This window comes from Hymenobacter cheonanensis (assembly GCF_030581075.1).
Classification (GTDB): domain Bacteria; phylum Bacteroidota; class Bacteroidia; order Cytophagales; family Hymenobacteraceae; genus Hymenobacter.
Genome location: NZ_JAUQSW010000001.1, coordinates 396,990 through 624,227, shown reverse-complemented (window position 1 = coordinate 624,227; position 227,238 = coordinate 396,990). Strand labels below are relative to the sequence as shown.

Genomic DNA, 227,238 nt, shown 5'->3' with positions numbered 1-227,238 from the left:
ATGAGGTGGGGGGGAGCGGGTGTACAGCCAACATAATAGGGTCGTCTTAGCTACCACATACACACACCGACCCTAGAGGTGCACATTGGTGAAGCTGCCATCTGTTATGGCGGTATAGGGCGGCGGGGTTCCACTAGTGCCATCCTCCTTTGCTGCAAACGTACCGGTGAAGCTACCGTCAGGAGCGATGGTAGCTGTAGCGGCCGTGCTGTTGAATGCGCAGGTAAGGGTAAGGCTGCCTTTATCGAAAAGGTAAGCGGTGCTGAGCTGATAAAGCGCAGTGGCAGTAGGCCGGTAGTAGGTGAGACGCAGCAGTTGTGCCCCGCTGGCAGGCGCTGGGGTGGTGGTGAGAGAAACGTTCAAGTAGTCGTAAGACACGGTACCACCGGTGTACACATTTCGGAAAGCTTTTACCTGACAAGGGAGCGTCTTACCGTCAAGCGTATAGCTCCCCGTGTTCATGACCGGGCTGGGAGGGTCATTTTTTGTAGCGCAGCCGAGCGTGCCTGCTAGAAGCAGCACAGCGGTAAGCGAGGGGGCAAGTAAGCGTAGTAGCATGGGTAGTTTGGGTGATTAACTCCACCTCGCCGCAACAGGGGCAACTAGTGGCTGCTTGGGAAGCCTAATGTAGGGAAAAGTGCAACGGGGCACTCCCTTTAGAGCTGATGGCGGAAGCTGGCAAGTAGTAGGTGAGGGTGTCGGAGCGTACGGGCGGATTGAGGTAGGTCACCCGGAGCCAATGCGGGTCGGCAGAAGCTCTTTTCTCCACCAGGTAGTCCCCCTCGCGCACACGGTGAGCATAGCGGCCGCTACGGGCATCACGTAGGGTGCGGTACAGGTAACTGGGCTGGGCTACTATCCAGCCGCTGGGAAAATGGATGAACACAGGAATGCGTTGCTGGTTGTGGCGGGCTGGCGAAGGGGTTCCCTGCTGGGCTAGCGCAGCAGCCGGGATACGGAGGGCGACGAGCAGGAGCAGGGATTTCATAGGTAGTTCGGTCGGGTAAGCCCACCCTGTAGTAAGAGGTGAATGGGTTACTTGTCGCCAGCGTGGAAGCGCTCAGCTTGGGTGAAAAACTTTTTTAGGGGTTTGCCGAAGGTGATAATTAGCAGCACTATTACCCAGATAGGACTGGTATAAAAGAGGAATGCCAATAATAGAGTCGCCAACACCTCCAGGTAAAAGCCTGCATCTGTATCGGGGCCGCTTGTCTTACCCGCCAAGGCTAGCAGCACAGTAAGTGCACCAATGAGGAGGTAGAAGTAGCCTGTTTTTTTCAGCATGGCATCGGCTTTCTAAGGTGCAGATGGGCTAATTCGGCTGATTAGGCCCCCCATGCAGCAAGTCGAACATCTTATCAATTATAAGGAAGCGTTCAGGGAGCAGCGGTGAAGAGCTTGGCAAAGATGCGGGTGTCCACTTGCACGCCAATGAAAAAGCCGGCCCCAAGCTCCTTGTAGAGCTTATTGCTGACCTTGCCGGAGAACTTGGACTCGCCAAAGGTAAAATCGTGGTAGTCGACGCCGCGTACACGCTGGCGGCTGGCTATGTCTACGCCTGCTACAACGGAGCCGCCAATGGCAAAATCATACTGCAGCCCTAAGTAAAGATTCTGAAAATTGGTAGTGCTGGAGGCGATGGTTGTGCCGACTACAATGCCGGCCCGGTCACGGAACGACCAACTGGGCAACAGCAGGCTATTTCTGCCCCAGGGGTAGAGGGTGGCCATGAGAGTGAGGTTTACTTTGCCGGTGGCATTGTCGGCCAGTAGCGTGGAGTCGCCCCCGGCGGTAGTTATCGGCACGCCGTGAATATTGGTTGGGTTCTTGAGCGTCGAGTAGACGAAGCCGCTACCGATGCTGGCATGGATAGTATTGGCAATTTTTATCGTCTGACTGAAGGTGGTGCCGGGGGTTCCCGAGCGCTTCGTTGTAAAAACTACTTGGCTGGTGAAAGGGCCCACGATAGGGAAATCCTGCCTGTTCAGCGTAGCTACTATGCCGCTTACTCCCGTAATAACTAGGGAGGGCGTGTAATTTCCCTCGGCAGAGAAAGTATAGGTGTCAGGGTTGTCGCTGCTCGTGTAGAGGTGAAGCTGAAATTTGTCTTTATCGGTCGCGGTGGTCGGGTACCCCGTCAGCAGCAGCTCACCGTCCTCGTACATGAACAGGTGAATGGTTTTGGTAGCCTGGTTGATGTAGATATTGCGCCGGCTGTCGTAAACGATGGCGCTGTCCTGGGCATAGCGTCTAGCTTGCCCAGCTGCCGCGTTTTTGGATACCTGCGCCTGTACGTGCGTGCCGCATAGAGCGCAGCTTAAAAGGAGTAGGAGGCAGAAAAGGATCTTCATAAAAATAGGTGAAGAGGCTATGAAGCGGCTACTTCAGTGTTGCATAAGCAACATGCTTATTCTCCTTCCTGCCACTGACCTCTCTTGGGCAAACGTACACGCCTGTATTATCCAGCGCCAGCGTATAAATACCTGTTTTTCAAGTATAAGCAATTAAGCCGCTTACCCCCACCTCGCCGCAGGACCAGCATAAGAAGAGGAGGTAGCCCGCGGCAAGGGGGTAAACCACGGCTAATTCAGCCGCGCATCCGTGAAAATGCCCTCGCTGAGCACGATGCTCGACGCGGTGGTGCCCGAGAAGGTACCTGAAAAAACGCCGCTGCTCGTTTCCTTAAGGGTGGCCGTGCTACTAGCGAAAGTGAGCATGTCCAGCGGATTGGTATTGTTGGGATAGTAAACTATTTCCGTGAGCTGGTAGGCAGTGCTGGGCTGGCCAGTAGGCTTTTGGAAGAAAACGTTCACGGTGCGGGTGTTACTTTGGAGCGTCGGCGTGTCGGTCAGGGATATACTGAGTACATCCACCTTGGTACTGTTCACATTGGCTGACAGAAAGGCCCTGGCTTGGCCAGAAATTGCATCGCGGGTAACCTTGTAGCTGCCCGTGCCGACGGCGGGGGTGGGGGCTGGGTCGTCTTTTTTGGTGCAGCCGAGGGCGCTCACGAGCAGTAGCGCGGTCAGCACAGATGGCGAGAGTAGGCGTAGCATCATAGACCGGGCTACAGTTGGCGGGCCAGCGTCAGGCTTTGCCCGGGTAAGTTGGTAATGCCGCGGCGCAAGTTGGTAAGGCTAGCCCCCTGCCCTTGTTGGCGCGTGGCCTTGACGCCCAGCAGCCACCGGCGCTCTTTCCCCAGGGCAATTTCTACATTGAGTGAGCCCAGGTAGCCCGTCGCCGCGCCCTGCCGCGCCGCGAGCTCATAGGCCTGCACCTGTCCACTGATAACGTTCGCCGAGCTAATCGTATTCAGGTTGTAATAGCCGGTAAAGCCCCCCAAGCCCACGGCAAAGCGCACGCGGTGGGCCGTGCCCAAGGGGTAGTAGAGCCCCTCGACTTCCACAAAGCCGGCGCGGTAGTTCTGGTTAGGCACCGCCTCAATCCAGGGGCCGTACAGGGGCGTCGCGGCCGTGGGCTGTCCTGCCACCCCGACTAAGCGCCCGGCTAGTCCGAAGTGTTTAGTAAGCATCGGCGCGTATTCCAGTCCCAACCGGGCCACGCGGTAGTCGTAGCCCAGCGTATAGGTCGTGCCCAAACTGGCGCGTACGTAGGCTAGGCGGGTGGGCTTGGGCTGGGCGACGCTGGGGGCGTAGCGGGTGAGATCTTGCGCGTGCGCGGTGGGGGCGAGGCTCGCCACGAGCAGCAAGGGGGCGAGGTAGCGGGTAGGGGCCATAGGAAGACAAAAAACAGGCGGCGGAAGGATGCGTTAGCTTAGCAATATAGGTGTAAGCGACTCCCTGCGGTGTGCTGGACGAGTGGGCAGGGACACCTAACCCACTCTGGCGGGTTAGCGGCGAGCCGCTCGGCTTGCTTTTGTTGGGCATGAGCAGTGGAAGATAAGACTTCGTCTTGGCTGTTTTTACTCGTCCAGCTCAGTAGGCACGCACATCCTACCCCAGCGCCGAGATGTGCGCAATCTCGGCTTCCGTCAAACCATAGAGCATATACACCAGCGCGTCAAGACGACGCTCCAGCTGCCGCAGGTGCGCCTGCGCCTGCTCTCGTGCGGTAGGGAGGGTGAGGCCAGGCAAGGCCGCATAGCCCGTTGTAAGCTGCTCGACCAGCAAAACGACCTTGTCGTGTTGTAGATTGATCGCGGGCAGTGGCAGCGAGGCAATAAAGCGCGATTCATAGTTAAAATAGCCCCCACGCAGCAAAGAGGGCCGGGGAAGCAGAGGCTTGCGGAACTAAATACGAACGGGTCACTAGACCCGTTACCCAAGCGTTCCGGCAACAGTACCAGATAGCTGGCGGATTAAATTCAGTGTAGATAGGGCAGACCTGAGAGCTTTGAACGAATGCCTTGCTAGGTCTAGGGGCTTTACTGCTTAAGTAAACTTGTATAGATACTGCGCCGTATTAGTAGGCCACACGCTACCTTTAGCGATAAGCCGATATTGGTGAACACTCTGCCTCTTAGTCACCCCATCATGAAAAACTATTTTGTGAGTTTGTTCTTCCTAGCTCCCAGCCTAGCCCTAGCTCAACCGCAAGTGCCGGTGACCTATTCTTACCGGATAAAAGGAAAGATTGGTCAGTTTAACGCTCCGGCTAAAGTGTACTTAATAACCCAGCAGTCCACTGATTCGGCTACGCTACGGCAAGGCCGGTTCGAACTGAGCGGTACTACTGCCTTTCCCCAGTCGGCTACGCTGGTGCTGGAGCGCCAGGGCCGGCTACAGTCTGGCTGGCAAGAAAAAATGATGGGTGGGCAAATGCGTCGGATGTACGTCGAGTCGCCTGATCGCATCCGCCTCTTTCTAGAGTCGGGGCCAGTTACGATCACCGGTAAAGACTCGCTACGTACCGCCCACCTAACTGGCGGCTCACTCACGGCCGATTACCAAGACTTAGCGGAACGAACTAAGCCCGTCGTTGCGAAACTCAAAATGGGTGCTTCGCAGGCCCAATTTAACGCCCTTAACCAAGAATATGCCCAGACCGAGCTCGCCTTTGTCAGGGCCCACCCGACTTCCTGGGTAAGCTTAGAAGCCTTGCAGTACGCGCGCCAAATCAGCCCGCCCCAATATGCGGAAGTTGCCCCACTCTACGCCGCCTTAACTCCCGCCCAGCGCGCCAGCCCCCCGGGCCAGCAATACGCCGAGCTGCTAGCGGGCTTAAAAGCCACAGCTATCGGGGCGCAGGCCCCCCTCTTTACCCAGCGCACACCTAGTGGCCAACAGGTATCGCTGGCTGACTACCGGGGCAAGTTCGTACTGCTAGATTTCTGGGCTAGCTGGTGCGTACCCTGCCGTGCGGAAAATCCCGCCGTGCTCAAAGCCTATGAGACCTTTAAAGGTCGCAACTTCGAGGTACTAGGCGTTTCACTGGACGCGGAAAAGAGCCGAGAGGAGTGGGTAAAGGCCATTGCCGACGACCATATGCCCTGGACGCAGGTGTCGGATCTACACGGTTTTGACAGTGCCGTTGCCCAGCAATACGGCGTGAAGTCTATTCCGCAAAATTTTCTTATTGACCCTAGCGGTAAAATCGTGGCCAGTAACCTGCGCGCCGAAGAGTTGATGACGACACTCGCCAAATTCATTAAGTAGGGAGAGTAGGGAGGATTAAGAATAGCTTGGAGGTGAGGCTTCCAGTTTAAAAGAGCTTTTAACCTCACGGCGGCAAGTTCACGTGCCTTTATGGGTCCAATTTCTGCCTTTAAGCAGGTGGGCTGAGCAGATGCTGATGCGCCACTTAGATGGGTTGGCTTAGTCATATCTACTAAGCAAGAGGGTAACTACGTGTGCTGTCACCAGCAGCGACGCTAACCCGGCGCGCTGTATGGAGACCTGACCCGCAAAGACGCAGGTAGCATACTATTACGGAACCCCGAAAAATTGCCCGCTTATTAGTCTAGGATCTAGGCTACGCCATAAAGTAAAAGCCGTTGCGAGTTTTTGCATATAATAAGTTATATGCAAAATATTTTTGCAATAGAAAGGCAATCACAGGGGGTGTGATGTCACAATTATGATAAATAGTGAGTGGTTACTTTTTGTCTTATATCCTTGACCTGAAGGTGTTTATATTTTTTAATGTGAATTATAATATGATTATTACAATTTTAAATATAATTTTATTTACACAAAACTACTGATATTTTTCTGGCAAATATAGTCATTTTGTCCTTTCATTTAGCGATGAAATAGAGGATTTTTACATCACTAAATAAACAGACATTGTAAGACTCTTGTATTTTTTCAACCTACTAGCCAGTAGGGGTGCTGCTGAGGCTGTTAAGTGTGATATAAAATGAATATTGTACAGACTTTATATACAAGTAAGGGTAAGAACCCTCTTACGTATAATTATGGGTGGGCGGCACCTGAATATCATTTAATGAGTTGGGCATTGAGTTGTTTGCAACTAAAAAAGTTCCATCAAAAAGTTTCGCTTTATACGGATAGTACTAGTGCAAGCATTCTAATAGATGCCTTAGCGCTACCCTATGATGAGGTATATATAAGCCATGACAACCTGCAGTTGCCGGATGAATCTCTGTGGGCTATCCCCAAAATTTATACATACTCTATTCAAAAAGCTCCTTTTCTGCACGTAGATGGCGATGTTTTTATTTTTGACAGCTTCAAAAAGGACTTGTTGAGCAGCGAGTTAATAGTGCAAAATATAGAAAGGGCCACTGAAGTATATTTAACGACTCAAAATGATTTAGAGAAGTGCTTTAATTACTTTCCGCCTTGTGTGAAACAGGATTTTGAAAGTAAAATTCCTATTAGAGCTGTTAATGCGGGTATTCTCGGCGGAAATAATATAAAATTTATAGGCGAGTATGCAAAAGAGGCATTCAAATATATTGAGCGAAATAAAGGAAATTTAGGACAACTTGTAAATGCAGGAAATTTTAATGTATTTTTTGAGCAACACCTATTTTATGTTCTAGCGAAGCAAGAAAATATAGAAATTAGCATCCTAATGTCTGAGGTAATAGGGGATCATAATTACACAAATTTAGCGAATTTCCATAATGTTCCATTTGAAAGTAATTATTTGCACCTTCTTGGTCATGCAAAAAGAGACGGCTATACATGCCTGCAAATGGCTAAAACGCTTCGGGCATTGCACCCAGAGTTTTACTACAGAATAGTTTGCTTGTATAGGGAGCACGGGTTGCCTTTTTTTATGAATTACGACTTTGACAATTCATTGAGTACAGTTGAGGACTTCGTGTTAATGAATGCGATGGTAAAAAAGGAGTCTACTAATAGTTCGTTGCCTGAAATCAATGCTTCGACAATAAAATCTAGTATAAATTATTCTTCTTTTTTTTCAGAAATAGTAAGACCAGAATTTTCGAATTGTACTGCGGATATGCGAGTGCTTATGGCAAATGACTTAGAAGTATTTTTGAATGCCATTAATGATTTTTTAATTTATTATTCTCGTATAAATAAAAAATACTTATACGCAATAAGCCTTGAGTCAAATAATTGGTATTCCTATTTATTTGCTGATTGTAGTAAATTGAAAGATAAATTAATAGTAAGATGCCATGAGGTGAAAATTATTCATTCAGTTTTCGATTGGTCTGGCATCTACAATAAGCGGACAAGGATTGGTGTTCCTCATTATAAAAATTTGCAAATAAATAAAGGAAGTTTTGCCAATTTATTAATCCCGGAGATTTATAATAATCCTATTTCATTTTATGATTTGGATGAGCTAGAATGCATTATTTTAGAGCATCTGGTCAAGCCGCAGTCTCTTGACAATTTGATAAGGGTAATGCATCAGTATCTTGACGAAGATGTATTAAAAAACAATTTACAAGAATACGAATCCCTTATTATTACATTTATAAGGCAGCTGGTACTTCAAAAAGCAGTGAAGCCTATTTTATAATAGTTCGGGCTTGCTTGTAATTTATTACGGTTTTTAATTTCTAAACGAACAAAATCTTAAAACCATAATAACGTATGCTTACTCAATTCGACCCAATCGTTAATGTTACCTTTAGATTCCTGCAATTGCTTGGAATTAAGGCTAATAGTTCTACTCTCAATGAAGTTTTGCAAAGCCACCCTGACTGGCCGAGCTTGCTTTGTATTTCTGATACTTTAACAAACTGGAATATTCCAAATGGGGCTGGTAAAGTCACTACAGAAGAACTAGATAGTCTGCCTGTTCCTTTTCTGACGCAATTGGTTGGTGAAGGGCCTGCACTTATAACGCAGCTTGATGCAGAACAAGTCACTATATACCAAGGGGCAAGTCAAAAAACGTCTACCCTAACGCGTAGCGAGTTATTTCAAAAATGGAATGGCCTATATCTCATAGCCGAACCCTCATCTATTTCTGGTGAGCCTAGCTATGAAGCAAATAAAAAAAAGACTTTTATTAATCGCGTCATTCCTAGTACAGCCATAATCCTACTGCTCATAGCTTCTCTAATTTTATTCGACAAAACTGTTAGCAATCTGGGCTTAATAACTAGACCCTATCGATTAGGCCTGTATGGGCAGTACGCTATTATGCTAGCTGGCACTGTAGTTTCTACTTTATTAGTGTGGTACGAAATTGACGGAAATAATTCAGTCTTGCGGCGGGTTTGCACCAGTATCGCCAAAAGTGATTGTAGTGCGATTTTAACCAGTAGACGTTCTAAAGTATTCTCATGGTTAAGTTGGAGCGAGGTTGGCCTATTTTATTTTGGTGGAGGGTTGTTGAGCTTGCTTTTAGGTAATAGTAATGCGGTGTCAACTATAGCATGGCTGAATTTGCTAGCCCTTCCTTATACAGTATTCTCTGTCTACTATCAATGGAAGGTAATGAAGCAATGGTGTGTACTGTGTCTAGCAGTGCAGATGCTACTTGTACTCGGAGGAGTGAATGTTTTACTTAATGGCCTTTTGAATCCTTTAAGCCAATTTAACTTCACAACTGCCTTTTTGCAGCTAATTACATATTTGCTTATGCCAGTAGTATGGTATTGTATAAAACCTTATTTTGTAAAAATTCAGGAGAGCAATACATTTCGTCGAAAGCTTCTCCGTCTTAAGTTTGATTCTAACGTTTTCAGTACTTTATTAAAGAGCCAGAAAAATATTTCACACATGCCAAGCTGCCTCGGGATTGAGTTAGGCAACCCGCAAGCCCAGCATACTTTAGTAAAGGTCTGTAATGTGTTTTGTAGTCCTTGTAGCAAAGCGCATCCTGAAATTGAGAAACTATTAGCATTAAACACTAACTTAAAAGTCAAGATTATATTTGCAACCCGCGATATTGAATTTGATGCTGCGTTTTATCCAACCCAGCACTTATTGGCTATCGCCGCTAAAGCCAACACAGATGAGTTGCAGCAAGCTTTAAATGATTGGCATTCTTTGGAAGTTAAGGACTACAATAGATTCGCTACTAGGCATCCTGTGGATAAGGGATTGCTTGATCAGGCCAAGCATATCATGGCAATGAATTCTTGGTGTAAAGAGGCAGGTATTAGCCATACGCCAACCTTTTTTTTGAATGACTGCGAGCTACCTGACTTTTATAATCTGGAAGACTTACAGTATTTTCTACTAGACCCAATTGCTTCAAATGCATCAATTTAAAGGACGAGTCGTTCTGTTGCGATACCTACTCTGTACTATTCATAGAGCTGCAGACCTGTGAGTATGCCGAGGGCTGAAGTCAGTGCAGCCATTTTCACTGGTGATTTCACTTTTTACCTTTTCTATCATGAATCCAATAAAACTGAGCTTAGCTAATATCCAGGGCAAAATGAGCCGTATGGATATGAAGAGCATTATGGCAGGAAGCGGTGGCACTGGATGGTGCTGCTGCTGGAATGGCACTTCTAATTGCAGTGCTACGGTATCTGGTACGCCTGCACCTAATGCTTGTGTATCCGGGGCTACCTTATGGAATTGCCCAATGTAAGTTTTAAAATGGGGGCAGCTTTTTCAAGCTGTCCCCATTTTTTAATGCGTAAGCCATTAGTAGGTGATCCAAGAGTGCATATTCTTATTTGTAAAATTTGCTACAAGTGTAGTGACCTCATGTATAGGCTATCATGAAAAAGTTTCACTATTATAAGCAGCATGACCAAATGGATTGCGGTCCGGCCTGCTTACGCATGGTAGCTAAGTATTACGGGCAGCACTTCACAGCGCAGTCCCTACGTGAGCGAACCGAGTTGAACCGGGAGGGTGTATCATTGCTAGGCTTAGCTGATGCTGCGGAAGCCATCGGCTTTCACACACTAGGGGTGCAATTATCTTTTGAGAAGTTACTAAGTGAGGCGCCATTACCCTGCATTGTCCATTGGCGACAAAACCACTTTGTAGTGGTGTATGCCATTCGTCCCAGTCGCCAGTGGATGCACCAAGTTGTAGGAGGTTTTCGCCCTGCTACTCAAGCTGAGCAAAGACCTGCGCCATCTGCACCAGCTTTGGGGCAGCTAACTGGGGAGGGACAGAATTTCACGCAGGGAGCATTATCCCCAGCTACGGTGTACGTAGCTGACCCCGCTGCAGGGCTATTAAAGTATTCCGCGGAGGAGTTCTGTGCGGGCTGGTTCTCAGCGCATGTGCAAGGACAGCCTACCGGTATCGCCCTACTACTCGAGCCCACGCCTGCGCTTCACGCGCAGGAGGAGGAAGAGGCTGAAAGCAGCTATAGCTTCGCCCGGGTGTTGGGCTACATGATGCAGCAAAAGGGGCTGCTGTTGCAGTTGTTACTAGGGCTGGCGGTAAGCAGTTGCCTGCAATTATTGGTGCCCTTCCTTACGCAGTCTGTGGTCGATGTAGGCGTCTCCACCCAAAATGCACCTTTTATCTACCTTGTGTTGGGGGCGCAGTTAATGCTAATGACTGGGCGGCTGTCGGTTGAGTTCATCCAGAGTCGACTGCTGCTGCATGTGAGCACACGTGTCAACTTGGGCATCCTCTCCGATTTTCTCATAAAGCTACTGCGTCTGCCTTTGCTATTTTTCGATACAAAGAATTTTGGGGACTTAATGCAACGTATTGGTGACCACCAACGCATTGAGTCTTTTATGACCGGACAAGCATTGTCATTTCCTTTTGCACTGGCTAATATCTTGCTACTGAGTGTAGTAATTGCTCTCTTTAGTCTGCCTATTTTTGGAATATATTTATTTTCTAGCTTGCTTTATGCTGGCTGGATATTATTGTTTCTGCGTCCTCGGCTCCAACTCGACATGCAGCGCTTCAGCTTATCGGCTCGCAGCCAGAGTGCTCTCGTGCAGCTTATTCAGGGGATGCAGGAAATTAAGTTGGCTGGAGCCGAGCGACCGAGTCGCTGGGCTTGGGAGCGATTGCAGGCTGGCTTATTCCGCCAGCAGCTTCGCAGCCTAAACCTAGGTCAGCTTCAGCAAGCAGGAGCTTTTGTGCTCAACGACGGTAAAAATATTCTCATTACCTGCCTAGCTGCGCAGGCAGTAGTCAAGGGGCAGATGACACTTGGGACGATGTTGGCTATGCAGCAGCTTATCGGCCAGCTCAACGGTCCTGTAAGTCAGCTTATAAGTTTCGCGCAGGGCTGGCAGGATGCCAAGATTAGTTTGGAGCGGCTTAATGAAGTACATACGCTAGCTGATGAAGAACCAGTAAATCAGCCCCTCTTGCAGGAATTGCCAATTGGCTGCCTACACCTGCGTGAGCTATCATTCCGCTACCCAGGCGCTAGTAACGAGTTCGTACTGCGCGGGCTCAATCTAACTATTCCGAGTGGTAAAACTACCGCCATCGTCGGTATGAGTGGCAGTGGTAAAACCACGCTACTTAAGCTGCTACTCAGATTTTACGATCCAACAGCGGGCGAAATTCGGCTGGGTGAGGCTGCGCTACGCCACGTTAGTCACGCAGCTTGGCGAGCACAGTGCGGGGTGGTAATGCAGGACGGATTCATCTTCTCAGATACTATTGCGCGCAACATTGCTGTGGGAGCCGAGCGCATTGATACCAATCGTCTCGCCCACGCTGTGCACGTGGCCAACCTGGGTGAGTTTGTGGACTCGCTACGCTTAGGGCTACACACTAAAATTGGGGCCGAGGGCACGGGGCTTAGTCAGGGGCAACGCCAGCGCATCCTTATCGCGCGCGCCGTATATAAAAATCCCCAATTTATTTTTTTCGACGAAGCTACTAACGCCCTAGATGCTACCAATGAGGCTATCATAATGCATAATCTAGACGACTTTTTTCATGGTCGTACAGTAATAGTAGTGGCTCACCGCTTAAGCACCGTCTGCCACGCCGATCAAATAATAGTACTCGAAAAGGGCCAATTAGTTGAGTCGGGAAATCACGCCGAGCTTGTGACTAAACGGGGAGCCTATTGGCAATTGGTAAAGAATCAGCTAGAATTAGGGACATGAGAAAAGCCTCTGTAGTGACTAAGTCCTATTTAACTAAAGCTTAAAAACTAGTTTATGCCTTTTGCGCAAGAATTTACTGACTTGCAGTCGGAAGAAATGCAGGAACTGATGGCTCGTCCCCCGCAGTGGCAGTTACGCTGGGGAATTACGATTCTATTTCTGTTGCTGTTGCTCGTAGCAGCCAGCGCTTGGACAATCCGCTATCCTGACTTAGTACGGGCCTCTTTCAAACTTACTGCTATTAACGCTCCCAAGCCTGTCCTAGCCCGCACGGAGGGGAAGATAGTGCAATTATTGGCTCGCGAGGGGCAGGTAGTAGAAAGCGCAGCCCCCTTAGCGTACTTAGAGAGCACTGCAAGCCACGACGAGATTAGGCAACTTATGCAGGAGCTAACTGCGGCTTGGAAAGTTGCTCAACATGGTGATCTCGAAGGGTTACGGAGTCTAAACTTATCGGGTTATCATCAACTAGGCGAATTGCAGAGTGCTTACCAGACGTTCGAGCAGGCTCATATTCAACTACGAGCGTATCTAGCGGGAGCGTTTTATAGCCAAAAAAGGGTTATACTAAAGCAAGAACTGGGCGACTTGCAACAATTAGCTTTACAACTACGAGAGCAACGTCAGTTACAGGGGCAAGATGCTGCCATATCACTGGAGGAAGTAGAAGCTCAGCGGCGATTGGCTGCTCAGAAGGTTATCCCCATACTGGAGTTGAAGCGTGAAGAAAGCAAAAATATTGCTCGGCAACTAGCTTATCAACAAACTGCTGCTACACTACTGAATAATATTAGTTCTCAACGAGCTAAACAAAAGGAATTGCTAGAATTGAGTAAACAAGTGGCTGAGGGACGTGATCAATTTTTACAGGCCTTAAATACCCTGCAAAGTGCCGCCGCTGCCTGGCAAGCGCAGTATGTACTATCCGCGCCAGTTGGTGGGAAAGTGTATTTCTCAGGAATTATACAAGAAAATCAGTATGTGAATATTGGGCAAGAGCTGTTTAAGGTTGCGCCGCCTAGTACAGGCTATGTGGGTGAATTGCGAATACCACAACAAAGCGCTGGTAAAGTAAGCTTAGGCCAAACTGTGCTCGTAAAGTTTACTGGGTTTCCATACCAGGAATACGGTGTAGTACGGGGTCACATTACGGCCGTGGCTGATATTGCCTACAAGGATAGCGTATTTCTCGCAAAAGTCACTTTGCCAGTAGGTCTTAAAACCACATATGGTAAGACGCTGTCCTACAAAACTGGGATGACTGCATCGGCTGATGTGCTAACAACGAATAGCCGATTACTAGAAAAGCTTTTTTACAAACTGCGTGGTATATAGCGTAAACTTATTTAGTAATAACTTCTTAAGGAAGTTCGTTAAATATGTAGGGAAAGCATTAAAATAAGAAGGAATAAGAAGAAGCAATATCTGGCACAATTCTATCTGAACGGCACCTCTATTGTCGGGGCTACTAACTAGGCGAACGTTCTCCATAATGCCACGCAAACTAGCTCGTATACTGTGGTAACTACTAGCGCTGATGGTGGCCCTTCCAGCCCATCAACTATGTTGGCTGTCGTGCCGGCACAAGCCGCTGCTAGCCTCACGCGCTACCCTAATCCACTAGTTGGCGATCTTCTCACACTGGAGTTGCGAGGCTATCCGCAGGCGGTAGACCTAACGTTACTTAGCGTACTTGGCCAACGAACTCGATGCCCACCAAAAGTGGGTGATACTACTGATCAAAAGTCTTGACCGTATCAAGCACGACGGCCGCGGCGTTGAGGCTAATAAGGGTAAGTAGAGCCCCGTCCAGGATGCACTCGGCCCTTGTCTGGCCGCCATCGTGGTAGTCAAGTAGGGCATGCACAAAGTGGCGCAGCAGGCGGGGCATAAGGCGATAGTTCAGCCGCTTATTCCGGGCGGGCATCCGTGAACACCCCGTCGGCGATTGCCGCGTAGGGGTCGGGATCGCCGATAATCTTACCGGCGTACGTACCGGAAAAGCCGGTACTCGTAGCAGTTAGGGAAGTGGTCGCGTTGTCGAAAGTATACCGGTAGCCATGGTTGCGCACCCATAAGATGCCCGTGTTTACGGGTTGGTAAGCCGTGGAAGGTTGCCTGCCATCCTTGAAGTAAGTCAATTCCAGGCACTCGGCCCCGCTCTCGGGTTGGGGTACGGTCGTGAGGTGCACCAGAAGCACATCCTTCGTTTGACCGCCGTAGAAGGTGTTGGTGTAGGTGCTAGTCGTCGCCTGGCAGCGCCTAAGGACCCCGTCAAGCGTATAGCTGCCATTGGAGGCAGGCACTGGGTCTTGTGGCTTTGCGCAGCTCAGCGCGCCGAGTAGGAGCAAGACCAGGGAGCGTAGACGCATGGCAGGGGTGCGCGGGGGCAGTTAGTAAAGTAGCGCGGGCGTAACCGAAGTCCTAAACCAGAACTAGCTTACAATTTCGGCCCGAACAAGTAGGCGGCCGATAGCTGGAAGCTGCGGTTGCGGATGACGGGTGCCTCGTAGGGATTATTCGCAGTGGGGGCGTAGGCGGCCCCGATGTTGCGCAGGCCCAGACTGAACGTGGCTTGGAGTTGCAGGGCCCCAACGCCGTAGCCAACCCCGGCTTGCAGGCCCGCATCGAGCTGCCGGGAGTAGTAGTTGGAGTCCTTCGTGCTCGTGGCGTAGGTATCGCCAGCCGCTACCTTACCTGAGTAGGTGCCGCCGCCGGTGATGGACGAGCCGTAGCCCGCGCGGGCGCCGTGGGTGTATTGGCCACCTAAGAGCCAGCCCAGGTAAGGGCCTAAAAACACCTGTCCTCCTTGCCCATCGGCCCGCTGGCTGTAGAGCAGGTTGACGGGTAGGGTGAGGTAGTTGAACTGGAAAGTGTACTCGTCGAAGTAGTAGTAGTTGTTGGGCTGGTAGTAGGAGGAGATGGTGACGGCGGGCGCCTTGCGGGCGTAGAGCAGGGCCGGCTGCAGGCTCAGGTGGTCCGTTAGACCTAGCTGGGCGACGAGCCCGGCGGCAAAGCCACTGCGATACGAGCCGGAGGGGGTAAAATAGTCGGGGTAGTCGATGACGGAAAAGCTAGCCGAGGAGAGGGTGTAGCCTACCTGGGGGCCAATGCGAATGCGTACCTGGGCCTGGGCAGCTGAGGTGGTAAGGAAGAAGCTTCCGAGTAGGAAATGGGTAATGAAGTGCTTCATTAAGTATAGGGGGGAGATGGGTAGGAATAAGGTATAAGCAGTGGCGTTAGCAAAGAGAGCGTGTATAGGTGCCAATACCCAGCACTGCTCCAATCAATAGGAAAGGAAGGACATTTTGTGGCGCCTGCTCTGGCGGGTAGAGATAGGGCCTTGGCTGCGCACTACGTTGAGCCAGCGCATCGGTGCTACCTCAGGGGGAACAGGAAAAAGGTAGTGCCATAGGCAGGCACTACTCCACGGCCAACTGCCGGACTGCGGTTGCGGTCCCGGCCTGCACTTGCAGTAGGTAGAGCCCCGCGGGCAGGCCAGCTAGCGGTAGCTCATGTACTACTCCGCCAGCAGGTAGCTGTACCAGCGCCGTGCGCACCTTCCGCCCGAGCGCATCGCGTAGCACCAGCGTTGCGTGGGTGACACCGGCTACGGCTGGCAGGTGCACCATCGTAGCCGCATGCGCCGGATTAGGCCATAGTGCCAGCCCTGGTAGTTGGCCTGGCCGAGTGGTCGCCAGCACAACTGGGTAGCTCAGGGCTACGGCTGGCTCTATTACTGGTGGTACATCGTAGATGCGGTTGGCGGTCGTGTTCGTACGCACCGCTGGGTTGTAGTCAAAGAAGATGTCGGCGTGGTTTTCGATCAACGTTTGCGGAGGCAAGCTCGCTTTGGGCTGAACGCTAAACTGCACAAAGCCATTGCTGGCGGGCTCGTTGCGTGTGCTTGGCGGTAGGTTGATAGTCGCAAATTCAAAGGTGAGTACCGGTCGGCCCTTGCCCCCTACGGCTAACCGGTAGGGGTGCGAGGCGCCTTCTACTCGTAGCGTGCGCATGTCCAGCCCGGCGTCCAGGGTATCGACCACTGCTACCCGATATGCGTCGTCACTTCCCGTGTTCTGGAAGCGTATCCGGTAGCGCAGGGGTTGCGCAGTTGGCGTCCAGTGCTGGGCACTCGTGCCGGTCGGTGCCACCTGCTTATCATTCGGGTCGTGCGAGTCCACAATGGGCTGGCAGTCCTCGGCTACCTCTGGCTGGGGCGCGTTGGGTTGCATAGCGGCCATATCAGGGTTGGCCATCCCAGCCACACTTAAGCCCCGCACTTCTACCGTGGCGCTGGCTGTGCGTTGCGTGGGGTGGCCCGCCGGCTGATCGGCTTCCAGGCGCAGCACCGGCCGGCTAGCGGGCCAGCGCAGCACGAGGCTGTCGCCCGCTCCCAGGCGGTAGCGGTGGCGTAGCGCAAGCGCACTGTTTTGGTACACCCGCAGCGTAAGGCTGTCGCTCATCGCCCCGCGGCCCGTATTCCGGACCACAAACCGTACCTGATTGCCCGCTTGCGCAGTTCCCTGCACCCGCATCGAAGCCTGGTTCCAGGCTGAGGAAACTGGGTACGAGTTGGCCGGCGTAATCCAGGCCTGGCTGCATACCGTGAGGCCGCTCAGGGCTGGGTTGCCACACACCACCGAGTCCTGAATGGTAATGCTGCCGTGCTGATTTGAGGCCAGATTGCCTACGGCGAATACGTAGTGCCCAGCGGCATCCCGCGTGTGCGGCACATCGGCCGAGATAAAGACCACTTCAGGAGGCAGCGCTACGAAAACGGTGGCAGCAGGCGCCGTCGCAAACCCATAGTTCAAGTATGAAACGATCGTGGTGCTTCGCGCGCAGCGCCGTCGCCGATTGGAGGCAATATTCACCCGCAGCAAAGGCGCAATACTTACCTGATTACCAAAGTCCGCGTTAGTGGCTGTGCTCCCGTAGCTTCCGAATGTTACGAGCGTGTGCTGCGCGCACGTCTGCTGAATGGTGCGCCCCACTTCGTTTGTTGGCAGGAGCTGCTGCACTTCGTAGTGCCCGGTGTCCGCCGCAATAACGTAGTGCCCCGTCTCATCTGTCATCCCGTAGTAGTCGCCAGGGCTGGCCCTTAGCACAATCCCGCCCAGGGGTCGGTCGGTCGCGTCCTGTTGGCAGTTGCCATTTCCGTCCTCAAATACCTGCCCGCTAATGTAGTTTTCGGGCGTTTGCTTGCTGCTGACGTAATAGGTAATCAAGTCATTGCCCTTGTACATGCTCAGCAGACGCGTAGCGTGGCGATTAATCGATACGCGGCTGCCTAGCTCGGGTATTTGCGTGAGCGGGCTGCCATCGGCTGCAAAAGCCCGGCTGTGGACGCTGCCCCCAATGTCACTGCCTACATAGATATTGCCGGCTGCATCCACATCCAGGTCGATGTCACCTACCGCCACGCTCGGATTTGGCGGTGGGGGGGTGCCGTATTGGCGTAGCAGTTGCCCTCCCGGCGCAAACTTCTGCACCCGTCGCCCATCATTGTCAGCAACGTACACGTTGCCGCCCTGATCTACTGCTACCGCCCGCGGCACAAACAGCTGCCCGGCCCCCGTACCAAAAGAGCCAAAGGCTGCCACAAACAATCCCTGCTGGTTCAGCTTGCGCACGCAACCGCAGGAGTTGGTAGCCAGGTACATGTCGCCGCCGGCGTCTACGGCCATGCCTGTTATCTGCTGGTTGTACGCACTCGGGCTCAGCCCTAAGTCTTCAAAGCGCGCCACAAACGCCCCTTGGGGGGTAAATTTCTGTACCTTGAATTTTTGGGTACTGGCATTATTGTTCGTGCTTTCCAGCACGTAGATGTTGCCCACCCCATCTAGCCCGAGGCTCACGAGGGGTAGCGAAAACTGTCCCGGCCCGGTGCCGTAGCTGCCAAAAGACAGCAGGAGCTGGCCGGCCGCGTCGTACTTGCGCACTTCGTGCTTGGTTTCGCTCAGCGTGTACACGTTGCCGGCCTCATCCTGGCTCACGTCACTCAAGGCACTCAGATTACCCCATTTATGAAGTAGCTTACCCGTCGGCGCATACTTATAGAGGTGGCTCGAGCGTAAGTCATTGGAGGCATAAGCCCCGTAGATGTTACCCGCTTCATCGTGCGTTAGCCGGGTAACGGGGTCACTTAGGCCAGTTGTGACGACGAGTGGCCTGCTATACACCCCGCTAGCGTCAAAGAGGTTTAGGTCTACCACCAAGTCGCCGGTAGCTTGCACGATGAGCGACTTGGCTTTGACGCTTGGATTGGCTGTTTGCCAAGTCACCCCATTCTTCATCAAAGAGAAGCTTGTCAGTAGCTTACCTAACGCATTAAGCTTCGTGACCACAAAGTTCTCGTCTAGCAAATACACGTTGCCTACTGCGTCCACTTCCACATCGGCCAGGTGGGTGTAATTCGTTGCAGTCGCGTAAGGAAGGGTATAGGTGAAAAGGAGCTTACCCTGGCTGTCGAAGGCTTGGAAGCGGGCTAGGTCATAGTCAGCCACGTATACATTTCCTGCCGCTGTTACCCTCAGGCTGTTGACGGTCTTGAATTGCCCGGGTCCTGTTCCCACCGAGCCAAAGTGCAGCAGTAAACGGCCCTCAGGGCTGTACTTCCGAATAAAGTCGTCGGAGCCACTGGTATTGTAGCTGCTCACGTACACGTTTCCGGCTCCATCAAGGCCTAGGGCCTGGCACCAATGGTTCGGGCTATTGGCTGTGGGATCGAGCGTGCCCAGGTATCGTCCCGTTGAGTCCAGCTTGGTTATGTTGCCGTCCAGTACATAAAGGTTGCCCGAACGGTCAACGCTTAGGTCATACGGGTAGACCACCGGCGTTCCCATCATTTTGTCTAAGCGGTAGGTGGCTGGCTGAGCCAGGGCTAACCCCGTACTAAGTAGAGAAAGTAAGATTAATAGTAGATTTTTATGCATTTAAGTCCTTGTATAGGAGGCAATAGACAGGTAGAATAGTCAAATGTAGCAACCCGCCTCTTACTACGTTAAGTACCGCGCTGCGCTTGAGCTGTTGAGTATTCCCTCTTGCGTGCTAGTTGACCATACTAAGTAGCTAGCCTAGGGTACGCGACCAAATACTAGTACCAGCAAAGGGCGGTAAGCCGTGGCCTGGGCATTGCAGCTACCACTAGCCGCGCTGGCAGTGGCGAAGGTGGCCCAACTCCAGGCCAGAACCTGCGTCTGCGCCGCGCTGACAGTGGCGAAGAAAAGGCAGAAATACAACCAGAAAGTGGATCGGCCAGCGGCCAGTTTACCTGCGTAAGCGTTCGTTATACAACGAGAAAAAGCAGAAATCTGCGCGATGATACGGTCTCTGGTGCTGCTTGCTACCATCCTGGGTCCCAACCGCTCGGACCCCGGCGGACAACTAGCCGCGGGGTGGAGGGGCCAAGGGTGGGTTGCGCTTAATGCAGGGGGCGGAAGGTGACCAAACTCTGGTATACAGCAAGACGAGAAGAACTCATGAACGGCTAGCGGCATGGCATAGTTATTCACCTTTCTCGTGCGTGGCGTACACTGAATCACTTCTCGCTAAAAACACGCTAAAATCCGCTGCTACCTGCGCGGAATTAGCAAAGTCGCAACCCAAAACGCCGCGCGCAAACAGGCTGTTTACTCCCCCAATCTTGCTAAGTAGCGAGTACGAGTGAGGGAGCTAAGTAAGGGTGCTGTGTTAGAGGCAGTTTAGCCTTATTCCCTAGTGCAACATGCCCAGCGCTCGCGTATGCAAAGGGCCAACTCTCGGTCCGATGCCTTGCTGGAGAGAAGTAAATCGGTATACACCAGCAGGGGATGAGCTAGCCCCCCACTGCCTGCCAGTTTAGGAATCGGAAAGGGCGGAGCCAGAACCTCTACAGTCCCACTTGCCGGGTCGGGTACGAGGCCCCAGACAGGCAGGCTAGGGCTGTAGAGGGTAAAGGAAGTGGGGGAGGAGCCGTCTTGTAGCAGAAGCCGAGCTGCTGGTTCGCCGCTCCAGTAAGAGCCCGTCACCATCGGCAACTGCCGCCACCGCATACCGGGCGCCGTGGCCCAGCGGTAGCGCTGAGCCCCAAGTGTTGGGCGTAACTGGGTAGCATAGTCCTGTACCCAGCGTGCAAGCAGGGCTTCGGTATGCAGCCAGCGGTGAAGGCTTCCCTCCCGCAACAATCCTTGCTGGCGCAACTCGGAAAAAAAGGTGCTTACGGATCCCAATGCTACGCCGACCCGTTGGCTTATCTGGCGATAGGAAGCTTGGTGCAGATCGGGTTCACTTAGCAAGTAGTAGAGTAAACGTAGCCCTACAGGCGCTGGTGCAGGTGGCGCAACAGGGGTCGGTAAAACCTGACCCTGGATGAACAGGTAAAAATCAGCTGCCCGTACGCAGGCATTGCCCGCCGCATCCAGGTAGGGCTGACCCTGCGCTTGGAGTGCCGTAGCCTGAAAAGGGGAGAGGGGAGGGCAGATAAGGATGACTTCTGGGTAAATTCGGTCTAGGGGCTGCGTGGAAGCTAGAAAGGTGTGCGAGCCGATGCGCAGGCGATTTGGGCTGTGCCAGCTAACGGGTTTTCCGGTTAAGGCTGACAGGGCAGCAACAGCCTGCCCAAGAAATTGGGTGGGGAGGGGATGAGTGTTCACAAAGAAAGGACACCTGCGGCCTGCTGAACAAAGAGGCCAGTGGGGGCGATGTGGGGAGGCGCCCGATGGGGCGACGGGGTAGCTTATTTACTTGGCCTGGGTCTGATCTTCCTCAGGGAAGCGCAGCAAGTCGGGCAGGGATAGCTCCAGCGCCTGAGCCAGCGCTGCCAATACCTCCAGTGTGGCACTCTGGTTGCCAGCTTCCAGGCGTTGCACCGTGGCCCAGCCGATGTCCGCCTCGTCAGCGAGTGCTTGTTGGCTAAGACCCCGTTGCCTGCGCAGGGCGCGCAAGTGCGCGCCGAAAGAAAGCAAAAGCGCCGGGTTTTTCACCTCGGCAAGGAGGCGGTAAAGACAAAAACTTATCCTATCGTATGCGATATAAATGGGATGCACCCAATTATCTTTGCTGAGGAGCTAATACAGCTTCTTTTGCGATATGACGAACCAAAAACGGTGGTTACTGCCGCTTATCTGCTTAGTGCTACTTGGCGGCGCCCTCGTAGCTTACAAGCAGATACCGCGCATTCGCTTGCAAGGCATCTACTACAGAACAGGAGAGCCAACTCCCGGCTTGCAGCGAATCGAGATTACCCGTGACCGGTTCATCATGCACGTAAATGGTGCCGGTGCGCTGGCATCCGATTATGCGGTGGAAAACGGGCGGATTTATGTGGGCAGCCAGCCGAGTCAGTTCTACTTCACCATTGACGGGCTGGGCGTAATTAGCAATCAGGGGAATATGGGCATGGAGGGGACGTATCTGTTACAGAAGTAAAAAAATGATGCTACAACCACCAGTATCAGCCATTTCACTCTTGGCTCAAGTGCAAACCCCTACGGGAGCAATATGGTATGTGCCACAAGCCAGGCGGCACGGCGATTTTTTGGTGCAGCGTCGCTACGTGGGGGATGGCAACCGCACTTATAGCGGAGGAAGCAAAGAGGGCCTGTTGTATAGCTACCGCGAGCGGGCGACCCCTCTGCTTGTGCCATATCTTAATCCTGATGCGGTGCAGGCAGCTGGGTTGGATATGACAGCCATCATGAACTGGAATGCTGCCCATCCTGAGCAGATTTTTTCTCACCCTACCTACGCGCCCCTCTGCCTGCGCTGGGAGGCTAATACGCACGGGTATACGGTAACAGCCCCGCAGCAAAGCACCTTGCAACCAGATGAGGTTCCATTCATTCCTTACACCTGCTGGCTGACAGGAACTACGTATTATCAAGTAGATACTGCCGCTGATCAGCAAATAATTACTGCTCTGCGAGCCCGGGCGGGGCTCTTACTGCATGAGCGGGAGGTAGGGCTAGAGGGGACCTGGCCTGGCTGGTATGTAATCGACATTGGTCTAGCGGGCGAAGTTTTAGCCGAAATAGGGCAGCGGGTAGCTGTTAGCTGTAATCAATTGTATTATGGCGTCTGGATATACCCTGAGGAACCGGGTGTCATGCACTGGTTGAGTCTACACCCGATAGCTGAAGAGGCTCTGGCAGTTTTTCAGTGTCTACCCGAAAGCAATTGGCAAGTGCAGAAAAGCATAACTATGACTGCCATGTGGGGCTACGGATTAGGCTGGCCCGGTCGGGAGCCAGTATGGAACCAACTGAATGAAAAGTGTATACCTTTCGAATATGGAATCGCCTTGTGGCAAAACAAGGCAGTCCCTTATCCGAGTCCCGTCGCTCCCCGGCAATTGCTTGCTTATGAAGTAGCCGAAATGGAAGTCCCCTTAACCGAGCGCATTCCAACACTTAGGGAAATTATTAACGCAGCAAGACCTTCTCGTTGGCAGCTGACGCAAGGACTAGGTTGGACGCTAGCAAAGCTTTTACACCTTGAGTATCATCCGTGGGAGTTGACTCTCATGGAAGTGAAACAATTGGCTAGAAAGTTAGAAGTAGAAGAGAAAGAGTTGACGACTAGCCTATGGCACGAACTGCAGGCATGGGAGTCAGAAGCAAAGCGGGAGAGGAATACAGCTGCCAATAAGGCACTAGCTGCAGTGAAAGAAACATCGAGCGTTGACTGAAAACGAGCATTAGAGAATTACTCAGCTTCTTTTTTCCACTGCGGAGTTGTTAGATCTTCGTATCGACCGTATTTCATCACGGAGCGCACGGCAACATCTGCGGTACTACCATTTCGATGTTTAGCGATGATAACCTCCGTGACATCAAGAGTCGAATTACCTTCCTCGTCGTTCATGATTCGGTAGTATTCCGGACGGTAAAGGAAAATGACGATGTCAGCATCCTGCTCCAGTGCCCCTGACTCCCGTAAGTCTGATAGTTGGGGCCGTTTAGTCTTATCGCGCTTTTCTACTTCCCGCGAAAGCTGTGATAGTGCAATGACAGGAATTTCCAATTCCTTAGCTAATTGCTTTAAGCCGCGGCTGATAGAACTGATTTCCTGTTCCCGGATAGCCGCTTTACTACTTGTCCTATCGCCTTTCATTAGCTGGAGGTAGTCCACTGCTAGCCACTCAATACGTTCCTCAGCTTTGAGTTGAATGGCTTTTGCTCGTAGGGCACTGATAGTTAATTCAGTTGGGTCATCCAGCATAAGTCCTAGTGACCGTAAAGGTTCGGCTTTCTCGGCAATAGCATACGCCTCATCGAGTTCGCCGTCGAACAGACCGCGTTTTAGCTGCGAAGTACTATAGCCAGTTTCTGTAGCAATCAACTTGGTGATTAGTTGCCGGGAGCTGACTTCCAATGTGAAAATGGCTCCTCTCTTTCCAATGCAGGCGGCATGTTTACCTACCGCTAGTAAGAAACTGGTTTTACCCATGCCTGGGCGGCCGGCGACAATAATCAAATCTGATTTCTGCCAGCCCCCCGTGACCTTATCTAACGCCGTTAAACCGGTGGGTACGCCAGTGAGGCCTTGGGGGGTCGCTGCCGCCTTGATAATTGCTTGCACTTCATTATCCAGGTAGTGACTTACGTAACGCGGGCGTTTTTCCTGTAAAACGCGTTGTAGTTCATCAGTTGCTTGTTGCATCGTCGCTAGGAGATCAAATACATCGTTCTGTTTATTAGCAGCTCGTGTAAGCCCTTGCTGAAAAGTTGCAACCATTCTCCGGCGCACGTAATGCTCTTGTAAGAGTTTACAATGAGAAGCTATATGCGCAGTTCCGCTGATATTCAGCGTCAAAGCACACACCCCTGCTGGGCCGCCAACTGTCTGTAGTTTGCCAATGCTGCTAAGTTTCTCAACAACTGTTATCGTGTCTACAGCATGTCGCTCCTGACTCAGGGCACACATAGCATGGTAGACAATCTGGTGCGTGGGGTGATGAAAAATATCCGGGTTGGTGCCTAAGGTGTCCATTACCATGCGCAGGGCAGGTGACTCTTGCATTGCTGCCCCAAGGATAGCAGCTTCTAACTTCTGCGATTTCGAAGTTGGAGCAGAGATGAAATTCGTGCTCATAAGACGTAGGATTGCGTGTTGGCCTTTGCAAATAGATTACCCTGCGATGTGGTGGTTGACAAGGTTTGCGGTAGTAATAAGACACCCCGCTGGCTATCATTATTCAGGTAAGTGATAATCCATTTAGACCAAGCAGGCAGCGACCGTAGCACTTGCTTGTCGCGGGCGGTGACTAACATCTGCTGGCGATACGTCTCGATATCCACATGGCCATAATTACTCGCCCGTAGGATTTGGGCAAAAGCTTCTTTGTCAACCAATGGACTTTGGTCCGCATTATACTGCGCTGGGGATGTAGAGGCACTTGCTACAGGCAAAGAATGACTGATTTGTACAGCCCTTGCTTCAGCCATCGTTCGCTCGTACGGTCTTGCTATTTCTTGTGGTATAACTACTGTATCCCTGTTTAACGATGAGCGAACATTTTCCAGGCTATTCGCCTTGGATTGCCCTATTGGCTGTAAAATAGACTGGGAATTAGAAGCCGTATTATGCAGAGTACTAAGCTCATCATGTGGAGTAAGGCGGTACACAGTTGGACAATTCTTGTAGCCTGATCTAAAGGATAAAAGGCCATGCTGCTGCAACTTCGCTCGAGCTGCAATGAGCGTCTTTTCAGAAATGCTAATACTAGCACAGAGAGCACCATTGGTATAGCCAAAGGGGTTTTTCCATTGCAGACTATTGCATTCCGCCATTAAAAAGTAATAGAGAGTTGCTTCAGAAGGGGTAAAGCGAGCTTGAGGATAAAGTCGCCGGAAGCGGTTCATCAATTTGATATAGTCCATAAAACGGTAATGAGTAGATGGAAATAAAATGAACTCTAGGCCTGCCAAGCAGACTGAGGTTGCGAATTCATTTAGCCGCTCTGCCTTTTTTAGTAGTGCGTTGCTGGCCCTGCAAGGCCGCTAGCACATCGGTACGCTTTAAGTAAGTGCGTCCGGAAAGCTTATGGAATTTGAGCAGGCCTCGCCGCTTCCATTCGTGGATGGTCTGCGAGCAAACATCGAGTAGCTGGGCGGCTTCTCGGACGCTCAGAAGCTGATCTGGTTCGGCGGCTGATGTAGGCGCGCTAGCAGGCGCATTCTGGACCTCGCTGCGAATAAGCGAGCGCAGGTCATCTAATAGTTGGGTATAGGGTACACCCGAGAGAATGAGTTGTTGCATGGGTTGCACGCTCCCTTGTTATGGTGGAGCGATACAAACCTGGGAAAAAATATAGCCGGTCTCGGGGGCTTAACCCCAAAACCGGCTATACCTGCCATAAAACCGGCTGTAATTAGACGTTACTTGTCCGTTTAAGAATTTTATTGGTCTCCTTATAAGAAGCAATCCCAGCCTTTGAACCTCTGAAGGTGTCTAGCGAAACGGGTATAGAATACCGACGGCCAAAGAAGCCATTTCTTTCAGCTATAGTACCCCCTATCCATTTGTTTTCTTTAAGGGCTTGATGAAAGCCGACTAACACTGCTTTCTTTCGCTCTCCTAGAATAAACTTTCCCTCGCTAATTAACCCTATACTTGTTGCGAGCGCATCTATTCTGCTCAATATATTTTCTGGGATGGTAAACTCGTAGGGCTGAGCTTCTATCTCAGGTAAGGCGCCCACATTACAATGGGTGTCAAACTTTTGCTTGTTAAGCCAGGCAATTGCTCTTTCGTAGCGCGTGGAGGGTTGCACAGCGTCACGCAGCACATCCAATAAATAATCTCGCCCGACGACATCATTCAGTAGAGGAGTTGTTTCCAATAGCTCCGTCATGTAAAGTTCCACCTCGTAGAGCGGCCAGTGTGCCACCTGCATTCGTAACGCTTCAGCAAAACTCGGATGAAAAGGCGTGCGGCTTCCGAAATAATTACTACGCTCTACTAAACGCTGCTGAAATTTGGTATCATCTCCTCCGTGCTCAAAAAGAGCAGTGCTTTTATCTAAAAGCGCACAGTGGATAGCTTCAATAGACAATGCCTGAACATCGCCTCCTATGCCCATTATCCGTGCTATTTGGCGAGAGACTTGCAGGAGTGCGTCTTCACGACGCTTTAAATAAGGGTTGATTCTCTGTTGCTTTTGCACATCTAAATGAAAATACAATTTTACCAGCGTTCATCCAATAGTATCATTCTATTGATACACCCGAGCAAATTCATTAAGCACGGCATCCTCTGTAACGTTTACGTAGCGGCTAAAAGATTTCAAATCCTTGTGGCCAGTTATTTTCATAATCAACTCGGGGCGCAAGCCATCCTCTAGGGCTAGCGTAACAAAGGTGCGGCGGGCCGTATGTGTTGTCACGAACTCGTATTTTGGAGCTGTCTGGGTGTGGCGCTTGCCCCCGGCGTAGTGCGTACGCTCGGTCAAAGTTTCAATACATGCCAGGGCTGCTAGCTCCTTTAGATATCGGTTCAATGTCTGGTTTGGCAGCGGCCGTAGCGTGCCAGCCGTTACCCTAGCTAGCAGTGGTCTTGCTTCCGGCTGAATAGGTATGGTGAGCGTATCTCGCGTTTTTTGGGTGGTGAGGCGCAGGCGGTCAGCTTGGATATGCTCTGGCCGTAGTGCGGCAACGTCGGAAAAGCGTAGGCCAGTGTATACCCCAAGTAGAAACAAAGCGCGCGCATTATCAAGCGCATCTCGTTGGCACAAGTCAAGTGTGGCCAATGCAGTAACTTCACTGCGAGTCAGCGTTAAAATATCTGGCTCCCGCCGCTGCCAGCTTATTTTCTTAAAGTCAGGTCGAACTGGATACCCTTGTTCAACGGCCCAGGCAAGAAAGCACTTTAGGATAACAAGGTTTTTGCGAACGGCCGTATCGCGGAGTTGTCGTTTGGTTAGTAAGTATTCAGCTAATTGTTGGGCAAAAGCATTTCCTACAGTTTCGAAAGTGATGAGTTGCTTTGCTAGCGTTTGAAAGTCGCGCAGGTGGCGAAGGGTGGTGCGGTAGGTGCGGAGGGTGTTAGGAGTATGAGTTAATGTACGGCTGGCTATCCAGCCAGCATAGGTGTCTAGTAAATTAGTCTTTACTGCAACAACCGGTTCAGCCTCAGTAGGAGTAGGGGCAATGGCTTCCTTTAGGTGGCCAGCCGTGGGCAAGGCGCCCGTCGCCCGGTGCTGGCCGTAGCAAGTGAGGATGGCTAATTCAACTGCATCGAGCGCATCATTTAAATGGCCATTTAATTCATTGCCTCGACCTCGTACTTGGGCACGTTGGGCTTCTTTCAGCCACTTAGCTGGAAGTATACTGAGCCCAGTATACACTTTCGTGCGACCGGCTTCGTGTGCCAGGTAAGCAAAAATAGCTGTCGGCCGTTCAGCCTTCGGCTCCTTCAAATGGAAAGAAACAGTTGCCATAAGGTTGGAATACTTAGTTACCTGTCAAATGTACCCCAGAAAATACTTCGGGGTACAGATCGGGGTACAGAAAAGCCGATTTAGTCCTACTTATACCGACAGATACTGACAAGCAAAACTCGTAAAATGCCTTTAGAACGTACTGTGGGCTATATTTGGGCTTTGGTAAGTCGGCATAGAATAGTTTATTCGATTCCAAGTGGGCCCACTTCAAGCCCCTTATAAATACTTGTTTTGCAAGTATTTATAAGGGGTTTTTTATTGCTAGGGCTATTTCCGGCAGCGCCAGGCGTAGCCGGGTAGCGCCGGCCCTGGGGGCTACTTCAGCACGAGATAAAACTGGGCTTTAAAGCGCCTGGTTTGGCATTGCCCCCGATTAGAGCGAGGTACCCAATCGCCATGATAATCAAAATATTTTCTCCATAGTACCACCGCATGTCTGGGGCTGTAAACCAACACCCCCGGGCTGTTGGTAAAATCCAGCGCTGGGTCGAATTCTGCGTGCAGCGGGTTCTGCACTTCCAGCCCTAAATGCCGATAAATAGTATCGGAGCAAACGCCATTAGCCAGCGTAGCTAGGGCATCCTGGAAGTTACCTGCACGAGTGGGCTCAGCTGTTGTGTTGTCTCGGTTGAGGCAGCCGTACTCGCCATAGGTTTCGATAAACTTTGCCATTGCCGCGTAGCAAAGGTTGGCGTACTGAATAATGGGAGTGGCTTCCGCAATGGGTAGGTCACTGCCCTCGGGCTTTGGCTGCGACTGGTCGTTGCGCACAAACATGGCGGCTTGGCCGGCCTGCCGGCGCTCCGCATCCGTGATGGTAAGCAGCTGGCCATTGCGCAGCCTGATGTTTACTGACGTGCCCGTGCGGGTAGTATCAAATACCCGCCCTAGGCCATATCGGTCGATAGCGGCCTTTATCAAGGCTACGGATGCGCAGTTGCCCGTCTGGCCCTGATAAAAGGCCTGTAGCCGCATCGAGTCAGGTGACTGGGCCCAGCTGGCTTGCGCCGCTATGGTTGTTAATAAGTTGACTTCCAGACTGATTAAAGAAGATTTCATAGCAGAAAAAGGAAGAGTGTGAAGGTGAGCCGGCCGCATCTGCTGCCATTGTCGGGTACCTGCTTCAAAATTCTTTTTTCAGCTAGCCTGCGCAATACCAAAAAGTAGGTAAACATCTTCCGGCCAGCCTGGCTGAGGTGCCGCCGCCGGCACTCACCAACTCCGGCCCCGCGCCGGCCGGTGCGTCGTACAGCTCGCGCAGTAGCGGCGGCACTGCGCGGGAATGGTGAAAAAGACTGCCGATTTCCGGGGGGTACTAGCCCCGCAGAAGGGCATCGAAGAGCTAAGAACCCGCCATGGCCTGGGGGCGGGCCCGCGGGAGCTGGCTAAGCTGGCTAATAAGCTACCCTGGTTTTTCAGTTGTTAAAGCCTATTTTCAGGGCAAACGCGTGTGATATAGGCAAGGCGTCCGAATTATGCTCGTACCCGACCGCGACGCGCAGCGGGTAGTGGGCATCTGCCGCCCCGATAGTCCACGCCAGGTCGAAGCCGGCTACCAGCCCTGGGTTTCGACCAGCCATGATGCCCGCGCCGAGGCGGCCTTGCAGCGTGGCGTTGAGGTAAGGCAGCGGCGCCAGGTTGGGGGCAAACAGGACGTTGGTCTGCACACTACGGGTAATTTTCTGCTCCTCGCTGCGGTAGGGTACCGACTTCAGGGCCACCGCAGCCCCATACTCGGTGCGCCGCAGCAGGCCATGCCTGGCATCAGCGGCGAAAGGGGCCAGATGATACTGCAGCTCCCCGCCCCACACGCGCTGTGGCCGGTCGGCAGGCTGCTGCCCAAAGCCTAAAACAGTCCAGGCCGGATGGTAGTCATAGGCAAAGGCATCGTTTGGATTGACCGGCGCCGTGGCAGTGCGCAGCGCTTCCGGCGGATAGTACAGGATATAATCGCCCGCTTCCTTGAACACGATGCGCTCGGAAGAATCGGTAAACTCAAACGCGGTAGCCGACTGCGCGACGGTGCCGTAGGGCCGGAAATGGTTGTTCAGCAGCTGGCGCCACCGGGTTTCCAGGTGGTCGTCGTGAGGTGGTCTAGCTAGAACGGACAGGGAGAAGTCTTAACTTTCCCTGCCCATGACTGAAAAGAAACCACTTGACACCCAGCCCGTCACCCGTAAAAAATACACGCCTGCTTTCAAAGCAGAATGTGTCCGGCAAGTCGCAGCTGGGGCGCGCCAAACAGATGTGGCGCGTGCTCAGGGCATCTCCCCGGCGCTGCTGGGCCGCTGGCCCGGCCGGGCTGCCGGCTGGCGGCAGTCCTGAAAGCGCTTTGGCGTTCGTAGCTGGCGGCCGGCAAGGCCGTTGGCCCGCCCCGCAGGCCGGCGTTGCCGTGGTAGCCGGCCAGCTTTTCGGGGGGGCAGGGCGCTAGTTGCTGACGGGAATGGAAGCCGCCAGGCCGAAGCCGGCAACGAGCTGCCCCTGCGAAAAGCCCGGTATTTTGGGGCCGAAAAAAATCGGGACATTGGTCGTCAGACGCACCGCATTCACGCTCAGCGTTACCCCAAAGTCCAGCGCGTGGTAGGTGCGCTGGCTGCTGCCCAGGGCTTCAGCCAAAACAGCGGTGTTGGACTGCACATCCCCGAACAAGTGGCGCAGGGTGTAGCGCGCAAAGGGCTGTACTTGCGCGAACAGGTCCTTGTCGGCTAAGTGGGTGCGGCCCTCTACCAGCTTGTATACCAGGCCGATGCTCGGTGCCAGAATGTTGAGGGTAGTGGTGCTGTCGCGGCTGCTCCAGTTGGTTTGCACTGCCACCAGGCTCAGCGACATCCCCAAGCGGTTCGATTCGCCGATGTCGTTTTCAGCCGATACTGACGTGCCAAACTTCCCGAAATAATACGTAAGATTGCTGGCGAACGACAGCCCATTGCCCACAACATACCCATTAGGTATCAGCAGCGCCTGCCCAAAGATGCGCCTTTGCTCGGCCGAAGCCACGGTGCCCGCTTTTGCAGCCTTAGCCACCCCCGTAGAGAGCGCTCCGGCCCCCGAAAACAGCACCACCAGGGTGCTTATTGCTACCCGCGGGTGGCTAACGGTACGGTAGCCTACCAAGTGCGCATCGGCCGGCGGCTGCGGCTCGCTGCCGTCGCAGAAGGCCCGGTCCTGGTAGTTTGTGTACGTGTATTTCAAATAAGTCGGCTTCATAAATACGGCATCTACTCCTAGCGAGCCGGTTTTGCCAGTGGTGGTGGGGGTAGAAATCGTTTTGTTGAAGTCGCCGTCCGATACTATTCCTACCACCCAGTTGCCCAGCCCGGTCCGGGCCTCCGGTACCGTTTCCAAGTTGTCGAACTCCGTCAGCAGCGTCTTGGCGTTGCCGATGCCAATGCCGGTTGCAGGCACCGAGGGGCTATAGGTCAGCTTGAGCGAATCGGGGCAATGGCCGTAGTCTACGCGGTTATGAAAGCGGTTAAACGCTTTCTGCGACAGCCACTGCGTTTCTATTTCCTGGCTCGGCTGCGTCTGGCTGCTAAAGCCAATCGTGCCCTGCCCGTATGCGTGCGTAGAAGCAAGCAGCTTTGCTAGGCCAATCAACCACCAGGTACCTGGCCTGGCGGCTTGAGAGTGGGTAAAGAAGTCTTTCATAGTATTTAAGGGTGCACTAGGGTGAGCAACTCCTGCCCCGGGCCTCCGCAACCTGCGAGCGGCGCCAGGCAGCAAAAAAATTCAGCGTATGCCCCGTAGCCTGCTGGTGCGCCGTCCCGCCAGCCCGCGCGCAGGCATCGCCGGGTGCCCGCAGCAGGTTCAGCCGGAGTGCCTCATCGTGCACGAAGCCGGTACCTGCCGGCTATTGCCATGCACTGGCGCCATAGCGAGCGCCGCAGGCCGTAGCTGGCTGCTGAAACCCCGCAAGTGCCGGCCGGGCAGCGTCGCCCCTCTATGGCGCAGCAGGGTAGGGAAGAAGGAAAATGTGGGTGGTGGAGCTGCCCGGCAACACCGGCCGGTTTGCAGCGTTGCAACGAGCCCCGCCCCGGCGCAATCGGCTGGCAGCACCTGCCCGGCGCGGCCGCTGCGTCGGCGCTATTTAATTAGGGCGCGTTCGCGCAGGCGGCGAGCCGAAGGGCTCCCCCGGCCTCGAAGTAGCAGGGGGCAGCCAACCGGACCAATACGGGAGCAGACATGGCGCAAGCGGCAAGTGAGTAGCAGGCCGCCTTACAAAAGTTTTCTACTGGGCTGCTATATGCAATACCTACTTTTGGGTAATCCTTCCGGGGCCTTTCGCCGGGCTTCAGAAGCCATGCTCGTGGGCGAAGCGCACAAGCTCGGCCACGCTGTGCACCCCTAGCTTGTGCATTAGGTTGCGCCGGTGGGTGCTCACAGTCAGCTCCGCCAGGCTTAGGCGCTCGGCAATGGCCCGGGTAGAGAGCCCTTCCCGGACCAAGCCGATAATCTCCCGCTCCCGGGCCGAGAGTTGGTGCAGCCGCAGCAGCGCGTCGGCCGCCAGGTTGGCCGGGTTGCGGTCGGGCGGCTGCGTAAGAGGCGCTCCCGGCAATGGCCGGGCCCGCACCCGCGCCGGAAAGACGAGCTGGCCCGTGTGCACGGCCCGGATGGCGGCCAGCAGGGCCCCCGCTTCGGCCGATTTATCCAGAAAGCCATGCGCGCCGGCCGCCGCTACCTGCGACACCAGCACCGGCGAAGCCGCGCTGCTGAAAACCAGCACCCGCAGGGCCGGCCACCCGCGCCGCAGGCGCGGCAGCAGGGTCAGCCCATCCAGCGGCGGGGGCAGGTACAGGTCGAGCAGCACCAGGTCGGCGGCCGGGGGCGGCGTAGCGGCCAGAAAGCTCAGCAGCGCCTCGCCGGTGGCAAACAGCCCGGTTACTTCCAGGTCGGGCTCCTGCCCAAGCAGGGCCGCCAGGCCCCGCGTGAGCGTCGGGTGGTCATCGAGCAGCAGCAGGCGACAGGGCATAGCGCAAAGTATTTGATGATATTGACCTTAGGGTGAAGCCCTTACACGGGCAGCTCGACCGTAATAACCGTGCCGCGCCCCGGCTGCGTGCTAACCAGCACCTGGCCGCGCAAGTAGCCGGCCCGCGCCTGCACCCCGCGCAAGCCCAGGCCACCCCGCCGGGGGGCGGGGCTCCGCGGGTCAAACCCCCGGCCGTCATCCCGCACGGTCAGGCGCAGGCTGGCAGGGAGGCGCTGCACTTCCACGTGCACGTGCTGCGCCTGCGCATGGCGCAGGGCGTTGTGCAGCAGCTCGGCCACAATGCGGTAGGCCGCCTGCTGCATCGGCACTGGCAGGCTGGCGGTAGCCGGGTCGCAGTAACACGCGACCACCGGGCCATCATCGGTCAGGCTGAGCGTTTCCGTGAGCAGCACCACTGCCTCGGGCAGCGGGGGCTGCTCGCCCCCCGGCGGGTTGGGCAGCAGCGCCTGGCTGAGGGTGCGCACATCGTGCCGTAGCTGCCGCAGCAAGGCTTCGGTGTGTTCGTGGGCCTCCGCCAGCAGGGGCGGCGCCTGCGCCAGGGCCTGGCGCACCGAGCGGCCCTGCCAGGCCAGGTGCAGGGCGGTCAGGCCGGGAGCCAGGGCATCGTGCAGCTCCCGGGCGAGGGCCTCCCGCTCCTCATCCTGCGCCGCAATAAGGCGCTGCCCGGCCGCGGCTCGCTCGCGCAGGTGGCGCACCCGCCACGCCGCGTTCTGCCGCTGGGCGTTGCGATACCGAATTGTGAGCAGGATACTTAGCGTGAGCAGCTCCGCTGCCAGGCCCCAGGCCAGGGAGTTGGGCTCGACCAGGTGGATATTGACCCAGCCGGTGTGGTTGAGCAGAAAATTTCCGGTGCCGATGATGAAAAACAGGTAGGTAAACCCGTAGAGCCGCGCCAGCTGCCGCTGGGGGCGGCGGCCCCGGGCCCAAACCGTTGCCAGGATAAAGCAGCCACCCAGCAGGACCAGCCACAGCAGTACCTCCCGCCCATTATGGAGGCTAGCCAGTAGGCCGCGGGCGCGGGCCCGGCGGGCGGGCTCAACCACGAGCGCATAAAGTACCACGTAAAGCGCAGCCGTAGCGCTCAGGCCCCAGCTTAGCCGGTGCAGCCGGGGCCAGGCCTGGCGCAGGCGCAGAAACAGCGCCATAATGCGCAGGCCGCAAGCCATTGCCAGCAGTAGTATCCCGTACTGCCCTATTTGCCAGCCCAGCCCGTAGGCGCCCTGCGGCAGCAGGCCACCGTCCAGGCTGTCCTCCATCACCAGAAACCAGGTGCCTAGCAGCACGTAGGCCGCGTACCAGAGGTGAACCGGGTCGCGCAATAGGCTAAAAAGCAAAATGTTAAGCAGGACACTGCTGCCAAATAAGCCCAGCAGCCAAGACCAGTGGCTAGTGAAAAGCAGGGCGTACTCGTGGGTCATAAACCCTGCGGCCGAGGCAAAGCGGGTGGGCAGGTAGTAAGAGCCCGTTTGATTGTCGACGCACAGGTAAAGCACGGCGCGCTCGTGGGCATTCAACCAAAACGGCAGGCAGTAGGGGCGCGCCGGCAAGGGCCGGCGGGTTGCTACCAGGCGGCAGTTGGTGCCGGCGGCGTAGCGCGGCACTCCCCGGCCCGCCGGCTGCACAAACAGCGTAGCGCTGTCTACAAACGAGTAGAGGCTCCAGACAAAGCGGGTGCGTTGGGCGAGCGTATTGGCCACCACCGCCCGCAGCCAGAGCCGGTCCTGCGTAAAGCCCGCCTGAAAAACGCGGGCCGGGCCCATGGGCCTGAACTTGCCCGCCGCCCACAGCGCGGCCACCCCCGGCCCGCTGCCCGGCCCTGGGTCAGGGTCGAGGTAATAGGTAAGGGCGGGGCTGGGCAGTAAGGCAGTCGTATCCCGCAAAAACAGCGTGTCCGGCAGCAGCGGCTTCGGCTGGCTTAAGCCGGCGGTAGGCAGCAGGGCCAAACAGAGCCAGCACGCGAGCAAAATACGAGACATAAGCCACTAGCTCTCAGCAGGACTAACCCGGGCTGGGCTCCTTGAAGGCGCAAGTAACGCATTCGCCGGCTGCCGGCGCAATACCTACTTTTAGGTAGCTGGCCGCCCCGGCCCCTCCACCCAGAAAGCCTTGGCAGGAAGCTGGCGGATGACTGGTAGCTGCCCGGTGGCTACTGCCTCGCTAAATCAGCCGGGTACTGCAAAAAGCAAGCTATCGACCGCCCGGCGCCCTGTTTTTTAGGCGGCTCCCACTGTGGCGCCAGGTCAGCCCAATGCCGCCCGAATAGCTTGCTAGGGAGCTTGCGGGCCGCCCGCCGCCTGCTCGCGCCAGGCCCAGCGCTAGGGCAGCAGCTCGGTGGCCACCTGGCCGGGGCAGGCCAGCCGCAGGTAGAAGTAGCCGGTGCCGGCCAGGCCCAGCAGCAGGCCCGGCGTTTCTGCCATGCCCGGCGTGGCGCCCGAGGGGTCGTTTACACCACTAGGCCAGGCCAGGCCCGGGTAGTGGTACTTGGCGAGGCCATAGTTGCCCGCCGCCTGCGCCACCTGTGCATACAGCTCGCTGCCCAGCACCCGGCTGCCTTCCAGCATAATGTCGGCGTTGCCGGCCAGCCCGTGGCACAGGGAGAAATTGACGGGCGCCCCGGGGTTGGTAACGGCCTGGTAAATACTCCGGTGGGTGGTATTGAGGGCCACTTCGGCCTCCTGCCGGAAGCTGTCGTCGCCGGTGAGCTGCCAGGCCCGCAGGCGGCTCAGGGCAATGCCGGGGGCGCCGTGGCACCAGGCATCGGCGTAGGTGGGGGGCATGGCGGGGGTGGGGGCGGGGGCCAGCTCGCGCAGGTCGGGCCAGTTTTGCAGCTGCGCGTGGAAGAGGTTGCGCTCGAACTGAAAGCCCAGGTAGGCCGCCGTGCGGTAGGCGGGCTGCCCGAGGGCCTGGTGCAGCTCGAGCAGCGCCAGGGCAATGCCGGCCGCCCCGTGCGAGTAGCCGGTAAGGGCCGGCTGGCCGGGCAGGGCCGCCCAGCACCAGGCGGCCGGCTGCCGCTGCGCCCGCGCCAGCAGGAACTCGCCGCAGCGGCTGGCCGCCTCGGCCAGCCAGCCGGCCTCGGGGTGGCGGCGCAGCTGGCGCAGCAGCACCGGCACGGCCCCGGCCACCCCCGAAATCACGTCCAGCTCGAACTCCTGCGGCGGCTCGGCGCATACCTCGGCCAGCAGCTCCCAGCCGGCCGCCGTCCAGGCGGGCTGCTGGTGGCTTTCGCCCAGGCGCAGCAGCGTATCGGCCCGGCCCAGCGCCCCCGCGAAGTAGCCATAGCCCACGTGGCGGCTGCCCAGATGGGGGCCGGCCAGGGCGTGGGCCACGGCCCCGCCCAGCAGCTCCTGCCACAGCGGGTCGGGCTGCTGCTGGTGCAGCAAGCTCAGAAACCGCGCCACCCCCAGGGTACCGCCATACACGTCGGGGCCGCAGGCCCGCTGCGCTACCTGGTAGGCGCCGCCCACGGCCTCGGTGCTACCGCCCACCCAGGTGCAGCACGCCCCTTGCCAAAGGGCGGTGCGGGCCAGGTGCGCGGCAATAGCTTGGGCCACCGCCAGGTAGGCTAGCGTATCGGCAGCGCCGGGGGCCGCGGCGGCCGGGGCCGCGGTAAGTACGGGGGTAGGGGCAGACATATGCGGAAGCTACGCGGCACCCAGCCGGGCGAAGTCGTAGGGAAAGTGGGAGTTGGGGTTGCGGTAGAAATGGGTTTCGTCGAGGCCGCTCTTGGTGATGGCCCGCCGCATTTCGGCCAGCGCGTCGGCCAGGGTGGGCAGGTGCTTGTCGTGGGCGTTTACCAGGGCCTCGGCCAGCAGCGTGCAGCGGCTCATGCCGAAGCTCTGGCCCTGGCCGGGGTCTTCCGAAAACGACACCCCCGGCAGCAGCCCGCGCGTGAACAGCGGCCCCACGGCTTGCAGCTCGGGGCGTAGCGGCTCGAAAATAGCCGGCAGCAGGCGGGCGGCCAGGTTGAAATCGAACTTATCCAGGTACAGCACCGCGCTGTCGGCCCGGGTGTAGAGGGCCGGGTGGTTGAGGCACTTGAACATGAACGGCAGCCGGTAGCGGTTGAAGGTGCCCGTGAGTGCCTCCACCAGGGCCACCGCCCCCTCGAAGGTGATGTTAATGTAGACCCGCACCAGGCTGGCCTGGGCCGGCAGCACGGCCCGGCTGCGTACATGGTAAAACACGGGCTGGGCCGTCCGGTCTTCGCGGCTGATGCGCAGGCGCACCACGGCCCCCACGTGCGGGGTGGGGGCCTCGCCGGGGCCGGCCGGCTCCCACTGGCCGGGGGCCAGGGAGCGCAGCTGGCCGTTTTTGGTAACCCAGGCCGTGCCGTGCGCGTCCACCGCGTACACCGTCCAGGCCGGGTCGAAGCCGTCGGCGGTCTGGTTGGCAGCCGACAGGCGCTCTATACAGGTCTGGCGGGCGGCGGGCAAGGGCAGGGCCAGGGCGGGTGGCGTGGGGGCGCTGGTGCTGCCGGTGCAGTAGTAGGTGCCGTAGAGCACCTGCGTAAGGCAGGCCAGCAGCTGGGCGCGGTCCTGGTGGTCGTCGCCGGTGTTCTGCCCAAACTGCCCTAGCGGCTGGTGCCAGCGGGTGTAGGCCTGCGGGTAGGTCACGGGCACGGCCTGGCCGCGCAGCTCGTAGGTGTGCGCATCGAGCACGCGCAGCTGGCTGGCAATGGCGGCCAGCACGTCGGGGGTGGCGGGTAGGGTAGCGTTCATGCGGCCAGGGCTTCGGCGGGGGGGGCCAGGTGAGGCAGCACGGCGGGCAGGCCGCGCAGCAGGGCGTAACTGGCTTGCAGCAGCTTAGTGGGCGTGGGTTGCAGGGTGTCGGAGGCCATGCTTTGCTCGATGGCTGTTTGCAGCAGGCGGGCAGCGGCGTAGCGCAGCACCTTTTCCAGGGCCGGGCCGGCCGGGTCGAGGCCCATCAGGGCGGCGTAGCGCTGCCACAGGCGGCGCACGGCCGGCCAGGCCGGGGCCAGGTGGGCCAGCTCCACGCCCGGCACCAGCCCAAAGCCGGGGGCGCTCAGCACCGGGTCGTAGTGCACCACGCCGGCCAGGAAGCTTTGCACCAGCCCGCCCACATCCCAGAGCGGGTCGCCGATGTCAGCAATCTCCCAGTCGATGATGCGCAGGCAGGGGCCGTCGGCGGCGTTCAGCAGCAGCAGGTTCATCCACTTCACGTCGCCGTGCAGCAGGCTATTGCCGCCCCAGGCTTCGTGCAGGGCGGCCAACTCACGGCAAAAGTCGGCGCTGCTCTGCACGGCGGCCAGAGCGGGGTTAAGGCCCTGGGTGGTAGTGCGCAGCAGCTGCTGGGTGGTAGCCTCGGCCTGGGCCAGGGCCAGCACCCACGGCACCTGGCGCGGAAAAAACTGCACCGGCCGGCTGCGCAGCACGTCGCCGGGCAGGGCAAAGTGGTAGCTGGCCAGCAGCTCGGGCAGCAGCCCGGCCACTGCCTGGGGCAGGGTGCCGCCGTGCTGCCGGGCCACCTCCTCCAGGTTGGTGGCCTCGGCCAGGTACTCGGTCACCAGCACCTGCCGCTCGGCGTCGAAGCCGTAGTAGCCGGGCACGTAGGCGGCCAGCCCGGCTAGGGCCGGGTGGTTCTTGATGAGCCACAGGCAGGTGGCATCCTTTTGCAGCACGTAGGTATTGCTGGCATCGAAGCTGATGAGCTGCTTAACGAACAGGCTCGGGGCTTCGAGCCGCTGCACCCGAAAAATCAGGTTGCGGGTTTGCATCTGCGAGGCCACGTAGTCGCCGCGCAGCAGCGAGCCGGCCTCCAGAAAACCCTTGTCAAGCAAGTACCAGTGCAGCTGCGGTAGGGTTAGTCTCACGGAGAGGAAGCAAAAAAAGTGCGAAAGTTTCGGTGGCTAGCCAGGCTAAAACCTCCCCGCCCGGCCGGGCGGGGAGGTAGCCGAAATAAAAAGCCGCCGGCCAAGCTACCCCGGCTGCCCGCGCCGGCGTGGGGCAGCCGGGGTAGCTGGCCGGCCGGCTAGGCCGGCACGGTAACCGGGCACATGGGCGGCACCGAGGCGGGCGGCAGCTGGCAGTTCCAGGTGGGCTGGCACATGGGCGGCACCGTGGGGCAGTGCGTGGCCGCCGAAACCAGCTGGCCGCCGGCCGCCGGGCTACCCCCTACCTGGGCACCCGCTGCGGGCTGGCAGTAGGGCCACTGCGTGGGGCCATAGCATTGGGGCGGCACCGTGGGGCAGTTTGGCGGGGCCGAAAAGCCCACTTGCGCCGCCGGAGCCGGGGCGTTGGCCGGTGCCTCGGGGCAGTGCGGCGGGGCCGACAGCAGGTGCGGGCACTGGGGCGGCAGGGTGTGGCAGGCCTGCACCGTGGGGCAGTGCGGCGGGGCCGACAGCAGCGGCTGGGCCGCCGCGCCGGCCGGGCTATAGCAGTGAGGCCACTGCGTGGGGCCGTAGCACTGGGGCGGCACCGTGGGGCAGTGCGGCGGGGCCGACAGCAGGGTTTGCGCCTCGGCCGGGCCAGCCTGGCCGCCCTGGCCACCCCCGCAGTCGGGCGGAATCGAGGGCACGCGCACCCCCGTTTGGGTGGGCGGCAGGCAGTGCGGAAAGGCCGTGGCCGGCGGGGTGTACACGCCCCCCCCGGCCGGAGGTACCGCCCCGGTATTGCTGCCGGGGCAATGCGGCGGATACGAGAAATGCACGGGCGGCCCCACGGTGCCGGCCCCGGCCGGCGCGGGCGGCGGGCACTGCATAGTGATGCAGAAATTGGTAGTGGGCGGCAGCGTAAAGAAGGTAGTGGGCTGTATCGTGCCCGCGGCGCCCGGCCCAGGCTGCGGGCACACCGGCACCTGGGTGCAGAGCGTGGCCGCCGTATTCTGGTGCTGCGGCGGCTGCGCTACGGTCGTCGTCCAGGTATGAGGCGGCGGGCAGCCCGCTCCCAGCTGGGTGCACACGGTAGCGGCCGTGTGCATGCCCGCCATCGGGGCGGCCGGGGCCACCGGCCCGGTGCCGCCGCAGTAGGCCGTTGCCTGGCCCGGCACCTGCGTTACGCCGCAGTGCTGGGTAAAGGCCGGCGGGCAGCCGGCCCCTAGCTGGGTGCAAACGGTGGCCGCCGTATGCAGCGTGAATACTGTGGTAGGGTGCCCGCAGCCCAGGTAGCCGGTGTGCCCGATGGGGTGGCATGGCGGCCCCTGCGTACAGGTAGTGGCTACCGAGGGGAAGCCCCCCTGGGCCTGCGCCGGGGGTGGCCCCTGGGGGCACTGCGGGCCATAGTAGGTGGGGTAAACGGTGGTGGTAGGACTCATAAGAGTGAAGGGTGAAAGTGAGAAAAAATGCAAAGGCCTTTTGCAGTAAGTCAGGTAGTGGCCGGTGGCTCGCCGGCCGGCCCGGTCGGCGTTTCTTCATCCAGAGCGGGCGGGGTAGCCTCGGCGGCCGGGGGGGCGAGCAGCGTCGCGCCGGCATCTGGCGTGGGCGTGGGCGGGTGCGCCAGGGCCTGCAAGGCCGCCAGCAGCTGCTCGCCCACGGGGCTGCCCAGGCCGGTGCAGGGGTTCCAGACGGGGGCGGCCCAGTACAGCTGGTTGTTGCCCTGCGTGATGGGGCGGAAGACCACCGACCCGGCCAAGCCGTAGAGCACCGCGTTGAGGAAGCCCAGGCGGTAGCCCAGGCGCTGGCCCAGCAGCAGCACCAGCGTAGCCAAGAAGGGTGTGGCCGCGCTGGTGCCGCCCGCCACCACCGGCTGCCCGCCAAACACGGTGCGGTAGCCTTGCAGCAGGCTGGCATCGGCGGCCAGGTCGGGCACGCCCCGCCAAGGGCTGTGCTGGTAGGGATAGTGGCTGGCGGCCGCCTGCTGGTAGGCCGGCTGGGCATACAGCGTACTATAGCCGCCTCCCGTGGCCCACTGCCCGCCCAGCTCGTTCCACACCACCTCGGCCAGCAGCTGCGCGTCGGTGATGGTGGGCACGGTGCCCCCGCAGCCCAGCACCAGGGGGCTGGAAGCGGGCAGCGAAACGTTGGGCACCCCCAGCTGGTTGTAGGCCCCGTGGTCGGCCGAGGCGGCCAGCACCGTGATGCCCAGCATCGCGGCCAGATACAGCAGCTCGTTCATTTCCTGCACGTCGGCCGCCGGGTAGTAGTATTCCGACCCGGCCCAGCTCACCGACACCACGGCGGGGTGGTTGGCGGCATCGCCCACCACGGCCCGCAGCGCCTCCAGCAGCGTGCTGCCGTAGTACACCACCAGGCGGGCCTGCGGGGCCAGCGCCCCGGCCACCTCCAGGTCCAGGGCCACCTCCGCGTTGTCGAGCAGGCTAGTGGCGGCCGGGCCGGTGGGCGGGGGGGTACCCACCTCCACTATTTTCGGCTTCTTGAGGCCGGCCTCCGCAAAAAATTCCTTTAGGTCGCCCTGGTTGAGCTTGCCGCCCAGCTCCACAAAGCCGATGGTTTGCCCTTCGCCCGCCAGCCCGGCCGGGAAGGCGTAGGCGCGGGCCAGTTCCTGCGGGGTGTAGCCGGGGGGCATGGTGGTTGCGTGGTCGTCGGCGGGCGGGGGGCTGCCCTCGCCCGCTGGCAGCGGGCGGCGCAGGCGGGCCGGGCGGCGCGACTCGCGGCGCACAGGCCGCTCCAGGGGCTGCGCCTGCCGCACCAGGCCTGCCAGGGCGGGCGGCATCAGCAGGGGAGTAAGGCCCGCCAGAAACGGGGGCTGCCCCGCGCTCTGCAACACGGCCACGCGGGTGTGGAAGGCCTGCTCCACGGCCTGCACGGTGCCCGTAAGCGTGAGGCTGCCCGTGAGCAGGCAGCTGCGCTGCACCTGGAGCTGCCGGCCCTGGTAGTAGTCGGCTACGGTGGCCAGGTCGGCCGGGGTAGTGCCCAGCAGCTGCGTCAGCTCGTCGTGCGAGGGGTAGGTGCGCAGGTGGGGCGGCGCGCTCAGCAGCGCGGCCAGGCGGGCCGTCAGCTCGGGAGTGGCCGCCGGGCGGCGCAGCAGCAGCTCTACCGTGAGCAGCCGGGCGGGGTTGGGATAGCCCGCCAGCGTGCCCACCGCCTGCGGTGCCGAGCCCGGAATAACGAGGAAGGAAGGAGTCATGGGTACGGCTTGCATAACCTACAAATCACTTATTTTCAAGTTTTTAAACCGAAAAGCAACCGCTCCTGGCCGGCGCCCCCGCCTGGAGGTAAAAGTGCCTGGCCGCCCGGCGCAGGGGCACTGGGGCTAGCGCTGGTTCGCACGGGAGCGGCCGGGCCGGTCAGCGCCGCCGCTGGCGGGAGGCCGGGAGCGGCGGCGGCCGGCTAGCAACGGCAGCTTGCTGGCTGCGGGGGTATTTCAGGGTGCACACGCTCAGGCGGAGCGGGTCAGCGATTTCCTTGTTTAACCGGCCCCCGGCAACCCGGGGCGGCCCGCATACCGTCACACACCGGGGCGGGGGCGGCAGCAGGCCGGCGCAGCAGGTGCCGGCCTGCTGCCAAGCCTGGCGGGCGGGCTAGGCCCCGGCCTGGCGCCGCAGGGCCGGGGCATCGGCGGCGGTGCCGAACCCGGCCGCGGCGGCCAGCCAGGTCTGGCAGTCGGCCGGCACATCGCCCCAAAATTTGCTGGCCGCCATCACCTGGCTGGTGAAGAAGCCCGCCGACGGGGCCCCTGCCACGGTGAGCAGCAGCCCGAAGCCATTGGCCAAAGTGCGAAACTCCCGGGCCACGCCCTGCACCTTGCGCTGCTCGCCCTGCACCTACTGTTGCAGCGCCTGAATCAGGCGCTGGTTGGGGGCGAAGCCGCTCTGCGTGCCCAGCGCCACCGCCGCCGCGTGCAGCGGGTTATAAAGCTTGGTGAATAGCTCGCCAAACGTCACCACCCCTTGCAGCGTGTCCAGCACACTGCCGCTGTAAGTGTTGAGCCAGGCATTGGCGTGCCCCTGGGCCGTTGCCAGGTGGGTATTGAGGCTAGCCAGCGTGGGCACGGCCGGAATGGTCGGAAACTGCGCTTGGTTGGCGATGGCCTGCGCCGCGCTGTTGAGCTTTAAAAGCTGGCCGCTCGTGCCACTGCTGGCCGGGTTGAGCGCTTGGTTGGCCACGCTGAACTGGTGCGGGGCCACTGGAGGGTGGAGGTAGTGGGGGTCATGGAGCAGGAAAAAAAGGAAGGGCGAAAAGGCAGGCGGGCGAAAAAGCCAGCACCTGGCCTGCCACAAAGAGACGAACGGCCCTGCTTATCGCGCTAGCGTATATATACTTAACTTTCAAAACAGGTATTTTCACCTGGTAGCCCCGCCGCCTTCGTAGCCCCGCTGCGGCCACCGGCCACCTCGCCCGGCGCCAGGGCGTGGGGCCGGCCCTAGCCTGCTTTTTGGTCAGCGAATGCCGGCCCCGGCGGCTACTAGCCAGCATTGTACAGCGGCCCCCGCTGCGGGCCCCAGGTAATGCTGCTGCGGGAGGTAGAAGCCAGGCCCAGGCTCACTGCCGAGCGCGGGCCCAGGGGCATTCGGGCCCAGCCTTTGGCGCACACGAGCGGCCCGAAACACTTCCGCACGGCGCACCAAGCCGAGGGCTCGTTGCTCGCCCAGGCGCTGGCCTCCGCGAAAATCCTTGCCGAACATGCTCAAAGAGTACGTAACAATACCGTAGCTTTGCACCATGCTTCAACCAAAAAACCTGTTGATGAAGCGCGGAACCCTGCTCGGCCGGGAGCCGCGGGTGAGCCGGAAGGTCTTCGCCTCCATTGGTTTTCCCGATTTTGCCTTTGGTATTTCCGTTATTTTTTCTGCTTGCTGCCCCGCCACCGTTTCGGATTCCGAAACGGTTTTTTTATGCCCGCTGAGTTGGGCGGCCGCCGCGCCGCCAGGCAGCCTGCCCGCCGCAGGGCGGGGCCGATAAGCCTTCTTCTTATCCGTTTCAGCTAGTTAATCTCATTTTACCTCACTATCGGTATGGCACGTAAAGACCTGCTCGACATCGCCTCCCTCCACCGGGAGGAAATCGAGTTTTTGCTCGACCAATCCACGTCGTTCAAAAAACTGTTCTCCCACTCGGTGAAGAAAATTCCCGCCCTCGAGGGCAAGTCCGTGCTCATGCTGTTCTACGAGGCCAGCACCCGCACGCACTCCTCGTTCGAGGTCGCGGCCAAGCGCCTCTCGGCGGAAGTCACGAATTTCGACGTCGCCCACTCCTCCATCACCAAAGGCGAGTCGGTGCGCGAAACGATTGAGACGCTCCAGGCCATGCGCACCGACTACATTGTGGTGCGCCACAGCCACTCGGGCCTGCCCGGCATGATTGCCCGCCAAACCACGGCCTCGGTCATCAACGCCGGCGACGGGGCGCACGAGCACCCCACCCAGGCCCTGCTCGACGCCTTCACCATCAAGGAGAAATTTCCCGACCCCCGGGGCAAAAAAGTCCTCATCATCGGCGATATTCTGCACTCGCGCGTGGCGCGCTCCACTAGCACGCTGCTGCAAAAGCTGGGCATCGAGGTCGCTTACCTCGGCCCGGGCTCGCTGGTGCCCAAGTACGTGCCGGCCAGCATTCGCCGCTTCACCGACTACGAGGCGGCCCTGGCCTGGGCGCCCGATGTGGTGTACCTGCTGCGCGTGCAGCTGGAGCGCCAGGACGTGCAGTTTTTTCCCAGCGTGCGCGAATACCACCGGGTGTACGGCATCACTAATACCCGGCTGGCCGAAATCCGCGACCGCGGCCTCTACATCATGCACCCCGGCCCCGTAAACCGGGGGGTCGAGCTGTGCGACGCCGTGATGGACTACGAGCGCAGCCTCATCACCAACCAGGTCGAAAACGGCATCTCCATCCGCATGGCCGTGCTCGACTGGCTCACGCCGGGCGGGGAGTTTCCGAAGCAGGAATCGACTTATGCCACGCAGCAGCGGGCTGGCTCAAAGGCGGTTATATCATAAGCGCCGGCCGCGGCGGCGGCCTTTATCTTCCTTTATCTCTCCCATACCCCTAGCCGGTTTACAGCCATTATTACTTCATGCTTCTCCTTCAAAATGCCCGCATCGCTTCCGAACATTCACCCGTGCTTGCTGAGGGCGATGTTCTGATTGTCGAAGGAAAAATTCAGGACATCGGCCGCAGCCTGGCCATTCCCGAGGGCGCCCGGGTCATCGACGCGCGCGGCCGGGTGCTGATGCCGGGCATGTTCGATGCCCACGTCCATTTCCGCGCCCCCGGCTTTGAGAACAAGGAAACCATTACCACGGGCAGCGAGGCGGCCATCAACGGCGGCGTAACCGGCGTGGTGATGATGCCGAACACCCGCCCGGCCCTCGACTCGGCCACTACCGTGGCCACCGTGCTGGAAAATGCCAAGGACCGCTCGCGCATTCCGGTGTACACTTCCGGCTGCGTTACCAAGAACCGCGAGGGCCGGGAGCTGGCCGAAATTGAGGGGATGCGCGGCCTCGGGGTGAAGATGCTCACCGACGACGGCGACACCACCAACGACCCGGCGGTGCTGCTGCGGGCCATGCAGTACGCCACCGAGTTCGGGATGTTTTTCGCCAGCCACTGCGAGGTGCCGGAGCTGGCCGGGCCGCGCGCCCTCAACGAAGGGGTGATGAGCTACCGGCTCGGCATCAAGGGCTCGCCGGCGTGCGCCGAAGAGATTATTATCGACCGCGACATCCGGCTGGCCCGGGCGGCGGGCGCGCACGTGCACATCCAGCACGTGTCGAGCAAGCTCGGCATGGAAACCATCCGCTGGTGGAAATCGCGCGGCGATGTGCAGGTGACGGCCGAAGTGGCCCCGCACCACCTGCTGTTCACCGACGAGCACATCGGCGACTACGACACCAACTACAAGATGAACCCGCCGCTGCGCACGCAGGCCGATTGCGACGCCCTGCTCGAAGGGCTCATCGAGGGCGTCTTCGACCTCATTGCCACCGACCACGCGCCGCACACGCCGTTCGAAAAAGCCCAGGATTTCCTGAGCGCGCCCAACGGCATCACCGGCCTGGATACGGCCCTGGTGTCGCTCCACCACTTCTTCGTCGGGCCCGGCAAATTTGGGTGGGACCTGGTGGTGAAGCGTTACTCGGCCGAGCCCCGCCGCCTGATGGGCCTGCCGGTGCCCGCCATCGAAGTCGGTCAAGAAGCTAATTGCGTGCTGTTCGATACCGAGGCGGAAACGACCTTCACGCGGGACTTCATGAAATCCAAGTCCCAGAACACGCCCTTTATCGACCAGACGCTGAAAGGCCGGGTAGACCTGGTGCTTTTAGGGTCGGAAATCCTGCTGGAGCGCTAGCCATCCGCTGCGCAGTGGCAAGGCGCACCATTCCTGACCAGCGGCGTAGGCTGGGCCCCGCCCGTGGGGCTAGCCTCAGGCTGTGGGGCCCACCGCGTCGTAGATGACGACTTTTTCCCAGTAGCGCGCATACTGGTTTCGAAAATCATCGTGAATCGGGTGCTGCTGGTAGTTGAGTTCCGCCTCGGCGCTCTCAAAAAAGCACAGCCACGAATAGGTATAGGTGCGCTCGATAACGGCGCGGTTGGTGGCGGCCGGCGTGCCGATGTGGGCCAGCCTGATGGCCGGAATGCCCCGCAGCATCTGCAACCCTTCCAGCAGCTTGGCGCGGTCGGCATCGCTGGCGGTGGCGGGCAGGTAAAACAAGACGTGGTGCACAAAAACGTCGGCAGGAGTAGGCATGGCGGGGGAGGTGGCAGGAAAGAAATACGCACCCAGCGGCCCAAACGACCGCTGGCGAAAGCAAAGTACGGCGAGCCAGCCTCTTTACGTGATTGGGCCGCCCGGCCGCGCCGCCAAACCCCTGGCCCCGCCCGGCTGTTAGCCCAGCGTGATAAAGCAACTACTACTGCTGGCCGGGCTCGTGGGGGCGGCAGCCCCCGCCAGCCACGGCCAGTCGGCGCGGCTCAACGATTTTCACAGCCTGGCCTGGCTCGTGTATGTGGGCGACCACAAGGTGGCCGACAAGTGGGCCATCCACACCGAGTACCAGTGGCGGCGCGTGGATTGGCTGCGCGACCCCCAGCAGCAGCTAGCCCGCCTGGGCCTCGTGCGCACCCTCTCGGCGCGGGTGAAGGCCTCGGGCGGCTACACCTACTTTCAGAGCCACCGCTACGGCCAGTACGCCGAAGTGCCCGGCCAGGCCACCCCCGAGCACCGCCTCTACGAAGACGTGTCGCTCGCCGACAGGCTCGGGCGCGTGGGCCTGAGCCAGCGCATCCGGCTGGAGCAGCGCTGGATAGGCGCCCGCGGCCCCACCGGCGAAGGCCCCGTGGAGCGCTGGGAATACCAGAACCGCATTCGCTACCAGCTCGAAGCCGAGCTGCCGCTGCAAGGCGCCAGCCTCGACGATAAGGAGTTCTACCTCACGGCCTTCGACGAGCTGTTCATCGGCTTCGGCCAGAACGTGGGCCAGAATGTATTCAACCAGAACCGCCTCTCGGGCGGGCTAGGCTATCAGTTTACCGATAATGCCAAGCTGGAGCTGAACTACCTCTACCAGGTGCGCTCGCACAGCGAGCCCGACGCGGCCAGCAGCCAGCCCGTGGTGGAGCTTAATAATGGCCTGCGGCTGAACGTGGTATACAACCTCGACTTCACAAAGAAGTCGTAGCCGCCCCTAGTAGTCGATGCGGTTCTCGCGGGCGGCCCAGGCCTGAAACGACACGAGCGCCTCCTCGCGCAGGAACTGCTGCATGGGCAGCTGGCGCTCGGCCAGCGGCTTATCTATCTCATCGTAGATAAACTGGTCGTCGAAGCCAATAGCGGCCGCGTCGGCCTTGGTATTGGCGTAGAACACCCGCGCCGGCCGGGCCCAGTAGATGGCGCCCAGGCACATGGGGCACGGCTCGCAGCTGGTGTAGAGGTCGCAGCCCGCCAGCTGAAAGGTGCCCAGCGCCTGGCACGCCTTCCGGATGGCATCGACCTCGGCGTGGCAGGTGGGGTCGTTGGTGCTGGTCACCTGGTTGAAGCCGCGCGCGATAATCTGCCCGTCCTTCACTACCACCGCGCCAAACGGCCCGCCCCGGCCCGCCTGCATATTGGTGAGCGAAAGCTCGATGGCTTCGCGCATAAACTCGGGGCTAGGGGGTTGAGGTGCGCTGTTCATATTTTTCACTTCTTGAAAATCAGTTTTTTACTGCCGCTAAAAAAGAAAATCTTTGTTTAGCCGGAATCTTTTGCCCGGTTGTTTGTTCTACCTGCGTGAAAGAATAGTTTTTTAAGGTGTTTTGGTTGGAAAGGCGAATGGCTCTGCTATTCGCCTTTTTTCATGCCCGTTCGCGGCCCCACCTCACCTGGCAGCCGGGCAACCTAACTTGCCGCCGGGCCGACCTTGGGCAAAATTACAAGCCCCGGCCCGACTGCTGATGCGCCAACTCTCTACGCTCCTCTTGCTGCTGGCCGCTACCGGCGCCAGCGCCCAGGCTTTTACCCCCGCCGAAATGGCCCGCTGGCAGCGCCAGGCCCGGCGCATCAGCATCGTGCGCGATACCTGGGGCGTGCCCCACATTGCGGGCAAAACCGACGCCGACGCCGTGTTTGGCCTGCTCTACGCACAGTGCGAGGACGATTTTGCGCGGGTTGAAGACAACTACCTCACCGCGCTGGGCCGCCAGGCCGAGGTGCGGGGCGAGGAAGCGCTCTACGAGGACCTGCGCCAGCGGCTGTTCCTCGATTCGGCCCGGGCCGTGGGCATTTACCAGCGCAGCCCGCGCTGGATGAAGGACCTGCTGCACGCCTTTGCCGACGGCACCAACTACTACCTGGCCACGCACCCCACCGTGCGGCCCCGCCTGCTGCACCGCTTTCAGCCCTGGATGCCGCTGCTTTTCAGCGAGGGCAGCATTGGAGGCAACGTGAGCGTGGTGCCCCTGGAGCGGCTAAAGGCCTTTTACAGCCAGCCCAAAAAGACGTCGTGGCAGGCGCCCTTCCCGCCGCCGGCTCCCTGGCGGGCTGAGGACGAGCCGGTGGGCTCCAACGGCTTCGCCATTGGGGCCGGCAAAAGTGCCAGCGGCCATCCGCTGCTGCTCATCAATCCGCATACCTCGTTCTACTTCCGCTCGGAGGTGCAGCTGACCAGCGCCCAGGGCCTCAACGCCTACGGCGCCGTAACGTGGGGGCAGTTCTTCATCTATCAGGGCTTCAATGAGAAGTGCGGCTGGATGCACACCTCCAGCCAGGCCGACTCGATGGACGAGTACCTCGAAACGGTGGCCCAGCAGGATGGCAAGTACGTGTACCAGTACGACGGCCAGCCGCGGCCCCTGGCCACTGATACGCTGAGCTTGGTGTACCTCAAGGATGGCCAGCGGCACCGCCGCACCTTCACCACCTACCGCACGCCGCACGGCCCGGTAGTGGGCCAGCAGGGCGATAAGTGGGTGACGGTGCGAATGATGAACACGCCCCTCGAAGCTCTGGAGCAGAGCTACCTGCGCACCAAGGCCCACGACTACGCCAGCTTCCGGGAGGTGATGCGCCTGAATGGCAACGCCTCCAACAACACCGTGTTTGCCGACAACACCGGCACCATTGCCTACTGGCACGGCAACTTTATGCCCCGCCGCCCCACCGGCTACGACTGGAGCCAGCCCGTGGATGGCAGCACCCGGGCCACCGAGTGGCAGGGCCTGCACAAGGTAGAGGAACTGGTGCAGGTGAAAGACCCCGCCAGCGGTTTTATCCAGAACTGCAACTCGACGCCCTACACCGTGGCCGGCCCCGCTAGCCCGGCCAAAAGCCAGTACCCCAGCTACATGGCGCCCGATGCCGAAAACTACCGGGGCATCAATGCCGTGCGGGTGCTGAGCCGCAAGCAGCAGTTTACGCTCGATACGCTGATTGCGGCGGCCGATGACCCGCACTTGGCTGGCTTCGAAAAGCTGCTGCCCTCGCTGCTGCGCGACTGCCAGCTGCTGCTCGACGAGCCCGGCGGCACGCTGCCGCCCGGCGTGGAAGCCGCCCTGCCCGTGCTGCGCGCCTGGAACCTGAATTACAGCAAAACCTCGACCGCCCAGACGCTGGCCATCTACTGGGCCGAGCGTATGCAGCGCCTGGCCCGGCCCCGCCTGCCCGCCGGCCCGGCCCCCGATTTTATCAGCTTCACCACCTTCATCATCGAGCACACCACGCCCGAGGAAAAAGCCATTGCCCTGGCCGAAACCCTGGCCGAGCTGACGCGCGATTTTGGCGCCTGGCAGGTGCCCTGGGGCGAGGTAAACCGCTACCAGCGCCTGACGGGCAAAATCGACGAGGTATTTGACGACCAGCAGCCGAGCCGGCCGGTGGCCTTCACCTCATCGGCCTGGGGCTCGCTGGCCGCGTTTGGGGCGCATACCTACCCAGGCACCAAAAAGCGCTACGGCGGCGTGGGCAACAGCTTCGTGGCGGTGGTCGAGTTTGGGCCCCGCGTGGTGGCCCGCTCCGTGGTGACGGGCGGCCAGGCCAGCCAGCCGGCTAGCCCCCACTTCCGCGACCAGGCGCCGCTGTATTGCGAAGGCCAGTTCAAAGACGTACTTTTTTATCCTGAAGACGTGGCCAAACACGCGGAGCGCACGTACCACCCAGGTGAGTAGGGCGGCGGGCCTTACCGCTTGATTATCTTGCCCCTAGCTATGAAAATTCTCTATATCCTGGCCCTGCTGCTGGGCCTGGCCGCCGGGGCCGGTGCGCCGGCCCGGGCCCAAACTACCGCCACCACCTGCGGCAGTGGCCGCTACGCGGCCGACGTGTTTGCGGCCGTTACCAAAACCACCGGCATTGTGTACGGTCAGAATTCGGTGGTGGATTACAGCAACAACACCTCCACCCTGAAGACGCTGGCGCTCGATTTTTACGAGCCCACCGACGACCCGGCGCCCCAGCGCCCGCTGATAATCTTCGCCTTCGGCGGCTCCTTTGTGAGCGGGCAGCGCACCGATATGGACGACCTGTGCCAGGCTTTCGCCCTGAAAGGCTACGCCACGGCCACCATCGACTACCGCCTGGTGGCCCCTAACAGCGTGTTTACGGTGTTATTTACCCCCGCCCTGCTGGCCGATGAGATAGTGCGCGCCAGCAGCGACATGAAGGCGGCCGTGCGCTTTTTCCGGCACGATGCGGCCACGGCTAATACGTACCACATCGACCCTAGCAAAATTATCGTGGCCGGCTACTCGGCCGGCGCCATCACGGCCCTGCAAACGGCTTACATCGACAGCGATACCGAAGACCCCACCTTCACCACCGCCTACCAGAACAACGGCGGCCTGGAAGGCAACACCGACCTGCCCGCCCCCGACCAGCTGCTACCCACCTACAATGCCCGCGGCCTGGCCGGAACCTTCAGCCTGGCCGGCGGCGTGGCCACGCTAGGGGTGGTGAGCGCGGGCAACCCGCCCCTCTACAGCGTGCACGGCGACGCTGACCAAGTGGTGCCCTACGGCTACGGCAGCGTGTACGGCACCTCGTATAAGCTCTACGGCAGCGGCGCCATTCAGCCGCAGGCCACGAGCGTGGGTATTCTGAATCAATTGCTTACCCTGGCCGGGGGCGACCACGCGGCCCCGCGCGCGGCGGCCAGCCGGGTGGCTATTAATACGGCGGCGGCCGCTTTTTTTCAGCCCCTGGTGTGCACCGCGCCGCTGCCCGTGCAGCTGGTCAGCTTTACGGGAGAGCTAGGGGCCGGGCCGGCCTGCGCGGCTACGCTGGCCTGGCGCACGGCCAGCGAAGTGCAAAGCCAAAGCTTTGAGGTTCAGGCTTCAGTCGACGGGCAGGCGTATGCCCCGCTAGGCACCGTGCCCAGCCAAAACCGGCCGGCCGGGGCCGCCTACACCTACGCGGCGGGGCCGCTGGCCGGCACCCGGTACTTCCGCCTCAAAATGCTGGACCGCGACGGCACCTACACCTACAGTCCGGTGGTGACCCTGGCCGCCACCTGCGCCCCCGGCCAGCTGCTGCTAGCCCCCAACCCCGCCCACAACGAGGTGCAGGTGAGCGGCCTGCCCGCCGGGGCTACCCGCCTGCTGCTTTATAATGCTACCGGCCAGCGCGTGCTGGAGCAGCGCGCCACCGGCCCGGCCAGCCTAAGCCTGGAAGGCTTGCCGCCGGGCATTTACCTGCTGCAAGCCGTGGGCGAAAGTGGGGCCGCCCGCAGCACTGCTCGCCTGGTGAAAGAGTAGCGTACGCTGCCCGCCAGGCAACCAATACGGGGCACCGCAGTAAAATGAAGAAATTCTGAGGGGCCGCCTCCGGCCCGCTTTTCATTTTACGCCATGATGTCTTCGAAATATACCGCGCTGCTGCCGGCGCTAGGCCTGCTGGCCGCGTGCAGCAGCGGCCCCAGCCAAGAGGAAAAGCAAGTGGCCCAGGCCGATAACCCGGCCCAGACCATTACCACGCCCAAGGATGAGACGGTGCACCTGCCCGCGCCCTACGCCACCAAGTCGGTGAGCAAGCGCGTGGATATCATCGACTGGCCGGCGGGCAAAACGCCCACCGCCCCGGCCGGCTTCACAGTGAGCGAGTTTGCCGGTGGGCTGCAAAGCCCGCGCTGGGCCTACGTGGCGCCCAACGGCGACATTCTGGTGGCCGAGGCTGCCACTCTGCCCAAAGGCACCAAGAAGCAGATTGCCGCCACGCTGGGCCTCGATAAGTCGCGCTCGTTGCAGCGCACCAGCGCCAACCGCATCACGCTTTTCCGCGACACCAATGGCGATGGCAAGCCTGACCTGCGCTCAGTATTCCTGGCCGACCTCAACCAGCCCTTCGGGATGCTCGTGCTGGGCAACAGCTTTTACGTGGCCAATACCAATGGCGTGCTGAAGTTTCCGTACCAGCCGGGCGACACTAAAATCACGGCCAAGGGCCAAAAAATTCTGGACCTGCCCGAGGGCGGCTACAACAACCACTGGACCCGCAACTTGTACTCGAGCGCCGACGGCAAGACGATACTCGTCACCGTGGGCTCGGGCTCGAACGTGATGGAGCACGGCCCCGCCAACGAGCTGCGCCGGGCTAACATTCTCGAAATCAACCCCGACGGCACGGGCGAGAAAATCTACGCCAGCGGCCTGCGCAACCCCATCGGGCTAGCCTGGAACCCGGAAACCAAGGCCCTGTGGGTGGCCGTAAACGAGCGCGATGAGCTGGGCGACGAGCTGGTGCCCGACTATATCACGAGCGTGAAGCAGGGCGGCTTCTACGGCTGGCCGTATGCGTATTTCGGCCCCAATGAGGACCCGCGCCGCAAGGGCGAGCGCCCCGACCTCGTGCAAAAAGCCATTGTGCCCGATGTGCCGATGGGCCCGCACGTGGCCGCGCTGGGCCTCGCTTTTTACGATAAGAAAGCCTTCCCCGCCAAGTACCAGAATGGGGCCTTCGTGGGCGAGCACGGCTCCTGGAACCGCTCGGCCTACTCGGGCTACCAGGTGGCGTTTGTGCCCTTCCAGGGTGGCAAGCCGGCCGGTAAGCCCGAGCCTTTTCTCACGGGTTTTTTGGTGGGCGATGGCTCAGACAAAGCCTACGGCCGCCCCGTGGGCGTAGTAACCCTGCCCGACGGTGCCCTGCTCGTGACCGACGACGCCGGCAACAAGCTCTGGCGCGTGAGCGCCGCTAAAGCCACGGCCGCCCAGCCTAAAGCTAAAGCCAGCCCTAGCGTGGCCAGCCGCTAGCCCCCGGCTAGCCCCGTGTAAACGCCCCGGCCCTGCGCACTTTTGCCGCAGGGCCGGGGCTTTTTGCGGCCGGCCGGCCACGAACGCCCGCGCCTCCCGACCTTAGCTGCCTAGCCCTGCTGTTTTATGACAAAGCCCTGCTTTTTACGTCTGTTGCTAGGCCTGCTGGCCGGGGCCGCGCCCGTTGCTGCCAGCCAGGCCCAGGCGCCGGCCGCGCCGCCCGCCTTCACGCCGCAAGTCAAAGAGTTTATTAAAGTGAGCGCGCCCGTAGTGGCCCTCACCGATGCCAAAGTCATCGACGGTACCGGCCGGCCGGCGCTGCTGCACCAAACCGTGGTGCTGCGAGGCGGCCGCATCGAGCAGGTGGGGGCTAGCAAAAAAGTGAAGGTGCCGGCTGGCGCCGAGATTATCAATTGCGCCGGCAAAACGCTAATTCCCGGCTTGGTAATGCTGCACGAGCACCTTTACTACACCATGCCGGCGGGTGGCCTCTTCAACATTGCCCAGATGCCGTACTCGTTTCCGAGGCTCTACCTGGCGGGCGGGGCTACTACCATTCGCACGGCGGGCAGCATCGAGCCGCAGACCGATTTGGCCATTCAGCGCCTCATCGGCGAGGGCAAATTCATCGGCCCCGACATGGACGTGACCGCCCCCTACATGGAGGAGCCTGGCATGGATATCCCGGCCCTGAACACCATTAAAGGGCCCGCCGATGCCACCGCCAGCACCATGTTTTGGGCCGATAAGGGCTGCACGTCGTTCAAGATGTACATGCACGCCACCCGCGCCGACCTCGCCGCCGTGGTGCGCGCGGCCCACGCCCGCCAGCTCAAGGTAACCGGCCACCTCTGCGCCATCACCTACCGCGAGGCCGCCGAAATCGGCATCGACAATCTGGAGCACGGCTTCATGGCCAGCTCCGATTTTGCGCCCGGCCACGTGGCCGATGCCTGCGACTACCCCGCCGCCCGCCAGGGCCTGCTGCGCCAGCCGGCCAACAGCCCCGCCGTGACGGACCTTATCAAGTATCTGATTAGCAAGAAGGTGGCCTTAACCTCCACGCTGCCCGTGTTCGAGCCCTACACCGGCCGCGAGGTGGTGCTGGGCGGCGGCCTGGAGGCGCTCATACCGCAATTGCAGGAGCGCGAAACCAAGACCTGGCAGGCTAGCCAGGGCAAGGACTCGGCCAGCGTGGCGCTCTTCAAAAAGGAGCAGGGCTGGGAAAAGCAGTTCTTCGACGCGGGCGGCCTGCTGGTGGCCGGCACCGACCCCACCGGCGCGGGCCGCACCATTGCGGGCTACGCCAACCGCCGCGAAATAGAGCTGCTGGTCGAGGGTGGCTTCACGCCCCTGCAAGCCATCCAAATCTGCACCCTCAACGGCGCCAAATACCTGGGCCGCGACCGCGAAATCGGCACCATCGAGGCCGGCAAGCAAGCCGACCTGGTGCTGGTGAACGGCGACCCGGAAAAAGATATCCGCCAGCTGCGCCAGATGGAAATTGTCTTTAAACACGGCGTGGGCTTCGATTCGCCCCGGCTGTTTGAGTCGATGAAGGGGAAGGTGGGGCTGAATTAGCTGATTTAGCTACAAAAGAAAACGTCTGTCATGCTGAGCTTGCCGAAGCATGACAGACGTTTTTTAAATAGAGCGTGCTATTCTAAGAAGCTACTACTTCGAAAGCAGCTACTTACGCAGCCGGCAGCGTGGCCTCGTAGGTATCGGCAAACTTGAAGTCTTCGAGCCAATAATCCGAGCTGATGATGTCGTACACTACGCTGTCGGCCGTCTTTTCGCTGGGCGTGAACTGCCACAGAATCGAGGCTGCTTCGGGAAACTCGCCGCCCGCCACCTGGTCGCTGAACAGGCGGTGCAGCAAGGCGCGGTCGGAGAGGCCGGGGGCTAGCAGGCGCAGCAGCGTAGCGGCGGTGGCGTGGTCGAGGGCGGCCAGGTCGTCGGGGCTGGAGGCGGTGATTTTTACCTTGAACTCGACGGCCTGCGGGTGCGGAAACTTGCCGTTGTAGGCGTCATAGAGCAGCTGCGTGGCGTTGAAGAATTTCTGGTGCAGCGCAAAATTGGGGTTCTCCTCCCACAGCTTTTCGGTCTGCATCTGGTGGGCTAGCTGGTCAATCTGGCCTTTGGTAAGCTCCTCGGCGGCCGTGTAGGTCAGCACGGCTTCGGCGGCCTCGGCGGGCTCCAGGTCGGTGAGGGCCATCTTCGTCATGTCGGCCAGCTCGGCCGGGGCGATGGCCTCCGGGTTTTCGTAGTCAATCTGATTGAGCAGGGCCAGGTAATCGGCAGACTGCCAGGCATTAGGAAGTTCCGAAAGGTGCTGAAAAGAAAGGCGTTCGACGGTGAAAGCGGGCATTGCAAAATGGGCGCGGGAAAAAAGCGACCGCCTGCATTTACGTAATAAGCGCGGCGGGCAACCAAGATTCAATAAAAACCACCGGCTAGTTTCCGCATCAGCTGGCCCCGCACCGACGTCCCTAGCCCGCCTACGAGCTACACGAAAGCGTGGCGCTGCCGGGCTTGTCGCGGGCCCAGTCGGGGCGCTTGTCCGCCAGGGCTTCGTGCGCCGGGTGCTCGTCGAACGGCGTGCGCAACACCTCAAACAACGTATTGAGCGGCCCCAAATCGCCGGCTTCGGCGGCCTCGATGGCGGCCTGGGCCAGGTAGTTGCGCAGCACGTACTTGGGGTTGGCGCCCAGCATAGCGGCCTGGATGGCCTCGGGCGCGGCGGTTTCCTGGCGCAGGCGCTGGGCGTAGCGGGCCAGCCAGTCGAGCAGGGTTTGGTCTTCGGCCGGGGCGGCTTCGTAGGCGGCCTGCGCCAGCAAGCCGCGCAGCAGGGCATCTTCTTCGGTGGGAGAAGGGCTAGCCAGCAGGGCCGGAACAAGATGCGACAGCTGCCGGAAGAAAATAGTCATATCGACCTGCGAGCCGGCCAGGGCGGTGGGTAGCGCCTCGGTGAGCGCCCGGTCGGCGGCGGGCTCTTGGGGCGTGAGGCCGAGCTTGCGCATGAATAGTTCGTGCCGGGTGGCGGCCAGGGTATCGGCGTAGCGGTCGAGGCTGGGGCGCAGGGCCTGCACGTCGGCCACCAGCGGGCCTAGCGCGTGGGCCAGGGCCATGAGGTTCCACATGCCCACGCGCGGCTGCTGGCCAAAGGCGTAGCGCCGCGAGCCAAAGTCGGTGGTATTGGGCGTCCAGTCGGGGTCGTAGGGCTCCAGCCAGCCGTAGGGGCCATAGTCGATGGTGAGGCCCAGAATCGACATGTTATCAGTATTGAGCACGCCGTGCACGAAGCCCACCGTCATCCAGTGCGCCACCAGCACGGCGGTGCGCCGCGCCACCTCGGCAAACCACTGCTCGTACACGGCCGGCGAGGGCTCGCCCAGCTCGGGGTAATGGTGGCGGATGGTGTAGTCGGCCAGCGCTTGCAGGTTGTCGATTTCCCCGCTGGCCGCCATCAGCTGGAAATTGCCGAAGCGAATGAACGTGGGCGCCACCCTAGCCACGATGGCGCCCGGCTCGGGCGCGGCGCGGCCGTCGTAAAACATGTCGCGCACCACCTCGGCGCCGGTGCGCACCAGGCTCAGGGCCCGGGTGGTGGGCACGCCGAGGTAGTGCATGGCCTCGCTGCACAAAAACTCGCGCAAGGATGAGCGCAGCACCGCCCGGCCATCGGCCCGGCGCGAATAGGGCGTGGGGCCGGCGCCCTTTAATTGTATTTCCCAGCGCGCACCATCCGGGGCCGGCACCTGGCCCAGCGAGATGGCCCGGCCGTCGCCGAGCTGCCCCGCCCAGTTGCCAAACTGGTGCCCGCCGTAGCGCGCCGCAAAAGGCTTCATGCTGGGCGTGAGAATGTTGCCCGCCAAGATGTTGAGCGCCGCGCTGTGCTCGGCGGGCCGGGCCAGCCCTAGCCGAGCGGCTAGCTCCTCCGACCACGCCAGCAGCTGCGGCGCGGGCACGGGCGTGGGGCGCACCCGCGAGTAGCAGTAGCCCGGCACCTGCCGCGAGCCGCTGGGGCCGGCGGGCTCGCCGCGCAGCTCGTCCACAAAAGGGTTTTCAAACGTAATTTCATCGAGGAGCATGGTCGGCATGGCGGCGGGGAAGGAGGTATTGCTAGCCCAAACGCCGGGCCGGGCCGCTTGGTTTGCTGTGTGGCCGCCGGCGCTGGCGGGCGCCGCCGGCCCTAGCTTCGCCTCCCCATGACCCTTACCTGGACTACCAAACCCTTTGGCGGCCTCACGCTGGCCGAACTCTACGCCTTGCTACAGCTTCGTAGTGAAGTATTTGTAGTAGAGCAAACCTGTGCCTTTCAGGACATCGACGGCCTCGACCAGGCCGCCCACCACCTGCTGGGCTACACCGCTACCGGCGAGCTTGCCGCCTACGCCCGGCTCTTCGATGCCGGCCACAGCTATGCACAGGCCAGCATCGGGCGGGTGGTGACCTCGCCGCGCTACCGGCGCTTTGGCCTGGGCCGGCAGCTGCTGGCTCAGGCGCTGGGGCAGTGCGAGGCCCTGTTTGGCCCGCAGCCCATCAAAATCGGCGCCCAGCTTTACCTCCGGGCTTTCTACGAAAGCTTTGGCTTTGTGCAGCAGGGCGAAGGCTACCTGGAAGACGGTATTCCGCACATCTACATGCTGCGGGCCTAGCCGGGCGGGGAAGTAAAATTTGGAGACAGTGGCCTGAATAGAAACGAATTATATGAGCAGCGCCGAACTGTTCGGCCCTTGCCCCGTATACGCCGGAGTGCAGCTGGCCTGCTATCCTTTTCCCTACTCGTACTTATCCTCTTTGTCATGAAAGCCACCCTGTTTGCCGCCGCCCTGGCCCTCACCGCTAGCGCCGCCCTGGCCCAAACCGTAGCTCCCGGCACCACGCCCGGCGCCCAAACCGGCAACCCCACAAACATGCCGAGCGCCGGCTCCACGACCGACCAAACAACTACCACTAGCGGCCGCATGGACAACATGTCGGGCATGAGCCACAGCGACAAGAAGGCCATGCGCAAGAGCAAGAAAATGAAGTCGTCGGACGGCTCGATGAAGACCAAAACCAAAATGTAGTTGCCCGCCGGTAACTGGCAACAGCTGTCTTAGCGAAGCTAGCTAAAATCTGCAAAAGCCTCTGCCAGTCGCTGGCAGAGGCTTTTGTATAAAAAGTCTCTCCTTAGCCACCTGCTGGCAGCTGCGCGCGAGCAGAAATTTTCAACGTGCTTATGTCAACTTCGACCCAAACTACCGCCTCTGGCGGCGCGCCCTCCGAGCGCCCGCTCATAGTGCTGGCCGGTGCCACCGGCGACCTCGGCCACCGCATTGCCCTGGCCCTGCTCGCGCGCGGCGCCGCGGTGCGTGCTTTGGTGCGGCCAGGTAATAAGAAGCCGGAAGTGAGCACACTGCGCGAGCGCGGTGCAACCATCGTGGAGGTTGACTTTGCCAACGGGTCGGCGCTCACCGATGCCTGCCTGGGCGCCGCCTGCGTGGTATCGGCCCTGTCGGGCCTGCGCGAGGTGATTGTGGATGCCCAAACCCAGCTGCTCAATGCGGCCGTGGCGGCCGGGGTGCCGCGCTTTATCCCCTCCGATTTTGCCATCGACTACACCAGGCTGCCCGAGGGCAGCAACCGCAACCTCGACCTGCGCCGCGAGTTCAGCCGCCGGCTCGACCAGGCGCCCATCCGGGCCACGTCCATCCTCAACGGCATGTTTATGGACCTGCTGACCGGGCAGGCGCCGGTTATCCTCTTCAAAATCAGGCGGGTGCTCTACTGGGGCTCGGCCGACCAGCCGCTCGACTTCACCACCACGGCCGATACGGCGGCCTTCACCGCCGCCGCCGCCCTCGACCCCACCACGCCACGCTACCTGCGGGTGGCCGGCGAGGTAGCCACCGTGCGCGACTTGCAGGCCGCCGCCGGTGCCGCCACCGGCCGGCGCTTCGGGCGCCTGCGGGCCGGTGGCCTGTGGCTGCTAAAGCTCATGATACGCATTGCGCGCCGCCTGGCACCCGCGCCGGGCGAGGTTTTTCCGCCCTGGCAGGGAATGCAGTACCTGCACAATATGTTCACCGGCCTGCCCAAATTCACCTCGCTCGACAACGACCGCTACCCCGACGTGCAGTGGACGAAGGTGCGCGACGTGCTGGCGGCCAGAAAGTAGGCCGCGTGGTAACTTGGTGGCCGCTGGCAATGCCGCCGCTAGCCCGGCCTCTGCTGGCCGCACTATGTTTCGCACCCGTGTCCTTTATCTGTGGCTGCAAATGGTGGGCCTGGCTACCGCGCTGCTGGCCGCTGGCAGCCTCGTAAGCGCCGGGCTATTTCCCGATTTCAAGCTTGGGGTGCTGCTGGTGCTGCTGTTTCCGCTAACGCTGGTCGCGCTAGCCACCCTCATTGTGCTGGGGCTACCGATGCTGGTATTGCTTCAGCGCCTGCTTTTGGCAGTGGGAGCGCGCGCCGGCCGGCCCACTACGCTGCCGGTTTTTCGCCGCTGGCTGCGTCTTTATAGCCTCTTGCCCGCCGCCCTGCCGCTGCTGGCGCTGCTGCTGCCCGCCGTGCGCCGGCAGCCTGGGCCGGCGGCCGTTGTGCTAGCCGCCTGGGCGCTGGCCACCACCCTGGTGTGGCGCCGCAATGCGCGCCGGCTTTACCTCGAATGGGAGGCCGGCGTGCCCTACTAATACGCTGGGCTCGTTGCGGCTCTAAGCCAGGCAAGCCAGGAAACGAGGCACAATAGCGCGCCGGTAGCGAAGCAGAAAGAACGCGGCCGGGGCCGCCTACGAGAGTGCCTGCGGGGGCGGCGAGCCCGCGCCGGCCGGCCGGGTGCGGTCGCTGGGCAGGGGCACAAACTCGTGGTTGTCGTGGGGCGGCAGCGCCATGCGGCCGGCCTGCCAGTCGGCCTTGGCCTGCTCGATGCGCTCGCGGCGCGACGACACAAAATTCCACCAGATGAAGCGCTCGCCCAGCGGCTCGCCCCCTAGCAGCATCAGGGTGCTGGGCTCGCGGGCCACCAGCACCGGGTCGAGGCCCGGCGTAAATACCAGCAGCTGGCCCGGCGTGTATACCCGGCCGCTTACCTCCACGCTGCCCTTTGCCACGTAGGCCCCGCGCTCGGGGTAGCCGCGCGGCAGCCCAAAGCGCGCCCCCGCTTGCAGCACCACGTGCAGGTAAAACAGCGGCGAGTGGGTTTCTACCGCGTTTTTCAGCCCAAAGGCTTCGCCCGCAATCAGGCGCATCCACGCGCCGGCATCGGTAAAAATAGGCAGCTCGGCGGGCTGGTAGTTGCGGAAAGCAGGCGCCTGCTCTTCGTCGGCTTCGGGCAGGGCCACCCAGGTTTGGAGCATTTCGAGCGCGCCGCCGGCCAGGGCCGCCGGGTCCTCAAACCGCTCGGAGTGCGTGATGCCCGCGCCGGCCGTCATCCAGTTTACTTCGCCGGGGCGAATAACCTGTTCCACGCCCAGCGAGTCGCGGTGCGTTACCTGCCCGCCAAAGAGGTAGCTCACCGTGCTCAGCCCGATGTGCGGGTGCGGCAGCACATCGAGGCTGGCCAGCTGCGCCGGGGCTACCTGCACCGGCCCGGCATGGTCCATAAAAATAAACGGCCCCAGCATCCGCCGCAGCCGGTAGGGCAGGATGCGCCTCACGGCAAAACCCGGCGCCAGGGCCGCCGGACGGGCATCAATAACGAGGTCGAGCATGAGGCCGAAGCTGGTTTAACGTTTGCGCAGGTGGATGGACTGGCCCACCAGTTTCCATTGGCCGTCAATTTTCTCCAGCAGCCGCAGCTCGTAGGAGTACGTTTTCTGGCCATCCTTCGCGGTCGATTCTTCGTCGTGGCTCACCCAGGCCGTAGTGCCCGCCACGTGCATCTTGTAGTTGGTATTAACGGCGGCCCCGCCCTGGCCCATCGAGGGGGAGGCCGCCAGCATGGCGGCCGGTGGGATATCCAGGGCCTGGCCATCGCCCGTCGAAACCAGGATGCGGCTATACGGCTGAATGTGCCAGCACGCGGCGTGGCCCGCCACATCGCCGGCGCGCCAGGTGGCCGATTCTTTTTCCAGCACTTGCTTGATGGCGGCGGTGTCATCCATGGGCTGGCTGCAGCTGCCTAGTGCCAGGGTGGCAAGCAGTATACCTATCAGTTTCATACGGGTGGGGTAGGAGCGCGTGGTCAGAATAAGAAGCCTTAGTAGCCGCCAGCCGGCAAGATAACGCGCGCAATAGCAGTAGGAAGCGCGACCGGTGCCCCCGAAAAATGGCTGTTCTACCGCCGCTTGCCGTACGTGTAAAGTAGCGCTGCAATCTCTGCCGCAAAAAGGCGCGAGTTATTGACTCACGCCGATTTGCCCACTTTGGAAAACTTTAAAAAGGTGTTCCAGGCCAAGCACAACAACCAGCTGCTTGCCGCCCCCCTAGTGCGGTGGCTCAGCGCGCAATTACGCTTCATTTAGCCACGTCTTCTATGAAATCCTTCCTGTTCCTAGCCAGCATATTTGCCTGCAGCACCAGCGTGGCCCTAGCCCAAACCGTATTGCCATCGGGCGCGGTGGCCCCGGCTGGGTCTGTGGTGGCTCCCTCCGGGGTGCTCGTTTCGCCGGCTACCGTGGCGGGCGCCCAGCCACTTAGCACGCCCGCCACGCGCGATGGCGGCAGCCCCCGCGCCTCGCGCCACAGCGAGAAAGTGCCCGGCCTGAGCCGCCAGGACCGCCGGCAGAACCGGAAAATGGATAAGATGCACTACACCGCCGACTCGGAAAAGCAAGGCGGTAAAAAATAGCGGCCAGTGGCCAGCCCCTACCAGGGCAGGAGGCCCGCAGTAGATGAGCTTGTGCCGGTAGGGCCATCGGCCGGCAGCAGCGCCAGCCGAATGGCCTCGGCCGCTCCCTGCGCGGGCGTGTCCGTGCCCGCAAAGCCGTTCAGGTCGGTAGCCGTGTAGCCGGGGTTAGCCGAGTTTACCTTGATGGCCGTATCCCGCAGCTCATAGGCTAGCTGCACGGTAAGCATATTCAGCGCGGCCTTCGAGGCCGAATACCCCAGCAGGGCCCAATCGTGCTGCCCCACGATGGTAAGCGAGCCTAGCGGACTCGACACGTTGACAATGCGCCCCGCTGCGGCCTGCTTCACCAGCGGCAAAAACGCCTGAGTAGCGGCCAGCGTGCCCAGAAAATTGGTTTGCAGCACCTGCTCCACGCTGCGCACGTCGGCGGTGGCGGGCGAGCCGTCGCCGGGCGCATTGATGCCCGCGTTATTCACCAGGATGTCGAGGCGGCCTTCTTCGCGTTGCAGATGTGCGGCTGCCGCAGCAAGCGCTGCCTGGTTGCCCAGGTCCACTTCGAGGAAGCGCACGTCGCCTTCGGCGGCCAGGTCCGCTGCGGCTTGCTGGCCTTTGGCGGCCTCGCGGGCCCCCAGGTACACGCGGCAGCCCGCCTGTAGCAGCCCCCGCACTATTTCAAAACCAATGCCTTTGTTGCCGCCGGTGACCAGCGCAATTTTCTTATTTGCCATGTTGCCTGTGGGGTTAGCCTCCTGCAATAAGGAGGGTAGTTGGTACGCCACAAAGGTCCGGGCGGCAGCTAGGCGGTAGACTTCGCCAATCAACCCATCTGTTTTAGATTTCAAACATGTTAGGGCAGCCTCTGCATGACGACCGTTTTGCTAATTCAGAAACAGATTTCTTAAACCCCAAACCCCACCACCCGCCGAAAATCGCCCGGCGTCTGCCCCGCGTGGCGCTTGAAAAAGGTGCAGAAGTGCGCCACATCGGCAAAGCCCAGGCTATCGGCGACCTCCGAAACGCTCCAGGTGGTTTGCCGCAGCAGGAGCTTGGCTTCCTGCGTGAGGCGGCGGCTAATAAGGGCCGTGGTGGTGTGGCCCGTCGTCTCCTTCAGCACGCGGTTGAGGTGGTTGACGTGCACCGCCAATTGGTCTGCGTAATCGGCCGCCGTGCGCAGGCGCAGCGGCGGCTGCGGACTGAGGCGTGGAAACTGCCGCTCCAGCAGCTCCGTGAATTGGGTGGCTACGCGCTCGGCGGCGCTGTGGGTAGCCAGCGGGCTAGGGGCCGGCTGCAGCTTCTGCACCAGGTGAATCAGCTCCCAGAGGTAGGTGCGCAGCAGGTCGTGCTTGTAGGCGTAGCCCGACCCAAGCTCGTGCAGCATCTTCTCAAAAATCGCCTCGACCGCCGCGCAGTCGGCCGCGGCCACCTCCCACACCGGGTAGGCCCCGGGCTGAAAAATCGGCAGCTCGGCCAGCACCACCCCGGGGCGGGCGGGCAGCAGAAAGGCATCGTCGAAGAGGCAGCTGTAGCCCCCAAAATCCTCGGTGAGCGGCAGCCAGCGGTAGGGCACGCGCGGCGTCACCAGAAACAAGGTGTTGGCGCCGACGTGCGGGGGCTGGTCGGCACACTCCACCTGGCTGAGCCCGCGGCAGAGCGTGATTTTGTAGTAATCGCGCCGGCTAAACGTCATCGGGGGCGTCCCGTGCAGGTCCGCCAAGGAGAACACGTTAAAATGCCCCACGCCTTGCCCCATATCCGGCGGCGGTACCACGCCACCTGCGGAGGCTGGCCCCGGGGTAAGCGCGTCGTAAAAGGCGGCTAGGGTGTTCGGTTTCATGTGGGTATTTGTACGAAGCACGTGGGTGAGTGGGCGCACTTTTTAGTCTTAATCCAAGTCTGTAACGTGGTTGGAAATCAGCTGTTCTATTGTAGCTTGCCACTGTTTTTAGAAGAACTTAAATGACTCTCTCGAAAGAATTTGTGTTAACCAAGATAACTTTTCGTCCCTTGAAAAATGGCTATTAAGAAAGAGGCTTTGGATAGCCATTTTAGCGGTAGAGCAAAAGAGAAATCTATTGCTACGAACTTTGATGAGGCTTTTGATATAGTATTTGGCACTGTAAAGGATGAAATGTCCTTGTGGTTTGCTCTCCCCTCAAATAGAACGAGAGAACGTTTTGGTTTTCAAAAAGAGGTGTTAGTTATCTATTGTCCATACTCAAAGACGGACGCAAGGGTGCTAAGGACGATTGACACAGTATTGAAAACACGAGAATATGCCAATAGAATAGAAAAGGTTATATTTATACTTGTGCACAATGGTGATAAAAGAGAAACAACAGAGCTTTTTGCTAATAATTTAGATAGGATTATAATTCCTATTCAGAGTGAAGATATACTTAATGCTAAAAGAGGCACCTTTTTTCTTCGCAATATAATTTCCGAATATTTAGGGCAGTTTGACCTTTTTGGGGTTTCATCTCCTATCAATTCCGAGAAATATTTTTTTGGTAGGGATACTCTTGTTCAAGCATTACTGACTAGAGTTCATGGTTCTAATCAAAGTGCAGGTTTATTCGGCTTAAGAAAAACTGGAAAAACATCTGTTCTTAAAGCCTTGCAACGTAGGACTGAGGCCAAGACATCTCTTGTTGAATACATCGACTGTGCGAATCCGGGAGTGCATTCCTGTAGATGGTGGCAACTACTTGAAAATATAGTTCTTAGGTTAATAGATAGCTGTCGTCTCAACTACAGTAAAACACTCGCAATAAATCCCAGCTACTCCAAGGCAAGTTCAGGATTAAGATTTTCAAGTGATATAAAACTTATAATATCTTCTCTAAGTATTGAGCGTCTAACAGTGTTGTTTGATGAAATAGAATTTATTACCCCAGAGTTGAGCGGTGCCTTTGGACAGCATTGGGACAATGATTTCGTTCCATTTTGGCAAACTATTAGGTCGGTAGTTCAAGAAACAGATGGAAAATTTAACTTTATTGTAACCGGAGTAAATCCTGCGAGTGTCGAAAACCCATACTTTAAAAGCGCTCAAAACCCAATATTTCAATTGGCAAAACCTCACTATTTAGAGCCATTTGATTTATCAGCCGTTAAAAGTATGTGTAAGACTATTGGGCGATACTGTGGCTTGAATTTTGAACCCGGCGTTTACGAGTTCTTGCAAGAGAAATATGGGGGGCATCCATTTTTAATAAGGATTGCCTGTAGCGAAGTTCTGAAAAATAATAATAATAATCATCCTGAAAAAGTCATTTCTATTGCAGTTGAATCATTTCAAGCAGTTGATAAGCAAATTCTTGGAAGATTGTCACAGCCGTTTAAGGATATTATTTTATCGCTAATATGGTGGTATCCTGATGAATATGAGCTTTTGCACATGTTGTCTTCTGGTGATTCTGAATTTGTAGCGGAGTATATTAACGACAATCCCAATATTGTTGCTAGATTTGAAAATTATGGTATTACAAAAGGCAGATTTGATAGTTTGCAATTTGCAATTGCAGATTTGAAGGAATTTGTTTTTAAAAATGGTAATTCTTTCAAGCAAGCCGTTTCTCCGTTCATTAGAGGTGACGTACCTTTAGAATTACTTCCTGAAGTGCCTGACCTTGACATTCTGGGTGCTCTATTTACAAAACGTGCAAAAGTTGAAGTTGCTCTTAGGAGAGTGGTACTGATGTACTTAGGTATGGGTTCGAATTGGGATGAAACAATTATAGCAAGTAAGATGCTCAAAGGTCTGAACAAGCTTAAAGATAGGCCAGAGCCAAAAAACTTATTTGTGAGTATGAAGCCAGCTCAAGTAGCTAACGAACTTTACACTAACGATTTGAAGAGCATAATTACAGCTAATTGGGATATGTTCCAGACTCTGTTTGAGAATAATAAGGTAAGGTTTGAAATGAATATGGATACAATTAATACGGCTAGAAATTTAGAGGCTCATACTAAGCCTATAGAGCCTGCAGACGTTGATAATTTTAATAATAGTTACGACTGGCTTTACAGTAAAATTCTAAAAGTGCCTGGTTGATAACTACGGCTGCGAGTATGGTGTGTCTTTTTGACTGGCTGCAATGTTCGAAATTAATTAAATGCAGCCAAAAAGTCCGATTTTCCCACTTCTGCACCTCGTTTGCTAGTACCCTCGTACAATCTTCCTAACCCGAAGCACCTACCGAGAACTTAGCAACCCAATGGACTTTAAAAACTTCACAATCAAGGCACAGGAGGCCGTGCAGAAGGCCACCGAGATTGCCGGAGCCAACCAGCAGCAGGCCATCGAAACGGGCCACCTGCTGAAGGCTTTACTACAGAACGACGAGAACACCTTGGCCTTTCTAGGTAAGAAACTGGGCGCCAACATGGCCAACCTCGGCCAGCGGCTCGATGCCATCGTGCAGGCCTACCCTAAGGTGAGCGGCGGCTCGCCCTACCTGGCCAACGACGCGGCCAACGCCGTGCAGCGCGCCAACACCCAGATGAAGGAGATGGGCGACGAGTTCGTGTCCGTCGAGCACCTGCTGCTGGGCATCCTGGGCGGCAAAGACAGCGTGGCTAGCCTGCTCAAAGACAACGGCTTCAGCGAGAAAGACCTGAAAGCCGCCATCCAGGAGCTGCGCGGGGGCCGCAAGGTGACCAGCCAAACCGCCGAGGAGCAATACCAGAGCCTCAACCGCTACGCCATCAACCTGAACGAGCGCGTGCGCAGCGGCAAGATGGACCCCGTTATCGGGCGCGACGAGGAAATCCGCCGCGTACTCCAGATTTTGTCGCGCCGCACCAAAAACAACCCCGTGCTGCTCGGCGAGCCCGGCGTGGGCAAAACCGCCATCGCCGAAGGCCTGGCCCAGCGCATCGTGGCCGGCGACGTGCCCGAGAACCTGCAAGACAAAACCCTGATGAGCCTCGACCTAGGCCTGCTCGTGGCCGGCGCCAAGTACAAGGGCGAATTTGAGGAGCGCCTCAAGGCCGTTATCAAGGAAGTGACCGACGCCGAGGGTCAGATTATTCTGTTCATCGACGAGATTCACACCCTGATTGGGGCCGGTGGCGGGGGCGAAGGCGCCATGGACGCCGCCAACTTGCTCAAGCCCGCCCTGGCCCGCGGCGAGCTGCACGCCATCGGCGCCACCACGCTCAAGGAATACCAGAAATACATCGAGAAAGACAAGGCCCTGGAGCGTCGCTTCCAGGCCGTGATGGTGGACGAGCCGAGCGTGCCCGACGCCATCAGTATCCTGCGCGGCATCAAGGAAAAGTACGAGCTGCACCACGGCGTGCGCATCACCGACGACGCCGTAATTGCGGCCGTGGAGCTGAGCAGCCGCTACATCACCGACCGCTTCCTGCCCGACAAGGCCATCGACCTCATGGACGAGGCCGCCGCCAAGCTGCGCATCGAGCTGAATTCCATGCCCGTAGAGCTGGACGAAGTGCAGCGCCGCATGATGCAGCTAGAGATTGAGCGCGAGGCCATTCGCCGCGAAGACAACCACGACCGCGAGGCCGTGCTGAGCAAGGAGCTGGCCGAGCTGGGCACCCAGCGCGACGAGCTGAAAGCCAAGTGGGAAGGTGAAAAGTCCGTCCTGAACAACATTCAGGCGGAAAAGGAAAACATCGAGCGCTTTAAAACAGAGGCTGAACAAGCCGAGCGCCAGGGCGATTATGGTCGGGTAGCTGAATTGCGCTACGGCAAAATCCAGGAGGCCGAGCAAAAGCTCAAGGCCTTGCAAGACGAAGCCAACACCACCAAGGCTGACGGCGGCATGCTGCAAGAAGTGGTAACCAGCGAGGACATTGCCGAGGTAGTGGCCAAGTGGACGGGCATCCCGCTGAGCAAGATGCTGCAATCGGACCGCGACAAGCTCCTGGGCCTCGAAGCCGAGCTAGGCCGCCGCGTGGCCGGCCAGAGCGAAGCCATCGCCGCCATTTCGGATGCCGTGCGCCGCTCGCGGGCCGGCTTGCAAGACCCCAAGCGGCCCATCGGCTCGTTTATCTTCCTCGGTACCACCGGGGTAGGTAAGACTGAGCTAGCCAAGGCCCTGGCCGAGTACCTGTTCAACGACGAGAACGCGATGGTGCGCATCGACATGAGCGAATTTCAGGAGCGCCACGCTGTATCGCGCCTCATCGGCGCGCCTCCCGGCTACGTGGGCTACGACGAGGGCGGCCAGCTCACGGAGGCCGTGCGCCGCAAGCCCTACTCGGTGGTGCTGCTCGACGAGATTGAGAAGGCCCACCCCGACGTGTTCAACATCCTGCTGCAAGTGCTCGACGATGGCCGCCTCACCGACAACAAAGGCCGGGTGGCGAACTTCAAGAACACCATCATCATCATGACCTCGAACACAGGGGCCGACATCATCCAAAAGAATTTCAAGCACTTGGATGAGCACAGCCCCCTGGAAGTAGAGGAAATCGTGGACCGCACCCGCGACGAAGTGGTGGAGCGCCTGCGCCAGCACATGCGCCCCGAGTTCCTGAACCGCATCGACGAAATCGTGATGTTCCAGCCCCTCAAGCGCAAGGAAATCCGCAAGATTGTCGATATCCAGTTCAAGCAAATCCAGCAGCGCCTGCAAGAAGCCGGCATCAGCCTCGAAGCCACCGACGAGGTGCTCGACTACCTCGGCGAGCAGGGCTTCGACCCACAGTTCGGCGCCCGCCCGCTCAAGCGCGTGTTGCAGCGCGTCATTCTGAACGAGCTTTCCAAGGAGATTCTCTCCGGCAAAGTGAGTAAGGATGCCGTGGTAGAAGCGGTGTTGGAGGACGGTGCTGTGCGGTTTGAGAACGTGGAGTTGCCGACAGTGTAACCTTAGGCTAAATTTGAATAAAAAAGCCCGCTAGCAATACGCTAGCGGGCTTTTTTGCTTATCAAGGTAAGCATCAGGGTTTCTCGCCGGCCAAAACCAGGGAGGCGAAGGGAAGTGCAATTCTCCCGTCTACTGTTAAAGGAGCTAGCTTGGCGAATAGGTTGGCTTTGATATCGGCGCGCGTGGCGCCGTCGGCCCGGCTCATAGCGGCCACTACGGGGGCGGCTACTTCCGTCATATTTTGCCAGTAGCCATCGGGGCCATCGAACTGCACGCTACCCTGCACTTCTTCTTCCCGAACGTTTTGGAAACCAGCTGTTTCGAGTAGTCCTGCCAGCAGGCCGGGCTGGGCGCAGCGAAACATGCCCGGCGCCTGGGGCACCGGGGCCGGCAGTGACAGATGAGCGCTCAGAGCGCCCATCATCGTGGTTATCCAGGGGTTATGGGGTGGGGCCGCCCACACGCTGGTGGCTAGCCGGCCGCCGGGCTTCAGCACCCGGTACATTTCCTGGGCCGCCAGCAACATATCGGGAAAAAACATGAACCCCATGCGGCAGCTAATGGCATCGAAGCAGTCGCTGGCGAAGGGCAGGGCACAGGCATCGCCGGCCAGGGTGGTATAGTTGGTAAGGCCCTGCCGGGCCGCGTTTTCCCGGGCCGTGGCCAGCATTCCGGCCGAAAGGTCGAGGCCCACGACGCTGCCTTGGGAGGCTAGCCGCGCAATGGTGAGGCCGGGCTCGCCGGTGCCAGTGGCAATGTCCAGCACCTGGTCGGTGGGCCGAAGGTGCAGGGCCTCAATAATTTTAGTGCCCATCGGGCGCAGGAAGGCCATTGTCCAGCTGTCCCAGTTCTTCCAGCCGGGCGAAAAGGCGTCCCAGGTTTGCTGCTGCTGGTCGCGGATGTGAGTGAGGGCAGAATCCATAGCAGGATAAGGCTTGCGTGAAATGGCTTGGCGCGGGGCGCTGGTGCCGGCCCGCAACAGGAGGTATTTGCACGTTAATTTAAGAGTAATTATCTGACTGTCAAAGTATTTTTTTTGGCTGGCTGGCTGGCTGGCTGGCTGGCTGGCTGCCGGCGGGTGGGCCGCACTGTGACGCCGGGCGCCGGGGCGAAAGCCGTGCTACCTAAAGGAGATAGTTGCTGCAAAAAAGTGGAGGTGCCGGGCGGGCGTTAGAAATTCTTTATCCGCAAGCGGCGGGCGGCCTCTTTGGGAGCAGCAAGGGCTACCACCCCCTTCGGCTAGGGGGCGGCCCTGCATGAAGCTGGGATTAAGCGGTATTCTAACCGGGTTGGTCGATGCAAATTGAGGTTGATAAGTAACAAAGGGCTAATTAGCAACTACTTGAGTAAAATAAGCGAAAAGGGTAAAAGCGGGTCTGGCACAGCGCTTGTCTTGGAAGGGTCAGACGCGTCGCTCTTTTCTCTTTCCTTTTCTACCCCTTTCCAACCACTACTTCCCATGAAAGCCTCCCTCTTTTCGTTCGTCGCCGCCGTTGCCCTCTTCGTTACCACCGCTGCTTCGGCCGCCGCTCCGTTCGACCACGACCATGACCGCGATTTCCGCCGCATGTCGCCCCGCGAGCGCGCTCGCTACGAGCAGCAAATGCGCTACGAGCGCGCCCAGCGCGAGCGCGATATGCAGCTAGCCCGCGAGCGCGCCCGCTGGGAAGCCCAGCACCGCCACGACCGCAGCCCGTCGTATGGCTACGGCTACGGCCGCCGCTAGGCACCCTCGCTAAGTAGTAAAGGGCCCCGAATCTCAGTGGAGATTCGGGGCCCTTTGCGTTCATACTAGGCCGGTAATTGGCAGGCTAGCCACCTTGGTTATTCAGCTTTTACAAATTTGGTGGAGAGGCGCCGGGCGCCCGGGGCGGCCTCGTACACCAGCAGGTAGTTGCCGGCTGCCAGGCGGCTGACATCCAGCGCCGTAGCGGTGCTGCCGGGCGCGGCAGGCACGGTGGCCACCAGGCGGCCATCGAAGCTGTAGATGCTGAGCTGGCCGGCTAGCCCCGCTTGCAGCGGGTGGGCCACGGTGAGGGCTAGCCCCGCCTGCGCCGGGTTGGGGAATACTTGCAGCGCCGCCGCCAGAGTGGCGGCTTTAGCGGTGGCCAGCACCGGGCTGGCCACCAGGCCATTGAGGTAGTTTTCGAGGTTGGAATAGCCGTTAGGGGCCAGGGTGGCGCGGTCGGTGGGGTCGGTGGGGTTGAGGCCCTGGGCGGTTTCGTAGGCGTCGGGCATGCCGTCGTGGTCGGTGTCGGTGGGGGCGGTGGTATTGCAGCTCAGCACCTGCCAGGCCACCTGCGAGGTGCTGTAGGGCGTGCCGTGCGGGTAGCCGCCCTGCACGTCGATGATGGTGCCGGTGCCGTTCTGCACTTCCTGCACAATGCGCTGGTCGATGGGGTCGCGGGTGGGCAGCACGCAGCCCGCGCCGGCCAGCACCGCCGCGTAGGCGGCGGGCGCGGTTTGGGTGGGCAGCACATCGGGGCCAATGGCAAAGGGCTGGAGCACCTTCGACTGGCTGGTGTCGGCCAGCGAGCCGCCGTTCATGGCCACACCGCGCCAGTTGTGGGCCGTAACCACGCCGGAATTGCTGACGAAGTTGCCCGCGATGTAGTACTGGCCGTAGGGCAAGGCCGGGCTGCTTTGCTTGTAGGGGTTAGCCACCATGTTTTTCACGGCCACGCCGGCCGTGCTGTTGCCGCTCGTGCTGGGGCCTGCTTTGTAATAGTTGTTTACCAGGTTGTAGTTGCCGCCCTCGCCGCCGTTCACGGTGTAGGAGCCCCAGTCGTAAATAACATTGTTGGCAAACTCGGCATTTTCCTGGCCGGCACTCACCGGGCTCAGGTTGCGCGAGCCGTCGAAGCGTGGGTTGCGGCCCTGCAAGTGGGCTAGCAGGTTGTGGTGAAACGAGGCGTGGCGCCCGCCCCAGATGCCGCCGTAGCCGTGGCGCTCAAAGTCGGTGTCGCCGGTTTCGAAGTGGTACGAGTAGTTGAGGCCCTCGCTGATGAGGTTCCACTGCAACGTGGTGTTGTCGCCCTTGTAGCAGGTCAGCGACTCATCCTCGCCCCAGCTGAAGGTGCAGTGGTCCACTATCAGCCCGGTGTAGCCGCCGATGGAGTCGAAGGCATCCTCGTCGCCGCTGCCGTTCACCAGGCCCAGGTTCTGGTACTGGTCGCCGAGCCGAAAGCGCATAAAGCGCACAATTACGTTGTTGCCCTTCACCGTGGTCTGCTTGTCGGCCAGACAAATGCCGTCGCCGGGCGCCGTCTGGCCCGCCAGGGTCGTATTGGCCGGAATGGGTAGCTGGGTAACGAGGTGAATGACGCCGCACACCCGAAATACCACCGTGCGGCTGCTATACGTGCCACTCAGGGCCTGGCGCAGGCTGCCCGCGCCCGCGTCGTTGAGATTGGTAACTTCGAGCACCATGGTGGGGCTGGCCGTGCTGCCGCGCCCGCCGGTGGTATACTTGCCGGCGCCCTCGGCCCCCGGAAAAGCGGGCAGCTGGGCCCGGGCGGGGCTAGCGGCCAGGCCCAGCAGCGCCAGGCAAAAAGCCGCCGAACGGGCGTAAAAAGTAGTCATGCAGCCGCGAGTGGGTGGGAAAAGGGCGCCCGCCGCCAGGCGGCGCGTTTCGGGCCCTAATATTACCCGGTGGCCGGGGTGGGGCCGGGGGGCGGGGGCGTATTTTTTTGCGCAATCGATGTCGGCATCGATTGCATAAATAAACTATTGCCAGCAGGGGGCAAATGGATAAGGAGCGAACTGATATTGAGCCCGTTCCCACTCCTGGCTCCTTGCAAATGCCCACAAGTACTACCCGCCCGGCGCGGCGCCCGGCCGGCCGCCTGCGCGCGGGCCTCACCCTGCTGCTGCTGCTGGGCAGCGCCCGGCTGCTGGCCTACCACCTGACCGTGGCCCAGGATGGCAGCGGCGACTACACCACCATTCAGGCAGCCGTGGCGGCTGCGCCGGCCGGCCGCACGGCCGTGTACACCATCTACATCAAGGATGGCATTTACCGCGAAAAGGTGACGGTGCCCGCTACCAAGCCTTTCCTGCAACTGGTGGGGCAAAGCGTGGCCAATACCATCCTCACCTGGCACGACGACAACAAGACGCCCAACGGCGCGGGCGGCACGCTGGGCACCGGCGGCTCGGGCAGCATGGTGGTGAATGCCACCGACTTCTCGGCCCTGAACATGACGTTTGCCAACTCCTACGGCGATGGCTCGCAGGCCGTGGCCGTGAGCCTCTACGCCGACCGGGCCGCGTTTAAAAACTGCCGCTTTATGGGCAACCAGGACACGCTGCTGACCTACGAAAGCGGCGGCGCGGTAGCGCGCCACTACTTTCGCGACTGCTACATCGATGGCAACGTGGATTTTATTTTCGGCAACGCCATCGCCATTTTCGACAACTGCACCATCTACGCCAAGGCGCGGGTGGGGAAGGCGGGCGACTCGTACATCACGGCCGCCAACACGCCGCCCACGCAGCGCTACGGCTACCTGTTTCGGGGGGCCAGAATCCCGGCCAACAACGGCCCCACGCGCTACTACCTGGGCCGGCCCTGGCAAAACGCGGCCCGCTTTTCGGAGGCGGCCGGCACGCTGGCCCACAGCCAGGTAGTGTTCTCCCGCGCCAGGATTGGAGCCAATCAGATTCAGCCCGCCGGCTGGGCCGCCTGGGACGCGGGCACCGACGTAACCAAAATCACGAACGCCGAATTTCAAACCACCTACTTCGATGGGCACCTGGTAAGCACCGGCCCGCGCGTGGGCTGGTCGCAGCAGCTAGCCCCCGCCGACACCCTGGCCTACACCCTGGCCAACCTGTTTGGCCCCGGCACGGGCACGGCCCGCGCCACCGGCGCGCCGGTAGCCGCCGCCTGGCACCCTACCGCGCTAGGGGCTGCTTTTGGTACCTACCGCGCCCCCGACATTGCAGTAGCCAACCTGCGGGCTACGCAGGAGGCTAGCCAGACGGTTATCGCGTGGAACATCAGCTGGGCGATGGCCGGCATCAAATACGAGTTGCAGCGCTCGGCCGATAACCGCGCCTTCACCACCATCGGCACGCAAACGGCGGCCACCGACTCGCTCTACAACTTCTCGGCTGCCGATGCGCCGCCGGCCGCCGGCACGAGCTGCTACTACCGCGTGCTGGCGTCGAAAAAAGGCCTGCCCACGCACACCACGCCCAGCATTGTGGTGGCGGGCGGGCCGGCCACCACCCGCTGAGCGCCCGCGCCTGGCCGCGCCTGCGCAGCACACCTCCGGCACCCCGGCCGTGGCTACCGCGCCAGCGCGCCGAAAAACGGCCCGCCAGCCTCGCGCCAACGCCCCGCCGTGCCCCAAAACCTGGCCCGGCGGCGCCGCGCCCACCGGCGCCGGCAACGGTGCGTTGGCTGGCTAAAGTTATCCTGCAAAAAGCAAAATAAATAAGTGATTAATCCACTTTAGGCTAGGAATTGCCTCGGGCTTTTCGTTACTTTAGCCGCGCTTTAGCTTAACAGCCAGGTAGAAAGCCCTGGCCGTGCGGGCGGCAGGCCAACCACCGGGCCAGACGGGGGTGGGCTACGCTTACTACTCGTGCCCCAAGGCTGCCGCTAGGGGGCGCGGCCTTGGGCTGGGCCAGGGCGGGGGCGCAAACCGCCACAGGCGCTGGCCCCGGCCGGGAGGCCGCTGGCGGGTGGCGGTGGCTGGTAGGTTGCTTACTCGGTCAGTTATGTTACCCGCTGCGTATGAAAACAGTTTACTATCGCTTGCTGCCTGCTAAGATGTTGTTCGCTAGCTACCTGGCCGGCCAGGAGGCTAGCCGGCAGCCGGGGCACCACCAGCTGCCGCTCAGGGGGAGCGAGGCCGGCCGGCTGGCCTGGGCCAGCGTGCACGGGGCGGCTGCCGTGGTGGCAAAAGCCCTGCGGCGACAAGTAAGCCCCGCGCACCGGGCGCGGGCGCTGGGAGCCTAGCCCAAGGGCTTTTTGCCAGCTACCAGGTGTGCGGAAACAGGCAGCGCCGAGGGGGAAGGATAGCAGGGGGATAGACAGGCGCACTACGGCTGATTTTTAAGGGCAAAAATCTGTATTTCAGAAGCTTGCCCTCAAAAATATACTTCTATTCCATCCACTTTTTCTTTCTCATGCTACGAAACATGCTTACTTCTCCTCCTGCTTGCCGGCCACTGGGTGGCCGCCTGTGCCTGCTACTGGTGTGGCTGCTGCTAGCTGCGCCCGCGGCTTTTGGGCAAGCGCCCAGCGTCATCTACGGCCTGCTGAACGTGTACCGCACTACCACGGCCGTGCCGGCCGGCACGGCGGGCAACACTGCTGCTATTCCCAGCTACCCCAAGGGTACCCAAACGCTGGTAGGCATTGACCCCGCCACGGGAATGCTTTTTGGGCAGGGCAATACCACCCTGCCGCCGGTGCTGGTACCCATCGCGGGTATTACTGCCGGGCAGATTCTGGTGGGTATTGATGTGCGCCCCGGCAACGGCGCGCTCTACGGCCTGGGCTACGATACCCTGACTACGGCCACGCAGCTCTACCGCCTGACCCCGCTTATCGTGGCCGGCACTACCAACGTGGTGAGCGGGGCCACGGCCGCGAGCGTGGGGCCGGCCATTAGCCTGCCGCTCGGCAATATTTCGCCCGCGGCCACCAGCAAGCGCATTGGGTTCGACTTTAACCCCGCCGCCGACCTGGCGCGGGTGGTGAGCGCCAACGGCCGCAACTACCGCCTCAACCCCAACACGGGGGCGCTGGTGGCTGCCGATGGCGTGTTGGCTTACGTGCCGAATACCCCGGTTTCCGTGCCCGTGCCTACCGTAACCGGGCCAGCCAGCCCGGCGCCCGCCACTAGCGCGGGCGTGGGCGCCGTGGCGTATACCAATTCGCAGCTGGTGGCCACTTCAACCCAGCTGTACGCCTACGACGAGCTGGACCGCGGGATTCTGTCGCAGGTGCCCGATCCCAACTCGGGCGTGCTTACCAACCCCATCGCAGCATCGTTTTTCATTACTGGCTCGCCATCGGGCCAGGGGCCCTACATTATCACGCCCAAGCTCGTAGCGCTGGATATTGACTTTTACTACAACCGGGCGGCCAGTACCGACGTGGCTTACCTGCTGGAAGTAACCGCCGACCAGCCCGCCGGCTACCACGCCAGCAACCTCTACACGCTCAACGTGAGCAACAACGAGGCGTCGCGCGTGGGCAGTATTCTCACTAGCCCTAACCCCAGCACGATTACCAACCCGCTGATTGCCAACTTTTATTCGCTCGATGTTATCGACATTGCGGCGGGCATCGCGGCCCCGCTTACCTGGTCGGGCTTCGTGAGCGATGAGTGGACCAACCCCCTGAACTGGGTGCCCAACCGTGTGCCGACCAGCAGCGACGACGTGCTCATTCCGGGTACGTATACCCCGGGCGCTACGCTGGCTGAGTCTACTTTCCCGGGCTCCATCCCGACGCCCAACCAGCCGGTGGTGCGCGTGGCGGGGCAGGTCGCCCGCTCCATCCGCATGAATACGGTGGCAACCCTGACCCTCGTTACGCCGGGCTCGCTCAACGTAGCCACCGACTTTGTAAATAATGGCGGCACACTCAATACCACGAGCGGGGCCCTGGTAGTGAGCGGCAGCTACACCGGCACCAACTCGGTGTATAACAACGGCGGTGGTACGCTCACGGTGTCGGGTAGCTTTGCGAACACGACCAGCACTATCAATAGCACCGCGGGCACGCTCACGGTAGGCGGCAGCCTGACCAACACGGGCGGCACCATCACCGGCAGCGGCGGCACTATCACGGTGGGTGGGTCGTTTGTGAACGCCAATGCGGCATCTACGCTAACGCTCAATTCGGGCTTCACCTTCAACCTGGGTGGCAACTTCACCAACACCGGTGGCACGGTGGGCGGCAGCGGCACGGGGCGCCTAGCCCTGACGGGCTCCGTGGTGCAAACCATTGGCGGTACTATCTCGACCTTCCCCAACCTGACGGTGGGCACGGCGAGCGCAGCTACTACGGGCCCGGTCAATATCCGGTCTACGGGTGGCCTGACGCTTAATGGCAACCTGGCCATTGGCAGCGGCCAAGCCTTCACCTTGCTGTCGGATGCTAGCGGCACGGCTTTCGTGGTGAATACTGGCAGCGCCCTGGCCACCGGCACGGCTACGGTGCAGCGCTACATTGCGCCCGCCAACGCCGGCCTGGGTTACCGCCACTACAGCACCCCGGTGCGCGGCAACACGGTGGCCGACTTCACCACCACGGGCTTCACGCCGGTAGTGAACCCTGGCTACAATGGCAGCGCCAACCCCGGCGCGGTGTCGCCCTTCCCCACGGTTTTTGCCTACGACCAATCGCGCCTGAGCCTCAATAACTCGTCGCCCGAGTTCGATAAAGGCTTCTTCTCGCCCAGTGCCCTAACCGACCCGCTTGTAGCGACCGTGGGCTACACCGTGAACCTGCCGGGCACGGCGCTGGTCGATTTTGTGGGCACGCTCAACACCGGCAGCATCTCGCGCATTGGCCTGGCACACGGCACCCAGACCAATGCGGGCTGGCAGTTTTTGGGCAATCCTTACCCGAGTGCCATCAACTACGATGTGGTGCGCACCAATTCTACGGGTATCGAAGCGGCCCTCTACGTGTACCGCAGCACCGGCCCCTACGTTGGCACCTACACCAGCTACGTAAACGGGGTTACCGATAATACGGGCTCTAACGTTCTGCCGGTGGCGCAGGGCTTTTTTGTGCGGGTAGCTACGGGCCAGACGGGCACGGTCAACTTTACCAACGCCGCCCGCCTCACCGTGCCCGATAATACGCTCTTCTACCGCCTGGCTGCCGACCTGCGCCCCCGCCTGGCCCTTACCCTGCGCAACGCTACCCTAGCCAACCAGACCGTAGTGTACTTCGAGCAGGGCGCCACGCCAGACTTCGATATGAACTACGACGCCCACTACCTGGCCGCCACCCACGGCCTCGACCTGGCTACCGACATCGGCTCCGAAGCGCTGTCCATCAATGGCCAGCCGGCCCTGAGCGGCGCGGCCGTGGTGGTGCCGCTGTACCTGCACGCGGCCACGGCGGGCACCTACACCCTGGCCGCAGACGAGCTGGCCAACCTGCCTGCCGGCTATCACGCCTACCTGCGCGATGCCGTGGCGGGCACCTACACCGACTTGGGCACCACCCCCAGCCTCAGCCTCGCGCTGAGCCCAACGGCGGCGCCCACCGGCCGCTACGCGCTGGTAGTGAGCGCGGCCTCGCCGCTGGCCACCGCCCCGGCCAGTGCGGCGCAACTGGTAAGCCTGTATCCCAATCCGGCCCGGGGCACCGCCTCGCTGCTGCCGCAGGCGCTGCGCCCCGGCGCGGCCACGCCGGTAGTGGTGCTCGATAACCTGGGCCGTACCGTGCTCACCCGCACCCTGGCGGCCGGCGCCGAGGCCGTGAGCCTGCCGCTACAGGGGCTGAGCCCCGGCGTGTATGTGGTGCAGGCCCAAACCACGGTGGGCCTCGTAGCCAAAAAGCTGGTAGTAGAATAAGCCCACCCGCCGCCGCGCGCCCTAAAAAGCACCTGCCGAACCTGGTAGGTGCTTTTTAGGGCGCGCCGGCATAAACGGCGCGCCGTGTTTCTTTGTAGTTGATGTCCGTTTTCACCACCTACCTTCAGCTAGGGTTCCTGCACATTTGCAGCTGGCAGGCCACCGACCACCTCACGTTTTTGCTGGCGCTGTGCGCGCCCTACGTGCTGGCCGACTGGCGCCGGGTGGTGGCCCTGGTCACGAGCTTTACGGTGGGCCACTCCATTACGCTGGCGCTGGCCACGCTGGGCGTTGTGGGGGTGCAGGCGCCCCTTATTGAGGCGCTCATTCCGGTGACGATCATCCTCACGGCGCTGGTTAATATGAAGCAGGCCGGCCCGGCGCTCGACCGGCGCTCGCGCCGCGAAACCTCCGTGCTATGGGCCGCGCCCAATGCGCTGGCCGCCGCCTTTGGCCTCATTCACGGCCTGGGTTTTTCCAACTACCTGCGGGCGCTGCTAGGGGCCAAAAGCCGCCCGGTGGCCGAGCTGCTGTCCTTTAACCTGGGCGTAGAGCTGGGGCAATTGCTGGTGGTGAGCGCCATTTTGCTGCTGGGTTTTGTGCTGCTGCGCATGGTGGGTGTGGCCCGGCGCGACTGGATACTCACGGTGAGCGGCGCGGCGTTGGGGGTGGCTACGCTGCTGTTGTTGCAGCTGCGGGGCTAGCTGCCGCAACCTCCGGCTTATCTTCGCCGCCTTTAGCAGTTGTTTCTCATTTAATCTTCGTTTATGCGCATTTCGCTACTGGCCGCCGGGCTAGGGCTGCTGCTGGCACCGGCAATCGGCCGGGCCCAGACCACCAACTCGGGCACCGACAAGTTTGAGCAGCTCGGCACCGAGCTGCCTACCCCCAACGAGTACCGCACCGCCAGCGGCGCGCCGGGCGCCAAGTATTGGCAGCAGTGCGCCGACTACAACATCCGCGTGAGCCTCGACGACGCCAAGCAGGCCATTACGGGCTCGGAAACAATAACGTACACCAACCTCTCGCCCGATGTGCTGCCCTACCTGTGGGTGCAGCTCGACCAGAACATTCTGGCCAAAAACTCCATCACGGCCGCCACCAACGTGGGGCAGGTGAGCAACGGTCGCCTCTCGTTTCAGGAGCTGGATAACCAGATGGCGACGGCTGAGTTTGACGGCGGCTACAAAATTGCGGCCGTGACTGACGCCGGCGGCAAAGCCCTGAAATACACCATCAACCACACCATGATGCGCGTGGACCTGCCCACCGCGCTACGGCCGGGCCAGAAGGTGAGCTTCGGCGTGAAGTGGAGCTACAACATCAGCGACCAGCTCAAAATCAACGAGCGCAGCGGCTACGAGTACTTCCCGGCCGATAAAAACTACCTCTACGAAATCGCGCAGTTTTACCCGCGCATGGCCGTCTACTCCGACGCCACGGGCTGGCAGAACAAGCAGTTTTTGGGCAACGGCGAGTTTACGCTGCCCTTCGGCGACTACCGCGTGAGCATCACCGCGCCCGCCGACCACGTGGTGGGCGCCACCGGCACGCTCCAAAACCCCGACCAGGTGCTGAGCAGTGCCCAGCGCCAGCGGCTAGCCCAGGCCCGCACCGCCAAGAAGCCGGTGCTCATCGTGACCCAGGCTGAAGCCACCCAGGCCGAAGGCAAGCGGGCCAGCGGCACCAAAACCTGGACCTTCGCCGCCAAAAACGTGCGTGACTTTGCCTGGGCCAGCTCGCGCAAGTTCATCTGGGATGCCATGGGTATTTCGCAGAATGGCGTGCCGGTGCTCTGCATGAGCTACTACCCCAAGGAGGGCAACCCGCTGTGGGGCCAGTACTCGACCGAGGTGGTGGCGCACACCATCAAAACGTACTCGAAATTCACCATCCCTTACGCTTACCCGGTGGCCATTTCGGTGCACGGGCCGGTGGGCGGCATGGAGTACCCGATGATTTGCTTTAACGGCGGCCGCCCCGAGAAGGACGGCACCTACTCGGCCGACCGCAAATACGGGATGATTTCGGTGATTATCCACGAAGTGGGCCACAACTTCTTCCCGATGATTGTGAACTCCGACGAGCGCCAGTGGACCTGGATGGATGAGGGCCTCAACACCTTCTGTCAGTACCTCACCGAGCAGGAGTGGGAGCGCAACTACCCGAGCCGCCGCGGCGAGCCCCGCAACATCGTGGACTACATGCGCACCGACAAGAGCCTGCAAACCCCGATTATGACCAACTCGGAGAGCGTGTTGCAGTTTGGCAACAACGCCTACGGCAAGCCCGCCACGGCCCTCAACATCCTGCGCGAAACGGTAATGGGCCGCGAGCTGTTCGACTACGCCTTCAAGACCTACGCCACGCGCTGGGCCTACAAGCACCCGCAACCGGCCGACTTCTTCCGCACCATGGAAGACGCCTCGGCGGTGGACCTCGACTGGTTCTGGCGCGGCTGGTTCTACGGCACCGACCGCTGCGACATCTCGCTGGAAGGCGTGAAATATTTCCGCCCCAGCTCCAAGAACCCCAGCGTGGAAAGCAAGCGGATGATTACCGAGCGCCAGGCCCAGCTGCCCAGCCTTTCGGCCCAGCGCAATGCTACCGACCTCAAAACCACTGCCGTAGACGACAAGCCTGAGCTGAAGGACTTCTACAACAGCTACGACCCGCTGACCGTGACCGACGCCGACCAGCAGCGCTACAACCAGTATATCAGCACCCTGAGCCCCGCCCAGCAGCAGCGCCTGAACGGCAACCTGAACCTCTACGAGCTGAGCCTGCGCAACGTGGGCGGCCTCGTGATGCCGGTGGTGCTGCAAATGACCTACGACGACGGCACCCAGGAAACCCAGACCATTCCGGCTGAAATCTGGCGCAAGAACAACGAGCAGGTAACCAAGCTCATCATCTCGCCCAAAAACGTGGTGTCGTTCGTCATCGACCCGCTACAGCAAACGGCCGACACCGACATCTCGAACAACGCTTACCCGCGCCAGCCCTCAGCCTCGCGCTTCGACCTGTTCCAGGCTGGCCAAACGGGCAACAACGCCCCCCAGGCCAACCCCATGCGGGCCGCGAAGGAGCCCCAGATTGAAAAGCGGGAAAACAAGCCCAACCCGCAGTAGGGGAGGGGCTAGCCTAGCGCTAACAAAAAGCGTCTGCCGGTACCGGCAGACGCTTTTTGTTAGCGCTAGGCTAGCGGCGCGGCTTGGTCATTTCCTCCATGCAGAGAAATTCAATTTGTACGCCGTTTCGGTTGAGCGCCGCATGGTCCTTGTGCCAATCGGTGTCGGTGGCGTTAACGATGGGCGGATTTGCCGCGTGAGTCAGGGCCGCGGCTACAAACTTGCGGTCAGAGGGGTCGAAGGCGGCTAGCGCAGGGTCGTTAGGGAAAGCGGCGAAGCTACCGTCTTCGGCTAACTCCAAAGTGGCTAGCTCACAATGCTTTGAATTGGTATGGTTGCGCCAGGCCCACAGCAAAAAGGCATCGCCCACGCCCGGCTGGCCCGTCGGGCTGAGCTTGTTCTGATACTCTTTCAGGATGAGAAAACCACTATCTAATACCAGCTTTTCGGCGGTTTGTAATTGCACAAGCCGCTGCACGGCCGTTAGCACGCAGGCCGGCCCCGCGTCCGATTTACCGTTGGCGGCCAGCGGTACGTTGGTGTCGATGAGATAATGCATCAGGAAGGCTGCTGGCGCATCCGGCGCTCCATTTCGGCCTTCATCATGGCGGCGGCTTCGCCCATCGTATCGCCAAAGAAGCCCTCGGGCCAGTTGTTGATGTTACCGTACTCGTCCAGCTCCAGCGGCGTGAGCTTGGATTTACCAGCCTCGATAGACGTAAAATAGAGCTTGATATCGTCCGGCGCAATCAGCTCCTCGGCCATGCGCCGTTGCAGGCGCTGCAATAAATGCTCGCTGTGGCTTTCCAGAATAATCTGCAATTTCCGGCGCTTGATGGCGTCGATAAATACGTCGGCTAGTCCCGCCTGCACGGCTGGGTGCAGGTGTATCTCGGGCTGCTCCAGAATAACCGTGGAGCCCTCCGGCACATAAAACAGCAGCACCAGCACCGGCAGTATCTGCGACACGCCAAAGCCCACGTCGGTCAGAAACACGCTCGCCGACTCGGCCGTGCGCTGGATGCGCACCTCGTATTCCTTGCGATTGGGCGCAATGGGCTGCACTTTGAAGGAATAAATCAGGCCGAGTTCTTTTAGCCAGTGCGCTACGTGCTCTTCGACCGTGCGGCTCCAGTCACCTTTACCCATGCTAATAGTTGGGCCTTGATTGCGAGAAGCTAATAAGGCTGATATAGCTCGTTCACCTCGGTTCCCTACACCATCGGGCTCACCACCTCCCCATACATAAGTTCGGCGTGGATAATCACGTAGTGGCCCTAGGTAATAAATGTCAGACAGTGTCCTTTCAAGGGAATAAGTCAAATCTTGAATGTCAGATGTGTCTGCGAAGTACTTAAATAGTTCGAATGGAAATCCATAAAACTTAATAGGTCTGGAAATAATAACAGGATTATCTTCCATTGTATCGCTGCCCATTATTACATTAAAAACAGTGTAATAACTGTCTTTTTCTTCTGTAGCAATATGCTGTACTCCAATTTTCCAGCCCTCTCTTTCGTAAGAGAAAGAGTTTAAATAATTGAGTTCCTGTTCTACTTCTATTGACGCTAAAAATTTTATTTGCTGTCGTCCAATTTCTTCAGGCCCATCCATTCTACTTGGGTCAAAAAGGATAATTGGTGCATTAAATGAGAGTGTAAAGTCTAATGTAGTCGCGCTCCGATAAACAGTATCTTGTAAAGTACCAAGGTCCACATATGACTTATCATCTCCAATGTCTATTATCTGTGACCTGTCCGACGACTCCACGGTCTGCTTGAGCATCAGTAGAAATTGCAGGATGCTGCTCTTGCCCGACGAGTTGGTGCCGAAGAAGCCGGTGAGGCTGCCGAAGGCCATGTCGCCGGTATCCTGCCAGGATTTGAAGTTTTGGATGCGGAGGCGTTCGAGCATGGGCGTAGGAGTAAGGCGAAAAACAAAGCTAGTGCCGCCCAGCCCTCGTTTCTTGCGCCCCTTATGAAGCCCGCCACCCTGCCCGTATTGCCGCTAGCCGCCTTCCCGCCGCCACTATAGGCAGAACCACGAAAACAAGCCAACCCGCAGTAGAGAAGCGGCTAGCCTAGCTTCAACAGAAAAGCGTCTGCCGGTACCGGCAGACGCTTTTCTGTTGAAGCTAGGCGAAGCTGCTTACTCCACCGTGAGGCGGCTGGCCCACTGCTCGCCGCTAGGGGCAGTGGCCTGCACCACGTAGAGGCCGGGCGCCAGGCCCGCCAGCGGCAGCGAGGGGCTGGCCGCTGTGCGGCGGGCCACCCGGCCCAGGCCATCGATGAGCGTAAGCTGCGTGCCGCTGGGCAGTGTGGGCAGCGACACGGCCGTGGCAGCCGCAGCCGGGTTGGGGTAGAGGGCTAGCGGGGCAGCGGCCACCGCGGCGCGGGTAGCCATGACCGTGCCGCCGCTCAAGGAAGCCACGAAGGGTGTGCCGGTGGTAGTGGTGGTGGCCGGCGAAACGAGCGCCGTGCTGCCAAACAAGCCATTGCCATTGAAAAGGCCGGCCACCACGGGCTTGCCCGCCGCGTCGAGGCCAATGCTGGTGGCTAGCTCGTCGCCGGTGCCCGCGCTTTGCTGCGTCCAGCGCAACGTGCCATTGGCCGAGTAGCTCGCCACCAGGGCCTCGATGCCGCCGGTGCCCGTCAGGGTTTTGCCCGGCAAGGTGGCCTGGCCGCTGAAATGCCCGGCCAGGTAGATATTGCCGGCCGCATCGGCGGCTACGCTGCGGTAGCCGCCCGCCAGCGTGGCCTGCAAATCGCGCGACCACACCACGGCGCCGGCCGTCGGCTCCAGCACCGACACGAAGCCCGTGCTGGCCGTAGTAGACCCGGCCGTGATGGGGCTGGCCAGCGAGCCGGCGGGCACCGCGAAGCCCGGCACCACCAGCCGGCCCCCACTGTCGAGGCCCGCAAGCATCGGAATATCCACGCCCGCCCCGCCCAGGCGCTGCGCCCACAGCGGCGTGCCCTGTGGGTCGTATTTTATGACCAGCGCGTCATAATCGCCCTTGCCAGCGGGCAGCGTGAGGCCACCAAAGCCGCCGGCCGTGGGCGGAAAGGTCCAGAGAAAGTAAACGCTACCGCCCGGCTCGGCTACCAAGTGGTTTAGGGTCAAAGCGGTAGGGGTGCCGGCTAGCACGCTGCCCCCCTGCCGCGCCCACTGCACCACGCCCGCCGCCGATACTTTGACGATAAACTGGTCGATGCCGTAGGTCGTGGTAATGGGCGTCGTAAGCTCGAAGGTGCCGAAGGTGGCGCTCAGGGCGAAGGTGCCGCTCAGATAGTAGTTGCCGGCCGCGTCGCTGGCCAGGCTGGCCGGAATCGTGATGCTGGCATTGCCCACCTCGCGCAGGTACTGCACCTGGCCCTGGTCGGTGAGCTGCGCCAGCACCAGCGACGAGCTGAAATTACTCGTGTTGAAGGTAGTTGAGCCGAACTGCGCGCCGTCGCCGGCCAGCCCTAGCAGCGCGAGCTTACCGCTGGCATCAATAATTATCTTTTGAAACGACTCGTTGCCGGTACCTCCCAACTGGCGGTACCACAGCAAGTTGCCGGTCGGGCCATACTTGGCCACGATGCCATCTTGCAGGCCCTGGCTCGTCACCGTGGTGCCCGGCGCTAGGGTCACGGTCTGCGTGAAGGCACTGGCCAGGTAGGTATTGCCCGCCGCATCGTGGGCAAAAGAGGGGGCAAAATTGAAGGATGGCGTGATGGGCAGGCCCGCGGCCGACGCCCAGCCAGGGCCCGTTTGGGCGCTGGCCGCTAGGGTTAACATGCTCAGTAAGCCAGTAAAAAGTTTTCTCATGTAAGAAAGGTGAAGAAAAATGCAGCCAAATATAGCAGCGCATCCGTCTCGGCAATAGCCGGAACTGAAAATTGTAAAAAACCAGCATGAGTAGGCTGGCAGCGCCCCTAGCCAAAAGCAACTAAGGCCGTTCCGCCCGCAGCCCGGGCGCGCTATTGTCGGCCAGGTCCTTTCTTGCGGCTTGTTATTATGAAGCCCGCCACCCTGCCCGTATTGCCGCTAGCCGCCTTTCCGGCGCCCGAAGCCACCGGGCCCACTGCGCGCCGGCCCTACTACGTGCAGCGCCTCGCAACCCACGCGGCGCGGTTTCCGGGCGTGAGCGCGCCGCACGCGCACGACTTCTATTTGCTGCTGTATATCACGCAGGGCGGCGGCACGCATACTATTGATTTGCAAGCATATGAGCTGCGGCCGGGCGCGCTGTTTTTTCTGGCGCCGGGGCAGGTGCACGGCTGGGACCTGAGCCCCGACGCGGCGGGCTACATCGTGTTTTTCGAGGCCGAGTTTTATCAGCGGCGCTACCCGGCGGGCCGGCTGCAAGGCTACCCGTTTTTCGACCCCGGCCACCTGCCGGTGCGGTACCTGGCGCCGGCCGAAACGCCCATTGCGCCGCTGCTGGGCCAGCTCTGGGCCGAGGCCGGCCCGCCCGCCGCACCCGACGATGAGTTGGTGGCCGCCTACCTGTTTCTGATTTTGGAGCTGGCCGCCCGGCACTACCCCGCGGCGCCCGCGCCGGCCGCCGCGCTGGGCCGCCAGCAGGTGAGCGAGTTTAGCCGGCTGCTCAACCAGCACTTTCGGCACGAAAAAACGGTGGCTTTTTACGCCGCTAAGTTGCACGTCACGCCCAATCACCTCACGGCCATTTGCCAGCGGGTGGTGGGGCGTCCGGCCCGCGACCTCATCCTGGCCCGCGTGATGGCCGAGGCCCAGCGCCAGCTGCGCCACTCGGCCGACCCAGTAGCCCAGCTAGCCCGGGCTCTGGGCTACGACGATGCGTCGTATTTCAGCCGGGCCTTCAAAAAGCACGTAGGCGTAACCCCCGAGGCTTTTCGGCGGCAGCGTTGATTTGTGCGGTTTTTGCCCGTGCGCGGCTCTGTTGGCGGGCTAGGGGGGCCGGTACCTTTGCCGGGTCATTCAGCGTTTCGCTTTTGCCCACTATCAACTGCTATGTCTACCGCCGCCGCTCCCATCGAATCGTCTACGCTTGCGCTACTGGCTTTACGCTGCCCGCGCTGCCATCAGGGCAAGCTGTTTTCGCACTCTGCGCTCAGCCTCACCAGGTTTACCGACATGCCGGCCGAGTGCCCGGTGTGCGGGCAAACGTTTGAGCCCGAGCCGGGCTTCTACTTCGGAGCCATGTACATCAGCTTTGGCTTTGCGGTGGGCACGTTTGCCGTGGTGGGCATCTTACTGTATTACCTGGCCGGCGACCCGCCCACGTGGGTGTACGTGGTGGCCGTGGCCATTATCACGCTCATTTCGACGCCGCTGGTCTTTCGCTACTCGCGGGCGCTGATGCTGTACCTGTTTGGCGGCACGCGCTACGACCCCACGCGGGCGGCGCGGCACGCGCACTAGCCAGCCCTGCGGCTACTTAGTAGAGAAAGACCCGTTGGCTAGCCAGCGGGTCTTTTTTTAGGGTAACGATTCAGGTTTGGTGATACCTTCTAGGCCCTTAGCAGCTTATCAAAAACTACGATTGAGGTTAGGCAGCCGGGCTGCCCCAAGCCGAAGATTAAGCTCGGCAAATGGGTAAAAATCAAGAAACAACGCCTCCGGTTTCTGCGTACTACTTAACAGCCTCACCACGCGCTGCCCGTATGTACCCTGACGACCAAACTCCCGACGCGGCCAACCCGACGCCGCAAGGCCCCTCGCGCCGCTCTTTTCTCAAGCAAACCGGCGGCTTGCTGGGCGTAGCCTTGGCCCCGCCCATCGCCAGCCAGGCCGAAGCCCTGGCTGATAAGCTGGCCCCGGCTAGCCCCGTTCTCTCTGGCTCAACCCCCATGAGCCTTAACATCAACGGCCAGGTTAAAAGCCTGCGCCTGGAGCCGCGCACCACGCTGCTCGACGCCCTGCGCGAATACATGGACCTGACCGGCACCAAGAAAGGCTGCGACCACGGCCAGTGCGGCGCCTGCACCGTGCACGTCGATGGCCGCCGCGTCAACGCCTGCCTCACGCTGGCCGTGATGGCCCAGGGCAAGCAAATCACGACCATCGAGGGCCTGGCGAAAGGCGAAGAGCTGCACCCCATGCAGGAAGCTTTCCTCAAGCACGACGGCTTTCAGTGCGGCTACTGCACGCCGGGCCAAATCATGAGTGGCGTAGCCTGCGTGAAGGAAGGCCACGCTACCACCGACGACCAGGCCCGCGAGTGGATGAGCGGCAACATCTGCCGCTGCGGCGCCTACCCCAATATTCTGGCCGCCGTGCGCGACGTAGCCGGGCAATCTGCTAAAGGCTAACTCTGATGGATAATTTCGCCTACACCCAGGCCGCTTCTACCAAAGAAGCCACTACGGCCAAGGAAACCGATAAACAAGCCGCCTTCATTGGCGGCGGCACTACGCTGCTCGACATCATGAAGTCGAACATCGAGCATCATACCTTGCTGATTGACATTAATAAGCTCTCGCTGCTGGGCATTGAGAACGCGGCCACCGGCCTGCGCATCGGCGCCCTGGAGCGCATGAGCGACGTGGGCGAGCACCCGCAAGTGGTGCAGAACTACCCGGTTATCTCGCAGGCGCTGCTAGCCTCGGCCTCGCCGCAGCTGCGCAACATGGCCAGCATGGGCGGCAACCTGCTGCAGAAAACCCGCTGCGGCTACTACCGCGATGTGGCTTTTCCGTGCAACAAGCGCGTGCCCGGCTCGGGCTGCCCCGCCCAGCAGGGCGACAATCGTACCTTGGCCATCTTCGGCACCAGCCCCAGCTGCATTGCCACCAACGCCTCCGACCTGGCCGTGGCCTTGGTGGCCCTCGACGCCAGGCTGACGCTGGAAAACCCCAAGGGTGCCACGCGCACCGTGCCGCTGGTCGATTTCTACAAGCTACCCGGCTCGACGCCGCACATTGAAAACCAGTTGCAGCCCGGTGAGCTGATTACGGCCATTACGGTGCCGGCCGCCGCGCACGCCCGCAAGTCGCACTACCTCAAGGTGCGCGACCGGGCTAGCTACGCCTACGCGCTGACTTCGGCCGCCGTGGGGCTCGATGTGCAGGGCGGCGTTATTCGCTCGGCTCGGGTGGCGCTGGGTGGCGTGGGCACCGTGCCCTGGCGCGTGCCCGCCGTGGAAAAAGCCTTGGTGGGCAAGGCGCCGACGGAGGAAAGCTTCCGCGCCGCTGCCGCCCTGGCCGTGCGCGACGCGGCCCCGCGCGAGCACAATAAATTCAAGGTAGAGCTAGCCCAGCGCACGCTGGTGCGGGCCTTGCTGGAAGTCGTTGCCTAAATCAGTTATCAATTGTCAGTGAGTACTATACAGGTGCTTGGTGAGCCGCAAAGCAGGCTTTTGATAATTGATAATTGCTAACTGATACTTGAAATCATGGATTCTGAACCTCAATTTTTCGATAAGCCCGGTGGCTATGTTGGGCAGCCGCTCGTTCGCGTCGAGGGCCGCGAGAAGGTGACCGGCAAGGCCAAGTACTCGGCCGAGTTTCCGTTGCCGGGCCTTACCTACGGCGTGCTGGCCACCAGCCCCATTGCCAAGGGCAAGATTCAAAGCATAGACACCTCGGCGGCGGCGCGCGAGCCGGGCGTTATTGCCGTGCTCACGCACCAGAACCTGCCCAAGCTGGCCAAAACGCCTAATGACGCGCAGGGCAAGAAGGATATCGGCGCGCCCATGGGCTTTTTACCCCTCACCGGCGACGAGATTTTTTACGCCGCCCAGCCCGTGGCAATGGTAGTGGCCGACACCCTGGAGCACGCCACCCACGCTGCCACGCTGGTGAAGGTGACCTACCAGAAGGGCGACCCGATTGCCAATTACAAGCAGCCGAAAGCGCAGTTATTCGACCCCCAAAAGGTGCAGGATGGCAAGCAGGATGGCCATACCAAGCGCGGCGATGCCAAAGGCGCGTTTGCCAGCGCGCCCATTCAGCTCACGGCCACCTACGTCCACCCCGTGTACAACCACAACCCCATGGAGCCAGGCTCGACCACGGCCGTGTGGGAAGCCCCCGACCGCCTCACGGTATACGAATCGACGCAGGGTGTGACGCGCACGCAGTCGGCGCTGTCGGCCATGACGGGCCTGCCCCGCGAGCAGGTGCGGGTTATCACCAAATACCTGGGCGGCGGCTTCGGCTGCAAAGGCTCGTGCTGGCCGCACACCGTGCTCACGGTGCAGGCCGCCAAGGCTGTGAACCGCCCGGTGAAGCTGATGCTCACCCGCGAGCAAATGTTTACCAGCATGGGCCACCGCGAAGACCAGGAGCAAACCCTGCAGCTAGGGGCCACGGCCGATGGCAAGCTGACCTCGCTGGTGCACACCAAAAAATCGACCGCCTCGCCCTGGGACAACTACGCCGAGCCCAACTCCAAGATTGTGGACTTGCTCTACGCGAGCCCGGCCTTCGAGAGCAGCTACGAGCTGGCGCGCGCCAACGTCATGACGCCCACCTTTATGCGGGCGCCGGGCGAGGGGCCGGGCTCCTTCGCCATCGAGTGCTCGATGGACGACCTGGCCTACAGAGTAGGCGTTGACCCCATCGAAATTCGGCTGCGCAACTACGCCGACCACGACTACGGCACGGGCCAGCAGTGGAGCAGTAAGAGCCTGAAACAGTGCTACGCCCGCGGCGCCGAGCTGTTTGGCTGGAGCAAGCGCAACCCTAAGGCCGGCGCCACCCGCGACGGCCGCTACTTCGTGGGCATGGGCATGGCCTCGGCCAGCTACCCGGTACACAATTCGCAGGGCACGGCCCGCGCCCGCCTCTACGCCGACGGCCACGCCGTGGTGCAGAGCGGCGCCACCGACCTGGGCACCGGCACCTACACCGTAATGACCCAGGTAGCCGCCGACTCGCTAGGCCTGCCCATCGAGAAAGTGCGCTTCGAGCTGGGCGATACGCAGCTGCCCACGGCTCCCAACTCGGGCGGCTCTACGGCGGGCGGCACGGTGTCGTCGAGCATCTTCCTGGCCTGCCAGGATGTGTGGCAAAAGCTTATTAAGGCAGCTGTTATCGACAAAAAATCACCGCTCTACAAAGCCAAACCTGAAGATGTGGCCGTGGAGAAAGGCCGGCTTTTCCTGAAGAAAGACCCCAAGAAAGGCGAGCTGTTCGGCGAGCTGATGAAGCGTGGCGAAATCACCGATATCGAAGGCATGGCACAGGGCAAGTATGGCTCGGGCTACGAAGATGCCAGCGCCGCCAAAAACGCCGACCCTACCAAAAAGGACCAGGCCGGGCAGCACTCCATGCATTCGTTTGGGGCGCACTTTTGTGAGGTGCGGGTTGATATGGACCTGGGCACCATCCGGGTAAGCAAGTGGGTGAGCGTTATCGGCGCGGGCCGCATTCTGAATGCCCAAACCGCGCGCAGCCAGATTATCGGCGGCGCCATCTTCGGCATCGGCTCGGCCTTGATGGAGGAGACCGTGCGCGACGAGCATTTTTCGCGCTACACCAACGCCGACCTGGCTAGCTACCACGTGCCGGTAAATGCCGATATTCCTAACATGACCGTGGAGTTTGTGGAGGAGCACGACCCCTACATCAACGCGATGGGTGTGAAAGGCATCGGCGAAATTGCGATGGTGGGCGTAGCCGCCGCCGTGGCCAATGCCGTGTACCACGCCACCGGCAAGCGCCTGCGCGACCTGCCCCTCACGCCCGATAAGGTGCTGATGGCGGGCCTGGCCAGCTAACCTCGCTTGTTAGTGCGAGTACAACGCAGTGAAGCGCGGCAATCTTTCCTTTTCCTAGGGCTTACTACCCTAGCGTGAAGAAAGGATTGCCGCGTTTCACTGCGTTGCGCTCGCACTGACAACTACTTTTGGGCCCTCTGAAACTGTAAAAACTGTCTTATGCACAACGACCCCATTGCCACCGTGGGCCTGCTGCTGCTGGCCGCCGGCTCGTCGTCGCGGCTGGCCCGCCCCAAGCAACTGCTCCAGTACCAAGGCCAGACGCTGCTGCGCCGCGCCGCCGAAGTAGCCGCCGCCAGCCCCTGCCGCCCGTTGGTGCTCGTGACCGGCGCCCTCCACGATGAGTTATTGCCCGAAATCGACGGCCTGCCCTTCCACGTAGTGCGCAACGATGCCTGGGCCGATGGCATGGGCGGCAGCATCGCCGCCGGCCTGGCCGAACTCGAAACCGCCGCCGAAGCCGCCAAAGTAGATGCCGTAGTCGTCATTCTCTGCGACCAGCCGCTGCTAAGCGAAGAAGTTATTGGCCAGCTCATCGTGCAGTTTCAGGCCACCCGGCAGCCGGTGGTGGCCTCGGCCTACGCGGGCACGCAGGGAGTGCCCGCGCTGTTCAGCCGCGAGATATTCCCGCAGCTGCTGGCCCTGCGCGGGGCTAGCGGCGCCCGCGAGCTATTGCAGCAATACGCCCACCTGCCCACCGTAGCCTTCCCCGGCGGCGCCACCGATGTCGATACCGAGGCGCAGTACGCCGCGCTGGGGCAGTAGTCCGAGGCTAGTGGCCAACTAAAATACCCAGTGGCAGCCAGCCACTGGGTATTTTAGTTGGCCACTAGCTACCCATAATAAGCTCCCGGCTCAGGCTCGCGCCCGCCAGGTTGCCGGCCGCGATGGCCAGGGCCAGCTGCGGCGGGGCTACGCAGCAGTCGCCGGCCGCGTACACGCCCGGCACGGTGGTGCGATAGCTGGCATCGGTACGAATAAGCTCTTGCTCCGTAATTTCGCAGCCTAGTTGCCTTGGCAATGCGCTGGCTTGTTGCCACGGCAGGCGGGCATACAGCACGGGCAGCGACTGAGTGCGGCCATCGGCCAGGCGCACGCCCGTGAGTTGGCCACTACGGTGCAGCAGCTCGGCCACGGGCGTCTCCACCAACTCTATACTGTTCGTTTTTAACAAGTTGTGCACATCGGGGCCGAAGGTGGCGGGGCCGTTGGTAAAAACGGTAAGTTCACGCGACCAGTTGCGCAGCATCTTCACGTGGTGTTCCACCTCAGAGCCATTGTTCCAGATGCCGGTGGGCAAGTCGGCCACCTCGTAGCCGTGGCAGAAGGGGCAGTGAATCACCGACTTGCCCCAGCACTCGGCAAAGCCCGGCACCGGCGGCAGCTCGTCGCGCAGGCCCGTAGCCAGCAGCAGCCGGCTAGCTGCAAAGGTGCCGTGCGCCTCGGTGGTAATGGTGAATGAGCCATCGGGCCGCTTCTCGGCGGCAGTAGCCTGAGCTTCGAGCAGCTGCACGGTAGGGTAGGCCGCCACCTGCTGGCGAGCCCGCGCCGCCAAGTCGGCGGGGGCGTCGCCGTCGTGCAACAGCAGGTTATGTGCGTGAGGTGTAAAGCGGTTGCGGGGGCGTCGCGCATCGAGCACCAGCACCGAGCGCCGGGCGCGCCCCAAGGCCAGCGCCGCGCTCAGGCCGGCATAGCTGCCACCAATAATAAGTACGTCGAACATGATAGCGGGAAAAATTACGGAGTAAAGGTAGCGAGCATTTTCAATAATGCAACAAAGTTGCATTATTGAAAATGCTCGCCTCATTGGCTGGTATTGCCGGATAGAATAGGAAGCCCTAGCGCCCTGGTAAGCCACTGGCATTAGGATATGCGGGGGGCGGCCACCCTAAAATGGCTGTATCTTGGGCGCTCACTCACTCAGCAGCTTTATGGCTCCCACCGCCCCCGCGCCGGCCGTCGAAAAAGACAATAAGCGCATTACTACCGGCTGGACGTTCTACGACTGGGCCAACTCGGTGTACCCGCTCGTCATTACCAGCTCCATTTTTCCGATTTACTGGTCGAGCGTCATCAAGGAAGTGACGCACACTGACAGCGGCCAGAGCCCCGTCGCTTTTCTGGGCATGCAGGTGCCGGGCTCATCGCTGCTCAACTATGCGATTTCCGCTTCCTTTCTGCTTATCGCGCTGGTTAGCCCCTTTCTGACCTCGTTGGCCGACTTTTCGGGCCGGAAAAAGCTCTTTTTACAAATATTCTGTTACATCGGCGCGGCTGCGTGCGCAGGCCTCTACTTTTTTGCGCCTGCCACACTCACAGCTTCCACGTTTGTTTTTGTAGCGGCCACAGTTGGTTTCTCAGGCAGCATTGTGTTCTACAATTCCTACCTGCCCGAAATCAGCTCCGAAGAGAAGTTTGACTCCCTTTCTGCCAAGGGCTTCTCGATGGGCTACGTTGGCTCGGTTATTTTGCTGGTAATATGCCTAGTTATCAATCAATTTCATGATAAGCTGGGTATTGGCGGAGCCCGGGCCGCCCAGCTTTCCTTTCTGCTCACCGGGCTGTGGTGGGCCGGTTTTGCCCAGATTCCCTTTGCCACGCTGCCGCCCGACCGTGGCCGCCCCGCCGATGCGCCGGCTGCCGAGGGTGGCTGGCTGCTCAACGGTTTCCGCGAGCTGGGCAAGGTGTGGGACCAGCTACGGCAGCTGCCCAACGTCAAGAAGTTTCTGCTAGCCTACTTCACCTACAATATGGGCGTGCAAACGGTGATGTACGTGGCCACGCTCTTCGGCACCGACGAGCTGCACCTCGACTCGGGCGCGCTCATTCTCACCATTCTGCTGCTGCAAGTAGTGGCCATTGCGGGCGCTTACCTGTTTGCCAAGCTCAGCGAGCGCATCGGCAATACCCGCGCCCTGAGCTGGTCGGTATTTATCTGGATGCTGATTTGCGTGGCGGGCTACTACGTGCAGGCCGGTTGGAGCTTCTACGCGCTAGCATCCGTCATTGGCCTCACCATGGGCGCTATTCAAAGCCTGAGCCGCTCGACCTACTCCAAGATTATCCCTGAAAACACGCCCAACTCGGCCGCGTTTTTCAGCTTTTTCGACGTGACCGAAAAGCTTAGCATTGTGATTGGCACGGCCACGTTTGGCATCATCAACCAGGTAACCGGCTCGATGCGCAATAGCATTCTGGCGCTCATCGTGTTCTTCATCCTGGGCCTGATTTTCCTGCTTCAGCTGCGCGGCAAAAAGCTGCGCGAGGACTCTGCCAGCAGCGCCACGCTGCCGCCCCCGCCCGCCTCGGCCGCCGCCGAAATGGGCCGACCCCAAACCGTTTAGCACCCTCCCGGTTGAGCTAGCGAACGTTTTTCCCCACCTGCCCATGCATACCTCCTCCCTCCAGCAGAATATCCTCGAAGAGCTTGACCGCGAGCTGGCCGTGACGCGCAAAGTCCTCGAGCGCATCCCCGACGATAAGTTCGATTACCAGCCGCACCCCAAGTCGATGAAGCTGGGCCAGCTGGCCTCGCACATCGTCAATCTGCTGCGCTTCAAGCAGCTTTTCATCGAAACCAGCCAGCGCGATTTCCTCGACCCCAACGCGCCCAAGCCGCCGCCCAGCCCCACCAGCACCGCCGAGCTGCTAGCCCGCTTCGACCAGTTCAGCGCCGACCTGCGCCAGGCCCTGCGCGAAAGCGATGACGAAAAGCTGACCGATAGCTTCCAGCTGCGGCGCGGCGAGCAGTTGCTCATGGACCGCCCCAAGGGTGCCGCTTTGCGTATTATGGGCCTCAACCACAGCATTCACCACCGCGGCCAGCTCACGGTGTACCTGCGCCTGCTCGACATTCCGGTGCCGGGCGTGTATGGCATGAGCGCCGACGAAATGGGCGAGTTTTAACACACAGGTAATAAACAAGAAGAGCGTCATGCTGAGCTTGCCGAAGCCTCTCTACCGTTCCACTCAACGGTGCGGTAGAGAGGCTTCGGCAAGCTCAGCATGACGCTCTTTTTACTCCAATAGCTACTACTTAACTGCAAATACCTGCTTGCCGCCAATCCAGGTCTGCTGCACGGGTGCGGTGCGCAGCTGCTCTTTGGGCGCGGTCAGCAGGTCGGTTTTCAGCACCACGAAGTCGGCTAGCATACCGGGCTTGATTTGGCCTTTGCGCTTGTCCTCGAAGGCCGCGTGGGCGGCCCAGGTGGTCATGCCGCGCAGGGCTTGCGCGCGGGTGAGGGCGTTATTCATCTGAAAGCCGCCGCTAGGGTAGTTCTTGGCATCCTGGCGGGCCACGGCGGCGTGATAGCCGTAGAGGGGGTTAATGTCCTCGACCGGGAAATCGGACCCTAGCGCCACCTGGCCGTACTGCTTCAGCAAATCCTGGTAGGCGTAGGCGGTTTGCAGGCGCTGGGGGCCTAGCCGCTCGCCAGCCCAGTACATATCGGAGGTGGCGTGGGTGGGCTGCACTGAGGGCACAATGTGGTACTGCCCAAACTTCGGAATATCTTGTTTACTAACCACCTGCGCGTGCTCAATGCGCCAGCGCCGGTCGGGCTGGCCCGCCAGCGCCGCGCCATAAATGTCGAGCAGCAGCCGGTTGCTGGAGTCGCCGATGGCGTGGGTATTCATTTGAAACTTAGTGGCCGCCAGCTCTTTGGCTAGCGCCCGGTAGTACTCGGGGTGTTGCAGCAGGAAGCCTTTTTCGGCAGGCCGGTCGGAGTAGGGGGCTAGCAGCGACGCGCCCCGCGAGCCCAGTGCCCCATCGGCGTACACTTTAAAAGAGGAAATCGTGAGATTATCGCTGAAGAACGGTCCTTTCGGCAAGTAATACGCCTTGTTCTCGGGCGTAGGGTTAAGCATGGTGTAGAGGCGCAGGTGCAGCTTGCCGGCCTTTTGCATCCCGGCCATGCGCTCGATGTCCTCACGGTCCAACCCGGCGTCGGCGAGGCTGGTGAGGCCCACGGCCAGGCAGTTTTGCTGGCCTTGCAGCAGCGCTGCTTCGGCCTCGGCGGGGCTGGGCTCGGGAATGTGGCTAGCCACCAGTTTCACGGCATTATCCACGAGCAGGCCGGTGAGGCGGCCCTGTGCGTTGCGCCCAATTATGCCGCCGCTGATGGGGGTGCGCGCCGTGACGCCCGCCAAATCCAGCGCCTTTTGGTTGACTAGGGCCGCGTGGCCATCAACACGCACGATGAGCACCGGCACGTTCGGAAACAGCGCATCGAGGGTGTCTTTGGTGGGGAAGCGCTGGCCCGGCCAGTCGTTCTGGTCCCAGCCGCGGCCAGTGAGCCAGGCCGCGCTAGGCTGCTGCTGGCGGTGCTGCGTGAGGCGGCCCACCGTTTCGGCCCACGAGCTAGCCCCCACCAGGTTGGCCGAGCGCAGCCCCAGCGCATAGCGGTAGAAGTGGCAGTGCGCGTCGTAAAAGCCGGGGTAGATAAACTGGCCCTGCGCATCCACTGTTTGGGCCGCCTGGTAGCGGCCCTGTAAATCAGCCGTAGTGCCCACGGCCACAAAATGCCCGTCGCGCACCGCAAAAGCCTGCGCCTTGCTGAAAGTCGAGTCCACGGTGTACACCGTGGCATTGGTCACCAGCAAGTCAACAGCCTCACGCTGAGGCTGACAACCGGCCAGGCCCAGCGAAAGCGCAAGGCCGATAGTACTGCCAAGTCTATAAACAAAGTGCATGGTACAAAACAGTATGCAAAGTTCCGAAGCGAACCCAACGGACAAAGCTAAGCCCGTTCTCGCCAGAGAACGGGCTAGCCGCAATCGTCCACAAAATCCGCGAAATTCGTTAAAATCCGCGCCAATCAGTGGTCTTATTCAAATTTCAGGTGCTTCACCGACTCGCCCGAGTTCTTAAGCTCCAGCAGCGACTCAATACCAATCATGAGGTGTTGCTTCACAAAATTGGTCGTCACTTTCGAATCCGACTCGGCCGTTTTCACGCCCTCCGGCGTCATGGGGTTGTCGCTCACGAGTAGCAGCGCACCGTGCGGAATATCGTTCATAAAGCCCACCACGAAGATGGTCGCCGTTTCCATATCCACGGCCAGGGCCCGCACGCGGCGCAGGTAGTCCTTAAAGTCCTGGTCGTGCTCCCACACGCGGCGGTTGGTGGTGTACACGGTGCCGGTGTAGTAATCAAGCTCGTGCTTCTTAATCATCGAAGAAACAGCACGTTGCAAGCGGAACGAGGGTAGCGCCGGAATCTCCTTGGGCAGGTAGTCATCCGAGGTGCCGTCGCCGCGAATGGCCGCGATGGGCAGCACCAGGTCGCCGAGCTTGGTCTTTTTCAGGCCGCCGCACTTGCCCAAAAAGAGCGCTGCCTTGGGCTTGATGGCCGAGAGCAAATCCATGACGGTGGCCGCCATCGGCGAGCCCATGCCGAAGTTGATAATCGTGATGCCGCCTGCCGTAGCCGATTGCATGGGCTTGTCGGTGCCGCGCACCTCGCAGCCGAACTGCTCGGCAAACATGTACACGTAGTTGCTGAAATTGGTGAGCAGGATGTACTGCCCAAACTCGCTCAGTGCCACGCCCGTGTAGCGCGGCAGCCAGTTGTTGACAATGTCTTCTTTGGTCTTCATAAGGGGTGAACTGGTGAATTAATGAGTTAGTGAACGATGGTTGTCATTGCGAGGAGGAACGACGAAGCAATCGCATCAGGACGAGCTATACACCTCCATTCGGGGACTATTCAGGTGCGATTGCTTCGTCGTTCCTCCTCGCAATGACAAGCGCAACGCAACAAAAAAGCCGCCTACCCGGTAGGGTACGGCGGCGCGGCGGGTGGTAAACCCAGGCGAAATGCGACTGCCAAAACCCGTACCTTTGGAGGTGATGCAAGTGCTGGACCTGCCGCCTTTCGACCACAAAATTAGGCAAAATTTGGCGAATATCCCGGAAATCTGGGATGAGCTGCGCCGCAAGTACGTGGTGCTGACCCCCGAGGAGTGGGTGCGGCAGCACGTGGCGCAGTATCTGCTGCGCCACCTGGGCTACCCGCGCGGCCTGCTTAGCCTGGAGCGCGGCCACCGCTACAACCAGCGCCAGAAGCGTACCGACCTCGTGGCGCTAGGCCCCGCCGGCCGCCCGCTGCTGCTGGTAGAGTGCAAGCGCCCAAGCGTGGCCATTACGCCGGCCGTGGCCCAGCAGGCCGCCACTTACAACCAAACCATGCGCGCCCCGCTACTGCTGCTCAGCAATGGCTTGGTGCACTACTGCTGGCGCGTCGATTTTGAGGCGGGCACCAATGAGCGCCTGGCCGATATCCCGACCTACGCCGAGGCTAGCCAGCTGGCGGCCGGCTAGGGCCGTGGCTACACCGCAATGCGCGTAACCACGGGGGCGCGCGTCGCCGCATCCCACCCCTTAAACTCGATGTAGCGCACGTTGGGCACCCAAAACGTGCCGCCCTCGATGCGCAAGTACACGCGGGAAAGCACAATTTGCCGGTTGCTGATGACTGTAAATACGTGGAACGCCCGGTCGGCGCCCCAGCGCATGAGGTAAAAAGGAACCTTGTTATAGGCCGCGAATTTCAGCTGGTATTTCTCGGGCGCCAGCTTCTCGGCACTCAGGCCGTAGGCAAACTTGCGTTGAATGTAGTTGAGGTCTTTGCGCTGGCCCTGCTCGTCGTAGCGCAGCCAGAACACGTTAATCGGCTCATCGTCATCAAGCTGGCCCGCCCGGTTCACATTGAGCTGGTAGATGACGGTGTTGGTATTCGGGTCGCGCTGGAGGTAAAAGAGCTGGTTGGCGACCCCGGCCGGCACCGGAAAATTGAGCATCGGCGGGCTAGCCTGGGCCGGGGCCTTGGCCAGCGGCGGGTGGCCTAGCCAAGGAAGCAGCGCCAGTAAAAACGAAAGAATAAACATTGGTTGCGAAGCGGGGACAATTTACCCCTGGCTAGCCGCTTTTGTTTTGAGCAGTACGAAAAAGCCCGCCGGATGAACATCCGGCGGGCTTTTTCGGCAGCGTAGCGCGGACTTTGTAGTCCGCGTTTTGAACAAGGCAGGCGCGGACTGCAAAGTCCGCGCTACTAGTTATACGGCGGCGCCTTCGAGCACCGAATCCACGTCCACGAGGGGCAGGTTCCAGGCTTCGGCTACGCCTTTGTAGACTACCTCGCCGTGCACCACGTTCAGGCCGAGGCGCAGGGCCTCGTCGCGGCGGCAGGCTTCCTGCCAGCCCAGATTGGCGAGTTTCACGGCGTAGGGCAGCGTGGCGTTGGTGAGGGCTAGGGTGCTGGTGTAGGGCACAGCGCCCGGCATGTTGGCCACGCAGTAGTGCACCACGTCGTCGATGATGAAAGTCGGGTTTTCGTGGGTCGTGGGCTTGCAGGTTTCGATGCAGCCGCCCTGGTCCACGGCCACGTCCACGAGCACGGTGCCGGGGCGCATGGTCTTGAGCATGTCGCGGGTGATGAGGTGCGGGGCTTTCGCACCCGGAATCAGCACGGCGCCCACCACGAGGTCGGCAGTTTTGATGGCTTCGCGAATGTTGTACTCGTTCGAGTACTGCGTCACCACGTTTTTGGGCATGAAGTCGTCAAGCTCACGCAGGCGGTTCAGGCTGATGTCCATCACCGTCACCTGCGCGCCGAGGCCGGCGGCCACCTTAGCAGCTTGCGTGCCCACGATGCCGGCGCCGAGCACCAGCACGTGCGCGGGCTTCACGCCGGGCACGCCGCCTAGCAGGATGCCGCGGCCTTTCAGCGGCTTCTCCAGGTACTTGGCGCCCTCCTGCGGGGCCATGCGGCCGGCCACCTCGCTCATCGGAATAAGCAGCGGCAGCGCCCGCGAAGGCAGCTCCACGGTTTCGTAAGCGAGGCAAATCGCCTTGCGCGCTATCATGGCGTGGGTTAGCTCTTCGCCGCTGGCGAAGTGGAAGTACGTGAACAGCAGCTGATTCTCCTTGATGAGCGGATACTCCTCGGCAATCGGCTCCTTCACCTTGATAATCATCTCGGCCTGCCCGTACACGTCGGCAATGGTGGGCAGCATTACGGCGCCCGCCTGCTCGTACTCGGCATCCGCAAAGCCCGAGCCTTCGCCCGCGCTCGCCTGCACCAGCAGCGAGTGGCCGTGCTTGCGCAGCTCAGCTACGCCGGCCGGGGTCAGGCCAACGCGATTTTCATTATTCTTGATTTCCTTCGGAACACCGATAATCATGGGGCAGGGGAGGGGGAAGTGGGAGGAGAAAACGTGCCGTAAAGATACAGTCGCGGCTACGCTGCCGGCCCGGTTTTAGTTCGCCAGGCGCAGCAGCCCCTGCACATCGAGCGGGTGCGTGTACATGGTCAGCTGGCCATCGGGCGTGGTGGGCCACTCGGCGCGGGGGCGGTCCCAGTACAGCTCCAGGCCGTTGCCGTCGGGGTCGTCGAGGTAAATGGCCTCGCTCACGCCGTGGTCGGAAGCCCCGCGCAGCGGGTAGCCGGCCGCCAGCAGGCGCTTTACCACGGTGGCTAGCCCCGCCCGGTCTTTATACAAAATGGCGGCGTGGTAAAGGCCCGCTACGCCCTCGCGCACGGCCGGGCGGCCACCCTGGCTGTGCCAGGTATTGAGCCCGATGTGGTGGTGGTAGCCATCGGCTGAGAGGAAGGCCGCCGAGCCCATGTCGAGCATCACCTCGAAGCCTAGCAGGCCCTGGTAGAAGGCCAGCGCCCGCGGCATGTCCGTGACTTGCAAGTGAATGTGGCCGATGCTGGTGCCCGCGGGCACGGCGTAGGCTTCGGTGGTGGGGGAGGATGTTGCAGGGTTCATGAGGGGAGGAGCGTTAAATTTTTGGCAAAAATAATGTACCTACATCAATCAAGAAGCGGACCTAAAAAAAAGCCCTGCCAATCCGGCAGGGCTTTACGCTGAACGAGGGGCTAGCGACTACTTAAACGGCACCGAGGCGCCGCTCTCCTTCACGAGGCTAGTGGGCACGAGGTCCTTCACCACGTTGGCCTTAAGCGTGAGCTTGGTATCGCCGTGCAGGTCGTTCGAGTCCAGCGTGACCACCTCCGTGGCCGGACCCACCGTGCGCTGGGCATACACCAGCTCTACCACCGCGCTCTGGCCGGGCTTGATGGGGGCCGGCGCCGCGCGGTAGCCCACGCAGTAGCAGTTGGAGGAAATAGTGCTCAACACCAGGTCTTTGGGGCCGGTATTGCGCACGCCGATGCGCGCCACCGATTGCTGCCCCGCCTCGATGCGGCCAAAATCATAGCCGGGCCGCTCCAGCACCAGGCGAGGGGAGGCGGCTAGCTGGGCCGGCGTGAGGGTAGCGCGCAGCTCCTCTTTGGTCAATACCGAACCCTTAAGGCTGAGAACTTTGCTGGGCTCCGAGGCATTGCTCATCACCGTCACGGTTTTGGCGAATACGCCGGGACGGCCGGCGCTATTGTACACCGCCTTGATGACGCCTGAGTGGCCCGGCAGCACCGGCGCCTTGGTCCACTCGGGGGTGGTGCAGCCGCAGCTAGCCTGAGCATTGGCAATTACAATGGGCTGATTGCCGGTATTCTTAAACTTAAACTCGTAGGTGGCCATCGTGCCCTCGGGCACCTTGCCAAAGTCGTGGTCGGTGCGCTCGAAGGTGAGCACACCCTGGGCGCGGGCGGCCAGCGCCAGCAGGCACAGGGCTAGGGTAGAAAGGAGTCGCATGGGTAGGAAAAGCAAAGGTCTGGCCAGCCCGATGTGTTAGACTAACAATAACTTACCCCTGGCCGGCCAGGGGCAAAGGCAAATATACGGCCGGCCCCCGGGCTATTTCGTAAATTTGCAGCCTAGCTCTCCCTCTTTCCCACCCACCCATTCCTTACGCTCTCCATTTATGTCTGACGCGCTGCTAGCGCCGGCCGAAATCCCGGTGCACTCCCTTTCCAAAGCCGACCTGCTCGACGACTACCGCCTGGCCTGGGAAAGCCGCCACGCCTCGCTGGCCGGCCGCCGCGAGGTGTTTATGGGCAAGGCCAAGTTTGGCATTTTTGGCGATGGCAAAGAGCTGCCCCAGCTAGCCATGGCGCGGGCCTTCCAAAACGGCGATTTCCGCTCGGGCTACTACCGCGACCAGACGTTTATGGTGGCCATCGGCGAGCTGACCTGGCAGCAATACTTTGCCCAGCTCTACGCCCACGCCGACCCCGAGGCTGACCCCAGCACCGCCGGCCGTGCCATGAACGGCCACTTCGGCACCCGCCTGCTCGACGACGACGGCCAGTTCAAGCCCCAGACTTCTACCAAGAATTCGTCGGCCGACATTTCGCCCACCGGCGGCCAGATGCCGCGCCTCGTGGGGCTGGCCTACGCCAGCAAGCTGTATCGCCAAAACCCGGCGCTACACCAGTTTACCGATTTTTCGGTGAATGGCAACGAGGTGGCCTTCGGCACCATTGGCAACGCCAGTACCTCGGAGGGCGTGTTTTTTGAGGCGATAAATGCGGCCGGCGTGTTGCAGGTGCCCATGTTGATGTCGGTATGGGACGACCACTACGGCATTTCAGTACCCGCTGAGTATCAGACGACCAAGCAAAGCATTTCGGCCATTCTGGCCGGCTTCCAGCGCGAAGGCGAAGGCCAGGACGGCTTCGAGATTTTTGTGGTGCGCGGCTGGGACTACCCAGCCCTCATAGATACCTACCAGCGCGCTGCCGCCGTGTGCCGCGCCCAGCACGTGCCGGTGCTCGTGCACGTAACCGAAGTAACGCAGCCCCAGGGCCACAGCACCAGCGGCTCGCACGAGCGCTACAAGCCCAAGGCCCGCCTGAGTTGGGAGGAGGAGCACGATTGCCTCACCAAGTTCCGCGAGCACCTGCTTACCGAAGGCGTGGCGAGCGAAGACGAGCTGGCCCAGATTGAGAAAGCCGCCGCCGCTACCATCAAGCAGGCGCGCACCACGGCGTGGAGCGCCTTCTTCGACCCCATTCAGCAGGAGCGCGAAGAGGCGCTGGTGGTGCTGAATAAGATGGTGGCCGAAGCTGGCGAAGAAAACAGCCTGGCTGAGCTAGTTAACAGCCTGAAAACGAATGTGACACCTATTCGGGCCGACATTGTGCGCACCCTGCGCCGGGCCCTGCGCCAGGTGCGCGGCAACCGGCCCAGCGCGGGCCGCCGCGCCGCCCAGCGCCTGCTGGAGCAGTGCGAGGCCGAAAACGCCGACCGCTACAACTCTTATCTCTTCAGCCAGAGCGACGAGGCCATCGGTAACATCGAGGAAGTGCCGGTGACCTACGCCGCCGACGCGCCCCTGGTGGATGGCCGCGAAGTGCTGCAAGCCTGCTTCACGGCCAACTTTGCGCGCGACCCGCGCATCTTCGCCATCGGCGAAGACGTGGGCCACATTGGTGATGTGAACCAGGCCTTTGCGGGCTTGCAGGAGAAGTTTGGGGCCTTGCGCGTGACCGATACCGGCATTCGCGAGTGCACCATTGTGGGGCAGGGCATTGGGGCGGCGCTGCGCGGCCTGCGGCCGATTACCGAGATTCAATACCTTGATTACCTGCTCTATGCCATCCAGATTCTGAGCGATGACGTGGCCTGCCTGCAGTACCGCACCAAGGGTGGCCAGAAGGCTCCCCTTATTGTGCGCACCCGCGGGCACCGCCTGGAGGGCATCTGGCATTCGGGCTCGCCCATCCAGATGATACTCGGGGCCATCCGGGGTATGCACCTGTGCGTGCCGCGCGACATGACCCAGGCGGCGGGCTTCTACAACACGCTGCTGCGCAGCGACGAGCCGGCCATCGTGATTGAGTGCCTGAACGGCTATCGCCTCAAGGAAAAGCTGCCGGCCAACGTGGGCGATTTTACCCTGCCGCTAGGCCGCCCCGAGGTGCTGCGCCCCGGCGACGACCTCACCATTGTGACCTACGGCTCGATGTGCCGCATTGTGCTGGATGCTGCCAAGCAGCTGGCCGAAGTCGGTATTTCGGTTGAAGTAATTGACGTGCAAACGCTTTTGCCTTTCGACACCGACCAGCTCATTGCCGACAGCCTGCGCAAAACCGGCCGCGTGATTTTTGCCGACGAAGACGTGCCCGGCGGCGCTACCGCCTACATGCTGCAGCAGGTGCTCGACGGCCAGCAGGCCTACCAGCTGCTCGACTCGGCCCCGCGCTGCATCGCGGCCCAGGCCCACCGCCCGCCCTACGGCTCGGATGGCGATTATTTCTCGAAGCCCAACGCGGAGGACGTATTCGACGCGGCCTACGAAATGCTGCGCGAAACCGACCCTAGCCAGTTTCCGGCCATTTACTAGGCTTAAAAACACCGGGGCCTCCGCTTGCTTAGCAAACGGAGGCCCCGGTGTTTTTAAGGTATCTGTGTTTACCTGAGGGCTAGCGGGGCGGAATCACCACGCTGTCGGTCATGATGGTATTGCTCACGTTCAGCGCCCGGTCGGCAATGCTCACCTGGAAGCGTACCGTTTGGCCCGGCACGAAAATGTCGCCCAGGCCGAACGGAATCAGCGTGTAGGTGAGGGTGCCTTTGATGGGGGCCGCCTTGGTATCGGTGCTGGCGGTGGGGTGCAGGTACAGGCCGTTGTACTGGCCCGCGTTGTAGACGTTTGGAAACGGCACGCCCACGGTGGTGAGCGCCTCGTATTTGCCGGTTGCCTTATTTTTGACGAATGGCTCGATGAAGTAGTTTTTGGCAAACCGGCCCGAGTACTTCGTGGGCTGGGCCGCCACTTCGTCGGCCGTCAGGCCGAGGTCGCCGTCGCCGTCCTGATAATTAATTTTAATGCTTATCGTATCCAGCACCTGCTCCTTAACATTGGTGGGCGTGTAGCGGCGCCGCTGAATCTGGTTGAAGCTGATGGAGGGCGTGGTGGAATACTCGGGTGCTTTCAGGCAAGAGCTGAGGCCGCCCGCCAGCAGGCCCATGCCCCCGATTGCCGAGGCTAGTCGATAAAATTTCATACGCTAACGCAAAAATAAAGAAGCCCGCCGCTGCCCCCGCCGCCCGCGTTGCAAAACGCACGGCCGGTTGGTTTGTTGTGCCGGCGTAAATGTAAGCAGCCAGTTGCCCCGGGCCACTTTTTGCCTAACCCCCGCTTTTTGTTATGAGTTTCCGCGCCACCTTTTTAGGCCCCGCCTACCGCACGCTTACCCACCTGGCGCCCCCGGCCTTTGAAGCGGCGGCGCTGGCCCTGTTTCGGCACCAGGCGGCGCACTGCCCGCCCTACCAGGCCTACCTGGCCGGCCTGGGCCGCGACCCCGCCCGCGTGCAGGGGCTAGCCGAGATTCCCTTTTTGCCCATCGAGTTTTTCAAAACCCAGGAGGTGCGCACCGACCCTAGCGAGTGGCAGCCGCAGGAAATATTCCGTAGCAGCGGCACCACCTTGCAGCAGCGCAGCCGCCACCTCGTGCGCGACCCGGCCCTGTACCGGGCCAACGCGGCGGCCATTTTCGAGGCGGCCTATGGCCCGCTCACCAACTGGGTTTTTCTGGCCCTGCTGCCGTCTTACTTAGAGCAGGGCGAGTCGTCGCTGGTGGCCATGGTGGCCGATTTTGCCCAGCGCTCGGGGCAAACCCAGCCGGCCTTTTTTCTGCGCGACCACGCCGGCCTGCTGCGCGCCCTGGCCGAGGCCAAGCAACAGCCCGGCCGCCGCGTGCTGCTCTTCGGCGTCACCTACGCGCTGCTCGACCTGGCCGCCGAAGTTGGCGCCGCGCCCGAGCTGCAAGGCCTCACGGTGCTCGAAACGGGCGGCATGAAGGGCCGCCGCCGCGAAATGATTCGCGAGGAGCTGCACCAGGAACTGCAAGCGGCCTTCGGTCCGGCGCCCATCCACTCCGAATACGGTATGACCGAGCTGCTAAGCCAGGCCTACTCGCCGGGCGAGGGCCTGTTTTACTGCCCACCGCAACTGCGCGTGCTGCTGCGCGACCCCGCCGACCCCTTCTTCGTGGCCGAAGACCGCCCCGAAGGCGCCATCAATGTCATCGACCTGGCCAACGTGGACAGCTGCGCCTTTATCGAAACCAAGGACCTGGCGCGCCGGCACCCTAGCGGCGCTTTTGAAGTGCTGGGGCGGCTCGATAATTCGGATATTCGGGGGTGCAGCCAGTTGGTGTAGGCATTATTTTATGAGTAGCAAAACTATGAATTATTGGAGCAAAATACTAGTCGTTAGTTCGCTAGCTATGCTTTCGGCTTGTGACTTGAAAGCAGATGAGCAAGCAGGAAAATCCGAAATCTCAGCTAGGGCAGCCTTAACTGATAATAAACAGCCACCACAGGACTCGACAGTAGAAAAGAGTGTAGGGTGCGTCCGTGGGCAAGCTGAGCCAATTATCAAGAAGAACTATTTTCCGGCGACCAGTTTCGTTTTGCAGCCGGATAGTATGACGGGCGTGGAAACAGTGCGCTTTAAAAACGGAGATAAATTAATAATTACGAATTGGGGCTGCGAATCTTACGTACTGACGTTTCGTTTTGAAACTTCAAGATTCAGGGCGAATAATTCTAATTTAAACTACTGGTACGCAGCAGCTGGTGAGCTTATGAATGAAACTGTGCCCGGTGTTGACGCGCCAGTAGATATAAAAGCGGGTGTGCGAGCTTTGAAAAGCTACGCCGCTAAAAATGCTAGGCACTTGAGGATACGAACAGAGCTTGACTTTGGTGGCGGCGAAGCCGCTAGGATTGCTACCTTTGATACCATCGCCAAAATGCCGGGCAACCGCACTGAGGTGGTATTATCATTCACCGCGGGACTGTTGTAGCGCGAAGTAGGCGAGCCGCCCGAACAACGATAAAGACAACAGCGCCAGCTTCCTAACGAAGCTGGCGCTGCTATTTGGTAAAGCGGCCCTAGCGAACTACTTCCCCGCAAACGCCTTGGCGTCAGCTTCTTCAATGGTAGCGTCGCTCATAATGACGAGGCGCTCGACCACGTTGCGCAGCTCGCGGATGTTGCCGCGCCAGTCGAGGCCTTGCAGGTATTTGAGGGCGCCGTCCGATATTTTTTTGGGCTTGTTGCCGTAGTCGGCGGCGATGTCCTGCAAGAACTTCTGCACCAGCTCGGGAATGTCTTCGCGGCGGTCGTTGAGGGCGGGCACCTGAATGAGAATGACCGACAGGCGGTGGTAGAGGTCCTCGCGGAAGTTCTTGTCGGCTATTTCCTGTAAGAGGTTTTTATTGGTAGCGGCCAGCACGCGCACATTCACCGAAATCTCTTTTTCGCCGCCCACGCGGGTTATCTTGCTTTCCTGGAGGGCGCGCAGCACCTTGGCCTGGGCCGAGAGGCTCATGTCGCCGATTTCGTCGAGGAAAAGCGTGCCGCCGTCGGCCTGCTCAAACTTGCCGATGCGCTGCTTCACGGCCGAGGTAAACGAACCTTTTTCGTGGCCGAATAGCTCGCTCTCAATTAGTTCGCTCGGGATGGCGGCGCAGTTGACCTCCACCAGCGGGCCGTTGGCGCGCGGGCTCAGCTGGTGCAGCTGCCGGGCCACCATCTCCTTGCCCGCCCCGTTGGGGCCGGTGATGAGCACGCGGGCATCGGTGGGGGCCACCTTCTCGATGGCCTTGCGCACGGCCCCCAGCGTGGCCGAGGTGCCTATCATCTCGGAGCCCTTGGTGGTGGCTAGCTTTTTCTTAAGGGTTTTCGTTTCGGTTACCAGCTTGCTGCGGTCGAGGGCGTTGCGCACGGTTACGAGCAGGCGGTTGAGGTCGGGCGGCTTGGGCAGGAAGTCGAACGCGCCCTTCTTGGTGGCATCTACGGCGGTTTCGATGTTGCCGTGGGCCGATACCATGATGAAGGCCGCGTCGGGGGCTAGCGTGCGGGCGCGCTCCAGCACTTCGAGGCCATCCATTTTGGGCATCTTTATGTCGCAGAGCACCACGTCGTACTTCTGCTGAATGAGCAAATCCAGCCCCGCCGGCCCATCCTCGGCCTGGTCCACGGTGTAGCTTTCAAACTCCAGGATTTCCTTAAGCGTGTTGCGAATAGCTTTTTCGTCGTCGATGATGAGAATGCGGGGCATGAGGCGGGGAGTAGAATCTAATTGTCATTGCGAGCGCAGCGCGGCAAGCGCACCCGCACGACACCCGAACGACTCGTTCTGAGGAGATTGCCGCGCTGCGCTCGCAATGACAAACGATTTTATATGAAAAAAAGCGGCTGCCCTCTTGCGAAAGCAGCCGCCGAAATTACGCAATGAGCCGATAAGCCGGGTTCTGTCCGCCCTTCGCCGTTTCCGGCGGCGGCGGCCCCACCATTTATCTAGGCCCACGGTCGCCCGTGGGCTCCAGCGACCTACCCGCAAACCCGGGCGGGCCGCCCGGTGCTGCCGGCCCCGGGGGGCTAGCAACGCGCTTGCTTATTTGGTCTTGCAACCCCTGAGGTTTACCCAGCCGGCGTGGTTGCCCAGCCGCTGGTGCGCTCTTACCGCACCTTTTCACCCTTACCCTTGCGGGCGGTTATTTTCTGTGGCACTGGCTGTCCTGGCCCGATTGGCCAGTCCTACCCGTTAGGTAGCAGGGTGCCCTGCGTAGCCCGGACTTTCCTCCCCGCCCGCATTTGCGTTGGGCGCGGCGGTGGGGTGGCTCACTGCAAGGGCAAAGGTACGGCCTGGGGCCTAGCCGGCGGCAGGCAGAAAATCGAGCCGCACGGGGTTGAACGAGTCGAGTAAGGCGCCCGCCTGCCGGGCTACCACGCCGTGCGGCACATTGGGGGCGGCGTAGAACGTGTCGCCGGCGCGCAGCACGTGCACCTCGCCGCCCACGGTCACCTCAAACTCACCGCTTTCTACATAGGAAATCTGGCTGTGCACGTGCTGGTGCAGCGCGCCCACGGCACCGGCTGTAAACTCGACTTTGACCAGCAGCAGGGCGTCGTTATACGCCAGCAGCGTGCGGCGCACGCCGGGGCCGGTTTCTTCCCAGGCGAGGCTAGCGGCGGGCTGGAAGGCGGGAGTGGAATGCGTCATGAGTAGGCTAGGCTGTTTTAAACTCTCCCGCAAGCTCAGCTTGCCGGCACCCACACCATTTTGTCGGCGCTCAGCACCTGCTCGCCATCCCAGCGGTAGCCGATGAGCTGGCCGCCCCTAGCCACGCTGTAGTCGAGGCACACGGCGTAGGGCTGCAAAAGCCGGGGCGTGCCGCGCAGCCAGTAGTGGCCGAAAAAAACGGGCTTCTCATCCTGGTAGTGCCAGGGGTCGAGGCTGGCGGCATCTACGGGCTGGCCGCGCAGCTCGGCCAGGTCTTCGAGGTAATAATCGTGGTAGGCGGCGGCCGTGGCGGGGTTTTGCCACCAGCGCACGCGCATAAGTTCGCGCCGGTGGCCGTCCTTATCGGCAAAGCTGAGGCCGCCGGGCAGGCGCACTTCGCGGCCCTTCAGCGTAACCTCGGTGGCCTCGTACTCGGGGCTGCCGCGCCGGCTGGCCCGCAGCAGGAAGTCGGGCGTGAGGCGCAGGCCGGGCAGCTGGCTGCGCAAATAGTCGATGTGTCTGGGCTCCCAGCAGGCGTGCACGGCGCGCAGGCCAGGCAGCTCCAGGGCCAGCGGGAGGGTCAGAAACCACTCCAGGTAGCCTAGCCACTCGGCAAACAGCTCCTTGGTCCGAAACTCCCTAATGGTTTCGAGATGCTGCAAAATGTGCTGCGGCTTGTGCGGCCGCAGGTGCCCGCCCTCCGGGTGAAACTGCCAAAACGCCAGCGCATTATACTCGTGGTTGCCCAAAATGGCCAGTGCCGTGCCGCCCTCCACCATGCCGCGCACCAGCTGCAGAGTTTCGCGGATTTTGGGGCCGCGGTCTACGTAATCACCCAGGAAAATAACCTGGCGGCCGCCCGGGTGGCGCGGTACTCCGGCCGCATCGGGCTGGTAGCCGAGGTGGGCTAGCAGGTCCCGCAGCTCGTCGGCGTGGCCGTGAATGTCGCCGATGAGGTCGTACATAGGCAAATAATACTGGCTAGCACCACCAACTAAGGAGGCTGCTATTCGTTGAAGTTTTCGGCAATACGCAGGCGGCGCAGCCAAGCGAAATACAAAAAAGGTAGCGCGTTTAAGCCAATTTGCAGCAAATTGCCCGCGCTGGTTCTGAATCCCATATAGAAGCGCAGGCCGAGCAAATCGCTAGTATCCCAGAGTGGCTGGCGGCCTTGCAGAGTATCAATCAGCAAATTTGGCAGTTGCAGTAGCGCCCATACCCAAAAGAGTGTGAACGCTGACTCAACCGACTGGTGTCGGCGCTTGCGAGCATAATACAGTATAGTCCCAGCTATTCCTAGTCCGGAAACTGCTAGCCCCACGTAGTTTGTGTTGGCTAACTCGTCGGGCACAGCCATAACGGATAGGAGGACAACAACTGCAGGTAGCAGTCGCGCCACGCGGTACCAAATACTATGCGAGGTAGCATATTCTTCGACAGGCTCCATCTGAGAAGTCGCGGGTAAAAAGTAAACTGATGTACTACTGCGCTAATGTAGCTAATGTAGCAGGGTAATACACCAGTTTTCAGCTTGAGGCATTGAAGAAATACGTTACTTCAATCGCACCAGCGTGGCGCCGTAGCCAAACTTCTCTTTCTGCGCCTCTTCAAAGAATTTGATATCCTTGTTGCGGCTCAGTTGGCGATGAATCTCCTTGCGCAGCGTGCCGTTGCCGGCGCCGTGGATGAAGATGATTTCGTGCATGTTGGTGGCCAGGGCGCGGCTCAGCGCGTCCTCGAAGGCATCGAGTTGCAGGCGCAGCATGGCCGTGTTGCTGAGGCCTTCGGCCCCTTCGGGGCGCAGCTTCTCGATGTGCAGGTCAAACTCGTGGGGCGGGGCCACGAGGGCGGCCGCCGGCTTGGGCGGAGCCGGGGCAATAGCGGCGGGCACGGCCAGGGGTTTATCGCCGGCCAAGGCCTGCTGCAATGCGTTGGCCTGCTTGGGGTTAAGGGCCGGGGCGGGGCTAGCGGCGGCTTCGGCGGCGGCGTCCAGGGCAGCTTCGGCCTGGGCCAGCTTTTCGGGGTTGAGGGCCGGGGCGGGGCGCTCGTCGAGCTGAAACAGGTAGGCCTCCTTGCCAATAACCGGCGCCGGCCGGCGGCTGGTGTAGAAGGTGCTGGCCTTGAACGACTGGCGCTTGGTGAGCAGGTCGTAGGCCGTGTCGGCGTTCAGCTTAAAGCTCAGCAGTTGAAAAACCACGGCGGGCCACTGCTCAAAGTCCTTAAGGTGCAGGTGGGCCAGGGGCGCGCTGGCGGCCTTGGCCTTGAGCTGGCCGGTGGCCAGGGCGCGGTACTTGCCCAGGCGCTCCTCGCCGTAAGTGAAGACCACTTCGGCCTCGGTATTGTTGAGCAGGTGCAGGGCCAGCAGCTCGGGCGCCTGGTGCACCAGGGCCAGGTACAGGCCCTTGGCGGCGGGCGGCGGGGGCGTGGCGCCGGCCGGGCGCGGCGGCATGGCGGCGCTGGGGCCGGCCGGCTGCGGTCGGCCGGCGGGGCTAGCCGGCGCTGGGGCGCCGGGGCGCTGGGCCTTGGGCTGGCCACCCAGGGGCTTGTTTTTTTTGCTGCCGGTGGCGGCGGGGCGGGCGGGCTCGGGGGAGGGGCGGCGGAAGGCCTGGCCTTCCTCGGCGGCCACGAGCACCAGCTCGCGTTGCAGCACCGGAATCGTAAAGTCGTTGTCGATGGCTACTTCCACCAGCTCGCTGTCGAGCACGCGGGTTACGATGCCTTCCTCGGTGCCCGTGAGCAGCCGTACTCTATCTCCTACGTTCATAAAAACACAACTAATGGTCGGTACCAGGCTTCTGCTTTGGAAGTACGCGAAGTACGCCGTAAAGGTAGGCCGGGCTGGCAGGCGGGCCGGAAATAACCCGGTTTAACCGGCTCAAAAGAGCGCAAACGTTTGCGGGCGAGGCTGCTGAATGCTGCGTGAAAACGCTGGAAAACGCCCGCTGCCGGTTGTATCTTAGCTGAGACGCTGCGCTTACGCACGGTTTGCGGGCTAGCGTCCTTTTCTTTTTCCCACCCATTTTATATGAAAAAACCTCAACTCCTGGGGCGTTTGGTGCTGGCCATTTTGCTGCTGGCCGGCTGGGCGCCAGCCGCCTGGGCGCAGTCGCCGGTCACGGTTAGTCCGTCGTATTTCACCGCCGACACACCCGTTACCCTCACCTACGATGCCACGCTGGGCAACGCGGGGCTAGCCAACTACACCGGCGACATCTTTATCTGGACCGGGGTTGTCACCGACAAAAGCACCAGCGATACCAACTGGCACTTTGTAGCGGGCACTACCTATAGCACGACCACGGACGCCCAGAAACTAACGCCGCTCGGCAACCACAAGTACAGCATCACCTTCACGCCGCGCACCTACTACCCGGGCTTCGCCGGCTCGGGCGAGGTGCTGAAAAAGCTGGCCATGGTGTTTCGCGGCACCGGCGGCTCGCCCGAGGGCAAAGGCGTGGGCAACAGCGATATCCTGGTAGCGCCGGGCGTGCAGGTGAACTTCACCAGCCCCGCCACGGCCAATACCGTAGTGGCCGCTGGCACCTCGGTAGCGGTGGCTGGCACGGCTACGGTAGCTTCTACCATCACGCTCTCGCTCAATGGCACGCAGGTGGCGCAGCAAACCAACGCTACCACCATCTCGGCCAACGTTACCATCAGCCAGCAGGGCGTGAACACGCTGACGCTGACCGCCAACGACGGCACCACCACCAGCACCGCCACCACCACCGTAATTGTGGCGCCGCCCGTAACCACCGCCGCGCTGCCCGCCGGCGCCAAGGCCGACGGCATTACCTACCTGGCCAACGGCACCTCGGTTATCCTGACCCTGACGGCCCCCAAAAAGAGCTTCGTGTACGTGCTGGGCGAGTTCAACAACTGGCAAACCACCTCGGCCGGCCTCATGAACAAGACCTCGACCGTGGATACCGACCCGGCCACCGGCCGCTGGTGGGTGCAGATTGATAACCTGACCCCGGGCCAGGAGTACGCCTACCAATTTCTGGTGGATGGCCAGTTGCGCGTGGCCGACCCGTACTGCGAAAAAATCCTCGACCCGGACAACGATAAGTACATCAACACGGCCGCCTATACGGTGTACCCTGGCCTGCGCGCCTACCCCACGAGCGGCGCTACCGGGCTGGTGTCGGTGCTGCAAACCGGCCAAACGGCTTACAACTGGACGACCACCAACTTCAAGCGCCCGGCCCGCACCAACATGGTGGTGTATGAGCTGCTGATGCGCGACTTTACGGCCCGCCACGATTATAAAACCTTGAAAGACACGCTGAATTACATTCAGCGGCTAGGGGTGAATACCATCGAGCTGATGCCCATCAACGAGTTTGACGGCAACGACAACTGGGGCTACAGCCCGTGCTTCTACTTCGCCCCCGACAAATACTACGGCGATAAAAACAGCCTGAAGGCGCTGATTGACGAGTGCCACCGCCGCGGCATTGCCGTGGTGCTGGACATGGTGCTCAACCACTCGACCGGCCTTAGCCCGATGGTGCAGCTCTACGGCAACATCACCACCGGCCCCACCGCCGACAACCCGTGGTTCAACACCTCGGCGCCGCACCCCTACAGCGTGTACAACGACCTGAACCACGAGAGCCCCTACACGCGCTATTTCTCGAAGAACGTTATCAAGTTCTGGCTCCAGGAATACCACATCGACGGCTACCGCTTCGACCTGGCCGGCGGCTTCAGCCAAGTGCCCAAAACGACGGCCACCTACGGCCAATATGACCAGACGCGCGTGAACATCTGGCAGGATTACTATAACACCCAGATAGCCGCCGACCCCACCTCGTACCCCATCCTGGAGCACTTCCCCGATGTGGCTAGCAGCGCTAACCCCATTGATGAAGGCAAGGTGCTCAGCGACCTCGGCATGATGCTGTGGGGCAACATGAACGGCAGCTACACCCAGGCCGCCATGGGCTACAAGGATGGCTGGGACCTGAGCTTCGGCTACTACGGCGACCAGGGTGGCCGCGGCTGGGGCAAGCCCAACTCGATAGGCTACATGGAAAGCCACGACGAAGAGCGCATGCAGTTCAAGAACGAGGCCTACGGCAACGCCAGCGGCAGCTACTCGACCAAAGACATTCCTACCGGCCTCAAGCGCGACGAGATGTCGGCCGCCATTTTCTTCAGCCAGCCTGGCCCGCGCATGGTGTGGCAGTTTGGCGAACTCGGCTACGACTACACCATCAACTACTGCATCAACGCCCCCTCGACGCCTAGCGCCGACTGCCGCACCGGCATGAAGCCCATTCGCTGGGACTACCAGCAGGATGCTAACCGCCGCCACCTCTACACCACCTACAAGGCGATGGCCCTGCTGAAGCAGCAGCCCGTGTTCAGCACCTTCACCTCGTATACCCAGAACCTGGGCGGCGCCGTCAAAACCATCAACATTGCCAACGCCGACCTGGCCGTGGTAACCTACGGCAACTTTGAAGTGACGGCCCAGAACGCGACCATCACCTTCCCCAGCACCGGCACGTGGTATAACTACCTCACCGGCACTACCCTGAACGTGACCAGCACCAGCATGGCCATGGCCCTGCAGCCCGGTGACTACGCCGTGTACACCAGCAAGCCCATTGCCGTGGCCAACCCGCTGGCCACCCGCGCCCAGCAAACGGCCGCCTTCCAGTTGAGCCTGGCGCCCAACCCGGCCGCCGGCACCACCACCGTGGCCTACCAGCTGCCCACGGCGGCCACGGCCAGCATCGCGGTGCAAAACCTGCTCGGCCAGACCGTGCGCCAGCTAGCCCCGGCCCGCCAGGCCGCCGGTGCGCAAACCCAAACGCTGTCGCTGCAAGGCCTCGCCCCCGGCGTGTACCTGGTGCGCCTGCAAGCCGGCGAGCTTACCCAGACTACCCGCCTGCTGGTACAATAGCCCCGGCCGCTTAGCTAGCTTTTAAAACCCTAGCCAGCAATTGCCTACCGCATGGGCATTGCTGGCTAGGGTTTTTTTGGGGCAAAAGGGGTCTTAACGTAACAGCTGAAAAATATTGTGCGTAGTACCAGCATTATTCAGCTAATTTTTAGCGTGTTTTTAATACATTTACCTCGCTGAGTGACACTTGCGGTTGCTCGCCTCCGGTCCGTCTTTTACCCACCCTTTTTTTTCAGTTTCATGAAAAAACTATTTACTCTCGCCGCTGCCGGCTCGCTGGCGGTGGCTTCGCTCAGCGCCCAGGCGCAGGTAACGGTTGATGGCCAGTTGACGGCCGCCGAAGTAAGTACCGCCAACTACACGCTGGTGGGCCGCTACACCGGCACGCACGGTTTTGCACCCTCGGCCACCAACTCGGCGGGCGTGCTAGCCCTCTACGCCGCCGCCGATGCCAACAACATCTACTTTTTTCTGGTAGCCACGCTGCAAAATGATGGCAGCCCGGCCACCATCTCCAACTCGCTGCAACTGCTGGTGGCCCGCCCCGGCGTAACGGGCGTGCCCGTGGGCACAGCCCTGCCCAAGCCAACTGCCTCTACCACGTCGTTCCAGGGCTTCGCGCCCTACCTCGAATTGCCGGGCGATATGGGCATCGGCATCAAGGGCAACGGCACGGCCGCACAATACCAGGTCGATGGCGTGGTGTACGCGGGCGGCACTACGCCCACGGCTACGGCCGCCGTGCTGAGCGGCACCACGGGCGTGGCCGCAACCGGCGCCACGGCCTCCATTACGGGCCAAACGGGTAGCCTCACGGTGTTCAACGGTGCCCAGGTGGCCTACCGCACGGCTACCAGCCTCAATACCAACCCCGGCTACGGCACCAACGGCGCCGGCGCGGTGCCTGCCTACGGCCTCGAAGTGGCCCTGAGCCGCGCTTCGCTAGGCCTGCCTACGGCGGGCGGGGCCGTGCAGGTATTCGCGCTACAGAATAATGGCGGCGGCGACTACGTATCGAGCGATTTCATTCCGCAAAACACGGCGGCGCTGCCCGCTTCCTTCACGGCGGCGCCGAACCTGGGCGCTAACCCCGATTTCCGGCTGGTGCCCGGCACGCAGGCCGCTACCGTCAACGTGGGAGCCACTACCGGCGTCACGCTGGCTAACCGCGCCAGCGCTGCCGAGCTAGCCCTGGGCGTGTATCCCAACCCCGTACGCGGCGCCTCCACGGTAACCTATAAGGTGGCCGACCGGGCTAGCAACGTCAACATCGTGCTTACCGACCTGCTGGGCCGCACCGTGCGCACCGTCGAAAACGGCCTCAAGCCCGTGGGCACCCAAACCGCACCCGTAGATGCCGACGCCCTGGCCGCCGGTACCTACCTGATGCGCGTGCAGGTGGGCGACAAGGTTTCGACCAGCAAAGTATCGGTGCTCTAAGCACCGGAAGCTGCCCAAAAAAGCCCCCGCTGCGTTGGCAGCGGGGGCTTTTTTGCGTTGGGCTAAGCGGCGGGCTAGGGCTTCACCACGCGCTGGGTGCTCGTGTAGCCATCGGCCGTGAGCTGCACCAGGTACACGCCGGCCGGCAGGCTATCGAGCGAGCCCAGAGCCAGGCTGTGCGCACCGGCGGGGGCTAGCGGTAGGTCGGCCAGGGTGCGCAGGCGCTGGCCGGTGAGGCTGAGCAGCGCCACCTGCACGGCGCAGGGCCGCGCCAGCGCGTAGCGCAGCGCCAGCGGGCCGGCGGCCGGGTTGGGGTACAGCTGCGGGGCGCCGGCCAGGCTAGCGGGGGCGGCCGTGGCCAGCACGGTAGCCACCAGCTCCACATCGTCGAGGTTGCAGTAGTTGCCGGCGCCGGCTACCGAGCGCAGGCCGATTTCGCACTGCCCGTTGGCCACCACAATGCCCGGCACGCTCAGCTGCTGCCAAGTGCCGGTGGGCACGGCGCGGGCCTGCTCTGCGGTGCCCGAGCGGCCGTAGAGCTGGCAGGTAGTCTGGCCGCCGCCGCTCTGCACCCAGGCGCGCAGCGTGTAGGTGCCATTGGGTAAATTGCTGATAACCTGCGAGGTAGTAACGCTGTAAGCCGTGGCCTTGTAGTGCGTAAGCTGAAACTGCCCGCTGTGGCCGGGGCCCTCGGTTTTGTCGGCGTCCGCATCGGCGGTCGAGGTAGTAGTCCAGCCCAGCGGGTTTTGGGTGGCGGCCGTGTACTCGAAGCCGGGGTTGTTGACCAGCGGCGGGGTGGGGGCGGGCAAAAAGCCATCCAGGGCGGCCGTAGCGCGGCCATCGGTGCCCCAGGCCCCCAGCGTGTAGCCCTTCCAGTTATAAGCCTCAGGCTCCCAATAGATTACCCCTAGCCCTTTGCTGCCGGGCACGGCCTGGGTTTTGGCAATGAGGTCGAGCAGCATCTGGCGGGTGGCGATGGGCACGTAGTTGGCTAGCCCGGTTTCGACCACCATCACTTCCTTGCCGGGGTAGCGGCTCACCATGTCGTTCATGTTAGCCTGGGCCTGGGCGGTGAAGGTCGGCCAGGTATCGGCGTCGGGGTAGAGCGAGAGGCCGATGACATCCCAATTGGCGTTGTTGGCCTTGAGGCCGTCGAAGTAGTAGCGAAAGGCGCCGTTGTCCTGGCCGTTGGCAAAGTGCACGATGACTTTGCTTGTGGGGCTCACGGCCTTCACCGCCGCGTAGCCCTGGTTGATGAAGGCCGAGAAATTGGCGAAGCCGTTCACCGTGAGGCGGCCTTCGGGCCACAGCATACCGTCGTTGGTTTCGTTGCCCACCTGCACCCACTCGGGCGTGATGCCGTTGGTTTTCAAGAGGGTAAGTACGCTGCTGGTGTGGTCGTACACGGCCTGCTTGAGCTGGTCCAGGGTGTAGGCTTGCCAGGCGGCGGGCTTGGTTTGCTTGCCGGGGTCGGCAAAGTCGTCGCTGTAGTGAAAGTCGATGAGCAGGCGGTAGCCCAGGGCCTGGGCGCGCTGGGCCTTGGCCAGCACATCGGTGGCGTTGTTGTAGCCGCCGGGTGGGTTCACCCACACCCGCAGCCGAATGGTATTCAACGCATAGTCATTTTTGAGCAGCGCAAACAGGTCCTGCTGCGCGCCGGCCTTGTTGTAAAACTTGTAGTTGCTGGCCTCCATCTCGGTCACCCAGCTGATGTCGGCGCCCTTGGCAAAGGCGGGGGTGGTTTGGGCGGCGGCCGGCCGCCAGCTGGCGGCTAGCAGCACCAACAGCCAGGCGGCTAAACGAGTAGAAATGGACATACTAAAAAGAAAAAAGATGACTGAAAAAAGTGAACATTAAGTAGTAAATAAGTTACTGTAAAATAGTGTATTATTTATGAACATCTGTCGAATCAAGCCAGATTATTGCAGCTCTACCGACTCCACATCGACCCGCAGCGGCTCGGTGAGACCCGCCGGCTGGTCAAGTACTATTTGTAGCACTTCTACCTCACCCAGGCGGAAGGCCGGGGCGCCCGGCGCCGCGTAGGTCAGCGGCAGAAAGCCGGGGTAGGGCCGGGGCGTGAGCAGCAGCGGCGCCGGCCGCAGCGCGCCCAGCGGCACCCGTACCGCGCCCCCGGCGGCGGGCAGCGGCACGGCGGCCTCATAGGCTACCGCGTCGCGCGTTACGAGCACCACCCGCAGCCGGGTAGCGCCGGGCTGGCTGCTCTGGGCTTTGAAAACCAACTCTTTGAAGCTTGCTAAATCGACCACCCGGCCGGCTGTTTTAGAACCTAAGTAAGCGCGGAGCGCAGCGGCCGGGCTAGCCGCGGGGGCCGGCGAGCCGGCCTTGGGCGGGTTGGCCACCAGGCGCAAGGCTAGCGCGCCACTGGCCGTGGTGGGGTAGTCAATCCAGTTGGCTTCGCCCAGGCCCTTGGCTTCTACCGCATCGCGGTCGAGGGCGGCGGTGAAGAGGGGCAGCGGCGCCGTGGCCGCCACCAGCGGCACTTGCCAGGGCGCGGCGACGGGCGCAAAATCCCAGTCGCGCGGGGCGCCCGGCTGCCCACCAGGAAAAGTGAGCGCCGGCTGGCCGGCCCGTTTCAGCACCACCCAGTAGCGCAGCAGGCCGGGGTAGGTGAGGGCGGCGGGCACGCTGGCCGCCCAGGTATTGGCGTGGCTGGGCGTAGGCTGCATGGGCAGGCTGCGCGTGGGGCCGTAGTAGTGCTGGGCCACCAGCAGCACGCTATCCAGGGGGCTAGCCCCGGCCACTGTGGCCGTGATGGCCAGCGGCTGCCCGGCCGTGGCCTGGGCCACCGGCAGGTGCCGCACCTGCGGCGCGCCCGCCGTGGCGGGCGGGGCCACAAACTCGCCTAGCCGGCGCGGGCCAACAATCGATTGTGCTGTCCAGGCGCGGCTGTCTTTGCCGGCCTTCGTAAGCAGGTAGGCGCCGGGACGCACCAGCAGCTGGCCGCCGCTGGCCTGGGCACTGGCGGTGTTGCCATCGTTCAGGCCGCTGAATTGAAAATCAGTTCCTAAGTCGGCCAATGCCAGCGTGAGCGGCTGCTCATTCCACACTATGCGCGTCACAGCCTTGCTGAGTGAAACCGTGGCAAACGGGTCGCTCACGGGCACGGCATCGGGCATTATCTCCAGGCGCCACACGCCGGGGGCTAGCTGGTCGAGAAAGTAGGCGCCGCTGCCGCCGTACTGCACCACCCGCGACGAGCCCACGCCCGCCACGTGCCGCAACGCGGCTGGCTTCACTGGATTATCGTTTGTGTTGCCGGTGTAAAAAAACTCGCCCGGCGCGTTCCACTGGCTTAGCTGGCGGCGGTAGCTCACCAGGGCTGCCCCGAAAACCGAGTCGGCCGGGTAGCTCGGCACCGCCTGCCCGCGCGGTTGCGCGTGAAACACCCGGCTGGCAATTAGCATACTCAGCGCCTTGGCCGGCGTGTAGGCCAGGTTGAGGTAGTGCGTCTGGTACTCGGTATTGGCAAAGGCAATGCCCAGCGGGTCGTAGGCAAACTGCGTGGCCCACTGAAAGCCCGCCGCCCGAAAGCTGCGCGCCATGCTCGGGTACATAATGGGCTGCAACACGTCGGCCGATTCAAACTCGTAAACCATCTTGGCCCGGGTGTCAAAGCGCTTGTCGCCGCGGTACGGCAGCGGGTACTGGTCCACGTAGGGCAGGAAATTGCCCTTTAGCTCGTGGCCGCTCACCAGGCTCTCGGGGTACCATTGAAAGCTGACGCCCTGCACGTTGGCATCCAGAATAGCGTCCTTAACCGCCGGGCTTTCCGCAATGTTGTAGAAAATGGGTTTGGCGTAGCCGGTGGCGCGCATGGCCGCCACCATGCGGTTGGCAAAGCTCAAGACCGGGGCTAGCGGCAGCTGGTAGTTGGGCTCGTTGCAGACCTCGTAGGCGATAATGTCGGGGTCCTGGCGGTTCAGCAGGCCGGTGTACTGGTTGCGGTGGTTGAGAAACTGCCCCAGGTAGTTTTCCTGCGCCCGAATGGCCCGCGGGTTGGTGTAGGCCGCCCGCTTGTCGTAGAGGCTCGAAAAGCCCCGGCCGGTATTAGTGGGCTCGGGGTAGGCATTGCCCCAGTAGGCAATGGGCGTGAGAATAATCTTGATGCCCCGCGCTTTTAGCTTGGAAATCAAGTAGTCGAGCAGCCGCAGGTGGTCGTTTGGCTGCAAGTTGCCGAGCGTGTCGGTAATCTCGATGTCCCATACGTGCAGCCGAAACGCATCGAGCCCCAGCCGGCTCAGGTGGTACACGTCCTGGTCGATGGCGTCTTCGTGCTTGAGGCCCTGTCGGGCCAGCGCCCGGTACGAGTAGGCAAACGGCGCGGTGTAGTTCACGCCAAATAGCGCCACCTCGCGCCTGGTATTCTGCCAGCGCAGCACGCCCCTGGCATCCACAAACACGTCGCCAGTGGGCGGCTTAGCGGGCGCCTGGGCCCTGGCGGTGAGGGCGAGCAGCAGCGCGGTAAGTGGTGAGAATAGATGCTTCATACGAAAACGTCATAAAAGACAAAATAACAACGTCCGTCATGCTGAGCTTGCCGAAGCATATTGGCTGGTTACGTGCGGATTACTATTCCAACGGACCAGCCAAGATGCTTCGGCAAGCTCATCATGACGGACGGATTTTAGGGTTAATTCAAGGCCTGGGGCTAGCCCGCGTGCTCGTGAAAGCTCACCAAATCGTCGATGGGCGAGCGGATAATCTTGCCCACCTGCATGCCGTGGCTGTTGGCCACCTGCGTAAGGGCATCGCGGAAATTGTAGCCGACCGAGCCAATGCAATTAAACGTCAGGCTCTGATAATCAGGATAGTGTAGTACCAGGTTCTGGAAGAAGGCTTCGAAGGCCTCCACCACAATCTGGCGGCAGTAGCTCACGTTGTTGTGGTCGTAGCAAAACTTGGCGAAGCTGGCCAGGAAGCGGTTGGGCAGCGGCTGGTTGTAGAGCCGGTCAATAATGTCGTTGCGGGTGCCGAGGTTGTATTCCTCCTTCAGGGCCTCGCCCAGGCCGTCGGGCAGCAGGCCGCGCAGGTAGTCGCGCAGCAGGCGCTTGCCCAAAAAGGAGCCGCTGCCCTCATCGCCCAGGAAGTAGCCCAGCGAGTCCACGTTGTAGGTGATTTTCTGGCCGTCGTAGATGCACGAGTTGGTGCCCGTGCCCAGGATGGCCGCAAAGCCCGGCTGGTGGCCTAGCAGCGCGCGGGCGGCGGCCAGCAGGTCCTCGGTCACCTCCACTTTGGTGGCGTTGGGAAACTGGTGGCGCAGGGCGGCGGCAATCACCTCGGCCTTGGCGGGGCTCGACACGCCGGCGCCATAAAAATAGACCTCGCGCACGGCCGCCTGGGGCAGCGTATCGGGCAGGTTGATGGCGAGCGAGGCAACGATATCCTGCGTATCCACAAAGTCGGGGTTGTAGCCTTCCGTGTTGAAGTACACGCGCTGGCCCGCGTCGGAGAGCTGGCACCAGCTGGTTTTGGTCGAGCCGCCGTCGGCAATAAGTATCATAGTGGTGAAGGGAAAAGCTGGGGGCGAAGCTGCGAAATTAGCGCCCGGCCGGCTAAGCCCGCATCAGAAAGCCAGGCAAATAGTAAAGATGGCGCGGGGCGCTGCCCCACACCATCTTCCGCATCCGTTCAGCGTTCGGGCAAAAGCCGCCCTAGCGGGCGGCCGCATTTACGACCGGCACCGGCACGGCACTGTGCTGAGGCGAGGGCAGCAGGTCAATCCAGCCATCTTCGCTCACCACAATGGCCAGGCAGGGGTAGGGCGAGGAACTGGTATAGCGCACGGCCGAGTTGTAGCGCGCGCCCCGGCTGCTGTCGCCCTTTTCGGTGGCCTGTCCGTCCAGAATTACCCCAATGGCGTAGCACACGCCGCTAGGCTCGATGAGCACCGCGCCGTCGATGCTGCTGGCCTGGCGCAGCACGGGCGGCGTCATGGGCCGGGGCACCACCCGAAAGCACTGGCGGCGCAGGCGCTCGGCCTCGGGCTTGGCCCCGGCCGTGATGCAGAGCATAGTGCCGTGGCTCTGGTTGGAGGCTTCGAGGGCCAGCTCCCAGAGGTATTCCACGTTGTTGTCGTCAATCTCCGGAAAAACCTGCCGGATGACGCGGGCAAAATTATCGGCCTGCACCTTGCCCTGGGGCAGGCGCGGCGTGTTGCTCACCACCCGCATGAGGGTGTGGCCGGCGTGGCGCAGCTCCCAGCCGTAGTGGTTGGTGAAGTGCACGGTGGCCAGCGGCTCGTACTGCGGCGAGGTTTCGGCCACCGGGTGGCCTAGCCCAAATACGTGCGCCGCATCCGACACCAGGCCGGTGGCGCCCTCCGTCAGCTCCAGCAGCTTGCGGATGGAGCGGTGGTCGCGCAGCGGCACGGGGGTTTCCAGCGTCAGCACCGGCATAATGGCCGGGTGCTGGCGGCGGCCCAGCAGCATGGTGCCGCGGCCCTCATCGCCCTCGTGGCGCAGGGCGGCCACGCCCAGGCAGGCATCATACAGGCCGTGGGCGCTGCCGGGCGAAATGCGCAGCATGAGGCGCCGGCCGGCGCCGCGCAGCACCTCGTTGTAGTCACGGTCCAGCACCGGCTGCTCGTTGTCGGCGGTGTCGGCCTCGCGCAGGGCGCGGGTGCACTCGTGCAAAAACTCCAGCACCGCCGCGTGCGGCAGCGAGCACGGCCGGTTGGGCCCCGGCTTGCCGGGCAGCGTGTAATAGGAATTGTAGGTATCGGCCGCGAGCTGAATAACGACCACCACCAGGTAGCCGTTGAGGCTGAGCGGCGTAGAGCAGAAGCAGCGGCGGTTTTCGCCGCGTCGCGCCACTATTTCCTGCAAGGTTTGGTCGGTGGCTTTGCACACCAGCTCGTACCAATGCTGCTTTTCCATGCGGTCGTGGTCCTGCGGGTGCAGGTGGTACACGTTGTCGCGCGGGCTCAGGTCGCCGGCCTCAAACGAGGCAGCCAGCGTTTTGATAGTGCCAAACTCGGACGGTGAGTAGCGCAGGCTGGTGGGTTCTACCACCACGCTCTGCGGGTCGTCTTCCTCGCGGCCCGAAGCCAGGCCCAGCAAAAAAACCTCAGGCCGCAGATTGCGGTCGAGCAAATTAAAAATACCTTCGGCAAAGAGCTGAGCCGAAACGCGAAACAAGCTTTGGTGTTCCCACATAGGTGGCAGTCGGGGGGCGATGGGGCGATGGCCGCCAGGGCCGAAAGCGCCGCCCACGCGTACGTAGGCAGCATTGGCTAGCCCTTCATACGTAAAAATCCAATTAATAGCCATGCCCGGCCAGCCGGCCGCAGCACTTTTTCCTAACTTCACCGTAACTTCGGGTTGCTGACCTCAGCCGCGGTCCTGTCGCCCTTTCACCACCCCTAGCCCCAGCCTATGCTCTTCGTCGACATGCTTTTGGTGATGGTCGTGGCGCTGTCCTTCATCCCCATCATGACGGGCTATTGCGCCGCCTCGCGCGGGCGCTCGTTCTGGTTATGGTTTGCGCTGGGCTGGCTCCTGCCCATCGTGTCATTCCTGCTGCTTTTCGCCCTCATTGCCCGCGATGAGCTAGACCCCGGCCGCCAGCTGGTGCGCGAGGCCAGAAACCTCCTCAAAGAGGCCGAGCAAAAAGCGCTGCAAAACCGCAGCTAGGCCACCTGGCTGTACTGAAGCCCGAATGCCGCGGGCGCTTGCGCAAGGGCGCACCACGCCTATGCCTACTTCTTCAGCGGGTCGTGGCCCCAGTTCATGAGCGAGTAGCGCCAGCGTGAGGTGGGGATGTCCTTTTTGTCGTCGGGCCCCTGGGCCGAGTGGCGGCTCACGTAGCTGTGCACCTTGTGCATGTGGGCCTCGTCGTCGGGCGTGAGGTCGGCCTTTTTCTTGTGCAGAATCTTGATAATGTGCTCGCCCGAGTGGTGGCCGATGCTTTCGCCATCGCCGCTGGCCTGGCCCACCGACTTCGACTCGTCGGTTTTGAGCCATTTCTCCAGCTCACTGGCCGTCATGTTCACATCATGTTTGAAAGTGGTGTAGATATCGTCGGAACCGGAAGCCGCTGCCATACTTAAGTAGGTTGAGTGAGAAGATGCCGGGTTTACTGCAAGTGGCACTGGCTGGTTGCCCCGCAGAAGCTTCGCGCTCCTGCGGGGCAACCAACATTTGGGGCCAGATGACCCCAGCGCGAGTTGCTCGCTCCGCTCGCACGCAGCTCAGAAGCTGCGCGCTACTTCTGAGCTGCGCGCTACCTGCCTAGCCACTGGCGCACGCCCGCCGCCGCCCAGGCCCCGGTGCTGAAGCAGCCTTGCAGCAGGTAGCCGCCGGTGGGCGCCTCCCAATCCAGCATTTCGCCGGCCACAAAGGTGCCGGCGCCGCGCCGCAGCATCAGATTTTCAGTCACTTCCGAAAATGGCACGCCGCCCGCCGATGAAATAGCCTCGGCCAGCGTCCGCAGGCCCGCCACTGCAATAGGCAGCGCCGTGAGGCTAGCCCCCAGGTCGGCGCCCGGGGCCGCCAGCTCGCGCAGCAGCGTGGGCACCGGCGCCTTCAGGCCGAGAGCGCCGGCCAGAAAAGCGGCGAGCGAAGTGCCCGGCCGGCGCTGGGCCAGGCGGCGCGCCAGCTCGGCGGGCGCCAGGTCGGGCTTCAGGTTGAGGTGCAGGCTAGCGAGGCCGCCCGCCGCCAGGGCCGTCCGCAGGGCGGGCGTAAGGGCATATACGGGCGTGCCTTCGAGGCCGTAATCGGTGAGCATAAGTTCGCCGCGCACCGTGTGCTCGCCGCAGCTCAGGGCAATATTTTTGAGCGGGGCGCGGCCTACCTTCTCTTTGAAAAAGACCGACCATGCCACCTCGGCGCCGCAGTTGGCCGGCTGCCAGGGCTGGCAGGCCACGCCGAGGCCAGCCAGCAGCGGCACCCAGTGGCCGTCGGAGCCGGTTTGGGGCCAGCTGGCGCCGCCCAGCGCCAGCACGGTAGCAGCGGGCTCCAGGGTAAATTCCTCGCCCGAAGCCTCATTTAATAACCGCAGCCCCGCTTCGCCCGCGAAGCCCAGCCAGCGGTGCCGCACGTTAATTTCCACCCCTAGCTCGCCCAGCCGGCGCAGCCAGGCGCGCAGCAGGTCGGCGGGCTTGTGCCGGGCCTCGGGAAATACGCGCCCGCTGGTGCCCACGAAGGTGGCGATGCCCAGGTCGGCGGCCCAGCGGCGTAGGTCGCCGGGGGAGAAGTGGGCGAGCAAGCCCCGAAAAAATGCGCTGGCGCCGCCGTAGCGGCCGGCAAAAGCCGCCGCATCCTCGCCATTGGTGAGGTTGAAGCCGCCGTGGCCGGCCACCAGAAACTTGCGGCCCACGGTGGCTTTCTGCTCAAAAACCCGCACCCGCAGCCCGGCCTCGGCCAGGCGCTGGGCGGCCAGCAGGCCGGCCGGGCCACCGCCCACTATCGCCACGAGCGGCGCGGCCGAAAGAGAAGAATCAGGCTTCACGCCCCAAAGCTAGGCCCGCCGCCCCGGCAACGGCTCGCCGAGCGGGCCCGTACCCTAGGGGCATGACTTCTTATGGTATCCTCATTGGCCTGAGCCTGGCCGTTATTTTATCCTACCTGTTTAACCTGGCCTCGCGCGCCACGCGGGTGCCGTCGGTGCTGCTGCTGCTGCTCACCGGCATCGGGCTGCGGCAGTGGGCCGAGTACCGGGGCGTCGACTTTCACGTGCCCAAGACCCTGCTGGAAATATTCGGCATTATCGGTCTGATAATGATAGTGTTGGAAGGCGCCCTGGACTTGCGCCTGAGCCGCGATAAAGTGCCGCTCATCCGGCGCTCGTTTCTGGCGGCGCTCGTCATGCTCATGGCCCAGGCCGCCGCCATTGGCGGGCTGCTGCACCTGTGGCTAGGGGCCAGCTGGCAAACCAGCCTGCTCAATGCCGTGCCCTTAGTGGTGATTAGCAGCGCCATTGCCATCCCGAGCGTGGCCAACCTCACGGGCGAAAAGCAGGAGTTTATCGTCTACGAAAGCACGTTTTCCGATATTCTGGGCATCATGCTTTTCAATTTTGTGGACCAGGAAGACTTTTATCAGGGCCAGGGCCTGCTCACATTCGGGCGCGGCGTGCTGCTGATTGTGCTCGTGGCCGTGTTCAGCACCGTGATACTGAGCTTTTTGCTGGGCCGCCTGCGCGAGCACGTTAAGTTTTTCCTGCTCTTTGCCTTCCTGATTCTTATTTACAGCCTGGCCAAGCAGCTCCACCTCTCGTCGCTGCTGCTCGTGCTGGCCTTCGGACTAGCCGTGAATAATGCCGACCTGCTGCTGGGCTGGCTGCGGCTGCGCACCGGCTGGCGCAGCTTCACGGCCGCCGACCTGGCGCCCGACCTGCACCAGCTCAAAAGCATCACCGCCGAGTCGGCGTTTCTCATCCGCACGTTCTTCTTTTTGCTCTTCGGCTACTCCATCACCCTGGCTAACCTCATCAGCTGGCAGCTGCTGGGCCAGGGCGTGCTGATAGTGGCCGTGCTCACGACGCTTCGCTTTCTGTATCTGCGCTTTGTGGCGCGCACCGACCTGCTGCCCGAGCTGTTTATCGCGCCCAAGGGCCTTATCACGGTGCTGCTTTTTTACAGCATTCCGGCCCAGCACGTGCTTGGCGACGTGAGCGAGAATATCCTGTTCGTCGTCATTCTGCTCACCAGTGTGCTGATGATGGTGGGGCTGATAATCAGCCACCAAAAACCCACGGCGGCCATCGAGTTTTGATTAATTGTCAATGGTGAATTATTAATGGTTAATTTTTTAGAGAGCTTTTGGCAGTCTTTATGATGGCCGTTAAAATCTTGAGGAGTTCAATGGCATCAGCTTGCAGACCAGCGGCTTGGGATGGGGTGAGATAATCGGTGCTAGCCAGCAAAGCGAGCCAGTACACGCTTTCATTTATTTCTTTTTGGGCGATGGATAATTTGTGGATAAAATCTGCTCTAGTTTGTGCGTGTTCAGCCTCCCGCACCATTGCACCTACTGAAGTACCACTCCGCAGTAGCTGTTTGGAAAGAATGTATTCCTGCTTTCGAGCTACCAAGTATTGGTAAAGCCGCACCACACGCACCGCAAAAGCAAAGCTTTTATCCTTTAGAATATTCTCTTTGCTACCCATTAACAATTAATAATTAACCACTAACAATTAAACCTGGCCTTCCTCAATCAGCTCGCGGCGGTACCTGGCCAGGATGGCCGACTTTGTGATGAAGCCCAGGTAGTTGCCCTCGTCGTCGCACACGGGCAGGGCGGTGCTGTCGGTGCGCTCCAGCAGGTCGAGGCAGTGTTCTACGCTGTCGGTAGCGTGAATGACGGCCACCGGCCGCTGCATCAGCTCGCTTACCTTGGTGGTGGTGTAGTGGGCGCCGTCGAAAAGTGTGTCGCGCACCATATCGAGGCTGATGACGCCGCGCAGCAGCCCGCTTTTGCCCACCACCGGAAACACGTTGCGGTGCGCGTGCCGAAACACCTCTACCAGCTCGCCGAGGGTGGCGCTGGGGCGCAGGGTCAGAAAATCGGTATCGAGCAGGCGGTGCAGGTCGAGGCGCGAGAGCAGGTCGCGGTCGCGGTTGGCGTACACATCCACGCCTTTCTGCGTCAGCTTGCGGGTGTATACCGAGTAGGGCTCGAAGTGCTTGGTAATGAGGTACGAAAAGCTCGTGACGAACATCAGCGGTACAAACAGCGCGTAGCCGCCCGTGATTTCGGCAATCAAAAAGATGGCCGTGAGCGGCGCGTGCACCACGCCCGCCAGCACGCCGGCCATGCCCAGCACCACAAAATGCACCTCCGGAATGGCCACCAGCCCCGTCAAATTCACGAGGCGCGCGAAGAGGAAGCCGCCCAGCGCCCCCGCCACCAGCGACGAGCCAAACATGCCGCCGTTGCCGCCCGCGCCCACGGTTATGCTCGTGGCCACCACCTTCATCATCATCGTGAAAAATACCAGGATGAGCAGCAGCCACACGTTGTTGTCGCCGTACACCGAAAACAGGCTGTCGTCGGTGAGGGCCTGGGCGTTGCCGGCCAGCAGCTTTTCCACCACCGTGGTGTAGCCCTCGCCGTAGAGCGGCGGAAACAGAAAAATGAGCAGGCCCAGCGCCGTGCCGCCCAGCAGCACCTTCTGCCAGCGCAGCCCCGGCCAGCGGTCCCAAAAGTGGTCGAACCAGTGGTAGGTCCGAATCATGTATACCGACAGCAGGGCCATCAGCAGCCCTAGCACGGCATAAAACGGCACCGTGTTGACCACCCATGAGTTGGTAATGAGCGCAAATGGCTGGCCCGCGTACAAGGCCTTCGACACCACCGTGGCCGTGGCCGAGGAGATGAGCAGCGGAATAAAATACTGGGCCGGCAGCTCCAGCAAAATGGCTTCTACCGCAAACAGCACGCCCGCAATGGGCGCGTTAAAGATGGCTGCCACGCCCGCCGCCGCCCCGCAGCCCGTGAGCAGGCGCCGCCGCCGCCGCCCCGCCCGCAGCACCCTGGCCGCGTTGGAGCCAATGGCCGCGCCCGTGACCGAAATCGGCGCCTCGGTGCCCGCCGACCCGCCAAACGACACCGTAAGAAATGCCGTAATCAGCTGCGAGTACAGCTTGGAGCGCGGCACAATGGCGTTTTCGCGGGCTGTGTTATAAATAATGGGCCCGATGCCCCGGCCAAGATTGCCCCCTAGCAAATACTTGGTAACGAGCACCGTGAGCGTGATGCCGATGATGGGGTAAATGGACAGCGCAAATACCCGGTTGGGCTCCGTTACGGCCGAGGCCAGCCGGGCCTGCTGCCAGTGCACGGCCGTTTTGAGGGCCACCGCGGCTAGCCCCGCCAGCACGCCCACCAGCCCCGCCAGCCACACCACGTACACGCGCTCGCTCACGTGGCGCAGGCGCCACAACAGAAACGGGTTGAGCAGGCGGTGGACTAGGCTTTTCTGCATGAGAACGTAGGGCATTGCCAGAGTGTGCCTGTCATTGCGAGGAGGAACGACGAAGCAATCGCATCAAGACGAGTTGCTCGGGTGCCATTCAGGTGCGATTGCTTCGTCGTTCCTCCTCGCAATGACAAAGTAACGACCTGGCTGCCCCGCAAAAACCTTACCGCGCGCAGATGCCGCGGTAGGGGCAATACTCGCACTTGGCCAGGTCGTCGGTTTTGCGGATGGGCTCGGCGGGGTCCAGCATGCGCTGGGTCAAGCGCGAAATAAGCTCGGCGCTGGCTAGCAGGAAGTCGGGTTCGCCGGTGCCTTCGGTGATAAAGTCGAGCGGCGCCGAGAGTAGGCCCTCGTCGATTTTGCGCAGGCTCATAATAGCGGCCTCCGAGCCGGGCGGCGCGGGTTGGCTAGGGTCGCTTTCCAGCATGAAGCGGTAGAGCCAGAGCTGACGCACCTTGTCGGCGCCGCTGCTCGACTCCGTGAGCAGGCGCGCCACGGTATCGGCCGGGCTCAGGGGCTTCTGGGTGCCGCGCAGGTTTAGCTCGCGGCGCTCCACGAGGCCGGTTTTGTAGTCCACCACCCGCCGGCGGCCGTCGGGTAGCGCGTCGATGCGGTCGGCGCGGCCCAGGATGCGCACCGGCAGCTTGGTGGCCCGGCCCGGCAGGTCTACAAACACGGTCGCTACCATCGGCTTTTCCTGGGCCGCGATGCGCAGCGGCAGCACGCCCGGTTGGCTAGGCAGGCTTTCTAAGTACTTGCGAATGAGGCGCGTGGCCACCTGGCCCAGCACGTGGTTGAGGCCATCGTCGGGCCGGGCCTGGCGCTCGGCGCCCTCCTGGCGCAGCTGGCGGGTGACTTCGGCCGGCACTTTTTTGAGAATGTCGGGGAGGTCGGCGGCCGTGAGGTCGCGCTGCTCCAGCTCGAAGGGCTTCAGCAGCTGCTCCAGCGCATCGTGCACCACCGTGCCGAAGCCATCGGCCCCGAGCGCCTCCTCCACCTCGTCATTCTCCTGAAAGCGGGCTAGCCGCGAAAAGTAAAACTTGAGCGAGCAGCTGATAAACTCGTTCAGGGCCGAGGGCGAGAGGCCACGCTCGAGCACGCCGCGCAGGCCCGTGAGCATGGCCTCGTCTTTGTCCAGCACCAGGTCGCCGAGCAGCTCATCCTGGCTGGCCGGCAGCCCGGCGGGCACCTGCACTGTTTCGCTTTCCAGCACCAAATCTGGGTTTTGGGCGGCTAGGTCAAACTCAATCTGGCGCAAAAACCGGCTGCGCTCGCCGGTGCGCACGCCCTCGGCGCCGGGCAGCACGTGCACCAGGTCTACGCGGCCGGCGCGCTGCAAGAGCCGCCAAAAGTTGTAGGCCGCATTGGCCTCGGCGTCGGCGTAGGTGGGCAGCTTGTACTCGGCCAGCACATCGTAGGGGAAGAGCGACTGCTGGCGCTTGGGCGCAGGCAGCGTGTTCTCGTTGCAGCTCAGGATGATGACGTGGTCGAAGTCCAGGGCGCGGGTTTCGAGCAAACCCATTATCTGCACCTGGGCCAGCGGCTCGCCGGCGAAAGGCAGGCGCGTGCGCCGCATCTGGTCATACAGAAAGCGCCGGAACGAGCGCACGCTCAGGCGCTGCTCGCGGCAGTCGAAGGCTGTGTCGAGCTGCCGGATAAGCGTATAAAACAGGTACAGGTACTCGGCCTCGATGGCCGCGTGGTCGTGGGCATACACCTGCTTCAGCAAGTCAACGAGCGTGTAGCAGGCCCGGATGATATTGTCGCAATTATCCCAGGTCTTGAACAGCGCCTCAATGAGCGGGTGGCCGTGCCCGAGCCGCAGCAGGTCGGTGGCGGGCAGCAGCACCAGGTGCTTTTTCACAATCTCGCGGCAAATATTGTCGAGCAGGCCGTGGTACTGCGGCTCGCCGGCCTGGGCATCCTGCCACTGCTGGTAGCGCCGCAAAAAAGGGTGCGCCAGCAGCTTGCTCACGGCTAGGTGGTGGTACTTGGGCACGCCGTAGTCGCGCCCCGGCTCGCCCTCCCGGATGCCGGTAAGGTGCACCTCAAACAGCAAATCGACCAGGTTAAACAAGGCCGTGCTCTGGAAGCTCAGGCCCATCGTCACGTTGAAATCGGGCACCAGCTCGGCAGGCGGCAGGCCGTGCAGCACGGGCAGCAGCAGGGTTTCGTCGGGCAGCACCACGGCTACCGTGGCGGCGGGGTTGCGCAGGCGCGCCTCGGCCAGCAGCTGGCCAGCCAGCTTGCCCTGCATACTGGCATTGGCCACCCCTAGCAGCCGGATGTGGTGCGGCCGGCCGCGCAGGTGGTCCTGGTAGGTGAAGTCGTTGAGGGGCAGGTTCCAGGCTTTCCAGTAGCGGCGCAGGGCCTGGCCGGCGCGGTTGGGCGAGGTGTCTTCGAGGTAAAACGGGTCGCCGTCGAAGTACAAATCGGCCAGCCCCCGGCTGCGCAGCAGGCCGATAAACGTCTCCTCGGCCTTGCTCAGGCCGCCCAGGCCCACGAAGACGTGGCGCGCGGGCAGTGCCCGCTTCACGTCGGCCAACTCGCGGCGCAGGCCCTGCACGGCGCGCCGGTAGGCTAGCCCCGGGTAGGCAAGGTGCTCTTTTTTGAGGCGCGCCTTAAAGCGCAGGTACACCTTGTGCAGCTGCCCCCAGAAGCCAAAGTAGCGGTCGAGCCCGGTGGTTTTTTTCTCCGGGTCGAGCTGCCAGCGCTCCAGCGCCTTGGCCTCGGCCAGGTACTCGAAGATAGATTTGGTGTCGGCCAGGTGCTGGTCGAGGGTCGAAAAATCTTGCAGCAGCAGCCCGCCCCAGCCCACAAAGTGGTCGAACTGCAAATCGGGGTCGATGTGCTTGAAAATATCGAACAGCAAGAGCTGTAGCGCAATGGGCTCCTCTACCTGCACGCCGGCGCGCTCCACCATGTAGTCTTCCATGGCCGCAATGCGCGGGGCCCACAGCGCCTGGCCCTCGGGGGTGGCCAGGGCCAGCTCATTCTTGAGGTACACCACGGCGCGGCGCGTGGGCACTATCACCACAAGCTCCGAGAGGGCGTCCACGTCGTGGGTGGCCAGCAGTTCCTGCGCCACCTGGGCCAGGAAGGTGGGGCTAGTGGCGGGGGCCGCCACCGGCGCGGCCAGGCTAGGGGAGGGCAGCATAACTACCCAAAGATACGGCCCCCGCCCCCGGCCCAGCTTACTGGTGGATGGCCCGCGCCAGCCCGCTGGCCGCTCAGGAAGCCAGTAGGTGCGCTCAGTAAGCCAATAGGACCATTCGCATGAAATATTCAACTAAACCCACATGTTGGGTGGACATTTGGGACAAGCGGATAACTACTGGACCCATTATGGGACTACAGCCCCCAGCTTTTGTCCGAATGGCCGGCTAGCTATCGCGTTTTCACTCACTCTCCCTATACCTCCCGCTATGAAATATGTCACCACTCCACTGCTGACCGACAGCTGGGCCGAGGCCCGGCTGCTGGGCGGTGGCTGTGCCGGCTGCTGGGCAGCCGGCTACTGCGCCGCCTACTCGCCCACTAGTTTGCAGCCGCCGCTGGCCTGCCCGCTCACGCTGAGCGACGCCGACCGGCGCGGCAACCGGAAAACCCCGGCCCGCGACTAGTCGGTTGGTTCATCAGAAAGCCGTCGGTGTTGCGCCTAGCGCAGCATCGACGGCTTTTTTTGTGCCCCAAGGTGCCTGGCTGGAAGCTGCCTGGCGGGGCACGCGGCCGGCGGGGCAGGCTAGCCGGTAACTTCACGGCCTAAACTGGTTTGCTGTTTATGCCTTTTTCCTTACGCACCGCCGCCCGCCTCTGCCTGGCCCTGCTCATTACGCACTGCTCACTGCTCACTGCAAAAGCCCAGGCGCCCAAAACCTATACCTCGTCCGAGATTCTGCTAGGCCTCAAAAAGCTCAACGTGGTGGGCTCGGTGATGTACATCGCCGCCCACCCCGACGACGAGAATACCCGCCTGCTGGCCTACCTCGCCAACGGCCGCCAGCTCGAAACCAGCTACTTCAGCTGCACCCGCGGCGACGGTGGCCAGGACCTCATCGGTCCCGAGCTGCGCGAGCAGCTCGGCGTCATTCGCACCCAGGAGCTGCTGGCGGCGCGCCGTATCGACGGGGCGCACCAGTACTTCTCGCGGGCCAACGACTTCGGCTTCAGCAAGACCTCGGCCGAAACCTTCACCATCTGGGACAAGGAGCAGGTGCTCGCCGATATGGTGTGGGTTATCCGCCAGCGGCGGCCCGATGTGCTCATCACCCGCTTCCCGCCCGATGCCCGCGCCGGCCACGGCCACCACCAGGCAAGCGCCATCCTGGCCGCCGAAGCCTTCGACGCCGCCGGCGACCCCAAGCGCTTCCCCGAGCAGCTCCAATACGTGCAAGCCTGGCAGCCCAAGCGCCTGTACTGGAACACCGGCAGCTACTTCGTGAAGCCCGGCGAAAGCATGGCCGGCTACCTCACCCTCGACGCCGGCGGCTACAACCCGCTGCTGGGCCAGAGCTACGGCGAAATCGCGGCCCGCTCGCGCTCGCAGCACCGCAGCCAGGGCTTCGGCGCGGCCGCCCAGCGCGGCGAGGCCATCGAGTACTTCCAGTTCGTGAAAGGCACGCCCGCCAGAACCGATTTATTCGAAGGCATCGACCAGACGTGGAGCCGCGTGCCGGGCGGCGCGGCCATTGGCAAACTGGTAGACGAGGTGATTCGGAAGTATGACGCGAGCAACCCTAGCACCAGCGTGGCGGGGTTGTTAGGTGTGCAGAAAACTCTAGAGCAACTGTTGTCAAATGCTAACGCAAAAGATGCTGGGCTTCCAATTAATAAGCCTACCACAGCTGAGCAATTTTGGCTTTCTGAAAAGGATGAACTATTAGATGTCCTGATAAGGGCCGCATTAGGACTTTATGTTGAGGCGACAACTAACGTTGCAACAGTTGCTCCGGGACAGCCTATAGATGTGACTTACGAGATTGTAAGTCGGTCAAATGTGGCTGGGCAGCTAGCGGATATCCAAGGTTCTCCTAAAGCAGTGGGCGCAGATACCATTTTCCATACACCTCTTAAACTAGACAAGGCTTTGCGTATAAGCAGGCATCAATTTGTCCCGCTTTTCGTGCCGGAATCTCAGCCCTATTGGCTACGTGAAAAAGGTAGCGTCGGAATGTATGCTGTACCGGAAAAATTGCCAGCAGGCGTGCATTCGCACTTAGAGGATAAGGTAAGGTCATATACTCGTGCAGAATACTTGGCATTTAGACAGTCCCTTGAGTCTAAGCCTAATGATTTTCTAGAACGTCAATTTTTAATTGGCCGGCCTGAGAATCTACCTCCGCTTGAAGGATATCTAAGTATAAGTTTTGAAAATGGATTTTATACACGCTTAAGAATCCCCGTCCAATACAAGCACACCGACCCGGTCCTCGGCGAACTCTACCAACCGCTAGCCGTGGTGCCGCCGGTGATGGTGAATATTCCCGCCGCCCGCGCCTACGTCTTTGCCGACCAGCAGCCCAAGCAAGTGCCTGTGACGCTGCGCGCCGGCCAGGCCGGGGTGCAGGGCCAACTGGCCTTGCAGGTGCCCAGCGGCTGGCAGGCCGAGCCCGCCACCGTCGCCTTCACCCTCAAAAACAAGGACGACGAGCAGACCGTCAACTTCTCCCTGCGCCCCCTAGCCGGCGCGGCCGAGGGCAAAAGTGAGCTGCGCGCCGTGGCTACTATAGGCGCCGAGAAGTACAGCCGGGGCATTCAGCAGATAATCTACCCGCACATTCCGACCCAGACGCTCTTCCCCGAGGCCACCGCGCCGCTCGTGAAGCTGAATGTGGCCAGGGGCCACACCAAAACCATCGGCTACCTCATGGGCGCCGGCGACGAGGTGCCCGAAGCCCTGCGGCAGCTCGGCTACACCGTGACCCTCCTCGACCCTGCCACCGACCTCACCGCCGAGCGGCTGGCCCGCTACGACGCCGTGGTGCTCGGCGTGCGCGCCTACAACGTGCTCAATAAGCTTAAGACGCAGCAGCCCGCGCTGCTCAAATACGTCGAAAACGGCGGCACCATGCTGGTGCAGTACGTAGTGAACTACGGCACCGTGCTACCCCAGATTGGGCCCTATCCGCTAGCACTCTCCAGCGACCGCGTAACGGTCGAGAACACGCCCGTTACGTTTTTGAACCCCGGCGCCCCGGTGCTGAATGTTCCCAACAAGCTCACACCCGCCGACTTTGCCACCGGCTGGGTGCAGGAGCAAGGCCTATATTATCCGTCGAGTTGGGATGCGCATTATCAGCCCGTTATCGCCAGCCACGACCCCGGCGAAACCGATAAGCAGAGCGCCATTCTGGTGGCGCCGTATGGCAAGGGGCGCTACATCTACACCGGCTTGTCGCTGTTTCGCGAGCTGCCGGCCGGCGTGCCGGGCGCCTTCCGGGTGCTGGCTAACTTGGTCGAGTCGGGCGGGAAGTAGCGTGGAGTCTGTGAGTCCCCAAATGGGAGGGGCGAGCGGCTAGCTACCGCCGTGCCCTAGCGCCGGACCCCACCCCCCGGCCCCCTCCCCTTCGGGAGAGGGGGAGCCACAGCGGCACTGGCGTTAGCTTATTTTACTGATTCTGACTTTTACCTTGCAGGTCGTCTGTCTTCTTTTGGGCAAACGACCTGTTTCTTTTACTTAGCTAATGCCCTTTTTCAGACATCCGCGCCACCGTGGCTCCCCCTCTCCCAAAGGGGAGGGGGCCGGGGGGTGGGGTTCGGCGCCAGGGCAGCGCCCGCTACCATGCTCACAGTAGAAAAAATCGGCGGTACTTCCATGACCGCCTTCGCCGATGTCCTCCAGAACATCGTCTTCCACGGCCGCCAGGGCCAGGAGCTATACAACCGCATTTTCGTGGTCTCGGCCTACGCCGGCGTTACCAACTGGCTGCTGGAGAACAAGAAAACCGGCGCGCCCGGCGTGTACCACCGCATCACCGAGCACCAGGAGTTTCGGACCGCCTTGCAGGAAGTGGCCGACAAGCTCAAGGAGCTGAACAAGACCTACGCCCCGCTAGGCCTCGACCTGGCCGTGGCCGATGCCTTCATCCAGCAGCGCATCGACCAGGCCCAGGCCTACCTGGCCAGCCTCGTCAATGTGCTGGCCTCGGGCTACGTGAACAGCGCCAATATCCTGCAGGCGGCCCGCGAAATTCTGGCCAGCATCGGCGAGGCGCACTCGGCCTTCAACTCGGTCAATATCCTGCAAAACAAGGGCGTAAATGCCACGCTCATCGACCTCAGCGGCTTTGATGATGCGCGGGCGCTCACCATTGATGAGCGCATTCAGCAGGCTTTCGCGGGCATCGATTTTGCCGGTACTATCTGCATTGCCACCGGCTACACCAAGGGCACCGAGGGCATTATGCGCGAGTTCGACCGTGGGTATTCGGAGGTGACTTTCAGTAAGATAGCCGTGGCCGTGAAGCCGCAGGAGGCCATCATTCACAAAGAATACCACCTCTGCTCGGCCGACCCTATGATGGTGGGCGTGGACCAGTGCCACCCCGTGGGCTTCACCAACTACGACGTGGCCGACCAGCTCGCCGATGTGGGCATGGAAGCCATTCATCCCAAGGCCTCGAAGCCGCTGGAAATCAATGCCATCGACCTGCGTATCAAAAACACCTTCGAGCCCGAGCATCCCGGCACGCTCATCACCCGCGACTACGTGTCGCCCGAAAAGCACGTTGAAGTCATCACCGGCACCGATAAAGTCGTCATCATCGACATTTACGACCCACTCATGGTGGGCGCGGCCGGTTTCGACCTGCACCTCATGCAGGCCTTCGACGAGCTAGGGGTAAGCTACATCTTCAAGGCCACCAGCGCCAATAGTATCTCGCTCGTTATCTGGCAGAAAGACCTCAAGCCGCAGCTCGTAGCCACCTTGGAAGCCAAGTATGAGAAGGTGACCATCGAGCAGGTGTCGATGGTGTGCCTCATCGGCTCCAATATCGACCAGCTAGGCCTGCTGGCCCGCGCGGCCGTGGCGCTGGCCGAGGCCGGCATCAATATTTGCAGCGCCGGCTTTGCGCTGCGCAAGGTCAACATCCAGTTTATTCTGGCCCGCGAAGATTATAAGCCCGCCATTATTGCCCTGAACCAGGCAATGGGGTAGGAGGGCCAGGCTGTTTTTGTAAAAAAATCAGAACGTAGCAGTAGCCTGAAAAAGCACGTCATGCTGACGCAGGCAGCCGCTCGCTCGCAGTTGCTAGGGGTACTAACCTCCACGATGCGAGTGAGCGGCGGCCGGCGTCAGCATGACGTGCTGGTGGTAGCTGGCTTTGAGTAGGCTGGCTTACTTACCCATTTTCTTAGCCTCGGCTACCAGCTCGTCGCCCATTTTGGCGTAGTCGCCGTTGGGCGGGGTAGCGGCCAGGGCCAGTTTTTTCGACTGCTCGGCGGCGGCCACGGCGCCTTTATAGTCCTTCATCTTGAGGCGGATTTTGGCCTCCGTGTTCACGTTCCAGAATTTGGGGTCGGTGGCATTAGCCTTCTGAATCCAGGCCAGCGCCTGCTTCAGGTCCTTGTTGTTGTCGTAGTAATACACGGCGGCAGCGGCCAGGTCGCCGGCGGCGGGGCTGGCGTTTTTGACGACTTTCTCGTCAATCTGGGCCATCACCTTGCTGTCTACGTCGCTGGTGATTTTAAACTTGGCCCCCGTATTTTCCCAGTCCATCGCCACGTTGGCGGTCGCCGGCGTAAGGTCGGTGAAGGTGATGGTGAAGGTTTCGACCTTGCTAGCCAGCTTGTAGGGCTTGATGGTGAAGCGGGCTACGTCCTGGTCATCCTTAAAGCCGTCAACGTCAGCTCCTTGCTTGAGGCTTTTGTTGAGCACTACCGTCCACTCATTGGGGCGCGGCACGGTGTAGAGGCCGTACTCGCCGGCCGGCACCTTCACGCCCTCAATCAGCACATCGTCCGAAAACTTGATGCTGGTGGTGGCATTAGCCCCGGTGCGCCAGCGCTTGCCGTTGGCCACCACCGTTTTGTCGCCGCCAAAAATAGTGCGGCCCTTCACGCTGGGCCGCGAGTAGGTAATGGTAACATCGGTGAGGCCCACGCGCTGGGTTACCGTGCTTTTGGGGCTAGCCTGCGGGGTGGCAATCTGGGCCTGCGCGGTGGGGGCAGCCAGCAAAGTAGTCGTCAGCACCACGGCGGCGCCGAGGTGGGTGGCAAAATTCTTCATAATCAAGCAAACGAAAATAAGGCGGCACATACTTGCCGGGTCAAAAATAGCGCAGCCCGCCGGGTGGGCGGGCTGCGCGAAGAAAAGCGGCGGCTCAAAAGCCGTAGCAGCGGCTAGCGGCTGGCCAGCTGCTGCGCCTTGGCCACCACGGCGGCGCTGAGCGTTACGTAGGCCTGGCTCAGGGGCAGCGCCTTGATTGCCAATTTATAAGCCTGCTCGGCGGTAGCCCGGGCCCCGGGGTAGTCCTGCATTTGCAGGCGAATGCGCGCCTCCGTGTACAGGTTCCAGTAGGTAGGAGCCACGGTATTGGTTTCCTGCATCCAAGCCAGCGATTGCCGCAGGTCTTTGTGCGAGCTGTCGTAGAAAGAAGCCGTAGCCTCGGGGGCCGGCGGCTGGCTTAGCTGTAGCGCGATGCCCGGCGCATCGTCGGCGGGGCTGGCAAAAGCAACGTTGCCATCAGGCACAGCGGCTGTTTGGGCGAAGGCCGAGCTACCGGCAAAAAGCCCCATAGCCAGCGCTAGTAGGGAAGGGCGATAGAAGTCGAAGTTTATCATGTACAGCACGAATGATTAAGTTGACGATTCTAAACTACATTCATACGAACGATACTATTCAGCTTTTGGATTGTAAACCGTAAAAATTTATAAATTTTATAAAATAACTATACTCTGAGCCCCATTAAGGGCCAGAACAGCTATCCCAAATTTGGATAAAAAGAACAGGCCGCTTTTCTTAAATCAGAAAAGCGGCCTGTTAAATAAAAGAAAAATGCTAAAACGCTAGCCTATGGTATCGAAGCCGCAGTAGCTGTGCAGCACCTGCGGCAGCCGGATGCCGTCGGGCGTCTGGTTGTTTTCGAGCAGCGCGGCCACAATGCGCGGCAGGGCCAGCGCCGAGCCGTTGAGCGTGTGCAGCAGCTGGGTTTTGCCGCCCTCGCCCCGGTAGCGGCACTTGAGGCGGTTGGCCTGGAAGGTTTCAAAGTTGCTCACCGACGACACCTCCAGCCAGCGGCCCTGGGCGGCGCTCCACACCTCCAGGTCGTAGGTGAGGGCAGAGGTAAAGCCCATGTCGCCGCCGCACAGGCGCAGCACGCGGTAGGGCAGCTTCAGCAGCTGCAGCAGCTGCTCCACGTGCGCCACCATGGTTTCGTGGGCGGCGTAGGAGTTTTCGGGCTGCGTAATCTGCACAATCTCCACCTTATCGAACTGGTGCAGGCGGTTCAGCCCCCGCACGTCGGCACCCCACGAGCCGGCCTCGCGCCGGAAGCAGGGCGTGTAGCCGGTGTTGCGCACGGGCAGCTTGTCGGCCGGAATAATCTCGTCGCGGTACAGGTTGGTAATCGGCACCTCCGAGGTCGGGATGAGGTACAGGTTATCCTGGGCGTCGTGGTACATCTGGCCTTCTTTATCAGGCAGTTGGCCGGTGCCGTAGCCGCTAGCCTCGTTCACCAGGATGGGGGGCTGCACCTCGGTGTAGCCCGCGTCGCGCGCCTGGTCGAGAAAAAAGTTGACCAACGCCCGCTGCAAGCGCGCGCCCTGGCCCTTATACACCGGAAAGCCCGCGCCGGTAATTTTGATACCTAGCTCAAAGTCAATGATATCATACTTTTTTATCAGTTCCCAATGGGGGAGGGCACCGGCGGCCAGCTCGGGCTTGGTGCCGCCCTCGCGCACCACCTCGTTGTCGTCGGCCGAGCGGCCGGTGGGTACGCTTTCGTGCGGGATATTCGGGATTTTATACAGCAGCTGGGTTTGCTGCTGCTCGGCGGCAGCCAGCTCGTCGGCGTGCGCCTTAATCTGGGTTTTCAGCTCGGCCGTGCGCAGCTTTAGGGCATCCGCCTTTTCTTTATTTTCAGTAAAAGCATCTAATGTACGATTTTTAGACATTTGCATCAGCCCCCCAATCTGGCGGGCCAGCTCGTTGGCCTCGGCCTGGGCGGCGTCGTGCTGCGTTTGCAGGGCACGGCGGCGCTGGTCGAGGTCCAGGATGGCCTGCACATCAGCTTCGGCCGTTTTAAAATTGCGTTTGGCGAGGCCGGCCAGCACGCGGGCGGTCTGCTCTTTAAGAACGGAAATTTGCAGCATAATGCGGGCAAAGGTAGTTTTCTGCGGAAGAAGTTGGAATTGGGCCGGCCGCGGGAAGAATTATGGGCCGAATAATTATTCCCGCGGCCGGCCCAATTCTGGCTTCCTCCCCGCTGAACCTGTTGGCCGTTTGCCCGTAATGGCTTAATATTGCAGCAGCAAGCCGGCCCGCGGGGCCGGCCAGGCTAGCCTACCGGGCCAGCCTGCTGCGTGGCCGGCTCAATCAGGTTGCTTTTGGTGGAGCTGCCGGCTGCCTTTCTTACACCTCACTCATTTCCTGTTTATTGCCTGCCGCCTTGTTGGTTGTGTGGCGCTTAGGCGCTTCGTGTAGTTGGTTTTCGGCCTTTGGGCCGGGGCGGCTTCGTATGGCCTCGTTGCCAGCACCTTTCCGCAGCGCCTTGGGCTAGCCCGTTCTGATTTCCCCTCCCTATTTAGTTTATGTATACCCTCAATGAGCTGAAGGACCGGCTGCTGTCCGACCTCAAAGAAATTGCTGAGCAACTGAACGTTGGCAATTTTAAGCGCCTGAGCAAGCAGGATTTGATTTATAAAATCCTGGACCAGCAAGCCCTGTTGCCCGCCGACCAGCTACCGGGTAAAAAAGTGCCCGCGCCGGCAGTAGCTGCAGCCGAGCCTGCGCCCGCAGCCGAGGTGGCCCCCGTAGCGGCCGAAAGCGCCGCTGCCCCCGCCCGGGGCGCTAGGGGCGGCAGCGGCCGGCGGCGCCCTGCCACCGCCGCCGTAGCCGAGCAGCCCTTTACCGATGTAGCCGCGCCGGCACCCGCCGTAGCGGAGCCGGTTGCCCCTGTCTACCAAGAAGTTGTGGTGGAGGAAATTCCCCAGCCCACGCGCCTCGAACGGGTAGAAGCCGATGAGCAAGCCGTGGCTAGCGTATCGGTGGCCGCCGAAGAGGCTACTATGCCGCCCACCGAAACCAACCCCACCGCCGAAACGCACTCGGCCGGTGAAAGCGCCCCGGTGCGGCGCGAGCGCCGCGAGCGCGTAGACCGCGCCGGCCGCCCGCTGCCCCGCCGCGAGCCCGGCCAGGCGGCGGCCAGCCCCGAGGCGGCTACCGCTGATACGCAGCCCCTGGCCTCGTCCGACGCGGTTGCGGCTGCGCCCGAAGCAGCTACTGAAGCCGCCGCCGATGTAACCGCCGACCGCCGCGACAACCGCGAGTCGCGCTTCGAGCGCGACTCCCGCGACAACCGCGATAATGGCCAGCGCCTGGGCCGCAACGACCAGCCGCGCACCGAGTTTCGCGAAAACCGGGAGCCGCGCGAAGGCGGCACCAACCAGAATCAGAGCCGCTACAACAACGACCAGCCCCGCGAGGCGCGCCCCGTAAACGGCGCCGGCGCTACCGACCAGCCCCGCCTGAGCCGCGAAGAGCGCTACGCCCAGCGCGAAGCCCAGCGCCAGCAGCGCCGCGAAGAGCGCCAGCGCCAGGGCCTCGAAGGCCAGCCGGCCGGCGAGCAAGGTGCTGGCAGCCAGCCCGTAGCAGCAGCCAACAATACCCAGCAGAGCGACGGCCAGCGCCAGCCGCAGCAGCAGCGCCCGGCCCGCGCACCCGAACTCGACCTGGTGGTGCCCGGCTCGGGCACCATGGAGCTGATGCCCGACGGTGGCTACGGCTTCCTGCGCTCGCCTTACTACAATTACCTGTCCTCGCCCGACGACATTTATGTGTCGCCGCAGCAGGTGCGGCAGTTTGGCCTCAAGGCCGGCGACACGGTGAGCTGCACCATGCGCCCGCCCCGCGAAAATGAGAAGTATTTTGCCCTGGTGAACGTGGAAGGCATCAACGGCCGCACGGTGGAGGAAGTACGCGACCGCGTGCCATTCAGCCACTTAACGCCGCTTTTTGCCGATGAGAAACTCAAGCTCTCGACCAAGCCCACCCAGGTAAGCACCCGCGTGCTCGACCTGTTTGCGCCCATCGGCAAGGGCCAGCGCGGCCTCATCGTGGCCCAGCCCAAAACCGGCAAAACGGTGCTGTTGCAGGAAATTGCCAACGCAATTTCGGAAAACCACCCCGAGGTGTATCTCATTATCCTGCTGATAGATGAGCGCCCCGAGGAAGTGACCGACATGGCCCGCTCGGTGAAAGCCGAAGTGCTCAGCTCGACCTTCGATGAAACCGCCGACCGCCACGTGAAAATCGCGGAGCTAGCCCTCGACAAGGCCCGCCGCCTCGTGGAGTGCGGCCACGACGTGGTAATTCTGCTCGACTCCATCACCCGCCTGGCGCGGGCCTACAACACGGTGCAGCCCAGCAGCTCGCGCATCCTCTCGGGTGGTATCGACGCCGGGGCGCTGCAAAAGCCCAAGCGCTTCTTTGGCGCGGCCCGCAATATCGAAGGCCCTGGCTCGCTGACGATTATCGCTACGGCGCTCATCGAAACCGGCTCGAAGATGGACGAAGTTATCTTCGAGGAATTTAAGGGCACCGGCAACATGGAGCTGCAGCTAGACCGCAAGCTGGCCAACAAGCGCGTGTTCCCGGCCATCGACATTCCGGCTTCCGGCACCCGCCGCGAAGACCTGCTGATGAGCCGCGACGAGCTGAGCCGCGTGTGGGTGCTGCGCAAATTCATGACCGACATGAGCGCCACCGAGGCTATGGAATTCCTCAAGGACCGCATGAAAGGCACCAGGGACAACGAAGAATTCTTGCTGGCTATGAACGGCTAGCAACGAAATGCCTCTGAAAATGACGGGCCAAACGCTACCTTCGCAAGTGGGTAGCGTTTGGCCCGTTCTTCGTTTTATACACTTTCTGATGGCTGCCGTTCTTCCGATATCTGCCGCGCAAGAAGCGGCGCGTTTGCAAGCGCTACAACCGTACAAAGCGCTTGAGCACGCCCGGCATAATGTGTTCGAGCAAATAGCCCGCCTCACGGCCAAGCTCTTTGCCACGCCCATGGCGCAGGTTTCGCTGGTAGATGCCGACGAAGTGACTTACCCCGGCAACGTGGGCGACCCGCCGCTGGCCGACCGGCTAGCCCGCGAAAATAGCCTCTGCGCCGTGGCCGTGTACAGCCCGGGCACGACCACCGTTTTCCCCGATTTGCAGGCGAACCCCTGCCGCTGGCTAAGCGCCGAGGCCCAGAAAGACTTTGCCTTTTACGCCAGCCATCCCATCCAAACTACTGCCGGGCAGCCCATTGGCTCGCTGTGCGTGCTCGATAAGAAACCCCGCGAATTTACTGATAACGAGCAGCTTGTGTTGGCGCGCATGGCGGGCATTGCCATGCGCCTGCTCGACCTGGAACTAGTGGCCGCGCCCGAGCAGGCGCCGGCGCTGTGGGCGGCCATTCACGCGCGCATTGCCCTGTCGTTGCAGCGCATCGAAACCCTGACGGCCCTGGCCCGCTGGGAAGTATCGCCCGAAACGGCCACGGCGCTGGCCTACCAGGCCTCCATTCACGAGGAGCGGCTGCTGATAGTGCAGGACATTGAGTACGAGATATCGATGGCCTTTGCCCGGCTGGCAGCGACCTAGGCGCGCAGCAGCATCATGGCAATAAACGCCGCGCTCAGGCACACCGACGATACCTTGTTCATGCGCATCGTCCAGGTGAAATTGGCCAGCGCGGGGTTGCGCCAGGCCAGCCAGGCCCAGCGCGAAAACAGCGCTACCACCGGCCCGGTAGCCAGCAAAAAAATGCCCAGGCTGCGCAGCTCGCCGCGCTGCCAGTAGGTGAGGGCCATGAGCAGCGCCCCCGCCAGCAGCCCACCCGCCGCAAACCCAAACGTGCCCCGAATGCCGAGCCGCAGGCTCAGGGTGTGGTCGCCGCGCCGCGCATCTTCCTGATGCTGATAGATTTGGGTAAGTGGGTAGGAGCCGCACAAAAACAGCGTGCTTACCAGCGCCAATTGCAAATTAGTAGGTTCCAGTAGCTGCGCCGGGCTAGCCCCCACGCCCACCTGCGCCATACTAAACGTGAACGCCCCTTGGAAAACGACCACCACGGCCGTGCTCAGCAGCGGGTATTTTTTGAGCCGGATGCCCTCGTAGCTGTAGGCCCGCGACACCAGAATGTATACTACCACCATAGCGGCAAAGGGCCAGCCCAGCAGCAGCGAGGCTAGCAGGGCCAGCGTTTCGAACAGCCACACCAGGTGCAGCAGCTCGGGCGTGACGGGCGGCGGCGTTTCCAGGCCCCCGATGCTGCCCTCGTCGCGGTCGTAGTACGAGTTGTAGCCGTTGGAGGCCGGGTACACCAGCAGGTGCAGAATGGCGAACACCGCCGCCGCCCGCCCCCACTGAAAGGGCTCACGCAAGGCGCTGAGCCCAAACCAGAACACGGGCATTAGAAACAGTGAAAACGGCAGGCGCAGCAGCGCAAAAGCTCGGCGGTAGGCGGGCGGCAGCATGGGGCGAAGGTAGCAAGCTAGCCGGCCGGTGCCACGGGCCAGCCCACCAGATACGTAACGCGCGGGCCCCACCAGTGGCGCAGCTGCCCGGCCCGCCAGTAGTAGCACCCGCCCGGGTCGGCGCGGTGGGCCAGGGCCAGCAGCGCCTCGGGCGGATACATGCGGAGAATGGATACCGAGCCATCCCACATGGTAGCCAGCGGAATAATGGGCAGCAAATACGTGAAAAACAGCCGGCTAAGCCGAAACGGCCGAAAAAACGGCGTCAGCAGCAGCTGGGCCACCGGCAGCACCGTGAGGGCCAGCCCGATTTCAAGCCAGCTCTTGGCCGCGCCCTCAAACACGCCCACGCCCTGGCCGCTGGCCACGGCATTGCGCAGCAGCGCCTCGGCCTGCGGCGGCGCAAAGTGGTGGAAAGCCGAAAAAATAACCCGAAACCCGGCTAGCCCCGCTGGCACTGCCAGGGCATCGACGGGCGCGCAGTGACCCTTAATGGCGCCGTTGGTGCGCCGCGCCACGTCGGCCCAAGCGGCGGGCTGCGGGTAGAGGTCGGTGAGGGTGATGGTGGCGGTGGGCAGCCCCTGGGCGCGCAGGGCCGCCAGCACGGTTTCGGTGCCGCCGCCCGCGCCGGCGCCCAACTCCAGCAGGTGCGTTTGGTGGGTGTGGCGCAGGCCCTGGGCCAGCAGCGGGGCCACCGGCCGGTAGGTGCCCAGCCACGAAATCATAAACCGCAGGTAGTCCATCATCCCGGCCCGGATGACGGCCGGAAACCACGGCAGGTCTTCAAACTCGAATAAGTGCCGGCGTAGCTTCACAGCCGGCAAGTACGTTACTTCGCGCTTGAGGTACGCAAATGCCACAAAAAAACGTCTGTCATGCTGAGCTTGTCGCAGCATCTCTTCCGAACGACCCTAGCGGCGCGGGAGAGATGCTGCGACAAGCTCAGCATGACAGACGTTTTGGCTTCCTGAACCGGACAAGCTATTTACCGCCGATGCCGAATACCTTTTTCAGCAGCGAAGTGGTGCGGGCCACGGGGTTTTCCCGAATGTCGGCCTCCTCCTGCGCAATGAGGGTGAACAGGCCATCGATGGCCTTGCCGGTGGCATAGGCGTTGAGGTCGGTTTGCACCGGCGTCACGAGCGGCAGCTTGTTGTAGGTTGAGCTAAGCGAGGTGTAATACTTGGTAGCGTCCACCTTATCGAGGCTCTGCTGCATAATGGGCATGAACGCCGTGGTAAGCTGCGAGGTAGTAGTGCGCTTGAGGTACTGCGTGGCGGCGTCTTTCTGGCCGGTGAGGATGTTCCACACATCAGTGAACGTCAGCTGCTTAATGGCGTTGATAAAAATCGGCTTGGCGCTCTTGGCCGCATCCTCGGCGCCCCGGTTCAGCGACAGCTCAAACTTATCGACCTGGCTGCCCAGCCCGATGCTGCGCAGGGTGTTGGCCATTTTCTGGGCATCGGGCGGGAAGGGAATGCGGATGAGCTTGTTCAGGTTGAAGCCATCGGTTTGCGAAGCCTGGTCCGAGCCCTTCGAAATGCCCTGAATGAGCGCCTCCTTCAGGCCGTTGGCCGCCTCCGTGTTGGTAAGGCCGCTCACGGCCGTGGTGGTGGTCGTAGTCGTGGTAGTCGTGGTTTTTTTGGTAGGCAGCTTGAAGCCCCCGATGTTGGTGGGCAGGCTGAACTGGGCGTGAGCAGTAAAAGAAAGGCTAGCCAACACGGGCAGAACGAGAAGCAGACGTTTTTTCATGGCAAGCAAGAGCAATAAAGTACTGGAAGAAACAAGCCGAGTGGTAAAGTTCCGGCTTGTTTTCCGTAGGTAAGCCAAAGCTTGTGCCAAAAAAAGCTCGTCTGCTACCTGATTTTGCAAGCGTGCGTCGGCGAAATTGCCTCGCTCATCAGCCAGAAAAGGGAGTTGCAATGCCTTTTTGACTTGTTGGTAGATTGGCGCAGCCTAGCCGCCCAGCGGTTGGGCTGGCTCGTGCAAACTCATTTGCCGGCCGGTAGCAGCAGGGCTGCCGCTAGCCGGTACGAGGCCACGCCCGTACTGATGAGCCACGGCAGGCTAAACAAGCAGAGCAGCCGCAGCTGGTGGCTTATGCTTTCTAGCCCGAATCGGTTATAGGCAATGGGCCAGGGCGGAATAGCCAGTAAAAATATCGTCAGCTCAAAAAGCAGCAGGGACCTGATTACTAGCCCTATGCGCGTGTAAGCCTGCCGGCAAAGCGCGGCCAGGAATGGATACCGCAGGCAACTGCCAACCAGCGCAACCACTAGCGCACTACAAAAGAGCAGCAGGCCAAGCTCAAGAAATTCAGCAGCTACGCCCGCCAGGGCCTGCGCGCGGTGGTCTGCATAAAAAGGCTCCGCTATTACCTGCCCCCTCCGCAGCCAATACTGATAAAATACAAAAGGCCCGGCGCAGCAGGTCCAGAGAACCAGCCCCATCCACAGGTGCCAAGTGAAATGTCGCCACAGCAAGGCACCAGGTAGCGTCAGGGCATTGGGTTTCGCGGGCATGTTTTTTTTCAAATATCACCTGATAATTACCTTTTGCGTACTAGCTTTGCAACACAAAGTACTTCACCGCCCCGCATGAAGCCCGCTGCCCAAGACCCGCTCGCCCAGCTCACCGAAATCCGCGCCATTATGGAGCGCAGCTCGCGCTTCATCTCGCTCAGCGGGCTGAGTGGGGTGGGGGCGGGCGTGGTAGCCTTGGCTGGCACGGCCATCGGGCACTATTATTTGCAGCAGGAATACGGCGAGCAGGGCTTCCGGCGACTGTTCGAAACCTCGCAGGGCGAGCGGCTGGCGGCCCTGCCGTTTTTGCTGGGGCTAGCCCTGGCCATGATAGTGGCGGCGGTGCTGGTGGCGGCGTTTTTTACGCTGCGCCGCACCCGGCGCGATGGCCTGCGCTCGGCCTGGACGGCCCCGGCCCGGCGCTTGGCGCTGGCCCTGCTGCTGCCGCTGGTGGCGGGCGGGCTGTTTTGCCTCAAGCTCTTCGTGAGCGGCGCGCCCGAGCTGGTGGTGCCGGGCCTGCTGGTATTTTATGGGCTAGCCCTGCTCAATGGCAGCAAGTACACGCTGGATGAGGTAAAGTACCTGGGCATCACGCTGGTAGCCCTGGGGCTGGTGGCGCTGCTGCTGCCCGGCTACGGCCTGCTGCTCTTCGGGCTGGGCTTTGGGCTGGGCCACATTGGCTACGGCCTGCTGATGTACAACCGCTACGAACGCCCGGCCGGGGCGAACTTTACCGCCTCGTGAAGTACGCCATCCACACCCTCAACAAAGCCTTCGACCACCGCGTGCGCCTCGGGGTAATGGCCGTGCTGCTGGCCAACGACCTGGTGAGCTTCAACGACTTGAAGGAAAGCCTCGACCTCACCGACGGCAACCTGGCCAGCCACGTGGCCGCCCTCGAAAAAGCCGGCTACGTGCTGGTAAACAAGCAGTTTGTGGGCAAAAAGCCCAACACCACCTATGCCGCCACCACCGAAGGCAAAGCCGCCTTCCAGGAGCACCTGGCCGCCCTCGAAAAGCTGTTGCGAGGCAATTAACTGCAAATCAAAAAGTAGTATGTCCATACTCATTCTGGCGCTATTTTTTTTCGCCTTATACTTTGCGTTGCAAAGTTCTTTAGGTAAAAAGCCTGACGTTAGCAATCAGGCAGTACCTGCTAGCGCCCCTTCCCTGCTGCACGCCTGGGGCCGCAGTGCGGCCTGGGCGCTGGGGTGCCTGGGTAGCTGCCTGTGGCTAAACGGATGGGCCAATGCGCACGGCGCGGCCTCGTCGGGCAGCGAGGGTCTGGGTGAGCTATGGGTGGTGGCGCTGGCGGTGCTGGTGGGGGCGGTGCTGTTTCATAAGCAGGCCTACAAGGCATTTCAGCGGGTGTATCTGGCCCTGGGGGCTAGCCGGCAGCCGGGGCACTGGCCGGCGTTGGCCTGGCTGCTGCTGCTAGGCCTGTTGCGCGCCGGCTGGCTACTGGCAGGCCTGCTGCTGGTGCTGGGCCTGCTCATTAAAAGCGGCAGCAGCGATGTGCGGTGGGACTAGGCCCCGGCTGCGATGTAAGAAACAAGCTTAGTAAGCCAGGTGTGGTTAGAATGCCTTAAGAACTTAAAAAATAAACCCTTACAAAACAAAAAAAACTTATGGAATCATTGCCCGAAGCGCCCCGGCCGCTAGCCCCTCAGCTTAGCCAGATGCCGGCCTACCGCGCCGTGTTGGCGCCTACCCCCGTTAGCGCCAGCCGGGTGGTAGCCACCCTGATGCAGCTCAAGGACACGGCCAATATTCTGCTGCTGCTCAGCAATGGCGCGCTGCTGTTCGGCATCGTTTGCGGGTTTGGGGTGCCGGGGCTGGTGCTGTATGGGCTGCGCTGGCGGCAGGTGCGGGGCCGGGCCGGGCGCGGGGCCATTGGCTGGCAGGCGGCGCTGAGCCTGGGGCACGAGTTGTTTTGGGCCTACGCGTTCCAGAGCGATAGAGCTAGCAGCGAGCCCTTTGAGTACGACGCGGTTTTGGTGGTGTTCTACGGGCTAGGGGCGTTTTTGAGCGCAGTACAGCTGCTGGTAGCCCTCACCGGCGCTACCGAAGAGGAAGCGTACCCCGCTGGCCTCACCGATGAGCAGCCGGTTGAATAATCCCTTTTTTTGCCCCAATACTTTGCATAACAAAGTTCTTTCAAGATGAATTTAACTGCTTTTTGGTCGGCCAGCACTCCGCTGGAGGCCGCGCCTGCCGCGCGCATTTCGGGCCGAGTGGCCAGCCTGCTGCTGGTAGCTACCGGGCTGAGCGACTACCTGTTCTGGCACGAACTGGTGGGGCTGAACGGGCTGATTTACATGGTGTTTCTGGTAGGGGCGCACTTGCTGCTGCTGCCTCGCTACGCGCCGGTGCGGCGCACGGCGGCTTTTTGGGTGGCCGTGGTGGGCTGCCTGGTCAGCGGGGGGCTAGTGGCCTGGTACGGCTCGGGCGCGGCCGAATTGGCGGCGCTGGCCTCGGGCCTGCTGCTGGTGGGGCTGGTAAACCAACCGCAGCTGCGGCTGGTGGGCGCGGCGGTAGGCACGGCCGTGGCGGGCGTGCTGCCCAGTATGGCGCTGGTGCTGAGTAGCCTGCGCGTGCCGCGGGGCCTGGGTGGGCGGCTGCGCCGGGGCTGGTACTACGGGCGGCTGCTGGGCCTGCCGCTACTGGCACTGGTGGTGTTTCAGGCCCTGTTTACCTACGCCAATTCGCGCTACGCGGCCCTGAGCACGCAGCTGTGGGAGGTGCTGGGCACCTGGCTGGCGCGGCTGGTAGAGGCCATTTCGGTGCCGCACCTGCTGTTTCTGGTGCTGTGCGGGGTGGGGGCGGTGGGCGCGCTGGTGGTGGTGCCGGTGCATTATTTCCTCGACCACGAGTCGCGCTTTGGCGAGTTTGTGCGGCGGCAGCGCGATGGCGTAGCCTCGTTTGCGGTGCGGCGGCCCAATTTTTCGCACTCCGACCGGGGCGCGCTCGCCCTGCGCAAGGAGTGGCTGGCGGCCGTGGTAAGCTTCGGCCTGCTCAACGCCCTGCTGCTGGTAGTGAATATTGTAGATGTGCGCTGGCTGTGGTTTGGCTTTCGGGCCGCGCCGGGTTTCGACCTCACGCAGTTTGTGCACGAGGGCACTTACGTGCTGATTTTCAGCATCCTGCTGGCGGCGGGCATCATGCTGTGGTTTTTCCGGCGCAACCTCAATTTTTATAAGCCCGGCCTGCCGCTGCTGCGCTGGGGCGCCACGCTGTGGGTGGTGCAAAACGCGGTGCTGGCCGTGAGTGTGGGGCTGCGCAACTACTACTACATCGAGGCTACCGAGTTGGCTTACAAGCGTATCGGGGTGTATGGGTTTTTGCTGCTCACGCTGTTTGGGCTGGGCACAGTGCTGCTCAAAATCTGGCAGCGGCGCTCGGCTTTCAGCTTGGTGCGGCTCAACTCGTGGGCGGCCTACGCGCTGCTGCTGAGCCTAGCGGCCGGCAACTGGGAAATCTGGATTGCGCGCTACAACCTGCAGCCGCGCTTCGAGCGCCTCAACATCGGCTTTCTGCTCACCATGCCGCCCCGCGTGCTGCCCGTGCTGGCCGAGCGCGAAGGCTTGCTTGATAAGGCGAAAGAACTGGTAGAAGAAGGCGACGATGGCTACTTCCACCTCATTCCGCGCGAGGTGGCGCACCGCAAGCTGCGCGCCCGGCTAGCCGCCTTCCGGGCCGAGTACCCGCAGCGCGACTGGCAAAGCCGCACCGGCGCGTCCGAGCAGGCCTACCAACAGCTAAGACCATGATTAAAGCAATTTTTTGCCCGCAAACGCTTAGTGAATGGTTGGCAAGCAGCCTGGGATGGCTAGTAGCGTGCCTGGGCATCTGGTGGGGCTGTTGGTTCGGCTTTCCCTATTTGCACGAGACAGACCAAAGCTTATTTCTCTACCTCCTAAGCTTCTTAACCACACATTTTCTTCTCTGGAAATATGCTGTGGCCAATGGGTGGGCACTGGTTGGACGACACAGCTTTAGCCGGTCAGACCTGAAGCCGGTAGGCTATCTCTGGCTTGGGTTGCTAACGCTATTTCAAGTAGCGTGCAGCACCTATTTGATATGGTTGATTTGGTATTTCAAGTAGCTGAAAACAAAAACTTTGTCATGCGCGTCAAACTCATTCTGCCCGCCCTCACCGAGGCCACCAATCCGTATTGGCGGCCCATCAAGTACTCGCTGTTTCCGCCGCTGGGTCTGGCCACGCTGGCCGCCTACCTGCCGCCCGACTGGGAGGTGGACATGCAGGACGAGCACGTGGAAAAGCTGCACCTGCACGATGCCCCGCACTTGGTTATCATTCAGGTCTACATCACCAACGCCTACCGCGCCTACGCGCTGGCCGACCACTACCGCGCCCGCGGCGCCTACGTGTGCCTGGGCGGCCTGCACGTCACAAGCCTGCCCGAGGAAGCCGCCCCGCACGCCGATAGCATTTTTCTGGGGCCGGGCGAGGAAACGTTTCCGGCGTTTCTGCACGACTTCCAGTTTGGGCGGCCCCGGCCGCGCTACGTGTCGGGGGCGGGCCGCACGCTGGTGGGCGTGCCGCCCATCCGGCGCGACCTCATCAAGCGCGAGCGCTACCTGGTGCCCAACTCGATAGTGGTGACGCGCGGCTGCCCGCACCACTGCGACTTCTGCTACAAAGATGCCTTTTTTGAGGGCGGCAAGTCTTTTTACACCCAAACCGTGGACGATGCCCTGGCCGAGATAAACCGCCTGCCCGGCCGCCACCTCTACTTCCTCGACGACCATTTGCTGGGTAATGTGCGCTTCGCGGCCGGGCTCTTTGAAGGGATGCGCGGCATGGGCCGGCTGTTTCAGGGCGCGGCTACGGTCGATAGCATTCTGCGCGATAACGGCTTGCTGGAGAAGGCCGCGCAGGCTGGCTTGCGTAGCTTGTTCGTGGGATTTGAAACGCTGAGCCCGGTCAACCTGAAGTCGAGCAACAAGCCCCAGAACCTGGGGCGCGACTACGCGGCGGCCATCCGGCGCCTGCACGACCTAGGGATTATGATAAACGGCAGCTTCGTATTTGGGCTCGACGACGACCGGCCCGACGTGTTTCGGCGCACCGTGGATTGGGCTGTGGAGCAGGGCATCACCACCGCCACCTTCCACATTGCCACGCCCTACCCGGGCACGGCGCTTTTCAAGCAGATGGAGACCCAGGGCCGCCTGCTACACCGCCGCTGGAATGAATATGACACTCGCACGGTGGTGTGCCAGCCCGGTCCGCACCTCACCGCCCGCCAGCTCAAAAACGGCTACGACCAGGCCTACCGCGACTTCTACTCCTGGCCCAATATTACCCGGGCCAGCCTCGTGCACGACACCCTGCGCCACCAGCTCAAGCACTTCGCCTACGCCGGCGGCTGGAAAAAATTTGAGCCGCTCTGGAATTTCATGATAAAATTCCGCCACCTCGACGCCATGCGCCCCCTGCTCGAAGGCATCCTGAGCAAGGTGCGCGGCACCGACCCCCAAGCCACGCTAGGGGCGGGGCCCGAACCACCCACCGCCAGCGCCCCGCCCGATACGGAGCTACTGCTGAAGCTGCCGGTGCTGCAATAACCGCCCGCTTCTCACCTGTCATGCTGACGAAGGAAGCATCGCGCGCGCACCATCTAGGCGCTGTCCACCAACCTATTTACCTGCTTTTCTGAGCTAGAAAACTTTTATGCGTAACCCATTCAGCAAGCCCGCGACGCCAGGGCAGTGGCTGAGCCACAGCATTTGCTGGGCGGTGGCCTGCGCCAGCCTTTTGTGGCTGCTTTTTGAATTTTCCCTGGAGTGGTATGAGCATATCCGCTCCGTGAGAATAGGTGGCTGGATTATTTTTTGGCTGACCTACGCGCTCATTTGGCAACGAGCAATAATAGGCGGCAACCACTTCGTCGATTTAGCCAGAACGCAGGCGCCAGGGCTCAGGCTGGGGTGCGCCTTGTGGCTGGCAACCCTGACGGTGCTTCAGTTCGCAATAATGCTGCTGGGCATCACCTGGACGCTGCTTTCTTTTTAATAATCACTCAAGCTGTTCATAGCCATGACCTTCCACGATATTAAAACTTACTTCCAAACCAACCACGCCCGCTTTGCCGACCTCGCCTGGGACGACCCGCACCAGCTAGGCCCCGCCGAGCTGCGGGCCGTGCGCACCTCTATCCAAACGTTTCAGCGGGGCGAGGGCACCGGCGGCGACCACCTCACGGCCCTGGCCGAGCAGCTCGGCGATGCCGACTACGCGGCGGCCATGCGCCTGTTCATTCAGGAAGAAGAAGGCCACGCCGCCATGCTAGGGCAGTTTATGGACCGCCAGGGCATTGCGCGCCTGCAAACGCACTGGCTGCACGATATTTTTCGGAGCCTGGGGCGCCCGCTGGGGCTGGTGCACATGGTGCGCGTTATTCTCACGGCCGAGGTGGTGGCCACCATCTACTACCGCGCCCTGTTTCGGGCCACGTACTCGGGGCTGCTGCAGCAGATTTGCCGGCGCATTTTGCTCGATGAGGAGATGCACCTGGCCTTTCACTGCGTGGCCATCCGGCAGCTCTCGCCCCGGCGTAACTGGCTGAGCAAGTGGCTCTGGCGCCAGGCCTACCGGGGCCTGATGGCCGGCACGGCCCTGGTGGTATACGCCACCAACCGGCGCACCTTCCGGGCCGGCGGCTACGGGCTGGTGGGCTTTTGCGCGGCCATTGCCAACGAGTACGCCCGCGTGGAGCACATGCAGCGGCCCGATAGCCCCATTGCCCTGCGCGGCGGGCTGCCGGCCGTGGCTAGCCCCACCCCGGCGGGGCCGGCCGGCGCCTGGCAGTGGCCCACGCCACCGCTGCGCGTGGTGCGCTGAGGCAAGCCAGCTTTGGCATACGTAAAAAGCGGAAGCGTAGTGCGGCGTAAAGCTGCCACAGCGAAAGCCTTGATTTGGTGAATAACCCGTAAGTTTCGGGGCTTTTCCACCCGCTAGCTAGCCAGCTTTTCTATGCCCCGAACCCTGCTGCTGATTGTCCTGATTTTTGCCGTTGTGCTAGAGCTGGCCCTGGCGGGTGGCGCCTTTTTTGCCCCGGCCTTTACGCTGGCTAAGTTTGGCGTGCAATACGGGCCTAGTACGGCATTTCTGGGCTATCTCACCGGCTGGTTTCTGCTCTTCGTGAGCCTGGTGGCCGGGCTGGCGCTGGGGCGGGTGTGGCAGGGCAAGCCGGGCTACGCGGGGCTATGCTACCTGCTGGGCTGGTGGTGGGCAGGTATCGGTATGGGCATTTATATGCAGTTTGGCCGCCCCGATAACCTGCTGCTCGATTCGCTTAAAGGTCTGTTAATCATTATACTTACCTGGCTGTGCCGGGCCCAGGGCTTGGTAGTGCGGCGCTAGCGCGTAACTTGCTAGTGGTTTACCACTTAGGCCATGCCCCGCCCTTCTGCCCATCCCATACCCCGGCCCAAGCGCCTGTCGGCGCTCGGCCGGGGGCTAGCCGCCGCGCAGCTGCTCAAAGAAACCCTGACCATTGTGTTGCTGGGGGTGCCGCTGCTGCTGGCGCAGCCGGTGCTGGCCCCGGCAGCCGTGCCGGGGCTGGTGCTTTACCTGTTTCGCTGGGTAGTGGTGCTGGGCCGCATTCCGCGCCGGGCGGCGGCCCGCATCTGGGTATTTACGCTGCTCGATGAGCTGTGGGGCCTCAGCCTCTACCTGCACGCCTACGATGCGCCCACCGCCCGGCAGCTGCGCTACCTCAAGTGGAGCGTGGGGCTGGGGCTGTTCTTTACCCTGGCCGCGCTGGCCGAAATCGCGTACCGGCGCTACCGCGAGCGGCGCGGGCTGCGCCGGGCACTGCTAGGGGCGGCGTTGCGTTAGGGCTGGCTGGTATCTTTGCCGCTCCCCGCTCCTGATTTGCCGTTCATGGCCGACGAAAAAACGCCACCTGCCACTCCCTCTTCCTCGCCCGCCCGCCCCGCGGGGGCCGCTCCGCACAAAAGGCCCGGCCGGGGCACCCGCCGCCTGGTGCGCGTGGCCTGGACGCTCTTCTTTGTCGGCGTCGGCTTCTTTCTAGCGTATCCGCTGCTGGTGCGCAGCAATTTTCTGTTCTTATTTGGCAAATCTCCGGGCCTGGAGGAATTGGAAAATCCTAAGGTGGAGCAGGCTTCGCAGGTATTCACCTCCGACGGGGTACTCATTGGCCGCTATTTCCGCGAAAACCGCTCGCCGGTGCCGCTGAGCCAGATTTCGCCCTGGCTGGTGAAGGCCCTGATTGCCACCGAGGATGCGCGCTACTACAAGCACTCGGGCATCGATGCGCCCTCGCTGGCGTCGTCGGTGTACTATGGCCTGCGGGGCGATAAGCGCGGCGGTTCCACCATCAGCCAGCAGCTGGCCAAAAACTTGTATAAAACCCGGCGCGGCGAAAACCAGGGCGGCCTCAGCCACCTTCCCGGCGTGGGCACGCTGGTGGCCAAAACCAAGGAGTGGATAACGGCCGTGGAGCTGGAGCGCCGCTACACCAAGGAGGAAATTCTGCGGATGTACCTCAACACCGTGGAGTACGGCTCCAACGCCTTCGGCATTAAGGTGGCGGCCAAAACGTTTTTCAGCACCACGCCCGACAGCCTCACGCCCATTCAGGCCGCCACGCTCATCGGGGTGCTGAATAACCCCACGGCCTTCAACCCGCGCTTTCACCCGGCCGCCTCGCGCCGCCGCCGCAACGTGGTGCTGCAGCGGCTAGGCCAGGCCGGCGCCCTCAAGCCCGCCGAGGTGCGGGCCTTGCAGGCCGAGCCCATTGTGCTCAACTATCAGATTGAGAAGCACATCGACGGGCCCGATACGTACTTCCGCGGCGCCATCAGCCAAACGGTAAACCGTTGGTGCGAGGCCCACGGCTACGACATGTACCGCGATGGCCTGCGCATCTACACCAGCATCGACTCGCGTATGCAGGACCACGCCGAGCAGGCCGTGCACCAGCGCATGAAGCAGCTGCAGCAGCAGTTCGATAATTTCTGGCGCAACAAGGGCCAGAACCCCTGGGTAGACGAGGAAGGCCACGAAATTCCGGACTTCATCGAAACCCAGATGAAGCGCACCCAGAGCTACAAAAGCCTGGCCGCCCGCTACAAAGGCCGCCCCGCTAGCCTCGATTCGGCGCTGCACGCCAAGCGCCCGATGAAAGTGTTTACCTGGAAAAAGGACGATGGCGATACTACGCTCGTCATGTCGCCGCTCGATTCGCTGGCCTACTACAAGCGCTTTCTGCAGGCCGGTATGATGACGATGGACCCCTTCACGGGCTCTATTAAGGCCTGGGTAGGCGGCCTGGATTACCGCTTCTTTCAGTACGACCACGTGAAGCAGGGCAAGCGCCAGGCGGGCTCTACCTTTAAGCCCTTCGTTTATTTAACTGCCCTGGATAATGGCTACTCGCCCTGCGACCGTATTCGGGATGAGCGAGTGACTATCAACTACGTCGAAAACGGCAAGCCCATGCAGTGGCAGCCCGATAACGTGACCCGCGAATACACGGGCATGAACATGACCCTGCGCTACGCTATGGCCCGCTCGGTAAACTCCGTCACGGCCCAGCTCACCGAGAAAGTGGGCTGGAACAAAGTGGCCGACTACGCGCATAAAGTAGGCATTACCAGCCCGTTGCTCGGGGTGCCCAGCATCGGGCTAGGGTCGGGCGGCGACGTGAGCGTGTACGAGATGGTGGACGCCTATTCCACGTTTATGAACAACGGCTTCCGCTCCGAGCCGCGCATCATCACGCGCATCGAGGACCGCAACGGCAACGTCATTCAGCAGTTCGACCCCGTGCAGCGGCGCGCCATCTCGCCCGAAACGGCCTGGCTGATGACCTACATGCTGCGCGGCGGTATGGAAGAGCCCGGCGGCACCTCGCAGGGCCTCTGGGACTTCCAGGATTTGTGGCGCAAAAACAACCAGATTGGCGGCAAAACCGGTACTACCTCCAACTACTCCGACGGCTGGTACATGGGTCTCACCAAGGACCTCGTGAGCGGCGTGTGGGTGGGCGGCGAAGACCGCAGCATCCACTTCTTCCGCTCGCAGCAGGGCGAAGGTGGCCGCATGGCCCTGCCCGTGTTCGGCCGCTACATGGAGAGCATTTACAAGGATAAAGCGCTCGGGTATGACTATGGCCCCTTCCCCAAGCCGCCCACCAAAATCAACCGTAAGTACGTGTGCTACACCGAGGAAACCCCGCGGCGCCGCCGCGGTGAGGCCATCGACACCCTAGCGGCGGATAACTTGTTGGACCAGTTGAACCGGGGCAGCAAGGACAGCGTGCGCTAATGGAAGGGTAATGAGCAGGTTAACTACCCATTCAGTTAGGCAGCGCGGCTATGTCTGGGGCTAGTCGTACATGCCGTAGTGACTCACCTCCAAGTCGTCCTTGCTAGGCAGCTTGGGGAAGGGGGCGTGCGGCTCGGTCTGATACCAATAAGCTACCGAGGCCACGTCATCGCGGGTGAGCAAGTAACGGCCATTGTAGCGCCAGCCCAGCCCCTGCACCGTTACGCGCAAGTCTTTATCAAACCGGATGGGGTCGGGCACATGCCAGCGGTAGAGGCCAAAGCGCTGCTGCACGTTATAAAGACCGTTGCCCTTGATTACCTGGTTGAGGCCACCGTAGGGCGTGCAAAACGGCACGTACTCGCGGGTCTTTTTATTCTCAAAATTGTACGAGCCCAGGAAGTAGTCTTCCAGCCCCGTGTTGTTGATGGTAGGGTACTGGCCATCGCCGTCGAGGTAAAACTTGACTTCTCCTTCCCCCCACCAATCGTTGCTGTGGGGGCTCCAGGCCAGAAAGGTGCCTACGTACTGTCCCTTGCCCTTCACACCGTCCAGAATGACGTAGGGTACGCCTGCCGTCATGGGATTCTGGCGCCGAAACTGGGCGTGGAAATACGCCGCATCAGCTGGCACATCCGTCAACACATAATCTACCTGGTAATAGATGGTCATGGGCTCCTCATCGATGTTGGTAAGCGTCATGCGGCACCGCTTACGAAAGGGCATTTGCCAATAGGAGGTGAAGGCCCGGCCGGGGCTAGCCAAGATGGGAAGCGAAGTGAGGTAGGACATTTCCTCCCAGCCCTGCCCAAAAAAATCACCCACTGGCACTTCAATAGATGGCGTAGTCTCATCGTCCCAGTAGACCCGTAAAATCTCGAAGCGCCAGTGCCCGGTGGGCGTCATCCAGATGCGCTGCACGGCGCCTGGCCCGCTCATATCGGCTAGCACGGCGGTTTCGCCAGGCTTTACGATGATGCTAGGGCTAATTTTCCAGCCGGGGCCGAGGTCGCGCGCAGCATTCTTGCCGGTGCCTTCGGTAGCGCGGCTACCCTGGCCTTTGCCACCAGTTGGGTTTTCTGGGCTGATGGACCGACTCTTAGCATCCGAGAGCCGGTAGAGGTTGCTAAGGTCGGTGCTCAACCCATTGAACTTCCCTGGCTGTGCAAAGGCAGGAATGATTGTTAGCAGCCATAAGCCAGTTAGCAAGGCGTAAAAACGAAGCATAGGAAGAAAAGAAATGAAGCTGTTAACTAACCAGCGGTCAGCTTACTAAGACGTAGAGCTAAGCCTCGTGGTTGAAAGACCGACTAAATAAACTAAAAAATAGCTTTTAGCTATAGGAGAGAGCTTAAGTAGTAACGCCCCACGCCAGCCCATAAAAAAGCGCCCGGCCCGCACTTACGTGCAGACCGGGCGCTTTCATTAAAAAGTAGGGGCTAGCCTTACTGGCGCTCTATCGCCGTGGCGGTGCTGGCCGTAACCGGCGCGGCGGCCGACCTGGCCGAGGTGTAGGCGGGGCAGGTCTGGCGGTTGCAGGCGCCGAGGCCGAGGGTGGCGGCCCCAACGGCCAGGATAAGAAGCTTCTTCATAAAAGGTATTGGTTGAGAGAGTCGCGGTTAGATTTCAAAGATAAGGGCTATCTGCCTTAAGCAATTACGAGCCGGGAGAGTTTCTGAGAATAGTTATTTTCTTCCTGCCTAACCTCCAAACCGGCTCATTTATTATTCAGTATAGCCCAGGATTTTGAGCATGCTGCTAGCCTCCTGTTTGGGCGCAAACACGTAGTCGGTAAGGGTGCCGTCTTCGGCGCGGTCGAGGATGACATGCTTGGGCGCCGGAATGAGGCAGTGCTTGATGCCGCCGTAGCCGCTCAGGCTTTCCTGGTAGGCGCCCGTGTGGAAGAAGCCTACGTAGATAGGCGCCGTGCTGGCCGGCTGGTTGCGCGGGACTTGCAGCTGCGGCAGGAAGGTCTGGTAAATGTGCTTTTCCGAGTTGTAGTAGTCCTGCGAGTCGCAGGTGAGGCCGCCGAGCTGGATTTTGCGGTAGGGGCGGTTCCAGCCGTTGAGGGCCAGCATGATGAAGCGCTGGTTGAGCGCCCAGGTATCGGGCAGGTTGGTGATGAACGAGCCATCAATCATGTACCACAACTCCTTGTCGTTCTGTAATTTCTCGTCCAGAATCGAGTAGATGGTGGCCCCGCTTTCGCCCACCGTGAAGATGCCAAACTCGGTGAAGATATTGGGCTCTGGCACGCCTTCCTCGGCGCAGATGCGCTGGATGGTACGCAGGATTTCGGCAATCATGTACGGGTAATCGTACTCCAGTTGAATTGAAGTCTGGATAGGCAGGCCGCCGCCAATGTCAATGGTTTGCAGCGTGGGGCAGATTTTGCGCAGCTCGCAGTACTTGTGGATGAAGCGCGACAGTTCCGACCAGTAATAGGACGTATCCTTGATGCCCGTGCTGATGAAATAATGCAGCATGGTAAGCTCAAAGCGCGGGTCGTCCTTGATTTTTTGCTCGTAGAGCGGCACCGCGTCGGCGTAGCGAATACCCAGGCGCGAGGTGTAGAACTGGAAGCGCGGCTCCTCATCGGAGGCTAGCCGCAAACCCAGGTTGGTTTTGGTTTTGACGTGGTCGTGGTAGTAGTCGATTTCGTTGGGCGAGTCGAGGATGGGCAGGCAGTTCACAAACCCATCGTTGATGAGGTCGGAGATTTCCTGCTTGTACTCGGCCGTCTTGAACCCGTTGCAAATGATGTACTTATCCTTGCCAAACTTGCCCTGCTCGTAGAGCGAGCGAATGATGCTGATGTCGAACCACGACGAGGTTTCGAGGTGCACGTCGTTCTTCAGCGCCTCATCGAGCACGAAGCGGAAGTGCGACGACTTGGTGCAGTAGGCGTAGGAATACGAGCCGGTGTAGCCGGTGCTGGCAATGCCGTCGGCAAACCACTTTTTGGCCCGCTGAATCTGGGAGCTGATTTTAGGTAAATAGGTGAGGCGCAGCGGCGTGCCGTGCTTCTCGACCAGGGCCATCAGGTCGATGTCGTGGAAAAACAATTCGTTTTCACGCACCTGAAAATCGGCATTCGGAAAATCGAAGGTTTGGGTAATGAGGTCCTGGTAGGTATCCATCGAAGGTGGAAAAACGGCGATAATTTCCGACCTTTACGGGCCGGCGTACCAAAAGTACCGCCGGGGGCCGGAAACCAGCCGGCCACGCTCGCATCGGTTTCCGATGAAAGGAAGCGACATGGCTACGGCGCACGCGCCGCAAGGCAGCGCTCGCTAGGGTTTCTTAAAAAGAGATGCTAGCGGTACGATGCAGCCGCCTCACGTCAACCTCTTTTCCCACCCGATGAAACGCATTAAGTTACTGGAAGTCCGCTCCGAACTGGGAGCCGGCACGCGCGGCGCCAGCCTGGGCATCGATGCCCTGCGTATTGCCTGCCTCAACAAGGGTTCCGATTATTTCCGGCGCTACAACTCGGTGGCCGTGCCCGACCTCAACCACGTGTTGTTTGAGAAGAACCCGTTTCCGCACGCCAGGCACATCGACGCCATCTATACCGTGCAAAAAGGCGTGGCCAGCGCCGTGGAGCAAACGCTGCGCTTCGGCGAGTTTCCGCTGGTGCTGAGCGGCGACCACAGCAGCGCCAACGCCACGATTGCGGGCATCAAGGCCGCGTATCCGGCCAAGACCTTGGGTGTCATCTGGATAGATGCGCACGCCGACATTCATTCGCCCTACACTACGCCCAGCGGCAACGTGCACGGTATGCCCCTGGCCGCCGCGCTGGGCGAAGACAACCTGCCCTGCCAGCACAACCAGCCCGATGCCGAAACTGAGTTTTTCTGGCGCCGCCTCCAAAACCTGGCCGAGCCCGGCCCCAAGCTGCGCCCCGAGCACCTGGTGTACGTGGCCGTGCGCGACACCGAGGCGGAAGAAGACGCCCTTATCGAGCGCCTGGGCATCAAGTGGATAAGGCTGCCCGAAATCAAGGCCAAAGGCTCGCGCCGGCTAGCCCGCGAGATTTACGAGCACCTGCGCTTCTGCGACCTGGTGTACATTTCGTTCGACGTGGATAGCCTCGATTCGCAGTTCAGCCACGGCACAGGCACGCCGGTAGCCGACGGGCTCTTTCTATCCGAAGGCGAAAACCTGTGCCAGGATTTGCTCGAAAACGAGCGCGTGGTGTGCTTCGAGATGGGCGAAATCAACCCCACGCTCGACAACGAGAACACGATGGCGAAAAACGCTTTCAACATCTTGGAAAAAGCCACCGCCGCCATCGAGCGCCGGCTCAGGATGGACGAGGTAGTGAGCCGCAGCTAGCCCTCAACTGAGTAACGCGAGAGCTAAAACTCAGAAACGTCCGTCATGCTGAGCTTGCCGAAGCATCTTGGCTGGTTGCGTAAAGGATAGTATTCTAGCGTTCCCTACCAAGATGCTTCGGCAAGCTCAGCATAACGGACGTTTTTTATTTTTACATGAGGAAGTGCTACTTATTATACTGGCTAATGAAGCTATACGCCCCGAGCGTGTAAGCGGCTGCCGATGAAAAATGCGTGCCGCCCTGAATGGGATGCAGCTCGACCTGCGTGGCGCCGCGCTGCTGCATGGCGTCGTAGGCATCCTGCGAGTTGAAGAACGGCACGTAGTCATCGGCGGTGCCGTGGAAGAGGGCGAGCGGAGCGGTGGGCTTCCAGTCGTAGATATCGTTGTCGGCTAGGGCATTGTTGAGCGCCGCATCCGAATTATTCAGCACCGCCTGGCGAAATGTTGTGGCGAAAAGCTGGCTGGCCTGGCTAGGTACCTCGGCCAGCGGATTGGCTTGCAGCTGGGTGGCGTAGGGCTCCAGGTAATAAAAGGAGTAGGGCCGGTTGAGGGCATACACGCGGTCGTAGGTGCGCAGCACCCACACGTAGGTACTCAGGAAGTTGAGCGGCTGGGTGCTCTGCAAAATATACTTGGCAAAAGCCGTTTTGTGGTAGGCGCCCGCGCCGGGCGCGCTGGCCGCCACGGGCAGCGTGGCGGCGTATTTCTCTTGCAATAATTTGTGCAGGGCCATGGTGGCGTAGCCACCCTCGGAGTACCCTAGCAGGAAATTCTTCTGATTAACACTCACTTTTTGCTGCTGGCAAAACTCGCGGGTGGCCCGCAGCATATCGGCCGAAGCGGAGGCGAGCGAGGCGGCGTGCTCGTAGGGGTGGGGCAGGGCCTTGCTGGCGCCGTAGCCCAGGTAGTCGGGCGCCGACACCACGTAGCCCGTCGAGGCCAGGATGGACACGATAGACCATACATCGCTGCCCGGCGCGTAGTACGACGGCGCCTGGCCCTCGCTGCTGGGCAGCAGCGTGCCGTGCTGGTAGCTGAGCACCGGCAGCGCCTGGGTAGCCACCGGCACCAGCACCGCGCCCGAGGCGGTGGTTTCCTGGCCGTCGGGCGTGTGGGTGCGGTAGGTGAGGCGGTACACCTTAATAGGATATTGTACCAGCGCCCCCACCAGCGGCACCGCCGAAGCCCGGCTGGCCAGCGTGGCGGCGCTATACTCGCCCACGAGCGTGCTGCCCGTGAGCACCGGGGCGTCGGCCGCGGGAGTAGGCGCGGTAGCGGTGGGGCCGGGGGCCGGCGAATGGCTTTTGCAGGCCGGGGCGGCGAGCAGGGCGGCCAGCAGCCAGCCGAAGCGAACGCGGGCTAAAATGGATAAGCGGGAAAAAGACACGTGGAACCAGTTGGGTAAGTACGCTAATTGAAAGGCTAACGCCCGGCGGGGCCGGCGGCGTTCCCCGCCGCTGGCTAGGTGGCGCGCCCTGCCCCGCCGTACCTTTGCCCTCGTGCAACAGCTTGAACAAACCCTAAAAACCGCCCTGCAAGCGGCCGCGCAGGCCACTTTCGGGCAGGAGATTCCCGCCGCCAGCCTCGTGCTTCAGCCCACGCGCAAGGACTTTGCCGGCAGCTTCACCCTCGTCACGTTTCCGCTCACCAAGGCATTTGGCAAGGGCCCCGAGCAAATCGGCCAGGCCCTGGGCGAGTGGCTGAAAGCCAACGCGCCCGCCGTGCGCGGCTACAACGTGGTGAAAGGCTTCCTGAACCTCGAAATCGCCGATGCCGAGTGGCTCAAGCTCTTCGGCGAACTGCTGGCTAGCCCCGCCGGCGCGCCCGTGCCCACCGGCGGCCCCCAGCGCGTGGTGGTCGAGTACTCGTCGCCCAACACCAACAAGCCCCTGCACCTGGGCCATTTGCGCAATAATTTCCTGGGCTACAGCGTGGCTGAGATTCTGAAAGCTACCGGGGCCACCGTCACCAAGGCCAACCTGGTGAACGACCGCGGCATTCACATCTGCAAGTCGATGATTGCCTACCAGCGCTTTGGCGAGGGCGCCACGCCCGAAAGCGCGGGTCTGAAAGGCGACCACCTGGCCGGCAAGTACTACGTGCTCTTTGAGAAGCACTACCGCGAAGAAATCAAACAGCTTGAGGCCGAAGGTGTCACAAATGAGGTAGCCAAAAAGCAGGCCCCGCTGATGCTCGAAGCCCAGGAAATGCTGCAAAAGTGGGAGGCCGGCGACGAGGAAGTAATGGCCCTCTGGCACCGCATGAACGGCTGGGTCTACGACGGCTTCAATGCCACTTACGCCAATATCGGCGTCGATTTCGACAAGTTCTACTACGAGTCGGGCACCTACCTGCTGGGCAAAGAGCGCGTGGAAGAGGGGCTGGCCAAGGGCGTGTTTTTCAAAAAGGAAAACGGCTCGGTATGGGTTGATTTACAAGCTGAAGGCCTCGACGAAAAGCTGCTGCTGCGTGCCGATGGCACAAGCGTCTACATCACCCAGGACCTGGGCACGGCCGAGCTGAAGTACCAGGATTTTGGCTACGACAGCAGCATCTACGTCATCGCCGACGAGCAGAACTACCACATGCAGGTGCTGCAAGCCACGCTCAAAAAGCTGGGCAAGCCCTACGCCGAGGCCATTCATCACCTCAGCTACGGCATGGTCGACCTGCCCAGCGGCAAGATGAAAAGCCGCGAGGGCACCGTGGTCGATGCCGACGAGCTGGTGAAGGAAGTAGAAGAAGCCGCCAAAGCCGCGACCCTCGAAAAAGGCAAAACCGAAGGCCTGAGCGACGAAGAACTGGCGCAGCTCTACCACACGCTGGGCGTGGGCGCGCTGAAATATTACCTGCTGAAAGTAGACCCCAAAAAACGCATGCTCTTCAATCCTGAAGAGTCGGTGCAGTTGACGGGCGACACAGGACCATTTATTCAGTATTCCTATGCCCGTACCTCGAAAATTCAGCGTACTGCAAAAGAGACTGGTGTTGTCGCACTTACTGAAATTAGTGAAATAAGTGCTCTGGAACCTGCTGAAAGCGAGTTGATTCAGGTGCTTGCAGGCTATGCAAATGCGGTAGCTGAAGCAGCGAAGACGCTGTCACCCGCTATTATAGCCCAATACGCTTATGAAGTAGCGAAAAGCAATAACCGTTTCTATAAAGAAGTCTCCATTTTAAAGGAATCTGACCCGCTGAAAAAATCCTTCCGCGTAGCCTTATCAGCTAAAGCGGGCGAGACCATCAAAACCACGCTTGGCTTGCTCGGCATCGAGGTGCCCGAGCGCATGTAATAACTTAAAAAACAAAACACGTCCGTCATGCTGAGCTTGCCGAAGCATCTCTCCCGCTCCCTGCAACGGTATGGGAGAGATGCTTCGACAAGCTCAGCATGACGGACGTGTTCATAATCAATATCTTATGAAAAGCGTAGCAGTTTACTGCGGCTCCAGCAGCGGCAACCAGGAAATCTATACCCAGCAGGCGCAGGAAATGGGCCGCGAGCTGGCCCGGCGCGGCCTCACGCTCGTGTACGGCGGCGGGTGCGTGGGCCTCATGGGCACCATCGCCGATGCGGTGCTGGCCGAAGGCGGCAAGGTTATCGGCGTCATTCCTGGCTTTCTGGCCGATAAGGAGCTGGCCCACCAGGGCTGCACCGAGCTGCACATCGTGGACACCATGCACCAGCGCAAGCTGCTCATGGCCGACCTGGCCGATGGGTTCGTGGCCATGCCCGGCGGCTTCGGCACCCTCGAAGAGTTGTTTGAAGTGCTAACCTGGGGCCAGCTCGGCCTGCACGGCAAGCCGGTGGGCGTGCTCAACACGCAGGGCTTCTACGACTCGCTGCTAGCCTTGCTCGACCATATGAGCGCCGAGGCGTTCCTGCGGCAAGAAAACCGCGGCCAGGTATTGCAAAGTGCCAATGCCGCCGCCCTGCTCGACGCCATGCAGGCCTACCAGCCCGTGCGCCTCGAAAAGTGGCTGACGCCAGAAAAGAGCTAGCCGGTTACCTGTCGTTTTTTACTTAAGAACGTCATGCTGAACGCAGTGAAGCATCTTGGCCGCTTCCTCCAACGGGGCGACCAAGATGTTTCACTGCGTTCAGCATGACGTTCTTTTGTTGACGCGAGTGAGCTACCGCGCCAGCCTTATCCCCGTGAATTGCCAGCGCTTATCGGCGTGGAAGAAATTGCGGTACGTGAGGCGGATGTGGCTCTCGGGCGTGGCGCACGAGCCACCGCGCAGCACGAGCTGGTTTAGCATAAACTTGCCGTTGTACTCGCCCAGGGCGCCAGCGGCGCGCTGGTAGCCGGGGTAGGGGTGGTAGGCCGAGTAGGTCCACTCCCAGCAGTCGCCCAGCAGCTGGTGGCACTGGCCAGGGTCGGCATTGGCGGCCAGAGGCTGCGGGTCGAAGTAGCCGGTTTCGAGCCAGTTGCCGCCCTGCGGCGTGGCCTGGAAGTGGCGGGCGGCCGTTTCCCACTCGGCCTCGGTGGGCAGGCGGGCGCCGGCCCACTGCGCGTAGGCATCGGCCTCGTAGAAGCTGACGTGCGACACGGGCGCGGCCAGGTTGAGCGGTGCCAGGCCGGTGGAGCCGTAGCGCAACCACTGACCATCAGTGGTTTGCGACCAGTAGAGCGGGGCTAGCCAGCTCTCGCGGTTGACGAGGTCCCAGCCTTCACCCAGCCAGAATTGAAACTGCCGGTAGCCGCCAGCCTCGATAAATTGGAGGAAATCGCCGTTCGTCACGAGCCGGTTTTGCAGCTCAAACGGCGCCACCAATACCTCGTGTACCGGCAGCTCATTATCAAATGAAAAACCCGCCTGCTGGTGCCCAATGGCATAAATGCCGCCCGGCACCGGCAGCCAGGCGGCCGGCCGCGCCGCGCCGCCGGGGCTGGCAAAATCTGGTGCCTCCGTAGCAGTTTGGGTTGCGGGGGGGGCTAGCTGCTCCGTAGTTAAGTAGCCGGGCGCCAGCGGGTTGGTGCTGAGAATGTACTTGATGTCGGTGGCCAGCAATTCCTGGTGCTGCTGCTCGTGGTGCAGGCCCAGCTCGACCAGCTCGGTGGCGGCGGCGGGCAGCTCGGCCAGGCGGGCTAGCAGAGCAGCCATATGCTCGTCTACGTAGGCGCGGTAGCGGTATACATCGGCCAGGGGCGGGCGCGAAAGCGTGCCCCGGTCGGCGCGGTTTACCCTGGAGCCCAGCGAGTTGTAGTACGAGTTGAACAGGAAGGCATACTCCGGGTGAAAGACTTCGTAACCGGGTAAAAACTTCTGCAGCAGCATCGTTTCCCAAAACCAGGTGGTGTGGGCCAGGTGCCACTTGGGCGGGCTCACATCGAGCGAGGGCTGCACCACCGTGTCTTCGGGCAGCAGGGGCTGCACCAGCGCCACCGATTGGGCGCGCACGGCCTGAAAGTGCGCCGGTAGGGCTAGCCCTATGCTGGGGTGGCCGGGCCCGGCAAGCGTGGGCAGCGGGGAATAAGCAAAATCCATAGAGGCAACGAGGAGTGAAGCAAGCGAAGAGTTGCGGGTTTAACAGCGGCAGGCAGCGTAGGGTTGCGCCCGGCCGGGGCCGGCCAGTAGGCGCCGCGGCTGGCGTGCCCGGCCCCGTTTTGCGGCCGGGCACGCCAGCCCGGGCCAGGGGCAAAAATTAGGCAACAAATTCTGGGTCGCAAGGAATTTACCGCTTACTAACGCGGTTTGCAATAGCCATTGACATTGGCACGCAAGACGGCCTCTCTTCACCGATTTCTTCGTTTAAAAAGTTCTTATTTATGAGTACGAGTGGTTTTGTTTCTAACTCATCCGATTCACTTTCTTCGAATGCAAAAGCCCCCAAGCGCCCGGCGCGCCGGGTGGGCGAAAAAAGCCGCCGGGGCTTCGCCGCCATGTCGCCCGAGCAGCAGCGCCGCATTGCCAGCGAAGGCGGCCGCGCCTCGCACGAGAGCGGCAAAGGCCACCGCTTTTCGTCCGACGAGGCCCGCGCCGCCGGCCGCAAGGGGGGCCAGATAAGCCGCCGCGGCCCCAAAAAGCCGCCTGCCAGCACCGACTAAGCCCATTTGGGCCGCACCTTTGCCCCATGCTGTCTCTTACGTATCAGCGGCGGGCGCTGCACTTCAATTTCCCGGCCCGCACCTCGCGCGGGGCGCTTACCGAGCACCTGGCCTACTACCTGGGGCTGCACGACACGCGCCAGCCGCAGGTAGTGGGCTGGGGCGAAGCCGCGCCGCTGGCCGGCCTCAGCCCCGATTACGGCCCTGGCTTCGAGGCGGCAGTCGAAGCGGTTTGCCGTCGCTTCAACCAGGCTAGTCACGCGGCATTGTCGGTGGCCGAGGCGGCCGCGCTGGTGCCCGTTGAGCTACCCTCGCTGCGTTTCGCGCTCGAAACGGCGGTGCTGGACCTGAACGGTGGCGGGCGCCAGCAGCTCTATGCCAATGCCTTTAGCCAGGGCCGGGCCGGCTTGCCCATCAATGGCCTGGTGTGGATGGGCGACGCGGCTTTTATGCGCGCGCAAATTCGGCAGAAGCTGACGGCCGGCTACGCCTGCCTGAAAGTGAAAATCGGTAGCCTCGATTTCGACACCGAGCTGGCGCTGCTGGCCGAGATTCGGGCCGAGGCCAGCCCCTCCCAACTCGTGCTGCGCGTAGATGCCAACGGGGCTTTCTCGCCTGCCGAGGCGCCGGCCAAGCTGGCCCGCCTGGCCGAGTTTGCCATTCACTCCATCGAGCAGCCCATTGCGGCGGGGCAGTGGGCGGCGCTGGGCGCGCTTTGCCGCACGTCGCCCATTCCGGTGGCGCTCGATGAGGAGTTGATTGGCCTCACCGACCCTGGCCGGCAGGAGGCGCTGCTCAATACCGTGCGCCCGCCCTACCTGGTGCTGAAGCCCACGCTGCTGGGCGGCCACGCCGCCACCCGCCGCTGGATAGCCCTGGCCGCGGCCCGCGGCATTGCCTGGTGGATAACCTCGGCCCTGGAGTCGAACATTGGCCTCAATGCCGTGGCCCAGCTCACGGGCGAGTATGCGGTGGGCGATTTTGCCCAGGGCCTGGGCACCGGCCAGCTCTACGATAACAACCTGGCCGCGCCGCTCAGCATCCGGGCCGGGGCCCTGCACTACGACCCGGCCGGGGCCTGGGAGCTGCCCCACAGCACTGGTTTTTAGTGCGCAAACCAGGTGCTAGGCGTACAAGCGTACTGAAGGCCGGCGCTACTGCCTGGATGCCCCGAAACCGCCAGCCCCGCACCATTGCAAACGGCCGGGCGCGGTTGTATATTTAGCCATTCACAGGCTGATTTACCGGGTGTTATGCAAACGAGCTGGGTGCTGGAGTGGGCGCGGCTAGGGCTGCTGCTGCTGGCGCTGCTGGGCAGCGGGCCCGGCCGCGCGCAGCCGGGCGCTGGCACGGCCTGCTTTGCCTTTACCCGGCCGGGCGCGCACGAGGCGCACATGCCATTTTCGGCGCCGCGCAACCTGCTCATCGTATCGGCCCGGCTGAATGGCCATGGGCCGTATAATTTTTTGCTGGATACGGGCGTGGCCACCAGCCTGCTCACCGACCCGCAGCTGGCCGACTCGCTGCACCTGCCCCACGGCGAGCAGTACCGCCTGCTAGGGGTGGGCGGCACCGATAGCGGCCTGCACGCCTACGAGGCCACCAATGTGCGCGTAACGCTGCCCGGCGTGGAAGCGCCCAGCACCAGCTGGCTGGTGCTGAACAGCGACGTGCTCGACCTGTCGGGCTACGTGGGGATGCCCGTGCACGGCATTATGGGCAGCGACTTGTTTCACTCGTTCGTAGTTACCATTCGGCCCACGCGGCAAGATCTGCTGCTCAGCGACCCTGCCCACTACAAGGCCCCCACCGGGCGGCGCTGGGCTAGCCTGCCGCTGGTGCTCGACCACAGCAAGGCCTACGTGCAGGCGGGCGTGCGGCAGCTAGGGGCCGCGCCCGGCAGCGAGCCGCTGCCGCTGCGGCTGCTGCTCGACACGGGCGCGGGCCACGCCCTCAGCCTTGAAACCACCGCCGACCACCGACTGCGGCTGCCCGCCGCCCACCTGCGCACCGACCTGGGCCGCGGCCTTACGGGCATTGTGAGCGGCTCGCTGGGGCGGGTGGCGGCCGTGCAGCTAGGGCGCTACTACCTGCCGCAGGTGCTCACCTCGTTTCCCGACTCTACGCAGGTGCACGAGCGCCTTTCGGGCACCGAGCGGGCGCGCCACGGCAGCCTGGGCTACGAGGTGCTCAAGCGCTTCACCACCGTTATCGACTACCCGCACGGCCGGCTGCTGCTGCGGCCCACCGCCGAGCTGCGCGAGCCCTTCGAGCACGATATGTGCGGCCTCGACCTGCTGGCCACCGGCCCCGACTACCGCCGCTACCTGGTGCTGCGCGTGGTGCCCGGCTCGCCGGCCGCCGCCGCGGGCATTGCCGAGGGCGAGGAGCTGGTGAGCGTCAATTTTATGCCTACTCACCTGTTTTCGGCCACCGACCTCAGCCGCATGCTGCACTCGCAGGATGGCCGCTTGTTGTTCTTGGTGCTGCGCCGGCCCGATGGCGGCCTGTACCCGGCCAGCATCCGCCTCAAGCGCCAGATATAGTCCCTGGCCCAAGGGCTACCCGGTAGGCGCAAGGGGCCAGGGGCTAGCGCCCCGGCTACGGCGCAGTATTCGGGGCGGGCAGTACCTTTCGTGGCCGCTCACCCTTGCCCTATGCCCACCGCTGCCGCGCCCGACACGCTGCCCCCACCCCTCATTCGGGAGAATCAGCACATTTACCGCGATTATTTTCGGGAAGAATTTACGCAGACCCTGGACGACAACATCTTGTGGCTGCTCGACCGGGTGTGGTTTCGCTCGCGGCTGGTGGGCTTCGAGCCCTATCCGCAGCGCAACAACCCTAGCCGGCCGCTCATCTTCGCCTCCAACCACTCGGGCATGGCCTTCCCTTGGGATGCCATTATTTCGCTCTCGCACCTGTGGCGCTACCTGCTGCGCACGCGCGGCACCCTGCGCGATTTGCCCCGCCCGCTCTCAGCGCCCATGCTCTCGGCCACCAAGCTGATGAACCCCTACCTCATCACTGATTTCTGGAAAAAGTGCGGCAGCGTCGATGCCACCACGCTCAACTTCGAAACCATGATGTACTACCAGGAGCACAACCTCATGCTCTACCCCGAGGGCGTGCCGGGCATCGGCAAGGGCTTCAACCGCAAGTACCAGCTCCAGCGCCTGGCCACTAGTATGCTGCGGCTGAGTTTGATGCACGGCACCGACATCATGCCGTTCTACACCATCAATGCCGAGTACCTCAACCCCTACGCCTACAGCTTTGACTGGATAAACCGGCTGACCAAGAAAATCGGCATCCCGTTTTTGCCCATTACCCTGCTGCTGCTGCTCGTCATCATCCAGCCCTGGGCGTTTTACCTGGCCCTGCCCGCGCAGCTTACCTACGTGATGGGCACCCGCATCCGGCCCACCGACTACACCAGTAAAAAGCACGACGAGCTGAGCCGCGACGAGCTGCTGGCCATCAGCGAGCAAATCAGGCAGCGCATGCAAACCGAGCTGAATGCCGCCGTGCTCGCCCACGGCCAGCACCCCTACCGCTGGCGCGAGCTGTGGCAGCGCATGAAGGAAAACCGGCGCTACTTCCCGTTTTTTCTGCCCTTTGCCTGGCCGGCCGTGTTCACCGAGTTTGAGCGCCGCTTTGTGCGCCGGGGCGAGCGCAATTTTAAGATGCAGCTCGACCGGCCCGGCGCGTTTTGGCAAATGCTGTGGCGCAACCCGCTGGTGCTGGCTTACTTTATTCCGGTACTAGGCTGGATTCCCTTGGCCATCAAGGGCTACCGCGATAATAAACTAGCTCGCCTGCGCCGCGCGCCACACTACCAGCCAGCTAGCCGTGCGTAAGTTTACCGCGCTAAGCGCTTCAATTACACCGTTTTCACCCTAGCCCGTTTTCAGTTATGGACGACCTGTTTAAGAAATTCATCAATACCGGCGTGGGCTTTCTCTCGCAGGGCAACAAAGCCGTGCAAACCGCCATCGAAAAGCTGGTGAAGGAAAGCAAAATCTCGGAGCAGGAAGGCAAGAAAATCGTGGATGACCTGCTGAAAAGCAGCGAAACCAAGCGCGCCGACCTCGAAAAACAGTTCAAAGGCCTCACCGAAGACCTAAAAAACCGCGTGGGCCTGAAAGCCGACGATAAAAAAGCCGCTAGCCCCGCCGCCAAGCCAAAGGCCGCCAAACCAGCCGCCAAGGCACCGGCCGCCAAAAAGCCTGCCGCCAGCCCCACCGCCGCTGCCGCCGGCACCGTAAAAAAAGCCGCCGACAAAGTGAGCGCCGCTGCTGGCAAAGCCCAGCGCTCGGCCGCCGCCAAGGCTGGCGCCCCCAAAAAAGCCGCCGTGCAGTCGGCTAGTGACAGCGGCCAGGCGCTGGATACCAAGTAGTTATTAAAGGTATTCTGTCATGCTGACGAAGGAAGCACTTGCTCGTACTACTAGGGAGCAGCCCTAACGGTGCGAGCAAGATGCTTCACTACGTGGCCGCCAGATAAGCATGGCGGTTATTCGTAAACCGCAAAAGGCCTCGTAACAATGCGTTACGAGGCCTTTTACGGTTTAGCGAGGGCTAGCTGAAAGCTAGGCTTTAGCGTAAGTTACTTCCTTCACGGCCTTCAGGATGCGGGCCACGTTGGGCAGCGACGCTTCGATGAGGGTAGGGGCGTAGGGCAGCGGCACGTCGGCGCAGGTGATGCGTACCACCGGCGCGTCGAGGTAGTCGAAGGCGCGGCGCTGCACCATGTAGGCCAGCTCGCCCGAGATGCTGGCCAGCGGCCAGGCCTCCTCAATTACCACCAGGCGGTTGGTTTTCTTCACCGAGTTGATGAGCGTGTCGTAGTCGATGGGGCGCACCGAGCGCAGGTCAATCACTTCGGCCGAGATGCCGTCCTTGGCTAGCTCGTCGGCGGCGGTGTAGAGCAGCTTCATCATTTTGCCGAAGCTCACCAGCGTCACATCCGTGCCCTCGCGCACGATGTTGGCCTTGCCGATTTCGAGGATATATTCTTCCTCGGGCACCTCGCCCTTGTCGCCGTACATCAACTCCGACTCCATGAAAATAACGGGGTCGGGGTCGCGGATGGCGGCCTTCATCAGGCCCTTTGCGTCGTAGGGGTTCGAGGGCACTACTACTTTCAGGCCGGGGCAGTTGGCGTACCAGTTCTCGAAGTTTTGCGAGTGCTGGCTGCTGAGCATACCGGCGTTGCCGGTGGGCCCGCGGAATACGATGGGGCAGGAATACTGCCCGCCCGACATCGAATACAGCTTGGCGGCCGAGTTAATTACCTGGTCAATAGCCACCAACGAGAAGTTGAAAGTCATAAACTCGATAATCGGCTTGAGGCCGTTGGCGGCCGCGCCCACGCCAATGCCGGCAAAGCCCAGCTCGGCAATCGGCGTATCAATCACGCGCTCCGGCCCAAACTCGTCGAGCATGCCCTGGCTCACTTTGTAGGCGCCGTTGTACTCGGCCACTTCCTCGCCCATCAGGAATACCGACGGGTCGCGGCGCATTTCTTCGCTCATTGCCTCCCGTAGGGCCTCGCGGAATTGAATGGTACGCATCAATAGACTAGCAAAAAGCCGGCACACGGCCGGTACGCAAAGCTACGATAGGGAAGGAAGAATTGAGAATCGACGGCCATAAAACGTCTGTCATTGCGAGCGCCAGCGAAGTAATCACATTAGAACGAGCCGCTCTGATTCCGCTCAGGTGCGATTGCTTCGCTGGCGCTCGCAATGACAGACGTTTTTCGCGTTAAAAAGAGCTACTTCAGCGCCTCCCGAAAGGCCTTGCCCTGCACGTAGTCCTGAAACTCCAGGTCTTCGGTGGCCTGGGTGGCCAGGTCGTGGTTGAGGCGCACGGCCTGGTGCAGCTCGGCGGCCATGGCGGCTTCGTCGTGGCGGCGGGCGGCGGCCACGGCCAGGCCGTAGTGCGGGTCGGCGGCCTGCGGGCGCAGGTCGAGGGCCAGGTGGTACTGGGCCGCGGCGGCATCGTAGGCGCCGCGCTGCACGAGCAGCAGCGCCTGGTTCATGTAGTTCTGGTAGCTGGGGCCGGCCAGGCGCAGGCTGGTGAGCGCCTGCTCGGGCTGGCCCACCTGAATTTCGAGGGCCGCCCTATCGGCGAAAACCTTGCGCAGAATATCGCGCGAGCCACCCAGCTTGATGGCGTAGTCGTAGTCCTGCAAGGCCTCCAGGCGCTCCTGGGCGCGGTGGTGGGCCGAGGCCGCGCGGTAAAACAGCTCGGCCGTGGGGTGGCGGTGGGCGGCCAGGGTAAAGTTGACGGCCGCGCGGTGGTAGTAGTTCTGCTGCACCCGTAGGTTCGATTCTTTCTCGGCGCGCAGGGCTAGCACCGTGCCCAGGTTATAAAACGCCTCCCAGCGCGCCGTGCTGGCGGCGGCCAGCTCGTAGATGCGCTGCTTTTCGGCCAGCAGGGGCGTAAGCTGGGCCGAGTAGCGCAGCTCCTCGGGCGTGAGGGCGTCGATGTCGGCTTCTTTTTCGAGGATTTTCTTGCTCAGAATGTACACCTCCGAGTCGTAGCGCGGCGGCGCGGTGTAGGTCACGGCTACCGTGCCCCAGCGCAGCACCGGGTAAATGTAATCTTCGAGGTAATCGAAGTAGCTGAGCTTGTGCAGCGCCTTTTCCTTCTGGGCAAAGGTGCCGGGCGTGTTGTTAATGATGCTCACCACCGAGTCTTGCTGCGCGGGCTTCAGTACCGAGTGCTGCACCTGGTTGAGCAGCAGTTCCCAGCTGTTGCGGTAGGCTAGCGTATCGAAGGTAATATCTTCGACCTTATTGAGATACGAAAAACCTTTCACCCGCTGCTTGTAGTAGTAGAGCAGCATTTTGACGCGCTTGCTGGCCAGGGTCGGCTGGTGGGCATCGAGCGAATCGGGCGAGTGGCCGGCCGCGATGAGCACCCGCTGGGTGTGCTGGTTCTGGTCAATCAGGTCTTCCAGCGCCGCAATGTTGGTGCCCAGGCTGGAGCGGATAAACCACTGGCCCTGGTCGAAATACAAGGGCAGGATGCGCGTGCCGCTCATCACGTTGCTCACGTGCTCGGGCAGCAGGGCTAGCAGGGTGTCTTCGAGCACCACGCGGCGGGCGGGGTCCGAGATGCCGTGCGCCACCAGGGTTTCGGTCTTGGCCGTCAGCACTTTGCCGTGGGGCTTTAGCTCGCGCACCTGGCCGCGGGCCATGAGCTGGCCGGGCGAGCGGCGCGGCGAGTTGGCGATAGTGAAGCGGCGGCGGCTCACCAAGCGGCCCTTCACCGAGTCGTCGTAGGTGAATTCGCCCTGGGCAAACGAAATGCGGCCCACCGTGTCGAGGCGCAGGTCGTGGTCGTATTTGTAGGTGAGCAAGACCTCGTACACGGCGCCTTTGTGCAGGTGCCTGGCGGCTACTTTGGCCGTGGCCTCGAAGGGCACCGACTCGCCCACGGCCGTGAGCGGGGTGGGCTCTACGCGCACGCGGCGGCCGGTTTCGGCCGCTTGCAGCATCTGGGGCAGCGAGGCGCAGCCCGTGAGCAGCGCCGGCAGCAGCCCGCCCGCCAGGCAAAGCTTACTTATTGAGTATAAACGCAAATCGAAAAAAAATTGACGGCAACTAGGGGTGCCCGGGCCGCAACCCGGCCCGCGCCTTAACGTAAGAGCAGCCTTAACGTTTGCCGCCGGTTAGGTTGTATCTTAGCCCGGCAAAGTTGCACCACGCCGCCTAAACCTTCCGCTATGAACCGCCTTACCGACTATATCGAAGCGCAGTCTTTTGGGCTGTGCTCGGCGCTGGGGCAGCGCTGGGGCTTTAGCACGCGCAGTATTCGCTTGTCGTTCGTCTACGCTTCTTTCTTCACCTTCGGCTCGCCCATTGTGCTGTATTTCGCCGGGGTGTTCTGGATGAATATCCGCCGCGCCTGGCGCCAGCAGCGCAGCACGGTGTGGGATTTGTAAGCTACTAAAAAAGTAAGTCGGTAAAGTACCTGCGGCCTTGGGCGAAGTATGCCCACACCACGCTGCCAGCGTAGGTGCCCGCCCGCTCGCGCACCCGCAGCCGCGGCCGGGCTAGCCGGCGGCGCTCCTGCCAATACGCAAAATCGCGAAAAAAATGCCAGTGCGCCCGGCCTACTGCCTTGGCCTCGGGCCAGTTGCGGGCCAGCAGAAAGCGCAGGCTGGCCACCCAGTCGAGCAGCAGCCGCAACGCAAAAGCCGGGGCCAGCTCGCCGGGAGCCGCATTTTTGTAAAGCAAGGCCAGGCCATTGCGAAAGTTTAAGTACGTTTTGCGCGGGCTGGATTTGGGCAAGGTGCCGCCGCCCACGTGGTGCACCACGCTGGCCCCACCGGCATACCACACCTCGTAGCCCGCATTTTGGGCGCGCCAGCAAAAGTCGATTTCCTCCATGTGGGCGAAGAAGGCCGGTTCGAGGCCGTGCAGCTGGTGCCACGCTTCGGCGCGCACCAGCAGGCAGGCCCCGCTGGCCCAGCCCACGGCCCGCGGGTCGTCGTACTGCCCCCGGTCGCGCTCAAGGGTATCAAAAAGCCGGCCCCGGCAAAAAGGATAGGCCAGCCAATCGAGGTAGCCCCCGGCAGCCCCCGCGTATTCAAAAAACGTGGGCTCGGCGTGGGCCAGCAGCTTGGGCTGGGCCGCGGCAACAGCGGGGTTGGCTTCGAGCAGCTGCCGCAGCGGTGGCAGCCAGCCCGGCTGCACGGCCACATCGGAGTTGAGCAGCACGTAGTAGCGCGGCGCGGGGGCTTGGCTAGCGTGCCGAATTTCTTCCAGGGCGTAGTTGTAGCCGCGGCAAAAACCCAGGTTTTCGGTAAGCTGGAGCAGCTCGACTTGCGGAAACTCGCGCCGTAGCCACGGCACCGAGTCGTCGTTGGAGGCATTGTCGGCCACCACCACGCGCGCGCCATCGGCCTGGGCTAGCACGCCAGGCAAAAACTGCCGCAAAAAATGTTCGCCATTGTAATTCAGAATTACAATGGCGACATCGGTACAAGCTAGGTTGTTGGTAGAAGTCAAGAGGTTGGCCGTGGCGGCGCTGCCTTGGCAAAAAGCAGCTGCACCTTATGTAGCGTATGCAAGCTGGGCAGCTCAGCCACCAAAATTGCTCATGTCGAAGCCCGGAATATTGGGCATCAGGCCGCTGGTTTGGCGTTGCAGCTCATTTTTGGCTAGCTCCGCGGCGGCTTCCAGCGCCTTGTTGGCGGCGGCCACTACCAGGTCGGGCAGCATTTCGCGGTCTTCGGGCGTGAGCAGCGAGGGGTCAATTTCGAGCTTGGTCAGGGTGCGGTGGCCGTTGGCGGTAGCTTTCACCAGGCCGCCGCCCGCCTCGCCGGTGGCGGTGAGGTGCTGCAGCTGTGCCTGGGCCTGCTGCATTTTGTCTTGCAGCTCCTTCACCTTGCCCATCATGCCCATCATGTCGAATGCCATAGTCGTAAAATAAGGTGTTCGCGGCGCGCCGCAAACAGGTTGAATTAAAAGTAACGAAGCGTCCCCAACCGGGTAATAGGGCAACCTGACCGGGCAAAATTAGTTCAAACCCGGCCTGGCTGGCCCGCTACGCAAAACGCCCACCCTAGCGCACTAGAGTGGGCGTGTAAGCGCAACAGGTGCAGCTGCCCGGGCTACCGGCGGCGGCGCTGGCGCAGCTTGCGCAGCCCGTAGGCCACGCCGCCCGCCAGCAGCAGCGAAGCCCCGCCATCGAGCGGCACCTCGGTGGCGGTGGGGCTTTGGGGCGTGGGGCCGCCCGTGGTGGGCGATTGGGCCAGGGCTTGCTGCAGGCTCCCGGCCAGCAGCAGCAGCGTGCCAGCCGCTAAAAAACTCCGCTTTGCAGTAGTAGTGAGCATGGTGGGAAGGGAAAAAGTGAACAAGTAGGGATGGGTGGGCGCGGCGGGCGCCCGCCTGGTAAGCGAGATACTACACCAGCCAGACGGCCTTCCTACGCTCAAGCCCCGACCCGCGTTGTCCGGCTTTTTACCGCACCGCTAGCCCAGCTTGGCCAGGGCAGTTTTCAGCGCAGCCACTACTGTGTGCAGCCCCTGGGCGGGGTTGGGGCCGAGGTGAATGTGCAGGGCGCGGCGGCCGTTGTCGCGCAGGGCCTGGAGGTCGCCCTGGGCCTGGGCATTCTCGAAAGTGCCGAAGGTGTAGGTGCGGCCAGGCAGCGGCAAGTCCTGCGGGTGGTCGGCAGTGAACTGCACAAAAAGGCCGGTGTTAGGGCCGCCCTTGTGGTACTGGCCGGTCGAGTGCAGAAAGCGCGGGCCGTAGCCCGAGGTGGTGGCAATGCGCAGCTTGTCCTGCACCAGTTGCCGAATTTCGGCTAGGGCCTGGTTCAGCTCGTCGGTTTCGTGCAGGTAGGCTTGCAGCGTCATAAAGTTGCCGGGCTGCGCCTGCTGGAAGAACGCCTGGAGCACGCCAGCGGCATCGGCGCCGGTTACGTCGCCGTAGTAGGCCACGCCATCCTGGGTGGCGGCGGGCTGGCCGGGGCTGGGCAGCTGGCCTTTCTCGGTTACTTCCTTCATCAGCTTATCGGTGGCCGTTTTGGCGGCCTGCACGTTGGGCTGGTCGAAGGGATTGATGGCTAGCACGATGCCCGACACGGCCACGCCGATTTCCCAGCGGTAGAACTCGCGGCCCAAATCCAGGGCATTGCGCAGGCGAATGATAATAACCGGGTGGCCGGCCTGCTCCAGGGCCGTCAGTTTGTCGAGGCTGGTCTGGTCGGGCTCGCTTTCGTAGCCCACGTACACAAACACGCGGTCGGTGCCGTACTCGTCGGGGCGGCCCAGCGGCTCGCCGGCCACTGGTAGTATGCCCTTGCCTTCCTTGCCGGTGCTTTCGGCCAGCAGCTGCTCCAGCCACAAACCCAGGCTGCTGAGCGACTCAGGGGTGATGAGCGTGAGCTTGTCGCGGCCCTGGGTGGCCAGCACGCCAATGGCGGCCCCTAGCTGCAGGCCGGGGTTGTCGGCCACGGGGCCGTGGGCACCGCAGGCGCGCATCATCTCCACCGCGCCGTGCAGCAGGGCCGCAATGTCGATGCCGTAGAGGGCCGCCGGCACCAGGCCAAAGTACGTGAGGGCCGAAAAGCGCCCGCCCACCTCGGCAAAGTTGAGGAAGATTTTGCGGTAGCCTTCCTGCGTGGCCTGGGTCACAAACTTGGAGCCCGGGTCGGTGATGGCCACGAAGTTTTCGCCCGCCTTGTCACCTTTAATGGCCTTTACCTTGTCGTAGAAGTAATCGCCGAAAGCCAGCGGCTCGGCTGTGGTGCCCGACTTGCTGGCCACGATAAACAGCGTGTGTGCCAGCGGAATCGACTTTTCTAGCTCGGCCACGGTGCCGGGGTCGGTGGTGTCGAGAATGGAGAGCGGCAGGCCCTGCTGCTCGAACGAGCGCTCAAACACGATGGGCGCCATGGTGCTGCCGCCCATGCCCATCACCACCACGTGCTGAAAGCCGGCGGCCTTCACATCGGCCACGAAACCCACGATTTCGCCTACGGCCTTGGTCAGCACCTCGGGGCTATCGAGCCAGCCCATGAAGCTGCGCACGCTCTGCTGGGCCTCGGCATCCTGGGTCCAGAGGGTGGCATCTTTGTGCCAGAAGCGGGTGGTAAAATCCTGGCTGTTAAGCGTGTCGATTTCAGCCTGCACGGCCGGCTGGTACTGGCCCAGGTGGTAGGTGGCGGCGTAGGCCGGGGTTTGCTCGGGAGCGTTCATGAACGGAAGGGTTTTGGTGGTGCCTGCGTAAAAAGCGGGCGCCGAAAAAAGTTATTTCAAAATCGTCACGGTGCCGGTCTGGGTGAAATCCTGGCCGGCCTCGTCGCGCAGGGTAAAGCGCCACACGTAGGCCGCATTCACCGGGGCATGGCCCCGGATGGTGCCGTCCCAGGTCTGGCTGCGGTCGGTGGCCCGGAAGGCTTCCTGCCCGTTGCGGTCAATTACTACGAAAGTAAAGCCACTTAGGTAGCGCCCTTTCAGCTCCAGCACGTCGTTGAGACCGTCGCCATTGGGCGTAAACGCATTGGGCACGATGAGGCGCGGCTGCCGCACCAGGCTAGCCACGTTGGAGTAGCTGACGGTGCCGGCCGGCAGCCCGCCGCCGCTGGCCTGCACCCGGTAGCGCACAATCTGGCGGTCGATGGGCGGGTTGGCGTCGAGGTAGCTCAGGCCCGTGAGTGCGGCCGAGGTAGCCAGCACCGTGCCATCGGGGGCTAGCGTGAGCACCCGGTAGCTCACGCTGGCCGCGCCGCCAGGCCCCCGAAAGGCCGACCAGTTCAGGCGGGCCGTAAGGCCCTCCGGGTCGGCGGCCACCACGGTGAGCAGGCTGGGGCAGGTGGGGAGGCTAGCGACGGCGGCGTTGCCGCACACATCTTGCAGGCGCACGGTGTAGCAGGGCGGCGCGGCTAGCAGGGTGGCCAGGGGGGCGGGGTCGCGCAGGGTGTCGGTGGCGGTGGGCACGGCCGCAAAGTCGAGGGCGCCGGGGCCGCCCTGGCGGCTGTAGCGCAGCTGCCCGCCCGCCGCCAGGGCCGCGCCGCTGGCCTGGCTGGCCGTGAGCGTGAGGCGGTTCTGCAAATCGAAGCTGGCATTGAGCAGCGGCGGGGGCGGGGGCAGGGCCGACACCGTTTGCACGGCCACCTCGCTGGAGAGCGCCGTGCTGCCGCCCACGGTGGTGGTTTGCAGGCGGTAGGTGTAGCGGGTGCCGCAGGCCACGCCCGCATCGTCGTAGTGGCTGGTGCCGGCGGGCAGCGTAGCCAGCGGCGTGCCATTGCGCAGCAGCGTGTAGCTAGCCACCGGGCCGAAGGCCAGCCAGCTCACGGTGTTCACATTATTGGCCGAAGCCGCCGTGAGGTTAATAGCCGGCACGGGCTCCGAGAAAGTAGAGTCGAGGCCGCAGGGGTCATAATTCGCCAGGCGATACAGGCCTTGAAACCCTGTCTGTGAGTAAGTTGTGGGCGCGGCAAATCCCACTACTGCACGGAACCGCGTGGGGGTAGCCGGGTCGGCTACCTGCAGCAGGTTGGCCAGCAGCACGGTCGTGGTGTTTTGGCGCAGGCCGCTGAAGGTAAAGTCAATAGGGCCGGGCAGGGGGCCTTGCACGGTTAGGGTCGGAATGCGCGGCTGCTGCACCACCAGGGCCGGCACTACGGCCGAGGTTTGGCCGCCGCACAGCGTATTGGTGTTGTAGTGGCCCGTAACCGTGATGGTGCTGCCCGCCGCGGCCGGCAGGCTCACGGTGCCCCGCGCGAGCGGCCCAATCAGTGGCCCGCTATCAATCTGCGCGAAGTAGCTGTCGTAGCCATTATCGGTAATGAGCAGGCTAGCCGTGTTGCGGGCGCAGGCCTGCACCGTAATGAGCGGCGGCGGCGAGCCATACACCTGAAAATTGCGGGCGTAGATGGTGCCGGTGCCCCCACTGGTGCTAGGGTTCGAAAGCTCGGATATGGTAATGAGGTTGACCGAGCCGGACGTGAAAGTATTGTTGACCAGCTTATAAGTCGGAAAGTCGCAGCCCGGCGGCAGCGTAAGGGTGCTGCCCGAGGTAATGGTAGCCGTGTAATACAGCAGGTTGGCGGCTACCGTGCGCCCGCAGGCGGGCTGAAACCGGACCGGCCGGCCCACGCAAAGCGCCTGCACCTCCTGGCCGGTGGCTACGTCGATGGCCACAAATGGCACCGGGCAGCCCGCCGGCGGCGTGTTAATAACGCACTGGGCCGCGGCCGGGGCCGCCGCCCCCGCCAGCAGTAGCAGCAGCCAGAATTTCCGGAACAGAAAAAGCGATTTCATAACGACAGCAACGCTGGTGTTAGGCCCAATCGTACTCGCGCACGAAGCGGGCGGCCCGGTGCAGGTCGGGCGCCAGTACCCGGTCGTGCGGCACGAAGGTAACCACCTCGCGGAAGGCGGCCACCACGGCCTCCAGGGCCGGGCTGCTGCGGGCGGGCCGCCGGAAATCAAGGGCCTGGGCCGCGGCCAATAATTCAATCCCGAGTATCTGCTCGGTGTTTTCGACCACGCGGCGGGCTTCGGCAGCGGCCGTGGCGCCGGTGCTCAGGGGGCCGTGGCTGCTTTGGCCGCTTTCGGCCAGCGACGACGGCGAGCAAAGCTGCTTGTTCTGGTTGACGAGGCTAGCCGCTGAGTGCGGCAAGGCCAGCAGCCCAAAGTTGAGCGCCGCATCGGCCGCCAGGTACAGCGGCAGCTGCCGCTGGCCCGACACCAGCAGCGCCGTGCGCCGCTCCGAAAAGCTGCCCAGCCCGGCCACGGCCATGGCCAGGTGGTCGAGCACCAGCGCCAGGGGCTGGCCGGGCAGGCTGGCGCCATCCAGCAGCAGGTCCTGCTCCGGAAAAATAAGGGCCCGGCCCGTTACGGCATTGCACTCGTTTTCGGCCACCTGGCTCACGTAGGCCAGGGCATCGCGGCTAGCCCCGTGCACCTGCGGCACGTACTGAAAAGACTGCGGGTCGTCGGGGGCCGGTACCGCTTTGGCCCAGGCCTGGGCTGGCAGGCCCGAGCCGGCCAGCTGCTGGCGCAGGCGGGCGGCCACCAGCATGGGCCCGGCGTGGGCCCGCGCCTGGTGCAGGGCCTCGTGCAAGGGCGCCGGCGAGGCCCCAAACACGTCGCTCGACAGCGCGGCAATACTATCGGCGGCGCGCAGCAGGCGAGTGGCGCGCTCCACGGCCTCGGTGGTGTAGGCCAGCATAAACTGGTTGCCCCCCAGCAGCGCCAGGCCCTCCTGGGCGCGCAGCGGCAGCGGCTCCCAGCTGAAGAGGCCCAGCACATCGGCGGCGGCCAGGCGGTAGCCCTGGTAGTTAACTTCGCCCAGGCCCATCAGGGGCAGGCACAGGTGGGCTAGGGGAGCCTGGTCGCCGTAGGCCCCCAGCGAGCCCTGCTCGTACACCACCGGCCAGATATCGCGGTTGTAAAAATCGAGCAGGCGGCGCACCGTGCCCAGGGCCACGCCGTGGTGGCCTTGGCTCAGGCTCTGGGCTTTCAGCAGCAGCATGCGCCGCACCAGGGTGGTGGGCACTTCGGGGCAGGTGCCGGCGGCGTGCGACATCAGCAGGTTGGCCTGCCACTGGGTTTGAGCGTCGGGCGGCAGGCCGGCATCGGGCAGGCGGGCAAACAGGTCGTGGTTGCTAACGGCGTCGGGGTTAGCTACCGGGGCGAGGCGCTGCTGCAAGTAGGCGTGGCCGGTGCTGATGCGCTGCTCGGCTTCGGGGCTCAGGCGCACAGTTTCGGTGCCCTGAAGCATGGCGGCCAGGCTAGCCAAGGTCAGCGGCTGCGTAGGGGAGAGGTCGGGCATAGCGGCGAAGTAACGACGAAGGGCCGCAAAGTTCGGCTTGGCGGCCGGCTACCACAGGCCCCGTGCCCGCAGCATACGGGCTAGCGGCGTGCCGGGCCGCACCAGTGGGCGCAGCTCGGCATACGGAATAGTAGTGGTGTTGGCGTAGCTCGCCGCGTAGGCGGCCAGGGCGTAGTCGCCGTAGCCGGCGCACAGGCCGCTGGGCGTCAGGGTGAAGGAGCCGGGCAGGGGCGGCACGGTTTGCCAGTGCCAGTTGTCATCCTCGTTCAGCTCGGGGTAGTCGTGCCGCAGGTGGCGGGCCAGCAGCTTCCGTAAGGCCGGCTCGGTACCGGGGCGCAGCAGCTCCTCTGCCAGCCACTCGCGGCCGGTGCGCAGGTCGATAATGAAGCCGGTCTGGTCGTGCTCGGGGTGGGCGCCGTAGTAATAACCCTGCATCCACTCGTTGTAGGACAGCAGGCCGTAGTCGTTGAGCGTCACGGTAATAGTCTGGCTCACCTGCTGGCACGACTCGCTCAGCAGCCAGCGCCGCAGCGAGTCGCGCCGGGCGGCCGGGCGCGGCGCCTGCCACTGGGCTAGCCGCAGCGAGTCGGCGCTCAATACCCGTATAAACTGGCTTGAATAATAGGGCTGCGAGCGGCCCGGCTCTTCGGGGCAGTAGTTGCCGTGCGCCGTGAGGCGCAGCAGCTGGTAGGGCACTGCCTGGGAGTAGTCTTCGCGCAGCTGCGCAGCCAGCCAGCCCGCGCCGCGCACGGCCCGCCGCTGGCCCGCCAGCACCCGCCCCAGCGGCCAGCGCAGCTGCCACTCGGCGGCCGTAGTGTCGGCGTCGGCCGGCGCATCGGGGTTCTCTTCTTCAGCCAGCACCACCAGGCCGCCGTGCTGCCGCCTCAGCGTCAGGCTGCGCTCGTGCGGCTGCCGGCCGGCGCGGTAATACCAGCTGCCCGCCACCGAATGGGCCCCCACCGACAGCTGCACCACGATGACCCGCCCGCCGAGCGTGCCCACGTAGCGGTGCTCGCGCAGGGGGCGGGCCAGGGTGTCGCCGGCCAGCGGGTCGTAGGTGGCGAAACGAATGGCCGTATCGGCCGGAATTGCCTGCGGCGGCTCTACCGCTGGGGCTGCTGCCGCATCGGCGGTGGCCCTTATCGTGTCGGGGGCGGCGGCCGGGGCAGGTTGCGCGGTGGCGGCGGCTGGTGGGGCCGCCGCAGCCCTGGCCAGCGGCGCGGGTTGCGGCGGCGGCGGCAGGGTTCGAAGTAGCCAGCCGCAGCCACCGGCCATTAGCAGTCCGGCTACGGCCGTGGGCCACCACGCGGCCCGGTCTGCACGGTGGCTCACACCGTAAGCGCCGTTACTACCTCGCTCATAGCCAGCGTTTTTTCTTCGCCGGTTTTCATGATTTTGATTTTCGCCACGCCGGCGGCCAGCTCCTCGGGGCCCAGCACCAGCACCAGCGGAATGCCTTTGGCATCGGCGTACTTGAACTGCTTTTGCAGCTTGCTAGGGTCGGGGTAAAGCTCGGCCGGGATGCCGGCGGCGCGCAGCTCGGCCAGCAGCGGCAGGGCGGCGCGGCCCGCCTCGGCGTTGAAGTGCGTGAGTAGCACCCTAGTAGGCGTCTCGCCGGTTTCGGTAAACAGGTTGAGGCTTTCGAGGCAGTCGTAGAGGCGGTCCACGCCAAACGAGAAGCCTACGCCACTCACACCCGGCAGCCCAAACGAGCCGGTGAGGTTGTCGTAGCGCCCGCCGCCGCTCACGCTGCCCATGGCCACGTTGTTGATTTTGACTTCGAAGATGCAGCCCGTGTAGTAGCTCAGGCCCCTGGCCAGGGTAGGGTCAAATTCGAGGCGGTCGAACTGCTTGAAGCCGCTGGCTTGCAGCAGGTCGCGCACCTCGGCCAGCTCGTTGAGGCCGCGGTAAAAGGCCGCGTCATCGTCGTCTTCGCTCTCGGCGGTGGGGCGCAGGCCATCGGGCTCCACGCCGGCCGTCACGAAGCCCACCATGAGGCGCTCCAGCTTTTCGGCGTAGTCGCCTTCCACCCCTAGCAGGGCAAACAGCGTGTCGATGGTGGGTTCCGAAAAGCCCTTGGCCAGCAGCTCGCGGCTCACGCCGTCGCGCCCTATTTTGTCGAGCTTGTCGATGGCCACGAACAGGTCAGTTTCCTGGCCCTCGCCCCCTAGTGCCTGGTAAATATTGCGCAGCACGCCCCGATGGTTGATTTTGATGGTGTAGTCTTCCAGGCCCAACCCGTTGAGCACCTGCGCCATCATGAGCACAATCTCGGCCTCGCAGAGCAGCGAGGTGGTGCCCACCACGTCGGCATCGCACTGGTAAAACTCGCGGTAGCGGCCGCGCTGAGGCTTGTCGGCGCGCCACACGGGCTGCATCTGGTAGCGCTTGAAGGGGAACGTGAGCGTGCCCCGGTTCATGGCCACGTAGCGGGCAAAGGGCACGGTGAGGTCGTAGCGCAGGCCCTTCTCCGCAATTTTGGGCAGCACGGCTTTGGGGCCGGCGTCGAGGTCCTCGGCCGTGACGAGGGGCGTGATTTCGCCCCGGCGCTCCTTCACCAGGAAGTTGCCGGAATTCAGCACTTTAAAGAGTAGCTGGTCGCCCTCGTCGCCGTACTTGCCGGTGAGCACCGACAGGTTTTCGAGCGTCGGGGTTTCGAGCGGCGCGTAGCCAAAGGTTTCGAACGTGCGCCGGATGACGCCAAAAATGTGCTGGCGGCGGGCCACCTGGGCCGGGCCAAAATCGCGGGTGCCTTGCGGAATGCTGGGTTTTTCCATTACGGCCGCAAAGGTAGGTTTGGGCCAGCGCCGGCCCGCAGATGAAGCACGCGTGAGCAACCTGGCCGCCGCCGCCCCGCCCACGTATGCGGGGCACTTTGTGCTACCCCAAGCTCTTGTTTATGCGCCCTTTTTATGCCTGCCTGCTCGGCACTTTGACCCTGGCCGGCCCCGCCGCCGCGCAGTCCGGCAAGCTGCTCAACGACACCATCAAGGTCGATAAGCGCCACTATACCTTGCTTAACCCCACGCCGCGCCAGTACATGCGGCCCATGGTGCCCGACCGCCCCGGCATCACCGAAAGCCCGTACTCGGTGGATGCCGGTCATTTTCAGTACGAAACTGACATCTTGCGCTTGCTTACGCGCCGCGAGGGGCCTACCCACGGCCACGACTGGTACGTGAACCACTTTCTGGCGAAAATCGGCCTCACCGACCGCACCGATTTTCAGGTGGCGCTCGATATGTTCACCTACTCGCACAACTTCGACGACAGCCAGGTGGGCCAGGACCCGTTCAACCAAAACCAGCTGCACCGGGGCGTGGGCGACGTAACGCTGCGCCTCAAGCACACGCTGCTGGGCGACGACGACAGCCGCGGCGCACTAGGCCTGGTGGGCTACGTGCAGCTGCCCACCGGCGGCGCCGTGGGCGATGGCGGCTACGAGCCCGGCCTGACGCTAACGGGCGTGTTTCAGTGCACCAAGGCCTGGAGCATGGGCGGGCAGGTGGCCAGCAACTTTTTCTTCGACCCCGAGGCCGGCCAGCACTTCTACCAGCTCACGCCTACGCTCACCACCGACTATCAGTTTACGAAAGTAATCCAGGCCTTCGTGGAGCTGGTAGGCTACTGGGACACCCGCCAGGCCACCTGGCGCAGCTCCATCAACCTGGGGCCCCAGATTGATATCAGCGACAACGTGCAGCTCGATTTTGGTACCCACCTGCCCATTACGCACTCCGTGGATAGGGAGTATTTCCTGGGCATCAGCTTTCGGCGCTAGGGCAAAGCGGCCGGCCGGCGGGCCGGCAGCCCCGGTAAGTGCTGCCCGGCTTTCAACCCAAAAAACGCAACACCCCGCCGCCACCCCCTGCCCTGTAAAGTCTTCGCGCCAGGCAGCGGGCAGCAGCCAGATGCTGCGTTTCAATCGGGCGGGCCGGGGCTAGCGGCTGGCCGCCGTGCGCGCGGCGTAGGTGGCCGGGGCCGGCAGGTGGCTGCGGTCGAGCACCACCAGCACGCGCTCGCCGGCCTGGGTGCGGGCGGCTACCTGCCGGGCCAGGCGCTGGGCGCGGAAGGCGCGCAGGTCCTCATCGAGGCGCTGCACGAAGGCCTCGGCGGGCGGGGTGCCTAGCGGGCGCTTCCACCACTGGCCGCCGGTGGGGCAGTGCTGGCGGTAGGCCGCCGCGAAGGCCGTCATGGTTGGGAGCGCGCCTTCGGTGCCGGGCAGGAAGAGGGCGCTGTTAGCCAGCAGTTGCTGCATGGCTTTCTTGGTCAGGGCTTTGGAAGCGCCGGTGCGCTGGCGAAACTGCTGGCAGGTGCGCAGCAGGTAGTAGAGCTTGAGCTGGGTGGCGTCGGTGCGGGCGCGCAGGTACTCGTATTCGGCCACCGGGTCGTCGAGGCGCTCGGTGCGCACGCCGTGCTGCTGGGCCAGAAAGCGGGCGTAGCCCGACTCGCCCAGCCGGTCGATGGTAGCGGCCTCGGTGCTGTCAACGCCCATATCGGGCTTCTCGAACAGCACTACCGTGGGCTTGCTAGCCTCAAAAACCTGCCGCAGCCGGGCAAACTGCGCGTGCCGGGCATCGTGCGAATTTTCAACTCCAAAGTAGGTAACGGTGCCAGCCGCCGGGGCAGCCAGCTTGGCGCTAGCAGTTGAGTAGCAGCCCACCAGCTCCTGCAAGTCGGCCTCGGGGGCGGCAAAGGCGACGGCTTGGGCAAAGGCGCTGGCAGCGGGCAGCAGGAGCGCAGAGGCGAGCAACAAAGCGTTGATTTTCATGACTCAGAAAGTGAAAAGGGGGAGGTTGGAAAAAAATGTTGAGGCAACAGCGAGCCGGGGCGCCCCGCATGGCTAGGGGCGCCTGGTTGATTGCTCGCCAAAAAGGGGGGGTGAAAGGGGCTAGCCGCCGAAACCGCCGCCGCTGCTGGGGGCCGCGTCGATGCGGCCGGCCTTGGCCTTGGTGGCGCCGATGTACCAGGTGAAGCCTAGCCAGGCCACGCGGGTCTCAAACTTGTTGTAGAGCGAGGTTTGCAGCTCGGGGGTCGCGATTTCGGTGCGGCGCACCTGGGTATTGAGCAGGTCCGACACGCGCAGGGTGAGGGCGGCGCGCTCGCTGAACAGGCGCTGGCGCAGGGCCAGGTCGAGGCTGCCGGTGGCGAGCTGCCGGCCCTGGGCCGTGAGGGTTGCGGAGCGCACGTTGCCGGTCAGCTGCACGTCGAGGCCGGGCCGGGGCGTGAAGTTGTTGGCTAGCCGGGCGGTGCCGGCCAGGGCGGCGCGGTTGGCGGTGTTGAGGGCGTTGGCGGCAATCTGCGAGTAGTACACCGAGCCGGTGGCCGACACGCGCCACCACTTGGCCAGGGGCTGGGCCCAGGTGGTTTCGAGGCCGAAGCTGTTGGTGGTGCCCACGTTGTCGTAGGTTTCGCGGGTTACCACGCCCACGTTGTTGCGCACCGTGGCGCTGTCATCGATGGCCCGTATCCGCCGGATGGCGTTCTGCGTGAAGCGGGCGAAGACCGTGTTCGTGATGCTGGCGCCATTGGCCAGGTTCAGCTGGTGGCCCACTTCGAGGTTGTGGCTGAACTCGGGGAGCAGGGCCGGGTTGCCCTGGCGGTAGTTGCGCGGGTCCTGGTAGAGTTGGATGGGCAGCTGCTGCATGAAGTCGGGCCGGTTCAGGCGCCGGGCGTAGCTGAATTGCAGGCGGCTCTGGCCGGGCTCCTTGCCCAGCTCGCGGGCCACCGTGGCCGAAGGGAAAAGGCTGACGTACTGCCGGTTTACCGAAGCCGTGTTGTTCTCCACGCCGCCGTTCAAAAAGGTGCCCTCGGTGCGCAGGCCGCCTTGGGCGCTCCAGCCGTGGGCTAGCTGCTGCGAGTAAGTGACGTAGGCCGCCGGCATTACCTGCGTAAAGTTGTAGGCAAACGAGTTGGTGGGGTCAAGCTTAAACTCGGCGTTGGGGTCGGTCGAAGTCGGCTTGCTCATGGCCGTGCTGCCGGTGTTGTGCAGCGCCTGCATGCGCAGGCCGGTTTCGAGCTTGCCTTTGCCATCGGCGCTGGGCAGGGTATAATCGACCTGGCCGAAGTAAATCTGGGCGTTTACCTGCTGCTGCTGCCGGAAGCCGGCGGGCTGGGCGCTGCCGGTTATCAGCTGGCTTACCGGAATGTCGGCGTCGATTTTTACCATGCCGGCGTTGGCGGTCAGCTCGCGGCCCTTGTGGGCCTCCCAGGTGTGGCGGTAGTCAGCCGACGATTCGAGCACCGTCACCTTCACATCGGCCACCGACTGCCCGTACTGCGTGGTTGTGGTGGGCGAGCCCACCGTTTGCTGGGTCAGGGTCTGGTTGTCGAGTTCGGTTTCGTGCTCCCAGTGCGGCTGCACGCTCACGCTCAGGGTTTGCTCCTTGGTCAGGTCGTAGTTCAGGCCCAGGTTCAGGCTGTGGTTGCGGTTGTGCTGGCTGCCGGCGCCGTCCTGGGTGGTGTAGAGGCTGCTGGTAGTAGTGCCATCGCTGATGAGGGCCGTTTGCTGGCTGTTAGAGCGGGTGCGGTAAATCTGGTCGCGACCGTCGTAGCCCAGGTTCCAGGTGGCTTTGCCGTGGTGGCGGCTCAGGCTGAGGCTGGGCGAGTATTTGTCGCCGTTGCCCACCACCAGGGCTGCCTGGCCGTTCCAGCCCTCCTTCTTGTTCTTCTTGGTAATGATGTTGATGACGCCCGCCCCGCTGGCGTCGTACTTGGCCGAGGGATTGGTCATCACCTCCACCTGCGAAATCTGGGAGGCCGGAATCTGGTCGAGGCGTGGGCCCGGGCCGCCGTTGCTGGTGCCGGCCGGCTTGCCATCGATAAGGATGGTCAGGTTCGAGGAGCCGCGCAAACTCACCGTGCCGGTGGCGTCTACGGCCACGGCGGGCACGTTTTCGAGCACGTTCACGGCGGTGCCGCCCACGCTGCTCAGGTCTTTCTCCACGTTAATCACCGTCTTGCCCAGCTCCTGCTGCACCACGGCTTTCTGGCCGGTCACCGTCACCTCGCCCAGCTGCTGGGTGGCCGGGCGCAGCCTCAGCAGCCCCAGCGCCACGCTGGGCTGGCCGGGCGCCACCCGCACGGCCTGGGCCAGGCTCTGGTAGCCCAGGGCCAGCACCCGCAGGCGGTAGGCGCCCGCCGGCACCTGGGGCAGGCTAAACTTGCCATCCAGGGCGGTTTGGCCACTGGCGGCCAGGCTGGTATCGGCCGCCTCGGCGTGGCGCAGCAGCACCGTGGCAAAGGGCAGCGGCTCGGCCTTGGCCCCGCCATCCACGGCAGTGCCGCTGAGGGTGGCGCGGCCGGCCGCCGGGGCCGTTTGGGCGGCCAGGCCCAGCGGCAGGCCCAGGGTAGCCAAAAAGAGGAACGAGTTGACTTTCAGCGAGAAGTTCATGGCGCGAAGAAGAAAAGAAGGGTTCGGCGTGGGCATGGCGATTCCGTTTCCAGCCGGCCGCGGTTCCGGTGGAGAAGAAGAAAAAGCGATGCCCGGTGCAGCAGCACCGAGGCGGAAGAGTGTGGGCTGACTAGCGGGCTAGTCGGAAGGGGCGGCCGGCAGAGGCTTCCGGCCCGAACCAGCCGCCCGGTTGGCGGCTAGGGCTACTTGCCGGCAGCCGCAGCTAGGCGCGGCCAGGAAGTAGGTTGTAAGATGGTACTTGGCTTTTGATAGAACAAACTTACAACAGGTACTTTGTTTCGCATAGTACTGTTTCAAATTATTTTCAAAAACCGCCTCTACGGCGTTTAAATGAAGCTTTTAACTTGAAAAAAATGTGGGACCAGCTAGCCCGGGCGCCTGGCCCCGGTGCTTTGCCAACCAGAATACCGGCCCTTAGGGCAGACGTTACAGGCCGGACTGGAAAAAAATGCGGGGCAGCTCGTTCGGCTCCTTAGATGTATGGCGCGGGCCAGCGGTTGCCTGCGGCTAAAAAAAAGCGCTTGCCCGGTGCTGCCGCAGGCGGGGCCGGGGCCGGGGCCGGGCGGGGGGCCAGGGCAGCGGCCGGGCACCGGCCAGGGCTACCGCGCCCAAGCACATCGGCCTGACGAAGCTGCTCGCGGGCTGTCGGCCCGGCCGCTACCTTTGGGGCTATGAAAACTGCTTTCTTTTTAGCGGCGGCGGCCCTGGCTGCTTTGCTAGCCCCCGCCGCCCAGGCCCAGGTAAAGCTCACCGTGCCGCAGCCCAGCCCGGCCACCAAAACCCGCGAGGCCTTCTCCACCTCGTTTGTCGAGCTGAGTTACTCGCGGCCCTCGCTGCGGGGCCGCACGGCTTTTGGCGGGCTAGTGCCCTACGGCGAGGTGTGGCGCACGGGTGCCAACACGGTGACGAAAATTCGCTTTGGTGAGGAAGTGAAGCTGGCGGGCCAACCCGTGAAGGCCGGCACCTACGCGCTGCTCACCATTCCGGGCAAGGCCGACTGGACCATTATCCTCAACCGCGACACGGCCCAGTGGGGCGCCTACGCCTACAAGCAAAGCCTCGATGTGCTGCGCCTCACGGCCAAGGCCACCAGGCTGGCCAGCCCCCAGGAAAGCCTGCGCCTCAGCCTCGAAAACCTGCAGCCCGCTGCCGCCGACCTCACCCTGGCCTGGGAGCGCACCCAGGTGAGCCTGCCCCTCACCGCCAACCCCGACCCCATTGTGCTGGCCCAGATTCAGGAGGCCATGAAGGGCGAGAAGAAGCCCTACATCACGGCCGCGCAGTATTACTACAATTCCAACCAGCCCGACCTGACCCCGGCCCTGGGCTGGCTCGACGAGTTCAACAAGGCCAACCCCAACGACGCCTACTACGGCTACTACTGGAAGGCCAGGCTGCTGCAAAAGCAGGGCAAAAATGCCGAGGCCGGCGCCGCCGCCCGCAAGTCGCTGGACCTGGTCGGCACCGATAAAAACGAAGTTTCCAAAGCCGAATACACCCGCCTCAACCTGCAGCTGCTGGCCGAGGTAGGCGGCAAAAAGTAGGGCGGCCAACCCCCGGGCCGCCGGGCTTACCTGGCCGCCGCTTGCCGGGGCATGGCGTTCCGGGGGTTGCGCCTGGGGAAGGCCGGCGGGCTCCTAGCGCAGCCGCCGCAGGGTTTGCGCATCGGGCGTGCCGCCGAAAAACTTATCCAGCACCGCCTGAAAAACCGGGCTGGCGCCCGGCACGGCGGCAAACAGCGTCATCGACGAGCGCAGCTTCAAGTCGTCGGGGCTGCCGAAGACCTGCGTGGCGTTGCGGCTGGCTAGCCCCAGCAGCGCCGTCGCAATCTCGACCAGCCGCGGGCCCAGCACCGGGTGCCGGGCATACGCGGCAGCCTCGGCCGCATCGCCGATGGCGTAGTGCTTCGATATGGCGCTGAAGCCCAGCCCCTGAATTTGCGGGAAAATGTACCACATCCAGTGGCTGCGCTTGCGGCCGGCTTTCAGCTCGGCCAGCGCCGTGGGGTAGTCGGTGGCCTGGGCGTCGAGAAAGCGCTGGAGGGTATAATCGGCAGCCATAAAGCAAGCGGGGGTGGGTGGCAGGGCGGGGCGGCGCCGGCCTAGCGCGTGAGGCCGGTGGTGCAGGCATTGTACTGCTGCACCAGCCGGGTCAGGTTGTCCTCGGTAAACTTGCCCGAAACGGCCGGCGCGCTCGGGCAGTCGCTGAACAAGCTGCGCAAATCGCTCCTGAACGTGTTGGATTGCAGCAGGTAAGGCGGCCGGCCGGGGGTGCTGGCCTGCCCAATGTAGTAGTACGCAAACGAAAGCTGGTTGGCAAACACCGCATTCGGGTCGTTGGCCAGGGCATTATACGAGCTGCGGTAGAGCGTGGCGCGCCCCTGCGCCAGGGGCTCCATAAACAGGCGCAGGGTATCGTGCCCCATCATAGGCTGCATCTTGCGCACCACGTAGGTTTTGCCCTCCACCACGCGCAGGCTGCGCACGGCCTTGATGGGGTAGAACTGGGGCTCGGTGGCCGCGCTTTTGCGGAAGTACACGCCCTGCGTAGCCATGCTGCGGGTGGGCGCCTCCAGCAGGCCGCGCACCGTGTCGCCGCGCTCCAGCACCAGGTAGCCCGGCTGAAACCGCTGCTGCGCCTGCGCCGCCGGGGCGGCCAGCAGCCCCGCCAGCAACCCCGCGGGAACAAACAAAAATTGGGAAAAACGCAAGCTAGGTTGGGTCAAGAACTAGAATAGGAGGGAAACTGCCGGTAGCGGCTAGTTGAGCTGCCTTGCCGGCGATTTTATTTTGCCTTCGTCGCTAAAGCAATGGGCTCCACATCAACTAGTTCCAGCGATTTTACCATGTCTTTGGTAGTAGCCTTATATTTTTTGAAATGCGGCGTCTGCAAATGCGCCTGGTAAGCCGCTGCACTAGCATATACTTCCAGCACCATTACATGGGTGGGGTTTTCCTTTTCGTACACCGCGTTCAAAGCCAGCACACCCGGCTCGACGCGCACTGCCGTTTCCATGCCTTCTTTCAGCGCTGCCTTGTACTGTGGCAGCTGCGCCGCATCTACCACGATGCGGGCCACCCGCACAATTTGGCCGGCCTGCTGGGCCGCTGCCGGCTGGTAGCACAGCCATGCCACTAGGCCTACGCCAAGGGTGGCAAGCAGAATACGACGGAAGTTTCGAGAGCCAGACATGCAGGAAGGTAGTAAAGAGTTTTGTGTTAGTATTATACCCTGCTGGCGCGAGTTTAGGCGCAGCCGTAACTTGTGCCGACTATAACGTGGAGGTTGTACCTCCACTGCCGCGCTAGCGGCAAGGTGGGGTTGTGCCGCTAGGGTCGGGCTGGCAGCTCGTTCTGTGGGAGGCGCAGCCTCCCACAGAACGAGCTGGCACGAGTTACGGCTGCGCCTAAACTCGCGCCAGAAGCGGAATCAACTGCCCTTCTTGATTTGAGCGAGGTAAGCAGCAAAGTTTAAATAACCATTCACATCTGGCTTATCAGGATTCAGCATTGCATCTAAAGAAGTATCAAAAGCCTGCCAATCATTACGTTGGCACAAAGCTGCTAAAAGGTAAATAGCATTAGGGCCGTAGAGATGAAAAATTGTGTTGCTCATTTTCTCATCAGGTGGTCCTAGTGAGGTTTCCAAACTGGTCTGCTCATCACCAATTGTGCACCAGTTATCATCGAAAGAAGCCTCAGGAAACTGAGCAGTCAGCAGTTGCCTGAACTCTTGCCAAGTGCCGATATCCACAAGTAATTCTTCCTCGATATCGCTGATGTCGCTGATTACGCGGTTTGCTTTGAAAACAAAAACATCCCAGCTCATACCAATGCTAAAAGTTTGTGTGCTGTTTACCGCCCCACCACCGGCAGCACGGCCGTGCTCTCGTGCCCTTGGGCATCCACGCTCACCACGCCGAAGATGTAGTTATCCTTGCTGATGGCCAGGTCGGCGGTAGTGCCGCTGACGGGGAAGCGCTGCTGCCACTGCGGGGCGCTGGTTTCGCGGGCCAGCACAATGTAGCCGGCGGGGGCGGGGCCGCCCTGCGGGGCTAGCCAGCGCAGCTCGGTGCGGTTGGTGAGCTTGGCGGTGAGCACTTCCACCTTCTGGGGGGCGGCGGGGGCTAGCGCCAGGCTGGCCAGGGTGGCCAGGTTTACCTGGGCAGTGCGGCGCAGGTAGCGGTAGTCCACAAACTCGGGCTTGTCGCCGTACTCAATACCGCCCTCGGTGCGCAGGTCCTGGTGCTGGTGGTTGAAGTTCTCGTTGGTTTCGGTGAAGCGCACGGCCGCAAAGCCCTGCTGGTTGAAGGGCGTGTGGTCGCCACCGCGCAAAAAGCGGTCGGGCCGGTACTCGAGCAGCACCGAGTAGCCCCCGGCATTCACGTACTGGCGGGCGGCCATTTGGGCGTAGCGGGCCAGCTGGCGGCTGGGCGCGTCATTCTCCGAGCTAAGCTGGCGGCGCTGGCGCGCCTGCTCGGGCGTTTCGGTGGCCGGCACGCCCTCGCTGAACACGCGCAGGTGCAGCGAGTCGGTGATTTCGGGGTCGTAGCCCTTCGAGTTGCCCACGATGTCGTTATTCAGCATCGCCACCACGTTCCAGCCTTCCTTTTTGGCGCGCTCGGCCAGGTGGCCCGAGCCGAGCAGCCCCTGCTCTTCGCCCTGCACGGCCACCAGCTTAATGGTGCACGGAAACTTCTGGCCGGCCAGGATGCGGGCTACCTCCATCACGGCGGCCACGCCGCTGGCGTCGTCGTTGGCGCCGGGCGCATCGGCGGTGCGGTTCATCACGTCGGTCACTCGCGAGTCGATGTGGCCGCTCATAATGAGCACCCGCTTATCGGTAGGGTCGGTGCCGGGAATGGTAGCCAGCACGTTGGCCATCAGCGTAGTTTTATCCACGCGCTTGCCATCGGCCTTCAGCGTGAAGGTGTCCATCTCCACCACCATGCGGCCTCCGCCGGCCTTGCTGTATTTCCGAAACTCGTCGAACACGTACTGCCGCGCCGCGCCAATGCCGCGCTTCTTGCTCTGGGTGTCGCTCAGGGTATGGCGGGTGCCGTAGCTGACGAGCTTGCGCACGTCGGTTTCCAGGTTTTTGGCCGACACTTCGTTTACCCAGCGCTGAATGCTAGGGTCGGTAGGCGGCTGCGGGGCCGAGGGCTGAGCGAGTGCGGCGAAGGGCAGCAGGCCGGGGAGGAGGCGTAGAATTTTCATAAGAAATCGCAAGAAACGACAAACGCCGCCAGCCGGGCAAGGCTAGCGGCGCTTTATAGGCACCGGCCAGGCTACGAAAGTTGCGTGGGGGCGGGCGCCAGCACGCGGTCGCCGTGGGCGTGGGGCGTCGAAACCACCAAAAATTCCAGCAGCTCGGGGGCCTCGTTGCGCAGCTGGTGGGCCAGCCCGGCCGGCACTTCGAGGCCCTCGCCGGGGCCTAGCTGCTGGGTTTGGCCGGCCAGCTCAAAGGTGCCCTCGCCGCGCAGCACGTAAAAAAACTGCTGCGCCCGCGCGTGGTAGTGGCGCACTTCGGCCGTGCCCGGCGGCATAGTTTCCTGAATGACGCCTAGCGCCTCATTTTTAACCAGGTGCCAGCCAGTGCAGCCCGCCCCCCAGGCGTAGCTGGGCGCCGTAGCAACGGAGATTTTATCGGGCATAAACCGTCTGCTTAAGTGAAAAGAGTATTCGCCGCCGGGTGAACGGCAACGTAATAGTGTGCTTGGAAAGCTCTTGCTAACGACGGTTACACGCCGAATTGCCGCAAGTGGTGGTCGAGGTGCTTCCAGGTTATTTCTCCAAATTCCTGCGCCGACAGGTGCCCAAACAGCGGGTGGTCGATGCCGCCGGGGCGGTAGCCGGCCGGCGCCAGCAGCCGAAGCAGCGTGGCGTGGTCGGTGGCAAAGCTCACGGGCGGCGTCATGCCGCTTTGCGCATCCAGCTCGTACAGCGTTTTCATGCCCGGCTTGAACTGCGTGAGCCGCGTGACGAAATACCATTTCAGCAGCGGCTTCAGCAGCCCCGGCACGCGCAGCGAGGCCACAGGCTTTTCGCCGCGGCTCACCCGCAGCTGGTCGGCGCAGTGCACCAGCATCTGGCCGGCCGTCATGGTGCCCCAGCGGCGCTGGGCGTCGGGCATCAGCCTGAACAGGCGGCTGACCAGGGCTTTGTTATCGCTAGGGTCTAAGAAGTTAGGGGCCATAGCCAGGGGCTTTAAAAGCGTAAAACGGCGACTGCCAAGCGAATGTAGCGCGAAAGCCGCCACGGTTGCCCGGGGCCAAAAACAACAACGCCGCCCATCTGGCAGATGGGCGGCGCGGGGGGGCTAGCCAAGTCGGAACAGGCGTCGGCGCCTAGCCCATGGTGTGGTACACGGCCTGCACGTCCTCGTCTTCTTCGAGCTTGTCGATGAGCTTTTCCACTTCCTCGGCCTGCTCGTCGGTGAGCGACACGGTCGTGTTGGGCACGCGCTGCAAGGTGGCGCTCACAATATTCACGCCCTTGGCATCCAGCGCTTTCTGCATCTGGCCAAAGTCGGTGAAGGCAGTTTCAATCACCATATATTGGTGCTCGGCGCCGTGCTCGTCTTCCTCGGTGGTTTCGTACACGTCTTCGGCGCCGGCGTCGATGAGTTCCAGCTCCAACTCGTCACGGTCCAGGCCTTCGGCAGCCAGCTTAAACACGCCCTTGCGGGTGAAGGTATAGTCGGAGCTGCCGGCCGTGCCCAGGGCGCCGCTGTTGCGGTTGAAGTACAGGCGCACGTTGCTCACGGTGCGGGTGGGGTTGTCGGTGGCGGTTTCGACCACAATGGCTACGCCGTGGGGGCCATAGCCTTCATACACAACCTCTTGGTAGTCTTTCTCATCCTTGCCGCTGGCGCGCTTAATGGCGGCATCCACGCGGTCTTTGGGCATGTTCACGCCCTTGCCGTTTTGGATGGCCGTGCGCAGGCGGGCGTTGGAGTCGGGGTTGGGGCCACCTTCTTTCACGGCCATCACGATTTCCTTGCCGATGCGGGTAAAGTCTTTCGACATCCGGTCCCAGCGTTTCATTTTGCGGCCTTTCCGGAATTCAAATGCGCGTCCCATCTTATCAATTAGCAGTTATACAGTGAGCAATGAGCAATTGGGGCGGCGGGGTGGGAGGGGCGGCCCGAATGCGGGCGCAAGTTAGCAAGGCAAGCGCGGGGGCAGCAAGCCGAGCCATCTGACTGGTAGCAGGGCTAGCGGAAAGCTGAAAATTTCGGCTACCTTGCGCACCTAACCCTAGCCGCTATGATTCAACTCATTACCCGGTCGCGCCTGGCGCTTATGCTGGCTTTTTTAGGAACGTTTTGGGGCCGCAGCGCCCCGGCCGGCGGCCCCCCCAACCCGCAGGCCCAGGCCGACAGCCTGCGCCGCCGCGCCGCTGCCGCGCCCGCCGATACCGGCCGCGCCCAAACCCTCAACGAGCTGGGGTTCGCGCTGGCCCGACTAGGCCAGTATGCCGAGGCCCGGGCCGCCCTGCGCCAGGCCCAGCACCTAAGCGAGCGGCTGCGCTTTGCCGGCGGCCAGGTGCGGGCGCTCACCGGCCTGGGGATGAGCTACCAGAACGAGGGGAAATTTCCGGCCGCGCGGGTCGTGCTCGACTCGGCCGTGGCGCTGGGGCAGCGGCTGGGCGAGCAGCGGGGGCTAGGCACGGCGCTGCTGAACCGGGCGCGCCTCTGCAACGCCCAAGACGACTATGCCTGTGCGCTGGCCTCGGTGCAGGCGGCGCGGCAGTTTTTTGAAAAGCACGGCGACTGGGCCCGCACCGCGCAGGCACTCAATGGCCTGGGTAGTATTTATGTGAACCGCGGCGACTACCCGCGGGCGCTGGCGGCGCTGTTTGAGGCGCTGCGGCTAGCCCGCCAGCACCACGACGCCCAAACGGAAGTCAACTCGCTGGGCAACATCGGCAACGTGTACCTCAAGCAGGAAGAATACGCCCTGGCCCTGCGCACCTACCACCAGCTGCTGCCCCGCCTCGACTCGGTGCCCGACCAGCGCGTGCGCCCCATTGTGTACCAGAACATGGCCACCGCCATGACCCACCTGCACCACCCCGATACGGAGGCGTATTTCCAGAAGTCGCTGGCCGGCTTCGAGGCCCTGCACGAGCCCGCCGACGTGGGCCAGGTGCTGGGCAGCTACGCCCACTTTCTGCGCGATGCCGGCCGCCGGCCCGAGGCCATCCGGGCCTACACCCGCGCCCTGGTCCTGCTGCGCGCCGCCGACGACAACAACGCCACCGCCGACGTGCTCAACGGCCTGGCCCAAACCTACCAGCAAAGCGACCAGCCGGCCCTAGCGGCCACCGCCGCCCGCGAGGCGCTGGCCCTGGCTAGCCGCATCCACGACGTGGCCGATGTGCAAAGCGCCGCCGCCCGCTTGGCTAGCCTGGCCAAAGCCAGCGGCGACTACCGCCAGGCGCTGGCCTACACCGAGCGGGCCCAGGCCGCCCACGACTCGCTGTTCAGCCAGGCCAAGGCCGAGCAGATTGGCCGCTTGCAGGGCGATTTCCAGCTGAGCCAGGAGCGCGAGCGGCGGCAGGCGCTGGCCCGCACCAGCACGGCCCAGGCCGAAACCCTGCGCCTGCGGCAGCGCCAGCTGCGGGGGCTAGCCGTGGGCTTCACGGCGGCGGCGCTGGGCGCGCTGGCGCTGGGCTGGCTGGCCTGGCAGCTGCGCCGCCGCAACCGCCTGGTAGAAAAGCAGCGCGCCGAGCTTACCGAGCTGAACGCCACCAAAGACCGGCTGTTCAGCATCATCGGCCACGATTTGCGGGCGCCGCTGCACTCGCTGCACAGCTTTGTAGAGCTGCTCAGCGGCCCGCCGCTGCCGCCCGAGCGCCTGCGCCAGTACACGCGCCACCTCACCCAAACGCTCGACCAGACGCTGATTCTGCTCGAAAACCTGCTGAGCTGGGCGGCGCTGCAGCTGCACGTGGCCGGCCCGGTGCACACCGAGGCCCTATCGCTGGCTGCCACCGCCGAAGACGCGGCCAGTTTGCTAGGCCCCACCGCCGAGGCGGCCGGCGTTGCCCTGCGTACTACCCTTAGCGGCGACGAGTGGGTGCAGGCCGACCCCGCCGCCGTGCGCCTGGTGCTGCGCAACCTGCTCAGCAACGCCCTCAAATTCACCCCCAGCGGCGGCCAGGTAGCCGTGGCCGCCACGCGCCAAGCCGGCGCCTGGCAGCTCACCGTGGCCGATACCGGCCTGGGCCTACCCATGCCTACCCCGCGCCAGCCGCTAGCCCCCGAGGGCCTGCCGCGCCGCGCCGCGAAGGGCGCGCCCGGCGCCGGCCTGGGCCTCGTGCTCAGCCGCGACTATGCGCGCCGCAGCCGCGGCGAGCTGGAAGTGGCTAGCCCCGGGCCGGGCCAGGGTACCACCTTTTACCTGCTGCTGCCTACCGCCGAGCCGGCTAGCCCCCTGCTGCGCGAACAAAGCACTGGCCAGGCAATCGCTGCCAGGTGATAAGCAAAGCAGCTTGCGTTAGGAACGTGTTTGAAAATTTCAAAAGGTCGTCATGCTGAACGCAGTGAAGCATCTCTACCGCGTTAACCGAACTCTTGGATTAGTAATCCAACAAAGCGGGCGAGATGCTTCACTGCGTTCAGTATGACGACCTTTTGGCGTTTTAACTAAATTCACTCAGGCTATTCTTTACTTGAGCAGTCCGCGCTACTTGCCGCCCGCTGGGTGGCGGCTCACCAGGCGCTGCTGCACCACCTGGGCCAGCACATCCTCGCGGAAGCTCTGGCCCAATGGTACGGCGAGCGTGGGGCCTAGCCGCACTTCATCGGCCGAAACGACGCTGATGTGGGCCTTATTCACCAGAAACGAGCGGTGGGTGCGCAGAAAGCAGCCGGCCGGCACCTGCTCCTCAAAATGCTTGAGGTTGACCAGCGTAATGTGCACGGCCCCGGTGATGAGGTGCACTTTTACAAAGTCGCGCATGGCCTCGGCGTAGGCTACCTCGGCGCAGCGCAGGCGCAAAAACTGTTGCTCGGTCCGAATAAAAAAGCTGTCGTCGGCCGCCGGCGGGGGGGGTAGGGGGCAGCGCGGCGCTGTGCAGCCGCAGCGCCTTATCCACGGCTCGCAAAAAGCGCGGAAACGCCAGCGGCTTCACCAAAAAATCGACCGCGTCAAGCTCGTAGGTGGGCAAGGCGTACTCGGGGTGCGAGGTCAGAAATACCACCAGCGGCGGCTGGCGCAGGCCGCGCACCAGCTCCAGCCCGCTGAGGCCAGGCAGCTCAATATCGGTGAACAGGATATCGACCGGCGTGCGGCTCAGGTGCTCGAAGGCCGCCACTGGCTCCGTGTACTGGCCGCTGAGGGCCAGGGCCGGCACCCGGCCCACGTAGCTCACCACCAGGTCGCAGCCGAGCGGGTCGTCGTCGAGCACCACGCAGCGCAGCGGGGCGGCAGAGGGGGGGTAGGGCATGGCGATGCGGGGCAAGTGGCAGGCCGCAAGGTAGAGCCAGCCCGGCGCTTCACCAAGCCTCCTGGCGGCCTTCGCCGACCAGGTAGGCGCTTCACCGACTTTTAAGGGGGCTTGCTATACTTTTTTATCGCGTCGCAATGGGGTAAGCTACTTTAGCTCAGCAGGTAAGAGTAATAAAAAATGCTGCTGCCTGAGTGCTTCTTTCTCCCTTCCTACCCCCCTCACCTTATGCGTACGCCTACCCCCCGTGTTCTACTGCTCGTGCTCAGCCTGTGCCTGAGTGGCGTCTTGCATGCCGCCGCCCAGTGCCGCGACCCGTGGATAAATGACATTTACCAGCAGGTATACAACCGCCGGCCCGTGGGCCAGGGCGAAGCCGGCGAGTGCAATATTCACCTCTACAACAACGGCACCTGGGGCAGCCGCGACGAACTGCTGGGCTACATCAAGCAAGTGCAGCAGAGCGGCTTGCGCGTGGGCGTGGCGCCGCTGGGCAGCAATATGGTAATGGCCGTGGCCCAGGGCAACCAGATTTTTGCGGTGTCGGTGCTCGATGCCAGCGGCAACCTGGTGGCCTCGGGGGGCGGCAACCTGGTGGCCTCCGGAGGCGGCAATCTGGTGGCCTCGGGCGGGGGCAACCTGGTGGCCTCGGGGGGTGGCAACCTCACCGGGCTGAGCAGCAATACGCCCGGCTTCGCTTTCGGCAGCAACTACGGCACGCTGGCTGCCGGGCAGCGGCGCGTGCCCACCAGCGGCAAGGGCGCGCTGGTGGTGCGCTAACGTGTTTTAGCGCGCAAGCTAATGGCTGCTAAAACGTTGAAATCGATTTTCTGCACCTTGTTCGGGTGCGTGTGGCTGCTGTTGCTGGGCCTGCTGCTGTTGCTGGCCGGGTGCGGCCAGGGCAGCGCGGCTACCGCCGCCGATGGTGCGCCGGTGGCCGGGCACCTAGTGGATGACAAGCCGGTGGGCTTATTCTTCGTGACGAAAAGCGTGCTGGGCAACTTCCGCACGATGACGTATTACTTCAGCCCCGAGGGCGTAGCCTACGAAAACCCGGTGGGCCTGAGCACGGCCGAGCTGGCCGCTACCCCCGCCAAGAGCAAGGGCCCCTACTCCGTATCGGGCAAGACGCTCTCGATTGCCTGGACGGGCTACGACAAGCCCGAAACTGACGAGATGCTGCCGCTGGACAACGGCTTCAGCTGGAGCGGGGGCAGCATTTTCTCGGCCGTGGGGCCTTTCCAGGATGCCAGCCAGCTAGTGGGCACGTTTGAGGGCGGCACCAGCACCTACGCCTCGGCCATGGGCCAGTCAACGGTATCCAAAACCCTCACCTTCAAGCCCGACGGCACCTACACCGGCAGCGGCGTGGCCACGGTGACGACCGCCACCGCGAGCAGCGCTGCCGAAACCGGCGGCTCGTCGCAGCAAGCTGGCCGCTGGCAGCTGAATGACTGGTTCCTTACCCTCACTGATGCGCAGGGCCACGTGGTGCGCGACGTGGCCTACCCGGTGGGCACGGGGAGCCAGGTGAGCCTGTTCAACTTCAACGGCATGGCCTACGAGCGCCAGTAGGTCGCCCAGTGGCACCGCCTCCCCATCCTCTAAAAGCTATGAAAACAACCTTTTGGCCTACCGCCGCCGGCTGCTCCGGGGGCGGACTAGGGGGCCAGCGGCGTGCCAGGCAGGGGTAATCCGGCCGGCCCGCCGCCGGCCGAAGCAAACAACCGAGCTAGGCCGGTCGGGCGGTTTTACTGCTGACACAGTGTCTGTAAGCGGTAGAAGGCGCAGTAATTACCCATTTTTATCTCACTCCCATGTCACTCACTTCTATGGCACATCCGGGCTTACTTCGCTGGCGGGTCTGGGGCTGCCTCACGTTGCTACTGGGCCTGCTGGCCTGCTCGGCCGAGGCGGGCAGCGGCGCGCCCGGCGCGCCGCTGCCGGGCCGGCTGGTCGGGGGCAAGCCCCAAGGCTTATTTTTCTTCATGGACGTCTTCAACCGGCAGGACGTTTACTACTTCACCCCCGATGGACGGGTCTACCGCAATCCGGCCAGCTTCACGGCGGCGAGCCTAGCGGCGGTAGACCCCCAGTGGCGCGGTGCATTTGCGATAAACGGCGCGCAGATGACCGTGAAATGGGATGGCCGCGCGCCCCAAACCCGCAACTACCGCTTCGACCCCACGGGTTTCGAATGGGATGGCTCGTTTATCTGCGTGGGCCCCTTTGCCAGCGCCCAGCAGCTTAACGGCTCCTTCGAGGGGCACAACGATGCCATCGCCACCGATGCCAACACGCTCTCCCTTTACCGCACGCTCCACTTCCTGCCCAACGGCACGTTTACCCGCGACCTCTACGCCGCTGCTCACCTCGAAACCAACGGCGGCAAAACCACCGACGCCGCCTCGGCTTCTAACCAGACGGGTCACTGGACGCTCAACGGCTGGTACCTGACCCTGACCGATGCCCAAGGTACCACGCGCGGCGTGGCCTTCCGCACCGATTGGGACGAAAAAACGGACAAGACCTTGAGGTTTCGCTTCAACGGCACTTCCTACAAGGCCACCGATTAGCCTTAAGCCTGCTTGCTACCCCCACTTCCTTCCTGCAAGACTCTCATGGCTACCCCCCGTTTGCTTCTCATGCTGCTCTGGAGCGGCACGCTGCTGTGGCCCGGCCGCAGCCAGGCCCAGCTCGCCTACCAGGGTCCCCCCGGCGCCACCTGGATGCAACAGGCCCAGAAGCTGCAAGCCGCCGGCGACAAAGCCGGGGCCGCTGCCGCCTACCAGCAGGCCTACGCCGCCTACACGAGCGTAGACGACTCGGATGGTATGAAGGCGGCGCTGGCCGGCAAAGCAGCGGTGAGCGGCGGGGCCGCGGGCGTAGCGGCGCCTCGGCCAGCGGCGGTGGCGGCACGCCCGGCCGGCCCGGTGGCAGCGGCGCCAGCTGGCCCGGCCCCGGTAGCGGGGCACTTGGTGGGTAGCAAGCCGGTGGGCCTGTTTTTTGGCACTAAGACGGTGCTGGGGCACTTTATCACCATGACTTATTACTTCGGCCCCGATGGCATTGCTTACGAAAACCCGCCCGGTCTGAGCCCCGCCGCGCTGGCTGCCACGCCCGCCAGGTCGAAGGGCCCCTACTCGGTGGCGGGCAAGACGCTATCCATTGCCTGGCCCGGCGACCGCAAGGCGGAAACAGCCGCTATGAGCCCACTGACCAACGGCTTTGGCTGGAGCCTGGGCAGCATCTTCTCGGCCGTGGGGCCTTTCAAAAGCCCCAGCCAGCTGGTGGGTACGTTTGAGGGGGGCACCAGTACGTTTGCCTCGGCCGTGGGGCAGGCCGTGGTGTCGAGCACGCTCACCTTCCGGGCCGACGGCACCTACCAGGGCAGCGGCGTGGCCACGGTGACGACCGCCACCGCGGGCGGCGTAGCCGAAACGGGGGGCACATCGCAGCAGGCCGGCCACTGGAGCCTCAACGGCTGGTACCTGACCCTGACCGACGCGCAGGGCCGCACTACCCGCGGCATTGCCTACCCGGTGGGTAAAGACAGCAAGGTGACCCTGTTCAACTTCAACGGCATGGCTTATGAGCGACAATAGCCCGCCCCCCGCCCCCCCGAGCCGGATGGTGCGCCAGCTCAGCCGGGTATTAAAAGTATTATTAGTCAGCCTAGGGGTACTGCTGGTGATAATAATGGTGCAGGTAGCCGCCAACGTCGTGAACATGGACAGCTCCGTTCCCGATTATGTACTGCGTGAGCGGAAAGCCGAGGCAGACTCCCTGGCTGCTGCTGCCCTGGCCCACCCGCCTAGCCCCGCCCCGCCACCTCAGCAGCAGTAGCCGGGGCATCCCGAGCGCAGGGAGCTGCTGCCTAATGTGCTGCTTAACAAGTAAGTATAGCACAGCTGCTAGTTGTTTGCCTTTAACCTGCTGCTTGGTGCCTACGCTGGCTCACGATGACTGCTACCCCCCATTTTCCCGCCTGCCCGATGAGCAACCGCCTGAAAATAATGCTGCTGAGCTTCGCCATTCTGGTTTGTGGGCTGGTGCTGCTGTTTGGAATAGTTATGGACGTTTATATGACAAGACATGCTAGCCCGTGACGCAGGGTTATTCTTCGGCACGAAAAGCAGGCCGGACAGCTTCCGCCTGCTGAAATAATGCCTTGGTTTCTAGCGCATTGCTTGCCCCGTAGGCACGGGCCACGCGGTGACGCTTTTCGATTTCAACCACGGGGCTTGCGCGCACCACATAGGTGCAGCAGCCCGAACCTGGCACCCAGCTGGCCGGCGCTAAGTAGCTGGTGAATACCTGATTCAACTAAAACTTCACCCTTCCAACTCAGTACTTTTTTATGAAAACGCCTTCTTCTACTACCTCCCAGGCGGCTAGCCCGGTGCCCGGTACTGGGCCCACCGTTGCCCACACGCCGCCGCCGCGCGCGCAGCGTTTTGCCCGCCGCACTGGGGGCGTGCTGCTGGCCGTGCTGGCGGGCCTGGGGCTGCTGCTGGGCGCGCTGTCGCTGGCGGGCGGGGGCGGCTTTTCGGGCCGGCTATTGCTGCTGGCATCGCTGCTCTATCTGGGCTACTTTTTCTGGGCCCGTGGTATGCTGAAAATGGAAACAAAGGTGCTGACGGGCCTAGCGGCCGTGCGCGACAATGAGCGAGACGGGGACTGATTATCAGCTGGCTAGCTTAGTCGTTTGGCAATGAAACCGTTGCTTCGGCTCGCGGGCGGCGCACTGGCCTGGCGGGCCCGGCCCGCGCCCCAAGCGGCGCGGCGCGGCTGCAAAAAGCCGAAGCGCTGCACCGCGTCCATCAGATTGAGGCTGCCTGGGCGGCTTACAATCGGGCTAGCCGCACCTTCGGCCCAGGTCTTTCAGCAATGTCTAATCAGGTAGCAAAGGGCCATGAAAATCACTTTTCTGCCGCGCCGACTGATAGGCTGGGGCGCTTGTGCCTGGGGGCTGAGCCTGCTGCTGGTGGGCTGCTCGTGGGGCGAGGGCGACCCGCCGGAGGCGGGCCACCTAGTGGGCGGCAAGCCGGTGGGACTGTTTCTGGTAAAGACGAAGCCGGGCGCCACGGCCCGCTACTATTTCAGCCCCACTGGCGTGGCCTACAAAAACCCGTGGGGCCTGAGCAAGGCCGCGCTCGATACAGCTTACGAACGCCGTGGCAACTTCCGCATAACGGGCAGCAAACTCAGCATTGACTGGCTCATCAGCCCCCCCAACTACTTTGATGTTGACAGCGGCAACGTAAGCCGGCTGCCTGCTGGCTTTAGCTGGGGCCGGAATCGCCTGGCGGTGGCCGCGGGGCCGTTCCAAAGCCCTAGCCAGCTGGTAGGCACCTTCGTGGGGCACGACTCGGCCTACGCGTTCCAAACGTATCGGCAGGTAGTGTACCGGGCGTTTACCTTCCGGGCTGATAGCACCTACACGGGCAGCTGCCTGGACACGGTGGCCGCCGCCGCAGCCGGGTGCAACTCAGCCCCGCCCGGCTACTGGCAGCTTAAGGGCTGGTACCTGACGCTTATCGATGCCCAGGGCCATGCCACCCGCGACTTCGCCTACCCCGTGGGTAGCCGCGCCGGCCAGGTAACGCACTTCATCTTCAGCGGCATGACCTACGCGCGCCACTAAGCGCGGCTAGCCCGCGCCCACCTTCTTGATACACCCTTCACCTAAGCCTCCGCGGCACTGGATTTTTCGGCTGCTCCGCGCCCTGGTGCTGCTGGTCTTGGTGGTAGCGGGGCTCGCAATGGCGGGCATCGGCTTGCTAGGCTGAGGCTTCTACCACGCGGGCCAGGACCACTTGCGCGAAAGGGAAGCCGAGCGGCGGCCAGCCGACTTGCTCCAAGCTGCGGCCACTATCCAGCGCCCCGCCAGGCCGCGCCCTACCCCCTAAAAAAACTCCATTATGCAAAACCCTAGCCTATTGCTCCTGCTGCTACTGGGCGTGCTGGCCACCCGGCCCGGCGCGGCCCACGCTCAAACCGGCGCTGCCCTGCTGCAAAAAGCGGCCACCCTAGAAAAAGCCGGCAACCTGCCCGCCGCCATTGCGGCCTACAACCAGGCCAACACCGTCTTCGGCCGAACCGGCGACTTGGATGGCAAACAGCAGGCCCTCACCAAACTGGCCGAGCTGAACGAGCGCCTGGCCAACCAGTACCTCCAGCAAAGCAAAACCGGCCCGGCGGCCCCGGCCCCAATGACGACCGCGGCGGCGCCAGTTGTAACTCGCGCCCAGCCTGCACCGCGCCCGGTGGCGCCGGCAGCCCCGGCGGCGGGGGCGACGCCGGTGGCACCCTTGGCCGGCTCGGTGGCGGGCGGCCGGCCAGTGGGCTTGTTCTTCATGAGCCGCTACCTGATGGCCCTGCACTCGCTCGAAAAGGCGACGTACTACTTCACGCCGGGCGGGCAGGTGTTTGTGAACCCGACCGGGTTTTCGGCGACGGCGCTGGCGGCCCTACCCCCCGGCCAGCGCGGCAGCTACACCCTGGCCGGCAATAAGCTGACCATACGCTGGGCCAACGGCCAAACTGATGCTAGCGACGTGGAGCCGCAGGCCACCACCTTCGGCTGGGACATGGGCCTGTTTCTGGCCGTGCGGCCCTTCGCCAACGCCCGGCAGCTAGCCGGCTCCTTCGAGGGCGGCAACTCGGTGAGCCTGGGCGGCGGCAGCACGGCGGTGGTGAGCGGCCTCACGTTTCGGCCCGATGGCACCTTCACCCGCAGCAGCACCAGCTCGCTCAGCAGCACCGATGCGGCCGGCACGGCCCGCGCCGGGGCTAGCGGCACCGGCACCGGCCGCTGGAGCCTGAATGGCTGGCTGCTTACCCTCACTGATGCGCAGGGCCAGACCACCCAGGGCGTGTCTTACCCCATCGAAACCGACGATAAAACGGGCCAGGTCACGCGCTTCTACTACGGCAGCATGGCCTACAAGCGCTTGTGAATCAGCTAAAAACACTGCACTCTTTTACTCACCTTTCCGCTGTTTACTTTTCTGAGCCATGAACGACTTTGCTACCGCTGCCCCGGCCGAAGCGGCCCGCCCCGCCGCTGGCCCCACCACCGAGGCCTTTGCCGTGCGCATCGGCTACATCTGGCTAATGGCGCTGGCCCCCGTGGCCGGGCTCGTCATCTGCCTGCTAAGCGCGTTTGCCGAAGGCAGCGTGCTGGGCTTTCTGCTGGGGCTGGCGCTGCTGCCGGTGGGCTACTGGGCCTGGCAGCGGGGCTACCGGGCGGTGCAATTGGTGCTGGCACCCGAGCACCTGCGGGTGCTGCCCGTGGCGCCCGGCCAGCCGGCCCAGGATATTCCGCTGAGCAGCATTGCCGGCTACCTGCTGCCGCAGCAGTCTTATTACCAGATACTTTGCCTGATGCTGCACGGCGGGGCCGAGCTGAATTTCAGCAAGCGCCTGCGCACGGCCCCGGCCGGTACGCTGGCCTTCGACGCCTGGGCTCAGCAGCTGGCTAGCCGCCTCGAACAGGCCCGGCCCGCCGAGGCGGCTGCCGAGGCCCCGGCGCCAGCACCGGCTAGTGGCCTGGTGCCGGGTGCGACCCGCGTATTTGCCCGCACGGCTTTTGGCAAAATACTGGCCGGGCTGGCCATTGCGTGGCTGCTGCTGGCCGGGCTGGCCGCGCTGGGGGGCGCCCATCTGGGGGTTGGCATGCTGATGGCCCCGGTGCTGTATTTGGGCTATTATTTCCGGGCCCGCGGGGCGCTCAAGGTGACAACCTACGCCTACACCGGCGCAAATACCACGCGCGACCGGGCATTGCAAGACGATTTGGACGATACGCGCCGCCGCACGCTCGATGACCTGGACCGGCTTTCGTAGCGGCCCCGCCCAGGGCCGGCGCTAGCGACTGCGCGGCTTACCCGGTGCGGCAGCGGCCGGCGGCGCAGTAGCCACCAGCTCATACACGCCCTTGTTGCCGGTGGGATAGCCCAGAATGGTAATGCTGAGCCGGCGCGTGCGGGCATCGTAGCGGTAGGTGCCGCGCTGCACATCCGAGCCCTTGAGGTCGGTGAAGCGGAAGACGATGCTGTCGCCCTTGGTGGTGAAGCGGCCCTGCTGCGCAAAAAAGCGCGGGCCGCTGTCGCCCAGCAGCAAACTCAGCCGCTTGGAGTAGGTGCCGTCGGCGCGCAGGGCTAGGGTGCCACCCACGCCCGACACCGGGGTAGCCGGCGGCTCGCCGGTGGTATAGTCGTACACGGTGTAGGCCGTGTAGGTGTAGGTAGTGTAGAAGGCGGCCGGTGGGCTAGGGGCGGGGGCGGCCAGCGCAGCGGCTGCCAGGAGGTAGCGAATCATAAGAAGCAACGGGGCGAGCAGCAAAAAGCGGGGCTGGCGGGCCGGCAGAAATTCTGCCTGCCCGCCAGCCCCGCTGTCAAAAATAGCGCCGGCCGCTAGGCGCGGCGGCCGGCAGCTTTGCCGGCTTTGGCTTTTTTGCCGAGGTCGGGCTGCTTGTGCTTTTTGCGGCGGCCCCCCACTACCAGCCAGGCGGCCCCGGCTAGCAGCAGGCTCACGCCGATGGCGGCGGCCTGGCGGGGCAGCTTGTCCTCCACGGGCGGGGGCAAGTGCTCGACGCCGCTGGCATCGGTGCGGGCGGGCTCGTGCAGGTAGCGGCCCTGCTTGGGCAGGTGGTAGTTGTCGGCCAGGTGGCGCAAGCCGGTGGTGGCCTCGGGGCCGGTTATTACCGGGCCGTGGCCGCAGCCGATGGCGCGCGGCTCCAGGTCGGCCAGCAGCTGCACCGAGTGGAAGCACTTGTCCCAATCGTAGTTGAAGGGCGCGCCGGCCACGCTTATTTCGGGCAAACCCAGCAGCACCGCCGGAATCGACTCGTGGTTGGTGGTGGCAAAGGCATCGGCCCCGAGCAGCGTGCGGTCGGCCTCGCGAAAGAAAGCAATCTGGCCCGGCGCGTGGCCCGGCACGTGCAGCCAGCGCCACTGCGCCAGGTGCGGCGGGTGCTCATCATCGAGGGGCAGGGCTTCGGCCACGTCTTCGAGGTTGGGTAGCTGGGTGGGGAAAAACCGGCTGGCAAAGGCCAGCGAGCCGCCCACGGTGGGGTCGCGCGGCGGGTACAGGGCCTTGGCCGTTACGTAGGGCAGCTCCAGGGGGTGCACAATTACCGGCACGTGCCAGTGCTCGGCCAGCTCCTTGGCCGAGCCCAGGTGGTCGAGGTGGCCGTGGGTAAGAATAATGGCCTCGGGGCGCGTGCCGGGGTAAAAAAGCTTGTCGGCCGCCGCAATAATCTCCTTCTCCGAGCCCGGCAGGCCCGTGTCGATGAGCACCCACTCGCCGGGCGTGCCGGTTTCTACAAAATACACGTTGACGAAGCGCTTGATGCGCAGCTGGTGAACGCCAGCAGCTACCTGGTCCATAGGCTAGGGGAGGGAAAAAAAGAAATAAGTTGGGCAGGCATACGCAAAACAACCTCGTTTGGCTGCCCGGCCCGGCCCGCGCGCACCCGCAGAAAAATGGCCCAAAAAATGCAAAGCATCCGCCGCAGTGGGGGCGGCAGCCGGTATATTTGAACGTGATTTTCTGGCTCTTCTGCAAAAAATAAATGAAAGCATTCCTTACCCTGCTATTTGGCTTGCTGGCCCGGCTAGCCGTGGCCCAGCCCGACCGCCCGCCCGTGGGCCCGGCCGCCGCGCCCACCCTCGAGTTTATCGAGAACAAAGGGCAGTGCGCCGCGCCGGTGCGCTACACGGCCGCGCTGCCGGGCGGCGGCCAGCTCTTTGCCGAGCGCGATGGCCTGCGGCTGGCCCTGCTGGCGCCCGGCGCCCTGGCCCAGGCCTCGGGCCACGCAGCCGACTCGGTCCGGCACCTGCCTCAGGCCGACTACGCCATGCGGGGCCACGTGCTGGACCTGCGCTTTGCGAATGCCTCGCCGGCTACGCACCTGGTGCCGGCCAGCCGCACGGCCGAGCACCGCAACTACTTCCGGGGCCGCGACCCGGCGCACTGGGCCACCGATGTGCGCAGCTACCACGAGCTGCACTACGCCGCCCTGTGGCCCGGCGTGGATGCCCGCTTCTACGAAAATGCCGACGAGCGCCTGGAATATGACTTTACGGTGGCGCCGGGGGCTAGCCCGGCCGCCATTGGCCTGCGCCACGCCGGCGCCCCGGTTACGCTCGATGCCCTCGGCAACCTGCAGCTGGCCACCAGCGTGGGCGTGGTGCGCGAGCTGGCGCCCCGGGCCTGGCAGCTAGGGCCGGGCGGCGCGCAGCAGCCCGTGGCCTGCCGCTACCGCCTCGACGAGGACAATACCGTGCGCTTTGAGGTGGGGGCCTACGACCCCACCCGGCCGCTCACCATCGACCCCACGCTGGTGTTTGCCACCTACACCGGCTCGACCTACACCAACTGGGGCTGCACGGCCACCTACGACGAGCAAGGCAACCTCTACTCGGGCGGCATCGTGTTTGGCCAGGGCTACCCGGTGAGCCCCGGCGCGTTCCAAACCACGTTTCGCAGCAACATCGACATGGGCCTGATTAAGTACGACGTAACCAAGTCGGGGGCGGCGGCGCGGGTTTGGGCCACCTACGTGGGCGGCAATCAGGTAGAGTACCCGCACAGCATGGTGGTGAACAGCCAGGGCGAGCTGCTGGTGCTGGGCTCCACCAATTCGAGCGACTTTCCCGTCACGGCCACGGCCGTGCAGCGCACCTACCGGGGCGGGGGGGCCACCGGCGATTCCTTTCTGAGCCCGGGCGCCGACATTGTAGTGTGCCGCCTGGCGGCCAACGGCTCGGCCATGCGGGCCAGCACCTACCTGGGCGGCACCGGCAACGACGGCCTGCTGCCGCTGCAGCAGTACTCCAGCATCACCCAGCTGCCGCACAACTTTGGCGATGCCCTGCGGGGTGATATCCTGGTGGATAAGGCTGATAACGTGTACATTGCTTCGTGCACGGGCTCGACCGACTTCCTGCCCGCCGGCACGCCGGCCAGCTTTCAGCGCAGCTACCGGGGCGGCACCGTAGATGGGGTGGTGTGCAAGCTCACCCCCGACCTCACCACCATGCTGTGGGGCGGCTACCTGGGCGGCAACGCCGCCGACGGGGCCTACTCGCTGCAACTAGAGCCTACCTCGGGCGATGTGTACGTGGCGGGCGGCACGCTCAGCCCCGACCTGCCGGCCACCGCCGGGGCCTACCACTCGGGCCTGGCCGGCAACGTGGATGGCTACGTGGCCCGCATCGCGGCCGATGGCAGCCGCATTATTCGCACTACCTACCTGGGCACCAGCGCCTACGACCAGGCCTACTTTGTGCAGCTCGGCACCGATGGCGGGGTGTACGTGCTAGGGCAGTCGCTGGGCGCGTACCCCGTCACGCCGGGCCTCTACACCACGCCCAACGGCCACCAGTTCATTCATAAGCTCGACGCCAATCTGAGCACCACCCAGCTAGCCACCGTGTTTGGCAGCGGGCGCAGCACCATCGATATCTCGCCCACGGCCTTTTTGGTGGATAACTGCGACCGGGTATTTATCTGCGGCTGGGGCGGCGGGGCCAACCAGCTCTACGGCAGCACCCTGGCCAACTACCTGAGTGCCAACGCGGGCAGCTACACCACGGGCCTGCCCACCACGGCCTACGCCGTGCAATCGACCACCGACGGCTCCGACTTTTACCTGGCCCAGTTTGGGGCGGGGCTCAAAAACCTGGGCTACGGTACCTTCTTTGGCGGCTACGCCAACACGCCCGCGTGGGGCGAGCACGTAGATGGCGGCACCTCGCGCTTCGACCCGCGCGGGGTGGTGTACCAGGCCGTGTGCACCTGCGGGGCCAGCGCCAGCTTCCCCATTCCGCCGGGGGCCAACTATTACTCGGCCACCAGCGGCACCAGCGGCAACTGCAACAACGCGGCCTTTGTGCTCAATTTCCGGCCCGACGTGGCCGACGTGGGCCCGCCCCAAACGGTGTGCCTCAACTTTGCCACGCCCCTGGAAGGCTCGCCCAGCGGCGGCGTATGGACGGGCCCCGGCGTGAGCGGCTCGGTGGCCACGGGCTTCACCTTTACCCCGCCCGGGCTGGGCACCTACACCCTCACCTACACCGTGGCTACGGGCCTGTGCAGCAGCTCGGCCGTGCGCCAGATGACGGTGGTGGCCCCGGCGGCGGTCACCATCACCTCTACGCTACCCGCCTCGTACTGCCTGGCCGACGGCGCCACGGCGCCCACTACGCTGCTGGTGGGCTCGCCGGCGGGCGGCACGTTTAGCGGGCCGGGCGTCACCACTACCTCGGCCGGCCCCGTCTTCAACCCCAACCTGGTGAGCGGCGTGGCCGAAATCACCTACACCTACGCCATGGGCTGCAATGTGCAGGTGAAGCGCCGCGTAGAAGTGGTGCGCGCCACGGCCGGCGCGGGCCAAACGCTGTGCGCTACTACAAGCCCCATCAGCCTGTTTGGCACCCCGGCGGGCGGCACCTGGGCGGGCCCCGGCGTGAGCGGCTCGGTGGCCGCCGGCTTTCGGTTTACGCCCTCGGCCGTGACGCCGGGCATCGTGGACCTTACCTACACCCTGGCGGCCCAGGACAACTCGTGCGCGGCCACGAGCACCCGGCGCTACGTGGTGGTGGGCACCACCCCGCCGGTGCTCACGGCGCTGCCCTCGCCGCTGTGCGTGAGCAACGCCACGCGCTACCCGCTGGTGGGCACCCCGGCCGGGGGCTACTGGTACGGTGCGGGCGTCGGCACTTCGGGTTCCGATTACTACTTCACGCCCAGCCAGGCCGGGGTGGGCACGTTTACGCTCACTTATGTCGTGGGCACTAGCACGGCGTGCAGCGCGCAACGCACGCTCACCGTCACGGTTTCCTCCACGCTGGTAGCCAGCCTGCCGGCCGATACCCTGCTGTGCCCCGGCACCACGGCGGCTTTCCGGCTGCGCGGGGCTAGCCCCGCGGGCGGCACCTGGGTTGGCACCGGCGTAAGTGGCAACGCCACCACCGGCTTTTTCTTCACGCCGCCCGCCGGCTTTGCGGGCTCAGCGGTGCTGACGTATACGGTAGCGAGCGGTGGCTGCACGGCCACCGCCACCCGCAGCGTGGGCGTAGCGCCGGTGCCGGTGCTGCAAGCCGCCTGGGCCCCCGTGGCCTGCCCCGAAGACCGGCAGTCGCCCCTGGTGGTGCGCTTTACCAATACGGGCAGCGGCGGCATCACCCGCTGGGATTTTGGCGATGGCACGCCCGCCGTGGAGGGCGCCGATGTGCGCCACACCTACCAGCAGGCCGGTCGCTACCAGCCCAGCGTGACGTTGCGCTACCTCAATGCGCAGTGCGTAACCACGGCCCCGCTCGCGGCCGTGGAGGTGGTCAACCAGGTCATTCCCAATATCATCACCCCCAACGGCGACAAGGATAACCAGTACTTCCGCCTGCCGCCTAGCTGCGAGCCGCGGCTGCAGCTGTTTTCGCGCTGGGGGCAGCTCGTGCACGAGGATGCCGTGTACCACAACGACTGGGATGCCACCGGCCACCCCGCCGGCATTTACTACTATTTGCTCACTTACCCCGATGGCCACCGCGTAAAAGGCTGGCTGGAGGTTATGAAGTAAGCGCGAGCTAGCCCATACCGTTCATTAAAAAGGGCCGCCCGAAATGGGCGGCCCTTTTTAGTGAACGAAAATTATTTAACCGGCAGCGTGCGCACGGCACCGGTAGCTTTGTCGACCTCGAAAGCCGCTTTGTTGGGCATGCGCCCGGCCCAGTCGGTGCGGGGCACCAGCACTTGCCAGTGCGCATCCACATCGACAATGCTGGCCGAGTCGGGCACGTAGCGCGCGGCATTGGGCTGGCCCTGCAGGTAGCGCGCCACGGCGGCGCGGGCGGCTTCGGGAGTGGTAGCGGGGGTGCCGGCGGGCATGGAAATAGCGCTGGGAGTGGCCGTGGTAGGGGCGGTAGCGGGCGCGCCAGTAGTAGGCGCGGTGGCCGACTGGCAACCAGCCAGGGCTAGTAGCAGTACGGCTAGGGGCAGGGTGTTGGGCATGGCGCAAAGCTAGCGCGCAAGTTTGCCGCCCGGCCGGGCCACCAACCAGCCCCCTTGGCTGTTATAGCCGCATTCCCGTCAATTTTCTCTTATGTCAACTACCCTTTCCGCGCCGGTTATCAGCCCCGAGCGCCTGGCGGCGGCCTATTCCTACGCTTCCTATCGGCAGCTTATCGACGAGGCATTGGCCCAGGGCCGCACCACCGGCCCCCAGCAATCGCCTGAGCTAACCGAATACACAACGCTGAACGTGCAGCGCATGAGCCGCCTCGACAAAACCACCAGGCTGCTGCCCGAGCTGGCCGCCGCCGTGGCCGGCTTGCGCGGGTACTACATCGGGCTGATTATCACCGAAGGCTGGTGCGGCGACGCGGCCCAGCTTGTGCCCGTGCTCGAAGCCGTGGCCCAGGCTAGCGGCGGCCACCTGCGCACGGCCTACATCTTGCGCGACGACAATCTCGACGTGGCCGATGAGTACCTCACCAACGGCAGCCGCTCCATTCCCAAGCTCGTGGTGCTGCGCGCCGATACCCTTACCGAGGTGCTGCACTGGGGCCCGCGTCCCGCCGAGGCCCAGACCCTGATTCTCAAGCTGAAAGCCGAGGGCATGGCCCACGACGACTTCATCCGGGAGCTGCACACCTGGTACGCCCACGACCGCACCCAGGCCACCCAGCGCGAGCTGCTGGCCCTGGTGCAGCGCCTTGCGTAGTGCTGAATAGTGAAACTGTCTGGCAGATTAAAAAAACACCTCGTCATGCGGAGCGCAGCGCAGTCGAAGCATCTTGGTCGCTTCGTTGAGCGGCCCATACGTGCCCTGCCAAGATGCTTCGACTGCGCTGCGCTCCGCTCAGCATGACGGAATACCAGGTTTTTAATCTGCCGGATAACTCGCTGGTACTCGAATCGCGCACCACTCAAACTGCCTTTTCGAGCGTGAGCAGCGTGAGGGGCTGGCGCGGGCGGCCAAAGCGCGTGGTGGCCGGAAACGGCTCGCTGGCGCCGGTGCGGCGGTAGCCCTGGCGCTCGTACCAGGCCAGCAGCTCGGGGCGCAGGGCCAGCACGCTCATCTTGATTTTGGCGCAGCCGGCCTGGCGGGCGTGGGCCTCGGCCTGGGCTAGCAGCTGCCGGCCCAGGCCGTGCGCCTGCGCCTCGGGGGCCACGGCCAACATGCTCAGGTACAGCGCTGGGCCTTGCGGCTCAAGGTACACGCAGCCGGCTGGCCGGCCCGTCAGCTCGGCCAGCAGCAATACGGCGGGCGGGGCGGCCAGCAGCTCAAGCAGCGTGGCCGCGTCGATGCGGGGGCCTTCCAGCAGGTGGCCTTCGGTAGTCCAGCCGGCCTGGCTGGCCTCGCTGCGGTAGGCCCGGTTGATGAGGTCGACCAGGGCGAGCGCGTCGGCCGGCGTGGCGGCGCGGAAGGTAGGAGAGGGGTTTTCCACGCCGCAAAGGTAGCCGGCGGGGCTGGCCGGCCCAGGCGGGTTTACGTACGCTTCCCGGTCTTATTTCCCTTCTGATGAATCTCTCCCACAACACGATTTTGCTCACGGGCGGTGCCACTGGCATCGGGCTGGCCCTAGCCCAGCGCTTTGCCCAGGCGGGCAGCCAGGTTATTATCTGCGGGCGCCGGGCCGACAAGCTGCAAGCGGCCCAGCAGCAGGTGCCCGGCCTGCATTTCTACGCCTGTGACCTGGCCCAGGCCACCAGCCGCGCCGAGCTGGCTAGCCGCGTAGTGGTCGATTTTCCGGCCCTTAACGTGTTGATTAACAATGCCGGCATCCAAAACCGCTTTCAAATAGCCGGCCTGCCCGCCGACCTCGCCGCCTGGGAGCAGCAGCGCCAGGAAATTGCCATCAACCTCGAAGCACCCATCCACCTGGCTGCGTTGCTGTTGCCGCACCTGCGCCAGCAGCGCGCGCCGGCCATTATTAACGTGTCGTCGGGGCTAGCGTTTGCGCCCATGGCCGCCGCGCCCATCTACAGCGCCACCAAGGCGGCGCTGCACTCCTTCACGCTGTCGTTGCGCCGGCAGCTGGCCGATACGGGCGTGCGGGTGCTCGAAATTGTGCCGCCCGGCGTGAACACCGACCTCGGCGGACCGGGCCTGCACACCTGGGCCGTGCCCGTTGATGCCTTTGCCGATAGCATCGTGGCCCGCCTCGCCGCCGGCGAGGAAGAGGTGGGCTACGGCACCTCCGAAAGCATCCGGCTAGCCTCGCGCGCTGAGGTAGATGCCCGTTTCAAGCAAATGAACGGCTAGGAGTTGGCTGCTAGGCATTCAGATGACAAGTAAGTAATAACCGTCCGTCATGCTGAGCTTGCCGAAGCATCTTACCAGGGTACGTGAGGAAAATGGTCCTTTACGCAACCAGCCAAGATGCTTCGGCAAGCTCAGCATGACGGACGGTTATGAATCAGCATGACGGGCGGTTTGTTTTGTATGCCCTCACACCGGCCCGCCGCACTGCCAGCAAAAGGCTGCTTCGGGCCGGTGCCCGGTGGCCTGGCAGCTAGGGCAGGCGGCTTGCTTGAAGGCCGGCGTAGGCGCCGTAGCCGGGCTAGCGGGCAGCGCCATCTGGGCCGATACGATGCCGGTGGGCACGGCAATGATGGCGTAGCCCAAAATCATGAGCACCGAGGCCAGGGCCTGCCCGAGCACGGTGTGGGGCGAAATATCGCCGTAGCCCACCGTGGTAAGCGTCACGATGGCCCAGTAAATACTCTTCGGGATGCTCGTGAAGCCGTTGTGTCCGCCCTCCACCACGTACATCAGCGAGCCCACGGCGATGGCCAGCAAGAGCACGGCCGAGAGAAAAACCAGGATTTTAAACCGGCTGGCCTTCAGCGCCGTCACGATAAACTCGCCCTCGCCCACAAAGCGCCCCAGCTTGAAAATGCGAAATACCCGCAGCAGCCGCAGCGTGCGAATGGCCAGCAAGTAGCGGCTGCTCGCCACCAGCAGCGCCGCCAGCGTGGGCATGATGGACAGAAAGTCGATGATGCCCAGCAAGCTCAGGGCGTAGGCCAGCGGGCGGCGCACCACCAGCAGCCGGGCCAGGTACTCAAGCAGGAAAAGGCCGGTAAAAAACCACTCCAGCCCCCGCAGGTATCCGCCAAATTCGAGCCGGATGTGCTCCACGCTGTCGAGCATCACCGTGAGCACGCTCAGCACAATGGCTACCAGCAGGGCAATGTCGAAGGCGCGCCCGGCGCGCGTATCCGACTCAAAAATAATGCGGTAGGCGGTGTGCTGCCAGCCGGGAGCCGTGCTGCGGGGCTGTAAGTCCATGGGGTAAAAACGGCTGGGCCGGGCCGTGGTTGCGCCCGCCCCGCGGGGCTAGGGCCTATCCAAACGAAACCGATAGATGAGCCAAAAAACTGCGCGCTAGCTTGCGGCCCCACCACCAACCACCTCTCCCGAAGATGCTGCGTACCCTCGCTTCTCACCGGGCGGCCCTGCTGCTTGCCGCCCCGCTAGCCCTGGCCGCCTGCCAAAGCCAGCCCACCCAAACTGCCGGCCAGCCGGCCACCGGCACCCCCGGCGCCCCGGCCGATACCACGGGCGGCAAGCCCAAATACCTGAGCCAGCCGCTCATCAGCAGCATTTACACCGCCGACCCCTCGGCGCACGTCTTCAACGGCAAGCTTTACATCTACCCCTCGCACGACATCGAGGCGGGCATTCCGGAGAATGACAAGGGCGACCACTTTGCCATGCGCGACTACCACATTCTATCGCTGGACAGCGTGGGCGGCAAAGTCACCGACCACGGCGTGGCCCTCGACCTCAAGGATATTCCCTGGGCCGGCCGCCAGCTGTGGGCGCCCGACGCGGCCTTCAAGAACGGTACGTACTACCTGTATTTTCCGGTGAAGGACAAGCAGGACGTGTTCCGCATGGGCGTGGCTACCAGCCAGTCGCCCACCGGCCCGTTCAAGGCCGACCCAGCGCCCATTGCGGGCAGCTACAGCATTGACCCGGCCGTGTTTACCGACACCGATGGCAAGGCCTACATGTACTTTGGCGGCCTCTGGGGCGGCCAGCTGCAGCGCTGGAAAACCGGCACCTACGACGCCAACGCCCCCGAGAAAAAGCCCGACGGCAACGAGCCCGCCATTGGCCCGCGCGTGGCCCAGCTCAGCGCCGACATGAAGCACTTTGCCGGCCCGGTTAAGGAAATCAAGCTTGTGGACGAAGCCGGCAAGCCCTTGCTGGCCAGCGATACCAAGCGGCGCTTCTTCGAGGGCGGCTGGCTGCACAAGTACCAGGGCAAGTACTATTTCTCGTACTCGACCGGCGACACCCACCTGCTCGTGTACGCCGTGAGCGACTCGCCCACCGGCCCCTTCACCTACAAAGGCGTCATTATGAACCCCGTGCAGGGCTGGACCACCCACCACTCCATCGTCGAATTCAAGGGCAAGTGGTACATTTTCTACCACGACACCCAGCTCAGCGGCAAAACCTGGCTGCGCAACGTGAAAGTGACCGAACTCAAGCGCAACCCCGACGGCAGCATCGTGACGATTAACCCGTAAAACAGGGGAGCGGCGTCAAAAAAAGACGGTCGTCATGCTGAGCTTGCCGACATCTTGCTCGCAACGTTAGGATTAGTAACCCTAGCGACGCAAGCAAGATGCTTCGGCAAGCTCAGCATGACGGCCGTTTTCTGTGAATAGACCGGCTAGCCCGCCAGCACCTCGCTGGCCTGCACAAAGCGCACGCCCAGTGCCAGCAGGTCGGCCTTGGCGGCGGCTATGCTCTCGGGCGCGATGCCCCGGCTGGCGTCCTCAAGCACGGCTACCTCGAAGCCTTCGCCGTGGGCATCCTTGGCCGAGTAATACACGCAGTAGTCGGTGGCTAGCCCGGCCACGAACACCTGCGTAATGCCCCGCGCCCGCAGGTAGCCCGTGAGGCCGGTGGCGCGGCGGTGGCCATTATCGAAGAATGCGCTGTAGCTATCCAATTCGGGGTCAGTGCCTTTGCGAAAAATAGCTTCCACGCGGTCAAGGTTGAGGCCGGGGTGCAGCGCGGCGCCCGGCGAGCCCTGCACGCAGTGGTCGGGCCAGAGGCGTTGGGGCAGGCCCTGCCACTGTATTTCGCTGAATGCTTCCTGGCCGGGGTGGGTGCTGGCAAAGCTGCGGTGCCCGGCCGGGTGCCAGTCCTGAGTGGCCACCACCAGGTCGAAGCGCGGCTGCAAGTCGTTGAGCAGTGGCAGAATAGCGTTGCCTCCATCCACGGCCAGGGCGCCGCCGGGCAGGAAATCAAGCTGAAAGTCGATGAGCAATAAGCAGGTCATAGAAAAGCAGTTAAAAACCGGGCTAGGTAATATCTTTTGTCATTGCGAGCCTGCGAAGCAATCGCACCCGAACGAAACCTGCACGACTCGTTCGGGTGCGATTGCTTCGCAGGCTCGCAATGACAGACCAATGGCTGTTATAATCAATAAGCGAGTATTTACACCAGGTTCAATACCTGCGCTGAGTGCGCCCGCACCTGCTGGGTAAGCGCCGCATTAGCAGCCAGATGCTGGCCGAACGACGGCACCAGCCGCCGGAAGGTGGCCTGCCACGCGGGCGAGGCGGCGTGCTCGGGAAAGCAGCGCTGCACCAAATCCAGCATGATGCTGACGGCCGTGCTAGCCCCCGGCGAGGCGCCCAGCAGCGCGGCAATGGAGCCGTCGGCGGCCGTTACCACCTCGGTGCCAAACTCCAGTACGCCACCCTGTTTTTTATCCTTCTTGATGACCTGCACGCGCTGGCCGGCCGTTTCGAGCTGCCAGTCTTCGGGGCGGGCCTCGGGGTAGTACTCGCGCAGGGCCGCGATGCGCTGCTCGGGCGTTTGGAGCACCTGCCCGATGAGGTACTTAGTGAGCGGAATGTTGCGCGCCCCGGCGTAGAGCAGCGGCCGGATGTTGCCCAGCTCAATCGAGCGGAACAAGTCGGCGTAGGAGCCGCGCTTCAAAAACTTGGTGCTGAAGCCGGCGTAGGGGCCGAAGAGCAGCTCCTGGCGGCCGTTTATCTGGCGGGTGTCGAGGTGGGGCACCGACATGGGCGGCGAGCCCACGGCGGCCTTGCCGTACACCTTGGCATCGTGGCGGGCAATAACCTCGGGCTTGGTGCACTTCAGCCACTGCCCGCTCACGGGGAAGCCGCCAAAGCCATTGGCCTCCGGAATGCCCGATTTTTCGAGCAGCGTGAGCGAGCCGCCGCCCGCCCCAATAAAGACAAAGCGCGTGTATGCCTTGCGGCTTTTGCCGGTGGCCCGGTCGCGGATTTTCACGCGCCACAGGCCGCCTTCCTTGCGGCGGATATCCTCAATTTCCTGCCCTAGCTCGAAGCTGACGCCCGGTTGCCGGCGCAGGTTGTCGAACAAGGCGCGGGTGAGGGCCCCAAAATTGACGTCGGTGCCGATGGCCATGCGCGTGGCGGCCACGGGCTGGCCAGGGTCGCGGCCGTCCATCACCAGCGGTATCCAGCGCTCAATCTCGGCCGGGTCGGTGCTGAACTCCATGCCCGCAAACAGCGGCGAGCCCAGCAGCGCCTCGTAGCGCGTGCGCAGGTAGGCCACGTTTTCGGTGCCCCACACAAAGCTCATGTGCGGAATGCTGTGAATAAAGGCGCTCGGGTCGGGCAGCTTGCTTTCTTCTACCAGGCTGGCCCACAGCTGTTTGCTTAGCTCAAACTGCTCGGCGATTTTGTCGGCCTTGGAGATATCCACGCTGCCGTCGGGGCGCTGGGGGGTGTAGTTGAGTTCGCAAAAAGCCGAGTGGCCGGTGCCGGCATTATTCCAGGCATCGGAGCTTTCGGCGGCCACCTCGTCGAGGCGCTCATACACGGCCAGGGTCAGGCTAGGGTCTAGCTCTTTGAGCAGCACGCCCAGCGTAGCGCTCATGATGCCGGCGCCAATGAGCACGATATCAGCGGTCAGCGGCTTGGCAGGTGAAGTTTTTAAATCCATAAAAAGGAAGGAAATAGCACTTGCCAGGGTAAATTTGCACTGGCAAGCAGCTATGCAATAGCTGCAAAAGAAAGAATGGCCAGCAGAAGCTACCTACTAGATACGAAGAGCGCCGGGGTGCTTAGCAAGGATGGAGAGTGAACCAGGAGGTTGTTATAGCATCGTCTACATTAGCACGGCGATTGTCGAATTTGGGGAAGCAGCCTTGCTGCAACTGCTAAAGCAGTCCCGGGGTTTCAACGAGCGGGCCGGCATTACGGGCGTCCTCATGTACGGGGGCGGCCGGTTTGTGCAGGTGCTGGAAGGCTGCCCGGCGGCCGTGCGCTGCCTCTACGCCCGCATTGCGGCCGACCCGCGCCACGGCCGCCTCGAAAAGCTGGCCGATGGGCTGGTGCCCCGGCGCGAGTACAAGGAGTGGCACATGAGCTTTGCGCCCCCGCCCAACCGCCCCGACTGGCCGCAGCTGCCCGGCTACCTTACGCCGCCCCAACTGGTGCTGGCGGGCCTGGGCACCACCACCCAGCCGCTGCTCAGCGAGTTTATGGCGGCCAGCACCCATCTGGAGCTGATTTGAGGGGCTAGCCCGCCCCAAACGGAAACACCTGCCGCCGCTCCCAGGGCCCGCCCCGGTAGGCCCACAGCGCCAGCCCCGTGCCCTGCGCCGCAAAGGGCTGGAAACGAGCTTCCAATTCGCTCAGCAAGGCCCGCGCCACGGCGGGGTCTACCTTGTTTTGCACCGTGATGTGGGGGCGCAGGCCCTGCTGGTCTTGCGCCGATAGCCAGGGTTGCCACTGCTGCTGCAGGCGGCGGTGCAGGGCCGGCAGGTCGGGGTTGGCGAGGGTGTACATCACGCCGCGCCCCATAAATTTGAGGCCCGTGACTTGCAGCGGCAGCGGCGCGGGCTGGCTAGCTGCTACCTCGGCCAGGTAGGCGCAGATAGCCGCTTCCTCCGGGCCCGGCAGGGCGTGAAACAGCGTGAGGTGCGCCCCGAGGTAGTTGATTTTAGGTGGAAAATACTTCTTGCGCTGGGCATCAAAAAAAGCCTGGCTGGCTTCGTCCAGGGTCAGCGTGAGGATAAGTGGGGCATCGGTCATGGCCCAGCTATACGCAAAACCCGGCTAGGCCGCCCGTTCCAGCGCCTCAATATCGAGGCTGCAAATGGCCCGCTGGTGGCGCGTGATTTTGGCCGCGTCCCAGTGCCACCACGCCACGGCCAGCAGCCGGGCCACGGTGGCCTCGTCGAAGCGCCGGCGCACTACCTGGGCTGGGTTGCCGGCCACGATGGCGTAGTCGGGCACGTCGCGCGTGACCACGGCCCGCGTGGCCACAATGGCGCCGTTGCCCACCCGCACGCCGGGCATCAGCAGGGCATCGTGGCCTAGCCACACGTCGTTTTCCACCACCAAGTCGCCCTTGCTCGGAAACGTGGCCGGGTCAAATGCCGCCTCCCAGCCCTGGCCGAAAACCGGGAATGGGTAGGTGGTAAACAGGTCGGTGCGGTGGTTGCCGCCGTTCATAACAAATTTCACTCCCGAGGCAATCTGGCAAAAGCGCCCAATGCGCAGCTTGTCGCCAATAAATGGGAAGTGATACAGCACGTTGCGCTCAAAATTGCGCACGTCGTCAAAGTCGTCGTAGTACGTATAGTCGCCCACTTCGATGAGCGGGTTGGTGAGGATATTCTTCAAAAAAACCAGCCGCTCGTGGCCGCCCACGGGGTGCCGCGTGCCGGGGTCCGGGCCGGTAGGGGAAGGAGGGTCGGGCATTGAAAAATAGGCTTTAGTATTGCAAAGCTGCGCAAAAAAAACGTTTGTCATGCTGAGCGCAGCGCAGCGGAGTCGAAGCATCTTGGCCGCTTCGTTGCTAGCGCCAGGAGTTAGTACCCCAGCCAAGATGCTTCGACTCCGCTGCGCTGCGCTCAGCATGACAAACGTTTTGCATGATACTGATAATCAATCGAATTAATTGCCGTCAAACGTAGCCCAAAACGACTTATTCCGGGCTCGCTGGCGTTGAGTACGTAATGCAGACCGACCTCTTTTTGCCCGTCCTCAACGCCCCCGAAACAGCCCGCCCGCTAGCCCCCGCCGAGGCCGCCGCGCCCCGCACGCACGGCGCCAAGCTGTGGCAGCCCCAGCGCGTATTGTTTACGCCTGATGCCTTGCAGGAAGCGTATGGCCAGCAAATACTGGCCCGCGCCCAGGCGCTGAATTTGCCCATCGAGCTGCTCAAAAGCAACCGCCTCACCGGCCTGCGTGGCGAAGACGAGCGCGCCACCTACCGCACCGCCAAAACTACCCTGGCCGTGGTGAACGCGCCCGCCGGGGCGCTGCGCCTGCAGCCCACGCCGCCCTCGGCCGACTACCAGCTCAACCTGGCCGAGGGCTGCCCGGCGCACTGCCAGTACTGCTACCTGGCCGGCAGCCTCAGCGGCCCGCCCGTGGTGCGTGCTTTTGCCAACCTGCCCAAGCTGCTCGAAAACACGCAGTTGTACGAGCGGCCCGGCCGCCCCGTGAGCTTCGAGGCCAGCTGCTACACCGACGTGCTGGGCATCGAGCACCTCACCGGCGCGCTCGCCGAAACAGTGAAGTATTTTGCTGGCCGCGAGGGCGCCCGCCTGCGCTTCGTGAGCAAGTACGACCACGTGGATAGCCTGCTAGGCCTGCCGCACCAGGGCCACACCCGTGCCCGCGCCTCGCTCAATGCCGAGCCGCTGGCCCGCCAGCTCGAGGGTGGCACCGCGAGCGTGGAGGCCCGCATTCAGGCGCTGCGGCGGCTGGCGCTGCCGGTGGCGCAGGGCGGCGGAGGCTACCCGGTGGGCGTGGTGCTGGCGCCCATTATGCCCCTGCCCGACTGGCAGCAGCACTACGGCCAGCTGTTCGACCGCTTGCGGGCGGCCTTCGATTTCGACTGCGACCTCACCGTGGAGTTCATCACGCACCGCTTCACGCCCGGCTCGAAGGAGGTGCTGCTAGGGTGGTACCCGGGCACGAGCCTTGACCTCGACGAAAGCACCCGCGCCGTGAAGCGCAACAAGTTCGGCGGCCTCAAATATGTGTACGACCTGCCCACCATGAAGGAGCTGAAGGCTTGGTTCTACGCCGAGTGGCAGCGCCGATTTCCCAATGCGCCGGTGCAGTACTGGACGTAGTGCAGCGGCTTCTGCTGGGTTGGGCTAGCTCTTTAAATAAGGGGTAAAAACATACAGGCAGCCCCGCAATACCAGCTAGCAAAAAATGAGCGTTACAGCGCAGCTTTAGCCGCGCCGCGCTCTATGAAACACCTCGCCTATGTGCTCCTATTACTGCTGGTTATCAGCAGTTGCTACTCGCAGCAGCCTGCCAGCTACTCAGCCCCGACCTACCGGGCCACGCTGCGGCACTTAGTGGCGCGCCGCGAAGGGCTGGCGGCGCGCTACCGGCAGGCGGCTAGCCCGGCGGCCCGCGCCGCGTGCCTGGCCGAGGCCCGCGCGCTGTGGCTCACGGCCCTCGACAGCACCGTGTTTCCGGCCTGGGAGGGCACGCCCTGGGCGTTTTATGGCCAAACCTGGGAGCCCCGGCAAGGCAGCATTGCCTGCGGCTACTTCGTGACCACCGCTTTGCACCACACCGGCCTGCGGCTGCAGCGCACGCTGCTGGCCAAACAGACTTCCGAAAATATCATTAAAAACCTGACGACAGAGGCGTACATCAGCCGATACCGGGGCACGAGCCAGGCGGAGTTTCTGCAGCAGGTGCGGGCGCAGGGGCCGGGGCTCTACGTGGTGGGGCTCGATTTTCACGTGGCCTTTTTGCGGGTGCGCGAGGGTGGGGCCGTGCAAATGGTGCACTCGTCGTACTTGCGCAACGTGGGCGTGGTGCGCGAGGCCGCCGACAACAACCCCGCGCTAGCCTCCAACTACCGGGTGCTGGGCAACGTGCTGGCCGACGACGCGCTGGTGCGGGCCTGGCTGCTGGGCCGGCCGCTGGTGCCTCACGGCAAGCTCGTGAAATCGTAGCGCGGGCCTAGCAGCCGCACCGAAAATCGGGATACTCGGCAAAGCCCGGTGCGGGCGTGTCATCCACGCGAATGATATGGTCGAGGCGTACTTCCTCGCCCGAGGCGAGCTGCGCGTACTCGGCGTGGTCGCGGGTGAGGAAGGTTTTGATGGTGGTGGTGCCCTGGCAGAGCTGGCGCAAATCGTTGAAATACTGCACGTACACCTGCTTTTTGCGGGTCGCAATAGCTTCCAGCTCGTCGTAGAAGCCGCAGGCGATGGGTTGATAATCGGTAGCCATAAACAGGAAAGTGAAAGGGCGACAGTGTTTGTGTAAACACCATCGCCCTAGGTAAAAGTTGGGTGTCGCGGCGGCTAGCCCCGTGCCTTGCGCAGCAGCCACGCGCCGCCCGCCACCAGTGCCGCCACACCCGCTACCACCGCCACTTGCGGCACCGGCCTGGCGGCCACGGCCGGCGCGGGCTGGGCTATGTCACTGTCTTGGAAAGCCCGGCCGCTAGTGGCCGCCAGGATGAGGCGCGTAGCCTCGGCC

At 62.0% G+C, this 227,238-nt stretch carries 198 protein-coding genes and 1 other RNA gene (1 of these 199 cut by a window edge); 89 read left to right on the top strand and 110 right to left on the bottom strand.

Annotation, left to right across the window (positions count from 1 at the left end):
- Positions 1–72: 72 nt before the first annotated feature.
- The 7 genes from Q5H89_RS02690 to Q5H89_RS02660 form a co-directional block, all read right to left on the bottom strand.
- Positions 73–363 (bottom strand): hypothetical protein, encoded by a 291-nt coding sequence (locus tag Q5H89_RS02690; RefSeq protein WP_305017751.1) that lies wholly within the window; start codon positions 361–363, stop codon positions 73–75.
- A 259-nt stretch (positions 364–622) separates the two neighbouring features.
- Entirely contained in the window at positions 623–988 is a 366-nt protein-coding gene (locus Q5H89_RS02685) for a hypothetical protein (protein ID WP_305017750.1), read from the bottom strand.
- A 47-nt stretch (positions 989–1,035) separates the two neighbouring features.
- Positions 1,036–1,284: a hypothetical protein gene (locus tag Q5H89_RS02680; protein ID WP_305017749.1), complete on the bottom strand. Its 249-nt coding sequence runs from the start codon at positions 1,282–1,284 to the stop codon at positions 1,036–1,038.
- Between the two features lie 92 nt (positions 1,285–1,376).
- Positions 1,377–2,351 (bottom strand): hypothetical protein, encoded by a 975-nt coding sequence (locus Q5H89_RS02675; protein ID WP_305017748.1) that lies wholly within the window; start codon positions 2,349–2,351, stop codon positions 1,377–1,379.
- A gap of 231 nt (positions 2,352–2,582) precedes the next feature.
- Complete coding sequence (locus Q5H89_RS02670; protein WP_305017747.1) at positions 2,583–3,059, bottom strand: hypothetical protein; 477 nt, start codon at positions 3,057–3,059, stop codon at positions 2,583–2,585.
- An 8-nt stretch (positions 3,060–3,067) separates the two neighbouring features.
- Positions 3,068–3,736, bottom strand: coding sequence for a hypothetical protein (locus tag Q5H89_RS02665; protein ID WP_305017746.1), 669 nt, complete (start codon positions 3,734–3,736; stop codon positions 3,068–3,070).
- Positions 3,737–3,953: 217 nt separating this feature from the next.
- Positions 3,954–4,220, bottom strand: coding sequence for a hypothetical protein (locus tag Q5H89_RS02660; RefSeq protein WP_305017745.1), 267 nt, complete (start codon positions 4,218–4,220; stop codon positions 3,954–3,956).
- Positions 4,221–4,493: 273 nt separating this feature from the next.
- Here Q5H89_RS02660 and Q5H89_RS02655 point away from each other — a divergent pair, with 273 nt between their 5' ends.
- The 5 genes from Q5H89_RS02655 to Q5H89_RS02635 all read left to right on the top strand — a co-directional run bounded on the left by Q5H89_RS02655 (position 4,494) and on the right by Q5H89_RS02635 (position 13,756).
- Entirely contained in the window at positions 4,494–5,615 is a 1,122-nt protein-coding gene (locus Q5H89_RS02655) for a redoxin domain-containing protein (protein WP_305017744.1), read from the top strand.
- Positions 5,616–6,318: 703 nt separating this feature from the next.
- Positions 6,319–7,926, top strand: a complete 1,608-nt coding sequence (locus Q5H89_RS02650; protein WP_305017743.1) for a DUF6734 family protein — start codon at positions 6,319–6,321, stop codon at positions 7,924–7,926.
- Between the two features lie 74 nt (positions 7,927–8,000).
- On the top strand, positions 8,001–9,632 hold the full coding sequence (locus tag Q5H89_RS02645; protein WP_305017742.1) for a vitamin K epoxide reductase family protein: 1,632 nt from the start codon (positions 8,001–8,003) through the stop codon (positions 9,630–9,632).
- 461 nt (positions 9,633–10,093) lie between these two features.
- A complete protein-coding gene (locus Q5H89_RS02640) occupies positions 10,094–12,421 on the top strand; it encodes a peptidase domain-containing ABC transporter (protein ID WP_305017741.1) in 2,328 nt (775 codons plus the stop codon).
- A gap of 54 nt (positions 12,422–12,475) precedes the next feature.
- Positions 12,476–13,756 (top strand): HlyD family efflux transporter periplasmic adaptor subunit, encoded by a 1,281-nt coding sequence (locus tag Q5H89_RS02635; protein WP_305017740.1) that lies wholly within the window; start codon positions 12,476–12,478, stop codon positions 13,754–13,756.
- A gap of 397 nt (positions 13,757–14,153) precedes the next feature.
- Here Q5H89_RS02635 and Q5H89_RS02630 read toward each other — a convergent pair whose 3' ends face one another.
- The 6 genes from Q5H89_RS02630 to Q5H89_RS02610 form a co-directional block, all read right to left on the bottom strand.
- Positions 14,154–14,312, bottom strand: coding sequence for a hypothetical protein (locus tag Q5H89_RS02630; protein ID WP_305017739.1), 159 nt, complete (start codon positions 14,310–14,312; stop codon positions 14,154–14,156).
- A 19-nt stretch (positions 14,313–14,331) separates the two neighbouring features.
- A complete protein-coding gene (locus Q5H89_RS02625) occupies positions 14,332–14,793 on the bottom strand; it encodes a hypothetical protein (protein ID WP_305017738.1) in 462 nt (153 codons plus the stop codon).
- A 68-nt stretch (positions 14,794–14,861) separates the two neighbouring features.
- Positions 14,862–15,614: a porin family protein gene (locus tag Q5H89_RS02620; RefSeq protein ID WP_305017737.1), complete on the bottom strand. Its 753-nt coding sequence runs from the start codon at positions 15,612–15,614 to the stop codon at positions 14,862–14,864.
- Between the two features lie 229 nt (positions 15,615–15,843).
- A complete protein-coding gene (locus tag Q5H89_RS02615) occupies positions 15,844–18,930 on the bottom strand; it encodes a DUF7619 domain-containing protein (RefSeq protein WP_305017736.1) in 3,087 nt (1,028 codons plus the stop codon).
- A 1,203-nt stretch (positions 18,931–20,133) separates the two neighbouring features.
- Positions 20,134–21,057 carry a type IV toxin-antitoxin system AbiEi family antitoxin gene (locus Q5H89_RS23200; RefSeq protein ID WP_369810632.1) on the bottom strand — a complete coding sequence of 308 codons (924 nt, stop codon included), beginning with the start codon at positions 21,055–21,057 and terminating at the stop codon, positions 20,134–20,136.
- Positions 21,058–21,144: 87 nt separating this feature from the next.
- Positions 21,145–21,450 (bottom strand): helix-turn-helix domain-containing protein, encoded by a 306-nt coding sequence (locus Q5H89_RS02610; protein WP_305017735.1) that lies wholly within the window; start codon positions 21,448–21,450, stop codon positions 21,145–21,147.
- 43 nt (positions 21,451–21,493) lie between these two features.
- Between Q5H89_RS02610 and Q5H89_RS02605 the strand changes: the two genes are divergently transcribed.
- On the top strand, positions 21,494–21,832 hold the full coding sequence (locus tag Q5H89_RS02605; protein ID WP_305017734.1) for a hypothetical protein: 339 nt from the start codon (positions 21,494–21,496) through the stop codon (positions 21,830–21,832).
- A gap of 49 nt (positions 21,833–21,881) precedes the next feature.
- Positions 21,882–23,090 (top strand): hypothetical protein, encoded by a 1,209-nt coding sequence (locus Q5H89_RS02600; RefSeq protein WP_305017733.1) that lies wholly within the window; start codon positions 21,882–21,884, stop codon positions 23,088–23,090.
- 17 nt (positions 23,091–23,107) lie between these two features.
- Here the strand turns inward: Q5H89_RS02600 and dnaB are convergent, their stop codons facing one another.
- From dnaB to Q5H89_RS02565, 7 genes are all read right to left on the bottom strand, one after another.
- Entirely contained in the window at positions 23,108–24,496 is a 1,389-nt protein-coding gene (dnaB, locus tag Q5H89_RS02595) for a replicative DNA helicase (protein ID WP_305017732.1), read from the bottom strand.
- Positions 24,493–25,284: a hypothetical protein gene (locus Q5H89_RS02590; RefSeq protein ID WP_305017731.1), complete on the bottom strand. Its 792-nt coding sequence runs from the start codon at positions 25,282–25,284 to the stop codon at positions 24,493–24,495. Before Q5H89_RS02590 ends, dnaB begins: the two co-directional genes overlap by 4 nt.
- Before the next feature lie 67 nt (positions 25,285–25,351).
- A complete protein-coding gene (locus tag Q5H89_RS02585; protein WP_305017730.1) occupies positions 25,352–25,663 on the bottom strand; it encodes a helix-turn-helix domain-containing protein in 312 nt (103 codons plus the stop codon).
- 112 nt (positions 25,664–25,775) lie between these two features.
- Positions 25,776–26,570: a hypothetical protein gene (locus Q5H89_RS02580; RefSeq protein ID WP_305017729.1), complete on the bottom strand. Its 795-nt coding sequence runs from the start codon at positions 26,568–26,570 to the stop codon at positions 25,776–25,778.
- A 48-nt stretch (positions 26,571–26,618) separates the two neighbouring features.
- The gene (locus Q5H89_RS02575) at positions 26,619–27,842 is read right to left on the bottom strand and encodes a site-specific integrase (RefSeq protein WP_305017728.1); all 1,224 of its coding nucleotides are present in this window, start codon (positions 27,840–27,842) and stop codon (positions 26,619–26,621) included.
- A gap of 318 nt (positions 27,843–28,160) precedes the next feature.
- A complete protein-coding gene (locus Q5H89_RS02570) occupies positions 28,161–28,904 on the bottom strand; it encodes a hypothetical protein (RefSeq protein WP_305017727.1) in 744 nt (247 codons plus the stop codon).
- 356 nt (positions 28,905–29,260) lie between these two features.
- Positions 29,261–29,815 (bottom strand): hypothetical protein, encoded by a 555-nt coding sequence (locus tag Q5H89_RS02565; RefSeq protein WP_305017726.1) that lies wholly within the window; start codon positions 29,813–29,815, stop codon positions 29,261–29,263.
- Positions 29,816–29,981: 166 nt separating this feature from the next.
- Between Q5H89_RS02565 and Q5H89_RS02560 the strand changes: the two genes are divergently transcribed.
- Positions 29,982–30,170: a transposase gene (locus tag Q5H89_RS02560; RefSeq protein WP_305017725.1), complete on the top strand. Its 189-nt coding sequence runs from the start codon at positions 29,982–29,984 to the stop codon at positions 30,168–30,170.
- Between the two features lie 102 nt (positions 30,171–30,272).
- Here the strand turns inward: Q5H89_RS02560 and Q5H89_RS02555 are convergent, their stop codons facing one another.
- The 10 genes from Q5H89_RS02555 to Q5H89_RS02510 form a co-directional block, all read right to left on the bottom strand.
- Positions 30,273–31,493, bottom strand: coding sequence for a hypothetical protein (locus Q5H89_RS02555; RefSeq protein WP_305017724.1), 1,221 nt, complete (start codon positions 31,491–31,493; stop codon positions 30,273–30,275).
- Positions 31,494–32,136: 643 nt separating this feature from the next.
- Complete coding sequence (locus tag Q5H89_RS02550) at positions 32,137–32,814, bottom strand: LuxR C-terminal-related transcriptional regulator (protein ID WP_305017723.1); 678 nt, start codon at positions 32,812–32,814, stop codon at positions 32,137–32,139.
- A 41-nt stretch (positions 32,815–32,855) separates the two neighbouring features.
- Positions 32,856–34,811, bottom strand: a complete 1,956-nt coding sequence (locus tag Q5H89_RS02545; RefSeq protein WP_305017722.1) for an ATP-binding protein — start codon at positions 34,809–34,811, stop codon at positions 32,856–32,858.
- A gap of 339 nt (positions 34,812–35,150) precedes the next feature.
- Entirely contained in the window at positions 35,151–36,467 is a 1,317-nt protein-coding gene (locus tag Q5H89_RS02540; protein WP_305017721.1) for a lanthionine synthetase LanC family protein, read from the bottom strand.
- A gap of 9 nt (positions 36,468–36,476) precedes the next feature.
- A complete protein-coding gene (locus Q5H89_RS02535; RefSeq protein ID WP_305017720.1) occupies positions 36,477–37,553 on the bottom strand; it encodes a T3SS effector HopA1 family protein in 1,077 nt (358 codons plus the stop codon).
- A complete protein-coding gene (locus Q5H89_RS02530; RefSeq protein WP_305017719.1) occupies positions 37,550–38,665 on the bottom strand; it encodes a phosphotransferase family protein in 1,116 nt (371 codons plus the stop codon). Before Q5H89_RS02530 ends, Q5H89_RS02535 begins: the two co-directional genes overlap by 4 nt.
- Positions 38,666–38,823: 158 nt before the next feature.
- The gene (locus Q5H89_RS02525; RefSeq protein ID WP_305017718.1) at positions 38,824–40,104 is read right to left on the bottom strand and encodes a hypothetical protein; all 1,281 of its coding nucleotides are present in this window, start codon (positions 40,102–40,104) and stop codon (positions 38,824–38,826) included.
- Positions 40,105–40,154: 50 nt separating this feature from the next.
- On the bottom strand, positions 40,155–41,876 hold the full coding sequence (locus tag Q5H89_RS02520) for a S53 family peptidase (protein ID WP_305017717.1): 1,722 nt from the start codon (positions 41,874–41,876) through the stop codon (positions 40,155–40,157).
- A gap of 394 nt (positions 41,877–42,270) precedes the next feature.
- Positions 42,271–42,513: a hypothetical protein gene (locus Q5H89_RS02515; RefSeq protein ID WP_305017716.1), complete on the bottom strand. Its 243-nt coding sequence runs from the start codon at positions 42,511–42,513 to the stop codon at positions 42,271–42,273.
- Positions 42,514–42,876, bottom strand: coding sequence for an HBL/NHE enterotoxin family protein (locus Q5H89_RS02510; protein WP_305017715.1), 363 nt, complete (start codon positions 42,874–42,876; stop codon positions 42,514–42,516). It abuts the gene before it with no gap.
- Between the two features lie 535 nt (positions 42,877–43,411).
- Here Q5H89_RS02510 and Q5H89_RS02505 point away from each other — a divergent pair.
- The 3 genes from Q5H89_RS02505 (at position 43,412) to Q5H89_RS02495 (ending at position 46,043) form a co-directional block, all read left to right on the top strand.
- Positions 43,412–43,651: a hypothetical protein gene (locus Q5H89_RS02505; protein ID WP_305017714.1), complete on the top strand. Its 240-nt coding sequence runs from the start codon at positions 43,412–43,414 to the stop codon at positions 43,649–43,651.
- Between the two features lie 53 nt (positions 43,652–43,704).
- Positions 43,705–44,688 (top strand): aspartate carbamoyltransferase catalytic subunit, encoded by a 984-nt coding sequence (locus Q5H89_RS02500; protein WP_305017713.1) that lies wholly within the window; start codon positions 43,705–43,707, stop codon positions 44,686–44,688.
- Positions 44,689–44,765: 77 nt separating this feature from the next.
- A complete protein-coding gene (locus Q5H89_RS02495) occupies positions 44,766–46,043 on the top strand; it encodes a dihydroorotase (RefSeq protein ID WP_305017712.1) in 1,278 nt (425 codons plus the stop codon).
- A 75-nt stretch (positions 46,044–46,118) separates the two neighbouring features.
- On the opposite strand, the gene Q5H89_RS02490 is transcribed toward Q5H89_RS02495, so the two are convergent.
- Positions 46,119–46,445, bottom strand: a complete 327-nt coding sequence (locus Q5H89_RS02490) for a Dabb family protein (protein WP_305017711.1) — start codon at positions 46,443–46,445, stop codon at positions 46,119–46,121.
- A 148-nt stretch (positions 46,446–46,593) separates the two neighbouring features.
- Here Q5H89_RS02490 and Q5H89_RS02485 point away from each other — a divergent pair, with 148 nt between their 5' ends.
- Positions 46,594–47,376, top strand: a complete 783-nt coding sequence (locus Q5H89_RS02485; protein ID WP_305017710.1) for a DUF2490 domain-containing protein — start codon at positions 46,594–46,596, stop codon at positions 47,374–47,376.
- Between the two features lie 6 nt (positions 47,377–47,382).
- Here Q5H89_RS02485 and Q5H89_RS02480 read toward each other — a convergent pair whose 3' ends face one another.
- On the bottom strand, positions 47,383–47,871 hold the full coding sequence (locus Q5H89_RS02480) for a nucleoside deaminase (RefSeq protein ID WP_305017947.1): 489 nt from the start codon (positions 47,869–47,871) through the stop codon (positions 47,383–47,385).
- 259 nt (positions 47,872–48,130) lie between these two features.
- Here Q5H89_RS02480 and Q5H89_RS02475 point away from each other — a divergent pair, with 259 nt between their 5' ends.
- From Q5H89_RS02475 to Q5H89_RS02460, 4 genes are all read left to right on the top strand, one after another.
- Entirely contained in the window at positions 48,131–50,338 is a 2,208-nt protein-coding gene (locus Q5H89_RS02475) for a penicillin acylase family protein (RefSeq protein WP_305017709.1), read from the top strand.
- A gap of 39 nt (positions 50,339–50,377) precedes the next feature.
- Positions 50,378–51,922, top strand: a complete 1,545-nt coding sequence (locus Q5H89_RS02470; RefSeq protein WP_305017708.1) for a T9SS type A sorting domain-containing protein — start codon at positions 50,378–50,380, stop codon at positions 51,920–51,922.
- Between the two features lie 93 nt (positions 51,923–52,015).
- Complete coding sequence (locus Q5H89_RS02465; protein WP_449271976.1) at positions 52,016–53,413, top strand: PQQ-dependent sugar dehydrogenase; 1,398 nt, start codon at positions 52,016–52,018, stop codon at positions 53,411–53,413.
- Between the two features lie 126 nt (positions 53,414–53,539).
- Positions 53,540–54,994 (top strand): amidohydrolase family protein, encoded by a 1,455-nt coding sequence (locus Q5H89_RS02460; protein WP_305017707.1) that lies wholly within the window; start codon positions 53,540–53,542, stop codon positions 54,992–54,994.
- A 112-nt stretch (positions 54,995–55,106) separates the two neighbouring features.
- Here Q5H89_RS02460 and Q5H89_RS02455 read toward each other — a convergent pair whose 3' ends face one another.
- Together Q5H89_RS02455 and Q5H89_RS02450 are read right to left on the bottom strand one after the other, a co-directional pair.
- A complete protein-coding gene (locus Q5H89_RS02455) occupies positions 55,107–55,784 on the bottom strand; it encodes a hypothetical protein (protein ID WP_305017706.1) in 678 nt (225 codons plus the stop codon).
- A gap of 130 nt (positions 55,785–55,914) precedes the next feature.
- On the bottom strand, positions 55,915–57,516 hold the full coding sequence (locus tag Q5H89_RS02450; RefSeq protein WP_305017705.1) for a protein adenylyltransferase SelO: 1,602 nt from the start codon (positions 57,514–57,516) through the stop codon (positions 55,915–55,917).
- A gap of 108 nt (positions 57,517–57,624) precedes the next feature.
- Here Q5H89_RS02450 and Q5H89_RS02445 point away from each other — a divergent pair, with 108 nt between their 5' ends.
- The 4 genes from Q5H89_RS02445 (at position 57,625) to Q5H89_RS02430 (ending at position 60,093) form a co-directional block, all read left to right on the top strand.
- Positions 57,625–58,074, top strand: a complete 450-nt coding sequence (locus tag Q5H89_RS02445) for a GNAT family N-acetyltransferase (protein ID WP_305017704.1) — start codon at positions 57,625–57,627, stop codon at positions 58,072–58,074.
- Positions 58,075–58,221: 147 nt separating this feature from the next.
- Positions 58,222–58,488: a hypothetical protein gene (locus Q5H89_RS02440; RefSeq protein ID WP_305017703.1), complete on the top strand. Its 267-nt coding sequence runs from the start codon at positions 58,222–58,224 to the stop codon at positions 58,486–58,488.
- Between the two features lie 152 nt (positions 58,489–58,640).
- The gene (locus tag Q5H89_RS02435; RefSeq protein ID WP_305017702.1) at positions 58,641–59,579 is read left to right on the top strand and encodes an NmrA family NAD(P)-binding protein; all 939 of its coding nucleotides are present in this window, start codon (positions 58,641–58,643) and stop codon (positions 59,577–59,579) included.
- 64 nt (positions 59,580–59,643) lie between these two features.
- The gene (locus Q5H89_RS02430) at positions 59,644–60,093 is read left to right on the top strand and encodes a hypothetical protein (protein ID WP_305017701.1); all 450 of its coding nucleotides are present in this window, start codon (positions 59,644–59,646) and stop codon (positions 60,091–60,093) included.
- 96 nt (positions 60,094–60,189) lie between these two features.
- Here the strand turns inward: Q5H89_RS02430 and Q5H89_RS02425 are convergent, their stop codons facing one another.
- Both Q5H89_RS02425 and Q5H89_RS02420 read right to left on the bottom strand, forming a co-directional pair.
- Positions 60,190–61,110 (bottom strand): pirin family protein, encoded by a 921-nt coding sequence (locus Q5H89_RS02425; RefSeq protein WP_305017700.1) that lies wholly within the window; start codon positions 61,108–61,110, stop codon positions 60,190–60,192.
- Positions 61,111–61,125: 15 nt separating this feature from the next.
- Positions 61,126–61,560: a nuclear transport factor 2 family protein gene (locus Q5H89_RS02420; protein ID WP_305017699.1), complete on the bottom strand. Its 435-nt coding sequence runs from the start codon at positions 61,558–61,560 to the stop codon at positions 61,126–61,128.
- A gap of 314 nt (positions 61,561–61,874) precedes the next feature.
- On the opposite strand from Q5H89_RS02420, the gene Q5H89_RS02415 reads away from it, so the two are divergent.
- A complete protein-coding gene (locus tag Q5H89_RS02415) occupies positions 61,875–62,189 on the top strand; it encodes a hypothetical protein (protein ID WP_305017698.1) in 315 nt (104 codons plus the stop codon).
- A gap of 17 nt (positions 62,190–62,206) precedes the next feature.
- Here Q5H89_RS02415 and Q5H89_RS02410 read toward each other — a convergent pair whose 3' ends face one another.
- Together Q5H89_RS02410 and Q5H89_RS02405 are read right to left on the bottom strand one after the other, a co-directional pair.
- On the bottom strand, positions 62,207–62,917 hold the full coding sequence (locus Q5H89_RS02410; RefSeq protein WP_305017697.1) for an SDR family oxidoreductase: 711 nt from the start codon (positions 62,915–62,917) through the stop codon (positions 62,207–62,209).
- A gap of 170 nt (positions 62,918–63,087) precedes the next feature.
- The gene (locus Q5H89_RS02405; protein ID WP_305017696.1) at positions 63,088–64,023 is read right to left on the bottom strand and encodes a helix-turn-helix domain-containing protein; all 936 of its coding nucleotides are present in this window, start codon (positions 64,021–64,023) and stop codon (positions 63,088–63,090) included.
- Positions 64,024–64,200: 177 nt separating this feature from the next.
- Between Q5H89_RS02405 and Q5H89_RS02400 the strand changes: the two genes are divergently transcribed.
- Positions 64,201–66,243: a hypothetical protein gene (locus Q5H89_RS02400; RefSeq protein WP_305017695.1), complete on the top strand. Its 2,043-nt coding sequence runs from the start codon at positions 64,201–64,203 to the stop codon at positions 66,241–66,243.
- Positions 66,244–66,406: 163 nt separating this feature from the next.
- The gene (clpB, locus tag Q5H89_RS02395) at positions 66,407–69,025 is read left to right on the top strand and encodes an ATP-dependent chaperone ClpB (RefSeq protein ID WP_305017694.1); all 2,619 of its coding nucleotides are present in this window, start codon (positions 66,407–66,409) and stop codon (positions 69,023–69,025) included.
- Between the two features lie 73 nt (positions 69,026–69,098).
- On the opposite strand, the gene Q5H89_RS02390 is transcribed toward clpB, so the two are convergent.
- Positions 69,099–69,947 carry a class I SAM-dependent methyltransferase gene (locus tag Q5H89_RS02390; RefSeq protein WP_305017693.1) on the bottom strand — a complete coding sequence of 283 codons (849 nt, stop codon included), beginning with the start codon at positions 69,945–69,947 and terminating at the stop codon, positions 69,099–69,101.
- Positions 69,948–70,484: 537 nt separating this feature from the next.
- Between Q5H89_RS02390 and Q5H89_RS02385 the strand changes: the two genes are divergently transcribed.
- Positions 70,485–70,751, top strand: a complete 267-nt coding sequence (locus tag Q5H89_RS02385; protein ID WP_305017692.1) for a hypothetical protein — start codon at positions 70,485–70,487, stop codon at positions 70,749–70,751.
- 98 nt (positions 70,752–70,849) lie between these two features.
- On the opposite strand, the gene Q5H89_RS02380 is transcribed toward Q5H89_RS02385, so the two are convergent.
- Positions 70,850–72,607 (bottom strand): T9SS type A sorting domain-containing protein, encoded by a 1,758-nt coding sequence (locus tag Q5H89_RS02380; RefSeq protein WP_305017691.1) that lies wholly within the window; start codon positions 72,605–72,607, stop codon positions 70,850–70,852.
- Positions 72,608–72,825: 218 nt separating this feature from the next.
- On the opposite strand from Q5H89_RS02380, the gene Q5H89_RS02375 reads away from it, so the two are divergent.
- The 5 genes from Q5H89_RS02375 to Q5H89_RS02355 all read left to right on the top strand — a co-directional run bounded on the left by Q5H89_RS02375 (position 72,826) and on the right by Q5H89_RS02355 (position 81,711).
- Entirely contained in the window at positions 72,826–74,265 is a 1,440-nt protein-coding gene (locus tag Q5H89_RS02375) for a pectinesterase family protein (protein ID WP_305017690.1), read from the top strand.
- Between the two features lie 503 nt (positions 74,266–74,768).
- Positions 74,769–74,993, top strand: a complete 225-nt coding sequence (locus Q5H89_RS02370; protein WP_305017689.1) for a hypothetical protein — start codon at positions 74,769–74,771, stop codon at positions 74,991–74,993.
- A gap of 170 nt (positions 74,994–75,163) precedes the next feature.
- On the top strand, positions 75,164–78,580 hold the full coding sequence (locus Q5H89_RS02365) for a DUF4394 domain-containing protein (RefSeq protein ID WP_305017688.1): 3,417 nt from the start codon (positions 75,164–75,166) through the stop codon (positions 78,578–78,580).
- 101 nt (positions 78,581–78,681) lie between these two features.
- Positions 78,682–79,284, top strand: coding sequence for a HupE/UreJ family protein (locus Q5H89_RS02360; RefSeq protein WP_305017687.1), 603 nt, complete (start codon positions 78,682–78,684; stop codon positions 79,282–79,284).
- Between the two features lie 63 nt (positions 79,285–79,347).
- Positions 79,348–81,711 carry a M1 family metallopeptidase gene (locus Q5H89_RS02355; RefSeq protein ID WP_305017686.1) on the top strand — a complete coding sequence of 788 codons (2,364 nt, stop codon included), beginning with the start codon at positions 79,348–79,350 and terminating at the stop codon, positions 81,709–81,711.
- Between the two features lie 70 nt (positions 81,712–81,781).
- On the opposite strand, the gene Q5H89_RS02350 is transcribed toward Q5H89_RS02355, so the two are convergent.
- From Q5H89_RS02350 to Q5H89_RS02340, 3 genes are all read right to left on the bottom strand, one after another.
- Positions 81,782–82,270, bottom strand: a complete 489-nt coding sequence (locus Q5H89_RS02350) for a hypothetical protein (RefSeq protein ID WP_305017685.1) — start codon at positions 82,268–82,270, stop codon at positions 81,782–81,784.
- On the bottom strand, positions 82,270–83,625 hold the full coding sequence (locus tag Q5H89_RS02345; protein WP_305017684.1) for an AAA family ATPase: 1,356 nt from the start codon (positions 83,623–83,625) through the stop codon (positions 82,270–82,272). The genes Q5H89_RS02350 and Q5H89_RS02345 overlap by 1 nt, the downstream gene beginning before the upstream one ends.
- 234 nt (positions 83,626–83,859) lie before the next feature.
- A complete protein-coding gene (locus Q5H89_RS02340; protein WP_305017683.1) occupies positions 83,860–85,524 on the bottom strand; it encodes a T9SS type A sorting domain-containing protein in 1,665 nt (554 codons plus the stop codon).
- Positions 85,525–85,713: 189 nt separating this feature from the next.
- On the opposite strand from Q5H89_RS02340, the gene Q5H89_RS02335 reads away from it, so the two are divergent.
- The 6 genes from Q5H89_RS02335 (at position 85,714) to Q5H89_RS02310 (ending at position 92,167) form a co-directional block, all read left to right on the top strand.
- Positions 85,714–86,589 carry a helix-turn-helix domain-containing protein gene (locus tag Q5H89_RS02335; RefSeq protein ID WP_305017682.1) on the top strand — a complete coding sequence of 292 codons (876 nt, stop codon included), beginning with the start codon at positions 85,714–85,716 and terminating at the stop codon, positions 86,587–86,589.
- Between the two features lie 102 nt (positions 86,590–86,691).
- The gene (locus Q5H89_RS02330; protein WP_305017681.1) at positions 86,692–87,102 is read left to right on the top strand and encodes a DUF983 domain-containing protein; all 411 of its coding nucleotides are present in this window, start codon (positions 86,692–86,694) and stop codon (positions 87,100–87,102) included.
- Between the two features lie 242 nt (positions 87,103–87,344).
- Positions 87,345–87,992, top strand: a complete 648-nt coding sequence (locus tag Q5H89_RS02325; RefSeq protein ID WP_305017680.1) for a 2Fe-2S iron-sulfur cluster-binding protein — start codon at positions 87,345–87,347, stop codon at positions 87,990–87,992.
- A gap of 5 nt (positions 87,993–87,997) precedes the next feature.
- Positions 87,998–88,978, top strand: a complete 981-nt coding sequence (locus tag Q5H89_RS02320) for an FAD binding domain-containing protein (protein ID WP_305017679.1) — start codon at positions 87,998–88,000, stop codon at positions 88,976–88,978.
- Between the two features lie 96 nt (positions 88,979–89,074).
- On the top strand, positions 89,075–91,402 hold the full coding sequence (locus Q5H89_RS02315) for a xanthine dehydrogenase family protein molybdopterin-binding subunit (protein WP_305017678.1): 2,328 nt from the start codon (positions 89,075–89,077) through the stop codon (positions 91,400–91,402).
- Between the two features lie 159 nt (positions 91,403–91,561).
- Positions 91,562–92,167 carry a nucleotidyltransferase family protein gene (locus Q5H89_RS02310; RefSeq protein ID WP_305017677.1) on the top strand — a complete coding sequence of 202 codons (606 nt, stop codon included), beginning with the start codon at positions 91,562–91,564 and terminating at the stop codon, positions 92,165–92,167.
- A 64-nt stretch (positions 92,168–92,231) separates the two neighbouring features.
- On the opposite strand, the gene Q5H89_RS02305 is transcribed toward Q5H89_RS02310, so the two are convergent.
- The gene (locus tag Q5H89_RS02305; RefSeq protein ID WP_305017676.1) at positions 92,232–93,125 is read right to left on the bottom strand and encodes an NAD(P)/FAD-dependent oxidoreductase; all 894 of its coding nucleotides are present in this window, start codon (positions 93,123–93,125) and stop codon (positions 92,232–92,234) included.
- Between the two features lie 208 nt (positions 93,126–93,333).
- Between Q5H89_RS02305 and Q5H89_RS02300 the strand changes: the two genes are divergently transcribed.
- Complete coding sequence (locus Q5H89_RS02300; RefSeq protein WP_305017675.1) at positions 93,334–94,746, top strand: MFS transporter; 1,413 nt, start codon at positions 93,334–93,336, stop codon at positions 94,744–94,746.
- 43 nt (positions 94,747–94,789) lie between these two features.
- Positions 94,790–95,308, top strand: a complete 519-nt coding sequence (locus tag Q5H89_RS02295; protein ID WP_305017674.1) for a DinB family protein — start codon at positions 94,790–94,792, stop codon at positions 95,306–95,308.
- Positions 95,309–95,434: 126 nt separating this feature from the next.
- Here the strand turns inward: Q5H89_RS02295 and Q5H89_RS02290 are convergent, their stop codons facing one another.
- On the bottom strand, positions 95,435–96,997 hold the full coding sequence (locus Q5H89_RS02290) for an amidohydrolase (protein ID WP_369810631.1): 1,563 nt from the start codon (positions 96,995–96,997) through the stop codon (positions 95,435–95,437).
- Between the two features lie 230 nt (positions 96,998–97,227).
- The gene (locus Q5H89_RS02285; RefSeq protein ID WP_305017672.1) at positions 97,228–97,998 is read right to left on the bottom strand and encodes an AMP nucleosidase; all 771 of its coding nucleotides are present in this window, start codon (positions 97,996–97,998) and stop codon (positions 97,228–97,230) included.
- Between the two features lie 220 nt (positions 97,999–98,218).
- Here Q5H89_RS02285 and Q5H89_RS02280 point away from each other — a divergent pair, with 220 nt between their 5' ends.
- Complete coding sequence (locus tag Q5H89_RS02280) at positions 98,219–98,722, top strand: type I restriction enzyme HsdR N-terminal domain-containing protein (RefSeq protein ID WP_305017671.1); 504 nt, start codon at positions 98,219–98,221, stop codon at positions 98,720–98,722.
- A gap of 8 nt (positions 98,723–98,730) precedes the next feature.
- On the opposite strand, the gene Q5H89_RS02275 is transcribed toward Q5H89_RS02280, so the two are convergent.
- From Q5H89_RS02275 to Q5H89_RS02260, 4 genes are all read right to left on the bottom strand, one after another.
- Positions 98,731–99,288 carry a DUF4833 domain-containing protein gene (locus Q5H89_RS02275; protein ID WP_305017670.1) on the bottom strand — a complete coding sequence of 186 codons (558 nt, stop codon included), beginning with the start codon at positions 99,286–99,288 and terminating at the stop codon, positions 98,731–98,733.
- Between the two features lie 168 nt (positions 99,289–99,456).
- Positions 99,457–100,584: an alanine dehydrogenase gene (ald, locus tag Q5H89_RS02270; RefSeq protein WP_305017669.1), complete on the bottom strand. Its 1,128-nt coding sequence runs from the start codon at positions 100,582–100,584 to the stop codon at positions 99,457–99,459.
- A 75-nt stretch (positions 100,585–100,659) separates the two neighbouring features.
- Positions 100,660–101,175 (bottom strand): VOC family protein, encoded by a 516-nt coding sequence (locus tag Q5H89_RS02265; protein ID WP_305017668.1) that lies wholly within the window; start codon positions 101,173–101,175, stop codon positions 100,660–100,662.
- Between the two features lie 117 nt (positions 101,176–101,292).
- Positions 101,293–102,063, bottom strand: coding sequence for a DUF1573 domain-containing protein (locus Q5H89_RS02260; protein WP_305017667.1), 771 nt, complete (start codon positions 102,061–102,063; stop codon positions 101,293–101,295).
- A 169-nt stretch (positions 102,064–102,232) separates the two neighbouring features.
- On the opposite strand from Q5H89_RS02260, the gene Q5H89_RS02255 reads away from it, so the two are divergent.
- On the top strand, positions 102,233–104,656 hold the full coding sequence (locus Q5H89_RS02255) for an alpha-ketoacid dehydrogenase subunit alpha/beta (protein WP_305017665.1): 2,424 nt from the start codon (positions 102,233–102,235) through the stop codon (positions 104,654–104,656).
- A 79-nt stretch (positions 104,657–104,735) separates the two neighbouring features.
- Here Q5H89_RS02255 and Q5H89_RS02250 read toward each other — a convergent pair whose 3' ends face one another.
- Positions 104,736–105,320, bottom strand: coding sequence for a hypothetical protein (locus tag Q5H89_RS02250; protein WP_305017664.1), 585 nt, complete (start codon positions 105,318–105,320; stop codon positions 104,736–104,738).
- Between the two features lie 143 nt (positions 105,321–105,463).
- Between Q5H89_RS02250 and Q5H89_RS02245 the strand changes: the two genes are divergently transcribed.
- Positions 105,464–106,477: an acyl transferase gene (locus tag Q5H89_RS02245; protein ID WP_305017663.1), complete on the top strand. Its 1,014-nt coding sequence runs from the start codon at positions 105,464–105,466 to the stop codon at positions 106,475–106,477.
- A gap of 10 nt (positions 106,478–106,487) precedes the next feature.
- Positions 106,488–107,126, top strand: a complete 639-nt coding sequence (locus Q5H89_RS02240) for a hypothetical protein (RefSeq protein WP_305017662.1) — start codon at positions 106,488–106,490, stop codon at positions 107,124–107,126.
- Between the two features lie 96 nt (positions 107,127–107,222).
- On the opposite strand, the gene Q5H89_RS02235 is transcribed toward Q5H89_RS02240, so the two are convergent.
- The 6 genes from Q5H89_RS02235 to Q5H89_RS02210 form a co-directional block, all read right to left on the bottom strand.
- Complete coding sequence (locus Q5H89_RS02235) at positions 107,223–108,386, bottom strand: sigma-54-dependent transcriptional regulator (protein ID WP_305017661.1); 1,164 nt, start codon at positions 108,384–108,386, stop codon at positions 107,223–107,225.
- A gap of 166 nt (positions 108,387–108,552) precedes the next feature.
- An RNA gene (gene rnpB, locus Q5H89_RS02230) (RNase P RNA component class A) lies at positions 108,553–108,956 on the bottom strand.
- A gap of 24 nt (positions 108,957–108,980) precedes the next feature.
- Positions 108,981–109,331: a cupin domain-containing protein gene (locus Q5H89_RS02225; RefSeq protein WP_305017660.1), complete on the bottom strand. Its 351-nt coding sequence runs from the start codon at positions 109,329–109,331 to the stop codon at positions 108,981–108,983.
- 35 nt (positions 109,332–109,366) lie between these two features.
- Complete coding sequence (locus tag Q5H89_RS02220; protein ID WP_305017659.1) at positions 109,367–110,296, bottom strand: metallophosphoesterase; 930 nt, start codon at positions 110,294–110,296, stop codon at positions 109,367–109,369.
- Between the two features lie 41 nt (positions 110,297–110,337).
- Entirely contained in the window at positions 110,338–110,682 is a 345-nt protein-coding gene (locus tag Q5H89_RS02215) for a hypothetical protein (protein ID WP_305017658.1), read from the bottom strand.
- A 201-nt stretch (positions 110,683–110,883) separates the two neighbouring features.
- Positions 110,884–112,095 (bottom strand): Smr/MutS family protein, encoded by a 1,212-nt coding sequence (locus Q5H89_RS02210; RefSeq protein ID WP_305017657.1) that lies wholly within the window; start codon positions 112,093–112,095, stop codon positions 110,884–110,886.
- A 261-nt stretch (positions 112,096–112,356) separates the two neighbouring features.
- On the opposite strand from Q5H89_RS02210, the gene Q5H89_RS02205 reads away from it, so the two are divergent.
- Positions 112,357–115,248 (top strand): alpha-amylase family glycosyl hydrolase, encoded by a 2,892-nt coding sequence (locus Q5H89_RS02205; RefSeq protein WP_305017656.1) that lies wholly within the window; start codon positions 112,357–112,359, stop codon positions 115,246–115,248.
- 240 nt (positions 115,249–115,488) lie between these two features.
- A complete protein-coding gene (locus Q5H89_RS02200; protein ID WP_305017655.1) occupies positions 115,489–116,688 on the top strand; it encodes a T9SS type A sorting domain-containing protein in 1,200 nt (399 codons plus the stop codon).
- 74 nt (positions 116,689–116,762) lie between these two features.
- Here the strand turns inward: Q5H89_RS02200 and Q5H89_RS02195 are convergent, their stop codons facing one another.
- The 4 genes from Q5H89_RS02195 to Q5H89_RS02180 all read right to left on the bottom strand — a co-directional run bounded on the left by Q5H89_RS02195 (position 116,763) and on the right by Q5H89_RS02180 (position 123,866).
- Positions 116,763–118,505, bottom strand: a complete 1,743-nt coding sequence (locus Q5H89_RS02195) for a glycosyl hydrolase 53 family protein (protein ID WP_305017654.1) — start codon at positions 118,503–118,505, stop codon at positions 116,763–116,765.
- Positions 118,506–118,607: 102 nt separating this feature from the next.
- On the bottom strand, positions 118,608–121,199 hold the full coding sequence (locus Q5H89_RS02190; protein WP_305017653.1) for a membrane or secreted protein: 2,592 nt from the start codon (positions 121,197–121,199) through the stop codon (positions 118,608–118,610).
- Between the two features lie 161 nt (positions 121,200–121,360).
- Complete coding sequence (locus Q5H89_RS02185) at positions 121,361–122,212, bottom strand: N-acetylglucosamine kinase (protein ID WP_305017652.1); 852 nt, start codon at positions 122,210–122,212, stop codon at positions 121,361–121,363.
- 151 nt (positions 122,213–122,363) lie between these two features.
- Positions 122,364–123,866, bottom strand: coding sequence for a DNA integrity scanning protein DisA nucleotide-binding domain protein (locus Q5H89_RS02180; RefSeq protein ID WP_305017651.1), 1,503 nt, complete (start codon positions 123,864–123,866; stop codon positions 122,364–122,366).
- 219 nt (positions 123,867–124,085) lie between these two features.
- Between Q5H89_RS02180 and Q5H89_RS02175 the strand changes: the two genes are divergently transcribed.
- The gene (locus Q5H89_RS02175) at positions 124,086–124,343 is read left to right on the top strand and encodes a hypothetical protein (RefSeq protein WP_305017650.1); all 258 of its coding nucleotides are present in this window, start codon (positions 124,086–124,088) and stop codon (positions 124,341–124,343) included.
- 65 nt (positions 124,344–124,408) lie between these two features.
- On the opposite strand, the gene Q5H89_RS02170 is transcribed toward Q5H89_RS02175, so the two are convergent.
- Both Q5H89_RS02170 and Q5H89_RS02165 read right to left on the bottom strand, forming a co-directional pair.
- Positions 124,409–124,753: a DUF3140 domain-containing protein gene (locus tag Q5H89_RS02170; RefSeq protein ID WP_305017649.1), complete on the bottom strand. Its 345-nt coding sequence runs from the start codon at positions 124,751–124,753 to the stop codon at positions 124,409–124,411.
- 179 nt (positions 124,754–124,932) lie between these two features.
- Entirely contained in the window at positions 124,933–126,159 is a 1,227-nt protein-coding gene (locus tag Q5H89_RS02165; protein ID WP_305017648.1) for a BaiN/RdsA family NAD(P)/FAD-dependent oxidoreductase, read from the bottom strand.
- A 62-nt stretch (positions 126,160–126,221) separates the two neighbouring features.
- Here Q5H89_RS02165 and Q5H89_RS02160 point away from each other — a divergent pair, with 62 nt between their 5' ends.
- On the top strand, positions 126,222–127,424 hold the full coding sequence (locus tag Q5H89_RS02160; protein ID WP_305017647.1) for a hypothetical protein: 1,203 nt from the start codon (positions 126,222–126,224) through the stop codon (positions 127,422–127,424).
- A gap of 28 nt (positions 127,425–127,452) precedes the next feature.
- On the opposite strand, the gene Q5H89_RS02155 is transcribed toward Q5H89_RS02160, so the two are convergent.
- From Q5H89_RS02155 to Q5H89_RS02145, 3 genes are all read right to left on the bottom strand, one after another.
- Positions 127,453–127,818: a four helix bundle protein gene (locus Q5H89_RS02155; protein ID WP_305017646.1), complete on the bottom strand. Its 366-nt coding sequence runs from the start codon at positions 127,816–127,818 to the stop codon at positions 127,453–127,455.
- Between the two features lie 27 nt (positions 127,819–127,845).
- Positions 127,846–129,636 carry a chloride channel protein gene (locus Q5H89_RS02150; RefSeq protein ID WP_305017645.1) on the bottom strand — a complete coding sequence of 597 codons (1,791 nt, stop codon included), beginning with the start codon at positions 129,634–129,636 and terminating at the stop codon, positions 127,846–127,848.
- 157 nt (positions 129,637–129,793) lie between these two features.
- Complete coding sequence (locus Q5H89_RS02145; protein ID WP_305017644.1) at positions 129,794–132,787, bottom strand: PD-(D/E)XK nuclease family protein; 2,994 nt, start codon at positions 132,785–132,787, stop codon at positions 129,794–129,796.
- 268 nt (positions 132,788–133,055) lie between these two features.
- On the opposite strand from Q5H89_RS02145, the gene Q5H89_RS02140 reads away from it, so the two are divergent.
- The 3 genes from Q5H89_RS02140 (at position 133,056) to Q5H89_RS02130 (ending at position 137,788) form a co-directional block, all read left to right on the top strand.
- Positions 133,056–133,253 carry a hypothetical protein gene (locus Q5H89_RS02140; protein WP_305017643.1) on the top strand — a complete coding sequence of 66 codons (198 nt, stop codon included), beginning with the start codon at positions 133,056–133,058 and terminating at the stop codon, positions 133,251–133,253.
- A 158-nt stretch (positions 133,254–133,411) separates the two neighbouring features.
- Positions 133,412–136,105: a PIG-L family deacetylase gene (locus tag Q5H89_RS02135; protein WP_305017642.1), complete on the top strand. Its 2,694-nt coding sequence runs from the start codon at positions 133,412–133,414 to the stop codon at positions 136,103–136,105.
- 306 nt (positions 136,106–136,411) lie between these two features.
- On the top strand, positions 136,412–137,788 hold the full coding sequence (locus tag Q5H89_RS02130; RefSeq protein WP_305017641.1) for an aspartate kinase: 1,377 nt from the start codon (positions 136,412–136,414) through the stop codon (positions 137,786–137,788).
- A gap of 180 nt (positions 137,789–137,968) precedes the next feature.
- On the opposite strand, the gene Q5H89_RS02125 is transcribed toward Q5H89_RS02130, so the two are convergent.
- The 3 genes from Q5H89_RS02125 to serS all read right to left on the bottom strand — a co-directional run bounded on the left by Q5H89_RS02125 (position 137,969) and on the right by serS (position 140,943).
- Complete coding sequence (locus Q5H89_RS02125) at positions 137,969–138,859, bottom strand: DUF2911 domain-containing protein (protein WP_305017640.1); 891 nt, start codon at positions 138,857–138,859, stop codon at positions 137,969–137,971.
- A gap of 113 nt (positions 138,860–138,972) precedes the next feature.
- On the bottom strand, positions 138,973–139,368 hold the full coding sequence (locus Q5H89_RS02120) for a hypothetical protein (RefSeq protein WP_305017639.1): 396 nt from the start codon (positions 139,366–139,368) through the stop codon (positions 138,973–138,975).
- Positions 139,369–139,638: 270 nt separating this feature from the next.
- Positions 139,639–140,943, bottom strand: coding sequence for a serine--tRNA ligase (gene serS / locus Q5H89_RS02115; protein ID WP_305017638.1), 1,305 nt, complete (start codon positions 140,941–140,943; stop codon positions 139,639–139,641).
- Between the two features lie 438 nt (positions 140,944–141,381).
- Here serS and rho point away from each other — a divergent pair, with 438 nt between their 5' ends.
- Both rho and Q5H89_RS02105 read left to right on the top strand, forming a co-directional pair.
- Positions 141,382–143,634: a transcription termination factor Rho gene (gene rho / locus Q5H89_RS02110; protein ID WP_305017637.1), complete on the top strand. Its 2,253-nt coding sequence runs from the start codon at positions 141,382–141,384 to the stop codon at positions 143,632–143,634.
- An 88-nt stretch (positions 143,635–143,722) separates the two neighbouring features.
- Entirely contained in the window at positions 143,723–144,445 is a 723-nt protein-coding gene (locus Q5H89_RS02105) for a GAF domain-containing protein (RefSeq protein ID WP_305017636.1), read from the top strand.
- Here the strand turns inward: Q5H89_RS02105 and Q5H89_RS02100 are convergent.
- From Q5H89_RS02100 to Q5H89_RS02090, 3 genes are all read right to left on the bottom strand, one after another.
- The gene (locus Q5H89_RS02100) at positions 144,442–145,320 is read right to left on the bottom strand and encodes a UbiA family prenyltransferase (protein ID WP_305017635.1); all 879 of its coding nucleotides are present in this window, start codon (positions 145,318–145,320) and stop codon (positions 144,442–144,444) included. The genes Q5H89_RS02105 and Q5H89_RS02100 overlap by 4 nt on opposite strands.
- A 17-nt stretch (positions 145,321–145,337) precedes the next feature.
- Positions 145,338–146,180 (bottom strand): class I SAM-dependent methyltransferase, encoded by an 843-nt coding sequence (locus Q5H89_RS02095; protein ID WP_305017634.1) that lies wholly within the window; start codon positions 146,178–146,180, stop codon positions 145,338–145,340.
- Positions 146,181–146,301: 121 nt separating this feature from the next.
- Entirely contained in the window at positions 146,302–147,072 is a 771-nt protein-coding gene (locus Q5H89_RS02090; protein ID WP_305017633.1) for a DUF4197 domain-containing protein, read from the bottom strand.
- A gap of 845 nt (positions 147,073–147,917) precedes the next feature.
- Between Q5H89_RS02090 and Q5H89_RS02085 the strand changes: the two genes are divergently transcribed.
- The 11 genes from Q5H89_RS02085 (at position 147,918) to Q5H89_RS02035 (ending at position 158,163) form a co-directional block, all read left to right on the top strand.
- Entirely contained in the window at positions 147,918–148,586 is a 669-nt protein-coding gene (locus Q5H89_RS02085; RefSeq protein ID WP_305017632.1) for a hypothetical protein, read from the top strand.
- Positions 148,583–148,879 (top strand): winged helix-turn-helix domain-containing protein, encoded by a 297-nt coding sequence (locus tag Q5H89_RS02080; RefSeq protein ID WP_305017631.1) that lies wholly within the window; start codon positions 148,583–148,585, stop codon positions 148,877–148,879. Before Q5H89_RS02085 ends, Q5H89_RS02080 begins: the two co-directional genes overlap by 4 nt.
- A gap of 67 nt (positions 148,880–148,946) precedes the next feature.
- Entirely contained in the window at positions 148,947–149,372 is a 426-nt protein-coding gene (locus tag Q5H89_RS02075; protein ID WP_305017630.1) for a hypothetical protein, read from the top strand.
- A gap of 98 nt (positions 149,373–149,470) precedes the next feature.
- Complete coding sequence (locus Q5H89_RS02070; RefSeq protein WP_305017629.1) at positions 149,471–149,959, top strand: hypothetical protein; 489 nt, start codon at positions 149,471–149,473, stop codon at positions 149,957–149,959.
- 45 nt (positions 149,960–150,004) lie between these two features.
- Positions 150,005–151,612, top strand: coding sequence for a DUF4153 domain-containing protein (locus tag Q5H89_RS02065; protein ID WP_305017628.1), 1,608 nt, complete (start codon positions 150,005–150,007; stop codon positions 151,610–151,612).
- Between the two features lie 355 nt (positions 151,613–151,967).
- On the top strand, positions 151,968–153,434 hold the full coding sequence (locus Q5H89_RS02060; RefSeq protein WP_305017627.1) for a B12-binding domain-containing radical SAM protein: 1,467 nt from the start codon (positions 151,968–151,970) through the stop codon (positions 153,432–153,434).
- 106 nt (positions 153,435–153,540) lie between these two features.
- Positions 153,541–153,882, top strand: a complete 342-nt coding sequence (locus tag Q5H89_RS02055; RefSeq protein ID WP_305017626.1) for a hypothetical protein — start codon at positions 153,541–153,543, stop codon at positions 153,880–153,882.
- Between the two features lie 24 nt (positions 153,883–153,906).
- On the top strand, positions 153,907–154,710 hold the full coding sequence (locus Q5H89_RS02050; protein WP_305017625.1) for a ferritin-like domain-containing protein: 804 nt from the start codon (positions 153,907–153,909) through the stop codon (positions 154,708–154,710).
- Between the two features lie 132 nt (positions 154,711–154,842).
- A complete protein-coding gene (locus Q5H89_RS02045; RefSeq protein ID WP_305017624.1) occupies positions 154,843–155,232 on the top strand; it encodes a hypothetical protein in 390 nt (129 codons plus the stop codon).
- Positions 155,233–155,265: 33 nt separating this feature from the next.
- Positions 155,266–155,709 (top strand): hypothetical protein, encoded by a 444-nt coding sequence (locus Q5H89_RS02040; protein WP_305017623.1) that lies wholly within the window; start codon positions 155,266–155,268, stop codon positions 155,707–155,709.
- A gap of 45 nt (positions 155,710–155,754) precedes the next feature.
- Positions 155,755–158,163 carry a transglycosylase domain-containing protein gene (locus Q5H89_RS02035; RefSeq protein WP_305017622.1) on the top strand — a complete coding sequence of 803 codons (2,409 nt, stop codon included), beginning with the start codon at positions 155,755–155,757 and terminating at the stop codon, positions 158,161–158,163.
- Positions 158,164–158,223: 60 nt separating this feature from the next.
- On the opposite strand, the gene Q5H89_RS02030 is transcribed toward Q5H89_RS02035, so the two are convergent.
- The 3 genes from Q5H89_RS02030 to Q5H89_RS02020 all read right to left on the bottom strand — a co-directional run bounded on the left by Q5H89_RS02030 (position 158,224) and on the right by Q5H89_RS02020 (position 161,303).
- Positions 158,224–159,390 carry a glycoside hydrolase family 172 protein gene (locus Q5H89_RS02030; protein WP_305017621.1) on the bottom strand — a complete coding sequence of 389 codons (1,167 nt, stop codon included), beginning with the start codon at positions 159,388–159,390 and terminating at the stop codon, positions 158,224–158,226.
- Between the two features lie 218 nt (positions 159,391–159,608).
- Positions 159,609–159,755, bottom strand: coding sequence for a hypothetical protein (locus Q5H89_RS02025; RefSeq protein ID WP_305017620.1), 147 nt, complete (start codon positions 159,753–159,755; stop codon positions 159,609–159,611).
- A gap of 132 nt (positions 159,756–159,887) precedes the next feature.
- Positions 159,888–161,303, bottom strand: a complete 1,416-nt coding sequence (locus tag Q5H89_RS02020; protein ID WP_305017619.1) for an arginine decarboxylase — start codon at positions 161,301–161,303, stop codon at positions 159,888–159,890.
- A gap of 223 nt (positions 161,304–161,526) precedes the next feature.
- Here Q5H89_RS02020 and Q5H89_RS02015 point away from each other — a divergent pair, with 223 nt between their 5' ends.
- Entirely contained in the window at positions 161,527–162,504 is a 978-nt protein-coding gene (locus Q5H89_RS02015; RefSeq protein WP_305017618.1) for an arginase, read from the top strand.
- A gap of 166 nt (positions 162,505–162,670) precedes the next feature.
- On the opposite strand, the gene Q5H89_RS02010 is transcribed toward Q5H89_RS02015, so the two are convergent.
- Positions 162,671–163,894 carry an alpha/beta hydrolase family protein gene (locus Q5H89_RS02010; RefSeq protein ID WP_305017617.1) on the bottom strand — a complete coding sequence of 408 codons (1,224 nt, stop codon included), beginning with the start codon at positions 163,892–163,894 and terminating at the stop codon, positions 162,671–162,673.
- 112 nt (positions 163,895–164,006) lie between these two features.
- On the opposite strand from Q5H89_RS02010, the gene argS reads away from it, so the two are divergent.
- Complete coding sequence (gene argS / locus Q5H89_RS02005) at positions 164,007–165,800, top strand: arginine--tRNA ligase (protein ID WP_305017616.1); 1,794 nt, start codon at positions 164,007–164,009, stop codon at positions 165,798–165,800.
- Between the two features lie 127 nt (positions 165,801–165,927).
- Complete coding sequence (locus Q5H89_RS02000; protein WP_305017615.1) at positions 165,928–166,509, top strand: LOG family protein; 582 nt, start codon at positions 165,928–165,930, stop codon at positions 166,507–166,509.
- Between the two features lie 132 nt (positions 166,510–166,641).
- On the opposite strand, the gene egtB is transcribed toward Q5H89_RS02000, so the two are convergent.
- The gene (gene egtB, locus Q5H89_RS01995) at positions 166,642–168,000 is read right to left on the bottom strand and encodes an ergothioneine biosynthesis protein EgtB (RefSeq protein WP_305017614.1); all 1,359 of its coding nucleotides are present in this window, start codon (positions 167,998–168,000) and stop codon (positions 166,642–166,644) included.
- A 281-nt stretch (positions 168,001–168,281) separates the two neighbouring features.
- Between egtB and Q5H89_RS01990 the strand changes: the two genes are divergently transcribed.
- The 5 genes from Q5H89_RS01990 (at position 168,282) to Q5H89_RS01970 (ending at position 172,959) form a co-directional block, all read left to right on the top strand.
- Positions 168,282–168,560: a KGG domain-containing protein gene (locus tag Q5H89_RS01990; protein ID WP_305017613.1), complete on the top strand. Its 279-nt coding sequence runs from the start codon at positions 168,282–168,284 to the stop codon at positions 168,558–168,560.
- Positions 168,561–168,586: 26 nt separating this feature from the next.
- On the top strand, positions 168,587–169,669 hold the full coding sequence (locus Q5H89_RS01985; RefSeq protein ID WP_305017612.1) for an o-succinylbenzoate synthase: 1,083 nt from the start codon (positions 168,587–168,589) through the stop codon (positions 169,667–169,669).
- 144 nt (positions 169,670–169,813) lie between these two features.
- Positions 169,814–171,106, top strand: a complete 1,293-nt coding sequence (locus Q5H89_RS01980; RefSeq protein WP_305017611.1) for an aspartyl protease family protein — start codon at positions 169,814–169,816, stop codon at positions 171,104–171,106.
- Positions 171,107–171,217: 111 nt separating this feature from the next.
- Complete coding sequence (locus tag Q5H89_RS01975; protein ID WP_305017610.1) at positions 171,218–172,420, top strand: hypothetical protein; 1,203 nt, start codon at positions 171,218–171,220, stop codon at positions 172,418–172,420.
- Between the two features lie 56 nt (positions 172,421–172,476).
- Positions 172,477–172,959 (top strand): phasin family protein, encoded by a 483-nt coding sequence (locus tag Q5H89_RS01970; RefSeq protein WP_305017609.1) that lies wholly within the window; start codon positions 172,477–172,479, stop codon positions 172,957–172,959.
- Positions 172,960–173,151: 192 nt separating this feature from the next.
- Here the strand turns inward: Q5H89_RS01970 and Q5H89_RS01965 are convergent, their stop codons facing one another.
- Positions 173,152–174,135, bottom strand: coding sequence for a pyruvate dehydrogenase complex E1 component subunit beta (locus Q5H89_RS01965; RefSeq protein WP_305017608.1), 984 nt, complete (start codon positions 174,133–174,135; stop codon positions 173,152–173,154).
- 203 nt (positions 174,136–174,338) lie between these two features.
- Positions 174,339–176,153, bottom strand: coding sequence for a tetratricopeptide repeat protein (locus tag Q5H89_RS01960; RefSeq protein ID WP_305017607.1), 1,815 nt, complete (start codon positions 176,151–176,153; stop codon positions 174,339–174,341).
- 144 nt (positions 176,154–176,297) lie between these two features.
- On the opposite strand from Q5H89_RS01960, the gene Q5H89_RS01955 reads away from it, so the two are divergent.
- The gene (locus tag Q5H89_RS01955; RefSeq protein WP_305017606.1) at positions 176,298–176,516 is read left to right on the top strand and encodes a PspC domain-containing protein; all 219 of its coding nucleotides are present in this window, start codon (positions 176,298–176,300) and stop codon (positions 176,514–176,516) included.
- A gap of 4 nt (positions 176,517–176,520) precedes the next feature.
- Here Q5H89_RS01955 and Q5H89_RS01950 read toward each other — a convergent pair whose 3' ends face one another.
- The 8 genes from Q5H89_RS01950 to hisS all read right to left on the bottom strand — a co-directional run bounded on the left by Q5H89_RS01950 (position 176,521) and on the right by hisS (position 186,638).
- Positions 176,521–177,585, bottom strand: coding sequence for a glycosyltransferase family 2 protein (locus tag Q5H89_RS01950; protein WP_305017605.1), 1,065 nt, complete (start codon positions 177,583–177,585; stop codon positions 176,521–176,523).
- A 72-nt stretch (positions 177,586–177,657) separates the two neighbouring features.
- Positions 177,658–177,996 carry a YbaB/EbfC family nucleoid-associated protein gene (locus Q5H89_RS01945; protein ID WP_305017604.1) on the bottom strand — a complete coding sequence of 113 codons (339 nt, stop codon included), beginning with the start codon at positions 177,994–177,996 and terminating at the stop codon, positions 177,658–177,660.
- 194 nt (positions 177,997–178,190) lie between these two features.
- Entirely contained in the window at positions 178,191–178,412 is a 222-nt protein-coding gene (locus Q5H89_RS01940; protein WP_305017603.1) for a PID-CTERM protein-sorting domain-containing protein, read from the bottom strand.
- Positions 178,413–178,550: 138 nt separating this feature from the next.
- Positions 178,551–180,278 carry a hypothetical protein gene (locus tag Q5H89_RS01935; protein WP_305017602.1) on the bottom strand — a complete coding sequence of 576 codons (1,728 nt, stop codon included), beginning with the start codon at positions 180,276–180,278 and terminating at the stop codon, positions 178,551–178,553.
- Between the two features lie 51 nt (positions 180,279–180,329).
- On the bottom strand, positions 180,330–182,345 hold the full coding sequence (locus tag Q5H89_RS01930; RefSeq protein WP_305017601.1) for a T9SS type B sorting domain-containing protein: 2,016 nt from the start codon (positions 182,343–182,345) through the stop codon (positions 180,330–180,332).
- Between the two features lie 19 nt (positions 182,346–182,364).
- A complete protein-coding gene (locus tag Q5H89_RS01925) occupies positions 182,365–183,861 on the bottom strand; it encodes an HAL/PAL/TAL family ammonia-lyase (protein ID WP_305017600.1) in 1,497 nt (498 codons plus the stop codon).
- 48 nt (positions 183,862–183,909) lie between these two features.
- Entirely contained in the window at positions 183,910–185,193 is a 1,284-nt protein-coding gene (locus Q5H89_RS01920) for a hypothetical protein (RefSeq protein WP_305017599.1), read from the bottom strand.
- A complete protein-coding gene (gene hisS, locus Q5H89_RS01915; protein WP_305017598.1) occupies positions 185,190–186,638 on the bottom strand; it encodes a histidine--tRNA ligase in 1,449 nt (482 codons plus the stop codon). The genes Q5H89_RS01920 and hisS overlap by 4 nt, the downstream gene beginning before the upstream one ends.
- A gap of 122 nt (positions 186,639–186,760) precedes the next feature.
- On the opposite strand from hisS, the gene Q5H89_RS01910 reads away from it, so the two are divergent.
- Positions 186,761–187,642: a transporter gene (locus tag Q5H89_RS01910; RefSeq protein ID WP_305017597.1), complete on the top strand. Its 882-nt coding sequence runs from the start codon at positions 186,761–186,763 to the stop codon at positions 187,640–187,642.
- A 159-nt stretch (positions 187,643–187,801) separates the two neighbouring features.
- On the opposite strand, the gene Q5H89_RS01905 is transcribed toward Q5H89_RS01910, so the two are convergent.
- Both Q5H89_RS01905 and Q5H89_RS01900 read right to left on the bottom strand, forming a co-directional pair.
- On the bottom strand, positions 187,802–188,632 hold the full coding sequence (locus Q5H89_RS01905) for a hypothetical protein (protein ID WP_305017596.1): 831 nt from the start codon (positions 188,630–188,632) through the stop codon (positions 187,802–187,804).
- A 120-nt stretch (positions 188,633–188,752) separates the two neighbouring features.
- Positions 188,753–191,254 carry an outer membrane beta-barrel protein gene (locus Q5H89_RS01900; RefSeq protein WP_305017595.1) on the bottom strand — a complete coding sequence of 834 codons (2,502 nt, stop codon included), beginning with the start codon at positions 191,252–191,254 and terminating at the stop codon, positions 188,753–188,755.
- 692 nt (positions 191,255–191,946) lie between these two features.
- Here Q5H89_RS01900 and Q5H89_RS01895 point away from each other — a divergent pair.
- Complete coding sequence (locus Q5H89_RS01895) at positions 191,947–192,819, top strand: DUF2911 domain-containing protein (RefSeq protein ID WP_305017594.1); 873 nt, start codon at positions 191,947–191,949, stop codon at positions 192,817–192,819.
- 93 nt (positions 192,820–192,912) lie between these two features.
- Here the strand turns inward: Q5H89_RS01895 and Q5H89_RS01890 are convergent, their stop codons facing one another.
- From Q5H89_RS01890 to Q5H89_RS01855, 8 genes are all read right to left on the bottom strand, one after another.
- A complete protein-coding gene (locus Q5H89_RS01890; RefSeq protein WP_305017593.1) occupies positions 192,913–193,335 on the bottom strand; it encodes a DUF1810 domain-containing protein in 423 nt (140 codons plus the stop codon).
- Between the two features lie 41 nt (positions 193,336–193,376).
- A complete protein-coding gene (locus tag Q5H89_RS01885; protein ID WP_305017592.1) occupies positions 193,377–193,967 on the bottom strand; it encodes a hypothetical protein in 591 nt (196 codons plus the stop codon).
- A gap of 92 nt (positions 193,968–194,059) precedes the next feature.
- Positions 194,060–194,467: a putative quinol monooxygenase gene (locus Q5H89_RS01880; protein WP_305017591.1), complete on the bottom strand. Its 408-nt coding sequence runs from the start codon at positions 194,465–194,467 to the stop codon at positions 194,060–194,062.
- Between the two features lie 237 nt (positions 194,468–194,704).
- A complete protein-coding gene (locus tag Q5H89_RS01875) occupies positions 194,705–195,103 on the bottom strand; it encodes a hypothetical protein (RefSeq protein ID WP_305017590.1) in 399 nt (132 codons plus the stop codon).
- Between the two features lie 26 nt (positions 195,104–195,129).
- Positions 195,130–196,491, bottom strand: a complete 1,362-nt coding sequence (locus tag Q5H89_RS01870; protein WP_305017589.1) for a M20/M25/M40 family metallo-hydrolase — start codon at positions 196,489–196,491, stop codon at positions 195,130–195,132.
- 71 nt (positions 196,492–196,562) lie between these two features.
- Entirely contained in the window at positions 196,563–196,928 is a 366-nt protein-coding gene (locus Q5H89_RS01865) for a cupin domain-containing protein (RefSeq protein ID WP_305017588.1), read from the bottom strand.
- A gap of 86 nt (positions 196,929–197,014) precedes the next feature.
- Positions 197,015–197,470, bottom strand: coding sequence for a DUF1569 domain-containing protein (locus Q5H89_RS01860; RefSeq protein ID WP_305017587.1), 456 nt, complete (start codon positions 197,468–197,470; stop codon positions 197,015–197,017).
- A gap of 151 nt (positions 197,471–197,621) precedes the next feature.
- Complete coding sequence (locus tag Q5H89_RS01855; protein WP_305017586.1) at positions 197,622–198,356, bottom strand: YebC/PmpR family DNA-binding transcriptional regulator; 735 nt, start codon at positions 198,354–198,356, stop codon at positions 197,622–197,624.
- 186 nt (positions 198,357–198,542) lie between these two features.
- On the opposite strand from Q5H89_RS01855, the gene Q5H89_RS01850 reads away from it, so the two are divergent.
- Positions 198,543–200,759 (top strand): ATP-binding protein, encoded by a 2,217-nt coding sequence (locus tag Q5H89_RS01850; protein ID WP_305017585.1) that lies wholly within the window; start codon positions 198,543–198,545, stop codon positions 200,757–200,759.
- 207 nt (positions 200,760–200,966) lie between these two features.
- On the opposite strand, the gene Q5H89_RS01845 is transcribed toward Q5H89_RS01850, so the two are convergent.
- Positions 200,967–201,242 (bottom strand): LytTR family DNA-binding domain-containing protein, encoded by a 276-nt coding sequence (locus tag Q5H89_RS01845; protein WP_305017584.1) that lies wholly within the window; start codon positions 201,240–201,242, stop codon positions 200,967–200,969.
- A complete protein-coding gene (locus Q5H89_RS01840) occupies positions 201,169–201,729 on the bottom strand; it encodes a LytR/AlgR family response regulator transcription factor (protein ID WP_305017583.1) in 561 nt (186 codons plus the stop codon). Before Q5H89_RS01840 ends, Q5H89_RS01845 begins: the two co-directional genes overlap by 74 nt.
- A 228-nt stretch (positions 201,730–201,957) precedes the next feature.
- Between Q5H89_RS01840 and Q5H89_RS01835 the strand changes: the two genes are divergently transcribed.
- The 9 genes from Q5H89_RS01835 (at position 201,958) to Q5H89_RS01795 (ending at position 209,580) form a co-directional block, all read left to right on the top strand.
- Complete coding sequence (locus tag Q5H89_RS01835; RefSeq protein ID WP_305017582.1) at positions 201,958–202,509, top strand: hypothetical protein; 552 nt, start codon at positions 201,958–201,960, stop codon at positions 202,507–202,509.
- Between the two features lie 21 nt (positions 202,510–202,530).
- Positions 202,531–203,304, top strand: a complete 774-nt coding sequence (locus Q5H89_RS01830; protein ID WP_305017581.1) for a hypothetical protein — start codon at positions 202,531–202,533, stop codon at positions 203,302–203,304.
- A gap of 242 nt (positions 203,305–203,546) precedes the next feature.
- Positions 203,547–204,305: a hypothetical protein gene (locus tag Q5H89_RS01825; RefSeq protein WP_305017580.1), complete on the top strand. Its 759-nt coding sequence runs from the start codon at positions 203,547–203,549 to the stop codon at positions 204,303–204,305.
- 45 nt (positions 204,306–204,350) lie between these two features.
- On the top strand, positions 204,351–205,334 hold the full coding sequence (locus tag Q5H89_RS01820; RefSeq protein ID WP_305017579.1) for a hypothetical protein: 984 nt from the start codon (positions 204,351–204,353) through the stop codon (positions 205,332–205,334).
- Positions 205,321–205,575 (top strand): hypothetical protein, encoded by a 255-nt coding sequence (locus Q5H89_RS01815; protein WP_305017578.1) that lies wholly within the window; start codon positions 205,321–205,323, stop codon positions 205,573–205,575. The genes Q5H89_RS01820 and Q5H89_RS01815 overlap by 14 nt, the downstream gene beginning before the upstream one ends.
- A 514-nt stretch (positions 205,576–206,089) precedes the next feature.
- On the top strand, positions 206,090–206,413 hold the full coding sequence (locus tag Q5H89_RS01810; RefSeq protein WP_305017577.1) for a hypothetical protein: 324 nt from the start codon (positions 206,090–206,092) through the stop codon (positions 206,411–206,413).
- Positions 206,414–206,644: 231 nt separating this feature from the next.
- Positions 206,645–207,376, top strand: a complete 732-nt coding sequence (locus Q5H89_RS01805) for a hypothetical protein (protein WP_305017576.1) — start codon at positions 206,645–206,647, stop codon at positions 207,374–207,376.
- A gap of 277 nt (positions 207,377–207,653) precedes the next feature.
- Positions 207,654–208,691: a hypothetical protein gene (locus Q5H89_RS01800; protein ID WP_305017575.1), complete on the top strand. Its 1,038-nt coding sequence runs from the start codon at positions 207,654–207,656 to the stop codon at positions 208,689–208,691.
- Between the two features lie 58 nt (positions 208,692–208,749).
- Positions 208,750–209,580 (top strand): hypothetical protein, encoded by an 831-nt coding sequence (locus tag Q5H89_RS01795; RefSeq protein WP_305017574.1) that lies wholly within the window; start codon positions 208,750–208,752, stop codon positions 209,578–209,580.
- Positions 209,581–209,601: 21 nt separating this feature from the next.
- On the opposite strand, the gene Q5H89_RS01790 is transcribed toward Q5H89_RS01795, so the two are convergent.
- Complete coding sequence (locus Q5H89_RS01790) at positions 209,602–210,054, bottom strand: hypothetical protein (protein WP_305017573.1); 453 nt, start codon at positions 210,052–210,054, stop codon at positions 209,602–209,604.
- Between the two features lie 95 nt (positions 210,055–210,149).
- Positions 210,150–211,124: an MBL fold metallo-hydrolase gene (locus Q5H89_RS01785; RefSeq protein ID WP_305017572.1), complete on the bottom strand. Its 975-nt coding sequence runs from the start codon at positions 211,122–211,124 to the stop codon at positions 210,150–210,152.
- Positions 211,125–211,309: 185 nt separating this feature from the next.
- On the opposite strand from Q5H89_RS01785, the gene Q5H89_RS01780 reads away from it, so the two are divergent.
- Positions 211,310–215,320, top strand: a complete 4,011-nt coding sequence (locus tag Q5H89_RS01780; RefSeq protein WP_305017571.1) for a DUF7948 domain-containing protein — start codon at positions 211,310–211,312, stop codon at positions 215,318–215,320.
- A gap of 71 nt (positions 215,321–215,391) precedes the next feature.
- Here Q5H89_RS01780 and Q5H89_RS01775 read toward each other — a convergent pair whose 3' ends face one another.
- On the bottom strand, positions 215,392–215,751 hold the full coding sequence (locus Q5H89_RS01775) for a hypothetical protein (RefSeq protein WP_305017570.1): 360 nt from the start codon (positions 215,749–215,751) through the stop codon (positions 215,392–215,394).
- Between the two features lie 91 nt (positions 215,752–215,842).
- Between Q5H89_RS01775 and Q5H89_RS01770 the strand changes: the two genes are divergently transcribed.
- Positions 215,843–216,463, top strand: coding sequence for a thioredoxin family protein (locus Q5H89_RS01770; protein ID WP_305017569.1), 621 nt, complete (start codon positions 215,843–215,845; stop codon positions 216,461–216,463).
- Positions 216,464–216,668: 205 nt separating this feature from the next.
- Here Q5H89_RS01770 and Q5H89_RS01765 read toward each other — a convergent pair whose 3' ends face one another.
- A complete protein-coding gene (locus Q5H89_RS01765; RefSeq protein ID WP_305017568.1) occupies positions 216,669–217,190 on the bottom strand; it encodes a GNAT family N-acetyltransferase in 522 nt (173 codons plus the stop codon).
- 74 nt (positions 217,191–217,264) lie between these two features.
- Between Q5H89_RS01765 and Q5H89_RS01760 the strand changes: the two genes are divergently transcribed.
- Positions 217,265–218,008, top strand: coding sequence for an SDR family oxidoreductase (locus Q5H89_RS01760; RefSeq protein ID WP_305017567.1), 744 nt, complete (start codon positions 217,265–217,267; stop codon positions 218,006–218,008).
- A 186-nt stretch (positions 218,009–218,194) separates the two neighbouring features.
- On the opposite strand, the gene Q5H89_RS01755 is transcribed toward Q5H89_RS01760, so the two are convergent.
- On the bottom strand, positions 218,195–219,037 hold the full coding sequence (locus Q5H89_RS01755; protein WP_305017566.1) for an ion transporter: 843 nt from the start codon (positions 219,035–219,037) through the stop codon (positions 218,195–218,197).
- 134 nt (positions 219,038–219,171) lie between these two features.
- Between Q5H89_RS01755 and Q5H89_RS01750 the strand changes: the two genes are divergently transcribed.
- Entirely contained in the window at positions 219,172–220,287 is a 1,116-nt protein-coding gene (locus tag Q5H89_RS01750; protein ID WP_305017565.1) for a glycoside hydrolase family 43 protein, read from the top strand.
- Positions 220,288–220,433: 146 nt separating this feature from the next.
- Here the strand turns inward: Q5H89_RS01750 and pncA are convergent, their stop codons facing one another.
- Entirely contained in the window at positions 220,434–221,048 is a 615-nt protein-coding gene (gene pncA / locus Q5H89_RS01745) for a bifunctional nicotinamidase/pyrazinamidase (RefSeq protein WP_305017564.1), read from the bottom strand.
- 158 nt (positions 221,049–221,206) lie between these two features.
- Positions 221,207–222,736, bottom strand: coding sequence for a malate:quinone oxidoreductase (locus Q5H89_RS01740; RefSeq protein ID WP_305017945.1), 1,530 nt, complete (start codon positions 222,734–222,736; stop codon positions 221,207–221,209).
- Positions 222,737–222,839: 103 nt separating this feature from the next.
- Between Q5H89_RS01740 and Q5H89_RS01735 the strand changes: the two genes are divergently transcribed.
- Positions 222,840–223,283, top strand: coding sequence for a BLUF domain-containing protein (locus Q5H89_RS01735; protein ID WP_305017563.1), 444 nt, complete (start codon positions 222,840–222,842; stop codon positions 223,281–223,283).
- 4 nt (positions 223,284–223,287) lie between these two features.
- Here the strand turns inward: Q5H89_RS01735 and Q5H89_RS01730 are convergent, their stop codons facing one another.
- Positions 223,288–223,803 (bottom strand): 2'-5' RNA ligase family protein, encoded by a 516-nt coding sequence (locus Q5H89_RS01730; protein ID WP_305017562.1) that lies wholly within the window; start codon positions 223,801–223,803, stop codon positions 223,288–223,290.
- A gap of 24 nt (positions 223,804–223,827) precedes the next feature.
- Positions 223,828–224,475 (bottom strand): CatB-related O-acetyltransferase, encoded by a 648-nt coding sequence (locus Q5H89_RS01725; RefSeq protein WP_305017561.1) that lies wholly within the window; start codon positions 224,473–224,475, stop codon positions 223,828–223,830.
- 257 nt (positions 224,476–224,732) lie between these two features.
- Between Q5H89_RS01725 and Q5H89_RS01720 the strand changes: the two genes are divergently transcribed.
- Both Q5H89_RS01720 and Q5H89_RS01715 read left to right on the top strand, forming a co-directional pair.
- Positions 224,733–225,860, top strand: coding sequence for a spore photoproduct lyase family protein (locus tag Q5H89_RS01720; protein ID WP_305017560.1), 1,128 nt, complete (start codon positions 224,733–224,735; stop codon positions 225,858–225,860).
- 123 nt (positions 225,861–225,983) lie between these two features.
- Positions 225,984–226,706: a hypothetical protein gene (locus Q5H89_RS01715; protein ID WP_305017559.1), complete on the top strand. Its 723-nt coding sequence runs from the start codon at positions 225,984–225,986 to the stop codon at positions 226,704–226,706.
- 7 nt (positions 226,707–226,713) lie between these two features.
- Here Q5H89_RS01715 and Q5H89_RS01710 read toward each other — a convergent pair whose 3' ends face one another.
- Both Q5H89_RS01710 and Q5H89_RS01705 read right to left on the bottom strand, forming a co-directional pair.
- Complete coding sequence (locus Q5H89_RS01710) at positions 226,714–226,986, bottom strand: hypothetical protein (protein ID WP_305017558.1); 273 nt, start codon at positions 226,984–226,986, stop codon at positions 226,714–226,716.
- Positions 226,987–227,060: 74 nt separating this feature from the next.
- On the bottom strand, positions 227,061–227,238 hold the end of the coding sequence (locus Q5H89_RS01705) for an alpha/beta fold hydrolase (RefSeq protein WP_305017557.1). 746 nt of this gene lie beyond the right edge of the window; only the last 178 of its 924 coding nucleotides appear in the window; its start codon lies beyond the right edge, outside the window; it ends in the stop codon at positions 227,061–227,063.

Excerpts from the sequence above, each read along its gene's own strand:
- Q5H89_RS02685 (WP_305017750.1), bottom strand. The coding sequence starts at position 988 with ATGAAATCCCTGCTCCTGCTCGTCGCCCTCCGTATCCCGGCTGCTGCG.
- Q5H89_RS02680 (WP_305017749.1), bottom strand. The coding sequence starts at position 1,284 with ATGCTGAAAAAAACAGGCTACTTCTACCTCCTCATTGGTGCACTTACT.
- Q5H89_RS02675 (WP_305017748.1), bottom strand. The coding sequence starts at position 2,351 with ATGAAGATCCTTTTCTGCCTCCTACTCCTTTTAAGCTGCGCTCTATGC.
- Q5H89_RS02670 (WP_305017747.1), bottom strand. The coding sequence starts at position 3,059 with ATGATGCTACGCCTACTCTCGCCATCTGTGCTGACCGCGCTACTGCTC.
- Q5H89_RS02665 (WP_305017746.1), bottom strand. The coding sequence starts at position 3,736 with ATGGCCCCTACCCGCTACCTCGCCCCCTTGCTGCTCGTGGCGAGCCTC.
- Q5H89_RS02655 (WP_305017744.1), top strand. The coding sequence starts at position 4,494 with ATGAAAAACTATTTTGTGAGTTTGTTCTTCCTAGCTCCCAGCCTAGCC.
- Q5H89_RS02650 (WP_305017743.1), top strand. The coding sequence starts at position 6,319 with ATGAATATTGTACAGACTTTATATACAAGTAAGGGTAAGAACCCTCTT.
- Q5H89_RS02645 (WP_305017742.1), top strand. The coding sequence starts at position 8,001 with ATGCTTACTCAATTCGACCCAATCGTTAATGTTACCTTTAGATTCCTG.
- Q5H89_RS02640 (WP_305017741.1), top strand. The coding sequence starts at position 10,094 with ATGAAAAAGTTTCACTATTATAAGCAGCATGACCAAATGGATTGCGGT.
- Q5H89_RS02635 (WP_305017740.1), top strand. The coding sequence starts at position 12,476 with ATGCCTTTTGCGCAAGAATTTACTGACTTGCAGTCGGAAGAAATGCAG.
- Q5H89_RS02630 (WP_305017739.1), bottom strand. The coding sequence starts at position 14,312 with ATGCCCCGCCTGCTGCGCCACTTTGTGCATGCCCTACTTGACTACCAC.
- Q5H89_RS02625 (WP_305017738.1), bottom strand. The coding sequence starts at position 14,793 with ATGCGTCTACGCTCCCTGGTCTTGCTCCTACTCGGCGCGCTGAGCTGC.
- Q5H89_RS02620 (WP_305017737.1), bottom strand. The coding sequence starts at position 15,614 with ATGAAGCACTTCATTACCCATTTCCTACTCGGAAGCTTCTTCCTTACC.
- Q5H89_RS02605 (WP_305017734.1), top strand. The coding sequence starts at position 21,494 with ATGACGAACCAAAAACGGTGGTTACTGCCGCTTATCTGCTTAGTGCTA.
- dnaB (WP_305017732.1), bottom strand. The coding sequence starts at position 24,496 with ATGAGCACGAATTTCATCTCTGCTCCAACTTCGAAATCGCAGAAGTTA.
- Q5H89_RS02590 (WP_305017731.1), bottom strand. The coding sequence starts at position 25,284 with ATGGACTATATCAAATTGATGAACCGCTTCCGGCGACTTTATCCTCAA.
- Q5H89_RS02585 (WP_305017730.1), bottom strand. The coding sequence starts at position 25,663 with ATGCAACAACTCATTCTCTCGGGTGTACCCTATACCCAACTATTAGAT.
- Q5H89_RS02575 (WP_305017728.1), bottom strand. The coding sequence starts at position 27,842 with ATGGCAACTGTTTCTTTCCATTTGAAGGAGCCGAAGGCTGAACGGCCG.
- Q5H89_RS02570 (WP_305017727.1), bottom strand. The coding sequence starts at position 28,904 with ATGAAATCTTCTTTAATCAGTCTGGAAGTCAACTTATTAACAACCATA.
- Q5H89_RS02560 (WP_305017725.1), top strand. The coding sequence starts at position 29,982 with ATGACTGAAAAGAAACCACTTGACACCCAGCCCGTCACCCGTAAAAAA.
- Q5H89_RS02555 (WP_305017724.1), bottom strand. The coding sequence starts at position 31,493 with ATGAAAGACTTCTTTACCCACTCTCAAGCCGCCAGGCCAGGTACCTGG.
- Q5H89_RS02550 (WP_305017723.1), bottom strand. The coding sequence starts at position 32,814 with ATGCCCTGTCGCCTGCTGCTGCTCGATGACCACCCGACGCTCACGCGG.
- Q5H89_RS02545 (WP_305017722.1), bottom strand. The coding sequence starts at position 34,811 with ATGTCTCGTATTTTGCTCGCGTGCTGGCTCTGTTTGGCCCTGCTGCCT.
- Q5H89_RS02540 (WP_305017721.1), bottom strand. The coding sequence starts at position 36,467 with ATGTCTGCCCCTACCCCCGTACTTACCGCGGCCCCGGCCGCCGCGGCC.
- Q5H89_RS02535 (WP_305017720.1), bottom strand. The coding sequence starts at position 37,553 with ATGAACGCTACCCTACCCGCCACCCCCGACGTGCTGGCCGCCATTGCC.
- Q5H89_RS02525 (WP_305017718.1), bottom strand. The coding sequence starts at position 40,104 with ATGAGTCCTACCACCACCGTTTACCCCACCTACTATGGCCCGCAGTGC.
- Q5H89_RS02520 (WP_305017717.1), bottom strand. The coding sequence starts at position 41,876 with ATGACTCCTTCCTTCCTCGTTATTCCGGGCTCGGCACCGCAGGCGGTG.
- Q5H89_RS02505 (WP_305017714.1), top strand. The coding sequence starts at position 43,412 with ATGCTTCAACCAAAAAACCTGTTGATGAAGCGCGGAACCCTGCTCGGC.
- Q5H89_RS02500 (WP_305017713.1), top strand. The coding sequence starts at position 43,705 with ATGGCACGTAAAGACCTGCTCGACATCGCCTCCCTCCACCGGGAGGAA.
- Q5H89_RS02495 (WP_305017712.1), top strand. The coding sequence starts at position 44,766 with ATGCTTCTCCTTCAAAATGCCCGCATCGCTTCCGAACATTCACCCGTG.
- Q5H89_RS02490 (WP_305017711.1), bottom strand. The coding sequence starts at position 46,445 with ATGCCTACTCCTGCCGACGTTTTTGTGCACCACGTCTTGTTTTACCTG.
- Q5H89_RS02480 (WP_305017947.1), bottom strand. The coding sequence starts at position 47,871 with ATGAACAGCGCACCTCAACCCCCTAGCCCCGAGTTTATGCGCGAAGCC.
- Q5H89_RS02475 (WP_305017709.1), top strand. The coding sequence starts at position 48,131 with ATGCGCCAACTCTCTACGCTCCTCTTGCTGCTGGCCGCTACCGGCGCC.
- Q5H89_RS02470 (WP_305017708.1), top strand. The coding sequence starts at position 50,378 with ATGAAAATTCTCTATATCCTGGCCCTGCTGCTGGGCCTGGCCGCCGGG.
- Q5H89_RS02465 (WP_449271976.1), top strand. The coding sequence starts at position 52,016 with ATGATGTCTTCGAAATATACCGCGCTGCTGCCGGCGCTAGGCCTGCTG.
- Q5H89_RS02460 (WP_305017707.1), top strand. The coding sequence starts at position 53,540 with ATGACAAAGCCCTGCTTTTTACGTCTGTTGCTAGGCCTGCTGGCCGGG.
- Q5H89_RS02455 (WP_305017706.1), bottom strand. The coding sequence starts at position 55,784 with ATGCCCGCTTTCACCGTCGAACGCCTTTCTTTTCAGCACCTTTCGGAA.
- Q5H89_RS02450 (WP_305017705.1), bottom strand. The coding sequence starts at position 57,516 with ATGCCGACCATGCTCCTCGATGAAATTACGTTTGAAAACCCTTTTGTG.
- Q5H89_RS02445 (WP_305017704.1), top strand. The coding sequence starts at position 57,625 with ATGACCCTTACCTGGACTACCAAACCCTTTGGCGGCCTCACGCTGGCC.
- Q5H89_RS02440 (WP_305017703.1), top strand. The coding sequence starts at position 58,222 with ATGAAAGCCACCCTGTTTGCCGCCGCCCTGGCCCTCACCGCTAGCGCC.
- Q5H89_RS02435 (WP_305017702.1), top strand. The coding sequence starts at position 58,641 with ATGTCAACTTCGACCCAAACTACCGCCTCTGGCGGCGCGCCCTCCGAG.
- Q5H89_RS02430 (WP_305017701.1), top strand. The coding sequence starts at position 59,644 with ATGTTTCGCACCCGTGTCCTTTATCTGTGGCTGCAAATGGTGGGCCTG.
- Q5H89_RS02425 (WP_305017700.1), bottom strand. The coding sequence starts at position 61,110 with ATGCTCGACCTCGTTATTGATGCCCGTCCGGCGGCCCTGGCGCCGGGT.
- Q5H89_RS02420 (WP_305017699.1), bottom strand. The coding sequence starts at position 61,560 with ATGAAACTGATAGGTATACTGCTTGCCACCCTGGCACTAGGCAGCTGC.
- Q5H89_RS02415 (WP_305017698.1), top strand. The coding sequence starts at position 61,875 with ATGAAATCCTTCCTGTTCCTAGCCAGCATATTTGCCTGCAGCACCAGC.
- Q5H89_RS02410 (WP_305017697.1), bottom strand. The coding sequence starts at position 62,917 with ATGGCAAATAAGAAAATTGCGCTGGTCACCGGCGGCAACAAAGGCATT.
- Q5H89_RS02405 (WP_305017696.1), bottom strand. The coding sequence starts at position 64,023 with ATGAAACCGAACACCCTAGCCGCCTTTTACGACGCGCTTACCCCGGGG.
- Q5H89_RS02400 (WP_305017695.1), top strand. The coding sequence starts at position 64,201 with ATGGCTATTAAGAAAGAGGCTTTGGATAGCCATTTTAGCGGTAGAGCA.
- clpB (WP_305017694.1), top strand. The coding sequence starts at position 66,407 with ATGGACTTTAAAAACTTCACAATCAAGGCACAGGAGGCCGTGCAGAAG.
- Q5H89_RS02390 (WP_305017693.1), bottom strand. The coding sequence starts at position 69,947 with ATGGATTCTGCCCTCACTCACATCCGCGACCAGCAGCAGCAAACCTGG.
- Q5H89_RS02385 (WP_305017692.1), top strand. The coding sequence starts at position 70,485 with ATGAAAGCCTCCCTCTTTTCGTTCGTCGCCGCCGTTGCCCTCTTCGTT.
- Q5H89_RS02380 (WP_305017691.1), bottom strand. The coding sequence starts at position 72,607 with ATGACTACTTTTTACGCCCGTTCGGCGGCTTTTTGCCTGGCGCTGCTG.
- Q5H89_RS02375 (WP_305017690.1), top strand. The coding sequence starts at position 72,826 with ATGCCCACAAGTACTACCCGCCCGGCGCGGCGCCCGGCCGGCCGCCTG.
- Q5H89_RS02370 (WP_305017689.1), top strand. The coding sequence starts at position 74,769 with ATGAAAACAGTTTACTATCGCTTGCTGCCTGCTAAGATGTTGTTCGCT.
- Q5H89_RS02365 (WP_305017688.1), top strand. The coding sequence starts at position 75,164 with ATGCTACGAAACATGCTTACTTCTCCTCCTGCTTGCCGGCCACTGGGT.
- Q5H89_RS02360 (WP_305017687.1), top strand. The coding sequence starts at position 78,682 with ATGTCCGTTTTCACCACCTACCTTCAGCTAGGGTTCCTGCACATTTGC.
- Q5H89_RS02355 (WP_305017686.1), top strand. The coding sequence starts at position 79,348 with ATGCGCATTTCGCTACTGGCCGCCGGGCTAGGGCTGCTGCTGGCACCG.
- Q5H89_RS02350 (WP_305017685.1), bottom strand. The coding sequence starts at position 82,270 with ATGCATTATCTCATCGACACCAACGTACCGCTGGCCGCCAACGGTAAA.
- Q5H89_RS02345 (WP_305017684.1), bottom strand. The coding sequence starts at position 83,625 with ATGCTCGAACGCCTCCGCATCCAAAACTTCAAATCCTGGCAGGATACC.
- Q5H89_RS02340 (WP_305017683.1), bottom strand. The coding sequence starts at position 85,524 with ATGAGAAAACTTTTTACTGGCTTACTGAGCATGTTAACCCTAGCGGCC.
- Q5H89_RS02335 (WP_305017682.1), top strand. The coding sequence starts at position 85,714 with ATGAAGCCCGCCACCCTGCCCGTATTGCCGCTAGCCGCCTTTCCGGCG.
- Q5H89_RS02330 (WP_305017681.1), top strand. The coding sequence starts at position 86,692 with ATGTCTACCGCCGCCGCTCCCATCGAATCGTCTACGCTTGCGCTACTG.
- Q5H89_RS02325 (WP_305017680.1), top strand. The coding sequence starts at position 87,345 with ATGTACCCTGACGACCAAACTCCCGACGCGGCCAACCCGACGCCGCAA.
- Q5H89_RS02320 (WP_305017679.1), top strand. The coding sequence starts at position 87,998 with ATGGATAATTTCGCCTACACCCAGGCCGCTTCTACCAAAGAAGCCACT.
- Q5H89_RS02315 (WP_305017678.1), top strand. The coding sequence starts at position 89,075 with ATGGATTCTGAACCTCAATTTTTCGATAAGCCCGGTGGCTATGTTGGG.
- Q5H89_RS02310 (WP_305017677.1), top strand. The coding sequence starts at position 91,562 with ATGCACAACGACCCCATTGCCACCGTGGGCCTGCTGCTGCTGGCCGCC.
- Q5H89_RS02305 (WP_305017676.1), bottom strand. The coding sequence starts at position 93,125 with ATGTTCGACGTACTTATTATTGGTGGCAGCTATGCCGGCCTGAGCGCG.
- Q5H89_RS02300 (WP_305017675.1), top strand. The coding sequence starts at position 93,334 with ATGGCTCCCACCGCCCCCGCGCCGGCCGTCGAAAAAGACAATAAGCGC.
- Q5H89_RS02295 (WP_305017674.1), top strand. The coding sequence starts at position 94,790 with ATGCATACCTCCTCCCTCCAGCAGAATATCCTCGAAGAGCTTGACCGC.
- Q5H89_RS02285 (WP_305017672.1), bottom strand. The coding sequence starts at position 97,998 with ATGAAGACCAAAGAAGACATTGTCAACAACTGGCTGCCGCGCTACACG.
- Q5H89_RS02280 (WP_305017671.1), top strand. The coding sequence starts at position 98,219 with ATGCGACTGCCAAAACCCGTACCTTTGGAGGTGATGCAAGTGCTGGAC.
- Q5H89_RS02275 (WP_305017670.1), bottom strand. The coding sequence starts at position 99,288 with ATGTTTATTCTTTCGTTTTTACTGGCGCTGCTTCCTTGGCTAGGCCAC.
- ald (WP_305017669.1), bottom strand. The coding sequence starts at position 100,584 with ATGATTATCGGTGTTCCGAAGGAAATCAAGAATAATGAAAATCGCGTT.
- Q5H89_RS02265 (WP_305017668.1), bottom strand. The coding sequence starts at position 101,175 with ATGAACCCTGCAACATCCTCCCCCACCACCGAAGCCTACGCCGTGCCC.
- Q5H89_RS02260 (WP_305017667.1), bottom strand. The coding sequence starts at position 102,063 with ATGCGACTCCTTTCTACCCTAGCCCTGTGCCTGCTGGCGCTGGCCGCC.
- Q5H89_RS02255 (WP_305017665.1), top strand. The coding sequence starts at position 102,233 with ATGTCTGACGCGCTGCTAGCGCCGGCCGAAATCCCGGTGCACTCCCTT.
- Q5H89_RS02250 (WP_305017664.1), bottom strand. The coding sequence starts at position 105,320 with ATGAAATTTTATCGACTAGCCTCGGCAATCGGGGGCATGGGCCTGCTG.
- Q5H89_RS02245 (WP_305017663.1), top strand. The coding sequence starts at position 105,464 with ATGAGTTTCCGCGCCACCTTTTTAGGCCCCGCCTACCGCACGCTTACC.
- Q5H89_RS02240 (WP_305017662.1), top strand. The coding sequence starts at position 106,488 with ATGAGTAGCAAAACTATGAATTATTGGAGCAAAATACTAGTCGTTAGT.
- Q5H89_RS02235 (WP_305017661.1), bottom strand. The coding sequence starts at position 108,386 with ATGCCCCGCATTCTCATCATCGACGACGAAAAAGCTATTCGCAACACG.
- Q5H89_RS02225 (WP_305017660.1), bottom strand. The coding sequence starts at position 109,331 with ATGACGCATTCCACTCCCGCCTTCCAGCCCGCCGCTAGCCTCGCCTGG.
- Q5H89_RS02220 (WP_305017659.1), bottom strand. The coding sequence starts at position 110,296 with ATGTACGACCTCATCGGCGACATTCACGGCCACGCCGACGAGCTGCGG.
- Q5H89_RS02210 (WP_305017657.1), bottom strand. The coding sequence starts at position 112,095 with ATGAACGTAGGAGATAGAGTACGGCTGCTCACGGGCACCGAGGAAGGC.
- Q5H89_RS02205 (WP_305017656.1), top strand. The coding sequence starts at position 112,357 with ATGAAAAAACCTCAACTCCTGGGGCGTTTGGTGCTGGCCATTTTGCTG.
- Q5H89_RS02200 (WP_305017655.1), top strand. The coding sequence starts at position 115,489 with ATGAAAAAACTATTTACTCTCGCCGCTGCCGGCTCGCTGGCGGTGGCT.
- Q5H89_RS02195 (WP_305017654.1), bottom strand. The coding sequence starts at position 118,505 with ATGTCCATTTCTACTCGTTTAGCCGCCTGGCTGTTGGTGCTGCTAGCC.
- Q5H89_RS02190 (WP_305017653.1), bottom strand. The coding sequence starts at position 121,199 with ATGAAGCATCTATTCTCACCACTTACCGCGCTGCTGCTCGCCCTCACC.
- Q5H89_RS02185 (WP_305017652.1), bottom strand. The coding sequence starts at position 122,212 with ATGATACTTATTGCCGACGGCGGCTCGACCAAAACCAGCTGGTGCCAG.
- Q5H89_RS02180 (WP_305017651.1), bottom strand. The coding sequence starts at position 123,866 with ATGTGGGAACACCAAAGCTTGTTTCGCGTTTCGGCTCAGCTCTTTGCC.
- Q5H89_RS02175 (WP_305017650.1), top strand. The coding sequence starts at position 124,086 with ATGCTCTTCGTCGACATGCTTTTGGTGATGGTCGTGGCGCTGTCCTTC.
- Q5H89_RS02170 (WP_305017649.1), bottom strand. The coding sequence starts at position 124,753 with ATGGCAGCGGCTTCCGGTTCCGACGATATCTACACCACTTTCAAACAT.
- Q5H89_RS02160 (WP_305017647.1), top strand. The coding sequence starts at position 126,222 with ATGACTTCTTATGGTATCCTCATTGGCCTGAGCCTGGCCGTTATTTTA.
- Q5H89_RS02155 (WP_305017646.1), bottom strand. The coding sequence starts at position 127,818 with ATGGGTAGCAAAGAGAATATTCTAAAGGATAAAAGCTTTGCTTTTGCG.
- Q5H89_RS02150 (WP_305017645.1), bottom strand. The coding sequence starts at position 129,636 with ATGCAGAAAAGCCTAGTCCACCGCCTGCTCAACCCGTTTCTGTTGTGG.
- Q5H89_RS02145 (WP_305017644.1), bottom strand. The coding sequence starts at position 132,787 with ATGCTGCCCTCCCCTAGCCTGGCCGCGCCGGTGGCGGCCCCCGCCACT.
- Q5H89_RS02140 (WP_305017643.1), top strand. The coding sequence starts at position 133,056 with ATGAAATATGTCACCACTCCACTGCTGACCGACAGCTGGGCCGAGGCC.
- Q5H89_RS02135 (WP_305017642.1), top strand. The coding sequence starts at position 133,412 with ATGCCTTTTTCCTTACGCACCGCCGCCCGCCTCTGCCTGGCCCTGCTC.
- Q5H89_RS02130 (WP_305017641.1), top strand. The coding sequence starts at position 136,412 with ATGCTCACAGTAGAAAAAATCGGCGGTACTTCCATGACCGCCTTCGCC.
- Q5H89_RS02125 (WP_305017640.1), bottom strand. The coding sequence starts at position 138,859 with ATGAAGAATTTTGCCACCCACCTCGGCGCCGCCGTGGTGCTGACGACT.
- Q5H89_RS02120 (WP_305017639.1), bottom strand. The coding sequence starts at position 139,368 with ATGGGGCTTTTTGCCGGTAGCTCGGCCTTCGCCCAAACAGCCGCTGTG.
- serS (WP_305017638.1), bottom strand. The coding sequence starts at position 140,943 with ATGCTGCAAATTTCCGTTCTTAAAGAGCAGACCGCCCGCGTGCTGGCC.
- rho (WP_305017637.1), top strand. The coding sequence starts at position 141,382 with ATGTATACCCTCAATGAGCTGAAGGACCGGCTGCTGTCCGACCTCAAA.
- Q5H89_RS02105 (WP_305017636.1), top strand. The coding sequence starts at position 143,723 with ATGGCTGCCGTTCTTCCGATATCTGCCGCGCAAGAAGCGGCGCGTTTG.
- Q5H89_RS02100 (WP_305017635.1), bottom strand. The coding sequence starts at position 145,320 with ATGCTGCCGCCCGCCTACCGCCGAGCTTTTGCGCTGCTGCGCCTGCCG.
- Q5H89_RS02090 (WP_305017633.1), bottom strand. The coding sequence starts at position 147,072 with ATGAAAAAACGTCTGCTTCTCGTTCTGCCCGTGTTGGCTAGCCTTTCT.
- Q5H89_RS02085 (WP_305017632.1), top strand. The coding sequence starts at position 147,918 with ATGAAGCCCGCTGCCCAAGACCCGCTCGCCCAGCTCACCGAAATCCGC.
- Q5H89_RS02070 (WP_305017629.1), top strand. The coding sequence starts at position 149,471 with ATGGAATCATTGCCCGAAGCGCCCCGGCCGCTAGCCCCTCAGCTTAGC.
- Q5H89_RS02065 (WP_305017628.1), top strand. The coding sequence starts at position 150,005 with ATGAATTTAACTGCTTTTTGGTCGGCCAGCACTCCGCTGGAGGCCGCG.
- Q5H89_RS02060 (WP_305017627.1), top strand. The coding sequence starts at position 151,968 with ATGCGCGTCAAACTCATTCTGCCCGCCCTCACCGAGGCCACCAATCCG.
- Q5H89_RS02055 (WP_305017626.1), top strand. The coding sequence starts at position 153,541 with ATGCGTAACCCATTCAGCAAGCCCGCGACGCCAGGGCAGTGGCTGAGC.
- Q5H89_RS02050 (WP_305017625.1), top strand. The coding sequence starts at position 153,907 with ATGACCTTCCACGATATTAAAACTTACTTCCAAACCAACCACGCCCGC.
- Q5H89_RS02045 (WP_305017624.1), top strand. The coding sequence starts at position 154,843 with ATGCCCCGAACCCTGCTGCTGATTGTCCTGATTTTTGCCGTTGTGCTA.
- Q5H89_RS02040 (WP_305017623.1), top strand. The coding sequence starts at position 155,266 with ATGCCCCGCCCTTCTGCCCATCCCATACCCCGGCCCAAGCGCCTGTCG.
- Q5H89_RS02035 (WP_305017622.1), top strand. The coding sequence starts at position 155,755 with ATGGCCGACGAAAAAACGCCACCTGCCACTCCCTCTTCCTCGCCCGCC.
- Q5H89_RS02030 (WP_305017621.1), bottom strand. The coding sequence starts at position 159,390 with ATGCTTCGTTTTTACGCCTTGCTAACTGGCTTATGGCTGCTAACAATC.
- Q5H89_RS02025 (WP_305017620.1), bottom strand. The coding sequence starts at position 159,755 with ATGAAGAAGCTTCTTATCCTGGCCGTTGGGGCCGCCACCCTCGGCCTC.
- Q5H89_RS02020 (WP_305017619.1), bottom strand. The coding sequence starts at position 161,303 with ATGGATACCTACCAGGACCTCATTACCCAAACCTTCGATTTTCCGAAT.
- Q5H89_RS02015 (WP_305017618.1), top strand. The coding sequence starts at position 161,527 with ATGAAACGCATTAAGTTACTGGAAGTCCGCTCCGAACTGGGAGCCGGC.
- Q5H89_RS02000 (WP_305017615.1), top strand. The coding sequence starts at position 165,928 with ATGAAAAGCGTAGCAGTTTACTGCGGCTCCAGCAGCGGCAACCAGGAA.
- egtB (WP_305017614.1), bottom strand. The coding sequence starts at position 168,000 with ATGGATTTTGCTTATTCCCCGCTGCCCACGCTTGCCGGGCCCGGCCAC.
- Q5H89_RS01990 (WP_305017613.1), top strand. The coding sequence starts at position 168,282 with ATGAGTACGAGTGGTTTTGTTTCTAACTCATCCGATTCACTTTCTTCG.
- Q5H89_RS01985 (WP_305017612.1), top strand. The coding sequence starts at position 168,587 with ATGCTGTCTCTTACGTATCAGCGGCGGGCGCTGCACTTCAATTTCCCG.
- Q5H89_RS01980 (WP_305017611.1), top strand. The coding sequence starts at position 169,814 with ATGCAAACGAGCTGGGTGCTGGAGTGGGCGCGGCTAGGGCTGCTGCTG.
- Q5H89_RS01975 (WP_305017610.1), top strand. The coding sequence starts at position 171,218 with ATGCCCACCGCTGCCGCGCCCGACACGCTGCCCCCACCCCTCATTCGG.
- Q5H89_RS01970 (WP_305017609.1), top strand. The coding sequence starts at position 172,477 with ATGGACGACCTGTTTAAGAAATTCATCAATACCGGCGTGGGCTTTCTC.
- Q5H89_RS01965 (WP_305017608.1), bottom strand. The coding sequence starts at position 174,135 with ATGCGTACCATTCAATTCCGCGAGGCCCTACGGGAGGCAATGAGCGAA.
- Q5H89_RS01955 (WP_305017606.1), top strand. The coding sequence starts at position 176,298 with ATGAACCGCCTTACCGACTATATCGAAGCGCAGTCTTTTGGGCTGTGC.
- Q5H89_RS01945 (WP_305017604.1), bottom strand. The coding sequence starts at position 177,996 with ATGGCATTCGACATGATGGGCATGATGGGCAAGGTGAAGGAGCTGCAA.
- Q5H89_RS01940 (WP_305017603.1), bottom strand. The coding sequence starts at position 178,412 with ATGCTCACTACTACTGCAAAGCGGAGTTTTTTAGCGGCTGGCACGCTG.
- Q5H89_RS01935 (WP_305017602.1), bottom strand. The coding sequence starts at position 180,278 with ATGAACGCTCCCGAGCAAACCCCGGCCTACGCCGCCACCTACCACCTG.
- Q5H89_RS01930 (WP_305017601.1), bottom strand. The coding sequence starts at position 182,345 with ATGAAATCGCTTTTTCTGTTCCGGAAATTCTGGCTGCTGCTACTGCTG.
- Q5H89_RS01925 (WP_305017600.1), bottom strand. The coding sequence starts at position 183,861 with ATGCCCGACCTCTCCCCTACGCAGCCGCTGACCTTGGCTAGCCTGGCC.
- hisS (WP_305017598.1), bottom strand. The coding sequence starts at position 186,638 with ATGGAAAAACCCAGCATTCCGCAAGGCACCCGCGATTTTGGCCCGGCC.
- Q5H89_RS01910 (WP_305017597.1), top strand. The coding sequence starts at position 186,761 with ATGCGCCCTTTTTATGCCTGCCTGCTCGGCACTTTGACCCTGGCCGGC.
- Q5H89_RS01905 (WP_305017596.1), bottom strand. The coding sequence starts at position 188,632 with ATGAAAATCAACGCTTTGTTGCTCGCCTCTGCGCTCCTGCTGCCCGCT.
- Q5H89_RS01900 (WP_305017595.1), bottom strand. The coding sequence starts at position 191,254 with ATGAACTTCTCGCTGAAAGTCAACTCGTTCCTCTTTTTGGCTACCCTG.
- Q5H89_RS01895 (WP_305017594.1), top strand. The coding sequence starts at position 191,947 with ATGAAAACTGCTTTCTTTTTAGCGGCGGCGGCCCTGGCTGCTTTGCTA.
- Q5H89_RS01890 (WP_305017593.1), bottom strand. The coding sequence starts at position 193,335 with ATGGCTGCCGATTATACCCTCCAGCGCTTTCTCGACGCCCAGGCCACC.
- Q5H89_RS01880 (WP_305017591.1), bottom strand. The coding sequence starts at position 194,467 with ATGTCTGGCTCTCGAAACTTCCGTCGTATTCTGCTTGCCACCCTTGGC.
- Q5H89_RS01875 (WP_305017590.1), bottom strand. The coding sequence starts at position 195,103 with ATGAGCTGGGATGTTTTTGTTTTCAAAGCAAACCGCGTAATCAGCGAC.
- Q5H89_RS01870 (WP_305017589.1), bottom strand. The coding sequence starts at position 196,491 with ATGAAAATTCTACGCCTCCTCCCCGGCCTGCTGCCCTTCGCCGCACTC.
- Q5H89_RS01865 (WP_305017588.1), bottom strand. The coding sequence starts at position 196,928 with ATGCCCGATAAAATCTCCGTTGCTACGGCGCCCAGCTACGCCTGGGGG.
- Q5H89_RS01860 (WP_305017587.1), bottom strand. The coding sequence starts at position 197,470 with ATGGCCCCTAACTTCTTAGACCCTAGCGATAACAAAGCCCTGGTCAGC.
- Q5H89_RS01855 (WP_305017586.1), bottom strand. The coding sequence starts at position 198,356 with ATGGGACGCGCATTTGAATTCCGGAAAGGCCGCAAAATGAAACGCTGG.
- Q5H89_RS01850 (WP_305017585.1), top strand. The coding sequence starts at position 198,543 with ATGATTCAACTCATTACCCGGTCGCGCCTGGCGCTTATGCTGGCTTTT.
- Q5H89_RS01845 (WP_305017584.1), bottom strand. The coding sequence starts at position 201,242 with ATGCGCGACTTTGTAAAAGTGCACCTCATCACCGGGGCCGTGCACATT.
- Q5H89_RS01840 (WP_305017583.1), bottom strand. The coding sequence starts at position 201,729 with ATGCCCTACCCCCCCTCTGCCGCCCCGCTGCGCTGCGTGGTGCTCGAC.
- Q5H89_RS01835 (WP_305017582.1), top strand. The coding sequence starts at position 201,958 with ATGCGTACGCCTACCCCCCGTGTTCTACTGCTCGTGCTCAGCCTGTGC.
- Q5H89_RS01830 (WP_305017581.1), top strand. The coding sequence starts at position 202,531 with ATGGCTGCTAAAACGTTGAAATCGATTTTCTGCACCTTGTTCGGGTGC.
- Q5H89_RS01825 (WP_305017580.1), top strand. The coding sequence starts at position 203,547 with ATGTCACTCACTTCTATGGCACATCCGGGCTTACTTCGCTGGCGGGTC.
- Q5H89_RS01820 (WP_305017579.1), top strand. The coding sequence starts at position 204,351 with ATGGCTACCCCCCGTTTGCTTCTCATGCTGCTCTGGAGCGGCACGCTG.
- Q5H89_RS01815 (WP_305017578.1), top strand. The coding sequence starts at position 205,321 with ATGAGCGACAATAGCCCGCCCCCCGCCCCCCCGAGCCGGATGGTGCGC.
- Q5H89_RS01810 (WP_305017577.1), top strand. The coding sequence starts at position 206,090 with ATGAAAACGCCTTCTTCTACTACCTCCCAGGCGGCTAGCCCGGTGCCC.
- Q5H89_RS01805 (WP_305017576.1), top strand. The coding sequence starts at position 206,645 with ATGAAAATCACTTTTCTGCCGCGCCGACTGATAGGCTGGGGCGCTTGT.
- Q5H89_RS01800 (WP_305017575.1), top strand. The coding sequence starts at position 207,654 with ATGCAAAACCCTAGCCTATTGCTCCTGCTGCTACTGGGCGTGCTGGCC.
- Q5H89_RS01795 (WP_305017574.1), top strand. The coding sequence starts at position 208,750 with ATGAACGACTTTGCTACCGCTGCCCCGGCCGAAGCGGCCCGCCCCGCC.
- Q5H89_RS01790 (WP_305017573.1), bottom strand. The coding sequence starts at position 210,054 with ATGATTCGCTACCTCCTGGCAGCCGCTGCGCTGGCCGCCCCCGCCCCT.
- Q5H89_RS01785 (WP_305017572.1), bottom strand. The coding sequence starts at position 211,124 with ATGGACCAGGTAGCTGCTGGCGTTCACCAGCTGCGCATCAAGCGCTTC.
- Q5H89_RS01780 (WP_305017571.1), top strand. The coding sequence starts at position 211,310 with ATGAAAGCATTCCTTACCCTGCTATTTGGCTTGCTGGCCCGGCTAGCC.
- Q5H89_RS01775 (WP_305017570.1), bottom strand. The coding sequence starts at position 215,751 with ATGCCCAACACCCTGCCCCTAGCCGTACTGCTACTAGCCCTGGCTGGT.
- Q5H89_RS01770 (WP_305017569.1), top strand. The coding sequence starts at position 215,843 with ATGTCAACTACCCTTTCCGCGCCGGTTATCAGCCCCGAGCGCCTGGCG.
- Q5H89_RS01760 (WP_305017567.1), top strand. The coding sequence starts at position 217,265 with ATGAATCTCTCCCACAACACGATTTTGCTCACGGGCGGTGCCACTGGC.
- Q5H89_RS01755 (WP_305017566.1), bottom strand. The coding sequence starts at position 219,037 with ATGGACTTACAGCCCCGCAGCACGGCTCCCGGCTGGCAGCACACCGCC.
- Q5H89_RS01750 (WP_305017565.1), top strand. The coding sequence starts at position 219,172 with ATGCTGCGTACCCTCGCTTCTCACCGGGCGGCCCTGCTGCTTGCCGCC.
- pncA (WP_305017564.1), bottom strand. The coding sequence starts at position 221,048 with ATGACCTGCTTATTGCTCATCGACTTTCAGCTTGATTTCCTGCCCGGC.
- Q5H89_RS01735 (WP_305017563.1), top strand. The coding sequence starts at position 222,840 with ATGGAGAGTGAACCAGGAGGTTGTTATAGCATCGTCTACATTAGCACG.
- Q5H89_RS01730 (WP_305017562.1), bottom strand. The coding sequence starts at position 223,803 with ATGACCGATGCCCCACTTATCCTCACGCTGACCCTGGACGAAGCCAGC.
- Q5H89_RS01725 (WP_305017561.1), bottom strand. The coding sequence starts at position 224,475 with ATGCCCGACCCTCCTTCCCCTACCGGCCCGGACCCCGGCACGCGGCAC.
- Q5H89_RS01720 (WP_305017560.1), top strand. The coding sequence starts at position 224,733 with ATGCAGACCGACCTCTTTTTGCCCGTCCTCAACGCCCCCGAAACAGCC.
- Q5H89_RS01715 (WP_305017559.1), top strand. The coding sequence starts at position 225,984 with ATGAAACACCTCGCCTATGTGCTCCTATTACTGCTGGTTATCAGCAGT.
- Q5H89_RS01710 (WP_305017558.1), bottom strand. The coding sequence starts at position 226,986 with ATGGCTACCGATTATCAACCCATCGCCTGCGGCTTCTACGACGAGCTG.